This is a genomic window from Salmonella sp. SSDFZ69 (genome assembly GCF_004010755.1).
Lineage (GTDB): Bacteria > Pseudomonadota > Gammaproteobacteria > Enterobacterales > Enterobacteriaceae > Salmonella > Salmonella enterica.
In genome coordinates this window covers 1839523-2066550 of record NZ_CP034831.1, presented here as the reverse complement: position 1 = coordinate 2066550, position 227028 = coordinate 1839523, and the positions used below count along the sequence as shown (strand labels likewise).

The 227028-nt window shown below is 50.5% G+C and carries 221 protein-coding genes, 8 tRNA genes, 20 pseudogenes and 1 riboswitch (1 of these 250 only partly in view); of the genes and pseudogenes, 112 read left to right on the top strand and 137 right to left on the bottom strand.

What is annotated here, in order from left to right; all coding sequences use genetic code 11:
• Positions 1–261, top strand: the 3' end of a protein-coding gene (gene ycgR, locus EOS98_RS10225; RefSeq protein WP_126524024.1) for a flagellar brake protein YcgR. 474 nt of this gene lie to the left of the window's left edge; the window shows 261 of its 735 coding nt (coding positions 475–735); the start codon falls outside the window, past its left edge; it ends in the stop codon at positions 259–261.
• A gap of 13 nt (positions 262–274) precedes the next feature.
• On the opposite strand, the gene emtA is transcribed toward ycgR, so the two are convergent.
• Positions 275–886: a membrane-bound lytic murein transglycosylase EmtA gene (gene emtA, locus EOS98_RS10220; protein WP_000776974.1), complete on the bottom strand. Its 612-nt coding sequence runs from the start codon at positions 884–886 to the stop codon at positions 275–277.
• Between the two features lie 170 nt (positions 887–1056).
• On the opposite strand from emtA, the gene ldcA reads away from it, so the two are divergent.
• Both ldcA and EOS98_RS10210 read left to right on the top strand, forming a co-directional pair.
• Positions 1057–1971, top strand: coding sequence for a muramoyltetrapeptide carboxypeptidase (gene ldcA, locus EOS98_RS10215; RefSeq protein WP_023216855.1), 915 nt, complete (start codon positions 1057–1059; stop codon positions 1969–1971).
• Positions 1972–2067: 96 nt separating this feature from the next.
• Positions 2068–3801 (top strand): potassium/proton antiporter, encoded by a 1734-nt coding sequence (locus EOS98_RS10210; RefSeq protein ID WP_000338376.1) that lies wholly within the window; start codon positions 2068–2070, stop codon positions 3799–3801.
• A gap of 61 nt (positions 3802–3862) precedes the next feature.
• On the opposite strand, the gene dadX is transcribed toward EOS98_RS10210, so the two are convergent.
• Complete coding sequence (dadX, locus tag EOS98_RS10205; protein WP_000197903.1) at positions 3863–4933, bottom strand: catabolic alanine racemase DadX; 1071 nt, start codon at positions 4931–4933, stop codon at positions 3863–3865.
• Positions 4934–4946: 13 nt separating this feature from the next.
• Complete coding sequence (locus EOS98_RS10200) at positions 4947–6245, bottom strand: D-amino acid dehydrogenase (RefSeq protein ID WP_001266938.1); 1299 nt, start codon at positions 6243–6245, stop codon at positions 4947–4949.
• A gap of 322 nt (positions 6246–6567) precedes the next feature.
• Here EOS98_RS10200 and EOS98_RS10195 point away from each other — a divergent pair, with 322 nt between their 5' ends.
• Entirely contained in the window at positions 6568–8100 is a 1533-nt protein-coding gene (locus tag EOS98_RS10195) for a SpoVR family protein (protein ID WP_000190832.1), read from the top strand.
• Between the two features lie 46 nt (positions 8101–8146).
• Here EOS98_RS10195 and fadR read toward each other — a convergent pair whose 3' ends face one another.
• The gene (gene fadR, locus EOS98_RS10190) at positions 8147–8866 is read right to left on the bottom strand and encodes a fatty acid metabolism transcriptional regulator FadR (RefSeq protein WP_000234826.1); all 720 of its coding nucleotides are present in this window, start codon (positions 8864–8866) and stop codon (positions 8147–8149) included.
• A gap of 219 nt (positions 8867–9085) precedes the next feature.
• Between fadR and nhaB the strand changes: the two genes are divergently transcribed.
• From nhaB to EOS98_RS10175, 3 genes are all read left to right on the top strand, one after another.
• A complete protein-coding gene (gene nhaB, locus EOS98_RS10185) occupies positions 9086–10630 on the top strand; it encodes a Na(+)/H(+) antiporter NhaB (protein ID WP_000406439.1) in 1545 nt (514 codons plus the stop codon).
• A 141-nt stretch (positions 10631–10771) separates the two neighbouring features.
• Positions 10772–11302 carry a disulfide bond formation protein DsbB gene (dsbB, locus tag EOS98_RS10180; RefSeq protein ID WP_000943475.1) on the top strand — a complete coding sequence of 177 codons (531 nt, stop codon included), beginning with the start codon at positions 10772–10774 and terminating at the stop codon, positions 11300–11302.
• Positions 11303–11410: 108 nt separating this feature from the next.
• A complete protein-coding gene (locus tag EOS98_RS10175; RefSeq protein ID WP_061371951.1) occupies positions 11411–11752 on the top strand; it encodes a DUF1971 domain-containing protein in 342 nt (113 codons plus the stop codon).
• Positions 11753–11823: 71 nt separating this feature from the next.
• On the opposite strand, the gene EOS98_RS10170 is transcribed toward EOS98_RS10175, so the two are convergent.
• From EOS98_RS10170 to EOS98_RS10150, 5 genes are all read right to left on the bottom strand, one after another.
• Entirely contained in the window at positions 11824–11997 is a 174-nt protein-coding gene (locus EOS98_RS10170; protein WP_001083582.1) for a GnsA/GnsB family addiction module toxin, read from the bottom strand.
• 191 nt (positions 11998–12188) lie between these two features.
• Complete coding sequence (locus EOS98_RS10165) at positions 12189–12326, bottom strand: hypothetical protein (protein WP_001519337.1); 138 nt, start codon at positions 12324–12326, stop codon at positions 12189–12191.
• Between the two features lie 351 nt (positions 12327–12677).
• Positions 12678–13124: a YcgN family cysteine cluster protein gene (locus EOS98_RS10160; protein ID WP_001285703.1), complete on the bottom strand. Its 447-nt coding sequence runs from the start codon at positions 13122–13124 to the stop codon at positions 12678–12680.
• A 92-nt stretch (positions 13125–13216) separates the two neighbouring features.
• On the bottom strand, positions 13217–13876 hold the full coding sequence (locus tag EOS98_RS10155; RefSeq protein WP_001519895.1) for a fumarylacetoacetate hydrolase family protein: 660 nt from the start codon (positions 13874–13876) through the stop codon (positions 13217–13219).
• A gap of 49 nt (positions 13877–13925) precedes the next feature.
• Positions 13926–14219, bottom strand: coding sequence for a YcgL domain-containing protein (locus EOS98_RS10150; protein WP_001525604.1), 294 nt, complete (start codon positions 14217–14219; stop codon positions 13926–13928).
• A gap of 125 nt (positions 14220–14344) precedes the next feature.
• Between EOS98_RS10150 and minC the strand changes: the two genes are divergently transcribed.
• Genes minC through minE form a run of 3 tightly spaced genes read left to right on the top strand, consistent with a single transcriptional unit; the run spans position 14345 to position 16158 of the window.
• Positions 14345–15052: a septum site-determining protein MinC gene (minC, locus tag EOS98_RS10145; protein WP_126524023.1), complete on the top strand. Its 708-nt coding sequence runs from the start codon at positions 14345–14347 to the stop codon at positions 15050–15052.
• A 23-nt stretch (positions 15053–15075) separates the two neighbouring features.
• Complete coding sequence (minD, locus tag EOS98_RS10140; RefSeq protein WP_000101047.1) at positions 15076–15888, top strand: septum site-determining protein MinD; 813 nt, start codon at positions 15076–15078, stop codon at positions 15886–15888.
• A 3-nt stretch (positions 15889–15891) separates the two neighbouring features.
• Positions 15892–16158 carry a cell division topological specificity factor MinE gene (minE, locus tag EOS98_RS10135; protein ID WP_001185666.1) on the top strand — a complete coding sequence of 89 codons (267 nt, stop codon included), beginning with the start codon at positions 15892–15894 and terminating at the stop codon, positions 16156–16158.
• Positions 16159–16279: 121 nt separating this feature from the next.
• Here the strand turns inward: minE and rnd are convergent, their stop codons facing one another.
• The 5 genes from rnd to EOS98_RS10110 form a co-directional block, all read right to left on the bottom strand.
• Entirely contained in the window at positions 16280–17407 is a 1128-nt protein-coding gene (rnd, locus tag EOS98_RS10130; RefSeq protein WP_001109124.1) for a ribonuclease D, read from the bottom strand.
• A gap of 72 nt (positions 17408–17479) precedes the next feature.
• Entirely contained in the window at positions 17480–19165 is a 1686-nt protein-coding gene (gene fadD, locus EOS98_RS10125) for a long-chain-fatty-acid--CoA ligase FadD (protein ID WP_001532413.1), read from the bottom strand.
• 204 nt (positions 19166–19369) lie between these two features.
• Positions 19370–19951 carry a Slp family lipoprotein gene (locus EOS98_RS10120; protein WP_000290594.1) on the bottom strand — a complete coding sequence of 194 codons (582 nt, stop codon included), beginning with the start codon at positions 19949–19951 and terminating at the stop codon, positions 19370–19372.
• Positions 19952–20022: 71 nt separating this feature from the next.
• Positions 20023–20718 (bottom strand): tRNA (adenosine(37)-N6)-threonylcarbamoyltransferase complex dimerization subunit type 1 TsaB, encoded by a 696-nt coding sequence (gene tsaB / locus EOS98_RS10115; protein ID WP_020898843.1) that lies wholly within the window; start codon positions 20716–20718, stop codon positions 20023–20025.
• Between the two features lie 57 nt (positions 20719–20775).
• Entirely contained in the window at positions 20776–22686 is a 1911-nt protein-coding gene (locus tag EOS98_RS10110; RefSeq protein ID WP_000128807.1) for an ATP-dependent DNA helicase, read from the bottom strand.
• Between the two features lie 130 nt (positions 22687–22816).
• On the opposite strand from EOS98_RS10110, the gene EOS98_RS10105 reads away from it, so the two are divergent.
• The gene (locus EOS98_RS10105; protein WP_000029550.1) at positions 22817–23161 is read left to right on the top strand and encodes a RidA family protein; all 345 of its coding nucleotides are present in this window, start codon (positions 22817–22819) and stop codon (positions 23159–23161) included.
• A gap of 5 nt (positions 23162–23166) precedes the next feature.
• Here EOS98_RS10105 and EOS98_RS10100 read toward each other — a convergent pair whose 3' ends face one another.
• A complete protein-coding gene (locus EOS98_RS10100; protein ID WP_000457328.1) occupies positions 23167–23346 on the bottom strand; it encodes a YoaH family protein in 180 nt (59 codons plus the stop codon).
• Positions 23347–23426: 80 nt separating this feature from the next.
• Here EOS98_RS10100 and pabB point away from each other — a divergent pair, with 80 nt between their 5' ends.
• The 4 genes from pabB (at position 23427) to EOS98_RS10080 (ending at position 28740) form a co-directional block, all read left to right on the top strand.
• Positions 23427–24791, top strand: a complete 1365-nt coding sequence (pabB, locus tag EOS98_RS10095; protein ID WP_023994269.1) for an aminodeoxychorismate synthase component 1 — start codon at positions 23427–23429, stop codon at positions 24789–24791.
• A 3-nt stretch (positions 24792–24794) separates the two neighbouring features.
• On the top strand, positions 24795–25373 hold the full coding sequence (locus EOS98_RS10090) for a CoA pyrophosphatase (RefSeq protein WP_000381531.1): 579 nt from the start codon (positions 24795–24797) through the stop codon (positions 25371–25373).
• Between the two features lie 263 nt (positions 25374–25636).
• Positions 25637–27001: an L-serine ammonia-lyase gene (gene sdaA, locus EOS98_RS10085; RefSeq protein ID WP_000624280.1), complete on the top strand. Its 1365-nt coding sequence runs from the start codon at positions 25637–25639 to the stop codon at positions 26999–27001.
• 137 nt (positions 27002–27138) lie between these two features.
• The gene (locus EOS98_RS10080; protein WP_001192519.1) at positions 27139–28740 is read left to right on the top strand and encodes an EAL domain-containing protein; all 1602 of its coding nucleotides are present in this window, start codon (positions 27139–27141) and stop codon (positions 28738–28740) included.
• Positions 28741–28761: 21 nt separating this feature from the next.
• Here the strand turns inward: EOS98_RS10080 and yoaE are convergent, their stop codons facing one another.
• Together yoaE and EOS98_RS25110 are read right to left on the bottom strand one after the other, a co-directional pair.
• Positions 28762–30321, bottom strand: a complete 1560-nt coding sequence (yoaE, locus tag EOS98_RS10075) for a CNNM family cation transport protein YoaE (protein WP_000421815.1) — start codon at positions 30319–30321, stop codon at positions 28762–28764.
• Positions 30309–30476 (bottom strand): protein YoaL, encoded by a 168-nt coding sequence (locus tag EOS98_RS25110; protein WP_370739650.1) that lies wholly within the window; start codon positions 30474–30476, stop codon positions 30309–30311. Before EOS98_RS25110 ends, yoaE begins: the two co-directional genes overlap by 13 nt.
• Before the next feature lie 317 nt (positions 30477–30793).
• On the opposite strand from EOS98_RS25110, the gene manX reads away from it, so the two are divergent.
• The 5 genes from manX to mntP all read left to right on the top strand — a co-directional run bounded on the left by manX (position 30794) and on the right by mntP (position 34972).
• Complete coding sequence (gene manX / locus EOS98_RS10070) at positions 30794–31762, top strand: PTS mannose transporter subunit IIAB (protein ID WP_000150523.1); 969 nt, start codon at positions 30794–30796, stop codon at positions 31760–31762.
• 52 nt (positions 31763–31814) lie between these two features.
• Complete coding sequence (gene manY / locus EOS98_RS10065) at positions 31815–32615, top strand: PTS mannose transporter subunit IIC (RefSeq protein ID WP_000406918.1); 801 nt, start codon at positions 31815–31817, stop codon at positions 32613–32615.
• A gap of 12 nt (positions 32616–32627) precedes the next feature.
• Complete coding sequence (locus EOS98_RS10060) at positions 32628–33479, top strand: PTS mannose transporter subunit IID (protein WP_001518647.1); 852 nt, start codon at positions 32628–32630, stop codon at positions 33477–33479.
• 58 nt (positions 33480–33537) lie between these two features.
• On the top strand, positions 33538–33996 hold the full coding sequence (locus EOS98_RS10055) for a DUF986 family protein (protein ID WP_126524022.1): 459 nt from the start codon (positions 33538–33540) through the stop codon (positions 33994–33996).
• A 196-nt stretch (positions 33997–34192) separates the two neighbouring features.
• Positions 34193–34294: riboswitch (yybP-ykoY riboswitch) on the top strand.
• A 111-nt stretch (positions 34295–34405) separates the two neighbouring features.
• The gene (mntP, locus tag EOS98_RS10050) at positions 34406–34972 is read left to right on the top strand and encodes a manganese efflux pump MntP (RefSeq protein ID WP_126524021.1); all 567 of its coding nucleotides are present in this window, start codon (positions 34406–34408) and stop codon (positions 34970–34972) included.
• Here the strand turns inward: mntP and rlmA are convergent.
• The 6 genes from rlmA to mgrB all read right to left on the bottom strand — a co-directional run bounded on the left by rlmA (position 34969) and on the right by mgrB (position 39324).
• The gene (rlmA, locus tag EOS98_RS10045; protein ID WP_000010924.1) at positions 34969–35778 is read right to left on the bottom strand and encodes a 23S rRNA (guanine(745)-N(1))-methyltransferase; all 810 of its coding nucleotides are present in this window, start codon (positions 35776–35778) and stop codon (positions 34969–34971) included. The genes mntP and rlmA overlap by 4 nt on opposite strands.
• 65 nt (positions 35779–35843) lie before the next feature.
• Positions 35844–37589, bottom strand: coding sequence for a peptidoglycan glycosyltransferase FtsI (gene ftsI, locus EOS98_RS10040; RefSeq protein ID WP_000730322.1), 1746 nt, complete (start codon positions 37587–37589; stop codon positions 35844–35846).
• A 219-nt stretch (positions 37590–37808) separates the two neighbouring features.
• Positions 37809–38018 (bottom strand): transcription antiterminator/RNA stability regulator CspE, encoded by a 210-nt coding sequence (gene cspE, locus EOS98_RS10035; RefSeq protein WP_001062678.1) that lies wholly within the window; start codon positions 38016–38018, stop codon positions 37809–37811.
• 12 nt (positions 38019–38030) lie between these two features.
• Positions 38031–38174 carry a DUF2627 domain-containing protein gene (locus EOS98_RS10030; RefSeq protein WP_001537930.1) on the bottom strand — a complete coding sequence of 48 codons (144 nt, stop codon included), beginning with the start codon at positions 38172–38174 and terminating at the stop codon, positions 38031–38033.
• 648 nt (positions 38175–38822) lie between these two features.
• Entirely contained in the window at positions 38823–39110 is a 288-nt protein-coding gene (locus EOS98_RS10025) for a YebO family protein (RefSeq protein WP_001000660.1), read from the bottom strand.
• A 70-nt stretch (positions 39111–39180) separates the two neighbouring features.
• The gene (mgrB, locus tag EOS98_RS10020) at positions 39181–39324 is read right to left on the bottom strand and encodes a PhoP/PhoQ regulator MgrB (protein WP_000714547.1); all 144 of its coding nucleotides are present in this window, start codon (positions 39322–39324) and stop codon (positions 39181–39183) included.
• A 157-nt stretch (positions 39325–39481) separates the two neighbouring features.
• Between mgrB and yobH the strand changes: the two genes are divergently transcribed.
• On the top strand, positions 39482–39721 hold the full coding sequence (yobH, locus tag EOS98_RS10015; RefSeq protein WP_001236777.1) for an invasion protein YobH: 240 nt from the start codon (positions 39482–39484) through the stop codon (positions 39719–39721).
• A 211-nt stretch (positions 39722–39932) separates the two neighbouring features.
• Here the strand turns inward: yobH and kdgR are convergent, their stop codons facing one another.
• Positions 39933–40724: a DNA-binding transcriptional regulator KdgR gene (kdgR, locus tag EOS98_RS10010; protein ID WP_001262197.1), complete on the bottom strand. Its 792-nt coding sequence runs from the start codon at positions 40722–40724 to the stop codon at positions 39933–39935.
• Between the two features lie 176 nt (positions 40725–40900).
• Here kdgR and EOS98_RS10005 point away from each other — a divergent pair, with 176 nt between their 5' ends.
• Positions 40901–42274, top strand: coding sequence for an MFS transporter (locus tag EOS98_RS10005; RefSeq protein ID WP_000416139.1), 1374 nt, complete (start codon positions 40901–40903; stop codon positions 42272–42274).
• A 47-nt stretch (positions 42275–42321) separates the two neighbouring features.
• Here the strand turns inward: EOS98_RS10005 and htpX are convergent, their stop codons facing one another.
• From htpX to EOS98_RS09985, 4 genes are all read right to left on the bottom strand, one after another.
• A complete protein-coding gene (htpX, locus tag EOS98_RS10000) occupies positions 42322–43203 on the bottom strand; it encodes a protease HtpX (RefSeq protein WP_000984498.1) in 882 nt (293 codons plus the stop codon).
• A gap of 193 nt (positions 43204–43396) precedes the next feature.
• Positions 43397–45445 carry a carboxy terminal-processing peptidase gene (gene prc, locus EOS98_RS09995; protein ID WP_001091237.1) on the bottom strand — a complete coding sequence of 683 codons (2049 nt, stop codon included), beginning with the start codon at positions 45443–45445 and terminating at the stop codon, positions 43397–43399.
• Positions 45446–45464: 19 nt separating this feature from the next.
• A complete protein-coding gene (proQ, locus tag EOS98_RS09990; RefSeq protein WP_000431401.1) occupies positions 45465–46151 on the bottom strand; it encodes an RNA chaperone ProQ in 687 nt (228 codons plus the stop codon).
• Positions 46152–46248: 97 nt separating this feature from the next.
• Complete coding sequence (locus EOS98_RS09985) at positions 46249–46746, bottom strand: GAF domain-containing protein (protein WP_001518229.1); 498 nt, start codon at positions 46744–46746, stop codon at positions 46249–46251.
• Positions 46747–46874: 128 nt separating this feature from the next.
• Here EOS98_RS09985 and yebS point away from each other — a divergent pair, with 128 nt between their 5' ends.
• The 5 genes from yebS (at position 46875) to EOS98_RS09960 (ending at position 52933) form a co-directional block, all read left to right on the top strand.
• Positions 46875–48158, top strand: a complete 1284-nt coding sequence (gene yebS, locus EOS98_RS09980) for a membrane integrity lipid transport subunit YebS (protein WP_001207293.1) — start codon at positions 46875–46877, stop codon at positions 48156–48158.
• Positions 48127–50760: a PqiB family protein gene (locus EOS98_RS09975; protein WP_001747692.1), complete on the top strand. Its 2634-nt coding sequence runs from the start codon at positions 48127–48129 to the stop codon at positions 50758–50760. Before yebS ends, EOS98_RS09975 begins: the two co-directional genes overlap by 32 nt.
• 77 nt (positions 50761–50837) lie before the next feature.
• On the top strand, positions 50838–52277 hold the full coding sequence (rsmF, locus tag EOS98_RS09970) for a 16S rRNA (cytosine(1407)-C(5))-methyltransferase RsmF (RefSeq protein WP_126524019.1): 1440 nt from the start codon (positions 50838–50840) through the stop codon (positions 52275–52277).
• Positions 52278–52394: 117 nt separating this feature from the next.
• Positions 52395–52631: a YebV family protein gene (locus EOS98_RS09965; protein ID WP_024131167.1), complete on the top strand. Its 237-nt coding sequence runs from the start codon at positions 52395–52397 to the stop codon at positions 52629–52631.
• Between the two features lie 110 nt (positions 52632–52741).
• Positions 52742–52933, top strand: coding sequence for a YebW family protein (locus EOS98_RS09960; protein WP_000457838.1), 192 nt, complete (start codon positions 52742–52744; stop codon positions 52931–52933).
• An 18-nt stretch (positions 52934–52951) separates the two neighbouring features.
• Here the strand turns inward: EOS98_RS09960 and pphA are convergent, their stop codons facing one another.
• The 4 genes from pphA to sopE2 all read right to left on the bottom strand — a co-directional run bounded on the left by pphA (position 52952) and on the right by sopE2 (position 54997).
• Positions 52952–53602, bottom strand: coding sequence for a protein-serine/threonine phosphatase (pphA, locus tag EOS98_RS09955; protein ID WP_023226864.1), 651 nt, complete (start codon positions 53600–53602; stop codon positions 52952–52954).
• A gap of 17 nt (positions 53603–53619) precedes the next feature.
• Complete coding sequence (locus tag EOS98_RS25045) at positions 53620–53835, bottom strand: hypothetical protein (RefSeq protein WP_024132346.1); 216 nt, start codon at positions 53833–53835, stop codon at positions 53620–53622.
• Positions 53826–53990, bottom strand: a complete 165-nt coding sequence (locus EOS98_RS09950; protein ID WP_001134853.1) for a hypothetical protein — start codon at positions 53988–53990, stop codon at positions 53826–53828. The genes EOS98_RS25045 and EOS98_RS09950 overlap by 10 nt, the downstream gene beginning before the upstream one ends.
• Positions 53991–54274: 284 nt before the next feature.
• Positions 54275–54997, bottom strand: a complete 723-nt coding sequence (gene sopE2, locus EOS98_RS09945; protein WP_126524018.1) for an SPI-1 type III secretion system guanine nucleotide exchange factor SopE2 — start codon at positions 54995–54997, stop codon at positions 54275–54277.
• A gap of 683 nt (positions 54998–55680) precedes the next feature.
• Here sopE2 and EOS98_RS09940 point away from each other — a divergent pair.
• From EOS98_RS09940 to EOS98_RS09900, 7 genes and pseudogenes are all read left to right on the top strand, one after another.
• The gene (locus EOS98_RS09940) at positions 55681–56076 is read left to right on the top strand and encodes a DUF1398 domain-containing protein (protein WP_063809172.1); all 396 of its coding nucleotides are present in this window, start codon (positions 55681–55683) and stop codon (positions 56074–56076) included.
• Positions 56077–56404: 328 nt separating this feature from the next.
• Entirely contained in the window at positions 56405–56881 is a 477-nt protein-coding gene (locus EOS98_RS09935) for a hypothetical protein (RefSeq protein WP_063809171.1), read from the top strand.
• A gap of 1628 nt (positions 56882–58509) precedes the next feature.
• Entirely contained in the window at positions 58510–58755 is a 246-nt protein-coding gene (locus EOS98_RS09925) for a hypothetical protein (protein WP_001051755.1), read from the top strand.
• Positions 58756–58938: 183 nt separating this feature from the next.
• On the top strand, positions 58939–59142 hold the full coding sequence (locus tag EOS98_RS09920; protein WP_024798203.1) for a FimD/PapC N-terminal domain-containing protein: 204 nt from the start codon (positions 58939–58941) through the stop codon (positions 59140–59142).
• A gap of 696 nt (positions 59143–59838) precedes the next feature.
• A complete protein-coding gene (locus EOS98_RS09915; RefSeq protein ID WP_071991613.1) occupies positions 59839–60852 on the top strand; it encodes an acyltransferase family protein in 1014 nt (337 codons plus the stop codon).
• Between the two features lie 118 nt (positions 60853–60970).
• A pseudogene (locus EOS98_RS09910) lies at positions 60971–61709 on the top strand (tyrosine-type recombinase/integrase); the annotation flags it as partial.
• 889 nt (positions 61710–62598) lie between these two features.
• Positions 62599–63255, top strand: a pseudogene (locus EOS98_RS09900) (UDP-glucose--(glucosyl)LPS alpha-1,2-glucosyltransferase); the annotation flags it as partial.
• On the opposite strand, the gene EOS98_RS25105 reads toward EOS98_RS09900, so the two are convergent.
• Entirely contained in the window at positions 63253–63390 is a 138-nt protein-coding gene (locus EOS98_RS25105; protein ID WP_371326678.1) for a glycosyltransferase, read from the bottom strand. The pseudogene EOS98_RS09900 and the gene EOS98_RS25105 sit on opposite strands and share 3 nt — an antisense overlap.
• 140 nt (positions 63391–63530) lie before the next feature.
• Between EOS98_RS25105 and EOS98_RS09890 the strand changes: the two genes are divergently transcribed.
• A complete protein-coding gene (locus EOS98_RS09890; RefSeq protein ID WP_072274730.1) occupies positions 63531–63689 on the top strand; it encodes a lipopolysaccharide 1,2-N-acetylglucosaminetransferase in 159 nt (52 codons plus the stop codon).
• 235 nt (positions 63690–63924) lie between these two features.
• Here the strand turns inward: EOS98_RS09890 and EOS98_RS09885 are convergent, their stop codons facing one another.
• Entirely contained in the window at positions 63925–64344 is a 420-nt protein-coding gene (locus EOS98_RS09885) for a GNAT family N-acetyltransferase (RefSeq protein WP_000354410.1), read from the bottom strand.
• 369 nt (positions 64345–64713) lie between these two features.
• On the opposite strand from EOS98_RS09885, the gene EOS98_RS09875 reads away from it, so the two are divergent.
• Together EOS98_RS09875 and EOS98_RS09870 are read left to right on the top strand one after the other, a co-directional pair.
• Positions 64714–64980 carry a hypothetical protein gene (locus tag EOS98_RS09875; RefSeq protein WP_077248438.1) on the top strand — a complete coding sequence of 89 codons (267 nt, stop codon included), beginning with the start codon at positions 64714–64716 and terminating at the stop codon, positions 64978–64980.
• A gap of 168 nt (positions 64981–65148) precedes the next feature.
• The gene (locus EOS98_RS09870; protein ID WP_001576018.1) at positions 65149–65289 is read left to right on the top strand and encodes a hypothetical protein; all 141 of its coding nucleotides are present in this window, start codon (positions 65149–65151) and stop codon (positions 65287–65289) included.
• A gap of 145 nt (positions 65290–65434) precedes the next feature.
• Here the strand turns inward: EOS98_RS09870 and EOS98_RS09865 are convergent.
• A pseudogene (locus EOS98_RS09865) lies at positions 65435–66643 on the bottom strand (IS256 family transposase).
• Positions 66644–66712: 69 nt separating this feature from the next.
• On the opposite strand from EOS98_RS09865, the pseudogene EOS98_RS09860 reads away from it, so the two are divergent.
• From EOS98_RS09860 to EOS98_RS09840, 4 genes and pseudogenes are all read left to right on the top strand, one after another.
• Positions 66713–67180 (top strand): annotated as a pseudogene (locus tag EOS98_RS09860) (tyrosine-type recombinase/integrase); the annotation flags it as partial.
• Positions 67181–68435: 1255 nt separating this feature from the next.
• Positions 68436–69350 carry a DMT family transporter gene (locus EOS98_RS09850; protein WP_001233453.1) on the top strand — a complete coding sequence of 305 codons (915 nt, stop codon included), beginning with the start codon at positions 68436–68438 and terminating at the stop codon, positions 69348–69350.
• A 132-nt stretch (positions 69351–69482) separates the two neighbouring features.
• Positions 69483–69641, top strand: a complete 159-nt coding sequence (locus tag EOS98_RS09845; RefSeq protein WP_000480735.1) for a DUF5993 family protein — start codon at positions 69483–69485, stop codon at positions 69639–69641.
• A gap of 9 nt (positions 69642–69650) precedes the next feature.
• Positions 69651–70265 (top strand): disulfide bond formation protein B, encoded by a 615-nt coding sequence (locus EOS98_RS09840; protein WP_126524017.1) that lies wholly within the window; start codon positions 69651–69653, stop codon positions 70263–70265.
• A 408-nt stretch (positions 70266–70673) separates the two neighbouring features.
• Here EOS98_RS09840 and EOS98_RS09830 read toward each other — a convergent pair whose 3' ends face one another.
• Positions 70674–72653, bottom strand: a complete 1980-nt coding sequence (locus EOS98_RS09830) for an alkyl/aryl-sulfatase (RefSeq protein WP_024798201.1) — start codon at positions 72651–72653, stop codon at positions 70674–70676.
• A gap of 395 nt (positions 72654–73048) precedes the next feature.
• On the opposite strand from EOS98_RS09830, the gene EOS98_RS09825 reads away from it, so the two are divergent.
• Positions 73049–74179 (top strand): GGDEF domain-containing protein, encoded by a 1131-nt coding sequence (locus tag EOS98_RS09825; RefSeq protein ID WP_126524016.1) that lies wholly within the window; start codon positions 73049–73051, stop codon positions 74177–74179.
• Positions 74180–74465: 286 nt separating this feature from the next.
• On the opposite strand, the gene EOS98_RS09820 is transcribed toward EOS98_RS09825, so the two are convergent.
• Together EOS98_RS09820 and EOS98_RS24845 are read right to left on the bottom strand one after the other, a co-directional pair.
• Positions 74466–74861 carry a DUF977 family protein gene (locus tag EOS98_RS09820; RefSeq protein ID WP_024798200.1) on the bottom strand — a complete coding sequence of 132 codons (396 nt, stop codon included), beginning with the start codon at positions 74859–74861 and terminating at the stop codon, positions 74466–74468.
• Positions 74862–74875: 14 nt separating this feature from the next.
• Positions 74876–74986 (bottom strand): annotated as a pseudogene (locus tag EOS98_RS24845) (replication protein); the annotation flags it as partial.
• On the opposite strand from EOS98_RS24845, the pseudogene EOS98_RS09810 reads away from it, so the two are divergent.
• From EOS98_RS09810 to EOS98_RS09795, 3 genes and pseudogenes are all read left to right on the top strand, one after another.
• Positions 74983–75347 (top strand): annotated as a pseudogene (locus EOS98_RS09810) (recombinase RecT); the annotation flags it as partial. The pseudogenes EOS98_RS24845 and EOS98_RS09810 overlap by 4 nt on opposite strands.
• Positions 75346–75654: pseudogene (locus tag EOS98_RS09805) on the top strand (tyrosine-type recombinase/integrase); the annotation flags it as partial. The pseudogenes EOS98_RS09810 and EOS98_RS09805, both read left to right, overlap by 2 nt.
• Positions 75655–76593: 939 nt before the next feature.
• A complete protein-coding gene (locus tag EOS98_RS09795) occupies positions 76594–77394 on the top strand; it encodes a hypothetical protein (protein ID WP_079944157.1) in 801 nt (266 codons plus the stop codon).
• A gap of 28 nt (positions 77395–77422) precedes the next feature.
• Here EOS98_RS09795 and EOS98_RS09790 read toward each other — a convergent pair.
• A pseudogene (locus EOS98_RS09790) lies at positions 77423–77565 on the bottom strand (helix-turn-helix domain-containing protein); the annotation flags it as partial.
• Positions 77566–78041: 476 nt separating this feature from the next.
• On the opposite strand from EOS98_RS09790, the gene EOS98_RS09780 reads away from it, so the two are divergent.
• The 3 genes and pseudogenes from EOS98_RS09780 (at position 78042) to EOS98_RS09770 (ending at position 79433) form a co-directional block, all read left to right on the top strand.
• The gene (locus EOS98_RS09780; protein ID WP_000758583.1) at positions 78042–78812 is read left to right on the top strand and encodes a transporter substrate-binding domain-containing protein; all 771 of its coding nucleotides are present in this window, start codon (positions 78042–78044) and stop codon (positions 78810–78812) included.
• A 16-nt stretch (positions 78813–78828) separates the two neighbouring features.
• Positions 78829–78996, top strand: a pseudogene (locus EOS98_RS24835) (phage tail protein); the annotation flags it as partial.
• Between the two features lie 251 nt (positions 78997–79247).
• Positions 79248–79433: a PagK family vesicle-borne virulence factor gene (locus tag EOS98_RS09770; RefSeq protein WP_012218702.1), complete on the top strand. Its 186-nt coding sequence runs from the start codon at positions 79248–79250 to the stop codon at positions 79431–79433.
• Positions 79434–79523: 90 nt separating this feature from the next.
• On the opposite strand, the pseudogene EOS98_RS09765 reads toward EOS98_RS09770, so the two are convergent.
• The 5 genes and pseudogenes from EOS98_RS09765 to EOS98_RS09755 form a co-directional block, all read right to left on the bottom strand.
• Positions 79524–79633 (bottom strand): annotated as a pseudogene (locus EOS98_RS09765) (tail fiber assembly protein); the annotation flags it as partial.
• Between the two features lie 48 nt (positions 79634–79681).
• A complete protein-coding gene (locus tag EOS98_RS24830) occupies positions 79682–80014 on the bottom strand; it encodes a DUF1353 domain-containing protein (RefSeq protein ID WP_061383450.1) in 333 nt (110 codons plus the stop codon).
• Between the two features lie 105 nt (positions 80015–80119).
• Positions 80120–80275, bottom strand: a pseudogene (locus tag EOS98_RS25010) (phage tail protein); the annotation flags it as partial.
• A gap of 179 nt (positions 80276–80454) precedes the next feature.
• A pseudogene (locus EOS98_RS24820) lies at positions 80455–80650 on the bottom strand (phage tail protein); the annotation flags it as partial.
• Positions 80651–80654: 4 nt separating this feature from the next.
• Positions 80655–80942 (bottom strand): annotated as a pseudogene (locus tag EOS98_RS09755) (hypothetical protein); the annotation flags it as partial.
• Here EOS98_RS09755 and EOS98_RS09750 point away from each other — a divergent pair.
• Positions 80941–81573: pseudogene (locus EOS98_RS09750) on the top strand (tyrosine-type recombinase/integrase); the annotation flags it as partial. The pseudogenes EOS98_RS09755 and EOS98_RS09750 sit on opposite strands and share 2 nt — an antisense overlap.
• Before the next feature lie 373 nt (positions 81574–81946).
• Here the strand turns inward: EOS98_RS09750 and EOS98_RS09745 are convergent.
• Genes EOS98_RS09745 through yobA form a run of 3 tightly spaced genes read right to left on the bottom strand, consistent with a single transcriptional unit; the run spans position 81947 to position 83567 of the window.
• Entirely contained in the window at positions 81947–82300 is a 354-nt protein-coding gene (locus tag EOS98_RS09745) for a YebY family protein (RefSeq protein WP_126524015.1), read from the bottom strand.
• Positions 82301–82316: 16 nt separating this feature from the next.
• Positions 82317–83192 carry a copper homeostasis membrane protein CopD gene (gene copD, locus EOS98_RS09740; protein ID WP_000979699.1) on the bottom strand — a complete coding sequence of 292 codons (876 nt, stop codon included), beginning with the start codon at positions 83190–83192 and terminating at the stop codon, positions 82317–82319.
• A complete protein-coding gene (yobA, locus tag EOS98_RS09735) occupies positions 83193–83567 on the bottom strand; it encodes a CopC domain-containing protein YobA (RefSeq protein WP_000168396.1) in 375 nt (124 codons plus the stop codon).
• Positions 83568–83704: 137 nt separating this feature from the next.
• Here yobA and EOS98_RS09730 point away from each other — a divergent pair, with 137 nt between their 5' ends.
• The 3 genes from EOS98_RS09730 (at position 83705) to exoX (ending at position 85421) form a co-directional block, all read left to right on the top strand.
• Positions 83705–83935, top strand: a complete 231-nt coding sequence (locus EOS98_RS09730) for a DNA polymerase III subunit theta (protein WP_000856224.1) — start codon at positions 83705–83707, stop codon at positions 83933–83935.
• 107 nt (positions 83936–84042) lie between these two features.
• Entirely contained in the window at positions 84043–84699 is a 657-nt protein-coding gene (locus tag EOS98_RS09725) for a nitrilase-related carbon-nitrogen hydrolase (RefSeq protein WP_000100256.1), read from the top strand.
• A 23-nt stretch (positions 84700–84722) separates the two neighbouring features.
• Positions 84723–85421, top strand: a complete 699-nt coding sequence (gene exoX, locus EOS98_RS09720; protein ID WP_000944285.1) for an exodeoxyribonuclease X — start codon at positions 84723–84725, stop codon at positions 85419–85421.
• 36 nt (positions 85422–85457) lie between these two features.
• Here exoX and ptrB read toward each other — a convergent pair whose 3' ends face one another.
• The 4 genes from ptrB to yebG form a co-directional block, all read right to left on the bottom strand.
• A complete protein-coding gene (gene ptrB / locus EOS98_RS09715; protein WP_000936990.1) occupies positions 85458–87509 on the bottom strand; it encodes an oligopeptidase B in 2052 nt (683 codons plus the stop codon).
• Between the two features lie 212 nt (positions 87510–87721).
• On the bottom strand, positions 87722–88381 hold the full coding sequence (locus EOS98_RS09710; RefSeq protein WP_000024706.1) for a tellurite resistance TerB family protein: 660 nt from the start codon (positions 88379–88381) through the stop codon (positions 87722–87724).
• A gap of 93 nt (positions 88382–88474) precedes the next feature.
• The gene (yebF, locus tag EOS98_RS09705; RefSeq protein WP_001042119.1) at positions 88475–88828 is read right to left on the bottom strand and encodes a protein YebF; all 354 of its coding nucleotides are present in this window, start codon (positions 88826–88828) and stop codon (positions 88475–88477) included.
• A gap of 67 nt (positions 88829–88895) precedes the next feature.
• Positions 88896–89186 (bottom strand): DNA damage-inducible protein YebG, encoded by a 291-nt coding sequence (gene yebG / locus EOS98_RS09700; protein ID WP_000257723.1) that lies wholly within the window; start codon positions 89184–89186, stop codon positions 88896–88898.
• Between the two features lie 130 nt (positions 89187–89316).
• Here yebG and purT point away from each other — a divergent pair, with 130 nt between their 5' ends.
• Positions 89317–90495 carry a formate-dependent phosphoribosylglycinamide formyltransferase gene (gene purT, locus EOS98_RS09695; protein WP_000173428.1) on the top strand — a complete coding sequence of 393 codons (1179 nt, stop codon included), beginning with the start codon at positions 89317–89319 and terminating at the stop codon, positions 90493–90495.
• Positions 90496–90594: 99 nt separating this feature from the next.
• Here the strand turns inward: purT and kdgA are convergent, their stop codons facing one another.
• The 3 genes from kdgA to zwf all read right to left on the bottom strand — a co-directional run bounded on the left by kdgA (position 90595) and on the right by zwf (position 94795).
• Positions 90595–91236: a bifunctional 4-hydroxy-2-oxoglutarate aldolase/2-dehydro-3-deoxy-phosphogluconate aldolase gene (gene kdgA / locus EOS98_RS09690; protein WP_000800494.1), complete on the bottom strand. Its 642-nt coding sequence runs from the start codon at positions 91234–91236 to the stop codon at positions 90595–90597.
• Between the two features lie 37 nt (positions 91237–91273).
• On the bottom strand, positions 91274–93085 hold the full coding sequence (gene edd, locus EOS98_RS09685; RefSeq protein WP_001069124.1) for a phosphogluconate dehydratase: 1812 nt from the start codon (positions 93083–93085) through the stop codon (positions 91274–91276).
• A 234-nt stretch (positions 93086–93319) separates the two neighbouring features.
• Positions 93320–94795, bottom strand: coding sequence for a glucose-6-phosphate dehydrogenase (gene zwf, locus EOS98_RS09680; RefSeq protein WP_000301711.1), 1476 nt, complete (start codon positions 94793–94795; stop codon positions 93320–93322).
• 341 nt (positions 94796–95136) lie between these two features.
• On the opposite strand from zwf, the gene EOS98_RS09670 reads away from it, so the two are divergent.
• Complete coding sequence (locus tag EOS98_RS09670; protein WP_020898861.1) at positions 95137–96006, top strand: MurR/RpiR family transcriptional regulator; 870 nt, start codon at positions 95137–95139, stop codon at positions 96004–96006.
• 123 nt (positions 96007–96129) lie between these two features.
• On the top strand, positions 96130–97572 hold the full coding sequence (gene pyk / locus EOS98_RS09665; protein ID WP_000091156.1) for a pyruvate kinase: 1443 nt from the start codon (positions 96130–96132) through the stop codon (positions 97570–97572).
• 72 nt (positions 97573–97644) lie between these two features.
• Here the strand turns inward: pyk and lpxM are convergent, their stop codons facing one another.
• The 3 genes from lpxM to znuA form a co-directional block, all read right to left on the bottom strand.
• Entirely contained in the window at positions 97645–98616 is a 972-nt protein-coding gene (lpxM, locus tag EOS98_RS09660) for a lauroyl-Kdo(2)-lipid IV(A) myristoyltransferase (RefSeq protein ID WP_000448401.1), read from the bottom strand.
• Between the two features lie 116 nt (positions 98617–98732).
• Positions 98733–100052: a murein DD-endopeptidase MepM gene (mepM, locus tag EOS98_RS09655; protein ID WP_001184028.1), complete on the bottom strand. Its 1320-nt coding sequence runs from the start codon at positions 100050–100052 to the stop codon at positions 98733–98735.
• A gap of 15 nt (positions 100053–100067) precedes the next feature.
• The gene (znuA, locus tag EOS98_RS09650; RefSeq protein ID WP_000939597.1) at positions 100068–101012 is read right to left on the bottom strand and encodes a zinc ABC transporter substrate-binding protein ZnuA; all 945 of its coding nucleotides are present in this window, start codon (positions 101010–101012) and stop codon (positions 100068–100070) included.
• A 78-nt stretch (positions 101013–101090) separates the two neighbouring features.
• Between znuA and znuC the strand changes: the two genes are divergently transcribed.
• Positions 101091–101846: a zinc ABC transporter ATP-binding protein ZnuC gene (gene znuC / locus EOS98_RS09645; RefSeq protein WP_000203013.1), complete on the top strand. Its 756-nt coding sequence runs from the start codon at positions 101091–101093 to the stop codon at positions 101844–101846.
• On the top strand, positions 101843–102628 hold the full coding sequence (gene znuB, locus EOS98_RS09640) for a zinc ABC transporter permease subunit ZnuB (protein ID WP_000571508.1): 786 nt from the start codon (positions 101843–101845) through the stop codon (positions 102626–102628). Before znuC ends, znuB begins: the two co-directional genes overlap by 4 nt.
• Before the next feature lie 78 nt (positions 102629–102706).
• Here znuB and ruvB read toward each other — a convergent pair whose 3' ends face one another.
• From ruvB to EOS98_RS09625, 3 genes are all read right to left on the bottom strand, one after another.
• Positions 102707–103717 (bottom strand): Holliday junction branch migration DNA helicase RuvB, encoded by a 1011-nt coding sequence (gene ruvB, locus EOS98_RS09635; protein WP_000568508.1) that lies wholly within the window; start codon positions 103715–103717, stop codon positions 102707–102709.
• Between the two features lie 8 nt (positions 103718–103725).
• Entirely contained in the window at positions 103726–104337 is a 612-nt protein-coding gene (ruvA, locus tag EOS98_RS09630) for a Holliday junction branch migration protein RuvA (RefSeq protein WP_000580335.1), read from the bottom strand.
• A 359-nt stretch (positions 104338–104696) separates the two neighbouring features.
• The gene (locus EOS98_RS09625) at positions 104697–105389 is read right to left on the bottom strand and encodes a hypothetical protein (protein WP_000227320.1); all 693 of its coding nucleotides are present in this window, start codon (positions 105387–105389) and stop codon (positions 104697–104699) included.
• A 208-nt stretch (positions 105390–105597) separates the two neighbouring features.
• On the opposite strand from EOS98_RS09625, the gene EOS98_RS09620 reads away from it, so the two are divergent.
• Positions 105598–106197 carry a YebB family permuted papain-like enzyme gene (locus tag EOS98_RS09620; protein ID WP_000716749.1) on the top strand — a complete coding sequence of 200 codons (600 nt, stop codon included), beginning with the start codon at positions 105598–105600 and terminating at the stop codon, positions 106195–106197.
• Between the two features lies 1 nt (position 106198).
• On the opposite strand, the gene ruvC is transcribed toward EOS98_RS09620, so the two are convergent.
• From ruvC to aspS, 4 genes are all read right to left on the bottom strand, one after another.
• The gene (gene ruvC, locus EOS98_RS09615; RefSeq protein ID WP_000022509.1) at positions 106199–106720 is read right to left on the bottom strand and encodes a crossover junction endodeoxyribonuclease RuvC; all 522 of its coding nucleotides are present in this window, start codon (positions 106718–106720) and stop codon (positions 106199–106201) included.
• A 36-nt stretch (positions 106721–106756) separates the two neighbouring features.
• Entirely contained in the window at positions 106757–107497 is a 741-nt protein-coding gene (locus tag EOS98_RS09610; RefSeq protein WP_000907242.1) for a YebC/PmpR family DNA-binding transcriptional regulator, read from the bottom strand.
• Positions 107498–107526: 29 nt separating this feature from the next.
• Positions 107527–107979: a dihydroneopterin triphosphate diphosphatase gene (gene nudB / locus EOS98_RS09605; protein WP_000653693.1), complete on the bottom strand. Its 453-nt coding sequence runs from the start codon at positions 107977–107979 to the stop codon at positions 107527–107529.
• Between the two features lie 93 nt (positions 107980–108072).
• Positions 108073–109845, bottom strand: a complete 1773-nt coding sequence (gene aspS, locus EOS98_RS09600) for an aspartate--tRNA ligase (protein WP_001258629.1) — start codon at positions 109843–109845, stop codon at positions 108073–108075.
• 324 nt (positions 109846–110169) lie between these two features.
• On the opposite strand from aspS, the gene EOS98_RS09595 reads away from it, so the two are divergent.
• From EOS98_RS09595 to cmoB, 5 genes are read left to right on the top strand one after another with little or no spacing between them, the layout of a single operon-like run.
• The gene (locus EOS98_RS09595) at positions 110170–110736 is read left to right on the top strand and encodes a hydrolase (protein ID WP_126524014.1); all 567 of its coding nucleotides are present in this window, start codon (positions 110170–110172) and stop codon (positions 110734–110736) included.
• The gene (locus EOS98_RS09590) at positions 110733–111551 is read left to right on the top strand and encodes a DUF72 domain-containing protein (RefSeq protein ID WP_000639226.1); all 819 of its coding nucleotides are present in this window, start codon (positions 110733–110735) and stop codon (positions 111549–111551) included. Before EOS98_RS09595 ends, EOS98_RS09590 begins: the two co-directional genes overlap by 4 nt.
• A gap of 52 nt (positions 111552–111603) precedes the next feature.
• Positions 111604–111999, top strand: a complete 396-nt coding sequence (locus EOS98_RS09585) for an MAPEG family protein (RefSeq protein WP_000252975.1) — start codon at positions 111604–111606, stop codon at positions 111997–111999.
• A gap of 40 nt (positions 112000–112039) precedes the next feature.
• Positions 112040–112783 carry a carboxy-S-adenosyl-L-methionine synthase CmoA gene (cmoA, locus tag EOS98_RS09580; RefSeq protein WP_000019609.1) on the top strand — a complete coding sequence of 248 codons (744 nt, stop codon included), beginning with the start codon at positions 112040–112042 and terminating at the stop codon, positions 112781–112783.
• Positions 112780–113751, top strand: coding sequence for a tRNA 5-methoxyuridine(34)/uridine 5-oxyacetic acid(34) synthase CmoB (cmoB, locus tag EOS98_RS09575; RefSeq protein WP_001648733.1), 972 nt, complete (start codon positions 112780–112782; stop codon positions 113749–113751). The genes cmoA and cmoB overlap by 4 nt, the downstream gene beginning before the upstream one ends.
• Before the next feature lie 235 nt (positions 113752–113986).
• Here cmoB and cutC read toward each other — a convergent pair whose 3' ends face one another.
• Together cutC and EOS98_RS09565 are read right to left on the bottom strand one after the other, a co-directional pair.
• A complete protein-coding gene (gene cutC, locus EOS98_RS09570; RefSeq protein WP_001185780.1) occupies positions 113987–114733 on the bottom strand; it encodes a copper homeostasis protein CutC in 747 nt (248 codons plus the stop codon).
• A 19-nt stretch (positions 114734–114752) separates the two neighbouring features.
• A complete protein-coding gene (locus EOS98_RS09565; RefSeq protein WP_126524013.1) occupies positions 114753–115322 on the bottom strand; it encodes a VOC family protein in 570 nt (189 codons plus the stop codon).
• A gap of 236 nt (positions 115323–115558) precedes the next feature.
• Between EOS98_RS09565 and argS the strand changes: the two genes are divergently transcribed.
• Complete coding sequence (gene argS, locus EOS98_RS09560) at positions 115559–117292, top strand: arginine--tRNA ligase (protein ID WP_001025360.1); 1734 nt, start codon at positions 115559–115561, stop codon at positions 117290–117292.
• Between the two features lie 188 nt (positions 117293–117480).
• Positions 117481–119352, top strand: coding sequence for a penicillin-binding protein 2 (mrdA, locus tag EOS98_RS09555; RefSeq protein WP_127821164.1), 1872 nt, complete (start codon positions 117481–117483; stop codon positions 119350–119352).
• Between the two features lie 53 nt (positions 119353–119405).
• On the opposite strand, the gene EOS98_RS09550 is transcribed toward mrdA, so the two are convergent.
• The 15 genes from EOS98_RS09550 to flhD form a co-directional block, all read right to left on the bottom strand.
• The gene (locus EOS98_RS09550) at positions 119406–120545 is read right to left on the bottom strand and encodes a glycoside hydrolase family 105 protein (RefSeq protein ID WP_000989908.1); all 1140 of its coding nucleotides are present in this window, start codon (positions 120543–120545) and stop codon (positions 119406–119408) included.
• 236 nt (positions 120546–120781) lie between these two features.
• Positions 120782–121174 (bottom strand): flagellar protein FlhE, encoded by a 393-nt coding sequence (gene flhE, locus EOS98_RS09545; protein ID WP_001233619.1) that lies wholly within the window; start codon positions 121172–121174, stop codon positions 120782–120784.
• On the bottom strand, positions 121174–123252 hold the full coding sequence (gene flhA / locus EOS98_RS09540) for a flagellar biosynthesis protein FlhA (RefSeq protein ID WP_000002386.1): 2079 nt from the start codon (positions 123250–123252) through the stop codon (positions 121174–121176). Before flhA ends, flhE begins: the two co-directional genes overlap by 1 nt.
• Entirely contained in the window at positions 123245–124396 is a 1152-nt protein-coding gene (gene flhB / locus EOS98_RS09535) for a flagellar biosynthesis protein FlhB (RefSeq protein WP_000797081.1), read from the bottom strand. The genes flhA and flhB overlap by 8 nt, the downstream gene beginning before the upstream one ends.
• 193 nt (positions 124397–124589) lie before the next feature.
• The gene (gene cheZ, locus EOS98_RS09530; protein WP_000983585.1) at positions 124590–125234 is read right to left on the bottom strand and encodes a protein phosphatase CheZ; all 645 of its coding nucleotides are present in this window, start codon (positions 125232–125234) and stop codon (positions 124590–124592) included.
• Between the two features lie 10 nt (positions 125235–125244).
• A complete protein-coding gene (cheY, locus tag EOS98_RS09525; RefSeq protein ID WP_000763861.1) occupies positions 125245–125634 on the bottom strand; it encodes a chemotaxis response regulator CheY in 390 nt (129 codons plus the stop codon).
• A gap of 17 nt (positions 125635–125651) precedes the next feature.
• The gene (gene cheB, locus EOS98_RS09520; RefSeq protein WP_000036392.1) at positions 125652–126701 is read right to left on the bottom strand and encodes a protein-glutamate methylesterase/protein glutamine deamidase; all 1050 of its coding nucleotides are present in this window, start codon (positions 126699–126701) and stop codon (positions 125652–125654) included.
• Positions 126698–127564: a protein-glutamate O-methyltransferase CheR gene (cheR, locus tag EOS98_RS09515; RefSeq protein WP_000204362.1), complete on the bottom strand. Its 867-nt coding sequence runs from the start codon at positions 127562–127564 to the stop codon at positions 126698–126700. Before cheR ends, cheB begins: the two co-directional genes overlap by 4 nt.
• Positions 127565–127717: 153 nt before the next feature.
• On the bottom strand, positions 127718–129379 hold the full coding sequence (gene tar, locus EOS98_RS09510) for a methyl-accepting chemotaxis protein II (RefSeq protein ID WP_020898902.1): 1662 nt from the start codon (positions 129377–129379) through the stop codon (positions 127718–127720).
• Between the two features lie 235 nt (positions 129380–129614).
• Positions 129615–130118, bottom strand: coding sequence for a chemotaxis protein CheW (gene cheW / locus EOS98_RS09505; protein ID WP_000147295.1), 504 nt, complete (start codon positions 130116–130118; stop codon positions 129615–129617).
• A gap of 20 nt (positions 130119–130138) precedes the next feature.
• Entirely contained in the window at positions 130139–132154 is a 2016-nt protein-coding gene (gene cheA, locus EOS98_RS09500; RefSeq protein ID WP_000061302.1) for a chemotaxis protein CheA, read from the bottom strand.
• Between the two features lie 4 nt (positions 132155–132158).
• Complete coding sequence (motB, locus tag EOS98_RS09495) at positions 132159–133088, bottom strand: flagellar motor protein MotB (protein ID WP_000795653.1); 930 nt, start codon at positions 133086–133088, stop codon at positions 132159–132161.
• Positions 133085–133972 carry a flagellar motor stator protein MotA gene (gene motA, locus EOS98_RS09490; protein WP_000906312.1) on the bottom strand — a complete coding sequence of 296 codons (888 nt, stop codon included), beginning with the start codon at positions 133970–133972 and terminating at the stop codon, positions 133085–133087. Before motA ends, motB begins: the two co-directional genes overlap by 4 nt.
• Before the next feature lie 124 nt (positions 133973–134096).
• Positions 134097–134681 carry a flagellar transcriptional regulator FlhC gene (gene flhC, locus EOS98_RS09485; protein WP_000605987.1) on the bottom strand — a complete coding sequence of 195 codons (585 nt, stop codon included), beginning with the start codon at positions 134679–134681 and terminating at the stop codon, positions 134097–134099.
• The gene (flhD, locus tag EOS98_RS09480) at positions 134678–135019 is read right to left on the bottom strand and encodes a flagellar transcriptional regulator FlhD (RefSeq protein WP_001518146.1); all 342 of its coding nucleotides are present in this window, start codon (positions 135017–135019) and stop codon (positions 134678–134680) included. Before flhD ends, flhC begins: the two co-directional genes overlap by 4 nt.
• A gap of 682 nt (positions 135020–135701) precedes the next feature.
• On the opposite strand from flhD, the gene EOS98_RS09475 reads away from it, so the two are divergent.
• Both EOS98_RS09475 and uspC read left to right on the top strand, forming a co-directional pair.
• Positions 135702–135818 carry a hypothetical protein gene (locus tag EOS98_RS09475; protein ID WP_001617301.1) on the top strand — a complete coding sequence of 39 codons (117 nt, stop codon included), beginning with the start codon at positions 135702–135704 and terminating at the stop codon, positions 135816–135818.
• Positions 135815–136243, top strand: a complete 429-nt coding sequence (uspC, locus tag EOS98_RS09470) for a universal stress protein UspC (protein ID WP_000122606.1) — start codon at positions 135815–135817, stop codon at positions 136241–136243. The genes EOS98_RS09475 and uspC overlap by 4 nt, the downstream gene beginning before the upstream one ends.
• A 17-nt stretch (positions 136244–136260) precedes the next feature.
• Here uspC and otsA read toward each other — a convergent pair whose 3' ends face one another.
• From otsA to EOS98_RS09450, 4 genes and pseudogenes are all read right to left on the bottom strand, one after another.
• Positions 136261–137682 carry an alpha,alpha-trehalose-phosphate synthase gene (otsA, locus tag EOS98_RS09465; RefSeq protein ID WP_000089042.1) on the bottom strand — a complete coding sequence of 474 codons (1422 nt, stop codon included), beginning with the start codon at positions 137680–137682 and terminating at the stop codon, positions 136261–136263.
• Positions 137657–138460, bottom strand: a complete 804-nt coding sequence (gene otsB, locus EOS98_RS09460; protein WP_126524012.1) for a trehalose-phosphatase — start codon at positions 138458–138460, stop codon at positions 137657–137659. The genes otsA and otsB overlap by 26 nt, the downstream gene beginning before the upstream one ends.
• A 222-nt stretch (positions 138461–138682) precedes the next feature.
• Positions 138683–138865: pseudogene (gene araH, locus EOS98_RS09455) on the bottom strand (L-arabinose ABC transporter permease AraH); the annotation flags it as partial.
• Positions 138866–138976: 111 nt separating this feature from the next.
• Positions 138977–139534 carry a DJ-1/PfpI family protein gene (locus EOS98_RS09450; RefSeq protein WP_000754800.1) on the bottom strand — a complete coding sequence of 186 codons (558 nt, stop codon included), beginning with the start codon at positions 139532–139534 and terminating at the stop codon, positions 138977–138979.
• A gap of 550 nt (positions 139535–140084) precedes the next feature.
• On the opposite strand from EOS98_RS09450, the gene EOS98_RS09445 reads away from it, so the two are divergent.
• Positions 140085–140588 carry a non-heme ferritin-like protein gene (locus EOS98_RS09445; RefSeq protein WP_000741707.1) on the top strand — a complete coding sequence of 168 codons (504 nt, stop codon included), beginning with the start codon at positions 140085–140087 and terminating at the stop codon, positions 140586–140588.
• A 178-nt stretch (positions 140589–140766) separates the two neighbouring features.
• On the opposite strand, the gene EOS98_RS09440 is transcribed toward EOS98_RS09445, so the two are convergent.
• Complete coding sequence (locus tag EOS98_RS09440; RefSeq protein WP_000684804.1) at positions 140767–141405, bottom strand: RpiB/LacA/LacB family sugar-phosphate isomerase; 639 nt, start codon at positions 141403–141405, stop codon at positions 140767–140769.
• A 255-nt stretch (positions 141406–141660) separates the two neighbouring features.
• On the opposite strand from EOS98_RS09440, the gene EOS98_RS09435 reads away from it, so the two are divergent.
• Positions 141661–141996 (top strand): YecR-like lipofamily protein, encoded by a 336-nt coding sequence (locus tag EOS98_RS09435; protein WP_000803229.1) that lies wholly within the window; start codon positions 141661–141663, stop codon positions 141994–141996.
• Between the two features lie 239 nt (positions 141997–142235).
• The gene (gene ftnA, locus EOS98_RS09430; RefSeq protein ID WP_000920611.1) at positions 142236–142733 is read left to right on the top strand and encodes a non-heme ferritin; all 498 of its coding nucleotides are present in this window, start codon (positions 142236–142238) and stop codon (positions 142731–142733) included.
• 45 nt (positions 142734–142778) lie between these two features.
• Here ftnA and EOS98_RS09425 read toward each other — a convergent pair whose 3' ends face one another.
• Entirely contained in the window at positions 142779–143018 is a 240-nt protein-coding gene (locus EOS98_RS09425; RefSeq protein WP_000377238.1) for a YecH family metal-binding protein, read from the bottom strand.
• Positions 143019–143244: 226 nt separating this feature from the next.
• Between EOS98_RS09425 and tyrP the strand changes: the two genes are divergently transcribed.
• Positions 143245–144456, top strand: coding sequence for a tyrosine transporter TyrP (tyrP, locus tag EOS98_RS09420; protein WP_001747700.1), 1212 nt, complete (start codon positions 143245–143247; stop codon positions 144454–144456).
• Positions 144457–144530: 74 nt separating this feature from the next.
• Here the strand turns inward: tyrP and EOS98_RS09415 are convergent, their stop codons facing one another.
• The 10 genes from EOS98_RS09415 to uvrY all read right to left on the bottom strand — a co-directional run bounded on the left by EOS98_RS09415 (position 144531) and on the right by uvrY (position 151749).
• The gene (locus EOS98_RS09415; RefSeq protein ID WP_000781522.1) at positions 144531–145196 is read right to left on the bottom strand and encodes a YecA family protein; all 666 of its coding nucleotides are present in this window, start codon (positions 145194–145196) and stop codon (positions 144531–144533) included.
• A gap of 238 nt (positions 145197–145434) precedes the next feature.
• Positions 145435–145761: a glucose-6-phosphate dehydrogenase gene (locus EOS98_RS09410; protein ID WP_000240837.1), complete on the bottom strand. Its 327-nt coding sequence runs from the start codon at positions 145759–145761 to the stop codon at positions 145435–145437.
• A 212-nt stretch (positions 145762–145973) separates the two neighbouring features.
• Positions 145974–147413 carry an SH3 domain-containing C40 family peptidase gene (locus tag EOS98_RS09405; RefSeq protein ID WP_126524011.1) on the bottom strand — a complete coding sequence of 480 codons (1440 nt, stop codon included), beginning with the start codon at positions 147411–147413 and terminating at the stop codon, positions 145974–145976.
• Positions 147414–147626: 213 nt separating this feature from the next.
• Positions 147627–147959, bottom strand: coding sequence for a hypothetical protein (locus tag EOS98_RS09400; RefSeq protein ID WP_001748518.1), 333 nt, complete (start codon positions 147957–147959; stop codon positions 147627–147629).
• A gap of 248 nt (positions 147960–148207) precedes the next feature.
• Positions 148208–148294 (bottom strand) — tRNA-Leu (locus tag EOS98_RS09395).
• An 11-nt stretch (positions 148295–148305) separates the two neighbouring features.
• Positions 148306–148379: transfer RNA gene (locus tag EOS98_RS09390), tRNA-Cys, on the bottom strand.
• Positions 148380–148431: 52 nt separating this feature from the next.
• Positions 148432–148507, bottom strand: a tRNA-Gly gene (locus EOS98_RS09385).
• Positions 148508–148658: 151 nt separating this feature from the next.
• Positions 148659–149207 (bottom strand): CDP-diacylglycerol--glycerol-3-phosphate 3-phosphatidyltransferase, encoded by a 549-nt coding sequence (gene pgsA, locus EOS98_RS09380; protein ID WP_001160192.1) that lies wholly within the window; start codon positions 149205–149207, stop codon positions 148659–148661.
• A gap of 56 nt (positions 149208–149263) precedes the next feature.
• A complete protein-coding gene (uvrC, locus tag EOS98_RS09375) occupies positions 149264–151096 on the bottom strand; it encodes an excinuclease ABC subunit UvrC (protein ID WP_126524010.1) in 1833 nt (610 codons plus the stop codon).
• Positions 151093–151749, bottom strand: a complete 657-nt coding sequence (gene uvrY / locus EOS98_RS09370) for a UvrY/SirA/GacA family response regulator transcription factor (RefSeq protein WP_000611323.1) — start codon at positions 151747–151749, stop codon at positions 151093–151095. The genes uvrC and uvrY overlap by 4 nt, the downstream gene beginning before the upstream one ends.
• Positions 151750–152060: 311 nt before the next feature.
• Here uvrY and EOS98_RS09365 point away from each other — a divergent pair, with 311 nt between their 5' ends.
• The gene (locus EOS98_RS09365) at positions 152061–152216 is read left to right on the top strand and encodes a hypothetical protein (RefSeq protein ID WP_000546186.1); all 156 of its coding nucleotides are present in this window, start codon (positions 152061–152063) and stop codon (positions 152214–152216) included.
• Positions 152213–152437: a DUF2594 family protein gene (locus EOS98_RS09360; protein WP_000106483.1), complete on the top strand. Its 225-nt coding sequence runs from the start codon at positions 152213–152215 to the stop codon at positions 152435–152437. The genes EOS98_RS09365 and EOS98_RS09360 overlap by 4 nt, the downstream gene beginning before the upstream one ends.
• A gap of 66 nt (positions 152438–152503) precedes the next feature.
• Here the strand turns inward: EOS98_RS09360 and sdiA are convergent, their stop codons facing one another.
• From sdiA to EOS98_RS09315, 9 genes are all read right to left on the bottom strand, one after another.
• On the bottom strand, positions 152504–153226 hold the full coding sequence (sdiA, locus tag EOS98_RS09355; protein WP_001157172.1) for a transcriptional regulator SdiA: 723 nt from the start codon (positions 153224–153226) through the stop codon (positions 152504–152506).
• A 232-nt stretch (positions 153227–153458) separates the two neighbouring features.
• Positions 153459–154211: an L-cystine ABC transporter ATP-binding protein TcyN gene (gene tcyN / locus EOS98_RS09350; protein WP_080203097.1), complete on the bottom strand. Its 753-nt coding sequence runs from the start codon at positions 154209–154211 to the stop codon at positions 153459–153461.
• On the bottom strand, positions 154208–154876 hold the full coding sequence (gene tcyL, locus EOS98_RS09345) for a cystine ABC transporter permease (protein ID WP_001158238.1): 669 nt from the start codon (positions 154874–154876) through the stop codon (positions 154208–154210). The genes tcyN and tcyL overlap by 4 nt, the downstream gene beginning before the upstream one ends.
• A gap of 20 nt (positions 154877–154896) precedes the next feature.
• The gene (dcyD, locus tag EOS98_RS09340) at positions 154897–155883 is read right to left on the bottom strand and encodes a D-cysteine desulfhydrase (RefSeq protein WP_001128180.1); all 987 of its coding nucleotides are present in this window, start codon (positions 155881–155883) and stop codon (positions 154897–154899) included.
• 153 nt (positions 155884–156036) lie between these two features.
• Positions 156037–156837, bottom strand: coding sequence for a cystine ABC transporter substrate-binding protein (gene tcyJ / locus EOS98_RS09335; protein WP_000761634.1), 801 nt, complete (start codon positions 156835–156837; stop codon positions 156037–156039).
• Positions 156838–156983: 146 nt separating this feature from the next.
• Positions 156984–157535: a flagella biosynthesis regulatory protein FliZ gene (gene fliZ, locus EOS98_RS09330; protein WP_000218080.1), complete on the bottom strand. Its 552-nt coding sequence runs from the start codon at positions 157533–157535 to the stop codon at positions 156984–156986.
• A gap of 58 nt (positions 157536–157593) precedes the next feature.
• Complete coding sequence (locus EOS98_RS09325) at positions 157594–158313, bottom strand: RNA polymerase sigma factor FliA (protein ID WP_001087453.1); 720 nt, start codon at positions 158311–158313, stop codon at positions 157594–157596.
• A 196-nt stretch (positions 158314–158509) separates the two neighbouring features.
• A complete protein-coding gene (gene fliB, locus EOS98_RS09320; protein ID WP_126524009.1) occupies positions 158510–159715 on the bottom strand; it encodes a flagellin lysine-N-methylase in 1206 nt (401 codons plus the stop codon).
• Positions 159716–159793: 78 nt separating this feature from the next.
• On the bottom strand, positions 159794–161275 hold the full coding sequence (locus EOS98_RS09315) for a FliC/FljB family flagellin (protein ID WP_000079808.1): 1482 nt from the start codon (positions 161273–161275) through the stop codon (positions 159794–159796).
• Between the two features lie 255 nt (positions 161276–161530).
• Here EOS98_RS09315 and fliD point away from each other — a divergent pair, with 255 nt between their 5' ends.
• The 4 genes and pseudogenes from fliD (at position 161531) to amyA (ending at position 165280) form a co-directional block, all read left to right on the top strand.
• The gene (gene fliD / locus EOS98_RS09310) at positions 161531–162934 is read left to right on the top strand and encodes a flagellar filament capping protein FliD (protein WP_000146802.1); all 1404 of its coding nucleotides are present in this window, start codon (positions 161531–161533) and stop codon (positions 162932–162934) included.
• Positions 162935–162948: 14 nt separating this feature from the next.
• Positions 162949–163356 carry a flagellar export chaperone FliS gene (gene fliS / locus EOS98_RS09305; protein ID WP_000287764.1) on the top strand — a complete coding sequence of 136 codons (408 nt, stop codon included), beginning with the start codon at positions 162949–162951 and terminating at the stop codon, positions 163354–163356.
• Positions 163356–163724 carry a flagella biosynthesis regulatory protein FliT gene (fliT, locus tag EOS98_RS09300; protein ID WP_000204899.1) on the top strand — a complete coding sequence of 123 codons (369 nt, stop codon included), beginning with the start codon at positions 163356–163358 and terminating at the stop codon, positions 163722–163724. The genes fliS and fliT overlap by 1 nt, the downstream gene beginning before the upstream one ends.
• A gap of 71 nt (positions 163725–163795) precedes the next feature.
• Positions 163796–165280: pseudogene (amyA, locus tag EOS98_RS09295) on the top strand (alpha-amylase).
• Between the two features lie 39 nt (positions 165281–165319).
• On the opposite strand, the gene yedD reads toward amyA, so the two are convergent.
• On the bottom strand, positions 165320–165733 hold the full coding sequence (gene yedD, locus EOS98_RS09290; protein ID WP_000754694.1) for a lipoprotein YedD: 414 nt from the start codon (positions 165731–165733) through the stop codon (positions 165320–165322).
• A 185-nt stretch (positions 165734–165918) separates the two neighbouring features.
• On the opposite strand from yedD, the gene yedE reads away from it, so the two are divergent.
• The 3 genes from yedE to EOS98_RS09275 all read left to right on the top strand — a co-directional run bounded on the left by yedE (position 165919) and on the right by EOS98_RS09275 (position 168005).
• The gene (gene yedE, locus EOS98_RS09285) at positions 165919–167124 is read left to right on the top strand and encodes a selenium metabolism membrane protein YedE/FdhT (RefSeq protein WP_001519382.1); all 1206 of its coding nucleotides are present in this window, start codon (positions 165919–165921) and stop codon (positions 167122–167124) included.
• Positions 167121–167354, top strand: a complete 234-nt coding sequence (gene yedF, locus EOS98_RS09280) for a sulfurtransferase-like selenium metabolism protein YedF (protein ID WP_000790504.1) — start codon at positions 167121–167123, stop codon at positions 167352–167354. The genes yedE and yedF overlap by 4 nt, the downstream gene beginning before the upstream one ends.
• Before the next feature lie 264 nt (positions 167355–167618).
• Entirely contained in the window at positions 167619–168005 is a 387-nt protein-coding gene (locus EOS98_RS09275) for a hypothetical protein (protein ID WP_000639596.1), read from the top strand.
• Between the two features lie 119 nt (positions 168006–168124).
• On the opposite strand, the gene fliE is transcribed toward EOS98_RS09275, so the two are convergent.
• On the bottom strand, positions 168125–168439 hold the full coding sequence (gene fliE / locus EOS98_RS09270; protein ID WP_000719037.1) for a flagellar hook-basal body complex protein FliE: 315 nt from the start codon (positions 168437–168439) through the stop codon (positions 168125–168127).
• A 216-nt stretch (positions 168440–168655) separates the two neighbouring features.
• Between fliE and fliF the strand changes: the two genes are divergently transcribed.
• From fliF to rcsA, 14 genes are all read left to right on the top strand, one after another.
• Positions 168656–170338 (top strand): flagellar basal-body MS-ring/collar protein FliF, encoded by a 1683-nt coding sequence (gene fliF / locus EOS98_RS09265; RefSeq protein WP_001276830.1) that lies wholly within the window; start codon positions 168656–168658, stop codon positions 170336–170338.
• On the top strand, positions 170331–171326 hold the full coding sequence (gene fliG, locus EOS98_RS09260) for a flagellar motor switch protein FliG (protein WP_000067735.1): 996 nt from the start codon (positions 170331–170333) through the stop codon (positions 171324–171326). The genes fliF and fliG overlap by 8 nt, the downstream gene beginning before the upstream one ends.
• Positions 171319–172026 (top strand): flagellar assembly protein FliH, encoded by a 708-nt coding sequence (fliH, locus tag EOS98_RS09255; protein WP_000064158.1) that lies wholly within the window; start codon positions 171319–171321, stop codon positions 172024–172026. The genes fliG and fliH overlap by 8 nt, the downstream gene beginning before the upstream one ends.
• Complete coding sequence (gene fliI, locus EOS98_RS09250) at positions 172026–173396, top strand: flagellar protein export ATPase FliI (protein WP_000213257.1); 1371 nt, start codon at positions 172026–172028, stop codon at positions 173394–173396. The genes fliH and fliI overlap by 1 nt, the downstream gene beginning before the upstream one ends.
• A 21-nt stretch (positions 173397–173417) precedes the next feature.
• Positions 173418–173861 carry a flagellar export protein FliJ gene (gene fliJ / locus EOS98_RS09245; RefSeq protein WP_000046981.1) on the top strand — a complete coding sequence of 148 codons (444 nt, stop codon included), beginning with the start codon at positions 173418–173420 and terminating at the stop codon, positions 173859–173861.
• Positions 173858–175081: a flagellar hook length control protein FliK gene (gene fliK / locus EOS98_RS09240; RefSeq protein ID WP_126524008.1), complete on the top strand. Its 1224-nt coding sequence runs from the start codon at positions 173858–173860 to the stop codon at positions 175079–175081. The genes fliJ and fliK overlap by 4 nt, the downstream gene beginning before the upstream one ends.
• A 104-nt stretch (positions 175082–175185) precedes the next feature.
• Positions 175186–175653 carry a flagellar basal body-associated protein FliL gene (gene fliL / locus EOS98_RS09235; protein ID WP_000132169.1) on the top strand — a complete coding sequence of 156 codons (468 nt, stop codon included), beginning with the start codon at positions 175186–175188 and terminating at the stop codon, positions 175651–175653.
• A 4-nt stretch (positions 175654–175657) separates the two neighbouring features.
• Positions 175658–176662, top strand: a complete 1005-nt coding sequence (gene fliM, locus EOS98_RS09230) for a flagellar motor switch protein FliM (RefSeq protein WP_000502811.1) — start codon at positions 175658–175660, stop codon at positions 176660–176662.
• Positions 176659–177072: a flagellar motor switch protein FliN gene (gene fliN / locus EOS98_RS09225; RefSeq protein ID WP_001282115.1), complete on the top strand. Its 414-nt coding sequence runs from the start codon at positions 176659–176661 to the stop codon at positions 177070–177072. The genes fliM and fliN overlap by 4 nt, the downstream gene beginning before the upstream one ends.
• Entirely contained in the window at positions 177072–177449 is a 378-nt protein-coding gene (gene fliO / locus EOS98_RS09220; RefSeq protein ID WP_000978276.1) for a flagellar biosynthetic protein FliO, read from the top strand. Before fliN ends, fliO begins: the two co-directional genes overlap by 1 nt.
• Positions 177449–178186, top strand: a complete 738-nt coding sequence (fliP, locus tag EOS98_RS09215) for a flagellar type III secretion system pore protein FliP (RefSeq protein ID WP_001253411.1) — start codon at positions 177449–177451, stop codon at positions 178184–178186. Before fliO ends, fliP begins: the two co-directional genes overlap by 1 nt.
• A 9-nt stretch (positions 178187–178195) precedes the next feature.
• Positions 178196–178465, top strand: a complete 270-nt coding sequence (fliQ, locus tag EOS98_RS09210; protein ID WP_000187355.1) for a flagellar biosynthesis protein FliQ — start codon at positions 178196–178198, stop codon at positions 178463–178465.
• Between the two features lie 8 nt (positions 178466–178473).
• On the top strand, positions 178474–179268 hold the full coding sequence (gene fliR / locus EOS98_RS09205) for a flagellar biosynthetic protein FliR (protein ID WP_000616953.1): 795 nt from the start codon (positions 178474–178476) through the stop codon (positions 179266–179268).
• 281 nt (positions 179269–179549) lie between these two features.
• Positions 179550–180173 carry a transcriptional regulator RcsA gene (rcsA, locus tag EOS98_RS09200; protein ID WP_000103971.1) on the top strand — a complete coding sequence of 208 codons (624 nt, stop codon included), beginning with the start codon at positions 179550–179552 and terminating at the stop codon, positions 180171–180173.
• A 38-nt stretch (positions 180174–180211) separates the two neighbouring features.
• On the opposite strand, the gene dsrB is transcribed toward rcsA, so the two are convergent.
• A complete protein-coding gene (gene dsrB, locus EOS98_RS09195) occupies positions 180212–180406 on the bottom strand; it encodes a protein DsrB (protein WP_000867218.1) in 195 nt (64 codons plus the stop codon).
• Positions 180407–180534: 128 nt separating this feature from the next.
• Here dsrB and yodD point away from each other — a divergent pair, with 128 nt between their 5' ends.
• Positions 180535–180762, top strand: coding sequence for a YodD family peroxide/acid resistance protein (gene yodD / locus EOS98_RS09190; RefSeq protein ID WP_000844798.1), 228 nt, complete (start codon positions 180535–180537; stop codon positions 180760–180762).
• A gap of 309 nt (positions 180763–181071) precedes the next feature.
• Entirely contained in the window at positions 181072–181887 is an 816-nt protein-coding gene (locus EOS98_RS09185) for a mannosyl-3-phosphoglycerate phosphatase-related protein (protein WP_000948794.1), read from the top strand.
• Here EOS98_RS09185 and dgcQ read toward each other — a convergent pair.
• The 3 genes from dgcQ to EOS98_RS09170 all read right to left on the bottom strand — a co-directional run bounded on the left by dgcQ (position 181866) and on the right by EOS98_RS09170 (position 184922).
• On the bottom strand, positions 181866–183578 hold the full coding sequence (gene dgcQ / locus EOS98_RS09180; protein WP_001119828.1) for a cellulose biosynthesis regulator diguanylate cyclase DgcQ: 1713 nt from the start codon (positions 183576–183578) through the stop codon (positions 181866–181868). The two genes, EOS98_RS09185 and dgcQ, sit on opposite strands and share 22 nt — an antisense overlap.
• A 164-nt stretch (positions 183579–183742) precedes the next feature.
• On the bottom strand, positions 183743–183928 hold the full coding sequence (locus EOS98_RS09175) for a YodC family protein (RefSeq protein WP_000232161.1): 186 nt from the start codon (positions 183926–183928) through the stop codon (positions 183743–183745).
• A 76-nt stretch (positions 183929–184004) separates the two neighbouring features.
• Positions 184005–184922: a DUF808 domain-containing protein gene (locus tag EOS98_RS09170; protein WP_086013476.1), complete on the bottom strand. Its 918-nt coding sequence runs from the start codon at positions 184920–184922 to the stop codon at positions 184005–184007.
• A 169-nt stretch (positions 184923–185091) separates the two neighbouring features.
• On the opposite strand from EOS98_RS09170, the gene yedA reads away from it, so the two are divergent.
• Entirely contained in the window at positions 185092–186012 is a 921-nt protein-coding gene (gene yedA, locus EOS98_RS09165; RefSeq protein WP_001212263.1) for a drug/metabolite exporter YedA, read from the top strand.
• Here the strand turns inward: yedA and EOS98_RS09160 are convergent.
• The 4 genes from EOS98_RS09160 to drpB all read right to left on the bottom strand — a co-directional run bounded on the left by EOS98_RS09160 (position 186001) and on the right by drpB (position 189042).
• Complete coding sequence (locus tag EOS98_RS09160; RefSeq protein ID WP_000785978.1) at positions 186001–186471, bottom strand: very short patch repair endonuclease; 471 nt, start codon at positions 186469–186471, stop codon at positions 186001–186003. The genes yedA and EOS98_RS09160 overlap by 12 nt on opposite strands.
• Positions 186452–187882, bottom strand: coding sequence for a DNA cytosine methyltransferase (locus tag EOS98_RS09155; protein WP_001157315.1), 1431 nt, complete (start codon positions 187880–187882; stop codon positions 186452–186454). The genes EOS98_RS09160 and EOS98_RS09155 overlap by 20 nt, the downstream gene beginning before the upstream one ends.
• Positions 187883–187955: 73 nt before the next feature.
• Positions 187956–188651, bottom strand: a complete 696-nt coding sequence (locus EOS98_RS09150) for a phosphohydrolase (RefSeq protein ID WP_023243859.1) — start codon at positions 188649–188651, stop codon at positions 187956–187958.
• A gap of 79 nt (positions 188652–188730) precedes the next feature.
• Entirely contained in the window at positions 188731–189042 is a 312-nt protein-coding gene (gene drpB / locus EOS98_RS09145) for a cell division protein DrpB (protein WP_000107437.1), read from the bottom strand.
• Between the two features lie 650 nt (positions 189043–189692).
• On the opposite strand from drpB, the gene ompC reads away from it, so the two are divergent.
• The gene (gene ompC / locus EOS98_RS09140; RefSeq protein WP_126524007.1) at positions 189693–190904 is read left to right on the top strand and encodes a porin OmpC; all 1212 of its coding nucleotides are present in this window, start codon (positions 189693–189695) and stop codon (positions 190902–190904) included.
• Between the two features lie 258 nt (positions 190905–191162).
• Here the strand turns inward: ompC and EOS98_RS09135 are convergent, their stop codons facing one another.
• From EOS98_RS09135 to EOS98_RS09105, 5 genes are all read right to left on the bottom strand, one after another.
• On the bottom strand, positions 191163–191351 hold the full coding sequence (locus EOS98_RS09135) for a hypothetical protein (RefSeq protein ID WP_024131109.1): 189 nt from the start codon (positions 191349–191351) through the stop codon (positions 191163–191165).
• Between the two features lie 10 nt (positions 191352–191361).
• Complete coding sequence (locus EOS98_RS09130; RefSeq protein ID WP_000208509.1) at positions 191362–191574, bottom strand: cold shock domain-containing protein; 213 nt, start codon at positions 191572–191574, stop codon at positions 191362–191364.
• 445 nt (positions 191575–192019) lie between these two features.
• The gene (locus EOS98_RS09125) at positions 192020–193288 is read right to left on the bottom strand and encodes a Y-family DNA polymerase (RefSeq protein WP_126524006.1); all 1269 of its coding nucleotides are present in this window, start codon (positions 193286–193288) and stop codon (positions 192020–192022) included.
• Positions 193289–193290: 2 nt separating this feature from the next.
• Positions 193291–193710, bottom strand: coding sequence for a translesion error-prone DNA polymerase V autoproteolytic subunit (locus EOS98_RS09120; protein WP_000394197.1), 420 nt, complete (start codon positions 193708–193710; stop codon positions 193291–193293).
• 590 nt (positions 193711–194300) lie between these two features.
• Positions 194301–194390, bottom strand: a tRNA-Ser gene (locus tag EOS98_RS09105).
• A gap of 88 nt (positions 194391–194478) precedes the next feature.
• Here EOS98_RS09105 and mtfA point away from each other — a divergent pair.
• The 5 genes and pseudogenes from mtfA (at position 194479) to EOS98_RS25040 (ending at position 196836) form a co-directional block, all read left to right on the top strand.
• Positions 194479–195276: a DgsA anti-repressor MtfA gene (mtfA, locus tag EOS98_RS09100; protein WP_000598920.1), complete on the top strand. Its 798-nt coding sequence runs from the start codon at positions 194479–194481 to the stop codon at positions 195274–195276.
• Positions 195277–195376: 100 nt separating this feature from the next.
• Positions 195377–195452 (top strand) — tRNA-Asn (locus EOS98_RS09095).
• Positions 195453–195619: 167 nt separating this feature from the next.
• Positions 195620–195925, top strand: a pseudogene (locus EOS98_RS09090) (Arm DNA-binding domain-containing protein); the annotation flags it as partial.
• A 421-nt stretch (positions 195926–196346) separates the two neighbouring features.
• A tRNA-Asn gene (locus tag EOS98_RS09085) sits at positions 196347–196422 on the top strand.
• Between the two features lie 162 nt (positions 196423–196584).
• Entirely contained in the window at positions 196585–196836 is a 252-nt protein-coding gene (locus EOS98_RS25040; protein WP_308412790.1) for an Arm DNA-binding domain-containing protein, read from the top strand.
• A 259-nt stretch (positions 196837–197095) separates the two neighbouring features.
• Here the strand turns inward: EOS98_RS25040 and EOS98_RS09075 are convergent, their stop codons facing one another.
• Positions 197096–197437, bottom strand: coding sequence for a winged helix-turn-helix transcriptional regulator (locus EOS98_RS09075; RefSeq protein WP_023226656.1), 342 nt, complete (start codon positions 197435–197437; stop codon positions 197096–197098).
• Positions 197438–197551: 114 nt separating this feature from the next.
• Between EOS98_RS09075 and EOS98_RS09070 the strand changes: the two genes are divergently transcribed.
• On the top strand, positions 197552–198115 hold the full coding sequence (locus EOS98_RS09070) for an NAD(P)H-dependent oxidoreductase (RefSeq protein ID WP_126524426.1): 564 nt from the start codon (positions 197552–197554) through the stop codon (positions 198113–198115).
• A gap of 559 nt (positions 198116–198674) precedes the next feature.
• Entirely contained in the window at positions 198675–198908 is a 234-nt protein-coding gene (locus tag EOS98_RS25100) for a DUF4102 domain-containing protein (protein ID WP_161976012.1), read from the top strand.
• 113 nt (positions 198909–199021) lie between these two features.
• Here the strand turns inward: EOS98_RS25100 and EOS98_RS09060 are convergent, their stop codons facing one another.
• Together EOS98_RS09060 and EOS98_RS25095 are read right to left on the bottom strand one after the other, a co-directional pair.
• A complete protein-coding gene (locus tag EOS98_RS09060) occupies positions 199022–200476 on the bottom strand; it encodes an AMP nucleosidase (RefSeq protein ID WP_000428191.1) in 1455 nt (484 codons plus the stop codon).
• Between the two features lie 1173 nt (positions 200477–201649).
• Positions 201650–201982, bottom strand: coding sequence for an RHS repeat-associated core domain-containing protein (locus EOS98_RS25095; RefSeq protein WP_371044863.1), 333 nt, complete (start codon positions 201980–201982; stop codon positions 201650–201652).
• Between EOS98_RS25095 and EOS98_RS09045 the strand changes: the two are divergent.
• Positions 201951–202022: pseudogene (locus tag EOS98_RS09045) on the top strand (YajQ family cyclic di-GMP-binding protein); the annotation flags it as partial. The gene EOS98_RS25095 and the pseudogene EOS98_RS09045 overlap by 32 nt on opposite strands.
• 57 nt (positions 202023–202079) lie before the next feature.
• Here the strand turns inward: EOS98_RS09045 and EOS98_RS09040 are convergent.
• The 7 genes and pseudogenes from EOS98_RS09040 to EOS98_RS09005 all read right to left on the bottom strand — a co-directional run bounded on the left by EOS98_RS09040 (position 202080) and on the right by EOS98_RS09005 (position 210203).
• Positions 202080–203810: a hypothetical protein gene (locus EOS98_RS09040; protein ID WP_126524005.1), complete on the bottom strand. Its 1731-nt coding sequence runs from the start codon at positions 203808–203810 to the stop codon at positions 202080–202082.
• Positions 203811–203866: 56 nt separating this feature from the next.
• Positions 203867–205561 carry an SEL1-like repeat protein gene (locus tag EOS98_RS09035; protein ID WP_126524425.1) on the bottom strand — a complete coding sequence of 565 codons (1695 nt, stop codon included), beginning with the start codon at positions 205559–205561 and terminating at the stop codon, positions 203867–203869.
• A 683-nt stretch (positions 205562–206244) separates the two neighbouring features.
• Positions 206245–206523, bottom strand: a pseudogene (locus EOS98_RS09030) (transposase); the annotation flags it as partial.
• Positions 206524–206546: 23 nt separating this feature from the next.
• Positions 206547–207418: pseudogene (locus tag EOS98_RS09025) on the bottom strand (integrase domain-containing protein).
• Positions 207419–207892: 474 nt separating this feature from the next.
• Complete coding sequence (locus EOS98_RS09015) at positions 207893–208366, bottom strand: peptidase (protein WP_001219020.1); 474 nt, start codon at positions 208364–208366, stop codon at positions 207893–207895.
• Between the two features lie 163 nt (positions 208367–208529).
• Positions 208530–208605: transfer RNA gene (locus tag EOS98_RS09010), tRNA-Asn, on the bottom strand.
• A 140-nt stretch (positions 208606–208745) separates the two neighbouring features.
• Complete coding sequence (locus tag EOS98_RS09005) at positions 208746–210203, bottom strand: EmmdR/YeeO family multidrug/toxin efflux MATE transporter (protein WP_064044305.1); 1458 nt, start codon at positions 210201–210203, stop codon at positions 208746–208748.
• Positions 210204–210362: 159 nt separating this feature from the next.
• Here EOS98_RS09005 and EOS98_RS09000 point away from each other — a divergent pair.
• Together EOS98_RS09000 and EOS98_RS08995 are read left to right on the top strand one after the other, a co-directional pair.
• Positions 210363–210438 (top strand) — tRNA-Asn (locus EOS98_RS09000).
• Between the two features lie 161 nt (positions 210439–210599).
• Positions 210600–211862 (top strand): tyrosine-type recombinase/integrase, encoded by a 1263-nt coding sequence (locus EOS98_RS08995; RefSeq protein ID WP_126524003.1) that lies wholly within the window; start codon positions 210600–210602, stop codon positions 211860–211862.
• A 1029-nt stretch (positions 211863–212891) separates the two neighbouring features.
• Here the strand turns inward: EOS98_RS08995 and EOS98_RS08990 are convergent.
• The 5 genes from EOS98_RS08990 to EOS98_RS08960 all read right to left on the bottom strand — a co-directional run bounded on the left by EOS98_RS08990 (position 212892) and on the right by EOS98_RS08960 (position 216223).
• Complete coding sequence (locus tag EOS98_RS08990) at positions 212892–213776, bottom strand: integrase domain-containing protein (protein WP_126524002.1); 885 nt, start codon at positions 213774–213776, stop codon at positions 212892–212894.
• Positions 213777–214608: 832 nt separating this feature from the next.
• Positions 214609–214941, bottom strand: coding sequence for a type II toxin-antitoxin system PemK/MazF family toxin (locus EOS98_RS08980; RefSeq protein ID WP_039591092.1), 333 nt, complete (start codon positions 214939–214941; stop codon positions 214609–214611).
• On the bottom strand, positions 214942–215199 hold the full coding sequence (locus EOS98_RS08975; RefSeq protein ID WP_039520052.1) for an antitoxin: 258 nt from the start codon (positions 215197–215199) through the stop codon (positions 214942–214944).
• A gap of 347 nt (positions 215200–215546) precedes the next feature.
• A complete protein-coding gene (locus tag EOS98_RS08965) occupies positions 215547–215753 on the bottom strand; it encodes a helix-turn-helix domain-containing protein (protein ID WP_126524000.1) in 207 nt (68 codons plus the stop codon).
• The gene (locus tag EOS98_RS08960; protein ID WP_126523999.1) at positions 215750–216223 is read right to left on the bottom strand and encodes a hypothetical protein; all 474 of its coding nucleotides are present in this window, start codon (positions 216221–216223) and stop codon (positions 215750–215752) included. Before EOS98_RS08960 ends, EOS98_RS08965 begins: the two co-directional genes overlap by 4 nt.
• 385 nt (positions 216224–216608) lie before the next feature.
• Between EOS98_RS08960 and EOS98_RS24695 the strand changes: the two genes are divergently transcribed.
• The 4 genes from EOS98_RS24695 to EOS98_RS08940 all read left to right on the top strand — a co-directional run bounded on the left by EOS98_RS24695 (position 216609) and on the right by EOS98_RS08940 (position 225746).
• Positions 216609–217871 carry a hypothetical protein gene (locus EOS98_RS24695; protein ID WP_206612204.1) on the top strand — a complete coding sequence of 421 codons (1263 nt, stop codon included), beginning with the start codon at positions 216609–216611 and terminating at the stop codon, positions 217869–217871.
• 146 nt (positions 217872–218017) lie between these two features.
• Positions 218018–224296 carry an AVAST type 3 anti-phage nuclease/ATPase Avs3a gene (gene avs3a / locus EOS98_RS08950; RefSeq protein ID WP_126523998.1) on the top strand — a complete coding sequence of 2093 codons (6279 nt, stop codon included), beginning with the start codon at positions 218018–218020 and terminating at the stop codon, positions 224294–224296.
• Complete coding sequence (gene avs3b / locus EOS98_RS08945) at positions 224277–224963, top strand: AVAST type 3 anti-phage proein Avs3b (RefSeq protein ID WP_135247508.1); 687 nt, start codon at positions 224277–224279, stop codon at positions 224961–224963. Before avs3a ends, avs3b begins: the two co-directional genes overlap by 20 nt.
• A 102-nt stretch (positions 224964–225065) precedes the next feature.
• On the top strand, positions 225066–225746 hold the full coding sequence (locus EOS98_RS08940) for a hypothetical protein (protein WP_126523996.1): 681 nt from the start codon (positions 225066–225068) through the stop codon (positions 225744–225746).
• A 347-nt stretch (positions 225747–226093) separates the two neighbouring features.
• Here EOS98_RS08940 and ldtA read toward each other — a convergent pair whose 3' ends face one another.
• Positions 226094–227023: a L,D-transpeptidase gene (gene ldtA, locus EOS98_RS08935; RefSeq protein ID WP_001252817.1), complete on the bottom strand. Its 930-nt coding sequence runs from the start codon at positions 227021–227023 to the stop codon at positions 226094–226096.
• Positions 227024–227028 lie beyond the last annotated feature (5 nt).

Here is a 227028-nt window from a genome sequence, read left to right as displayed (position 1 = left end):
ATCCCCGACGGACTAATCGAAGGCGCACGCTTTTCGCAGGTTGAACTGAACATGGGGCAATGGGGGATTTTTCACGTTGACGCCCAGCTTATCTCCATCAGCGAGCGTAAGGTGATTGATGGGAAAAATGAAACGATCACCACTCCCCGCCTGAGCTTTCGTTTCCTTAACGTTAGCCCGGCGGTGGAGCGGGAGTTGCAGCGGATTATTTTTTCGCTTGAGCGCGAGGCCCGAGAAAGAGCGAATAAAGTGCGAGAATAATCTTCACGCTAAACTACATGGCGTCCAGCGCCTGCTGAAGCTTCCAGATATAGCGCGGCGCCTGCGGCGCGGGATGATTATCAACAACATGTTCAAAAAACTCGTCAGCATCCAGATCGTTAATTTTTTCTATCGCCTTCTTCCTGTCGGATGAAAAAGTACGCAATAACGCGCCTGCGCCGTTAGCATAAGAGACGACCAGCGCATATTGCATCACCTGCGGATCTTTGATGCCGGCCAGCGGCCCATTTTCCAGAATGCTCAGATACGCCGCGCCCATTGAGATGTTACGCTCAGGGTTTTTCAGCTCGCTGGTGGTCGGTTCGCCACGCCAGCCCATACGACGGTAAACGTCGCGCCCGGAGGTCGACGCCTTTAACTGCATCAGGCCAATCGCATTGGACTTACTGACCGCGTTAGGGTTGCCGCCGGATTCAATGGCGATAATCGCGGTGATTAAATGCGGATCAACCCCCCATGCCGCCCCGGCTTTTTCACTGATGGGCATCCACTGCATCGCACGCTTTACAGGCACTTCGGCATTCCACGGCGGATTCCTGTAATCCTGTTTTGAGCTACAGCCAGCCAGTATTACTACCAAAAAAGCAAACCATCTTAATTTCACGTCATCTATCCTTATAGCCGTAACTTATCTGCCGAAGAGGTCATACCGCCCCGGCCAGGTACTTAGGTTGCCTCCCTGGTGCGCATCCAGAAACGTCGCACAACGAGGGACATCGCCTAATATATGCGGCATGATATACATTTGCATTCTATTGTCAGCAAGGAATTACCATGTCTCTGTTTCATTTAATCGCCCCCTCGGGCTACTGTATTAACCAACAGGCCGCGTTACGCGGCGTTCAGCGCCTGACTGACGCGGGTCATCAGGTGGAGAATGACGAGGTGATTCGTCGCCGCTATCAGCGTTTTGCCGGTACGGACGCGGAACGGCTGGCCGATGTTAATTCGCTGGCCTCGCTAACTTCGCCGGATACGATCGTCATGCCGGTTCGCGGCGGCTATGGCGCCAGCCGCTTGCTGGATCGTATCGACTGGCAGGCGCTCGCCTCCCGGCAACAGCGCGATCCCTTACTGATTTGCGGTCATAGCGATTTTACGGCGATTCAGGCTGGACTCCTGGCGCAGGCCAATGTCACCACCTTTAGCGGTCCTATGCTGGCGGCAAATTTTGGCGCCGAAACGCTGAATACGTTCACCGAGCAACATTTCTGGCTGGCGCTACGCAAGGCGCAATTTACCGTAGAGTGGCAAGGCGACGGCCCTCAGTGCGACGTACAGGGCACCTTATGGGGCGGAAATCTGGCGATGTTGATTTCCCTTATCGGTACGCCCTGGATGCCGACTATCGATAAAGGAATTTTAGTGCTGGAAGATGTCAATGAGCATCCTTTCCGGGTGGAGCGTATGCTTTTGCAACTGGAGTACGCCGGAATTTTAAACCGCCAGAGCGCCATCGTTCTCGGCAGCTTTAGCGGCGCGGCGCCCAACGAGTATGACGCCGGCTATTCTCTGGAGAGCGTCTACGCGTTTTTACGTTCCCGTCTGTCCGTTCCGCTGATTACCGGTCTCGACTTCGGGCATGAACAGCGTACGGTGACGCTCCCTATCGGGGCAAACGCGACGCTTAAAAATACGCGCCAGGGGACTCAACTCACTTTATCTGGTCATCCTACGCTGCAATTGTAAAAAAAGTCCCCGACAGGCTAAGTAAAACGCTGCCCTGGCCGTTATTATGTTAATGTTAAATAATACGAAGTCGTGTGAGTCAGGAGATATAAAACGTTGGATGCTGCAACAATTATTAGTCTATTTATTTTAGGTTCCATCCTTGTAACCAGCAGTATCCTGTTAAGTTCATTCTCATCGCGACTGGGTATCCCGATTCTGGTCATTTTCCTCGCCATTGGGATGTTAGCGGGTGTGGATGGCATTGGCGGTATTCCTTTCGATAATTATCCTTTCGCTTATATGGTCAGTAACCTGGCGCTGGCGATTATTTTACTCGATGGCGGCATGCGCACCCAGGCCAGCTCTTTCCGGGTAGCGCTGGGCCCCGCGCTGTCGCTGGCGACGCTCGGCGTACTGATCACGTCGGGGTTAACAGGTATGATGGCCGCCTGGCTGTTTCATCTGGATCTTATCGAAGGTCTGCTTATCGGCGCGATAGTCGGTTCCACTGACGCCGCAGCGGTCTTTTCTCTGCTTGGCGGCAAAGGGCTAAACGAACGTGTAGGCTCCACGCTGGAGATCGAATCGGGAAGTAACGACCCGATGGCCGTTTTTTTGACCATTACATTAATTGAGATGATCCAGAAACATGAAACCGGCCTGGACTGGATGTTTGCCGTCCATATTATCCAGCAGTTCGGTCTCGGTATTGTTTTTGGCCTCGGCGGCGGTTACCTGCTACAGCAGATGATCAACCGTATTTCTCTGCCCAGCGGCCTGTATCCGATGCTGGCGCTCAGCGGCGGTATTCTGATTTTTGCTTTGACGACCGCGCTTGAAGGCAGCGGCATTCTCGCGGTCTATCTGTGCGGATTCCTGTTAGGAAACCGTCCGATTCGCAACCGTTACGGCATCCTGCAAAACTTTGACGGACTGGCCTGGCTGGCGCAGATCGCCATGTTCCTGGTCCTGGGACTGCTGGTGACGCCTTCCGATCTGTGGCCGATTGCCGTCCCTGCGCTTATTCTCTCTATCTGGATGATTTTCTTCGCCCGCCCATTGTCGGTGTTTACCGGCCTGCTGCCTTTTCGCGGCTTCAATCTTCGGGAGCGCATTTTCATCAGTTGGGTCGGACTGCGCGGCGCGGTGCCGATTATTCTCGCCGTTTTCCCGATGATGGCCGGGCTTGAAAACGCTCGCCTGTTCTTTAATGTCGCTTTCTTTGTGGTACTGGTGTCGCTGCTCCTGCAGGGAACATCGCTGTCATGGGCGGCGAAGAGAGCCAAAGTGGTCGTGCCTCCGGTTGGCTGGCCAGTATCGCGCGTGGGGCTTGACATCCATCCTGATAATCCGTGGGAGCAATTCATCTATCAGTTGAGCGCCGACAAATGGTGCGTCGGCGCGGCGTTGCGCGACCTGCATATGCCGAACGAAACCCGCATTGCCGCGCTATTTCGCAATAATGAACTGTTTCACCCCACGGGTAGCACTCGCCTGCAGGAAGGCGACGTACTCTGCGTGATTGGCCGGGAGCGCGATCTGCCAGCGCTGGGCAAATTGTTTAGCCAGTCGCCGCCGGTTTCGTTAGATCAGCGTTTCTTTGGCGATTTTATCCTCGAAGCGAATGCGAAATTCGCCGACGTGGCGCTTATCTACGGGCTGGAAGAAGGAACGGAATACCGGGATAAACAACAAACCCTGGGTGAAATCATACAGCAACTGCTGGGCGCTGCGCCGGTCGTCGGCGATCAGGTGGAGTTTGGCGGCATGATTTGGACGGTAGCTGAAAAAGAAGATAACGTGGTACGCAAGATTGGGGTACGCGTCGCCGAAGACGAAGCAGAATAAGGTCGCCGGACAACGTCGACCCGCCCCCGGTGGACCGGTCGACGCCTTAGCCTGAGTCAGGTTACGTTGTCACAAACGGCACGCGCGGCGCTACGGCGCACAGTAGCTCATAGCCCAGCGTGCCTGCCGCAGAAGCGACATCATCGACCTTAATTTCTTTGCCCCATAATTCAACCGGCGTGCCGATTCCCGCCTGCGGACACGGCGTCAAATCCACCGCCAGCATATCCATTGAAACGGTGCCTACTGTTCTGGTACGGATACCGTCCACCAGCACAGGCGTCCCGGTCGGCGCATGGCGTGGATAGCCATCGGCATAACCCGCCGCGACGATGCCAATACGTTGTTCCTGAGTCACAGAATACCCTCCGCCATAGCCTACCCTTTCACCCGCACTCAGCGTCTGCACGCCAATAATTTCGCTACTCAGCGTCATCACGGGTTTTAGTCCGGTATCGGCAATATCCCGCCACTGTCCTGACGGCGACGCGCCGTACAAAATAATGCCCGGCCTGACCCAGTCATAATGCGCCTGGGGATGCCACAGCGTCGCTGCCGAATTTGATAACGAGTATGCACACTGCAGGCCTTCTGTCGCCAGCGCAATACGTCTCATCGCCTCCCCGATACCTTCCGGATGATCGGCCTGAGCAAAATGTGACATCAGGGTCATTTCACCGACATTGCGCATTGCCCGCAATTGCTGCCAGACGGTCTGCGCCCGCTCAGGCTGAAAACCGAGTCGGTTCATACCGCTGTTGACTTTGACATAGATATCCAGCGGCGCGTTAAGCCGCGCATTTTGCAGCGCTTTCAACTGCCAGTTACTGTGGATGCAGGTGGTCAGCCGATAAGTGTCATACGCCTCCAGGTCTTGCGCATGGAAAAACCCCTCCAGCATCAATATCGGCCCTTTCCACCCGCGCTCACGCAAGGTAATCGCCTCTTCAAGGTTGAGCATAGCGAAACCATCTGTGGCGCCCAGCGCGCTCCAGACGCGTTCAATACCGTGGCCGTAGGCGTTGGCTTTCACTACCGACCAGACGCGCGCCTCCGGGGCCGCCCGGCGCACAATAGCCAAATTTTGTTTCATTACCTGTAAATCAAGGCTGGCCTGTATAGGGCGGGTCATTTCACTTCCTTTATCAGTTATGCGCGCTATGCAAACGTTGCGGGCGGGTGGGCGTAAAATCGGAACGGTATCGCGCCACGCTCAGATCGTCGTAGGGTATCGCTGGCGTACGACCCGACAAGATATCGCTTAACAACTGGCCTGAACCGCAGGCCATCGTCCAGCCTAAGGTGCCGTGTCCAGTATTAAGCCACAGATTTTTATAACGGGTGCGTCCTACTACCGGCGTGCCGTCCGGCGTCATGGGGCGCAGGCCGGTCCAGAATGTGGCCTGCTCAATATGACCGCCGCGCGGAAAAAGATCGCGCACAACCATCTCCAGCGTCTCGCGGCGCGGTTGCAGTAAGTCGGTATTAAAGCCCACGATTTCCGCCATTCCCCCCACGCGAATACGCTTATCAAAACGCGTAATAGCGATTTTGTAGGTTTCATCAAGAATCGTCGATACCGGCGCGCCGTCTGGCTCGACGATTGGGATGGTTAATGAATAGCCTTTCAGCGGATACACCGGGATATCAACAATGCCTTTAAGCATCGCCGTCGAATACGATCCAAACGCCATGACATACGCATCTGCTTTAATGATCTCATCGGCGCATTTCACGCCGTAAATCTGATCATTTTCGTACAGTAATTTTTCCACGGGAGTATTAAAGCGAAAGGTTACGCCCGCCTGCTCCGCCATGCGCGCCAGACGCTGGGTAAAGAGCTGACAGTCCCCGGTTTCATCATTCGGTAAGCGCAGCCCGCCGGTTAATTTATGCGCAACCTCAGCCAGAGCGGGTTCAACTTCCGCCAGTCGGCTGGATTCCAGGAGCTGATACGGCACCCCGGCATCTTCCAGCACGGCGATATCACGGGTGGCGTTCTCATACTGTTGCGCGGTACGGAAGAGTTGTAGCGTTCCCCCCTGGCGGCCTTCATATTCGATACCGGTCGCGGCGCGTAGCGTTTTCAGGCAGTCGCGACTATATTCCGCCAGACGCACCATGCGGCCTTTATTTTCCATATAATGCCGGGTATCGCAGTTACGCAGCATTTGCCACATCCACTTCAGTTGAAACGGGGTGCCATCCAGACGCACCGCCAGCGGCGCATGGCGCTGGAACATCCATTTTATCGCCTTCAGCGGTACGCCAGGGGCCGCCCAGGGCGCCGCATATCCCGGTGAAATTTGTCCGGCATTCGCCGCGCTGGTTTCTTGCGCCGGGCCGGATTCGCGATCGATGACGGTGACATCATGCCCCGCCTGACTCAAATACCAGGCGCTGGTCACGCCAACTACGCCACTCCCCAGGATGACAACTCGCATAGCCACTCCGTTAATAGTAAAAGAACAATCTTCTGATTACATCTTGATAACCCAGATGAAAATATTATTCAACATATGACTTTTTTATGGTGACGTGCTTCACATATACCCTAAAGACAAGCGATCCCACTGGTTTGGGATCTCCTGCTACGCGGCATGGCTATACAGCATAAAATGATGCCAATACCCGTTTTTTTGCCGTTCAATGTGGAGGAAATCGCAAAGAAAAGTTTTCACGATCAAGTCGTTTTTTAACATGGTGTTCTATGCTTGAAAGGAGGCGCTCCATACAGAGAGCGTCGCCAACAATGAGGGTGCGCGAATGGCAACGATTGATTCCATGAACAAGGACACCACACGTTTGAGCGATGGACCCGACTGGACATTTGATCTGCTGGATGTCTATCTGGCAGAGATAGACCGCGTTGCGAAACTCTACCAACTGGATACTTACCCGCACCAAATTGAAGTCATCACTTCCGAACAGATGATGGACGCCTACTCCAGCGTCGGGATGCCGATCAACTATCCGCACTGGTCGTTTGGCAAAAAGTTCATTGAGACGGAACGTCTGTATAAGCATGGTCAACAAGGACTGGCTTATGAAATTGTGATCAACTCTAATCCCTGCATTGCCTACCTGATGGAAGAAAACACCATCACCATGCAGGCGCTGGTCATGGCGCACGCCTGTTACGGCCACAACTCCTTTTTTAAAAATAATTATCTCTTCCGGAGCTGGACGGATGCCAGCTCTATCGTCGATTACCTGATTTTCGCCCGGAATTACATTACCCGCTGTGAAGAACGCTACGGAGTGGATGAAGTAGAAAAACTGCTCGACTCCTGCCACGCGCTGATGAATTACGGCGTCGATCGCTATAAGCGCCCGCAGAAAATCTCGTTGCAGGAAGAGAAAGCGCGACAAAAAAGCCGGGAAGAGTATCTACAAAGCCAGGTGAATATGCTGTGGCGCACGCTGCCAAAACGCGAGGAAGAAAAAACTGTCGCCGAAGCACGCCGCTTTCCTGCTGAACCGCAGGAAAACCTGCTCTATTTTATGGAGAAAAACGCCCCGTTGCTCGAGCCGTGGCAGCGCGAAATTCTGCGCATCGTGCGTAAAGTCAGCCAGTATTTTTATCCGCAGAAACAGACGCAGGTCATGAACGAGGGCTGGGCGACCTTCTGGCACTACACCATCCTGAACCATCTGTATGATGAAGGCAAAGTGACGGAACGCTTTATGCTGGAGTTTTTACACAGCCATACCAATGTCGTATTTCAGCCGCCCTATAATAGCCCCTGGTATAGCGGAATTAACCCCTATGCGCTCGGCTTTGCCATGTTCCAGGATATCAAACGTATTTGTCAGTCGCCCACGGATGAAGATAAATACTGGTTTCCGGATATTGCCGGTTCCGACTGGCTGGAAACGCTGCACTTCGCCATGCGCGATTTTAAAGATGAAAGCTTTATCAGTCAGTTCCTGTCGCCAAAAGTGATGCGTGATTTCCGTTTCTTCACGGTACTTGATGATGACAGGCATAATTATCTGGAGATCTCCGCCATTCATAACGAAGAAGGTTATCGGGAGATTCGATCAAAACTGTCGTCACAGTATAACCTGAGCAACCTGGAGCCGAATATTCAGGTCTGGAATGTGGATTTACGCGGCGACAGATCGCTGACGTTGCGTTATATCCCGCATAACCGCGCGCCGCTGGATAAAGGCCGCAAAGAGGTGCTGAAACATGTGCATCGGTTATGGGGCTTTGATGTGATGCTGGAGCAACAAAATGAGGATGGCAGCGTAGAACTGCTGGAGCGTTGTCCGCCGCGCATGAACACGCTGTAATCGAGATGCTGCCCGGTAGTGTTTGCGTCTACCGGGCATCGCGGGATTATCGTCCCTGAATCGCTAAATCGCCGGGCAGATTTTTCTGCATCCGATGCCAAATCTCGCCGCTGTCATGCCCATAACGCCGCACCGTTTCATACACCTGGTCGTGCGCGCCCTGCTCGCATAACGACGATAATTTATGATAGAAACCCAGTGCCAGACTGCGCGCTTCCGGATTGGCGAAATAGTGGCGACCAATGCGGGTGTATAACCCTTTCATGCCGTTCAGGATCAAGCCGTAAATAGGATTGCCGGAGGCGAATGCCAGACCACGAAAGATGTTATAGTCCAGATCGGCGAATGCATCGGCATGGTCGGCCACTTCGTGGGCAGTGGCCAGCACTTCCTGCGCCTTATCCGGGTGTTGACGCAATGCGGTACGAATAAAGATAGTAGAAATATTGGTACGCACCGACAACAAATTGTCGATCAGTTGCGGAACGCTTTCATGATCAAGGCGGGCCAGCGTTTCAAGGATATTCAGCCCTGACGTTTCCCAAAAATTATTAACCTTTGTCGGTTTGCCATGCTGAATGGTCAGCCAGCCATCTCGCGCCAGCCGCTGTAACACCTCGCGTAATGTCGTGCGCGTCACGCCGATCAGTTCGGAGAGTTCTCGTTCTGCCGGTAAGATCGTGCCAGGAGGAAAGCGGTTATTCCAGATACTTTCAATAATATACTCTTCCGCGAAACCCGCCGGGCTCTGCGCCTTAATGACCATAGTGAGATTTCCATTACACAGCAAAACATAGTTGTACTCATCATACCAGACGGGCGTAACACCTGATAGCGGACGCAATGAAGAAAAAGGGGATCAAGGCACCATTTCTGATATCGCCTGCCAATATCGTTAAGGACTTGCTTGCATTCGTCACGCTCGCTACTCTCTGTGTTTAAACATAAAAACGCTATTTCATTTTTCTAGGTAAGGAAAAATTTCATGGAGATCTCATGGGGTCGCGCCATGTGGCGCAACTTTTTAGGCCAGTCGCCCGACTGGTACAAACTGGCACTACTTGTCTTTTTAATTGTTAACCCATTCATTTTCTTAGCTAATCCCTTTATTGCCGGTTGGCTGCTGGTGGCAGAGTTTATCTTCACTCTGGCGATGGCGTTAAAGTGTTACCCCCTGCTGCCCGGCGGGTTACTGGCCATTGAAGCCGTTATCATCGGTATGACCAGCGCCGCCCATGTACGTGAAGAGGTTGCCGCCAACCTGGAAGTCTTGCTGCTGCTGATGTTTATGGTGGCAGGCATCTACTTTATGAAGCAGTTATTGCTGTTTATTTTTACCCGTCTGTTACTCAGTATCCGCTCGAAGATGGTTCTGTCGCTGGCCTTTTGCGTCGCCGCCGCATTCTTGTCGGCTTTCCTTGACGCGCTTACCGTCGTTGCGGTGGTGATCAGCGTCGCCGTCGGTTTTTACGGGATTTACCATCGTGTGGCCTCATCGCGCGGCGAAGAGAACGATATGCTGGACGACAGCCATATCGATCCGCATTACAAAACGGTGCTGGAGCAATTCCGCGGATTCTTGCGTAGTCTGATGATGCATGCAGGCGTGGGGACGGCGCTGGGCGGCGTCATGACCATGGTCGGGGAGCCGCAAAACCTGATCATCGCTAAAGCGGCTGGCTGGCATTTCGGCGACTTCTTTTTGCGGATGTCGCCTGTCACCGTCCCGGTACTGGTATGTGGACTGTTAACCTGTATGCTGGTCGAGAAAATGCGCTGGTTTGGCTATGGCGAAACGTTGCCCGAAAAAGTCCGCGACGTCTTGCAGCAATTCGACGATCAAAGCCGTAAGAAGCGCACCCGCCAGGATAAAATTAAACTAATAGTCCAGGCGGTTATTGGCGTCTGGCTGGTTACCGCACTCGCCCTCCATCTCGCGGAGGTGGGACTGATTGGTCTGTCGGTCATTATTCTGGCCACCGCGTTAACGGGTGTCACCGATGAACACGCCATCGGCAAAGCGTTTACCGAGTCGCTGCCGTTTACTGCGCTGTTAACCGTTTTCTTCTCTATTGTGGCGGTTATTATCGATCAACATCTTTTCGCGCCGATTATTCAGTTCGTCTTGCAAGCCTCTGAACACGCGCAGCTAACGCTGTTCTATCTCTTTAACGGCCTGTTGTCCTCCATCTCAGATAACGTCTTTGTCGGCACCATTTATATCAACGAAGCGAAGGCGGCAATGGAAAACGGCGCTATCAGCTTAAAACAGTTTGAGCTGTTAGCTGTGGCCATCAATACCGGTACTAACCTGCCATCGGTAGCGACGCCAAATGGTCAGGCGGCATTCTTATTCCTGCTGACCTCCGCGCTGGCGCCGTTAATCCGTCTCTCCTATGGCCGTATGGTCTGGATGGCGTTACCGTACACTATCGTACTGACCCTGATAGGGCTACTGTGCGTCGAATTCACTCTTGCGCCGGTCACCGAATGGATGACTCAGGCAGGATGGTTAGCAACGCTTTCGTAACGTTTGGCCGGGCAATACACCGCCCGGCTCCGATTTTTGCCTGATAATTATCCAATTACACATTATTTCATTTCCCGCTAGTGGCGCACGAATTGAATTGGTTTACACTGCGGTCTCTACGCATGTTGCAGGGAAATTATTATGTTGCGATTTTTAAACCAGTGCTCACGGGGTCGGGGCGCATGGTTACTGATGGCGTTTACCGCCCTGGCGCTGGAAATGGTGGCGCTGTGGTTCCAGCACGTCATGTTACTTAAACCTTGCGTGCTATGTATTTACGAACGTTGCGCCCTGTTTGGCGTGATGGGCGCGGGTCTGGTCGGCGCAATAGCGCCGAAAACGCCGCTGCGATACGTGGCAATGGTTATCTGGATTTACAGCGCTTGGCGGGGTCTACAACTGGCGTATGAACATACGATGATTCAGTTGCATCCCTCGCCGTTCATGACCTGTGACTTTATGGCGCGCTTTCCAGACTGGTTGCCGTTGGGTAAATGGCTGCCGCAGGTGTTTGTGGCATCCGGTGATTGCGCCGAGCGCCAGTGGTCGTTTTTAACGCTGGAGATGCCGCAATGGCTGTTGGGGATCTTTGCCGCTTACCTTGTGGTGGCGATAGCCGTCGTCATAGCCCAGGCATTTAAGCCTAAAAAACGCGACCTGTTCGGTCGTTGATACACACGCTCCTTCGGGAGCGTTTTTTTTGCCCGAAGCGTTGTTTGCCAGTGATTAAAAGGCGTATATTAAATACATCTTTTAATCACCACATCAGGGAGATGTCTTATGTCCCACTTACGCATCCCGGCAAACTGGAAAGTTAAACGCTCTACCCCCTTTTTCACCAAAGAGAATGTTCCGGCGGCACTGCTCTCTCATCACAACACAGCGGCAGGCGTTTTCGGACAACTCTGCGTGATGGAAGGCACCGTGACCTACTATGGCTTTGCGAATGAAACCGCGACAGAACCAGAAGTGAAAGTGGTGATTAATGCCGGGCAATTCGCCACCAGTCCGCCGCAATACTGGCATCGGGTAGAGCTGAGCGATGATGCGCGGTTCAACATTCATTTTTGGGTAGAGGAAGACCATCAGGTCGAGGAAATGTATCAACAGAAAAAAGCCTGACATCGGTAAACCAGTCACCACTGGGCGGCGTCCCGCCCAGTGGCCAGGTGATTAATGGCGCTAATTAAACGCTAGAGTAGTTTAATTTTAACGTGGTATCCCTCAAGCCCTTTCATCGTTTCTCGCGGCGCGAACTCTATTTCGGAAACCTCTTGCCCGGTTTTCTTCCGTAGTTCGGCGACCTTTTTGCTAATGAGTGCCGCGATTTCCTCTTCTGCTTTATGTGTCAACTCTTCGCTGTTCATTGATTTCCTCCTTTGAACTCGCAAACGGCTAAGCGCAATAAGACAGTGTCGTCATGGACGCGCTACTATTTTAACGTACAAAAAATTATAGGCTATCTTTCTGAGGATTATCAGGATGTTTCGCTTTAGAAGATGTAAAAAACCGCCTGGCACAAACAGTGCATCAGGCGGTTGGTTAATAGCACAAGACGCTATCTACGAGGATCTTCAACCTCATTCTGGGTATCCGGGTCGAGAGGATCGTCTCCCTCTGGCGTATCCGGAATATTTTCACCAGGAAGCGGCTCATCCTCTGGTAATGGATCGACTAAATCAGGACGTTCAGACATAAAGCCTCCAACGAACCATAGTTATTAAAGATACCCTACAGCACTACTTTTGGTTTTTCTTTGGATTTTTTCCTTCGTCTTCGGGTGTCTTATCAGGCTTCCTGGGCTGATCCTTTGAAACGCGCAACGGTTGGTTATTCATGGGGTAACTCCTCAGGATAGGCAGCGATATACTGCTTTGAAAGTATAGAGTCGCCGCCATACGTGCGCGAGCGCAGCGACAAGGCGCGTCAGGGAAGAATAGAAGGCAGTGATAACGCCAGGTGACGGAATTTGCACGCAATTCCTGATTTCAGGGGCCGCCCGGCGTAAATTAAAGAATTGTAAACAATCAGCCGTTTTGCCGAAGACTTATTCTGCCCACGACGGTTTATTTAAAATATGATCCTGCCAGTCCCGTACTTCGGATTCTTTAACCGCGATATGACGGACAGAAATTCGCTCGCCATGCATAGCGGCTTTCGATCCAGTCAGCAGCGGATGCCACGTCGGCAAGGGCTTACCTTCCGCCAACAAACGGTAGGCGCAGGTCATCGGCAACCATTCAAAGTCTGGCAAGTTTTCGCGAGTGAGTTTGATACAGTCGGGTTCAAATTCAAAACGGCGCTCATAATGGCGGCACTGGCACGTTTTGATATTTAATTGCCTGCACGCCACGTTGGTGAAGTAAATTTCATCTGTATCTTCATCCATCAGCTTATGCAGGCAGCATTGACCGCAGCCATCGCACAGCGACTCCCACTCGGCATCGGTCATTTCATCCAGGGTTTTACGTTGCCAGAAAGGTGTATCGCTCATTAAAGTATCCGCCATTGCACTAAAGCTGCACCTTATAACCAGTCTGGCCTGCAGATGCAAGTTTTACCGCCGCTGAAGGCGGCAAGCAGATTTTACAGAACGCGGGTAGACAACGTTTCGCCATTAAAACGAATGTCCAGCTCATCGCCGCTTAATAATGGCCCCACGCCTGCCGGCGTGCCGGTTAGCACCACGTCCCCGGCTTTGAGCGTAAAATAGCGGCTCATATAGGCGATAAGAGGCACAATAGGATGAATCATATCCGCGGTCGACCCTTGCTGGCGAACCTCGCCATTAACGTTAAGTCCGATAACCGTATTTTGCGGATCGCCGCAGAAGGCCGCGACAGGGATGAAGCCTGAAATCGGACATGCGTTATCAAAACCTTTGGCTTTTTCCCAGGGCTGTCCTGCCTTTTTCATTTTCCCTTGAATATCGCGCAGGGTTAAATCAAGCGCCACGCCATAACCGGCTATCGCTTTACGTACATGATCTTCGGTCGCCTGGCGGAGCGTTGCGCCAATCAGCACAGCAAGCTCAACTTCATGATGAACAGCCCCCATATCCGCCGGAATCGCCAGCGGCTGGCGAATATCACACAATGCGGTTTCCGGCTTGATAAAAAGCACGGGTTCTTCCGGCGTCGCGCTGCCCATCTCCTTGATGTGATTTGCGTAATTACTGCCCACGCAGACCACTTTACTTACCGGGTAATCAAGCAAGGCGCCTTGCCAGTTACGATGTTGATACATATTTTCCCCTAAGATCATGATGGAATTCAGGCGCGGCGCCGAATACCGTTTAACGGTCAGCGGGCGACGTATTTTGTCCCACCGAAGAAAGATGTTGTTTCAGCAAATCTTCCGGCGGCGGCGGCAATTGTAAATAATAGCCCTGCTCGCTTAACGCCTGTTTTACTTTTTCGAGCTCGGCATTGACTAATTTTTTACGTCCATCAAGCGGCAGCATCATCGCTAACTGCGGCTGACCGAATCCTTTCATCAACGCTTCAGGCACCCGCGAAAAATCGTCTTTTTTTTCGACATACAAATAGGTTTGATCGCGCTTGCTACTTCTATAGATCACACAAAACATACTTTTACTCTGAATTAACGGGATGGTGACTTGCCTCAATATAATACTGACTATAACATGCCTTCTGGACTTCGGAATATCACTCCGTATCGGAGATGATAAATAGCAAATTGAGTAAGGCCAGGATGTCAAACACGCCAATCGAGCTTAAAGGCAGTAGCTTCACCTTATCAGTGGTTCATTTGCATGAAGCGGAACCAGAGGTTATTCGTCAGGCGTTAGAAGACAAAATAGCGCAGGCTCCTGCGTTTTTAAAACACGCCCCTGTCGTTATTAACGTTAGCGGTCTTGAAAGTCCGGTAAACTGGCCGGAACTGCATAAGATCGTGATCTCAACCGGCTTACGCATTATCGGCGTGAGCGGCTGTAAAGACGCCAGCCTGAAAGTAGAAATCGATCGGATGGGTCTTCCTTTACTGACTGAAGGTAAAGAGAAAGCGGTTCGGCCTGCGCCCGTTGAGCCGGCAACGCCCAGCGAACCGCCGCAAAACGCTAATCCCATCACAAAAACGCGATTAATTGATGTTCCGGTTCGTTCCGGTCAGCGCATTTATGCTCCACAATGTGATCTGATTGTTACAAGTCACGTCAGCGCTGGCGCAGAGCTTATCGCTGACGGCAATATCCATGTCTATGGCATGATGAGAGGTCGCGCGCTGGCAGGAGCGAGCGGCGATCGGGAAGCGCAAATTTTTTGTACCCATCTGACGGCAGAACTGGTCTCTATCGCAGGTGTTTACTGGCTGAGTGATAAAATCCCGGCAGAATTTTATGGCAAAGCGGCGCGCCTGCGTTTAGCAGACAACGCTTTGACAGTTCAACCGTTGAATTGATCCCTTTTTAACAAGGAATTTTTATGGCACGCATTATTGTTGTTACTTCGGGTAAAGGGGGCGTTGGCAAGACCACCTCCAGCGCGGCCATCGCTACAGGTTTGGCCCAGAAGGGAAAGAAAACTGTCGTCATTGATTTTGATATCGGACTGCGTAACCTCGATCTGATTATGGGGTGCGAACGTCGTGTCGTTTACGATTTTGTAAACGTCATTCAGGGCGATGCGACACTGAATCAGGCGCTGATCAAAGATAAGCGTACTGAAAATCTCTTCATTCTTCCGGCGTCGCAGACCCGGGATAAAGACGCGCTAACGCGCGAAGGCGTCGCTAAGGTACTGGACTCACTGAAAGCGATGGACTTTGAGTTCATCGTTTGCGACTCGCCGGCGGGTATCGAAACCGGGGCGCTGATGGCGCTCTATTTTGCCGATGAAGCGATCATCACGACTAACCCGGAAGTCTCTTCTGTCCGTGACTCGGACCGTATTCTGGGTATTCTGGCATCGAAATCTCGTCGCGCAGAAAATGGCGAAGAACCGATTAAAGAACATCTCCTGTTGACGCGCTACAATCCAGGCCGCGTCAATAAAGGCGACATGCTCAGCATGGAAGATGTACTGGAGATTCTGCGTATTAAACTCGTCGGGGTGATCCCGGAAGATCAATCCGTACTGCGCGCATCGAACCAGGGCGAACCGGTGATTCTTGACGCCACTGCGGATGCGGGTAAAGCCTATGCAGATACCGTAGATCGTCTGTTGGGAGAAGAACGTCCTTTCCGCTTCATTGAAGAAGAGAAGAAAGGTTTCCTCAAACGCCTGTTCGGAGGATAAATTATGGCATTACTGGATTTTTTTCTCTCGCGGAAAAAGAGTACCGCTAATATTGCAAAAGAGCGGTTGCAAATCATTGTCGCGGAACGTCGCCGTAGCGATGCCGAACCGCATTATTTACCGCAGTTACGTAAAGATATTCTTGAGGTCATTTGTAAATACGTACAAATCGATCCGGAAATGGTTACCGTCCAGCTTGAGCAAAAAGATGGTGATATCTCCATCCTTGAACTTAACGTAACGTTGCCGGAAGCCGAAGAGTCAAAATAAGCTCTTTTATGGGAAAATTCCTGGATTAAAAAAGGCAGAAGAATCTGCCTTTTTTATTTTTTTACATTATTCCGAATACGGACATTTATTTCACTGGCCGTTTTCCCGGCAATTACCGCCGTTAACGCGGGTACTCCTGCAACAGAAGAGTTAACTTCTCCGCCATCAGTTCGGCACGCCAGCCGGAAATCAATTCCGGTTGCCCATTTTGCGGTTTTAATTTCCAGTGCCAGTTAAGCAACTGATTAATCTGCCGACGCGATGCCAGTAGCTCGCCGCTGACGTGATGCGACGCGCTCACCTCCGCCACCAGCGCTTTGATGGCCTTAAACGCTTTGCGATAGCCCGGCATGTCCATCAGATTCAACAGGGGTTCCGGCAATGCCTCTTCCGGTAATGCCTGTGCTTTCGCCACCAGCGATATCAACGTCTTGCCGTGAAAACGAATCTCGCTGCCGGAAAGCCCCAGGCTATCCAGCTCACCGAGACTGCCCGGCATATAACGCGCGACCGCCCACAGATTTTCTTCACGCACAACAAAGTTCACCGCCATATCGCGCTCACGCGCCTTACGTAGCCGCCAGTCAGCTAAAAGTTGCAGACAGGCTAACTGGCGGGTACGCAGTTGCCAGGCATTGGTGATATCCCGCCATGCTTCTTCCGGCGCCTGAATCTCCTGACGACGCTGCTGCATCAATCGGCATTCATCAAGCGCGGCAGGCAGCCATCCTGCGGCTTCAGTTTCAATCATCAGCTTTTTGGCGATCGGTAACAGATACCAGACATCCGCCGCCGCATATTCACACTGACGTTCGCTTAAAGGCCGGGCTAACCAGTCGGTACGAGACTCGCTTTTATCCAGCGCCACGCCCGTATACTCTTCTACCATCGCCGCAAACCCCCACGACAGCGGGCGCCCGCAAAACGCCGCCAGGATTTGCGTATCAATCAGGGGTTCCGGCAGTTCGCCAAACGCATTCAGAAATACTTCCAGATCTTCGCTACCCGCGTGCAGAAATTTGGTGATTCCCGTATCGCGCAACACCGCTTTTAACGGCGACCAGTCGCTGATGCCGAGCGGATCGATCAGGGCGACATTTGCCCCGTCAAATAACTGGATCAATCCTAACTGCGGGTAATAGGTGCGGGTACGGACAAATTCCGTATCTAAAGCAATAGCCGGACATGCGCGGACAGCCTCACACAGGCTCGCCAGCGCATCGTCCGTTTCAATCATTTGGTAATTCAAATCGTGTTCTCTTTGGTTCGCGCCAAAAAAAACGCCGGCTTAACCGGCGTCTCTCGTTAGCTGACTTAACGCTCAGGCTTTATTGTCTACTTTGCCACGGGCTTCGTCACGCAGTTCTCGTCGTAAAATTTTCCCAACGTTAGATTTTGGTAATTCCTCGCGAAACTCGACCTGTTTGGGCACCTTATATCCGGTCAGATGGCGACGGCAGAAGGTGATCAACGCATCGTCAGTCAATGCCGGATCTTTCTTAACCACAAAAAGCTTCACCGCTTCGCCGCTACTACCGGAAGGCACGCCAACCGCCGCGACTTCCTGCACGCCAGAATGCTGCATCACCACATCTTCAATTTCGTTTGGATAAACGTTAAAACCAGAAACCAGAATCATATCTTTCTTACGATCGACAATCCGCAGAAAACCCTCTTCATCCATAACCGCAATATCGCCCGTATGCAGCCAGCCATCTTTAATGATTTCATCCGTCGCGTCAGGACGCTGCCAGTATCCCAGCATAACCTGCGGACCTTTCACGCAAAGCTCTCCGGCCTCACCCGGCGCGACTTCGTTGTCATCGTCATCCACCAGTTTGGCTTCTGTTGACGGTACTGGCAGGCCGATACTGCCGCTGTGATAATCAATATCATGCGGGTTGACGCTCACCAGCGGGGCGCACTCGGTCAGCCCGTAGCCTTCCAGCAGGTATTGCCCGGTCAGCTTTACCCAACGTTCCGCAACGACATTTTGTACCGGCATCCCGCCGCCGGCTGACAGATGCAGCGAAGAAAAATCCAGCTGTTGAAACTCTTTATTATTGAGCAGAGCGTTGAATAGCGTATTAACGCCAGTCATCGCCGTAAATGGATATTTCGCCAGCTCCTTGACCAGGCCGGGGATATCACGCGGATTGGTAATCAGCAGGTTTTGCCCACCCAGCTCGATAAAAAGCAGACAGTTCATGGTTAAGGCAAAAATGTGATACAGCGGCAGCGCGGTCACTACCAGCTCTTTCCCCGGGTGCAGCAGCGGCCCATAGGTCGCTTTCACCTGCTCCAGATTCGCCAGCATATTGCGGTGGGTCAACATCGCGCCTTTCGCCACGCCCGTCGTACCGCCGGTATATTGCAGGAAAGCCAGATCTTCAGCGACAACCTCGGGTTTGACATACTGCATACGGTAGCCATGCTGTAGCGCGCTGCGAAACGAGATCGCATCTGGCAAGTGGTATTTTGGCACCAGACGCTTGATGTATTTCACGACAAAGTTAACAACCGTACCTTTGGCGGTAGAAAGCTGGTCGCCCATCCGCGTCAGAATAACGTGCTGTACCGACGTTTTCTCGACCACTTTTTCCAGCGTATGGGCAAAGTTAGAAACAATAATGATTGCCGCCGCGCCGCTATCGTTAAGCTGATGCTCAAGTTCGCGCGGCGTGTAAAGCGGGTTAACGTTCACCACAATCATGCCGGCGCGTAAAATACCAAATAGCGCGACAGGATACTGCAACAGGTTTGGCATCATCAGCGCCACACGGTCGCCTTTTTTGAGTCCCAGCCCTTGTTGTAAATAAGCCGCAAATGCCCGACTACGTTCTTCTAATTTGCGGAAGGTCATTACCTCCCCCATATTGACGAACGCAGGCTGATCGGCATAGCGCGTCGCCGCATGTTCAAACAGTTCAACCAGGGATTGATAACGGTCAGGGTTGATCTCCGCCGGAACATCAGCAGGATAACGGTTAAGCCAAACCTTCTTCAATGCATCACCTCTAAAATGAGTGTTCGTCGTCATCACAACCCCAGTTAATAAACAAGTCGTTAACATTATATTAACTCAGCGTACCAGTTTATTAATTACGCAACTGAAAGGTTGCGAAGCGCGTCACTATTTATTTTTATTATGTCTCTATGAATGCAGAAACAGCGGACCAGCCGCTGTTTCTTTTATTGATAAAACAAAGGGTTACTCTGTTACTATCGTCTGAACCTCCGCGGGTCCAGGGTTATACCATCCCCAACCGCCATAGCCATAAGGCCAGGCGCGTCCGCCGTAAAACCACGGATCGATCGGCTGTGGAGGCATGACGACCTGCTGAACAAGATGCCAGCGTTTATAGCCGGTAGCCTGCATCAGCATAAATTTATACGGCGTATTGCCGATTTTACCGTCAACCGTGCCGGTTATCGGGCCGACAACGGTAACTAACTGGCCACGGAAGTCCACCGGGTCCAGAAAACCGTTCACATCGGCAAAAATTCTGCCGCGCGAGGCTTCGCCCAGAACAGGACGCGCGCCGCTGTCGAGCGGTACGGTCGCGATTTCAAGCCGGGTTTTTCCCTGCTGATTTTGTACCGCCACAACTTTACCGCCGAAACGCGCCTCTTGCCCGATATAGAGTTGTGGCGCATTCATCACCCGCACCAAATCCTGCTGCGGCGTCGGACTCGAACCTTTAATGGCATCCGGGATAGTCACGCAACCACTCAGCATAAGCGCGAAAGCGCACGCCAGCGCCCCTTTTATTAACCTTTTTTGAACCGCCATGATGCGACTCCTTTTTCTCGACCTCTATTCCACCCCACAGCATAAAGTATGGGGGGTAATAGTAGTGAGAGTCATTCTTTGCCGGGAAGTTTCTTCCACGCCACTTCGTTACGCAAATAAACCGGCTCGGCATGTTCCACGGCAACGGTCTCTCCTGCCGCCAGCTTTTGACTGGCGATGGGCAACATATCTTCCGCTGCCGGGAGCGACACCTCCCCATCATGAAGCGTCAGGCCGCACTCCTTCGCCAGATCGGGCCAGGCGGACCAACCCGTTCCTACCGTCGCCCACTCGCCGGAAAGCTGTTTCAACCGCTCGCCGACCCGTTCCGGTTTCAGCACCGCTTCCGTCTCTTCGCCCTGCCAGACGCCCTGCGCATCACGCTGGTATTCCGCCCAGTACACTTCGCCCATCCGCGCGTCAATCGCAGCGAGTACGCGGGTCACGCCGGTTTTACGCCACGCGCCCTGCGCCATCGTGGCAAGCGTCGAAACACCGATCATCGGCAGATTTGCCCCTAACGCCAGCCCTTGCGCAATGCCAATGCCGATACGCACGCCGGTAAAGCTGCCCGGACCGCGCCCAAACGCCAGCGCATCTATCTCATTGAGCGAGACGCCGCCGGCGGCCAGAATCTCCTGCACCATGGGCAGGATACGTTGAGTGTGTTCTCGTGGACAAAGCTCAAAGTGAGCATTGATAGTACCGTTGTTCCACAGGGCGACAGAACAGGCCTCTGTGGCGGTATCGATAGCCAGAATTCGCATGAGGTTTCGTGCTTAGATCAATAAAATAGCGCGCATCTTACCATACTCCGTAACAAATTACTCGGCGGATGGAATCGCAAGAAAGCGAACGGCACGGGCGATATCACGCGTGCGCGGCGCAGGAGGCAGGCTGGCGAGAAACGTGGCGCCATAGGGCCGCATCACCAGCCGGTTATCACAAATCACTAACACCCCGCGATCGTCCGCATCGCGAATCAGCCGCCCTACTCCCTGCTTCAGCGTAATCACCGCGTCGGGCAGTTGAACCTCATCAAACGGATCGCCGCCGCGCAAACGACAGTCTTCCATTCGCGCTTTTAACAGCGGGTCGTCCGGGGAGGTAAACGGCAATTTGTCGATAATCACCAACGATAACGTATCGCCGCGCACGTCCACCCCTTCCCAGAAGCTGCTGGTGGCGACGAGCAGCGCGTTGCCGGCGCTAACAAATTGCTGTAACAGTTGGCCTTTACTGGTTTCCCCTTGCAATAATACTGGCAGCGTCATGGTGGCGCGAAACTGCTCCGCCAGATCGCGCATCATGGCGTGTGAGGTGCACAGCATAAAACATCGCCCGTTATTGGCTTCAATAATCGGCCTGAGCATAGCCGCCAACTGTCGCGCCGCGCCGGGCTGGTTGGTTTGCGGTAGGTTACGCGGTACGCAGAGTAACGCCTGGCGCGTATAGTCGAATGGGCTGGGCAGTAGCATGGATTCTGCCTGTTCAATTCCCAGACGGGCGGTAAAGTGGTGAAGATCATCATTTACCGACAACGTGGCCGAGGTAAAAATCCAGCTACCGGGTTTCTGTTCCATCACCTCTTTGAATTTGTCCGCCACGGTGAGCGGCGTCAGCGCCAGGGTGAAATGGCGCGAGGTGCACTCATACCAGTAGCTGTATCCCGGCTGATTGATCTCTTTTAAGCGTTTCAGCCGTGAACGGTATAGCGTGGCGCGTTCAAAAGCCGCATCCAGCAACGCCGAACGGCCCAACGACAGTTTCGCCACGTCGTAACAAAGCTCCAGCGTATCATCCAGCAGTAAAAATGCCCGTTGGATACGTGAGTCGGCTAACAGTTCACGCAAATTTCCCCGGTAGCCGGGCTCCCCCAGTTGCAGACGAAAATCCTGGGCGCTCTGGGCAAGGCGATCGGCGCATTTTTGCAACTGTTGAGTGTCTTTCAGTTCCGTCCGGTAGGCGATGGTGATGTCTTTTGCTAAATCCAGCAACTGACGGCTGGAGAGCGATTGTCCGAAATACTGGCTGGCGATGTCAGGCAGTTGGTGGGCTTCATCGAAGATCATTACTTCAGCCTGAGGGATAAGTTCGCCAAACCCGCTCTCTTTAACCACCATATCCGCAAGAAAAAGGTGGTGGTTTACAATCACCACATCCGCGTCCATCGCCTTTTTACGCGCTTTCACCACAAAGCACTCTTTGTAGAGCGGGCAATCGCTGCCAAGGCAGTTGTCGTTGGTACTGGTGACCAGCGGCCAGGCCTGGGAATCCTCCGCCACGCTGACGCAGGTGCTGATATCGCCATCCCGCGTCTGATTTGACCAGGAGCGCAGCAATATCACGTCGCTTAACGTTTGTACCGGTAAATCGCCGCCCGCCAGCGCTTGTTGTTCCAGCCGCTCCAGGCAGAGGTAGTTTGAACGTCCTTTCAACAGGGCCGTCTTACCGGTAAACGCCAACGCTTTTGCTACCGTCGGCAGATCGCGGCTGTAGAGTTGATCCTGCAACGCTTTCGACCCGGTCGAAATAATGACTTTTTTCCCGGCGCGCAACGCCGGAGCGAGGTAAGCATAGGTCTTCCCGGTTCCGGTGCCGGCTTCAACAACCAGAGGCTGCGCATTTTCAATCGCTTGTGTCACGGCAACCGCCATTTGCCGCTGTGGTTCGCGCGGTTTAAAGCCAGTTATCGCTTTGGCCAATTGGCCATCTGCTGCAAAATCGTCCGTCACACTGCCCCCTGTTAATTTGCACAGGGATTATGTCAGGGTAGAAAGGCTTACGCCAGCTACAGAGGTGACGGCGACGCCACATTGTGGCAGTCTTGAGCCATTCAAATGGAAAGCAAATGAGGAATAAGTGATGTCTATCGTGCGTATTGATGCCGAAGATCGTTGGTCAGACGTGGTGATCTACAATAATACGCTGTGGTATACCGGCGTGCCGGAAAACCTGGACGCCGATGCTTTTGAGCAAACGGCGAATACTCTGGCGCAAATTGATGCGGTGCTGGAAAAACAGGGCTCCAGTAAGTCACGTATTCTGGATGCCACTATTTTCCTGAGCGATAAAGCGGATTTTGCCGCCATGAATAAGGCGTGGGATGCGTGGGTCGTCGCAGGCCATGCGCCGGTACGCTGTACCGTACAGGCCGGGTTAATGAATCCGAAATATAAAGTTGAGATTAAGATTGTCGCGGCGGTATAAGCCGGTTATTCGTCTTCATCCTCAAAACGCGCCACTATCCGTTCGCCGGTATGGTTGGCGCGAAGTTCGCCCGCCACCTGGGCAATCGCTTCTCCGCTGCTCATACCTTGCGACATCAATTCCTGGATACGTTCTACGGCTTTTTGCTGTTGTTCATGACTGAGTGAAGGTAAACCTGCAAACATGATTAACTCCTGCTAAATTGTTAGCGCTAATTATTTCACGCTACCCGGCGGTAAGCCAGTAGTGTTGTAACGAGTCAGGAATGATGAAGACGTTATCTCCCACTGTTATCACCTTACCCTGGCGTCCGGACGCCGCTGAACACTATTTTGCGCCCGTAAACCATTTGCCATGGGCGATGCTGCTGCATTCAGGTGATGCTATTCATCCCTATAACCGCTTTGATATTCTGGTCGCCGATCCTGTCACCACACTGACCACGCGCGCCCAGGAAACCACGGTATGTACTGCACGCACGACTACCGTCACTCTCGACGATCCGTTACACGTTTTGCAGACTCAACTGGAGGCGCTGCCTTTTCATCCTCAGCCTGACCCTGACTTACCCTTTCAGGGCGGCGCGCTGGGTCTGTTTGGTTATGATTTAGGGCGGCGTTTCGAAATTCTGCCCGATACTGCCGCGCGCGATATCGCTTTACCCGATATGGCGATTGGCCTTTACGACTGGGCGCTGATTGTCGATCACCATAAACAGGTAGTGTCGCTGATAAGCTATCACGATGCAGACGCCCGATATCGCTGGCTCACCAGCCAGCGCGCGCCGACCCGAACGCCCTTCAGGCTTACCTCGGCCTGGCAATCCAATATGACGCGTTGCGAGTATGGCGAGAAGTTTCGTCAGGTGCAGGCCTGGCTGCACAGCGGGGACTGCTATCAGGTCAATCTTTCCCAGCGTTTTCAGGCGAGCTACGAGGGTGATGAATGGCAGGCTTTCGAACGCCTTAACCGCGCAAATCGCGCCCCGTTCAGCGCCTTTCTTCGTTTACATGACGGCGCCATATTGAGCCTTTCTCCCGAGCGTTTTATCCAACTGGAGAACGGTCATATTCAGACGCGCCCGATCAAAGGTACGCTTCCACGGCTTAACGATCCGCAGGCGGATCGTCAGCAGGCGCAGAAACTGGCTAATTCAATGAAAGATCGCGCTGAAAATTTGATGATTGTCGATTTGATGCGTAACGACATTGGCCGGGTCGCCGTACCAGGTTCGGTGAAAGTGCCGGAACTGTTCGTCGTCGAACCATTTCCTGCCGTTCACCATCTGGTTAGCACCATTACTGCCCGTTTACCAGACTCGCTTCATGCCACCGATCTGCTGCGCGCGGCTTTCCCCGGCGGCTCCATTACCGGCGCGCCTAAAGTGCGGGCAATGGAAATTATCGACGAACTGGAGCCGCAGCGACGCAACGCCTGGTGCGGTAGCATCGGTTATCTGAGTTTCTGCGGCAAGATGGATACCAGTATTACTATCCGCACCGTCACGGCAACGCAGGGCCAACTCTATTGCTCAGCCGGCGGCGGTATCGTGGCCGATAGCAACGAAGAAGCGGAATATCAGGAAACTTTTGATAAAGTTAATCGTATCCTGCACCCACTGGAGAACTAATACGTGGATACCAGCCGTCTGACGCTCGATCATTTCTTATCGCGCTTTCAGCTTTTGCGCCCGCAGATAACTCATGAAACGTTAAACCAACGTCAGGCCGCCGTACTGATCCCTGTGGTTCGCCGCCCCCAGCCGGGGCTGCTGTTGACCCAGCGGGCTATTCATTTGCGCAAACACGCCGGACAGGTCGCCTTTCCCGGCGGGGCCGTGGACAGTACCGATGCTTCGCTTATCGCCGCAGCGCTTCGCGAAGCGCAGGAGGAAGTCGCCATCCCGCCGCAAGCCGTGGAAGTGATTGGCGTTTTACCGCCGGTAGACAGCGTGACCGGTTTTCAGGTCACCCCGGTGGTCGGCATTATTCCGCCAAATCTCCCCTGGCGCGCCAGTGAAGATGAAGTGTCTGCGGTGTTTGAAATGCCGCTGGCGCAAGCGTTGCAACTGGGGCGATATCATCCGCTTGATGTTTACCGTCGCGGCAATTCGCACCGCGTATGGCTCTCCTGGTATGAGCATTATTTCGTCTGGGGCATGACCGCAAACATTCTTCGTGAGCTGGCGCTGCAAATTGGCGTAAAGCCCTGACTGTACACAACGCCATTCACGTTGCCTCAAGGCGGTAACAATCGCCTCCCCCAAAGAGGCAGCCTGAAGGGCAACGTGTATATACTTAACTTTACGCGCGTAAGACACGACTTGAGATTACTGTCGCAATATTAGTAAAAACGCGGTTATTCATTAGTTTAATTCATGTGAATAGTTAAGCTGATGCCAGCGTTCCCTCTTACACTATGCGCAGTTATAACATCGTAACCGGAAGCCCCGGTTGCCCTGTCAGGAGTATTATCGTGATTAGCCTATTCGACATGTTTAAGGTAGGGATTGGTCCCTCCTCTTCCCACACTGTTGGCCCGATGAAGGCCGGTAAACAGTTCGTCGATGACCTGGTCGAAAAAGGATTACTGGATAACGTTACCCGCGTCGCTGTCGATGTCTACGGCTCGCTGTCGCTGACGGGGAAAGGTCACCATACCGATATCGCCATTATTATGGGTCTGGCGGGTAATGAACCCGCTACCGTGGATATTGATAGTATCCCCGGTTTTATTCGCGACGTCGAAACGCGCGGGCGTCTGTTACTGGCCCAGGGACGTCACGAAGTCGACTTCCCGAAAGATGACGGAATGCGTTTTCACAACGGCAATTTGCCGCTGCATGAAAACGGGATGCAGATCCACGCCTGGCATGACGACACGGTCATTTATAGCAAGACGTACTATTCCATCGGCGGCGGCTTTATCGTTGATGAAGCGCATTTCGGCCAGGAAGCGACGAATGAGGTTACTGTACCTTATCCGTTTAAATCGGCGAAAGAAATGCTGGAGTATTGCAACAGTACCGGCCTTTCACTCTCCGGCATGGTGATGCAAAACGAACTGGCGCTGCATAGCAAGAAAGAGATTGAAGAGTATTTCGGTCACGTCTGGCAGACCATGCAGGCCTGTATTGATCGCGGTATGAATACCGAAGGCGTGCTGCCGGGGCCGCTGCGCGTACCGCGTCGCGCCTCTGCGCTGCGTCGTATGCTGGTTTCCAGCGATAAGCTTTCCAGCGATCCGATGAACGTCATTGACTGGGTGAACATGTTTGCTCTGGCGGTGAACGAAGAGAACGCCGCAGGCGGCCGCGTCGTGACGGCGCCAACCAACGGCGCGTGCGGCATCGTTCCTGCGGTACTGGCTTACTACGACCATTTTATTGAGTCTGTCAGCCCGGATATTTACACCCGCTACTTCCTGGCGGCAGGCGCTATTGGCGCGCTGTATAAGATGAACGCGTCTATTTCCGGCGCGGAAGTCGGCTGTCAGGGCGAAGTCGGGGTCGCCTGTTCGATGGCGGCGGCAGGCCTTGCTGAATTGTTGGGCGCCAGCCCGGAACAGGTTTGCGTTGCCGCTGAAATCGGCATGGAGCATAACCTGGGGCTGACCTGCGACCCGGTTGCCGGTCAGGTGCAGGTGCCGTGTATTGAGCGTAACGCCATTGCTTCGGTTAAAGCGATCAACGCTGCGCGTATGGCCATGCGTCGAACCAGCGCGCCGCGCGTCTCGTTGGATAAAGTCATCGAAACGATGTACGAGACCGGAAAAGACATGAACGCCAAATACCGTGAAACGTCGCGCGGCGGGCTGGCTATTAAAGTCCAGTGTGATTAAACGCCGTTTCCCCTCCCTTCGCCCATCTGCTACGGATGGGCGAAATTTTTATCTCTTCCTCGTCGACTCCACGTTTCCCCACTACACTTGCTGTGTCGCGGTTGGCTTTTGTCGCCAACGCTTATTGGGCGGCCCGCATGCAAACAGCACAACGGATCATCAATCATTATCGCCGTAATCGTTTCATTGTTTGCACGATTTGTGCACTGGTCACGCTCATTCTTACGCTGAGCATCCGATTTATTTCGGAGCGGAACTTAAATCACCATCGCACGGTTGCATTCGCGAATCATGCCGTTGATGCGCTGGATAATGTGCTGCATCCTCTCCTGGTCGGACGAAACATACTGCTACCCTTACTTGAGCTTCCGTGCGCGACCGCGCATTTGCCGCTGCGTAAGCAAGCCGCCCGCCTGCAAACCATTCGTTCTATCGGGCTGGTAAAAGAGGGAATTCTCTACTGCTCAAGCATTTTTGGCGCCCGTAATACTCCCATACGCCAGCTTCAGCCCGATCTTCCCGCAGCTGGCGATCTGCTGCTACTTTCCACGGACCAATCGTTACTCAAGGGAAGCCCGATCCTCATTCAGTGGTATCCCGCCTCTGCCGATGGCCAGGATGGCGTGATGGAAATTGTGAATATTGACTTGCTGGCGACTATGCTACTTGAGCCGCAGCAGCCGCAAATTACCAGCGCCAGCCTGACGGTCGGCAAACGGCACCTGTTATATGGTCGGGGCGTGGTCGATACTCTTCCGGAATTAAAAAAAGATGAAGAGCGTTACCAGCTTTCATCGCGGCATTTCCCTTTTACTATCAGCGTCAGCGGGCCGTCGGCAGGCGTACTGGCGTTCAAACATCTCCCGACACAGTTACCGCTGGCCGTATTGCTTAGCCTGTTGATCGGTTATATCGCCTGGCTGGCAACGGCCAGCAGAATGAGCTTTTCCTGGGAGATTAATCTGGCCCTTGCCGAACGGGAGTTTGAGCTATTTTGTCAGCCGTTGCTTAATGCCCGCACGCAGCAGTGTACCGGCGTTGAGATCCTGTTACGCTGGAACAACCCACGCCAGGGCTGGATCTCTCCGGATGTTTTTATTCCTATCGCCGAAGAGCATAACCTGATAGCGCCGCTGACCCGCTATGTGATTGCGGAAACCATTCGGCAGCGGCACTACTTCCCCATCAACCATCAGTTTCATATCGGCATCAATGTGGCGGCAAGCCATTTCCGACACGGCGTGCTTCTCAAGGATCTTAATCAGTACTGGTTTAGTGCGGAACCTGTTCAGCAACTGGTGCTGGAGCTCACGGAACGCGACGCGTTGCTTGACGTTGATTACCGCCTGATGCGCGAGCTGCATCGTAAAGGCGTGAAGTTAGCCATCGATGATTTTGGCACAGGAAACAGCTCGCTCTCCTGGTTGGAAAAACTGCGGCCGGATATTTTGAAAATCGATAAATCCTTCACCGCCGCCATCGGTACCGATGCGGTCAATTCAACGGTGACCGATATTATTATCGCGCTGGGGCAGAGACTGAATATTGAACTGGTGGCGGAAGGGGTCGAAAACCAGACGCAGGCACAGCATTTGCGCCAGCATGGCGTGCAAATGTTACAGGGCTATCTCTATGCGAAGCCGATGCCCATTAGCGAATTTCCACAGTGGCTGGCGGGCAGCGCGCCGCCGCCCGCCCGGCATAACGGACAGATTATGTCCGCGATGCCGCATCTATAGACTTGATTCCTGCGTGTGACGTTATTCCTCTTCGTCGTGGGCAGGCTGTTCTTTAACAATCCGAACCAGATCGACACGGTAGTCGTTGGCCTCGACAATGGTGATCCGCAGTGGCGGAACATCAATGACATCGCCTACACGAGGAATATGGCCATTAGCGGCGATCACTAACCCCGCGACCGTCGCAATATCGCCCTCTTCGTTCACCAGATGGTCAACTTCCAGCGCCTGCTGTAGCGCATGGAGATCGGTGCCGCCCTTCACTATCCAGCCCTCGGCATCGGCAACGATTTCCGGCGTTTCATCGGCATCCGGGAACTCACCGGCAATCGCTTCCAGCACATCCAGCGGCGTAACCAGCCCCTGCACCACGCCGAACTCGTTAGTGACGATAACGAAACTGCCGCGCGCGCGACGCAAAACGCCTAACAGATTGATAGGATCAAGCGTTTCCGGCACCACTATCGCCGGAGAAGATGCGGCGATAGCCGCAACGTCCGCGCCCTCTTCCAGCGCCACCAGCAACTCTTTCGCCCGAACGATACCGATAATTTCATCCAGCTCGCCCCGACATACCGGGAACAGGCTATGCGGAGAAGAGAGTAACTGCTGACGGATTTCAGCTACGCTGAGATTCGCATCCACCCAACTAATTTCGCCTCGCGGCGTCATAATGCCGCGCAGGGAGCGCGACGCCAGAGTCAGTACGCCGTTAATCATGTAGCGTTCTTCTTCGGCGAAGGCGCCTTCCGACACCGATATCGCGGCCGGGCTATCCGTCTCATGTTGCGTACTTGCCTGACGTTTACCGCCCATCAGACGCAGGATAGCGTCCGCAGTACGCGCGCGCAGCGGCAACGTGGACTGATGACGAATAAAGTTGCGGCGCGCAATCTGGTTAAACACCTCGATAACGATCGAGAAACCAATTGCCGCGTACAGGTAGCCTTTCGGAATATGGAAACCGAACCCTTCCGCCACCAGGCTCAAGCCGATCATCAGCAGGAAACTCAGACAGAGCACCACCACCGTCGGATGCTGGTTGACAAAACGGGTCAGCGGTTTTGACGCCAGTAGCATCACCGCCATCGCAATCACCACCGCCGCCATCATAACCGGCAGATGGTTTACCATACCTACCGCCGTAATCACGGCGTCCAGCGAGAAGACCGCATCCAGGATGACAATCTGCGTGACTACCACCCAGAAGCTCGCATAGCCTTTACCGTGTCCGGTGTCATGCTCGCGGTTTTCCAGACGTTCATGCAGCTCGGTGGTCGCTTTAAACAGCAGGAATATACCGCCCAGCAGCATAATTAAATCGCGGCCGGAGAAGGTAAAATCCCAGACGGTAAAGAGCGGCTTTGTTAAGGTCACCAGCCACGAAATAATGGACAGCAGCGCCAGACGCATAATCAGCGCCAGCGAGAGCCCGATAAGACGCGCTTTGTCACGCTGCTTTGGCGGCAATTTATCGGCGAGGATCGCGATAAAGACCAGGTTATCGATACCCAGGACAATTTCCAGGACGACGAGCGTGAGTAAACCCACCCAAATTGAGGGATCCATTAATAATTCCATGACAAGCTCCTGCTTAAGGAATGACTAAACGGCGCCCACAACATCTCAAAGGATGCAGGCGGTAACGCAATAAACAAAGTAAGGCTATGGCAAGATATGCCAGATTGACAGGCGCAAAACGGCCAAAGAGTGAAATGACGTCGGTGACGATCCATACAACGGGCTGCTGCCCTATACCCCATTCTAATTAAACGGAAGCTAAACATAACAGAGACAACTGGTTTTTGGCAAAGATTTACCTTCCTTTGCAAAGAGATGTAACCGGGATATTTTACACTTCGAAATTTCTCATTATCGAAAACAAAATTACGGATCTCCATCACACAAAATATTTTTTTCGATATCTAAAATAATTCACGAAAATCATGCGTTTTTCGTTGTAACCCTCATCTGAATCGATTCGCTTGCGGACGGCGATTCAAAAAATACATCTGTCAAGTTGATGTGTTGACAATAATAAAGGAGGTAGCAAGTGACCATTGCTATTGTTATAGGCACACATGGTTGGGCTGCAGAGCAGTTACTTAAAACAGCCGAAATGCTGTTAGGCGAGCAGGAAAACGTCGGCTGGATCGATTTCGTTCCAGGCGAAAATGCCGAAACGCTGATCGAAAAGTACAACGCTCAGTTGGCTAAACTCGATACCAGTAAAGGCGTGCTATTTCTCGTTGATACATGGGGAGGCAGCCCGTTTAATGCTGCCAGCCGCATTGTCGTCGATAAAGAGCGCTATGAAGTTATTGCCGGCGTCAACATCCCGATGCTGGTCGAAACGTTTATGGCTCGTGACGACGATCCGAGCTTTGACGAGCTGGTCGCACTGGCGGTAGAAACTGGTCGTGAAGGCGTAAAAGCGCTGAAAGCGAAACCGGTAGAAAAAGCCGCGCCAGCGCCAGTCGCCGCCGCGCCAAAAGCGGCCACGCCGGCAAAACCGATGGGCCCGAATGATTATATGGTTATCGGGCTTGCCCGTATTGATGACCGCCTCATTCACGGCCAGGTCGCTACCCGCTGGACCAAAGAGACCAATGTCAGCCGTATTATTGTTGTGAGCGATGAAGTCGCGGCGGATACCGTACGTAAAACGCTGCTGACACAAGTTGCGCCGCCGGGCGTTACGGCGCATGTGGTTGACGTCGCGAAGATGATTCGCGTCTACAATAACCCGAAATACGCCGGTGAACGCGTGATGCTTCTGTTTACCAATCCTACCGACGTCGAGCGCATCGTTGAGGGCGGCGTGAAAGTCACTTCCGTGAACATTGGCGGTATGGCCTATCGTCAAGGTAAAACGCAGGTGAACAACGCCGTTTCCGTCGATGAAAAGGATATCGAAGCCTTTAAAAAGCTCAACGAGCGCGGCATCGAGCTTGAGGTGCGTAAAGTTTCCACCGATCCGAAACTGAAAATGATGGATTTAATTGCCAAAGTGGCGAAATAACCGCCGGCATTTAATTAGCTTTCACACTTAAGATAGCAATAGGAGAAGTACAATGGAGATTACCACTCTTCAGATTGTGCTGGTGTTCATCGTCGCATGTATCGCAGGTATGGAGTCGGTACTTGATGAATTTCAGTTCCACCGTCCGCTGATCGCCTGTACCTTAATCGGCGCCGTTTTGGGGGACATGAAAACCGGTATTATCATCGGCGGTACTCTGGAAATGATCGCTCTGGGCTGGATGAACATCGGTGCTGCCGTTGCGCCTGATGCCGCACTGGCGTCCATCATCTCTACCGTTCTGGTCATCGCCGGGCATCAAAGCATTGGCGCCGGTATCGCGCTGGCGATTCCGCTGGCGGCGGCAGGCCAGGTACTGACCATTATCGTTCGTACCATCACCGTGGCATTCCAGCACGCGGCGGACAAGGCGGCTGAAAACGGCAACCTGACGGCGCTCTCCTGGCTGCACGTTTCTTCTCTGTTCCTGCAGGCAATGCGTATCGCTATCCCGGCGGTTATCGTTGCCATCTCCGTAGGCACCAGCGAAGTACAGGGAATGCTGAATGCGATTCCTGAAGTCGTCACAGGCGGTCTGAACATCGCCGGCGGCATGATCGTCGTGGTTGGTTATGCGATGGTTATCAACATGATGCGCGCAGGCTACCTGATGCCGTTCTTCTACCTCGGTTTCGTCACCGCGGCTTTCACAAACTTCAACCTGGTCGCACTGGGTGTCATCGGCGCAGTGATGGCTATTCTTTACATCCAGCTGAGCCCGAAATACAACCGTGTAGCGGGCGCGCCTGCAGCGGCTGCTGGCAATAACGATCTCGACAACGAACTGGACTAACAGGTGAGCGAAATGGTTGATATGACTAAAACTACCACCGAGAAAAAACTCACTCCGAGCGATATTCGCGGCGTATTTCTTCGTTCTAACCTGTTCCAGGGGTCATGGAACTTCGAACGTATGCAAGCGCTGGGCTTCTGCTTCTCTATGGTGCCAGCGATTCGTCGCCTGTATCCGGAGAATAATGACGCGCGTAAACAGGCGATTAAACGTCACCTGGAGTTCTTTAACACCCATCCTTACGTTGCGGCGCCGGTACTGGGCGTGACGCTGGCAATGGAAGAAAAGCGTGCGAACGGTGCAGAGATTGACGATGGCGCTATCAACGGTATCAAAGTCGGTCTGATGGGACCGCTGGCAGGCGTCGGCGACCCTATCTTCTGGGGTACCGTCCGTCCGGTATTCGCGGCGCTGGGCGCAGGTATTGCAATGAGCGGCAGCCTGCTTGGTCCGCTGCTGTTTTTCATCCTGTTTAACCTAGTGCGTCTGGCGACCCGTTATTATGGCGTGGCTTATGGCTACCGCAAAGGCGTCGATATCGTTAAAGATATGGGCGGCGGCTTCCTGCAAAAACTGACTGAGGGGGCGTCAATCCTCGGCCTGTTTGTCATGGGGGCATTGGTTAACAAGTGGACGCATGTGAATATCCCGCTGGTGGTCTCCACTATCACCGGTCAGGATGGTCAGACACGCGTTACCACCGTGCAAACCATTCTCGACCAGCTGATGCCGGGTCTGGTTCCGCTACTGTTGACCTTTGCCTGTATGTGGCTGCTGCGTAAGAAAGTTAACCCACTGTGGATTATCGTGGGCTTCTTCGTCATCGGTATCGCCGGCTACTCCGTAGGGCTGCTGGGCCAGTAAGGCTGTTGTACACTACCGGGGCCAAACGGCCCCGTTTTTTTATTTCTCTGGAGGATAAATGACTATCACGGACCTGGTGCTGATTCTCTTTATTGCCGCATTATTGGCTTACGCTCTCTACGATCAGTTCATCATGCCCCGTCGCAATGGCCCCACTCTGCTTTCTATAGCCCTGCTCCGCAGCGGTCGCGTAGACAGCGTTATCTTCGTTGGGCTGGTCGCCATCCTTATTTATAACAACGTAACCGGCCACGGAGCGCAGATGACCACATGGTTATTAAGCGCGCTGGCGTTAATGGGGTTTTATATATTCTGGATCCGCACGCCACGGATCATCTTTAAACAACGTGGCTTTTTCTTCGCCAATGTCTGGATAGAATATAACCGTATTAAAGAGATGAATTTATCGGAAGACGGCGTACTGGTGATGCAATTAGAACAACGACGCTTGCTTATCCGTGTACGCAATATCGATGATCTGGAAAAAATATATAAACTTCTTATTGAAAATCAATAATCTAAGATATAGCCTCAACTATGTTTTTCGAATTTTATTTCGAATCATAATATAGCTAAGGCTATATTTTCTATTGACCAATTGTTATTTAATTTAACGTTTTATTGATGAATAAATCTAAATGAAAATCGTTTTCAATTAGAAGGCAAATAATATTTTATCGCTGTTGTTTTATATTCTAAAAATATGTTAATGTTGCGCCGTCAATTGGGGAGTAGCCGATTTCCAGACTCCGGAAATGTACGCGTCAACATACTCGTTGCAAAACGTGGCGCGTACGGACCAGCCGCCGCTGGTCAGGCGAGACCATAGGCGCATCAACTGCTGTGTATTTCGTCACAGAATGGCGACATGCATGTTTGCTGGGGGCAGTGATGTGTTTAATGGATACCCCGGTCAGGACGTTGTCATGCACTTTACTGCTACTGTTCTTCTCGCTTTCGGCATGTCGATGGATGCTTTCGCGGCATCAATTGGCAAAGGCGCCACCCTACATAAACCCAAATTCTCAGAAGCGCTGCGTACCGGTCTTATCTTTGGCGCGGTTGAAACGCTGACCCCGTTGATCGGCTGGGGGCTGGGGATATTGGCGAGTAAATTCGTTCTGGAATGGAACCACTGGATAGCCTTTGTTCTGCTGATCTTTCTGGGCGGACGCATGATCATCGAAGGTATCCGCGGCGGTAGTGATAAAGATGAAACACCGTTACGTCGCCACAGCTTTTGGCTATTAGTCACGACGGCTATCGCGACCAGCCTCGATGCGATGGCGGTTGGCGTCGGTCTGGCGTTTTTGCAGGTAAACATCATCGCTACCGCATTAGCTATCGGTTGCGCCACGCTTATCATGTCCACCCTCGGAATGATGATCGGTCGCTTTATCGGCCCAATGCTGGGTAAGCGTGCTGAAATTCTCGGCGGGGTCGTACTGATAGGAATTGGCGTCCAGATCCTCTGGACGCATTTTCACGGTTAACGGTTACGCTGCCAGAGATGAAGGTTGAAATCCGTCTGGCAGCTAAGTCCGGCGCTGGCAGCCAGTTGTTCCCACACTTCTGGCCTGGCGCGCCAGGCAAATGGCGTCATTTGCAACAGTGCTACAGCCGCTTCGGCGGTGAGCTGCATGTGATAAGCAAGGCGGGTACTCTGCTGCAATGTGAATCCGTCGAGCTGCTCGGTATACGGCGCATGTAAACGCACCTCATCATAAATGAGCCCTTTTAGTTCCATCAGATGATGCGGTCCAGGCGTGGCGGTAACGACCCAACCACCTGGTTTCACCACGCGCGCCAATTCCTGCGCCTTACACGGGGCGTAGATTCTGATCACCGCATCCATTGACGCATCGGCAAAGGGCAGTCGATGGCTTGACGCCACACAAAACTTCACCTGCGAATAGCGCTTCGCCGCCGCTTTGATCGCCGTTTTAGCAACGTCCAGTCCAAACGTGGTGACTCCCGGCAACGCCTCGGCAAAAGCATGAGTGTAATACCCCTCGCCGCAGCCGATATCCAGAATCGCCGTGGCCGACTGATCCAGCCGCTCGCGCAACAGGTTAATCACCGCATCGCGCAGCGGCTGATAATGGCCCGCATCAAGAAACGCTCTCCTCGCCTGCATCATTTCGGCGCTGTCGCCCGGATCGCGCGAACGTTTATGCTGTACCGGCAGCAGATTGATGTAGCCCTCTTTCGCCACATCAAACTGATGGCGCTGTGGACATATAACGCTGTTATTAATCTGCGTAAGCGGCTGATGGCAAAGCGGACAGGTAAACGACATGACAACTCCGGACTGGGGCGCTAAAGGGCGCAAGTGTAACGCGAATTGCGCCCCGGGAAAATCCTTTACGAGCCCGGAACCGCAACGTGGCTGCCATGCATCACCAGAAGGTGATCTGAATCGGCTGGCATACCGTCTGGCTCAACATTTTCCAGCCGCAGCACATCGCCCATGATCTGGCTGAATACGGGCGCAGATACCGCGCCGCCATAATAAGCCCCGTTTTGCGGATTATTAATCACCACCACCAGCGCAAATCTGGGGTTACTTGCCGGCGCGACGCCTGCGGTATATGCCACATACTTATCGACGTATTTACCATCATCGCCAATTTTTTTCGCCGTCCCGGTTTTGACCGCAATACGGTAGTCTCTTACTGCGGCTTTTGTTCCGCCGCCGCCAGGCAACGCGACGCTCTCCATCATATGTTCCACCTCGTGCACCAGTTCTTCCGGCATTACCCGCGTGCCGATCACGGGCGGATCAACTTTGGTGATCGATAACGGACGGTAGATACCAAAGCTGCCAATCGTGGCATAAACATGCGCCAGTTGCAGCGGCGTCACCATTAATCCATAGCCAAAAGCGAAGGTAGCGCGATCTAAATCACTCCAGTAACGGCGTTTCGGTAATAACCCGCTGCTCTCTCCGGTGAGACCCAGTCCGGTAGGCACGCCGAAACCAAAGCTTTTATAAGTATCCATTAATTTCTGCACCGGCATCGCCAGAGAAAGGTGAGAAACGCCGGTATCGCTGGATTTTTGCAAAATGCCGGTTAATGTCAGTTCCGGATAGTAACCGACGTCGCGGATACGGTGTCCATCGAGAGTAAAAGGATGGGTATCGATAACGCTGTCCGGCTGCACGATGCCCTGCTGTAACGCAGTCATAATGACCAATGGCTTCACAGTAGAACCGGGTTCGAAAGTATCGCTAATCGCGCGGTTACGAAAATCGTCCAACTGCGCGCCTTCACGGTTGTTCGGGTTGAAATCCGGGTAGCTCGCCATCGAGAGAATTTCACCCGTTGGGATGTTAATCAATACGGCAGCGCCGGATTCCGCTTTGTTCCAGATGACGGCGTTATCCAGCGCATCTTCGGTAACCGTTTGCAGACGTTCATCAATGCTAAGCTGAAGTTCATGAGCAGGAACCGGATTCACTTCCGTAATGTTCTCAATAACGTGACCAAATTTATCTTTACGCACCAGTCGGGAGCCCGGTTTTCCCGTCAGTTGCGCGTTAAAGCTCTTTTCAATACCTTCTATTCCCTGCCCGTCGATATTGGTAAAGCCGATCAAATTAGCCGCTACGTGTCCGGCAGGGTAAAAACGGCGCGACTCTTCCCGCAGGTTAATACCCGGTAGATTCAGTTTATCTATCCATTCGGCTTGCTGGGGTGAAACCTGGCGCGCAAGGTAGATAAAACGGCCTGCCGGGTTACTGTTTACCCGTTCCGCAAGCGTACTGAGAGACAGATGTAAGGCGCTGGCCAGCGCCTGCCAGCGCTCATTGTAGCCAACGCCGCCTTTGCTTATGATAGTCTTCGGATCGGCCCAGACAGCATTAACCGGAACGCTCACCGCTAAGGGTCGCCCTTCTCTGTCGGTGATCATGCCGCGTGGAGAGGCCGTGGTCACTTCACGAAGCGAGCGCATATCTTCTTGTTTCACCAGTTTCGACGGCGTAACAATTTGCAACCATGCCACCCGCCCTAACAACAATGCCATGCTGAGCAGAATGGCAGTGCAAAGTAGTGCAAAACGTATGGGCGTAAAATTACGGGTATCGCCGTCGCTTTTCTTTTTCACCTGATCTCCAGCCGAATCATTTTTCAGGTGATTGATTTAACGGGAAACGGACGGAAAAACCAGAAAAAACAATGCTAATAACCTCGCGCCTTTGCAACAAATCGCTAACGAGAGCGCATCCAGACACATTTTGAAGGATATTGAATTAAAAAGCCCCGCTTTTAGCGAGGCTTTATATCTGAGGCTGACGCGACAAACGCATCAAATCAGTGGTGTCGATCAGATAGCTGTTACGTTAACAGCAGCCGGACCTTTCTGGCCGTCCTGAATTTCGAACTCAACGTTCTGGCCTTCAGCCAGAGTTTTGAAACCATTGCCCTGGATAGCGGAGAAGTGTACGAACACATCTTTGCTGCCGTCAGCCGGAGTAATGAAGCCAAAACCTTTGGATTCGTTGAACCACTTAACTTGACCTTTAATCTTTGCCATTTGCAAAATTCCTTAGAGTGTTTTCTTTGCCCGTAGGCATAACATAGATAAAACTGAGACATTACTGCTTGAGGCACTAATATAAGGTTCGGCAGAGAAGCGGTATTCAACGTCAACGTGTTTACTCAGGACTTCTTTACTGAAAATGCCACACATAAACAGAACTGTACCTCGTTTAACCCAAAGCCTGTTATCACATACAACGTTAATTATGGCAAGCCATTTTTAAACGTGTCTCGATCCGTCGCACAAATTACGAGAACCTTCACAAATTGACAGCACGTTTATGCAACAAAATTGCGAAAGATATATCCTCACGCGCTGACGGACTCCTGACAACGTCACTGCTGAAAAGCCATTTTTCTACCATAGCTCAATAACTTCGCTTCTTCCAGTGCATCAAATCACATTTAAAAGCTGTATTTTTCATATCACTTTTTATGCTGAGTTATGCATAAATTGTCACAATGATAAAAAACACCTTTTAATCAAAATAATAGAAAAGAAAAGCGATTTTCGACACCGCTTTTTGTGATGTTCTGCGTCTTTACAGAATGCCTTAAAATAATGAACAAACAATGACAATCCATAAAGAGAGAGAAACGTTTCGCTTTTAATAGAGAATGAGCGGTATCACAAAAATGCCATATGTCCATTTGTTATACATATAAAACTATGTTGCATATAAAGCCATATATTATGTAAGGTGTTGATGCTGTAGTATCAGTTGCAAACGGCAACGCGGAGAGATCCGACGGGGAAATGGGGCGTATGGCACTGGCGCCATTTGCGCCCCGGTAAGCATTATCGTTCTGCAACCAGACGAATGATGTCCTCATCCTCTTTTGGTTCGCTTGCCGCTGTTGCGGGTTCCGCTTCTTTTTCTGGTTCGTTTGCTTCGCAAAGGCGACGTAACAACGCGTTTTGCCGCTTCTGTTGATCCAACAACGCTTCGAGCAGTTCTATCTGCTCGTTGGCACGGGAACTTGCCCGGTTGACAAAGAACCAGAGCGCCAGCCCCACCACCAGGACCACCATTGATACTATTAAAGATGCAAGAGAAAACGCACCAGAGTTTAAAACGTCGTTCATTTCACCACCTCAATGTAGAGACGTCATTCTACCACTGCTACACGGGAAGGAAATCTCTGGTGTAAAACGTTTACCAGGGAATAAATTTATTGATGGCGCAAATACCGCTGAAAAATTGTACATCCTGATCGCACATGATATTAAACACCTGCGCCCACAGCAACAGGCATACTACCACCACGATGCCGAGAACGACCCATCGAAATTTTTTCACTCCACTCTCCGATCTTACATCTTATGTCGCTAAATTATCATGAGTTACTTAAACCAGGAGTAACTGTAGCGGCATTATATGTTTTTAGGAATGATTCACTTGTTTCAATCAATGTACACGCTACTCTTATTCTAACTAAAAAAGAAAAGAGGTAGTAATGCGTTTGATCATTCGCGCAATTGTATTGTTTGCCCTGGTGTGGATAGGCCTGCTGATGAGCGGCTATGGCATCCTGGTGGGAAGTAAAGTGAACGCTGCGGGGCTGGGTTTACAGTGCCATTACCTGACCGCACGCGGCACCAGCACGGCGCAATATCTCCATACCAACAGCGGCATTATTGGCTTTTCCGACTGTCCCATTTTCAGAAAAATCGCCACCGTGGTGGATAATGGCTAAGCGGCAATAAATAATTTCACAGTGAAACTATCACCAATAATTCCCCTATATTGGCTGTTGTTCATAAGTACTGTTAAATAATATTTTAATAACCGTTAAATAAGCCGACAGATATTATCTACTTTTACGATTTCATCCCACCCGATGTTATAAAAAAAGCAGCTACATTTTTCGTAGCTGCTTTTTTTTAACGTCATGCTAATAACGTTGCTTAGAAGGGATAATCGTTGTAACCCATTTGTTCAGAAATTTTACGCGCGGCGACGTGTAACATAGCCACATATTCCTGTAGGCGTTCTTCTGAAAAACGCAGCGTCGGGAACGAAATGCTTAACCCTGCGATGACTACGCCAAAACGGTCAAATACCGGTACGCCGATACAACGTAACCCTTCTTCCTGTTCTTCGTTATCTTCACCGTAGCCTTGCGCACGCACTTCATCCAACAGTGGCAGCAACGCTTCAGTGCTGGTAATCGTGCGTCCCGTGCTTTGCTTATACTCTACGCCGTCGAGAATCTGCTTAACCTCATCACGGTCGCGCCAGGCCAGAAGCACTTTACCGATGGCCGTACTGTACAGCGGATTACGACGCCCAATACGTGAGTACATCCGCAGATTGTACATAGAGTCAATTTTATGGATATAGACAATGCTGTCTTCATCCAGCGCGCCAAGATGGATAGTTTCTTTTGTCAGACGAGACAGTTCGCGCATCTGAATGTCCGCACTGCGGATGAGATCAACATTTTGCAACGCTCGCGCGCCCAGCTCAAACAGCTTTAGCGTCAGAGAGTATTTTTCAGACTCCCCCTCCTGAGCCACGTAGCCCAGCGTTTTCATGGTTTGCAAAAAGCGATAAACGGTGCTTTTCGACATCATGACGCGCTGCGATAGCTCGGTAATCCCTATTTCACGCTCTTCACCCAGCGCCTGCAGAATGCCGAAAACTTTCAGCACAGAAGATACAGAATCAGGCTGCTTATCCAGATCTGCGTTTGCCATTTATCACCTCATTACGAGCGTTTTATAAAATTCAGAACGAGTTTTTATTATAATTTCACGCCAGGTCGCCCGCAATCCATCTTTGCTTACTTCGTTACAAATCTGCGACATAACAAACTCAGTATTAATGCTAACATTATTATTCAGCTCATAATTCCCCTTATTACAAAATACTTATGGAAAAAACACGGGCCGATGGCCTGCCCCTCCCGCAGAGATACGGCGCTATCCTGACGATTATTATCGGTATTTCGATGGCGGTTCTGGATGGCGCAATCGCTAATGTCGCACTGCCAACCATTGCGACTGATTTACATGCCTCCCCTGCCAGCTCTATCTGGATTGTCAATGCGTACCAAATCGCCATTGTCGTCTCACTGCTTTCCCTGTCTTTTTTAGGCGACATGTTTGGTTATCGCCGGATCTACAAATGTGGTTTAGTGGTATTTCTGCTTTCATCATTGTTTTGCGCGCTTTCAGACTCGCTGCAGATGCTGACGCTGGCGCGCATCGCGCAGGGATTTGGCGGCGCGGCGCTAATGAGCGTAAACACGGCGCTGATTCGTCTTATCTACCCCCAGCGTCATCTGGGACGAGGCATGGGAATTAACTCTTTTATCGTCGCAGTCTCTTCCGCCGCGGGTCCGACGATCGCCGCAGCGATTTTGTCCATCTCATCATGGAAATGGCTGTTTCTGATTAATGTCCCGTTAGGTATCATCGCGTTAATTCTGGCCATACGCTTTTTACCAGCAAACATCGCCCATGACACTAAGCCGCGCTTTGACTTACCGAGCGCGGTAATGAATGCGCTCACATTTGGCTTGCTGATTACCGCATTGAGCGGCTTTGCCCAGGGACAGTCGCTAACGTTAATTGGCGCAGAGCTGCTCGTTCTGGTCGTGGTCGGGTTTTTCTTCGTGCGCCGCCAGCTTTCTTTGCCCGTCCCTTTGTTACCCATCGACTTGTTACGCATTCCGCTTTTTTCACTCTCGATCGGCACGTCAATTTGCTCGTTCTGCGCGCAAATGTTAGCCATGGTCTCGCTACCTTTTTATCTGCAAACCGTGCTGGGCCGTAGCGAAGTAGAAACCGGCCTGTTATTGACGCCCTGGCCACTGGCAACGATGGTGATGGCGCCGCTGGCGGGATACCTGATAGAACGTCTTCATGCCGGTTTGCTGGGGGCGCTGGGAATGGTGATAATGGCAGCCGGGTTGTTTGCGCTGGTCATGTTGCCAGCCTCCCCCTCCGATCTGAATATTATCTGGCCGATGATCCTTTGTGGCGCAGGGTTTGGCCTGTTCCAGTCGCCGAATAATCACACCATTATCACTTCCGCGCCGCGTGAGCGCAGCGGTGGCGCCAGCGGGATGCTGGGCACGGCGCGATTGTTAGGCCAAAGTACTGGCGCCGCGCTGGTAGCGCTGATGTTGAACCAGTTTGGCGATAGCGGTACGCATCTTTCGCTGCTTGCGGCGGCGATCCTGGCGACTCTCGCGGCGGTGGTGAGCGGTTTACGTATTACGCAACCACGCGTTCAGGCGTAAAAAAAGCGCGTCATTCGACGCGCTTTTCATACTTGCCAGTGGGCTTATTATTTCAGGTACTCACCGCTACGCAGCGCTTCAATGCGTTTATCCAGCGGTGGGTGCGTCATAAACAGCTCGCTTAACGATTTCGATTTACCGTTAATACAAAACGCCATCATGCTGGTCGCTTCTTGCGGCTCGTAGCTGGTTTTCAGGCGCTGCAACGCGGCAATCATTTTTTCACGGCCAACCAGCTTCGCCGATCCCGCATCGGCATGAAACTCACGGTAACGGGAGAACCACATGGTGATGATGCTCGCCAGAATACCGAAGACCAGTTCCAGCACCGTCGCAACGGCGAAATAGATTAGCGGATTACCGTTACTTCCTTCGCCTTCATCGCGGTTGCCGCCCAGAAAACCAGCAGCAATTTGCGCGATAATGCGCGAAATAAAGATAACGAAGGTGTTAACCACCCCCTGAATCAACGTCATCGTCACCATATCGCCATTGGCAATATGGCTGATTTCATGCGCAATGACGGCTTCCGCTTCGTCAGGGCTCATGTTTTGCAACAAACCGGTGCTCACAGCGACCAATGAGGCGTCACGGCGTGCGCCCGTCGCAAACGCGTTAATGTCCGGCGCATGGTAGATAGCAACCTGCGGCATGGCGATACCGGCCTGGCGCGCTTGCGTTGCTACGGTGTTCATCAACCAGCGTTCTCTTTCATTGCGAGGCTGTTCAATAACTTCCCCTCCTACGGATTTTAACGCCATCCATTTGGACATCAGCAATGAAATAAAAGAACCGCCAAAACCAAACAGCAGCGCCATGATCAGCAAGCCTTGCACGCTGCTCGACTGTATCCCTGTCAGGCTCAGAACCAGCCCGAAAACGACCATCACGGCCAGGTTCGTCAGCAGGAAGAGCGCGATTCGCATCATAATTTTCTTTTAACCTCAATTTAACAAAGCGCACTATGCGATTACCCACATCGTATGGGTCTTATGGCTATTTTCAAGCATCACCAGGCGGTAAGTCACGAGAAAAACACAACTTTACATTTTGTAGCATTATCCTGACGACTTCTGCGCTTGTTAAAAAAAAACAGGCACAATTTTTTGTGCCTGTTTAGCGTTACTTATTGGCTGCCGCCTGCTCCGCTGGTTTTTCTTTTTCAAGATGCGCCAGGTCCAGAGCAATCTTCACCGTTTCATCAAGGTATGGGTCCGGTTCCTGGTAATCCTTTGGCAGATCGTCCAGTTTCTTCAGCAACGGTTTACCCTCACGTTTAAACCGATCGTTAATACGCGCCAGACGCAGAGCGTCTTCTTCATTGTTCTCTTTCTCACGCTGCGCATAATTCAGAGAGACGATGTTGCGCTTATCCTTCATGGCATTGAAACGTGCGATATCCTTCATGATGTACTGGAACTCAGGATCTTTGGCGATACGCGCGTTGTGTTCTTTCAATAATTCCGGGCCAAACGGGGCCAAATCATCCGATTTCACGTACTTCGCCGCATCAATGCTATCCCACGGCAAGGCGTTATCTTCAAATTTTTCTCCGGTTTCCGTCTCTTCATTGCCAGTCGGCATGATGATATCCGGCGTGACCCCTTTACGCTGCGTACTACCGCCGTTGACACGGTAAAACTTCTGAATGGTGTACTGCACCGAACCCAGCGCAGGCCATTCCGGGCGAAGCATCTGATCGTAAATTCGGTTTAGCGAACGATATTGCTGTACCGTCCCTTTACCGAAGGTCGGCTCACCGACAATCAGCGCGCGACCATAATCCTGCATCGCGGCAGCAAAGATTTCCGATGCCGAGGCACTGAAACGATCGACCAGCACCACCAGCGGGCCTTTGTAGTAGACCACGCCGTCGGTGTCGCTATCCTCACGCACTTTGCCGTTATTGTCGCGCACCTGAACTATCGGACCAGAAGGGATAAACAGACCGGAAAGCGAAACGGCTTCCGTCAGCGCCCCGCCGCCGTTTGAACGCAGATCGATAACGATGCTATTAACGTTCTGTTTTTCCAGCTTCTGAAGCTGAACTTTGACATCATCGGTCAAGCCAACATAGAAGCCTGGAATATCCAGTACGCCAACTTTTTCCTTGCCGACGGTTTTCACCGACATTTTAACCGCGCGATCTTCAAGACGAATTCGTTCACGCGTCAGCGTGATAATACGCGTTTTCGTCCCTTTGCCAGCCGGCAGTATTTCCAGTCGAACCTTGCTGCCTTTCGGCCCTTTGATCAGCGCCACCACATCGTCAAGACGCCAGCCAATGACGTCGACCATCGGTTTTCCGGCCTGCCCTACGCCGACGATACGATCGCCGACGCTAATCGACTTGCTTTTCGCTGCCGGGCCGCCGGCAACCAATGAGTTAATGACAGTATAATCGTCATCCATTTGCAGCACCGCGCCGATACCTTCCAGAGACAGGCTCATTTCGGTATTAAACTGCTCGGTATTGCGGGGAGAAAGATAATTCGTATGCGGGTCGATTTCACGCGCAAAAGCGGTCATCGCCAGCGAGAACACATCTTCACTGTTGGTCTGCGCCAGGCGACGAATAGCGAATTTGTAGCGACGCGTTAGCGTTTCGCGAATTTCTTTGTCGCTCTTGCCGGTGAGTTTCAGACTGAGCTCATCGAATTTCACTTTACCATCCCACAGCGCATTTAGCTCAGCCTCATCTTTAGGCCAGGGCGCTTTACTGCGGTCCAGGTTAAACGTATCGTTTCCGGTGAAATCCATTGGCCGTTCCAGCACTTTTAGCGCGTACTGGTAACGTTCAAACCGGCGCTTTTGCGCCAGGTTATAAAGATCGTAAAAAACATCCAGCTTACCCGTGCGCAGCTCATCGCCCAACACAGTTTTCTTTTTCGCAAACTGCTCGACATCGCTCGCCAACAAAACGTTGTGGCTATAGTCGAGAAGATTCAGATAGCGATCAAAAATCTTTGCCGAAAATGCCTCATCCAGATCGAACTGGCGATAGTGGGAGCGGGTAAAACGCGACGTTACTCGCTCGCTCACCGTCGCATGTTGCGTCTCTTCCTTTAGTACGGGAATTTGATCGGCACGCGTAATATCTTCCACGGCGAAGGACTGGCCTGCTAATGCAAGCAGGCCAGCTAACGCGGTAAGCCTAAAAAAAGTGTTCATGCCAGGCCTGGCCTCCGTTTCAGAACACCAGGTGTTCTGCGCGTACAATCAAAGACATACCCGAATTCAGCTGTACACGGACACCATCTTTGGTGATTTCTAATACGGTGGCATCCATCGCATTATTACCCGCTTTCACCTTGAGGGACTGCCCTACGGTCAATACTGAAATATCAGAAACCGGCGTGTGCTTCTCTTCGCGAGGCGCACGCGGCGCTTTCGTCGTCGGTTTATCAGCGCGAGGTTTACGTTCAGCGCCTTCTTTACGACGCGCTACCGGGCGAGGTTTACGCTCGCGTCGCGGCGCGTCTTCTTTTTCGCCAGCCGCCGCGGCAGCTTCGCGTTTTTTCGCTTGCTGCTCTGCGCGCTGCGCCTGAACACGGGCTTTGGCTTCTTCAAGCTGCTTACGCGCATGTTCGACATGCTGTTCTTCCAGCTCGCCGCACGGATTGCCATCAAGGTCGACGCGCGTTGCGCCCGGCTTAACGCCGTACAGGTAACGCCAGCTTGAAGTATAAAGACGTAAAGCGGAACGAAGTTGCGTTTTGCTGAGGTTCATTTCGCCCCCAACTCGCTCTACCAGATCCTGAAAAATACCAATTTTCAGCGGGCGAGCTTCGCCTTCCGCACTAAAACAGTGAGGAAAACGCTCGGCCAGAAACGCGATAACTTCTTTACTGCTATTCAACTTAGGTTGATTTTCCATGAAATTTCCTGATTACAACGGACGTAGCCAACAAGCAGCAGGCATGAACAGGCGTCATTATAATGACGCCATCAGTAATTGCTACGTTATCCGTTGATTATCCTGCGACGCTCGCAAAGAATTTTTTGTAATCCGTCGTTGCAAGCACGGTTTCAAGCTGTGCGACCAGCGTACGCAGGCCGTGTTCATCTTCTTCGGTAAAACGGCCAAACGCCGTGCTATCTATATCCAGCACGCCGATAATCCGTTCGCCAACCGTGACAGGCAGCACAATTTCGGCGTTGCTGGCGGCATCACAGGCAATATGGCCGTCAAACGCATGAACATCATCAATACGTTGAACCTTATTCTGCGCTACCGCTGCGCCGCACACGCCGCGACCAACCGGAATCCGCACACAGGCGATTCGCCCCTGAAACGGCCCCAACACCAGCGTATCGCCTTCGAGGAGATAAAATCCTGCCCAGTTCACCTCGGTAAGGCGTTCGAACAGTAGCGCGCTGGTATTCGCCAGCGTGGCCAGAAAGCTGGTCTCACCTGCCATTAACGACTGAAAATCGCGGTTTAATGCCGCGTATAGTTCTGTTTTGCTCATTATATAATCACTTCGTGGTCTTACTCCTAAACACAGGCTATTAAAATAAGCATTAAATGCGTTCTTGCTCAAGATTATTCCTGTCATGAGTTAAGATTACATTATTCTAACACTTTGATTCACGATACATGGCTCTGAACACCTCACACGTCACGCCAACAAAAAAGCTAACGATCAGGTCAATTAGCGAAGCGCTGCCGCGCAGCCACTACCAGCGCTGCCCTGAATGCGACATGCTGTTCAGCTTGCCGGAGATGAGCGCTCATCAAAGCGCTTATTGTCCTCGTTGCCAGGCCAAAATTCGCGATGGGCGCGACTGGTCGCTGACGCGGCTGACCGCGATGGCGGTAACCATGCTGCTATTGATGCCGTTTGCCTGGAGCGAACCGTTACTCCATATCTACCTGTTGGGCGTACGCATTGATGCCAATGTGATGCACGGCATCTGGCAAATGACGCAGCAGGGCGATCCGTTAACCGCCGCAATGGTGCTCTTTTGCGTGGTGGGCGCGCCGCTTATTCTGGTTTTTTCAATTGCTTATCTGTGGTTTGGCAGCCTTCTCGGCATGAATCTGCGTCCAGTCCTGCTGATGCTGGAAAAACTGAAAGAGTGGGTGATGCTGGACATCTATCTGGTCGGTATTGGCGTTGCCTCTATCAAAGTGCAGGACTATGCCTTTCTGCAGCCGGGCATCGGGCTTTTAGCGTTCGTCTCGTTGGTGGTTCTTAGCATTCTGACTATGATTCATCTGAATGTGGAGCAACTATGGGAACGATTTTATCCGCAGCGCCCTGCTCAACGTGCGGACGAAAGATTGCGCGTCTGTCTTGGCTGCCACTTTAGCGGCTATCCGGATGCGAAAGGACGCTGCCCGCGTTGTCATATTCCGCTACGGTTACGCAGAAAACAGAGCATACAGAAGTGTTGGGCGGCCTTGCTGGCGTCTATTGTTTTTTTGCTGCCGGCAAACCTGCTGCCTATCTCGGTAATCTACATTAATGGCGGGCGTCAGGAAGATACTATCCTGTCGGGCATTATGTCGCTTGCCAGCAGCAATATCGCCGTCGCCGCCGTCGTTTTTATCGCCAGTATTTTGGTGCCGTTTACCAAAGTCATCGTGATGTTTACGCTACTGTTGAGTATCCATTTTAAATGCGAACAGGGACTGCGGACGCGAATTCTGTTGCTGCGTCTGGTGACATGGATAGGCCGCTGGTCGATGCTGGATCTTTTCGTTATCTCGTTAACCATGTCTCTGATTAATCGCGATCAGATTCTGGCTTTTACTATGGGACCGGCTGCGTTTTATTTCGGCGCAGCGGTAATTTTGACTATTCTTGCAGTGGAATGGCTGGATAGCCGCTTACTTTGGGATGCACATGAGTCAGGAAACGCCCGCTTCGAAGACTGAAGCGCAAATTAAAACCAAACGCCGTATTTCACCTTTCTGGCTGCTACCGCTTATCGCGCTAATGATCGCAGGGTGGCTAGTATGGGATAGCTACCAGGATCGCGGCAATAGCGTGACTATCGATTTTATGTCGGCGGATGGTATCGTACCAGGCCGGACTCCCGTTCGTTATCAGGGAGTAGAAGTCGGCACCGTGGAAGATGTCAGCCTGAGCAAAGATCTGCGCAAAATTGAAGTTCGCGTCAGTATCAAATCAGATATGGAAGATGCGTTGCGCGAAGAGACGCAATTCTGGCTGGTGACGCCCAAAGCCTCGCTGGCGGGCGTTTCCGGCCTGGATGCGTTGGTCGGCGGGAATTACATCGGTATGATGCCAGGTAAAGGCAAGCCCAGGGATCATTTCGTCGCCCTGGATACACAGCCTAAATACCGGCTTAGCAACGGCGATCTGATGATTCATCTCCATGCGCCGGATCTCGGTTCGCTTAATAGCGGTTCACTGGTCTATTTCCGTAAAATCCCTGTCGGACGGGTGTATGATTATTCGATTAACCCTAACAAACAGGGCGTGACGATTGACGTTCTGATTGAGCGACGGTTTACCGATCTGGTGAAAAAAGGCAGCCGTTTCTGGAATGTCTCCGGCATTGACGCCGATCTAAGCCTGAGCGGCGCGAAGGTGAAACTGGAGAGCCTCGCGGCCCTGGTCAATGGTGCGATTGCGTTTGATTCGCCGGACAATTCCAAACCCGCCGCCCAGGATGACACGTTCGGCTTATATAAAGATTTAGCCCACAGCCAACGAGGGGTAATCGTTAAACTTGAGCTGCCCAGCGGAGACGGTCTGAAGGCGGAATCTACGCCGCTCATGTACCAGGGACTGGAGGTGGGTGAGCTTTCTAAACTGACGCTCAACCCTGGCGGTAAAGTCACCGGAGAGATGACCGTCGATCCCAGCGTTGTTCCGCTGATGCGGGAAAATACGCGCATTGAGTTACGCAATCCCAAACTGTCGCTGAGCGACGCGAATATCAGTTCGTTGTTAACCGGAAAAACCTTCGAACTGGTGCCGGGCGACGGCGAACCGCGCAGTGAATTTGTGGTGGTGCCGGGTGAAAAAGCCCTGCTGCATGAGGCGAATGCCTTAACCCTGACGCTGACGGCCCCGGAAAGTTACGGCATCGAACCGGGCCAGCCGTTAATTTTACATGGTGTAAAAATTGGCCAGGTCATTGAGCGCAACTTATCCAGTAAAGGCGTGTCATTCACCGTCGCGATTGAACCGCAGCACCGGGATTTGGTACAGGGCGACAGTAAATTCGTGGTCAACAGCCGGGTGGATGTCAAAGTCGGCCTTGACGGCGTAGAGTTCCTCGGCGCCAGCGCCAGCGAGTGGATTGACGGCGGAATTCGTATTTTACCCGGTACGAGCGGGAAGATGAAATCCACCTACCCGCTCTATGCTAACCTGGAAAAAGCGCTGGAAAATAGCCTCAGTGACTTACCGACTACCACCTTAACGCTGACGGCCGAAACGTTGCCGGATGTCCAGGCAGGTTCCGTCGTGCTGTATCGAAAATTTGAAGTAGGCGAAGTCATCACCGTTCGCCCACGCGCCAATACCTTTGACATCGACCTGCATATTAAGCCGGAGTATCGCCACCTGTTAACCAGCAATAGCGTGTTCTGGGCGGAAGGCGGCGCGAAAGTGCAACTTAACGGCAGCGGCCTAACGGTACAGGCCTCGCCACTCTCCCGCGCGCTGAAAGGGGCCATTAGTTTTGATAACCTGAGCGGCGCCAGCGCCAGTCGGCGCAAAGGCGATAAACGCATTCTTTATGCTTCAGAAACTTCCGCCCGCGCGGTAGGCGGACAAATTACGCTGCACGCGTTCGACGCCGGAAAATTGGCGGAGGGGATGCCCATTCGTTACCTCGGTATTGATATCGGTCAGATCCAGACGCTGGAATTGATCACCGCACGTAATGAAGTGCAGGCAAAAGCCGTACTTTATCCGGAGTACGTACAGACATTTGCCCGCGCCGGGACACGTTTTTCCGTTATTACGCCACAAATTTCCGCGGCGGGCGTCGAGCATCTGGATACGATTCTCCAGCCCTATATTAACGTTGAGCCAGGACGCGGCGCGGCACGGCGCGACTTTGAACTGCAGGAAGCCACGATTACCGACTCACGCTATCTGGATGGGTTAAGCATCGTCGTGGAGGCGCCAGAAGCAGGCTCGCTTAATATTGGCACACCCGTCCTGTTCCGCGGTATCGAAGTGGGAACCGTCACCGGAATGTCCCTGGGGTCGCTCTCCGATCGCGTGATGATCACCTTGCGCATCAGTAAGCGTTACCAATATCTGGTGCGGAATAACTCCGTATTCTGGCTCGCCTCCGGCTATAGTCTCGACTTTGGTCTGACAGGCGGCGTGGTGAAAACGGGGACATTTAATCAGTTCATCCGTGGTGGTATCGCCTTCGCTACTCCACCAGGTACGCCGCTGGCGCCAAAAGCGCAAGCCGGTAAGCATTTCCTGTTACAAGAGAGCGAACCGAAAGAGTGGCGTGAATGGGGCACCGCTCTGCCACGTTAAACACCCGGCTCCGGCGTACTCGCGCCGGAGCGTTTTATGCTACACTGCGCGCCTGTTTTTTTGCCGGCGATACACCTGTGGCTCAACACGCTGTCTATTTTCCTGACGCTTTTCTGACGCAAATGCGTGAAGCAATGCCTTCCACGCTCTCTTTTGATGAATTTATTTCGGCCTGCCAACGCCCGTTGCGCCGCAGTATACGCATCAATACGCTTAAAATATCCGTGGCTGATTTCCTTGCCCTAATCGCGCCCTACGGCTGGTCGCTCACGCCAATTCCGTGGTGTCATGAAGGATTCTGGATCGAGCGCGATGATGAAGAGGCATTGCCGCTTGGCAGTACCGCTGAGCATTTAAGCGGCCTGTTTTACATTCAGGAAGCCAGTTCGATGCTGCCGGTCGCGGCCCTGTTCGCCGATGATAATCATCCGCTGCGGGTCATGGATATGGCAGCGGCGCCTGGCTCCAAAACCACGCAGATCGCTGCCCGCATGGGGAACCGCGGCGCCATTCTGGCCAACGAATTTTCGGCCAGTCGCGTCAAAGTTCTGCACGCTAATATCAGCCGATGTGGAATCGCCAATACCGCACTGACGCATTTCGATGGCCGCGTATTTGGCGCTGCGTTACCGGAGATGTTTGACGCTATCCTGCTGGATGCGCCCTGCTCTGGCGAAGGCGTAGTACGTAAAGATCCTGATGCGCTAAAAAACTGGTCGCCAGAAAGCAATCTGGATATCGCGGCGACACAGCGGGAACTGCTCAACAGCGCTTTTCATGCTTTACGACCCGGCGGCACGCTGGTCTACTCCACCTGCACGTTAAATCGCCAGGAAAACGAAGAGGTCTGCCTCTGGCTGCAAGAGACCTACGCCGACGCCGTTGAATTTTTGCCGCTGGGTGATCTGTTTCCTGACGCTGACCGCGCCCTCACCCCGGAAGGCTTCCTGCACGTCTTCCCGCAAATTTACGACTGCGAAGGATTCTTCGTCGCACGTCTGCGTAAAATGTCATCCCTTCCAGCCATGCCCGCGCCGGGGTATAAAGTGGGGGCGTTTCCTTTTACCCCCCTCAAAGGCCGCGAAGCATTACACGTTACCCAGGCGGCCAACGCCGTCGGACTGTTATGGGATGAAAATCTCCATCTTTGGCAGCGTGAAAAAGAGGTCTGGCTGTTCCCGGCAGAGATTGAATCACTGATCGGAAAAGTCCGTTTTTCCCGGCTCGGCATTAAGCTGGCCGAAAGTCATAATAAAGGCTATCGCTGGCAACATGAGGCGACGATAGCCCTTGCCTGCCCGACTCATGCTCACGCGTTCGAACTCTCTGCGCAAGAGGCGGAGGAGTGGTATCGCGGTCGGGATATTTATCCGCAAACACCCCCTGCCGCTGATGATGTCCTGGTGACGTTCCAGCATCAGCCGCTTGGTCTGGCAAAACGTATCGGCTCAAGAATAAAGAACAGTTACCCGCGTGAACTGGTACGTGATGGCAAACTCTTTACTGGTAATAGTTAAAAGGCGCACAAAAAAACCGCACTTTTTGACTGGCGCTTTTGCGTACGTTGACTACGCTGAAAAATGGACGGCTAAACTGGTCGTACCACAATTAGCGTATTAACGGAGAGCACGATGATGAAAACCAGTGTGCGCATTGGCGCTTTTGAAATCGACGATGCCGAATTACATGGCGAATCGCCGGGGGAGCGAACGTTAACAATCCCCTGTAAATCCGATCCGGATTTATGTATGCAACTGGACGCCTGGGATGCCGAAACCAGCGTTCCCGCCATTCTCAACGGGGAACATTCCGTTTTGTTCCGTAATCATTACGATCCTAAATCTGATGCCTGGGTCATGCGTCTTGCCTGACTCAAAAAGAACCCGTCGCCAGGCGGGTTATTTATTCTTCCTTTTCTCATTTCCCCCCTGCGCTAACCTCTCCTACACTATCGTGTAAAGTAGTTAACATTGAGGATGTAATGTTCGCGCTGGTACTTTTTGTATGTTACCTGGATGGAGGATGCGAGGATATTGTCGTGGACATCTACGATACCGAGCAGCAGTGTCTTTATTCGATGGACGATCAACGGATTCGCCATGGCGGCTGTTTTCCGGTAGAGGATTTTATCGACGGCTTCTGGCGACCTGCGCAGCAATATAGCGATTTTTAACCCTGGTCGCTGATACCGCTATTGTATCCGCGCTAACGTCAATTGCCCGCCAAATACCGCGCCCGTATCAATATAGTGTACGTTGGCGAAATCCATGCGCCGACGCAACGGCGTATGGCCAAACCAAAAATGATCGGCACCACTAATCCCGCCGCGCTTATTTATGAGTCGTTCGCGGCTCCAGAGAACCTGATGTAAATCGACCTTTTTTTGCCATTGATAGGTTGACGCGGGGTAATCAGCATGAGCGATCACATGCGTGCTATGGCGGCAGCGAACTTCCAGTATCCAGGGCAGTCGCTGACAAAGGATAAAAAGCGCTTCAGCTTGCGCAGCGTGTTCAGCCGTCAGGCGGGTAAACCAGTCGCCACCATTCATCAACCACAGCGTCGACTGCGATGAGGCCCGCGCATCCAGCGCCATTTGTTCATGATTGCCGCGAACCGCCGTCATCCAGGACTCACGCAGTAAAGCCAGGCAACCCAGGCTGTCCGGGCCTCTATCAATGATATCGCCCACAGAAACTAACAAGTCTTGTTGCGGATCAAATCGACACTCACGTAACCTTTTCATTAACATTGAAAAACAGCCGTGAATATCGCCGACCACCCAGACATGCCGCCAATTCTTTGCCTCTATTCGCTGATAAATCTCTTCAGGCCGCATCATATTTTTCCTGTCGTTCATTATCCAGGACAGATATAAAAGGATAGCGTGTGCAGATTTTCTTGCTTAGTAAACGTGCTCTGTTGTAAATAGCGAATTTCATCAGTAGCGAGTAAATACTTTGTTATTATCGCAATAAAATATAACTGGCTGCGCCAGGGGAGTGTTATCCCCTGGCGCAGCGAGCTACTCACTATCGCCTGTTCACGTTCAATATTCTCCCTCCTTAAAAGCATGCCAAAAACATAAACCACATATCGACACCACAGGCTTCAGCACACTCTTTAGCTGAGTGAGATGCAAGGCAAACCAGCGCCAATGCAGGTGTCGTTACCGTGGCGACCATCACCCCCACAAACAGGAGCAGCATAATTTTTTTTAAAGGCGGCATAACCTCTCCTGACAGTTAACAGACCATTAATCCTTATCGAGACATCATCCGTGCGCGGGTATCATAGACTTAACAACACGCTGCGTTACAAAAAAAGCTGTCTGGTTATGCCGGTATTTAGAGTAATAACAATTATTTTAAGTTTTAAGGGTATCCATTTGATTTTTATATTAAAATAAAGATGACGACGTTTTGTTAAAAGCGTCGCCATAAAAATGAATATATAGTTTCAGAAAATCTGCTATTAATTCATATGGTTAATAGCAGTATTGTGTTTGCTATCTTCAGGAGGCATTCTGAAGATACTTATTCGCGATATTTTCTATAGTTAGCTGAAATTGTTGTGGCGTCGGCATCGTCCCCTTATTAAACAGCGGCGTAATCTCTTTCATAACGATTTTCTCAGCATACGCTTTAAAAGACACCTGCTGATTATGATTTATAAACATATGCGGATATTTAATGCTCGCTGCAGCAATGAGGGGAACGACAAAAGGATTCGCTCCTGCCCCACCTGGAGTAAATACGCCGTTTTTTATCTCCCCGGGTAGCCCCGCATTCTGCGCAGCCTCTCCTATCTCTTTCAGAAAGGGGGTAATACTGACCCCTTTACTGATGAGTAATTTACAACAGTGATCTTTATTATTACTGTACACGGCTGATAATATGGCTTCGCATGTCTGACGAGCATAGGCCGGATCATTACTCGCATTACCTTTGATATCCAGGCTATTGAGCTTTTGCAGCATAAAATCTTTAACAGTTTTACTGGTTAATACTGCCCTACCCTCAGAAGCGCTCCCACGATGAAAATGGCTAGTCGGTATGTCTGTTTGCAGATGTAGGCTAAAGCGATCAGACAGACTCGTCGACAGGCTGATAAAGCTATTTCTAACGGCAGTAATACTTTTTGCAAAAATATCCTTCTCCGTTGTTTTTTCTTTTACTGGTTCAACGTCACTTCTATGGATTCTGTAGTGCTGGGTGGATAGCGTTATGTTAGTCACGGTAGTTCTCCTTTTAGATAACTATGCATAGCTACACTTTGTTTATATTTCTTGCTTTCAAAAAATAGCCACCTTCTCCACAACCATTTTTACTCATTGATCTTTATAAATTTTATTTTTCTGATGAATTTTGTTCTTCTGTCACTTAGCCTGTTTTTTTTCGGCGCAAGGTGATCGACTTTTATCGAGGAACATTTTTATCGGGACAATCCTGAACAGGTAAAACATCACTTCAATTCAGCTGCTACATCACACAAAACATTCATGAGTATTATTATTTATGCTGATGTTGTTACGATTTTTCCCCCATTCAAACACTGACTGTCAGTTATCCTGCCTGCGGGTTAGCCGCTTTTTCAAAACCTATAAAGTCGCCATGCCAAACCTCTCCGCCACTGTAACCCTTATCTAAATATCAATTAATTAACTGATTTTTATATATTATGACTTTTCATGGCGTTCAGAAAAACTACAAATGAAATGGATTGACTCATCTATTAGTGGTCAAAAAAACGCGCTACGAGAAATAATCAGTAACAATTGCAACACTATTCCAATCATAATGTAAACTATATGATACCAGACGATTATTATTGCTTTTAGGTAACATCTTTGTATGGCTGCTTTTAAGCAACAATACTCTAACACAACATATAACATTATAACTTACAATAGGTTAACAAATGGAATTACAGCTTATGCTTAACCACTTTTTCGAGCGCGTCAGAAAGGATGCAAATTTCAACGCATTTCTAATCGATCTGGAATATAATAATATCGCTTATTACATCTATTTTGTTGCTACCGGTAATGTGAAAATTATCACTCATGCAGGCCACTTCATTTCTATTAAAAGCAATAGAAAGCTGATTAAAGTCAATTCAACATCAAATACGCAATTAATAAAATTGACTTCAGCCAAACACTTTTCGGGGGAACATTCCTATGAAAAATACTGTACCGATCTGGCAACAGCAGGCGTTTTTAAATGGATTGTTGAATTAAACCAAAAAACTCGACAATACTGGTCGAAAGACAACCAATTATTATATATAGAAAATGTGGTCATGCCGCTTTAACAAGCCAGGGTAATAATAGCGTCAGTCGTGACATTCGGCGTGTTACGACTGCGGATTATCCATTTAGAGACCATAATGAGAGTCTGACTACGAGAGTTACCCTGTGCAGTCCGACCGGCGCAGCAACGTTTGACACGATGCTCGACAACAGCATCTCCTGATGCAGGAGAAATGATATTCAAAGCGATATCGACTAAAAGCTCAAAATATTTGCCTGCTATTTATATTCTATCTAATTAATACCCTCCAGGAAGTGTGGCATAATTGCAGAATCTGTCAGGATTCCGGGAACATACCGGAGCGTAATCGAAAAACCATCTGGAGATGTATGAGCAAGGATGAAATCAGTTATCAAATTCTTTACCGGTACTCTCTGGAAAAACTATACAGTACTCTTACCAGAAGAGTAGATAACGTGCTGTCATTCGCCCTCGTTTTTCTCGGGATCGGCGTCACCATAAACGTCGGGAGTCCCTTTATTCTGGGGCCAGGCATTGTGGGTATTGCCATACTAAAAAGAGTACTCCGCTTCGGCACGCGCTCAACACAGGCCGACCGGCAGTCCCGCGCCTGGCTGAAACTTTTTAATACTCAGCACCGCTTTCCTTCAGATAAAACACTGTTCCTTGCCTTCACATCGCTTGAGCAAGACACGAGCGAAGTATGGTCCATGCTTATTGGTCCTGCTATCGTCATGACTGAGACCGCCCTCGGAAAAACGCCCATTGAGCCATTGACGGCGGGTGAAAAACTCTGCGCATTTTTGAGCGGCGCGACGAAATCCCAGCCAGCAGCTCGCAATTGACCTGTCTTCTAAACGTCTGTGCCATACCACAGAGATTTAGTACAAAATTAATTAATGGAGTACTAACGCTGTCAGCAGGTTTCTCTGAGTGAAAGATTCGTATTATACGCACAGCCCAGTTTACAGTTTATATAACAGCGCTATATGTTTTTGTATCCGTACCATGCCGCCTACAAGCGGCTGTCTGAGTACCTCTAGCAGTGCCAAGGGCGAAGGGCAATTAGTTAAACGCCATCCCAGCCCTCCCCTTAGCAATTATTTTTTTATCATTTCATGGTAGAGAGAAGGTATTTCTCCAAGCGAATGGAATACCGGTAAATGTAAGTACGCTCTTTTACCTTGCCCATGATACCACAGTCCCAGCACACACTTTCCAGCACTCATCAATTTCAGTGACGCGCTATCATCTCCACCAAGAATAATCGCCATAAATACTTGCTCGCGCCATAAAAAATGCTTTATTGTGATAACCTACAAGTCGAGTATTTCAGCAGCATAACGCTGTTTGGCTAAAAAGATATAAATCCTTTCGGCAACTGAAGAGACCGTGATATGAAATTCTCTCAACTGCTGCAATAACAATTTTCGTCTAACCGGAGACAAAGGAATACTTCCAGAGTCGGCATATGTTGTATCTTTAACATTTCAGAGCTCAACACGACTGATAGCCAGACTACTCCAGTAGGCAGTGTTAGCTGTAGTAGTTTCATACTATGTTCAGTGCTGCGAAGTACATGGCGACTATCGTGATGACCATCACAATTAAAGAAATATGCCGCTTCACCGATGAATCTTTATTGCATTTGAGCCAGGACAGTTTAAAACATTAGAATTAATAACCTTACATTTGATTTTGTAGCAGTATTTCATCCTGTTTTCGTTTCGGTCTGAACACAGACTTGAAATTATCATTCATGATATTGAGCTCTCCCGCAAAATAAAAGACACATTTCATCAATAATATTATAAAATATTTCACAATCATGGTAAACACTTACAAACAAGACATTCGACATGTTAGTTTTTTTAAAAGTGCTTCTTTCATGATTACTCTTAAATCACAATTATAAACGTTTATCGTATCGATCTATTTTTTGTTATTTTGATTCAAATTCACTATTATTATCAATGAATTATATTAAATGTCGGCGTCCCGGGAGGGGGCCAGACACTTTGGTGGTGTGGCTTTTATTATTGATACCCGCTTTACATGAACGTCTCTCATTAATATTTTCAGACCTATCTTCAGCCTGTGATCAATAATTCTCATTCGCTCAAATGACATTATCTATGCGTAATAAAATAATGCTTACCCTAGCGACTGTCGGTATGATATATGGCGCGTCGACTTTTACTGCTGGCGCTATTGCCACCACTGACGCTGGCGGGAGGGCGATGACTTTAGTGTCTCAGCCATTGATGCGTCGGGCAGCATTGTGCCGGACAGCGAGAGCATCAAAGTAGACCAGGGTCTCAGCAGCAGGCAAGTCTTCGAGTTCGGTTTCAGTTATTATCAATCTTACCGGGTATTTATTTGAGGGCCTCGGAAGTACTTCGGGCGCGGGTGCCGCCACTATTCAACAGTGGCCATGACATTCCCGAGTGTTCTGCCCCCACTGGACGGTCATTTGGCTAAAGGAGAAATAGCAAATACTGCAAGCAATTCTGTTACCAATGTGGCTATTCAGCTTCTGACAGGTGATGGCGTTAATCCTGTGGACCTGAGCAAGGCACCTACAGCAGGTGATATTACGCTGGATACCTATTCGGCGACTAATAAGCTGAATTTCTTTGCACGTATGATAACCGCTGGAGGATCAATCTCCCAAGGCACTGTCGGCACCACAGTCATCTATAATCAGAAACACTTCTGATACGGCCCACAAGCCGATATTTATTTCAGATATTAATAAACAGTTTCGCTGTCCATTTATCTGGTATGTCCGGACGCCAGAATTGTTTATTTCTTCAGTGATGCGCTGTTATTTCACGGAACGGTTTAAATCAGCAGCGGCGGATTTTCATTTATTCAGGCAACACGGATAGCGGCTTATACCATGAAACTGAATCGGCCTACACTGCTAATTACTCTGAATATACTGTTGTTGCCAGTAGAGACGACGGAGTTCAGCGCCGATTCTCTTAAAAACAGTGACCACCTCAGTGTGGATTTATCCGCCTTCAGCCGGGATGGCTATATTGCGCCAGGGAATTACCTGCTTGATATTTACGTGAATGACAGACTCATTCACAATCAATAAAACGTCAGTGTGGTGGAGATTAGCGACGAGCACTCACGGTTCTGCATCATCTCTGCACTGGCAGACATGCTCGGGTTAAAAGAGGAGAACCGCCGACTACTCGGGCCCGTCCGGCAGTGTCTGAAACTGAACACTACGCATGGTAAAGTAACATACAGCCCGGATAACCAATCTCTGTTAGTCACTCTGCCCCAAGTCTGGATAGAATACCAGAATCTGGCTTGAGTATCCTGGCCCGCTGGAGTGATGGTGTTACAGCCGCCCTGCTGAGCTATAACCTGATGACGAACCTGTGGTCTACATTCCACTGGTATTGGCATCTGAAGCTGCACGCGAAAGATCTGGCTGGAAAATGGCATAGCCATTCATAGTCTCAGCCAAGCATGTACTGCAATTGACCCTGCAGATCTCGTCAATTTTGAATCTCTGGCTGTCGCTTGCATATGCTGGGTTCTCCTTAGCCCCCTCGTTCCTAAGTTTGTAATGCAGAGACGGTTTTTATGTTTGTAAATTTTCTGGCGCGATGGTTTTGCTCACAAGTGGTAAGTTGTTTTTCTTTTCCAGTGTAATATGTTAAATTTCTCGCACTGATTAATTCACTTTTTGTACGACATGCACAATCTAACGCCAGAATTATTGCAAACTCCATCTGTAAGAAGCAACAGAGACAGAAGTCTTGATATAGCCAAGGGAATTATGATGCTGTCTGTTGTTGCTGGACACATTGCAAATTTCCCATTTGGGGAGGTATTCTATTACTATCAAGTTGCCGGATTTTTTCTGCTATCGGGTTATTTCTTTCATTACGACAAGTATGCTGACAGATTTAGTAAATTTTTAAAAAGCAGATCAAAGCTTATTTGTCAGTACCTTATTTATTCTGCGATAATCATATCGGCGCATAATTTACTTACTGAGTTTGGGTTACAACCTACAAATTACATTTATTACTCACCTACTGATTATGTCACAGCATTTATACGGTCTATAACAATACCATCTGAAGCACTGGCAGGTGCAATGTGGTTCATACCAGTATTGATTTTAATGCAGTTTGTTTTTTATTGGCTAAATAGAGTGGTTAAAGAAAATAAACTGCTAATTGGATCTTCAGTTTTAATTTTATTCTTCATTGGTTGGTGGATTGTAAAAAGCAATGCAATTGCTAACAATCCCTACATAAACACTCACATTCCAAACGCACAATACTTCGTCTATTTGCCGTTTTTCTACATAGGCTATGTATTTAAAAAATTTGGATTCAAATCCTTGAGCAGCATAAATGCTATGCTGCCAGCGCTAATCGTCATAGTCCTTAGTTACATTGTAATACGGCCAACTATGTATTTATACGGAAGCATTGATCCGTATTGCTTTATCTTTTTATCGCTTATTAGCATTTCTCTCGTAATTGGTATTTCTTACCACATAAAATCTAACATACTCGTTAGATTTTTCACAACAATAGGCGAGAATACAGTACACATCCTCGCTATGCACTTCTTCTTTTTCAAGATAGCAACTCTTCTATTAACCATTGTAGGGCTCAAGCAAATTGATGATCTTCATCGCATTGACGGCCCATCTAATGGGTCAATCATTGAAACAATAACATATCTTTCATTCGGTATAGTTTTCCCATTAGTTCTTGTATCCTTAGTAAGGAAGATAAGAAGTAAGATTTTTGTAAATAAATATTCTCCGGCATAGCCGGAGGTTTTTCAGATGCGTCTGTAAGGCTATCTTACCCGCAGCCCCTAACAGGCGCATACGATCTAACATTTACATTAAGCTTCGTTACTTACGGCCCGTAAACGGACTGCCCGGATTAGGAGAAATGATTCTGGCAGAAGTAAGCACGCGTCATGTTGCAGAATTTCTTGAGCTATGGATCGCGGAAGGTAAAAACACGATGGCGGGGGCGACGAGGTCTGTACTATCTGACATGTTTTGTGAAGCTGTTGTAGAAGGAAGAATAACACTGAATCCGGTTGAAAAAGCCAAGGTACCAAAAATTGAAGTTGCAAGGGAGCGCTTGCGAATAGAGGTTTATAATGCTACACGAGCATATGCCCTCATGGTTCCCTCTCGCGATGGATTTAGCACTCGTTACAGGTCAACGTAGGGAGGATATCGTAAACATGAAATTTAATGATGTTTTTGACAACCGCTTATACGTAACTCAAATTAAAACCGGAATGAAAATAGCTATTCCCCTATCCCTGACCCTTGAGGTGCCAGGGTTACGTCCGGGAACGGTTATCGATCGCTGCCGGCTGGTAAGCAGAACCGATTTCATGATCAGTGCAGGAATCAGGAAAAATAGCCCGACCGGGAATATTCACCCGGATGGGCTCACAAAGAAATTTGTAAAAGCCAGAAAAATTTCAGGTGTTAAATTCAGTGATAACCCACCGACATTTCACGAGATCCGTAGCCTGGCTGGTCGGCTGTACAAAGACGAACGCGGCGAGGAATTCGCTCAAAAACTACTGGGCCACACCTCAGAGAACACCACGAAACCCTATCTCGATGAACGCAATAATAAAGCTTACGTGATGCTCTGATTTTACTGTAAAAGAAATGTTAACCCGGATTTGGATGTGATCTAACCAAAAAGACCGGAATACAGAAATTTGAGGAAATTTCGAAGGGAAACACATAACCCATTGATTTACAATGGAAATAAAAAGAGACCGAATTCGATTCCTGTTCTCGCTAAAAATAAAAATTCATTTTAAATTCATATAGTTAAACAAAAAACCACTATTTTATCGTCTGAAATACGTTCCGTTGCGTTCTAATAGATTCAATTAGTTATCACTTTTTCCGTTTTAATTCGGGCAGATTTCGGGCAAGTTTTCCTCTTATTATTAGCTCTCCTGACCGCATGAATAATAACGTTTTTTTAACGAATAACGATTTCGTTCTTAACTAGCTATGGAGTTTTATAAGTTCACCAGATGTCACATCCCACACTCGACATCTTTAGCTAGCACGCTAATCTATAATCTGAGAAAATGTTAAACACTTGCCGCTTGTGACAAAAAACAGATTTTAAGCGAAAAAGCGAGGGTCTGCTGTTAAATATACCAATGATTCAGGTAGCTATCATTATACCGGGACACTGCAAGAATCCACTTTATTGCTTGTATTCTATTGAGTTTTCCGCTACTTCTTCGAACTAACCACCGTCATCCTACCGCCAAGTAGTGAGGTACTGCAAACCAGCTAGTTCATTGAGCACATCGCTGCGGCCATCATCAGTGTAAAAGTCGAAAGGTTCGCATACCCCAATAAATACATAGCAAGAATATTAATAGCTAACGAAGTTGTGAGTTGGTTCATGTTTTTTATCTGTTACGTATGAAATAAGAATTATCTGCAATGTTAATGCGAAGCGTCAGGCGCAGTCGCCTCGTTGAGTAAAAACTCAACAAGATTTACGGAGTTACAATGATCGATAAATTAGTGCTTACGGTTACACCAATTTTCTCCATACCACCGCGTGGTGCAGCCGCAGTAGAGATATGGATGTACCAAGTTGCACGGCGAACAAAAACTACCAAACAGAATCGCTTGTATTAAGAATGAAGGTTATAGCGATTTTTTAAAGGTAAATGACCATTGTTCTGTTCATCGCATAGGTTTCAGCGGACTCTATAAGCGCCTCTTTCAGAAGTGGACTCGCCTTGACCCGCTCCCCTACTCACAGCGCATTCTGAATATTGCAAAAGACTTTAACGTTACCGATGATAGTGTAATCATCGTTCATAACAGCATAAAGCTGTACCGCCAGATCCGCAAAAGAGCCCCAAAGGCAAAAATGGTTATGCATATGCATAATGCTTTCGAACCTGATGGGTTAGATCAAAACGTTAAAACGATCGTCCCCAGCATGATTTTGAAGAAGCATTATCAGGCGTACCTGCCGGATGCTGATATCGCTATCGTCCCTAATGGTATTGACCTGGAGGCCTATCAGAAAAACGCTGTACCACTGCAAAAGTCTGACCTGGGAATAACTCCGGAGAAAAACGATTTTCTTTGCAGGCCGTATATCACCGGATAAGGGAGTGACTTTGCTTTTACAGGCGTTCGAACAACTCCTTAGGGTACAGGCTTTCCTGCCCCCATTGCTTCAATTGCAACCATGCAGAACGGTTCCTGGAATTGAAAGGGAATAACAACCAGATCTGCTAACGAATAGTAGTTGTATATCTCTTCAGGCGTTACACCTCCAACCATATGACAGTGTGGTTTTAGCCGTTCTGCTAATTACCGCACCTCACGCTGATAGGTTGCTTTTTCACCTTTACTTTTACTCATATAGTTACCAACGACAACTAACTCTATATCGTTGTGTACTGGTCAGTACACGCGGCGGGATGACTGAGTTCGTAAAAGAGGGGGATACCGGCTTCCATTTGCAGGAGCCAATGACCCCGGAGACCATTGCCAGGGACATTAATAAAGCGCTGGCATCCCCTGATTTAAACAATATTACCTTACATGGACAACGTTGTGTGGAAGATAAATTCCCGTGAGAAAAAGTAACCCAGCGGTTTGAGGAAGTGGTTAATAACTGGTTTAGATAATTAATGTGTATTAGCTCAAATGTGAGCTGACATATCTATGGCACAGCGCCAAACCTAATCTGACTGTCCGCCCTGTGCCAGAAGCGGACGCTGAACATGGTGTGTACAGGCCAACAATACGATATATTTTAAAGCTACCTGATTGCAGCTTTCATAAAGCTATGGGTATTCAAATGCAGCAAAGCTATAAACCGGGCTTAATTAAATAATGCCTTTGCGAACCTACTTTAGGAAAGTCCGGTAGCGACATTTGAAGTATATAACCCTGTTTTTCATAAAAAGGGAGAGCCTGGAAGCTAAAGGTATCTACAAGTCCATGAACACAGCCTTTCCGCAAACCTTCTTTTTCGGCCATCTCCATAAGTTTACTACCCAGACCGTTGCTCCTTGCAGATTCACTTACCCAAAGATAGTCGATGCAGAGCCACGGACCTTTTCTGTCAGCAATTAATCCGCCTACCATTTCGCCGCTTTCGTTTCTGCAGTAGACCCCAAGCTGCCCATTTTTACTAAAATCGACGAACTGAGCATTGTAGCTTCTTAATCCGGTTAATAGTTCTTCTTTATCAAATTCAGTAACTTGATGTGTGATTTGAATGTCCATACATGCCCAATTGAACAAGTTTGTATTTGGAATATAACATTATAAATAAGTTAATTAAATGTATCAATAGAAAGTTTGTTTTTACTCCTGGGGGCAGGCCACGTCCGCTACTCGCTTAAAGCAAACTGTCAGTTGGAGTCTGAGCTGGTACAATTAACGTGCCACTGGTTAGAAATCAGTAATACGATTTTATCAGGCTGATACTCTGGCCTGTCAGGATTTGAGGTATCCACCCGGTTTACCAGCCCACTGTATTTGGCACCAGTGGAACCCACTTCCCGATCCAGGATATCCAGTATCCACCGCCGAACCTCTTTCCCCAAAAGATATGTGCAACCTCAAGCGCCTTGTCTGGATGATGACCACGGTATGAAGTTTGATAACGCGTGGAATCAGGGCGTTTGGTACGCTCTCCGTTCAGCAACTGGACGCCCTTCTCCCCAGCCTTTCAGCGTTGAAGATTTGCCAGCGCTGGGTGAAGAGTGTAGGCGAATTATGAAAATCACTTCTGCCGTTTATACTTCGAAAAAGACGTTATCAGAAAGGTGGTTCGCAAGCGCGGAGTTATTAAACCTTTACTTAACGAAATACGGTTTAAGTTGCTTGAATTGCAGCAGAAAGAAAACGACGGCTTGATGATGCTGGACAAATTAAGCGAGCATGGCATCAATGGACTGATACGCCGTCAATAAAAGGAAGGGTGCATGGACGATCCCGTCACATCACCAATCACAACAGAAGAGCACAAAACAACATTTCACAGCGTAAAGGATAAAACACGATGCCATTTTCAATCAAAAACATATGTTCAGGTCCACAAGGACACTACCCAGAAATCTCCAGACCTATACAGAACAAGCCAGTACCGAGGAATTGCACACTGATCTCAACAACATGCAAAATACAGGAGTATACAGTATTCAGCAGATGTTCCTGCAGTTTTGAAATGCGACCACCCGGTACAGAAGAAAGAACCCCACGACTAAAACTCTCAGCAACAGAGCTCTTATGGCTATCTAAAACAATAGAAACAGAGATGCGCAACACAAAAGAATGAGCCTGTCAGTAATTCTGTGTAACTGCCCAGTTATTAAAGGTGATCGCTCAGGCGGTCACCGAACTCGATAATAAAACGGCTCATCGCCAGCCGCCAGTTCTGGATCGGCATACTCCATTTTTTTGACGCATCCTTGATTGCCAGATAAATAACTTTTCGTACTGAGTCATCCGTTGGGAACACCTTGCGTTTCTTAATCGCGGCACGGATCACGCTGTTCAAGGATTCGATTGCGTTTGTCGTGTAGATGGCCTTGCGGATATCCGGCGGATAACTGAAGAGCGTATTGAGGTTTTCCCGGTGCGCACGCCAGCTTTTGCTGATTTGCGGATATTTATCGTCCCGGACTTTCGCGAACGCATACATCGCCATCAGTGTCGCCTCTTCGGTCGGGGCCTGATAGACCGTCTTCAGGCCGCTGGTGACGGCTTTGTAGTCTTTCCAGGCTACGTATTTCAGGCTGTTACGCATCATATGGATACTGCACAGCTGAATATGGGTTTGCGGGAAGACGCTATTTATCGCATCCGGGAAGCCCTTCAGACCATCCACACAGGCAATCAGGATGTCCTGAATGCCCCGGGTTTTCAGCTCCGTCAGCACGCTTAGCCAGAACTTTTCGCATTCATTTTCGGCCAGCCACATACCCAGTAACTCTTTCTGGCCTTCGGTGTTGATACCCAGTGCCAGGAAGACGGCTTTGTTGATTACGCTGCCATTCTGACGGACTTTGACGACAACGCAGTCCATATAAACAATGGGGTACAGCGCATCCAGTTGCCGGTTTTGCCTCTCAGTGACCTGCTCTTTTACGGCGTCGGTGACTTTAGATATCAGCGAAGGTGACACATCGGCGTCGTACATCTCTTTGAAGGTGGCGACGATTTCGCGGGTAGTCATGCCTTTGGCGTAGAGGGATAAAATTTAGCTGTCCATCTGCGTAATGCGCGTCTGGTGCTTCTTAAGTAGCTGCGGTTCGAAGGTGTTTTCACGGTCACGCGGCGTGTTCAGTTCGATCTCGCCGTCATCGCATAACACCGTTTTTGACGAGTAGCCATTGCGGGTGTTTGAGCCTGTTTTGAGCGCATTTTTCTCATGCCCGGGGTGGTCAGTCAGCTACGCATTGAGCGCCGTTTCGACGGTTAATTTCGCCAGCATACGGGAAAACGGATTGAGGTCGGCTTCGGTTTTAAGGCCTTTAGCCAGTTCAGCCGCAAGGAATTTGAGTTTCTTTTCGTCCATAATTGCCTGTCTCCGTTACTGGAGTGAACATATCAAAAGCAGGCAATTACACAATTTTAATTACAGTCTCAGTTCAGTCACATTATTGATGAGCGACTGTACGTTAAGCCAATCAAGACCGGGATGAAAATCGCTCTGCCACTTTCGCTCAACTTTCCTTCCATGGGTTTACGCCTCAGTACGGTGATTGATCGTTGCCGCCTGGTAAGCCGTAGCGAATACCTTATCAGCGCTGGCATACGCAAAAACCGCCCGAACGGGAGTATTCATCCTGACAGCCTGACTAAAAAATTTGTTGCGGCACGAAAATTGACCGGAATAAATTTCAGTGAAAACCCTCCGCCGTTTCACGAGATCCGCAGCTTATCCGGACGACTGTATAAAGATGCTTACGGGGAAGGGTTTGCTCAGAAACTCCTGGGACATACTTCCGAGAACACCACGAAACTCTATCTCGATGAACGCGATAATAAAGCTTACGTGATGTTCTTATTTTGCTGTAAAAGAAATGTTAAACTGGATTTGGATCTGATATAACGAAAAAGCCCGGAATACAGAAATTCTGGAAAATTTCGGAAATTTCGGATTATTGATCATAAGCAACTGATTTATAAGAAAAACAAAAAGAGACCGAATACGATTCCTGTTTACGGCAACAATTGATCTTTCTCTTTAAATTCATAATGTTACATATTAATTAGGTGATTTTAACGATTAGAACACGTTATTTTTGATTCTAATAGATTCAATTAGTTATCACTTTTTACGTTTTAATTCGGACGTATTTCGGGCCATTTTGCGTATAAATCCCCCGACCAAACAAACTCACTGCCCAATACATCACTCCCCTCTTCCATTGGGGGACTCCCGATGCCAAATACCCATGTAGACGAAGGCTTAATAGTGATGCCAACAAAAGCGATCGCGAAAAGTTGAACAGATGCCTGGTTTCAGATTAAACACATTGGTTAGTCATCCTGAACAAGTAAAATCCGCCGCAACTGGCAACCATTCAATACTCGCACTATCGAACGATCGCCAGCTTGCCGCAGCCCGTTCTTGCATACGATGTGGCTGCGGTTCCATCATATCAGGAATGTGAAAATCTGGATAAACCTGCCACTTAACCTGAAGCAGGTCTTCATAGCGGGTGGTATACCGAGGCGAAAGCATTTCTCTTAAGGTCGCCATATAAAAACATTCTATTACAACGAGTTATCTCCTCCTGCCTCCGCCCCGGCGCAAAGCTATAGTTTTTTTCTATCTCCTTGTGAAACAAACAATTATTCTTGCTATGGTGCTGATTAACAATCGTTCGCGGGCAACGTACATTCAGCGAGTTTCAGAGCTTCCTGACGGAATTCCGCCGGTGCTGTTTCCGGGGCTTCTTACTGGTTGATACAGATCCTGCCTCTTACTTGAGAATTTACTCATTTAGCCGTATGTCCATTATGGGTGGATAAGATCATTTATCATCGTAAGGGTTGAAAGCGATAAGTTAAACTTGTCCTGGCTCAACAAGGGAACCCGACTAATGATGAGCTCTTCATCTTCAAGGCGTTTTATGCCTTCCAGCAAGAATAGACATTAAATCGACAACTGCTGCCAGGTCTTGCAGGCGCAGTGGACAATCGTGTGGTAACAGCCTGAGTCATTTCTTATTTTTCTCATTCAGCATAACTGCGTCTTCTGATAGAGAAATTTTTATCTAAACATATAAAAAACACAGTGAAGAAAACGCTACTTTTTTCTAGCTAAAAAGCTAAATTAATTTTTTTACGGAGAGGATCTTATGCGCAAGGTGTCGATATCTATATTATTCATGCTAGTTTCACTGACCTGGGGGACTACATGGTTGGCTATGCGAATTGCCGTTGAAACTATCCCTCCAGTGTTTGCAACCGGAATGAGGTTTATGTTTGCAGCACCTTTTTTAATCATCATTGCATGGTTAAGAAAAAAAACACTGTTGTTTCCTCCCGGACAACGATTATTCCAGTTTGTGATTTGCATCTTTTATTTTTCTATTCCTTTCTCACTAATGATTTATGGTGAAACCTATGTCAACTCTGGGCTTGCCGCCATTATCTTTGCGAATATGCCTGTGGCCGTTTTGATAGCATCGGTTTTGTTTCTAAATGAAAAAGCGAAACTAATGCAGATCGCGGGCTTAACTATCGCAATCACTGCATTGACGGGGATACTTCTTGAAGAAACGAATACAAGTACAGAGAGTCACTGGCAGGGTATCACTGCGCTTATTTCTGCTGTGTTAATCCATGCCATAATATATACACAATGTAAGAAAAGAAGTTGTACTGTCTCTGTTATCACATTTAATGCGCTCCCGTGCCTTTTAGCTGGGTTGATACTTTCTGCGACAGGATGGTTTTTTGAAAGACCACAAGTATCAACCTTCTCAGTACACTCAATATTAGCTACCCTGTATCTCGGGGCTTTTGCCGGAGTTTTTGGTATCCTGTGCTACTTTGCGCTTCAGCAAAAGGCTAATGCCTTCCAGGCTTCGCTTGTATTTCTTATCTTTCCGCTGATTGCGGTAAGTCTGGAAGACTATATTTATGGATATGCTATTTCAACACACTCAATGCTGCTTATTATACCATTAGCTATCGGGATATTTCTTACTCTTGTCGCCAGAAATATCCCTGTAACCAGCAGATGCCGGGATAATTCATCACAGAAATAATCGATTTATAATAACGCAAATAATTCCTGATGCCTTACTGAGCTCCAGCTAATGCGGGGTGGATAAGCTGGAATACAGACCCGGTAATACACAGCGATTATATTAACAAGCAATGTAATAAAGGAGTTTTTTATGTTCATGTTTCTGCCATTCTTGCTTGCACTGAGCGTGGCAATGGGAGCCATAAACAGAAAGGATAAAGTCAGCTACATTCTGTGGGCCGTTTTACTCATCGTCACTATTTTATCATTCATCCATCATATGACCAATTCGCTGACTTTGTCATTTTAAGGAGTGTGTATGAAAACGCATCATCATCCAACAACATTTGTTCATCTGATTAATCAGATGGGACTCCTTGGGATATGCGTTGCTCTGGTTGTAGCCTTTTATTATCAACTCGTTAGGCATGAGCTGCCTTGTCCAATTTGCTTATTACAGCGGGCTGGCCTCATCATCGCCGGTTTTGGCTTTTTATTTAACCTCTGCTTTGGTCTACGAGGTATACATTACGGGATGGTAATTATTGGCAGTATCCTGACCGGAGTTATGGCATCCCGGCAAATATGTTTGCATATCATGCCCGGTGACACAGGATATGGTTCTGCATTTTTTGGATTACACTTTTATACCTGGACTCTGATTACGTCAATTCTCATTATTATTGCTGTTGCGGTAGTTCTGGCAATCAGTAGCATGAATGCTGCATTTCGTTCATTGAATATTAATCCGAACCTGTTCAGTATTGTCGGTTGGGTATTTCTATTACTGATTACTGCCAACCTTATTTCAACTGTACTGGAATGTGGCAGAGGGGAATGTGCTGCTAACCCGGTCACATATAAGCTACTGTCGAAGCAGGATATTGCCTTTCTGAAAACAGGCCTCCTGACGAGGACAGTTCTCCGGTTATGACGCACTTTTAAAATGACTGATTGGTAAATATATAGCAAGCACCTGTCTTGTAGAAACTGGAATGGTTATGGGCTAACACGGAAGTTTCAGTAACGTTGAAATGGTGCAATAATAGGAATCAAACTTATAACCTTCGCATTACGAATTAGTAGAATCACATTTAACTAACTAAAAGCATGTTGACCAGACTCGCAGACCATTGAATCACGCAACAACCAGTTACTGTCATCTGATGAAAAAGGCTGTGCATAACAGAATCAGGACTGACTGGCATCAGGGTCATGTGCTTCAGCAGCAAATACATAAAATGAAGCAAGATATAAAGAATGAAGGAAAAATCGAGTATGAAAAACGTACAGAATTGTCTGAAGTAACTTCCCTGCAGCATTGACGCCGCAGGGAATCTATTTATGGTGTAACTATATTGAACCAGAACTCAAACTTGTCCATATAGCCCAGCATCTCATCCAGTTTCGCAGCATTACCGGTAACGTTGACTTCTCCTTTATCTTGAGCCTGCTTCAGAGTTTCTTCCTTCAGGATAATTTTATTCAGCGTGTCACGGTTCAGAGTAATCGTGGCATCAGCGTCTTTCGCTTCAGCATTAGCCGTGTGGTTCAGCACGCCATTTTCCAGCTCAAGCTTGTACTTTCCGCCGTCGCTGCCAAGGTCAATATTAAACACCGCCCGGGCATTACCCGCTTTTTCACCGTTGATATGTACAGCCAGGAAATCGAAGAACATTTCAGGGGTCATTGCCCGAACGGTATCCGGACTTGCTGTATTTGGCGTCGGACCTTTAACCACACCGTTACGCAGCTCCTGCGCACCGGTCAGGTAGAAGTTACGCCATGGACCAGATTCAGCCTGATACCCCAATTGTTCCAACGCATCGGCTTCAAGGTTACGTGCATTCTGGTTATTTGGATCGGCAAACACGACCTTACTCACCACCTGAGCAACCCAACGGTAGTTCCCCTGGTCAAAGTCTGCTTTGGCTTTCTGAAGAATCGCATCGGCACCGCCCATATATTCAACAAATTTCTTAGCCGCTTCTTCGGGTGGCAGCTCATCAAGGGTTGCCGGATTGCCATCGAACCAACCGAGATACAGCACATACGTTGCTTTTACGTCATGGCTGATGGAGCCGTAATAGCCGCGGTTGGCCCAGGTTTTTGCCAGGCTATCCGGTAGTTTGAAGTTGGCCGCTATTTCGTCGCGAGTCAGACCTTCATTGGCCATACGCAGAGTCTGGTCATTGATATAACGATACAGGTCTCGCTGGCTTTTCAGCAGACCAACAACATTCTCGTTACCCCAGGTCGGCCAGTGGTGCTGGGCCATAATAATTTCAGCTTTGTCACCCCAACGCACTATAGCTTCGTTGATATATTTCGACCACGGCAACGGCTCACGAATTTTTGCGCCGCGTAGCGAGTAAGTGTTATGCAGGGTGTGAGTGACGTCCTCTGCGGCTTCGATGAGTTTCTTCTCTTCGATGAACCACAGCATTTCCGAAGGGGCTTCCGAACCAGGGGCCAGCATAAAGTCGTAAGTCAGGCCATCAATCACTTCTTTCTGGCCGTCTTTATCAATGATATTAGTGGGCGCAATCAGTGTCACCGTCCCCGCAGAGGTGGTCGTCCCCAGTCCGGCGCCAACCTGGCCGGAGGCATCTGGTTTCAGGAGGTTGCCATACATATAGCTGGCACGGCGGCTCATCACGTTGCCGGCCATAATATTCTCGGCTACTGCTGCCTCCATAAAGCCAGCAGGCGCATACACTTTCACCTTGCCGGATTTCACGTCCGCTTCATCGACAACGCCACGCACACCACCATAGTGGTCAACATGGCTATGAGTATAAATGATGGCGACAACAGGCTTATTGCCACGGTTTTTGAAATACAAATCCATACCGGCTTTGGCTGTTTCCGCAGAAACCAGCGGATCGACAACCGTAATCCCCTCTTTACCTTCGATAATCGTCATGTTGGATAAATCAAGGTTACGAATCTGGTAGACGCCGTCTGTTACTTCAAACAAGCCACTGATATTGATTAGTTGGGACTGACGCCACAGACTAGGGTTAACAGTGTCAGGAGATTTTTCCCCTTCTTTTATGAAAGCGTACTGCTGTGGATTCCAGATGACATTCCCTTGCTCTCCCTTAATCACCTCTTCAGGTAAATCAGCAATAAAGCCTTTATGGGCATTCGTGAAATCGGTGTTATCAGAGAAAGGAAGTTGGTTATAAAGCGCATTGTTAGCTTGCCTGGTTGAAGCAGTGGCACCTTTTGGGGCTTCCTGTGCAAATAAAGGTGTCAGAGCAGTGGAAGAGAGTAGCCCCGCCAGCGCAAAACTTTTAACGATCAACTTAAGTCTCATTTGCACCCCTCATGTAAAAATATTCTGTATCACTGAGTCTGGTCGATTAATTATCTTTTAATTCAAACAATTAAAGTTATTGCTGACCATTTTCTCTCTTTTAAATATAACCAAAACGTTACATTTCGCTATTTATGGATACAAATAAATCGTGTTTTACGCCTGCCAGTTACATCCTCTTTTAGTAAGTGGGGTAAGCTCGCTTCCAGTTTCCGGGAGACACTATAATTCTCCCCCCTACTACAGGAATTGTGACTATAAGTTCGTCACTGTGGAGCAAAAATCATCTCATCAGCCAAAAATGCAGCCTGGCCTGATAGCTTTTCCATTTTTCACCGTGAAGTATCTCCGCACTACACTGGATAGTAATTATTCATTATATGAGGCGATTAAGGATGGGGCAGGATTCGGACGACAGGCGCCGTACCTCCAGTGCTGGAAGGGTATGGCAGGATCATAAAGATATGGTCAGGCAAGCGCTACGTGTAAGTATTCCGTGGTTCACATTTGTGAATATCAGCTTTGCGCTTATCATTTTATTTCGCCACATACTCATCAGTGACTTTGACAAGTCGATCAGTGCACAGACTGGAATACTGCCTTTAATAGACGATATTATGGGCAGTATTATTGTTTTTTCGTTCCTGATACTCCTTTTCATTTACCGCCTTCCGACCAGATTTACTCCTCTTTGTCTGGTGATGCTGCTGATTCTCAGTCTGATGTGGAGCTATTGTAGCTACTGTTTTATTGTCTGGTGGCAGCTGCCTTTTGCCTGGCCTCTCAGTGTCATCCTTATGCTTACCGCGCTGGCTGCGCTTTATTATCATCTGCCAGCGTTGCTACTTTTCATCGTCCCGTTATGGCTGACCGCCCTACTGGCCAGTGTGCAGCTTAACCAGTATATGAATATCCGGTTTTTATTAGTCTGGTTTACTCTTACCGCCATACTCATTTATGGTCGCTTTATCCTGCAGCGCTGGTTTGATGAAGCCTGGTTGCGTTACCAGGAAAACCGGATGCTTATTGCGCGTCTCGACGTTATGGCTCACCAGGATGCACTGACCGGGACCGCTAATCGACGTTCAATGGAAAGTTTTCTTGGGGATGCTCTCCGCCAGACGGAGCCGTTTGCACTGATCATGCTCGATGTGGACTATTTCAAAAACTATAACGACCATTATGGTCACCAGGCTGGCGATGCCTGTCTGGCAAAGGTGGCCTGTGTAGTGAAGAGGTCGATTCGTACTCCGGCAGACCTGGTGGCACGTTACGGGGGCGAGGAGTTTGTCGTTGTGCTGCCTTCTTCGTCGCTGAATGAAGCAGCACTGGTTGCTCAACGTATTCAGACAAACCTGCGTGAAACCGCACTGCCGCATGCAGCATCTGCAGTTAGCGAAACGGTCACCGTCAGCATGGGCATCACCCTTTCCACAGCCGGTGACACTGTTACCGGCATTATTGCCAGAGCGGACGAGGCCCTTTATCGGGCTAAACAACAGGGACGTAATCGTTGGGTAAAGTAAAACCAGTTGCCCGGTGTTTGATACAGATGATCACCTTGCCATACTCAGATAATTAAAACTGAATATTTGGAAGCAAAAAAGACAGTCGGACTCACGGAACCTTTGCGCTGGTACAGCCTGAATATCAGATAAAATTATGTCCAGCCGCAGACAACCAGTTGACAGTGGAATATTCCTGGTGTTGTGAACAAGGCGACATTCACAACACGACCGTGCTCACGGAATTCAAATGCCGAACGGGTGATTACGATATTCACTACCTCTGCAAAGTTATATTATTCGATTTTCATGCAGATTTCGCCTCCCGGTAATATCCCGGATAAAATGCCAGTACCCTTTGCATCGTCACGCTGTTCCGGCACTCCGTACAGATAACGTTTCTGGTCCGGTCGTAGGAACTCACGACACCTTCCGGCGTTTTCAGAAAGCGGGTAATCCTGGCATCTTCACGTTTCTGCTTCCAAAGCAGGAAAGCCTGTTCCGAAGGAAAAATACCGCTTCTCCCGGCCTGATACAGATCCCCACAACTTTCCGCCTTTTCCAGGTAGTGGCGGGCTGTAAAAATGGTTAACCCTGTTATCTTCCGCAGCTCTCCAAACGTCATCCGACCGTGTGTTCGTATCAGTTCCGTCAGGCGCTTCTGTATTTCAGCTTTCTGCGCCGGTGTGTAATTTCTGCTCATAAGTCCCCCCCCTGTTAAAGCCTTCCCGCCGCCTTACGCCGTCTGAATTCTTCCATTATCAGTTGTGCCGGAGTTGGCCCTGCCGGATGGCGCGGCGCTGCAAGTTGACGGCGTACCGGCGGTAGCCACAACGGAAATCCGAAAAGTTCCGGCGCTGGGTGACTGTGACACCATGAGTTTTGTCAGCGCCATCGTTCAGTGTTCCCAGCTTGGGCTGGAACCCGGCGGCGCGCTCGGCCATGCCTATCTGCTGCCGTTCGGAAACAAAAACGAAAAGTCAGGCAAAAAAACGTTCAGTTAATTATTGGCTACCGGGGAATGATCGACCTTGCCCGCCGTTCCGGACAGATTGCCAGCCTTTCCGCGCGCGTTGTCCGTGAAGGTGACGATTTCAGCTTCGAGTTTGGTCTGGAAGAGAAGCTGGTACACCGTCCGGGTGAGAACGAAGATGCACAGGTTACTCATGTCTATGCCGTTGCCCGCCTTAATCGATCGCTGCCGACTGGTAAGCCGAACTGATTTCATGATCAGTGCAGGAATCAGGAAAAATAGCCCGACCGGGAATATTCATCCGGATGGATTGACAAAGACATTTGTAAAAGCAAGAAAAGCCTCCGGCGTTAACTTCAGCAATAATCCACCGACATTTCACGAGATCCGAAGTCTGGCCGGGCGGTTGTACAAAAACGAGCACGGCGAGGTGTTCGCCCAAAAACTCCTGGGCCACACCTCAGAGAACACCACGAAACTCTATCTCGATGAACGCGATAATAAAGCTTACGTGATGCTCTGATTTTGCTGTAAAAGAAATGTTAAACTGGATTTGGATGTGATATAACCAAAAAGACCGGAATACAGAAATTCGGAAAATTTCGGATCGTTAATTGTAAGTAGCTTATTTATAAGAAAAAGAAAAATAAAAAGAGACCGAATACGATTTCTGTTTACGGCAACAATTAATCCTTCTCTTTAAATTCATAATGTTACATATTAATTAAGTGATTTTAACGATTAGAATACGTTATTTTTGATTCTAATAGATTCAATTAGTTATCACTTTTTACGTTTTAATTCGGACATATTTCGAACCATTTTGCGTATAAATCCCCCGACCAATCAAACTCACTGCCCAATATATCACTCGACCTCTTCCACTGGTGGCCTCCCGATGCCAAATGCCCATGTAGACGAAGGCTTAATAGTGATGCCAACAAAAGCGATCACGAAAAGTTGAACAGATGCCTGGTTTCAGATTAAACACATTGATTAGCCATTCTTAACCAGTAGAATCCGCCGCGACTGGCAACCATTCAATATTCGCACTATCGAACGATCGCCAGTTTGCCGCAGTCCGTTCCTGCATACGACGTGGCTGCGGCACCGATCATACCGGGCAGTCGTCAAACCTCCAGGATCGCGCATCGTCAACGATGCAGGTGATCGTGAACAAGATATAGTTTTCCACAGTTCGTACAGGATAGGCCTCCTTATTGCTGCCTTCGCAGTGACAGTAACTGTCCCTGTGTTTTCACATCCTAACCTACCATGTCCCCGATAAGTTAAGTATATGAGCGTAGAGGACCTTTTCGACCATGGGCACAACCTCTAAATCTGAAGGGAGTTCATCAATAGATACAATAATGAACGTTTCTTTAAAGATCTTTGTAGTCAGTCCCTGTTAGGTTGTCGTGACATAAGAATATCGCTTAATTTTGAATACAGGGAAATGTAATTGATTATAAATGTTGGACATGTAGCTACAGAAAAATTCGACACAACTGGAGTGAGCGCCTGTAACAACCAACAGAGTACTTCAGTTGATTTATCCTCCTGTATTATTAATGCTGCTTCAGAATGTACCGTTTTTGTCAGAACAATAATAAAGAAATCGGACAGTTATGATGCTATGCAAATTGACAGGCTTAAAATTGATACGCAGGAAAAATACGACGCTCTTAATTTACAAAGAGAACATCACAAGAAATTTCTGCAAACTATAAAAGCAAACTCTTTTGACAGAGCTATGGCTGAAAGACCAGAAAACCCAATATCTCTGAGTCTAATATATTCTTCCATTGATTCAATAAAATATAACACAGGGAACTGTGCTGATATGTCGCTAATTTTAGGTGCGATTATTGCAAAATATATACCACAAAGACTAACCGGAATAGGATTTTCGAAAAATAATGTATTTGATGCCAGAATAAGCACATCCCTTATGTATAATAGCGCGTCAGGAGGGAATCATGTGGTCGTTTTTTTGACTTTTACTGATTCAAAAGGAATATCGGAATATATACTTGACCCTTGGCTGGATGCGCGCATTTTCAAAAAGGAAGAGTCATATGAAATTTATAAAAACAATAGCAGTAAATATATTAATGAAAATCATTGCTTCGAAGCATACGATAAATACACTGCTATAATGAATAGCGCTGAATATATAGACGCCATAACAAAGACAATAAATATTTTATATAGAGTTAATCTTGATGAAATTCAACTAACCAATCCATTTAAGTTTATATAATTAACTCTTATGGCTGATTAAAGGAGTGTTATTTTCCCATGAATGGCATCAAAGGCATGTTACTCGCCGGAAATTTTCTGTACAACGTCGAAACGCCAACATCATAAATAATCGCTACCTGCTGTCACGGTACTCCGGCCCTAATGAGGCGCCCGGCTGCGCCCATTGTTCCTGTGATTATTATTTAATAACGATTACGAAAACAAAAACTCAACTAACTGAATTAAATAGAATTAAACAAAAGTGACATATAAAAATGTACTTAATTATGTACTTTTGAAATCGTCAGCATACGATCTGCTGATCAACATACGACGTTACATCACAATAGTGAACTGTACGACCTATAAACACGATTACAGTCAGTTCTGACTGAACAGCAGGCAGCCTACCAAGGCACGCTCTTGCAAACAACGTGACTGCGGTAATCCATCACATCAGAAATGTGAAAAATCAGGGTGAAAATTTAATTGAAGCTGTCACTTAACCCGAAGCAGGTCTTCATAGCGGATAGTATATCGTGGCGAGAGGATCTCCCGTTTAATATACCACTATTATTGGATTCCCTGCCCAGTAAAGGTTACCGGTGCAATGGAGAGAAGACAATCTCATCTGTAGTCTACTGATCAAACATTAGGGTAAGAGTAATGAAAAAAGTATATTTTATGTTTGTTATCTTGTTGTCACTTTCAGGTATTCATTCCGCGATGGCAAAACCCTGGCAGGAGATTAAAGAAAGCAAAGAGTTACGTGTGGGGGTGCCTGGTGACTATGCTCCCCTCGCATTTCACAACAAACAAAATAAATTAATCGGTTTTGATATTGATATGGCATATTCACTGGGCAAAGCTCTGCACCTGAATATCCTGTTTGTACCTAGCAGTTGGCCTACGCTGTCAACTGACCTGGCAGCAGACAAATTTGATATTGCAATGGGAGGGATTACAGAAACTCCCGGCAGAAGAAAACAGTTCGCACTTTCTTCTCCGGTACTTAAAAATGGGAAAATAGCGCTGACGCAATGTAACAGGATTAATGACTTCAAATCTCTTGAAGATATTGACCGTAAGGGCGTGCGGATTGTTGTTAATCCAGGTGGTACAAATCTGGACTATGTTGACAAGCATATCAGGTATGCAGATGTTATTCGCGAAAAAGATAATGATGCCACTCTGCAGAGGATTCGTGAACGCAGCGCTGATGTCATGTTTACCGACTTGCTCGAAGGTACTTATTACCAGAACAAAGAGCCAGGCGTCTTCTGCGTATCAACCAGGAGTATCCTCCCCGACACTGCCGGTAATAAAGTCTATATGATGGCGAAGGATAATCAGTATCTTCTTGATGCTGTAAATAGCTGGTTATCTGATGAAAACAGAATCATACTTGCCAGAAAGTGGCAGATAAATCCAGAGTAGCCGCCACAAAATTTTGACAAGCACCATTGCCGACTGACGAACAGAACTGGCGCGGGGTGAAAGATGTGACGACGATAAAGCCAGCCAGGCTAAATGGATGGCTTATATCAGGAAGCTTAAAACGCTGGATTTAACAGGCGTTTCAGATGAGGCCACCTTCACAGTAATCAGATGGTCTGCATGACCACAGTAATACTACTAACTTGCAGTTTTTTAGGCGTTAATTTGGTTCTGGTATCTACACGAGTTCATTCAGATACAAGTAAATTTTCTGTAGAGAATGAAATTACTACACTTATTATTCCATTTCAAAGTAAATACTTGCTTAACAATCAGTAGACAGACAAGAAAAATTTTCGCCTCTGCTTTATCCTGGTAAAGGATTGCGGTAAAAGTTAAGAAGGCAGCATAACTCTCAACTATGTGGATAATATTATGAATAAATTTAACAGTGTATTGTTAGCGCTGGTTTTTGCTATATCAGCCATAACATTTTCTTCATCTGCAATGGCCACTGAAAGCGGTAATAAAGGATTCCCGGGCATTTCCTTTCCGTGGTGTAAAATCTGGCCGGCAGGTATATCAATCCCAGAACTACCAGTGGGTAAAATATGCTGGTAAACGAAACAACCTTTTATTAACCTGGGTGATTAATTACCGTGTAAACAAGTAATTTGTGATACATGGATAATTAAAGTGCCACAGTAACGACTACAGACTGGCTGGTTTATCCGGCCAGGAGAGGCAGATGTATCCACCCTGTTTACCATTACGCTGTAGAGTTCCCATGCTTCCAGCCGTTTAATCTCGTCATCTGTGGCAAATCATTCACAGTATTTACGTTCTTTCCCATACATTCCCCTGCCAAATCACCTGACCGCCAGATACATCTCAATCCGTTTCCACTTCGGCACGCCAGGCACGGTCATTCCGTCCAGGAATATCAAATTGGCTTCTTTTTTCGTGCGCAGCGCATTATCGTAAAGGTAGTCGTGGATTATTGCCGCTTTAGCGTATTTGCCGTCTGGCGGCATGACTGACCAGAAGATGCATGGCACGGTGGCGAGATCAGTTACAAATCCGGCTGGTACGCTGATTACGTCGCTGTTGTCGTCGCTGAGGTAAAATTCAAAAGATTCATGTACACGCCAAAGGTAGTGACCAGGCATTTCAAGAATGGCCGGGGTTGTGAAGCAGCTCATAATACATTCCTTAACGGTTTTCCGGCCAGCCAACACGTAACCCAGTACAGCCTGTGCGTTGATGAGACTGTTCACTTCGTCCTTCATCTGCCGCTGGCGTTCGTGGATTTTAAAACCCACCAGTACCATGTTTTGTTGCATAGTGGCTTCGAGTTTAATCAGTTCGTCTGCGCTCATTGGCACATCGATGTTATCTGCATCCGTCCAGAAGAATCCTGGTGGTAGCGTTCCCTGTTTTGCCACCGCCGTTACTGGCGACAGTCGGTCCTGCGACGCTTTACCGCAGTCCCAGTGGTGATCATTCAGTGTGAACGGATAGTTACCGTTTTCCTACGCATTACGCCACGCATTAATCTCAGCGTATTTCTGACCGAGTGCGGTCGCAAGGTCAGCCACCCACTGACCGTTTTCAAATTTATCTATTGGTGATGTGGGGGCCTGTGTGGTGGTGTTCTCCGGTAACGGGCCGGGTTTTGAAATATAAATCGGGTTGCTGGTTTGCGTGTCGTACACTGTTTCGCCGTGATGGTCTTCGTTTAGACTCCGCGTTTCGGTTTCAGGGTCAAATACAGCAATATGACTGGCCGGAATATCAGGAGGGGCAATATCGGTACAGTTTGACGGTAATCCGGTATGTAGCGCTACCGTCGGCAATATCCAGTCCGGCAGTGCCTGTCACCATTACTGAAACATTACTGCCTTCACCGGCACTCCAGACCTGCGCGACGATACGGTAATGCTCCTGGATATTTTGTGTCTGCGGTAACAGTGAACAGTCCAGATACAACGAACTCAGTTCCGGATCATCTCCGATACCGGTGATAATCCCTGTGGTCTGGTCGTTAACACTGGCTGTGATGGCCTTCTCCCTGAAATACCGCTCCACAGCATTTAGCAACTCATCCGGTTTACGGTTACCGATGAATGATTTTCGTGAGGCAATTGTGGAAGGAAGAATAACAACGAATCCGGTTGAGCCAACCCGAGCACCTGAAATTAAGGTTGCCAGGGAACGCCTGCAACTGGAAACATATAACGCCACGAGGACGGCGGCAGAACATCTGCCTGTGTGGTTTCCTCTTGCGATGGATCTCGCGCTGGTTACTGGTCAACGTAGGGAGGATATCGTAAATATGAAATTTAGTGATGTTTTTGACAACCGCTTATACGTAACTCAGATTAAAACCGGAATGAAAATAGCCATTCCCCTCTCCCTGACACTTCAGGCGCCAGGGTTACGTCCAGGAACGGTTATCGATCGCTGCCGGCTGGTAAGCAAAACCGATTTCATGATCAGTGCAGGAATCAGGAAAAATAGCCCGACCGGGAATATTCACCCGGATGGGCTGACAAAGAAATTTGTAAAAGCCAGAAAAATTTCAGGCGCTAAATTTAGTGATAACCCACCGACATTTCACGAGATCCGTAGCCTGCCCGGGCGGCTATACAAAGACGAACTCGGCGAGGAATTCGCTCAAAAACTACTGGGCCACACCTCAGAGAACACCACGAAACTCTATCTCGATGAACGCGATAATAAAGCTTACGTGATGCTCTGATTTTGTTGTAAAAGAAATGTTAAACTGGATTTGGATGTGATATAACCAAAAAGACCGGAATACAGAAATTCGAGGAAATTTCGAGGAATTTCGAGGGGAAACACATAACCCATTGATTTATAATCTAAATAAAAAGAGACCGAATACGATTCCTGTATTCGGTCCAGGGAAATGGCTCTTGGGAGAGAGCCGTGCGCTAAAAGTTGGCATTAATGCAGGCTAAATCGCCTTGCCCTTTAAGAATAGATGACGACGCCAGGTTTTCCAGTTTGTGACGAAGGTGATTGAAAAAACCTGGCGTTTTGTCTGTTATCAGAGATAAAAAAACCGTAAGCCTTTTCGTGAAGGTTTACGGTTTTTTATTAAAAATCAGTCAGCTATTGGATGATTCACAAAGCTTTTGCGCACGTTCGATAAACGGCGCCAGACTCATTTTCTCACCGGGCTTCGCCGGGTTATCGATTTGAATGACGGCAATAGGCTGAGCGCGCGTTTTACCCTCCGCTACTTGCTGTTCGGCAATGGCATTCAAGGGATACTGCACCAGCGTACTGGGGTTGATCACATAGAGCGCCTGGCCAGGCCGACAGGTCAACATGACCTCTTCCCGATTAAACGCCCACTTGTCTTTTCCTACTTCAAAACGACTTACGGTAATCACCTGCGGCGCCGCCAACGCTACGCCCGAAGTGGCCAGCAGAAGCGCCGGAAGGAGTATTTTTTTCATTCGTTATGCCAGTCCATCAGAAAGGTTCGAGGGTTGCAAACAGGCTGACGATCGCCAGAACTATGCCTCCAACTCCCCATTCAATTTGCGTCATCCTGACAAACCATAGGTCAGTCCGGGGATTTTCCTGTCGCATACGTGGTACGAGAACATACCGATTCGTCAGCGCAATTGCTACCATAAGCACCACCAGCGCACATTTTAACAAAAGCAACTGTCCATAGGTGGTCTGCCAGATAGCGGTAAATCCCGTGATAAATAGCGTGTTGCCAATGCCTGTGAGCAATACGCCCGCCACAAAAAAGTGACCATAACGAGAAAAACGCATCATGGCGCTAATAGCATGTTGACGCCAGCGTCCCTGAGCCATGCGCATACAATAAACCACTGGCAACAGCCCACCAAACCAGGCTGCGGCACAGAGTAAATGCAGAGCATGGTTAATCTGCTGTAATGTTCCCGCTACACCGTCGCGCATCGTCGCATGTCCAACGCCTGCCAGCAGGATAAACTGAGCAACGGTGAGAATAAGAAGCCGTCGTTGCATTTTTACCGGCGCAATGACTACCACCGCCAGCGTGACCAGCGCGAGGATAATTTGCCATATCCAGACCGCGCCAAAGCGGGTTTGCAGTACCGCGCCCCACACCGAGACGGAAAAAACATCGGGCCAGCCGCCGCCCATCAGTCCGCCCTGAATTGCCAGCATAAAAGCCGCGCTGATAACGCTCCAGGCGGCGGCATGTCGTTGCAGATGTAAAAATCGACGCGTCATTAAACGACGAATTGGTGCGGGTGACAGCCAGGCGCCGTAAAGCGCGCAGCCGTAGACCAGCATCAAACTAGCAAAATGAATAAATCGGAGAGTTATCCAGACGAATGTCAGCATCATTTATTTCACGCTGAAGGTGTATTTCCCTTTTGTTTTATGTCCATCCACCGACACAACGTGCCAGTCTACCGTGTAAGCGCCAGATTTTAACGGCTGCTCAAGCGGGATAATCAACTGCGTTTTATCCTGTTCATTTCGCTTTGCCGGGCGCGTTTTGATGAGCTCTTGCTGAGGGCCAGTAATGGTTGCGCCGCTGAACCCTGGCTCAATCCCTTCAGAAAAGTTCAGGGTCAGCGCCTGTGGCGAGGCCGTAACGGCAGCATTCGCCGCTGGATACTGATGCGTCAGGTGCGCATGTGCCCAGGCCGCTGGCGTCGCAAATGTCGATGCCAGCAGCACTAAAGCTAAACGTCGCGATGGTGCAGAAGAAGCCATATTCACTATTCCTTTTTGTTATACCTACGTTACAAAGAATAACCTTCAACAATCAATGAGTCGAGGATCATCATTTCCATCTTGCCATTACCGCGGACTCTTAGTACCTTCTGGCGGCAACAAAAAAGGAGACACGTATGAAAACAAATCTGGCTCAGCTTGAACAAGCGGAAATGGATAAAGTCAATGTGGACCTGGCGGCAGCCGGGGTGGCATTTAAAGAGCGCTACAATATGCCAGTTGTCGCGGAGGCGGTCGAACGTGAGCAGCCAGAGCATCTACGCGCCTGGTTTCGCGAGCGGCTGATTGCCCATCGTCTGGCTTCCGTATCACTATCCCGACTCCCTTACGAACCCAAAGTTAAATAAAAATTATATAACGTTACACTTCCTTACATGCAGACGACTACATTATAAGGCGATTCTTAACCTATGCTTTTTAGAATGGCTGTAGAGACTATGAAAAGGAAGTCATTATGTCCTCCTGGAAAATTGCTGCTGCGCAGTATGCGCCCCTGAACGCCTCGCCGGCGGAGCATGTCGCCCATCATCTGGAATATATTGAGCTTGCGGCTCGTCAACAGTGCGAACTGCTGGTCTTTCCATCACTGTCGCTATTAGGCTGCGACGAAAGGAATAAATCGTTGCCCGCCCCGCCTGACGAGGCGCTTTTACAGCCGCTCACTCATGCGGCCGATACCCACCATATGACTATCATTGTGGGTATGCCTGTTGAGCATAACTGCCGCTTCGTAAAAGGCATCGCTATTTTTGCCCCATGGCTAGCGTCGCCGCTCATGTTTCACAAAAGTCATGGCGCCTGTATTGCCAGGCAGCGAAGCGCTATCAACGTGGTGGATGAGCAGCCAGAAGGTGGTGATATAGATCCCTCATTTACGTTATTCACAACCAGTCAATGTCTTAACGAACCTGAACTACATGCTTCTACCTCACGCTTACAACGTTTTTCGCATAAATATGCGCTGGCCGTACTGATGGCCAATGCCTGTGGCAGTAGCGCGCTGTGGGATGAAAGCGGGCAACTTATTGTTCGTGCCGATTGCGGTTCGCTATTACTGACGGGCCTGCGCACAACGGAGGGTTGGCAAGGCGATATCATTCCATTACGCTAAGGTCTTTCGGTGAGGAATGAATCATGTTGCGGATTATAGACACGGAAACCTGCGGGCTGCAGGGCGGGATCGTAGAGATAGCCTCTGTAGATGTCATTGATGGCAACATTGTCAATCCCATGAGTCACCTGATACGCCCCGATCGCCCTATTACGCCGCAGGCGATGGCGATACACCGTATTACCGAAGCCATGGTCGCCGATAAGCCGTGGATTGAAGATGTCATACCGCTTTATTACGGTAGTGAGTGGTATGTCGCTCACAATGCCAGTTTCGACAGACGCGTATTACCTGAATTGCCGGGTGAGTGGATCTGTACCATGAAGTTGTCGCGACGCCTGTGGCCGGGAATAAAATACAGCAATATGGCGCTCTATAAATCGCGCAAACTAAGCGTACAAACGCCACCGGGGCTGCATCATCACCGGGCGCTTTATGATTGCTATATCACCGCCGCCTTGCTGATTGATATTATGCGAACCACCGGCTGGACCGCGGAAGAGATGGTCAATATCACGGGCCGTCCTGCGCTGTTAACCACTTTCTCGTTCGGTAAATACCGCGGTAAGGCGGTATCTGAAGTCGCAAAACGCGATCCGGGCTATTTACGCTGGCTTTTTAATAACCTTGATAATATGAGCCCGGAACTTCGCCTGACGCTTAAACACTACCTGGAAGATGTTCAGGCTGGCGAGCAACGCAGCAATGGAACACCACAATAACCCGCGACGCTCACAAGCCGTTGCGGGCGCGCGCGTCTATGCGCTATGTAAGGTTCCCTGCGCCAGGCCGATTAAAAAGGCGAACTCCAGCGCGACGCCTTCGTAGGATTTAAACCGCCCCGACTTACCACCGTGCCCGGAGTCCATATCCGTACATAACAGCAGCAGACGTTGGTCCGTTTTTAGCTCGCGTAATTTTGCCACCCACTTCGCCGGTTCCCAGTATTGCACCTGGGAATCGTGCAATCCTGTCGTCACCAGCAGGTGCGGATAGTCCTGCGCTTTGACATTGTCATAAGGACTATAGCTTTTCATATAGTCATAATACTCAATATCCTGCGGGTTCCCCCACTCTTCAAACTCCCCTGTCGTTAATGGGATCGACTCATCCAGCATCGTGGTTAATACATCAACAAAGGGCACCTGGGCAATAACGCCGTGGAAAAGCTCGGGGCGTTCGTTGATAGCGACGCCCATTAGCATTCCGCCCGCGCTCCCGCCCATCCCATAACACAGCGACGGTGAACCGTAACCCAGTTTTAATAAGGCATCGCAGGCATCAAGATAGTCATTAAAAGTATTCCGCTTTTTGAGGAACTTGCCATCCTCATACCACTGCTGCCCCAGCTCACCGCCGCCGCGAACGTGTACAATTGCGTAAACAAAGCCACGATCCAGCAAGCTCAGTCGGCTGCTGCTGAAGTCGGCGTCAATACTGGAACCGTAAGATCCGTAGCCGTAAACCAGAAGCGGATTTTGCCCTTTACGAAAATACTTCTGATGATAAACCAGCGATACCGGCACTTCGACGCCGTCGCGTGCGGTGATCCACAGGTGTTCGCTCTGATAACAGCCAGAATCAAACCCAGGCACTTCCGTCTGTTTAAGTACCCGTCGTTCTCCGGTATCCATATCCAGTTCAAACAAGGTATCTGGCGTCGTCATTGAAGAATAGCCGTAACGCAGCCGGGAAGTCTCAGGTTCGGGATTATAGGCAAGCCACGTCACGTAAGCCGGATCGTCAAAGGCGATGCCTATCACTTCACGGGTTTTACGGTTAATTTGCCGCAGGCTGGTAAGCCCCCGTTGACGCTCTTCGACCACTAACCAGTCGGTAAACAGGGTAAACCCTTCCAGCATAATATGCTCGCGCGGAGGGATCAGCTCTTCCCAGGCGTTTTCATTGCGCACGCGGGTACGGTACAACCCAAAGTTTTTACCGTTCCGGTTAGAACGCAGGTAAAACTTATGTTGATAGTGATCGAGACTATATTCATGGTCTTTGCGGCGCGGTAAAAATGAAAACGGCTCGGCATCGGCCAGTTCCGCGTCAAGTAATAGCACTTCGCTAGTGGTGGCGCTGGCAAGATGAATCACCACATAATGCTGCGAAGTGGTTTTATGCAGGCTGACATAAAAGGTATCGTCTTTCTCCTCATATACCAGTTCATCTTGCGATGACGGAGTGCCAATCGTGTGCCGCCAAACCTGATAGGGCAGCAGCGTCTTCTTATGCTTACGCACATAGTAAAGGGTCAAGGAATCATTGGCCCAGACAAATTCAGGCGCAACGTTATCCAGCAGTTCCGGATACCAGTTACCGCTTTCGAGGTTACGAAAACGCAACCCATACTGACGACGGGATAAATAATCTTCCGCCAGCGCCATGATGGTATTATCCGGCGTAATGGCAAGTCCGCCGAGCGTATAAAATTCGCTGTGCGCGGCCCGCTGGTTCGCATCGAGCAAGGTTTCCCACACATCCCACTCTTCGCTTAACGCCGATTGTCGTTGATAGATGGCATATTCGCAGCCGGGTTCATAGATATAACGGTAGCGATAGCCGTTTTTCACATACGGAGCGGAAACTTCTCTGGGCGGGATGCGATCGATAATTTCTTTTAGAATGCGGTCCTGTAACGCCTGCTGAGAGGACATGACCTTCCGGCCATACTCATTTTCCTGATGCAGGTAATCAAGGACTTCCGGCTGCGAGCGAGTGTCATCTCGCAGCCAGTAATAATTATCAATGCGCGTATCGCCATGTACGGTCATGGCATAGGGAATTCGATTGGCTTTTGGCAACATGTCGTTTTTTCTTTTGCGTTAATATTTGTTATATATCACGCGGCAAACACAGCGGCGTAGCATGGTAGTCCCGGTCGCTCACCTCGGTAAACGCCTGAGATGTCACTGCTTCGCCGCTATCCTGCAACATGAATGACGTAAACTATCCATCCTATAAGGGTGGCAAAAGACACGCATGATGCAAGCGAAACATGTTACTTAATGGCAGGTTATCAGCCTGGTAGCGCCTGTTTTTGCTGCTGCAAGTCCTGCTCGATACCGTCCCGAACCTCCTGAGGAATTTTTAGTGCGTCTCCTAACGCATTCAGATAGCTACGTTCCATAAAGTGGTCAATATCAATGGCGGCGCAGCTCAGGAAGTAGATTTCCAGAGCTTCTTCTTCATTGCGAATGCCCTGTGCCAGACGTTGTGGATCAAGCGGCTGCTCAATAGCTTTCTCGATAAACACACGCCCTTGCTCTTCCACGCCTGATTCTCGCAGTTGGTGCTCAATCGCCGCGCGTTCTTTGGCATCAATATGCCCATCGCTTTTTGCAGCAAAAACCAGCGCCAGGATCAGTCGCTCAGTGCGAACATCCAGCGGCGTACTTTGGCTGCCGAATTGCGGCTCCCCCTGATGCGCGGCGCGTACTTTATCTTTGTACTTATTCCACAATACGGAACCCGCCACCGCGCCGCCGCCCACCAGCAAAGCGCCAGTACCGTATTTGGTTAATAATTTGCGCGAAGACTTATTGGCGACCAACAGTCCAGCCAGACCGCCCAGCGCGCCGGGAACCAGCAGTTTATTTAACCCCTGTTCACCGGAAGGCGATGCGGAAGCGCCTTTTTGCCCAAGAAGTGATTGTAATTGGTTCAACCAGTTAGCCATAGTACCCCTCAAATACAGACCAATAATGGTCAAGCGTACCTGAGGGGATGTCAGGAATTGTCTGTTCCGGCAAAAGAAGCGCAAATTACGCTGCTAGCGGGGCTTATATTCCGCCTTGCCGGCTTTGCAATCAACGATGACCTGATAATGAATATCGGCGCTTTTACCGCGAACAGTTAGCGGAACTGTCCATTTATCATTTTGACCCACAACGTCCTGCACATTAACCCACGCGACCGGGTCAGCCTGCCCGACCTTTTTTTGGTCGTCGGCCCACCGCACGATACGATTTTGCTGGTAGTCGCGCTTCACGCTTGCCGCAATCCCGGCGGCATCCAGCCCTTCGCACTGCGGAAACTTAACCGATTTACTCTCGGTGGATGCCGCAAATGCCGATACGCTGGCGGATAAAAACAGCAGGCTCAACAACGCTCCTCTTTTATTCATACTTTTCTCCTTAGCACAATGATTCAGGAAAAGCATGGTACAAAACGCCGGGAGCGCAAGTGTGGGTTCAGGCGGCTTGCTTTTTCGTTTTACTCGCGGCGTCCTTTTCAACCGCCTGCGGAGAAGGCAACTTACCGGTTTTGAGGATAGTGCTTAACACCTCTTTATGTTCCGCCAGCCACAGCGACAACGCTTCGCGCTGCCCATCTTCCAGCACGACTGGCGACTGCTCAAGCCAGGTATCAAGAAGATCGGCAGTATCGAGCATTTTGTCCCAGGCGTCGGCTTCCTTTTTACTGGTAAATGACATCTTCTCCTCACCCTCGCGAATGACTACGTATTTAACTTCAACCGCCATTTTGCAGCCCCTTATTTACCTGTGTTTATATACAGTATATTGCAAGGCAGCAAGAAAAGCAATTTATTCGAAAAGACATACGCAAACGTTTTCGTATATACTGCGCGCAGGTAAATAAGGGGACAGAAATATGACGCTATTAGGCACTGCGCTGCGTCCGGCAGCAACGCGAGTGATGTTATTAGGGGCAGGAGAATTAGGAAAAGAGGTGGCGATTGAATGCCAACGCCTGGGGATCGAGGTTATCGCCGTCGATCGCTATCCTGATGCTCCCGCCATGCATGTGGCTCACCGTTCACACGTCATTAATATGCTGGACGGCGAGGCGCTACGTCATGTGATTACAGAGGAAAAACCGCATTATATCGTGCCGGAAATAGAAGCGATCGCCACCGATACGCTGCGCGAGCTGGAGGGCGAAGGACTGAATGTCGTGCCTTGCGCCCGTGCAACGCAGCTCACGATGAACCGCGAAGGGATCCGTCGCCTGGCCGCAGAAGAATTAGGTCTGCCGACATCGACGTATCGCTTTGCCGACAGTGAGGCCAGTTTTCATGATGCGGTAGCCGCAGTGGGTTTTCCTTGCATCGTCAAACCGGTCATGAGCTCTTCCGGCAAAGGCCAGAGCTTTATCCGCTCGGCCGAACAGCTCGCGCAGGCATGGGAGTATGCTCAACAGGGCGGACGCGCTGGCGCGGGTCGCGTGATTGTGGAGGGCGTGGTTAAATTTGATTTTGAAATTACGCTGCTCACCGTTAGCGCCGTCGATGGCGTGCATTTCTGCGCGCCGGTCGGTCATCGTCAGCAAGATGGCGACTATCGCGAATCCTGGCAGCCACAGCAGATGAGCGAACTGGCGCTGAAGCGGGCGCAAGAGATTGCGCGTCATGTGGTACTGGCGTTAGGCGGTCATGGTCTGTTCGGCGTTGAACTCTTCGTCTGTGGCGATGAAGTCATTTTCAGCGAAGTCTCCCCTCGCCCACACGATACCGGAATGGTGACGTTGATTTCTCAGGATCTTTCTGAGTTTGCGCTGCATGTGCGCGCCTTTCTGGGAATGCCCATAGGCGCTATTCGCCAGTATGGTCCCGCTGCCTCGGCCGTGATTCTGCCGCAGCTTACCAGTCAAAATGTGACGTTTGATAATGTACACGCGGCGGTAGGGGCCGGAGTGCAGGTACGGCTGTTTGGTAAGCCTGAGATCGACGGCACCCGTCGTCTTGGTGTAGCGTTAGCGACAGGTGAAAACGTTGAAGAAGCGGTGATAAGAGCGAAAAAGGCCGCCAGCCGCGTGACGGTAAAAGGCTAATGCGCCATCGCCTGATGGCGACGTTAGCGCATTTTTATCAGACCTGACTGATCGCCACTCGTAAGCCCGATAAGCAAGCGCCATCGGGCATTTAACGGCTTACTGTTTCGCGCCTTCTACCGCTTCGCGCGCCAGTTTGGTGATGCGATCGTAATCACCCGCTTCCAGCGCGTCGGCCGGCACCAGCCAGGAACCGCCGATGCACAACACGCTTTTCAGCGCCAGATAGTCACGATAGTTTGCCGGAGAGATGCCGCCGGTTGGGCAGAAACGTACCTGAGAGAACGGACCGGCAATCGCCTGCAACGCTTTAGTGCCGCCATTCGCTTCCGCCGGGAAGAATTTGAACTCTTTCAGACCATAGTCCATGCCCAACATCAGTTCAGAAACGGTGCTAATACCGGGAATCAATGGGATAGTGCCTGCCGTCGCGGCTTTCAGCAGTGGCTCAGTCAGTCCCGGGCTAATCGCAAATTGCGCGCCCGCTTCCGTCACCTCCGCCAACTGCTGCGGATTGAGAACGGTTCCGGCGCCGACAATCGCTTCCGGCACGTCTTTAGCGATAGCGCGAATAGCATCCATCGCGCAGGCCGTACGTAAAGTCACTTCCAGAACGCGAACGCCCCCGGCCACCAGCGCTTTAGCCATCGGCACCGCGTGCTCCAGTTTATTGACTACAATGACCGGGACAACCGGGCCGGTGGTCAGGATTGCTTCTGCACTTGTTTTCCAGTTTTTCATCGGAATTCTTCTCTCGCCTGATTACTAGTGTGTCATCTTAAAAAGTGATACAGGTTGCGCCCTGCTCCGCACCCGACAGCTTTTCGCGCAGCGCGCCAAACAACTCACGCCCCGTTCCGACGCGCGACGCGCTCAGGTCCGGAATATGAGGCTGACGAGCGGCAAGTTCCGCCTCGTCGACCAGCAGAGTTAACTCACCTGTCTGCCCATTCACGCGAATGATGTCGCCATCGCGCACTTTTGCCAGTAAGCCGCCATCGTAGGCTTCCGGCGTTACGTGGATAGCTGAAGGCACTTTACCCGAAGCGCCTGAAAGTCGTCCATCAGTAACTAACGCGATTTTGAAACGGCGGTCCAATAATACACCAAGTGGCGGCATGAGTTTATGTAATTCTGGCATTCCATTCGCTTTTGGTCCCTGATGACGCACGACAACGACACAATCCCGGTCAAGCAGGCCCGCGTCAAACGCAGGCAGCACATCATGCTGACTTTCAAATACCATGGCAGGCGCTTCAATGATCTGGTTTTCAACCGGTACCGCAGACGTCTTCATTACTGCGCGCCCCAGATTACCGCTTAGCACCTTAGTACCGCCGTGAGGAGAGAACGGCTTATCAAAAGAGGCAATGACATCGTTATCCAGTGACCTTTCCGCGCCTTCACGCCAGTCCAGCTCGCCGTTGTTGAGCCAGGGCTCCAGCGTATAGCGTTTCAGGCCGAAGCCTGCGACAGTATTAACGTCTTCGTGCAGCAATCCGGCATTGAGCAGCTCACGCATCAATACCGGTACGCCGCCCGCCGCCTGGAAGTGGTTAATGTCCGCCGGACCGTTCGGGTACAGACGCGCCATCAACGGAACCACTTCCGACAAATCCGAGAAGTCATCCCAGTTGATCAGAATGCCCGCCGCGCGCGCCATTGCAACCAGATGCATGGTGTGGTTGGTGGAGCCGCCGGTAGCCAGCAGCGCGACAATGCCGTTCACCACGACTTTTTCGTCGATCATTTTACCGAGCGGCATCCACGTATTGCCGTTGCCGGTAAGACGTGTTACCTGACGTGCGGCAGCGGCAGTCAATGCCTCGCGCAGCGGCGCATCCGGATGCACAAACGAAGAACCCGGCAACTGCATTCCCATAAACTCCACCACCATCTGGTTGGTGTTGGCGGTGCCGTAAAATGTACAGGTGCCCGGCGCATGGTAAGAGGCGGCTTCCGACTCCAGCAGCGCCATTCTGTCTACTTTTCCTTCCGCATATAGCTGACGAATACGGACTTTTTCTTTATTCGGCAGGCCGCTCGCCATCGGGCCTGACGGAACAAAAATCGCGGGTAAATGACCAAAAGAGAGCGCGGCCATCGCCAGCCCCGGAACAATTTTGTCGCATACGCCGAGGAATAACGCGCCGTCAAACATATTGTGAGAAAGGCCTACTGCTGCCGACATCGCTATCACTTCGCGGCTGAGTAATGACAACTCCATGCCATCCTGCCCTTGCGTAACGCCATCGCACATTGCCGGTACGCCGCCTGCGACCTGACCTACCGCATTCACGGAATGCAGGGCCTGACGAATAATCTGCGGATAATGTTCATACGGTTGATGCGCAGAGAGCATGTCATTGTAGGAGGTAATGATGGCGATATTATTGCGCAACATACTTTTCAGCGAGGCTTTGTCCTCTGGCTGACAGGCGGCGAAGCCATGCGCCAGGTTGCCGCAGGCCAGTTGAGATCGGTGGACCGTGGCGGTTTTCGCCTGCTCAATGCGGGCAAGATAGGCTTTTCGGGTCTGCTGCGAGCGTTCGACAATGCGCTGTGTTACGCGTAACAAATTAGGATTCATAGAGGCTCCTGAAATTTATCTGTCCGGCTACCGGGTTTACCATGCGTTTCATCAATGTGGAAAGACAGTGAAATACATGATGTCCGGGGATAATGGGGCAAAATCGTTTCAGGCAGTGTAATAAAAAAAGCCTCGCAGGTGAATCCACACGAGGCTTAAAAGTGCAAAAATGATTCTACAATCTGTGTTAGATCATGTTACCGGTAAAATACCACCTAAGAGTGAGTGGTAAATTTACTCAAACTCATTCCACGAACGACCGTCACGGGTAATCATCGCCACGGACGCTACCGGTCCCCAGGTGCCCGCCTGATACGGCTTCGGCGCGTCGTTGTCCATCGCCCATGCTTCGGTAATGGAGTCCACCCACTTCCAGGCTTCTTCCACTTCGTCACGGCGGACAAACAGCGCCTGAATGCCACGCATCGTTTCCAGCAGCAGGCGCTCATATGCATCCGCCAGGTGCGTCTGATTAAAGGTCTCGGAGTAGCTCAGATCAAGCTTCGTGATCTGCAGATTATGCTTATGATCCAGCCCCGGTACTTTGTTAAGCACCTGAATATCTACGCCTTCATCCGGCTGCAGGCGAATCGTCAATTTGTTCTGCGGCAGGTCTTGCCAGGACTCTTTAAAGAGGTTCAGTTCAGGCGTCTTGAAATAAACCACGACTTCAGAGCACTTGGTTGGCAGACGCTTGCCGGTGCGCAGATAGAATGGCACGCCCGCCCAACGCCAGTTATCGATGTCGACGCGGATCGCGACGAACGTTTCGGTGTTGCTGCTTTTATTCGCGCCCTCTTCTTCCAGATAGCCCGGCACCTTTTGCCCCTGCGCAAAGCCCGCGGTGTATTGACCACGAACCGTTTTTTCACGCACGTTGGAGCGATCAATACGGCGCAGCGATTTCAACACTTTGACTTTTTCATCGCGAATACTGTCGGCGCTCAGGTCAGACGGCGGTGACATGGCAATCATGCAGAGAATTTGCAGCAAGTGGTTCTGGATCATATCGCGCATCTGACCGGCCTGGTCAAAGTATCCCCAGCGCCCTTCAATCCCCACCTCTTCCGCTACGGTAATCTCAACGTGATCGATAGTGCGGTTATCCCAGTTATTAACGAATAACGAGTTGGCAAAACGCAGCGCCAGCAGGTTGAGAACCGTTTCTTTGCCCAGATAGTGGTCGATACGATACACCTGGCACTCTTCAAAGTATTCGCCGACCCGATCGTTAATCTCACGCGAGGTCGCCAGCGAAGTACCCAACGGTTTCTCCATCACGACACGCGCCGGTTTGGCGTTGAGTTTAGCCTCCCCTAACCCTTTGCAAATAGCGCCAAACGTGCTGGGCGGCATCGCAAAATAGTTAATGGTGGTGCGGTTTTTTTGATCCAGCATATCGCCCAGGCGACTGAACGCAGGCGTATCGTTAACGTCAAGATTACAAAAATCCAGACGGCCGCTCAGCGTATCCCACAAGCCTTCATCAATTTTTTCCTTCATGAAGGTTTCCAGCGCCTCACGCACGACGTGGGTATAAGCTTCTTTATCCCAGTCCGCGCGCCCCACCCCAATGATCCGGGTATCCGGATGGATCTGGCCGGCTTTCTCAAGCTGATACAGGGAAGGCAGCAGTTTCCGGCGCGCCAGGTCGCCTTTCGCGCCGAAAATGACCAGGTCACATGCCTGGGCTGTTTGCGTTACCGCCATGTCATTCTCCTCAGTTAATCTCCTGGTACTTTAGCCAGGATATCGTTGTAATTTTATTACACAGCACTGTACTGCTTTTACGAGATTACGGAAACCGTAAACGCCTTTTCATAGGTGAACCGGCGTTTGATTGGCAATATAATCGGCAAAACGCCTAATAAAATTGTCGCTTTTCCACACAAGCTGGAACTTAAAATCCGACGTCGGTCATGTAATGAAAAAAAACGACACCTTTTTTAGCCATTTTGCCCCCTTTGACAGCCGCCAGGAGTAATATCTAACAAAACGCGCTCGGTTTCGCGCATCATTGAAATCGCTAATACCCATGAGCCTTGCTAATCATGAATATGCTGGAAAAAGTCCAGTCTCAACTGGAACATTTAAGCAAATCTGAACGAAAAGTCGCCGATGTTATTCTGGCCGCCCCAGGCAGATCGATTCACTTAAGCATTGCCATGCTGGCCCAGGAAGCTAACGTTAGCGAGCCAACGGTGAACCGTTTCTGTCGCAGCATGAATACCCGCGGCTTTCCTGATTTTAAACTGCATCTGGCGCAAAGTCTGGCAAATGGCACCCCCTATGTTAATCGCAATGTGGATGAAGATGACAGCGTTGAGGCCTATACAGGAAAAATCTTCGAGTCCGCCATGGCCAGTCTCGACCATGTTCGTCAGTCGCTGGATAAATCGGCCGTCAACCGCGCCGTCGATTTACTGACCCAGGCAAAAAAAATCGCCTTTTTTGGTCTTGGTTCCTCCGCCGCAGTCGCGCATGACGCCATGAATAAGTTTTTTCGCTTCAATGTGCCGGTGATTTACTCCGACGATATCGTGCTGCAACGGATGAGCTGTATGAATTGTAACGATGATGACGTCGTCGTGCTCATTTCGCATACTGGCAGAACCAAGAGCCTGGTGGAACTGGCGCAGTTGGCGCGGGAAAACGATGCGATGGTGATCGCCCTGACCTCCGCTGGAACGCCGCTGGCGCGCGAAGCCACGCTGGCCATTACCCTCGACGTACCGGAAGATACAGACATTTATATGCCCATGGTCTCTCGACTTGCTCAGCTGACCGTGATAGATGTGCTGGCAACGGGATTTACTTTGCGTCGCGGGGCAAAATTCAGAGATAACTTGAAGCGTGTCAAGGAAGCGCTCAAGGAATCGCGTTTTGATAAAGAATTACTCATCAAGAGTGATGACCGCTAAAAGCAATAACAATGTTCTACCCTTTTCGTCATCCGGGGACGTTCATTTTATACCGTTAAGGTTTCAGAACGACCGGATCAATGTTCACGCAACACCAAGTTGTTTTAGTCAACGGAGTATTACATGTCCAGAAGGCTTCGCAGAACCAAAATCGTTACCACGTTAGGCCCGGCAACTGACCGCGATAACAACCTTGAGAAGGTTATCGCCGCGGGCGCAAACGTAGTACGTATGAACTTCTCTCACGGCTCGCCGGAAGATCATAAAATGCGTGCTGATAAAGTCCGTGAGATTGCCGCCAAACTGGGGCGTCATGTGGCTATTTTAGGCGACCTGCAAGGGCCAAAAATTCGCGTTTCCACTTTTAAAGAAGGCAAAGTGTTCCTCAATATCGGGGACAAATTTCTGTTAGACGCTAACCTGGGTAAAGGCGAAGGCGACAAAGAAAAAGTCGGCATTGATTACAAAGGGTTGCCGGCAGACGTCGTTCCTGGCGATATCCTGCTGCTTGACGATGGTCGAGTGCAGTTGAAAGTGCTTGAAGTCCAGGGCATGAAAGTCTTTACCGAGGTCACCGTCGGCGGCCCGCTGTCTAACAATAAAGGCATTAACAAGCTCGGCGGCGGGCTTTCTGCTGAAGCGCTGACCGAAAAAGACAAAGCCGATATTCAAACCGCTGCGCTGATAGGTGTTGACTATCTGGCCGTATCCTTCCCGCGCTGCGGCGAAGATCTGAACTATGCACGCCGCCTGGCACGCGACGCCGGCTGCGACGCGAAAATTGTGGCTAAAGTCGAACGCGCCGAAGCGGTATGCGACCAAAACGCCATGGACGATATCATTCTGGCCTCTGACGTTGTGATGGTCGCACGTGGCGACCTGGGCGTTGAAATCGGCGATCCGGAGCTGGTTGGTATCCAGAAGGCGCTGATTCGCCGTGCGCGTCAGCTAAACCGCGCAGTCATCACCGCAACGCAGATGATGGAGTCGATGATCACCAACCCGATGCCGACCCGTGCGGAAGTGATGGACGTGGCGAACGCCGTCCTGGATGGCACGGATGCGGTTATGCTGTCTGCCGAAACCGCAGCCGGTCAGTATCCTTCTGAAACCGTTGCCGCAATGGCGCGCGTCTGCCTGGGCGCAGAAAAAATCCCCAGCATCAATGTGTCTAAACACCGTCTCGACGTGCAGTTCGACAACGTTGAAGAAGCTATTGCCATGTCTGCGATGTATGCGGCAAACCATCTGAAAGGCGTTACCGCGATCATCACCATGACGGAATCCGGTCGTACCGCGCTAATGACTTCCCGTATCAGCTCCGGCCTGCCGATTTTCGCCATGTCGCGCCATGAACGCACGCTCAACCTGACCGCGCTCTACCGCGGAGTAACGCCGGTGCATTTTGACAGCGCGGCTGATGGCGTTGTCGCGGCACATGAAGCTGTTAATCTGCTGCGCGATAAAGGGTATCTGGTTTCCGGCGACCTGGTTATCGTGACCCAGGGCGATGTCATGAGCACCGTCGGTTCAACCAATACCACGCGTATTTTGACCGTTGAGTAAAACTCCCCCACGCCTGTTCATCAGGTAGTACAGGGTTTGTCAGCATAAAGCCTCTCTTACGAGAGGCTTTATTTATTTGATGGGATAAAGATCTTTACGCTTATACGGCTGAATCTCGCCTGGCTTGCGGGTTTTGAGCAGCTTCAGGATCCAGGTGTACTGTTCCGGATGCGGGCCGACAAAAATTTCGACCTCTTCGTTCATCCGTCTGGCGATAGTGTGGTCGTCAGCCGTGAGCAGATCGTCCATTGGCGGGCGAATCTGGATAGTCAGGCGATGCGTTTTACCATTATACACCGGGAAAAGCGGTATCACGCGTGCGCGGCACACTTTCATCAGCCGACCAATTGCAGGCAGCGTCGCTTTGTATGTCGCAAAGAAATCAACGAATTCACTATGCTCCGGGCCGTGATCCTGGTCCGGCAGGTAGTAACCCCAGTAGCCCTGACGAACAGACTGAATAAAGGGTTTAATCCCGTCATTACGCGCATGCAAACGTCCGCCGAAACGCCGACGCACTGTGTTCCAGATATAGTCAAAAACCGGATTACCCTGATTATGAAACATCGCCGCCATTTTTTGCCCCTGAGAGGCCATCAGCATGGCTGGAATGTCGACGCCCCAGCCATGCGGTACGAGAAAAATGACTTTTTCGTCGTTACGACGCATCTCCTCAATGATTTCCAGACCTTCCCAGTCAACACGCTGTTGAATTTTTTTCGGACCGCGCATCGCCAACTCAGCCATCATCGCCATTGCCTGTGGCGCGGTGGCGAACATCTCATCGACAATCGCTTCGCGCTCAGCTTCGCTACGCTGCGGAAAGCACAACGACAGATTAATTAGCGCCCGGCGACGAGAACTCTTCCCCAGCCGTCCGGCAAAACGCCCCAGCGTCGCCAGCAAAGGGTCGCGGAATGATGCCGGTGTTAGTGCGATCCCCGCCATTGCCGCAGCGCCCAACCAGGCGCCCCAATACTGCGGATAGCGAAAGGATTTTTCGAATTCAGGGATATACTCACTATTATTTTTTTTGGTTTCCATGCTTTTCCAGGGTCTGCTGACGCGAAAAGGAATTGTGAATAGTGTAGCGACGTCTGCGTCTCACACAAAACAAAAAAGCCGGCACACATCGCGTACCGGCTCTGTCAGCGCATTTGTTAATCGAAGCGCAGTTGCGGCAGAACCTCTTTCACCTGTGCCAGGTATTCACGACGATCTGACCCCGTCAGACCTTCCGTGCGCGGCAATTTTGCTGTTAGAGGGTTAACGGCTTGCTGGTTGATCCATACCTCATAATGCAGATGCGGCCCTGTGGAACGCCCGGTGTTACCAGAAAGCGCAATACGATCGCCACGTTTCACTTTTTGCCCCGGTTTCACCAGCAGCTTACGCAAGTGCATGTAACGTGTGGTGTAGGTGCGTCCATGACGAATCGCAATGTAGTAACCGGCAGCGCCGCTACGTTTAGCGACCACGACCTCGCCATCCCCCACCGACAGCACCGGCGTACCCTGCGGCATCGCAAAGTCAACGCCACGATGCGGCGCAACGCGTCCAGTAACCGGGTTCAGACGGCGCGGATTGAAGTTGGAGGAGATACGGAACTGTTTGGCGGTCGGGAAGCGTAAAAAGCCTTTCGCCAGGCCAACACCGTTACGGTCATAGAATTTACCGTCAGCGGCGCGAATGGCGTAGTAATCTTTACCATCGGAACGCATCCGCACGCCCAACAACTGACTCTGTTCACGCTTGCCATCCAGCATCTCGCGCGACATCAGAACCGAAAATTCATCGCCCTTTTTCAGCTTGCGAAAATCCATCTGCCACTGCATGGCTTTTATCACTGCGCTGATTTCGCTGCTGGTTAAACCGGCCTCTTTCGCGCTGGCGACAAAGCTACCCCCTACCGTACCTTTCAGCAGACTGTTGACCCAGTCCCCCTGCTGCATTTCACTGCTCATTTTAAAACCGTTGGCAGTGCGATCGTAGGTACGCGTTTCACGGCGGGAGACTTCCCATGTCAGACGCTGTAAATCGCCATCGGCGGTCAGTGTCCAGGAAAGCTGTTGGCCAATTTTCAGATTGCGCAGCTCCTTATCAGAAGCGGCAAGTCGGCTAATATCGCTCATATCGATGCCGTACTGATTCAGAATGCTGCTTAACGTATCGCCTGTGGAGACGACGTATTCATGGACGCCGACTTCGCCTGCGGTTTTATCGTCCAGCTCATCCTGAGGAATAGCTTCATCTTCCTGCGCGGCCTGATCGATGGGTTCGCTGGCCTCCGGTAAGAGGGAACGAATCTCGCTTTTCTCCAGTTCAATAGTTTTAACGATTGGCGCGGATTCTGGGTGGTAAACATAGGGCCGCCATACGGCGACGGCCAGTGTCAGAACGGTAAGTGACCCCAGCATAACGCGGTGGGGTCGGGGCAGATTATTAAATGCCAGGGCGACAGAGCGGGCTATCTGTTGCACGTATTCACTTCCTCGTTAATCTCCTTTCAGGCAGCTCGCATACTGGTTGGCTAATTGGCTTAAAAACGCTGAATAGCTTGTTTTACCCAGTTTAATGTTCGTCCCGAGGGGGTCCAGTGTTCCCATTCGAACGGATGTCCCTCTCGCCACGGCTTCCACGACCGCTGGCCTGAATTGTGGCTCAGCAAAAACGCAGGTTGCTTTTTGCTCAACCAACTGTGTTCTTATTTCATGTAAACGCTGCGCGCCAGGTTGTATCTCAGGGTTCACGGTAAAGTGACCGAGCGGGGTGAGTCCGTAGTGTTTTTCGTAGTAACCGTAGGCGTCATGAAAAACGAAATACCCTTTCCCCTTGAGCGGCGCGAGCTCGTTACCGACCTGTTTATCGGTTGCGGCTAATTGTGCCTCAAAATCCTTCAGGTTGGCGTCGAGTTTGGCTCGACTTTGCGGCATAAGTTCCACTAATTTTTCATGGATTGCAACCGCTGTAGCCCGCGCTATCTCTGGGGAGAGCCAAAGATGCATGTTATATTCGCCGTGATGGTGATGTACGTCACCTTTTTCCTCATCGGCGCCCGTATGCGCATGTTCATCCTCATCATCATCCGCGCCCTTCATGAGTAACGGTTTTACATCGGCAAGTTGCGCAATGGTAACCTGCTTATTATCAGGGATATTCCTGACCGACTTCTCCATAAAGGCTTCCATTTCCGGGCCAACCCAGACGACTAAGTCCGCGCCCTGTAAGCGTTTTACGTCTGATGGACGCAATGAATAATCATGCTCGGAAGCCCCATCCGGAAGTAATACTTGTGTATCCGTAACGCCATCAGCAATGGCGGAAGCGATAAACCCAAGCGGTTTAAGCGAAGCGACAACGGCGGCGTCGGCAGCCTGGGTTGCACTCCCCCAAAGCGCGGCGGATAATGCTGCGAAAAGAAGCGTATTTTTCTGTAACATAATGCGACTAATCATCGTAATGAATGTGTGAAATGTGATATTATAACATTCTATCACTTCTGCAAGCCTAAAATTAACATGACAAGTTTAGTTTCACTGGAAAACGTCTCGGTCTCATTTGGTCAACGCCGCGTCCTCTCTGACGTGTCGCTTGAATTGAGCCCCGGAAAAATTTTAACGCTTCTCGGCCCTAACGGCGCGGGGAAGTCAACGCTTGTACGCGTGGTTTTAGGACTGGTAGCCCCTGATGATGGGGTGATCAAGCGCAACGGGCAACTCCGTATCGGCTATGTCCCGCAAAAGCTCTATCTCGATACCACGCTTCCGCTGACGGTAAACCGGTTTTTACGTTTACGTCCCGGCACGCAAAAAACGGATATTCTCCCGGCGCTTAAACGCGTTCAGGCCGGACATTTGATTGACGCGCCCATGCAAAAACTCTCCGGCGGCGAGACACAGCGCGTACTGCTGGCGCGTGCTCTGCTTAACAGGCCGCAGTTGCTGGTACTTGATGAGCCGACGCAAGGCGTGGATGTCAACGGCCAGGTCGCGTTATACGACCTTATCGATCAGCTGCGTCGCGAACTCGATTGCGCCGTGCTGATGGTGTCGCATGACCTACATCTGGTCATGGCAAAGACGGATGAAGTGTTATGCCTGAACCATCATATTTGCTGTTCCGGCGCGCCGGAAGTGGTGTCTATGCATCCGGAATTTATCTCTATGTTTGGCCCGCGAGGCGCGGAGCAATTAGGGATTTATCGCCATCATCATAATCATCGCCACGATTTACAGGGTCGTATTGTACTGCGCCGGGGAAATGGTCACTCATGATTGAATTATTACTGCCCGGCTGGCTGGCCGGGATGATGCTGGCGTGCGCCGCTGGTCCTTTGGGCTCATTTGTGGTCTGGCGTCGGATGTCCTATTTTGGCGATACGCTGGCTCACGCGTCGCTTCTGGGCGTGGCTTTTGGCCTGTTGCTGGACGTTAACCCCTTTTATGCGGTAATCGCCGTTACGCTGCTGCTGGCCGCCGGTCTGGTATGGCTGGAGAAACGCCCTCACCTCGCGATTGATACCTTACTGGGCATTATGGCGCACAGCGCCTTATCTTTAGGACTGGTCGTGGTCAGCCTGATGTCCAACGTCCGCGTTGATTTAATGGCTTATCTGTTTGGCGATTTACTGGCCGTCACGCCGGAAGATCTTATCTCGATCGCTATTGGGGTCGTTATTGTGCTGGCCATTCTCTTCTGGCAGTGGCGCAACTTGCTGTCAATGACTATCAGTCCGGATCTTGCCTTTGTCGATGGCGTGAAGTTACAGCGCGTGAAGCTGCTATTGATGCTGGTAACGGCGTTAACTATCGGCGTGGCGATGAAGTTTGTCGGAGCGCTGATCATTACGTCGCTACTGATTATCCCCGCCGCAACCGCGCGTCGCTTTGCCCGTACGCCGGAACAGATGGCGGGCGTCGCCGTTGGTGTAGGTATGATAGCGGTTACAGGTGGACTGACCTTCTCAGCCTTTTATGATACCCCGGCAGGGCCATCCGTAGTGCTGTGTGCCGCGCTGCTGTTTATCTTCAGTATGATGAAAAAGCAGGCAAGCTAAGCGTGTGTTGCCCGGTGGCGCTGCGCTTACCGGGCCTACAAAATCGCCCAGGTCTGATGAGCGCAGCGACTTCAGGCGCTAAGGCATCTCTGGCGGCGTGATCCCGAAATGGTTCCAGGCGCGCACCGTTGCCATACGCCCACGCGGCGTGCGCTGCAAAAAGCCTTGCTGAATCAGATACGGCTCCAGCACATCCTCAATGGTTTCACGCTCTTCGCCAATCGCCGCCGCCAGGTTATCCAGGCCGACCGGTCCACCGAAGAATTTATCAATAACCGCCAGCAGCAGCTTGCGATCCATATAGTCAAACCCTTCCGCATCGACGTTCAGCATATCCAGCGCCTGCGCGGCAATTTCCGCTGAAATAGCCCCGTCATGCTTCACCTCGGCGAAATCACGCACACGTCTGAGCAGGCGGTTGGCTATACGCGGCGTACCGCGCGCCCGACGCGCCACCTCCAGCGCGCCGTCATCGCTCATCTCAAGCCCCATGTGCCTTGCGCTGCGCCCGACGATGTGCTGCAGATCGGGCACCTGGTAGAACTCCAGGCGCTGCACAATACCAAAACGGTCACGTAGCGGCGAGGTCAGCGAACCTGCTCGCGTCGTCGCGCCAATGAGCGTAAACGGCGGCAGATCGATCTTAATTGAACGTGCAGCAGGCCCTTCGCCAATCATAATATCCAACTGGTAATCTTCCATCGCCGGATAGAGTACCTCTTCCACCACCGGTGAAAGCCGGTGAATCTCATCAATAAACAGCACATCATGCGGTTCAAGATTGGTGAGCATAGCCGCCAGATCGCCTGCTTTTTCCAGCACCGGGCCAGACGTGGTTCGGAGATTGACGCCCATTTCATTGGCAACGATATTCGCCAGAGTCGTTTTACCTAACCCTGGCGGGCCGAAAATCAGCAAGTGATCTAGTGCGTCGCCACGCCGTTTTGCCGCCTGAATAAAGATCTCCATCTGGGAGCGCACCTGCGGTTGGCCGACATATTCCGCCAATAGCTTCGGGCGAATGGCGCGATCGGCGACGTCTTCAGCGATCGTGGCGCCTGCTGAAATCAGGCGATCTGCTTCTATCATCCTTTACCTCATAACGCGGCGCGTAACGCGTCGCGAATCAGTGTTTCACTGCTTGCATCCGGACGGGCGATCTTGCTTACCATCCGACTGGCTTCTTGCGGTTTATAACCCAGCGCCACCAGCGCAGCAACTGCTTCTTGTTCTGCATCTTCCGAGGTTGGGCTGGCCGGCGACGTCAATACCAGATCGACCGCTGGCGTAAAGAGATCGCCATGTAGCCCTTTAAAGCGGTCTTTCATTTCGACAATCAGCCTTTCGGCGGTTTTCTTGCCGATACCCGGCAGCTTCACCAGTGCGCCAAGCTCTTCGCGCTCAACCGCATTGACGAACTGCTGCGCCGACATGCCGGAGAGAATCGCCAGCGCCAGCTTAGGCCCGACGCCATTCGTTTTAATTAGCTCTTTAAACAGCGTGCGCTCTTGCTTATTGTTGAATCCGTACAGCAACTGCGCATCTTCACGCACCACGAAGTGGGTGAAGACGATTGCCTCCTGCCCGGCCTCCGGCAGCTCGTAAAAGCAGGTCATAGGCATATGTACTTCATAGCCTACTCCCCCTGTCTCCAGCAGCACGATCGGGGGTTGTTTTTCGAGAATAATGCCTCTGAGTCTGCCTATCACATGACGCTCCTGCGTAAAGGGCTGAAAAGATAATGCACTATCATAAAAAAAGACTGGATGTTTATCCAGATGAAAAACACTTATCCCGATATTTCTCTACTCCAACAACCCGTGATGGTTAACGACGGGTACGCTCCCCGCTGCGTACAAAATAAGTCGTACACTCATTGACAACTTTTTGCGTCCTACGCGAATAACTTTTTGCCAACATGCCGTGGCGCACGTTCGGTAGTCTTCAATAATGAGTATCCTGATAACACTAATAATGTATCCAGTACGAATGCCAACAGCGGAACATCGGGCCTCCAAAAAAACAGACCCGAGAATAGATTTAATAATATTAACCACTAGCGCTGAATTTAATCGCATGTTGTTTTATCGTCGCGCGCAACAGATTTTAATTCGCCATGACACAATAAATATTGTACAAACTCATTTTTCATGCCATCGAAATTCACGGCTGGCATCCCTTCTGAATAACTATAATAAATATTCACATACTCTTCGCTACTAAAAAGTGCCTGTCGTTTTGCTGCTAACCCACGGCCTTTTGCTGCAATATACTGGAAGCAGTGGCCGCTGGCGCCACAGCTCCGCCCATCATCAACAATATATATATCGGCAGCGTTAAACAGCTGTTCCAGCCAGCACTGGCGAATCGTTCCGGCCGCACAAACCAAAAATAATGATGCGCTAATCATCCACCCGGATTTTTTTACCGATGTCATAGCCAGGAAAGCCATAAAGCACGCTGCCTGCAGGCACAAAACCAGTTCTTTATTCCCGGCAACCAAATGCCACTGGTTAAATACTAAGGTAATGAAAACTGAACTCAATGTTGCCAACAGTCTGGTCCTGAACCGCCTGGCAGGGAGAAGCAAAAATAATAATGAAATCGTCCCTGGCTTTAATAAAAAAACAACAGTATTAGCCTCTGCCATATCAATACTCAAACAATAACAAAAACTAATAAACAGATGAAAGATAATAGCAACAAAAATATAAGAAAAATAAAATACCCAACCTATTCTCATTGGTTTATCATCAACCACGTCATACTCCCTGTCAATATGAGAGATCAGATGATGAGAAATTTACCACCTTAATCCCCCCCAAATATATTTGCGACATTAATTCCAATAAATGAAATATTCACCATACATATTTCGATGAGCCTAAGGCTTGTCATTTATCTGGTATAATGCTAACTACCCTGTAGAATAAATAAAAGGAATTTATTTCAAATAATGGAATGCAGAGATGAAAAAACATTATTCTGTCCAATATGAAACCGGGGATATCGTCTTTACCTGTATAGGTGCCGCGCTTTTCGGCCAGATATCCACCGCTTCACAGTGCTGGAGCAACCATGTTGGGATTATTATTGGTCATAATGGTGATGACTATCTGGTGGCGGAAAGTCGCGTCCCCCTCTCAACCGTCACCACGCTGTCACTGTTTATACAACGTTCAGCCGGACAACGTTACGCCGTTCGTCGCCTGTGCGGCGGCCTGACGGTCGAACAGAAACTCGCCATCATGGAACAGGTTCCCGCCCGGCTGAATAAGTTTTATCACACGGGGTTTAAATACGAGTCATCGCGCCAGTTCTGCTCGAAATTTGTGTTTGATATCTATAAAGAAGCATTGTGTATTCCGGTAGGCGATATTGAGACATTCGAAGAATTACTTCACAGCAATCCTGATGCGAAACTCGCCTTCTGGAAATTCTGGTTTTTAGGTTCAATCCCGTGGGATCGTAAGACGGTGACGCCAGCCAGCCTGTGGCAACATCCCAATTTAGAATTAATTAGCGCCTGTGGAATTGAAAACCCTCAACGCGAGGCTGAGGGAGAATGATTTAGCGCAACCTTCCCCGCGCCAGATTGAGTCGGCTCTCGCTCATTTGCATCGCGTTCTGGCTAACGTGGCAATGCGTAATGGCGATAGCCAGCGCATCCGCGGCATCGGCCTGCGGGTTAGCGGGGAGCTTTAGCAACGTACGAACCATATGCTGTACCTGGCTTTTTTCCGCGCTACCAATACCGACGACGGTTTGCTTCACCTGACGCGCTGCGTATTCAAACACGGGCAGTTCCTGATTGACCGCGGCGACAATCGCGACGCCGCGCGCCTGTCCCAGCTTGAGGGCTGAATCGGCGTTCTTCGCCATAAACACCTGTTCGATAGCAAAATAGTCCGGCTGGAACTGCGTGATGATTTCCGTCACGCCTGCGTATATGAGCTTCAAACGAGACGGCAAATCATCGACTTTGGTACGAATACATCCGCTGCCCAGATAGGTCAGTTGTCTGCCTACCTGGCGGATAACGCCATAACCGGTAATGCGCGAGCCGGGGTCAATACCGAGAATAATCGACACGCTATACCCCCTGCCCGCCGGCGTTTAGCAGCACCATTACAGGGTCGCCGCCACCTCATCAGAGATCTCACCGTTATGGTAGACTTCCTGAACATCGTCACAGTCTTCCAGCATATCGATCAGACGTAGCAGTTTCGGCGCGGTTTCCGCATCCATATCCGCTTTGGTTGACGGGATCATGGACACTTCGGCGCTGTCCGCTTTCAGACCCGCCGCTTCCAGCGCGTCACGCACTTTGCCCATCTCTTCCCAGGCAGTGTAAACATCAATCGCGCCATCATCATAGGTCACAACATCTTCCGCGCCAGCTTCCAGAGCAGCTTCCATGATGGTGTCTTCATCGCCTTTCTCAAAGGAGATGACCCCTTTCTTACTGAACAGGTACGCCACTGAGCCATCGGTACCCAGATTACCGCCGCACTTGCTGAAAGCATGACGCACTTCCGCTACGGTACGGTTACGGTTGTCACTCAGACACTCAATCATAATGGCCGTGCCACCAGGACCATAACCTTCATAGATGATGGTTTCCATGTTCGAGTCTTCATCACCACCCACACCGCGAGCGATGGCACGGTTCAGAGTGTCGCGGGTCATGTTGTTGGCCAGCGCTTTATCTACAGCCGCGCGCAGACGCGGGTTGGCATCCGGATCGCCGCCGCCCAATTTAGCTGCCGTTACCAGTTCACGAATAATTTTAGTGAAGATTTTACCGCGCTTGGCATCTTGCGCAGCTTTACGATGTCTGGTGTTGGCCCATTTACTATGACCTGCCATAAATATTTCCTCAAAAAAAGCGCGCCTTTTCAGGCGACGTTAATGACAAACTCTTCAATCGCTTGCCGGTTACTCCAGGACTTGGTAAGCGCCGCCGCGTCAGGCGCATCAAGCCACTGGTACGTCAGATGTTCAGTGAATATCACCTGCCGCTCATGCGGTAACGCAAGGCAGAACCAGAATTCTGTATTGTGCATGACGCCCGGCGCATAGCGATGACGTAAATGTGAAAAAATTTCAAACTCCACCGTACGTTGGCAGTCGATTAAGGTCAGTTGCTCTGCCGCAACATCAATCGTGACCTCCTCTTTGACTTCACGTACGGCGGCCTGCAACGCGGTCTCCCCTTCTTCTATGCTGCCAGTCACTGACTGCCAAAAATCCGGGTCATCGCGTCGCTGCAACATTAGCACCCGTTTCGTATCCTGCGCGAAAATAACCACCAGGACCGAAACGGGGCGCTTGTACACTTTATCCTTCACGCGACCTCGTTGTTGGCTGTTGGGTGACGGATGAGACTCGCCCCTGCGGGCCGCCGCGATATCACGCGAATGATGTCGTGTACATTGTTCATATCAGTTATTCTCGGCTTTCTTTACAACCTGAATCCCCAACTCCGTCAACGCTGCCTGGTTGGCGAAACTCGGCGCTTCGGTCATCAGACACGCGGCGGCGGTCGTTTTCGGGAAGGCGATAACATCACGAATATTATCGGTGCCGGTCAACAGCATGGTCAGACGGTCCAGACCAAACGCCAGGCCCGCATGCGGCGGCGTACCGTATTTCAACGCATCCAACAGGAAGCCGAACTTCTCGCGCTGCTCCTGCTCATTGATACCGAGAATACCAAATACGGTTTGCTGCATTTCACCGTTGTGAATACGCACCGAACCGCCGCCCACTTCATAGCCGTTAATCACCATATCGTAAGCGTTAGCGACGGCTTCTTCCGGCGCAGTTTTCAGTTCAGACGCCGTCATGTCACGCGGGGCGGTGAACGGATGGTGCATCGCGGTCAGACCGCCTTCGCCGTCGTCTTCGAACATCGGGAAGTCAATCACCCACAGCGGCGCCCATTTGTCTTCGTCGGTCAGGCTCAGGTCTTTGCCCAGTTTCAGACGCAGCGCGCCCAGCGCATCAGCAACCACTTTTTTGTTATCTGCGCCGAAGAAGATCATGTCGCCGTCCTGCGCGCCGGTACGTTCAAGGATAGCGTCGACGATGTCGGCGGTCAGGAACTTGGCCACCGGACTGTTAATCCCGTCCAGACCTTTCGCGCGCTCGTTAACTTTGATATATGCCAGTCCTTTCGCGCCGTAGATCTTAACAAAGTTACCGTAATCGTCGATCTGCTTACGGCTAAGCTGTGCGCCGCCAGGCACACGCAGCGCTGCCACGCGGCCTTTCGGATCGTTAGCCGGGCCCGCGAAGACCGCGAACTCTACCGATTTCAGCAGGTCAGCGACATCTACCAGTTCCATCGGGTTACGCAGGTCTGGCTTGTCGGAACCGTAGCGACGTTCCGCTTCGGCAAACGTCATGACCGGGAAATCCCCCAGATCCACGCCTTTCACTTCCAGCCACAAATGGCGCACCAGCGCTTCCATCACTTCGCGCACCTGTGGCGCGGTCATGAAGGAGGTCTCGACGTCGATCTGAGTAAACTCCGGCTGACGGTCAGCACGTAAGTCTTCATCACGGAAGCATTTGACTATCTGATAGTAACGATCGAAACCGGACATCATCAGAAGCTGTTTGAACAGCTGCGGCGACTGCGGCAACGCGTAGAATTTGCCTTTGTGCACGCGCGAAGGCACCAGATAGTCGCGCGCGCCTTCCGGCGTGGCTTTGGTCAGCATCGGCGTTTCAATATCAAGGAAACCGTGATCGTCCATAAAACGACGCACCAGGCTGGTAATTTTGGCGCGAGTTTTCAGGCGCTGCGCCATTTCCGGACGACGCAAATCCAGATAGCGGTACTTGAGACGCGCCTCTTCGGTATTAACGTGGTTAGCGTCAAGCGGCAGTGAGTCTGCGCGGTTGATGATAGTGAGAGAGGACGCCAGCACTTCAATTTCGCCGGTCGCCATATCCGCATTGACGTTTTTCGCGTCACGCGCACGCACGGTGCCCGTAACCTGAATGCAGAACTCATTACGCAGTTCAGAGGCCAGCTTTAACGCGTCCGCACGATCCGGATCGAAGAACACCTGCACAATACCTTCGCGGTCGCGCATATCGATAAAGATCAGGCTGCCAAGATCACGACGACGGTTGACCCAACCACACAGAGTCACCTGCTGCCCCACGTGGGACAGACGTAGCTGTCCGCAATATTCTGTACGCATGAGATATCCCTTAACTTAGCCGCAGGCGGATTGTTGCCTGCCATGCAGGCGACGAAGTCGCAGCTTTAGCTGTATGTCACAACTGGATGAAAAAAGGCGGCTATTATACTGGAAATTCTGCCGCACGATAAGAGTCAATCCAGCATGGGAGCGATAACTTGCCCGTTTCATGCGGGATCGACGCCTGGTTCATACTGACTGTATCCGGCTTTTTCACGCGGGTATTGCGTATGCTCACAAAAATTAACAATATTTGTCGCCGCTTTCCCCTTTAATCGCGCTTAAGGTGTAGTGAAATCCGCTATTTTTAGGAGAGTGATTATCATGCTGAAACTCAACGCGACCACAACCGCCCTGGTGGTTATTGATTTACAGGAAGGAATTCTTCCGTTTGCCGGCGGCCCGTATACGGCAAATGAGGTGGTCGCCCGCGCCGCGCGGCTGGCGGAAAAGTGTCGCGCCAACGGCTCGCCCGTGGTTATGGTACGCGTCGGATGGTCTGATGATTATGCCGAAGCGTTAAAACAGCCGGTGGATGCCGCAACGCCTGCGCACGCGTTGCCGGAAAACTGGTGGACCTGGCCTACGGCATTGGGTAAAAAGGACAGCGATCTGGAAGTGACTAAACGCCAGTGGGGCGCGTTTTACGGCACCGACCTGGAATTACAGCTTCGCCGCCGGGGTATCGACACCATTATATTGTGCGGAATCTCAACCAATATCGGCGTCGAATCCACAGCGCGTAACGCCTGGGAGTTGGGATTTAACCTTATTATTGCCGAAGATACCTGTAGCGCCGCCAGCAGTGAGCAGCATCAGAGCAGTATGACGCATATTTTCCCGCGCATTGGCCGGGTACGCAGCGTAGAGGATATTTTAAACGCCTTATGATCTACATTGGCTTGCCGCAATGGTCGCACCCGAAATGGGCGCGGCTCGGCATCACCAGTCTGGAAGAGTATGCCCGCCACTTTAACTGCGTGGAGGGCAACACCACGCTTTACGCGCTGCCGAAAGCGGAAATTGTCGATCGCTGGTATGCGCAAACTACGGACGATTTCCGTTTTTGCTTTAAATTTCCCGCCACCATTTCTCACCAGGCCGCGCTGCGCCATTGCGACGATCTGGTACAGGCGTTTTTTACCCGTCTGGCGCCGCTGGAAACGCGTATTGGCCAATACTGGCTGCAGTTGCCCGCCGCCTTTGGACCGCGCGATCTCCCCGCCTTATGGCAGTTTCTTGATGCGCTCCCCGCCACGTTTACCTATGGCGTAGAAGTTCGTCATCCGTGTTTTTTTGACAAGGGTGAGGATGAACAGCGGCTCAATCGCGGGTTACACGCGCGCGGCGTAAACCGCGTGATCCTGGATAGTCGTCCGGTACATGCCGCCCATCCCCACAGCGAGGCCGTCCGCGACGCGCAGCGAAAAAAACCCAAAGTCCCGGTACATGCGGTCGTGACGGCCAGCCATCCGATGGTGCGTTTTATCGGTAGCGATAATATGGCGCAAAACCGTGAGTTTTTCGCCGCCTGGTTGCAGAAACTCCCGCAGTGGCGGCAGACCACCACGCCTTTTCTGTTTTTACATACTCCGGATATCGCGCAGGCGCCGGAACTGGTGAATACGCTTTGGCATGATTTACGCAGCGTCTTACCGGAAATCGGCACTGCTCCGTCCATTCCACAGCAATCTTCTCTTTTCTGAAAATGCCCCCTATCATAGACAGTGCCATCAGCCATTTTAAAAGGGAGTTTGTATGGTAAGCGCGCTGTATGCCGTTTTGGGTGCGTTATTATTAATGAAGTTCTCTTTTAATGTCGTTCGCTTGCGAATGCAGTACCGTGTCGCCTATGGCGACGGCGGTTTTAGCGAATTGCAAAGCGCCATCCGTATTCATGGCAACGCGGTGGAATATATTCCTGTCGCGCTGGTGCTGCTGCTGTTTATGGAAATGAACGGCGCCGAAACGTGGATGGTGCATATCTGCGGCATCATTTTAATCGCCGGTCGGCTGATGCATTATTACGGTTTTCACCACCGCCTGTTCCGCTGGCGGCGGGCGGGGATGAGCGCGACCTGGTGCGCATTGTTGCTGATGGTGCTGGCAAACCTGTGGTATATGCCCTGGGAGTTGGTTTTCTCCCTGTATTAGCGCACAATATGCGCCTTTATTTTTCCCGGATGTATACGTTATGTCTCACCGCGACACGCTTTTTTCTGCGCCTATCGCCCGTCTCGGCGACTGGACTTTTGATGAACGAGTAGCCGAAGTTTTCCCCGACATGATTCAGCGTTCGGTACCAGGCTACTCCAACATCATCTCCATGATCGGCATGTTAGCTGAACGCTTTGTGCAGCCGAACACGCAGGTCTACGATCTGGGCTGCTCGCTGGGTGCCGCGACGCTGTCTGTTCGGCGTAATATCCGCCATGAGCATTGTCGCATTATCGCCGTCGATAACTCCCCGGCCATGATTGAACGCTGCCGCCGTCATATTGATGCGTATAAAGCGCCTACGCCGGTTGAAGTCGTTGAAGGCGATATCCGCGATATCACTATTGAAAACGCCTCGATGGTGGTGCTGAATTTTACCCTGCAATTCCTTGAACCTGCCGAACGCCAGGCATTGCTGGATAAGATTTACCTGGGGTTGAATCCCGGCGGCGCGCTGGTACTGTCGGAAAAATTTAGCTTTGAAGACGCGAAAGTGGGCGAGCTGTTATTCAACATGCACCACGATTTTAAACGCGCTAATGGGTACAGCGAACTGGAGATCAGCCAGAAGCGCAGTATGCTGGAAAACGTGATGCTCACCGACTCGGTGGAAACACATAAAGCGCGCCTGCGTCAGGCGGGTTTCGAACACAGTGAACTGTGGTTCCAGTGCTTTAATTTCGGGTCGCTTGTCGCGTTAAAAGCCGGAGTTGCCGCATGATCGAGTTTGGTAACTTTTATCAGCTCATTGCTAAAAATCACCTCTCCCACTGGCTGGAAACATTGCCCGCGCAGATTGCCGCCTGGCAACGCGAGCAGCAGCATGGCTTGTTTAAACAGTGGTCGAACGCGGTAGAATTTTTACCGGAAATTACGCCCTGGCGGCTGGATTTACTGCACAGTGTCACGGCGGAAAGCGAAACGCCGCTCAGCGAAGGTCAGCTAAAGCGTATTGATACATTGCTGCGTAATCTGATGCCGTGGCGTAAAGGCCCGTTCTCGCTTTATGGCGTAGATATTGATACCGAATGGCGCTCAGACTGGAAGTGGGATCGCGTACTGCCGCATCTGTCAGATTTAACCGGCCGGACGATCCTTGATGTCGGCTGCGGCAGCGGCTATCACCTGTGGCGGATGATTGGCGCGGGCGCACATCTGGCGGTCGGCATCGATCCTACACAGCTTTTCCTCTGCCAGTTTGAGGCGGTGCGTAAACTGTTGGGTAACGATCAGCGCGCGCATCTGCTGCCGTTGGGCATTGAACAACTCCCGGCACTGAAAGCATTTGATACCGTCTTCTCGATGGGGGTGCTTTATCACCGTCGCTCGCCGCTGGAACATCTGTGGCAGTTAAAAGATCAGTTGGTCAACGAGGGTGAACTGGTACTGGAAACGCTGGTCATCGACGGCGACGAAAATACCGTTTTGGTGCCGGGTGACCGCTACGCGCAGATGCGTAACGTCTATTTTATTCCTTCCGCGCCGGCATTAAAAAAATGGCTGGAAAAATGCGGCTTTATTGACGTGCGTATCGCCGATGTCTGCGTCACTACCACCGAAGAGCAGCGCCGTACCGAATGGATGGTTACCGAGTCGCTGGCCGATTTCCTCGACCCGAACGATCGCAGCAAGACGGTGGAAGGCTATCCCGCCCCGCAGCGCGCGGTGCTGATTGCGCGTAAACCGTGATGGATTGCCGAATGACCGTTACGTATAGCACCGTTTCTCCAAAATAGTTCAAGTTGCAGCAAGGCGGCAACGCAGCAAATCCCCGGGAACGTAGGTAGCTACGTGACCGGGGTGCGCGAGGCGGCCAACGCTGCTGCGGCTTGAAATATGAAGGAGAAAAAAAGGCCCCTGTTGAATTGGCAGGGGCCTGGTACGAGCAAGCATCATATTGGGCGACATGATGCAACGGTAAAAATCATTTGGCCTGATGGCGAACAATGATTCCTTTCATTTCAGCGACCGCCGCACCCTCTACCCTATAGCGAGAATACTCGTCCGCCTGTATATCGGCAGACATCGATAACCCCTGATTGCGATAGCGCATCGGCGAAGGCAGTAAGACTCCGGCGGAACTGTGTACTTCCCGTACTCCGGCATCGAGGAAATTCTGCAGGTTATTTGCACGAACCCCCGCACCAGCCATAATGGTTGGAGCATCCCCCTGGGCAATAAGTTCCATAATTATTGATAAACCTTGCGCCGCATCGGCTTTTTGTCCGGAAGTCAGTACTCTTGCTACGCCTGCGTCAGCCAGATTCTTTAGCGCATTGAAGGGATTAGCGCACATATCGAAGGCGCGGTGGAATGTCACCGCCAGCGGTCCGGCCGCCGCCATTATTTTTTCCATTCGCGACATATCGACATCCCCATCAACGGTCAACACGCCAGTAACCAGCCCGGGAAAACCCAACTCTCTGACGAGGCGAATATCTTCCAGCATGGCGGCAAATTCGCCGTCAGTGTAGTAAAAATCCCCGCCGCGAGGACGAATAATCGGATGTACGGGAATCGTAATATGCTCACGCACGCTGCGTAAGACACCCAGCGAAGGCGTAAGCCCCCCTTCTTTCGGCGCGGCGCACAGTTCGATACGATCCGCGCCGTTTCGCTGCGCGGTGAGCGCGCATTCCATGCTGTAACAACAGATCTCAAGTAACGCCATATTCACTCCGCTCGGCAGGTTAATGGGCCGCCTGTTCGCTGGCGACAATCGCTTCAATCGACCATGGATGAAATTTTACCGTGATGCGGCCATCGGTCACGGCCAGCGTAGGGTTTGGCAAACGTTCATGCTCGCCCTGTGGCGAACTGGTTTTAACCACTATCCCCGGCTGACTAAGCCCCTCATCCGACAACAACGCCAGAGCCCTCGCGTTCAAGGTCTCCGGCTCGCCGGGCAGCACGATTTCAATATGCTCCCACCCTTCGTGTGGATAGCGTTTTTCTCCCGGCCACGGTAATTCAATAACAGAAAACCGCCAGTGTTCCACACATACCGGTTCATGCAGTTTAAACAGACAAATCGGCCTGCCGTTGATGATATTTTCCGACAGTAGCTCGCCGCATTGTTCAAAACCGCGACGCCAACGCTCCGCCGTCGTATTCTGGTGACAGCGCAATGAAATGTGATCGGCCTCAAGGGTGCTAATCTGCAGACCAAGGCGAGTGGAAAGTTCTCTGAACGCCAGAGTGAATCGCGGTAAATCTGCGGAAATATCATGCAGTTCATCAATGTGTTGCCAGTTCGCCATATCAGGACGCTCTTCTTGCTGTGAAAACCGCTAATTTACGCTGTTGCGCCCCGGCAACCAACCTTTGATTTGATTGGGCGTTTATTGAATGCTTATGCAGATTATTGTTGCGTATATTTCAGGCGACGCGCCGCGCGCGCAATGCTGACGCCAACGGGCATTTGCAGTATACTCCCGCCCTAATTCTTAAACTGGCGCGGGCAATACAGCCCGCTTCATAAACGTAAGGTATTCCGGTGAATATTCAGGCTCTTCTCTCAGAAAAAGTTAGTCAGGCCATGATTGCTGCAGGCGCGCCTGCAGATTGCGAGCCCCAGGTTCGTCAGTCAGCCAAAGTTCAGTTCGGCGACTATCAGGCCAACGGCATGATGGCAGTTGCGAAAAAACTGGGTATGGCCCCCCGACAACTTGCAGAGCAGGTGCTGACTCATCTGGATCTCAGCGGCATCGCCAGCAAGGTTGAAATCGCCGGCCCTGGCTTTATCAATATTTTCCTCGAACCGGCTTTTCTCGCTGAACAGGTGCAACAGGCGCTGGCCTCCGATCGTCTGGGCGTTTCTCAGCCGACTCGTCAAACAATTGTCGTCGACTACTCCGCGCCCAACGTCGCGAAAGAGATGCACGTTGGTCATCTACGCTCCACGATTATCGGCGATGCGGCAGTACGCACGCTGGAGTTTCTGGGCCATCATGTTATTCGCGCTAACCACGTCGGCGACTGGGGCACCCAGTTCGGTATGCTTATCGCCTGGCTGGAAAAACAGCAGCAGGAAAACGCGGGCGACATGGCGCTGGCGGATCTCGAAGGATTCTACCGCGATGCGAAAAAGCATTATGACGAAGATGAAGCGTTTGCCGAGCGCGCGCGTAACTACGTCGTCAAATTGCAGAGCGGTGATACCTATTTCCGTGAGATGTGGCGTAAGCTGGTTGATATCACGATGACGCAAAACCAGATCACCTATGATCGTCTGAACGTCACTCTGACGCGTGACGATGTGATGGGCGAAAGTCTGTATAATCCGATGCTGCCGGGCATCGTCGCCGATCTGAAAGCCAAAGGCCTGGCGGTTGAAAGCGAGGGCGCAACGGTGGTTTTCCTTGATGAGTTTAAAAACAAGGAAGGCGACCCGATGGGCGTCATTATTCAGAAGAAAGATGGCGGTTATCTGTATACCACTACCGATATCGCCTGCGCCAAATACCGTTACGAAACGCTGCACGCCGACCGCGTGCTCTACTACATTGACTCCCGTCAGCACCAGCACCTGATGCAGGCCTGGACCATTGTGCGTAAAGCCGGTTATGTGCCGGATTCCGTTCCGCTGGAACATCACATGTTCGGCATGATGTTGGGTAAAGACGGTAAACCGTTTAAAACTCGCGCGGGCGGTACGGTGAAACTGGCGGACCTGCTGGATGAGGCGCTGGAGCGCGCGCGTCGTCTGGTGGCGGAGAAGAACCCGGATATGCCGGCTGACGAGCTGGAAAAACTGGCTAACGCCGTCGGTATTGGCGCGGTGAAATACGCTGATTTGTCAAAAAACCGCACCACTGACTATATCTTCGACTGGGATAATATGTTGGCTTTCGAAGGCAATACCGCTCCTTATATGCAGTATGCCTATACGCGTGTGCTGTCTGTTTTCCGTAAAGCGGACATCGACGAGCAGGCGCTGGCGAGCGCGCCGGTTATCATTAGCGAAGATCGCGAAGCGCAACTCGCTGCCCGTCTGCTGCAGTTTGAAGAAACCCTGACGGTGGTCGCGCGTGAAGGTACGCCGCACGTCATGTGCGCGTATCTGTATGACGTCGCCGGGCTGTTCTCCGGCTTCTACGAGCACTGCCCTATTCTCAGCGCCGAGAATGACGCGGTTCGCAATAGCCGCCTAAAACTGGCGCAACTGACGGCGAAGACGCTGAAACTGGGTCTGGATACGTTGGGTATCGAAACCGTAGAACGCATGTAAACGCGCCGTCGTTAACATCATCAGGCCTGACTCCGGGTAACGGACTCAGGCCTTTTTATTGCCACAGCGGTATATCTGTAACAAATCACAAGGAATGACACATTTCTATAGAGAGATGGAACATCTTTTACCTGTGCTGGCGCTGACCGCCCCGTATCATTAGGCGGCGGATTGTTCAGGTACAGGTAATGACTTTTAAAGACTTTGATGCGGAAGAGAAACTCTTCCTGAGACGTGTGATTGTGGCGTTTGGTGTAGTGGTTGTCTGCTTTGGTATCCTGATCTTCAACCTCTATAACTTGCAAATCCGCCAGCACCACTACTACACCACCCGTTCGAATGAGAACGATATCAAGATGCTACCCGTCGCGCCCACGCGTGGCATCATTTACGATCGCAACGGCATTCCGCTGGTGCGTAACGTAACCTGGTATGATATCGCGGTTACGCCCTATAAAATTGCCGATATGGATGCGCTGCTAAAACAGCTCACCCCTATTGTTGATCTCTCCCCCGACGATATCGCCGACTTTCGCCGCGCGCTAAAATCCAGTAGCCGCTATCGTCCGGTAGTGCTCAAAAACGCGCTAACGGATGTTGAAATCGCACGCTTTGCGGTCAATCAGTTTCATTTCAACGGCGTCACGATCAATAGCTATCAGGATCGGCAGTATCCTTACGGCGCGGAGCTGGCGCATGTTCTCGGTTACGTGTCAAAGATAAACGATAACGACCTTAAAGCGCTGGATAAAAAAGGGCTGGCAGAGAATTACGCGGCGGACCATAACATCGGTAAACAGGGGATTGAGCGTTACTACGAAAACGATCTTCATGGCAAAACCGGTTATCAGGAGGTCGAGGTGGATAATCACGGGCGTATTGTCCGCCTGCTGAAAGACGTTCCTCCCATCGCGGGTAAGAACATTCACCTGACGCTGGATCTCCATTTACAAGAGTACATTGAAAGTTTGCTGGCCGGGCAGCGTGCTGCCGTACTGGTTGAAGATCCGCACGATGGTTCAGTGCTGGCGATGGTATCTATGCCCAGCTACGACCCGAACCCCTTTGTAAAAGGCATTAGCTCTCAGGATTACGGCAAACTGCTGCACGATAAAAATCTGCCGCTGATCAACCGCGTGACGCAAGGGCTTTATCCCCCGGCGTCAACGGTTAAACCCTATATGGCGATGTCCGCGCTGTTATGCGGGATTATTACGCCGCAAACCACCTTCTTTGGCGCGCCAACCTGGACGCTTCCCGGCACGCAGCGGCATTACCGGGACTGGAAAAAAACCGGACACGGTATGCTGGATGTCACTAAAGCGATTGAGGAGTCTGCGGATACCTTTTTCTATCAGGTCGCTTATATGATGGGTATTGACCGTATCGACACGATGTTGTCTCAGTTCGGCTATGGCAAACCGACGGGCATCGACCTTAATGAAGAGTATGACGGGCTGCTTCCCAGCCGCGCATGGAAACAGCGGGTCCATAAAAAAGCCTGGTATCAGGGCGATACCATTTCTGTCGGCATCGGCCAGGGTTACTGGATTGCCACCCCCATCCAGATGGTAAAAGCGATGGTGGCGCTCATCAACAACGGTAAGGTGATTGCCCCTCACCTGTTACTCAATGAAGAGAGCGGCAAAACGGTGGTTCCGTATCGCCCTTCAGGAACACCGGCACAGATAGCCGATCCGGCGTCGCCATACTGGGGACTGGTGCGTCAGGCGATGTATGGCATGGCGAATGCACCCAACGGAACGGGCTATAAGTTCTTTCACACAGCGCCCTACGGCATTGCGGCCAAAAGCGGCACGTCGCAGGTGTTTAGCCTGAAAGAAAATCAGACCTACAACGCGAAAATGATCCCCATTCGCCTGCGCGATCATGTGTTTTATACCGCTTTTGCACCGTATAAAAACCCTAAGGTCGCTATTGCCTTGATTCTGGAAAACGGCGGAAGCGACGGCGTTACCGCCGCGCCCATCATGCGAAAAATCCTTGACCACCTGTTTGATCCACAGGCTGATACCACACAGTCGGGTCAGGCGCCATAGTCAAATAAGCAAAGCGCCATCAGACAAGGATACGACCGGAATATCCGCATACATCAGAAATAGTTACGCAGATATTCCGTCAAACACAGCATAGCCATCGCCTGCCCGTAAGGCATAGAGGTCAACGGAATATGACGGTAAAAATCGAGATCGTGGCCCATGCCAGTGCCAAATGACGTTTGCAGCAGTTCACCTTCCGGCGAGATATGTTTCACTATCCCCCGAATAGCTTTTTCCGCCACCTGCGCATAGTGCCGTTCGACATAGCGTTTGCGCACCGCTTTAAGAATACCGTAGGCAAAACCCGCCGTCGCCGACGCCTCAAGATAAGAGTGCGGATCGTCAAGCAGCGTATGCCACAAACCGCTTTCATCCTGACATTTCGCCAGCGCGGCGATCTGCGCATTCAGTACCTGGACCAGATAACGGCGCACGGCATTATTTTCCGGTAAGTCCAGCAGTTCAAGAAAATCCGGGATCACAATGGTCAGCCAACTGTTGCCGCGCGCCCAGCGAGCGTTAGCGAAGTTATGATGACCGTCATAGCTCCAGCCGTGGAACCACAGCCCCGTCTCTTTATCCATCAAATTCTGCACGTGTAGCAGGAACTGATAGGTTGCCTCTTCCACATATTCCGGCCGGTTCAACAGCTTACCGATTTTCGCCAGCGGCAGCACCGTCATCATTAGCGTGTCGTCCCACATCTGCTGATGATTTTCCTCCGCCAGCGTGATGTGCTGCATTCCGCCGTGATCGGTACGGGGCATTTCATTCATCGCCCATTCGGCCCACGTTTCCAGCCACGGTAAATACGCTGGATTACGCGTCTCTTCATAGCGATACGCCAGCGTTAAAAACGGCGCCATCGTATTAACGTTTTTCGTCGTCGCGCCTTCCGCAAAACGATCGGCAAACCAGTCATCAATGATCTTACGCATCGTCTGGTCGCCGGTCTGTTGGTAATAGTGATACATTCCGTACAGGCCCACGCCGTGCGTCCACTCCCATCCGGCCCAGCCTTTAGTATCGATCACGCGTCCGTCGTCCAGTCGCAATAAAAATTCGCCTGTCTCATCTTTAATATTGACCAGGTTATGCGTCACCTTTTGCACCAGGGCTTTTAGTTCATCTCTGGCGATAAAATGCTCAGGCTGACGCAATAGCGGACTGTGTTTGACTGGATAAACCATCATTTGCTTAACCTCTGTGTAATGTCGAATTCAGTGCTGCGTGCAGTTTTACCGCCGACGCAGTCGATTCGCTACAGTAAAAGCTAAGCTGGGCGGAAACCTTTTTGTTTCTGCCATTGCCAGAGCGTAAATGGCAAAAACACAAAGAGTTCGGCAACCTACCTCACCATTTTATAAAACGGCGTTTCTATTTATTCAAAAAGAGAGTCAGGTCTGCTACCTGGCAAAGAAAGGGGCGGTTAGCGGTAGTTCACAATCACCTGATTGCTCCGCACTTTTAACGCCGGGATAAGTCGGCCGCCGCCGGGGACTTCCCAGACAAAGCGGAGCGGCTCGACTGCGGGAACATGAGCAAAACCGTGGGTCGTGCCACTCTGACCATCAAGTTCTACGCAACGGGACTGGGAACATAAACGTACCCGTAAGCCCGCGGGAGTCGGGCCATTCAGTTCATAACGCCAGGCGACCAGTGTCATCACACCGGAAACCGGCTGACGCGCCGACAATGGCGAAGACGATGCGGAAACGCCCCGGTAATTTAAGGTTACGCCCATACCGCTATCCTGCCACGCGCCTTCGCCTGCGGCCTGAACCGTCAGGGGAAAGAGCAACAACGCCAGCCATTTACGCATTATTTTCCTCCAATGGTCGCCGTCATGCGGATATGACGGTTATCGGAAAGCTCAAGGTTCGACAACACCACCAGCTGCGGTAAACTGCGCCGCAAAAAGCGGGACAATAATGGACGTAGCGCATGGTTAACCAGTAATACCGGCGGCGCGCCAAGCATTTCCTGGCGAGAAAGCGCTTCTTGCGTCTGCGCCAGCAGGCGATCCGCCAACCCAGGCTCAAGTCCACCGCCGCCCTGCAATGCCTGAAGCAGCAAACGCTCCAGCGCGGTATCCAGGCCAATCACCTGCACTTCTTCATTACCGGGGAACCACTGTTGCGTAATCGCTCGCCCTAATGCCACGCGTACCACGGCGGTTAATTCATGCGGATCGCTTTGTAACGGCGCATGTTCCGCCAGCGTTTCCAGAATGGTGCGCATATCGCGAATAGGGACTTTTTCCGCCAGTAAGTTTTGCAGGACTTTGTGTAAAGTCGTGAGGGTCACGACGCCGGGGACCAGATCTTCCGTGAGTTTAGGCATCTCCTGAGAGACACGATCCAACAGTTGCTGCGCTTCCTGGCGGCCAAACAGTTCGGCGGAGAATTGGCCAATCAAGTGGTTAAGGTGCGTCGCCACAACGGTACTGGCTTCCACGACGGTAAAGCCCTGAATTTGCGCCTGCTCTTTCAGGGCGCTTTCAATCCAGATGGCATCAAGGCCAAAAGCTGGATCGACGGTTTTCTCGCCCGGTAGCGTTCCCGCCGCCGTGCCGGGGTTAATAGCCAGCCAGCGTCCCGGATAGGCGTCCCCGCTGCCGATCTCTACCCCTTTCATCAAAATACGGTAGCGCGCAGGCTGTAAATCCATATTGTCGCGAATGTGGACCACCGGTGGCAGGAACCCCATATCCTGCGCGAATTTTTTACGAATACTGCGAATACGTCCGAGCAATTCGCCATCCTGTTGAAAATCCACCATCGGGATCAGGCGGTAGCCCACTTCCATTCCCAGTGAATCCTCAAGCTGTACGTCATTCCAGGTGGCTTCGACCACCGAGTTATTTTCCGGCATTTTTACCGGCTGCGGCTCCTCCGGCGCTTTTTCTTCACGCCCGCGCAGCCACCATGCCAGGCCGAGCAAAGCGGCGGTAAAAAGTAAAAATACCAGGTTAGGCATTCCTGGCACCATGCCAAGCAGCCCCAGCACCGCCGCCGCCAGCAGCATCACCCTTGGATTACTGAACAGTTGGCCAACCATCTGCTCGCCTACATCCTGATCGGTACTGACGCGGGTCACAATGACGCCCGCCGCCGTGGAGATAACCAGCGCCGGGATCTGGGCGACCAGGCCGTCGCCAATGGTCAGCAGAGTGTAGCTTTCCGCCGCGCTGCCTATGCTCATTCCGTGCTGCAATACGCCGACCAGCAGCCCGCCGACCACGTTAATGACCATGATGAGAATACCGGCGATGGCGTCGCCGCGTACAAATTTACTTGCCCCGTCCATCGAACCGTAGAAGTCGGCTTCCTGAGTGACTTCCGAACGCCGTTTTTTGGCCTCGTCTTCACCAATCAGACCGGCATTAAGATCGGCGTCAATCGCCATTTGCTTACCGGGCATACCATCCAGCACAAAGCGCGCGCCGACTTCGGCAATACGTCCGGCGCCTTTGGTGATGACCATGAAGTTGATAATGACGAGGATGATAAAAACCACAATCCCGATCGCGAAGTTACCGCCGACCAGGAAATGACCGAACGCCTCCACCACCTTTCCCGCCGCCGCCGCGCCGGTATGCCCTTCCATCAAAATAATGCGCGTTGAGGCAACGTTAAGCGCCAGACGCAGTAGCGTGGTAAACAGCAGAATGGTTGGAAACGCGGCAAAATCCAGAGTGCGCTGGGTAAACATCGCCACCAGCAGCACCATGATCGATAGCGCAATATTAAAGGTAAACAATAAGTCGAGGATAAAAGCAGGCAGCGGCAGCACCATCATCGACAAAATCAGCAGAATGAGGATCGGCCCGGCAAGAATTTGCCATTGCGTCGATTTCAGGTTGCTGGGCAGGCGCAGCATCGCGACCAGATTAGCCATCAGTATTCTTCTCGTTCATAAAATCCAGCGCTTCTGGCACCGGAAGGTTCTCAGGTTGTGGAGGACGTTGCCCGCCCGCAAGCCGCCAGCGTTTAAGCTGCCAGACCCAGGCCAACACTTCCGCAACGGCAGCATATAACTGCCCGGGAATTTGCTGACCGATTTCGGCGTGGCGATATAATGCCCGCGCCAGCGGCGGCGCTTCTAAAGTGGGAACCCGATGTTCAGCGCCGATCTCGCGAATGCGCAGCGCTATTAATCCAGCCCCCTTCGCGACCACTTTCGGCGCGCTCATTTTGTTTTCGTCATACTGCAGCGCCACGGAATAGTGCGTCGGGTTAGTGACAATGACGTCCGCTTTCGGCACATCTTCCATCATGCGGCGCTGCGCGGCGGCGCGTTGCATCTGGCGAATTTTGCCCTTAACATGCGGATCGCCTTCGCTCTCTTTAAATTCGTCGCGAATGTCCTGCCGCGACATGCGTAATTTTTTCAGGTGGCTAAAGATCTGGAAAAACACGTCAAATCCCACCATCGGAATCACGCCCAGTACCACCAGTAACGCGCAGAGTCCAACCAGATCCAGCGCATTCCCCATTGCGACGATCGGCGACTCCGCCATCAGGCGCATCATTTGCGGCCAGTGATGCCAGAGATAAAAGCCGGTAACGCAGCCGACCAGAGTGGATTTCAACACCGCTTTTAGCAGTTCCGCGCCGGTCTGCGCCGAAAACATGCGCTTAATTCCCGGCAGCGGGTTTAATTTAGAAAATTTTGGCTGTAGCGACTTACCGCTAAAAATCAGGCCGCCAAGCATAACCGGCGAGATAAGCGCCACCAGCACCACGCCCGCGATGAGCGGTAGCAGTGCCATCATCGCCGCTTTAATCAGCAAAATTATCTGCCCCAGGATCAGGTTAGGATCGTTCACCATACGGTGATCGAAGTGCAGGCCTGCTGAGAGCATTCCCGCCAGCTGCCGCGCTAACGACTCGCCGCCGAACCAAATAATACAAACGCCCACCAGCAATATCAGCAGTGAGGTCAGTTCTCTGGAACGGGGGATCTGCCCTTCTTCCCGCGCTTTTTCAAGTCGGTGGGGTGTGGGGGCTTCTGTTTTGTCGTCGTCGCTCTCTTCTGCCACGCAGCAAACCCTGGATAGATTGATAAGCGAGAATGATGCCAGAACCGCTTTACGCCAATGGGCAGAGTAAGCGGTAAAAAAGGCGGGGTTTATGGCGTTAATAGAGATAGCCGGATACGATAAGAAAGTCTCGTATCCGGCCGGGTTGACGGATTCGGACCCGATAAGCGCAGCGCCATCAGGTCAAAAAAGCTTAAAAGCCAAGACTGTCCAGCAGGTCGTCCACCTGATCCTGACTGGCGACGACGCCAGCTTTCGAGGTATCCACCTGCGGGCCGTTGAGCAAGCTTTCGTTCTCGCGTTTTGGTCGCGCGCTCTGTTCCGGGATGTTTTCCAGCAGCACCATTAACAACTGGCGCTCAATCTCCTGAATCACGTCCATCATGCGTTTGATCACCTGACCCGTCAGATCCTGGAAATCCTGCGCCATCATGATGTCCAGCAGTTGCGCGTTAGTAAAGCTGGTATGGCCCGGGACATCCCTGAGAAACTGGCGCGTATCCGTCACCAGTTCACGGGCGTCGGCAAGCTCGATCGGATTGTCAAACCACTCGTCCCAACGTTGGGTTAGCGCTTTCGCCTCTTTTTCCATCGCATCCTGATGCGGCTGCGAGGCTTCGACACTGTTTAGCGCGCGTTCCGCCGCCTGCGCCGTCATCTGGACGACGTAATCCAGACGGTCGCGCGCATCAGGGATCGCCTCCGCCGCTTCGGCAATCGCCTGGTCCAGCCCCAGTTCACGCAGGCTGTCGCGCAGCATTCGGGTCAGACTACCGATGCGCGCAATGATGTCTCCTGCTGAGCCTTCATCAGCAGGCTTGATAGATGGTTGCATCATCATCGCATCCTCACATACCCAGTTTCTCAAAGATTTTGTTGAGCTTCTCTTCCAGAGTCGCTGCGGTGAACGGTTTTACGACATAACCGCTGGCGCCAGCCTGTGCGGCGGCGATAATATTCTCTTTTTTGGCTTCCGCCGTGACCATCAACACGGGTAACGCCGACATGGCGCTATCGGCGCGAATGGTTTTCAGCAGCTCCAGGCCATCCATGTTCGGCATGTTCCAGTCGGAGATAATAAAACCAAAGCCGCCCGCCTGGAGCTTGTTCAGCGCATCGACGCCGTCTTCGGCCTCTTCCACATTGTTAAATCCAAGCTCTTTTAAGAGGTTGCGCACGATACGACGCATGGTCGAAAAGTCATCCACAACCAAAAATTTAAGCTCTTTATCCGCCATAAAATACTACTCCTGGTTCAAATACGTATCGCCTGTCCGGCACTGATTTTCGCCAGCATCTGCTGGCTTACCTGGCTAAGATCGACCACTTCGCTTACGCCACCCATATTGATGGCCTCGCGCGGCATGCCGAACACCACACAACTTGCTTCGTTTTGCGCAATGGTCCAGGCGCCAGCCTGGTACATCGCTAACATTCCAGCGGCGCCATCGTTGCCCATCCCCGTAAGAATGACGCCTACGGCGTTGCGCCCCGCGTGTTTCGCCACCGAATGAAACAGCACATCCACGGAAGGCCGATGTCGGTTTACCGGCGGGCCATCATGAATTTTGATTTGATAATTCGCCCCGCTACGCGCCAGCTCCATATGCTTGTCGCCGGGCGCAATGTAGGCATGACCTGGCAATACGCGTTCGCCGTCCTCCGCCTCCTTCACGCTGATTTGACAGAGTTTATTCAGACGCTCGGCAAACGAGCGGGTAAAGCCAGGCGGCATATGCTGCGTAATAATCACTGCCGGACTGGAAAGCGGCAGCGGTTGCAGCACATGTCGGATAGCTTCAGTACCGCCCGTTGAAGCGCCGATAGCAATCAGTTTTTCCGAACTGAGCAGCGGACCCGCTTTTAAGGTTGTCGGGGCCGCCATCGGTTTATGTGCGGCGATGCGGGCCCGCGCGGCGGTACGCACTTTTTCGGCGATCATCTCGCTATACGCCAGCATACCTTCACGAATGCCAAGCTGCGGTTTAGTGACAAAATCGATGGCCCCCAACTCCAGCGCCCGTAGCGTCACTTCGGAACCTTTCCCGGTCAGCGAAGAGACCATCACCACCGGCATCGGTCGCAGGCGCATCAGTTTTTCCAGAAAATCGAGGCCGTCCATACGCGGCATCTCAACGTCCAGGGTCAATACGTCCGGATTAAATTTTTTGATGAGATCCCTGGCGACCAACGGGTCCGGCGCAGTCGCCACCATCTCCATATCGCTATGGCTATTAATAATTTCAGTCATGATTTGGCGCATTAGCGCGGAATCATCAACTGACAATACCCTGATTTTACTCATGCTTTATCCTTACTTAGCGCATACACCGTCTGTCCGCGCAGGCTAAACTCGCGCACGAGGTTGCTAAAGTTTTCTGAGTGACCGGCAAACAACAGTCCGTCAGGTTTAAGGAGTGGAACAAAACGGCGCAGAATGTCCTCCTGAGTCGTTTTATCAAAATAGATCATGACGTTACGGCAAAAAATCGCGTCAAAGGGACCGGGTACGTTGTACTGCTTTTCCAACAAATTAACGGAGGAAAATTCAACATAATTGGCCAGTTCCTGACGCACGCGCACCAGTCCTTCATGCGGCCCCGTACCGCGCATGAAGTAACGTTGTAGCTGCTGCGGCGATAACGTTTTCAGTTCGCTGAGGCGATAAATACCGCTTCTCGCTTTTTCCAGCACTTCAGTATCAATATCGCTGGCGAATACTTTCCAGCGACCGGGGGCCATCCCCAACGCATCCGCCAGCGTAATGGCGATACTGTAAGGTTCTTCTCCTGTCGATGCCGCCGCACTCCAGACGCGGTACTCGCCGTGGCGGCGACGCGCATGTTCCGCAAGGATGGGAAAATGGTGCGCCTCGCGAAAAAAAGCGGTCAGGTTGGTAGTCAGAGCGTTGATAAAAGCCTGCCACTCAGCGCTGTTTTGATTAGCCTCCAGCATACTGAGATAACGGCCAAAATCATCCAGTCCCAGGGCACGCAGCCGACGGACCAGGCGGTTATAAACCATATCCCGCTTATGGTCGGCCAGCACGATCCCTGCGCGCTGATAGATTAATTGACATATCCGACGAAAATGCGCGTCGGACAGCGCGAGGCGCTGTGTCATCTGTAACAATACTGACGTTTGCCCGGAGGGCAGAGATGATGTCATAGCGCCTTCTTAATCACATTCAAAGTACAACGGGCGCGCCCTGCGGCAGCGCCATGCTTCCCGTATTACACATTTTTTGCTTTTATCTATGCGAACCAGACGAAAGGGATCGGCGGGTTCGCAAATTAATCGAGAACCGACAGCACACGTCGATCAGAAGGTTTCCCAGTTCGCATCATCCCCGGCGGCTACTGACCGCGGCGTATTGCCGGACTGAGCGTCCGCTGACAAACGCATCTCAGGCTTATTTACCGCCAGCGGTCGCGATGCCAGGCGGAAAGCCGATACCGCCTGGGTCAGACGGCTGGCCTGCTCTTCCAGCGCGGCGGCGGCCGCTGCGGATTCCTGAACCAGCGAGGCGTTCTGTTGCGTTACGCGATCCATTTCGGAAACGGCCAAAGCGACCTGATCGATACCCCGGCTTTGCTCATCCGAGGCGGAGGCGATTTCGCCCATGATATCCGTGACGCGCGTAACGGCATTGACGATGTCAGTCATGGTTTCCCCGGCGCTTTCCACCAGCACAGAACCGGTATCGACACGCGAGACGGAATCTTCAATCAACGCTTTTATTTCTTTCGCCGCCTGGGCGCTGCGGCTGGCCAGATTACGCACCTCGCCTGCCACGACCGCAAAACCGCGTCCCTGCTCTCCCGCGCGCGCCGCTTCTACCGCCGCGTTCAGCGCCAGAATGTTAGTCTGGAAGGCAATACCGTCGATAACGCTGATAATGTCAGCGATTTTTTTCGAACTGTCGGCAATTTCGTGCATAGTGTTTACTACGCCGTCGACCACTTTGCCGCCATGACGCGCGGTCTCGGAGGCGCTTTGCGCCAGTTGCGAAGCCTGACGGGCATTATCGGCGTTTTGCTTCACGGTGGCCGTCAGTTGTTCCATGCTGGCCGCCGTCTCCTCCAGAGCGGAGGCTTGTTGTTCGGTACGGGAAGAGAGGTCGGTATTACCGGCGGCAATTTCACTGGTGCCGGAATAAATCGCATCCGAACCTTCACGAACCTGCGTCACGGTGTCAATCAGCGAGCGTTGCATATGTTCAACCGTTCCCGCCAGTTCGCCAATTTCATTACGTCCTGAGACAGTGAGCGTTTTCGTCAGATCGCCGCTGGCAATTTCACGGATATGAGTAATCACTCGCGCTAATGGGTTAAGCAGGGCATGACGAATGCCGAACCAAACCACCATCAAAATCAGCACCAGCACGACCGCAAGCCCCCCCAGTTGCCATTGCGCAAAACGGTAGTCATGAGCGCTTTGATCAAATGTCTGGCGGTACAGGTTTTCGCTCACCCGGGCGTAATTGCCCAGCGCCTCGCCCAACGCGTTTTGCATTCCCTGGGTTGGCTGGGCGAAGTAGGCATCCATATTGCCATTGTCCAGAAACTGAATAAGTTCGGCTAATGCGGCCTGATAGCGCTGATATTTTTCATCGACGTTCGCGCTGGCCTCCGCCATCGCTGGCAATGGCGTCATGTTTTTGAAATTGGCGTAGTGCGCCGCCGCCTGTGCGAGGGTCGTTTTTGCATTCTGGAGTAAATCCGTTTTGGCGCTGCTCTGCTGGTTAGAAGCGTCCATCATCATGCGTGCGGCGGAGCGGCTCAGGTTAATGCGCGTTTGCAGCATTAAGTCCCATGTCGACGTGAGTTCGCTTTGTTGCTGACGTAATTCGTTAGAAATAACAAAACCTTGCTGGTTATGCTGTAATGAAGAAAACAGCAAACCACCGGAAACAAGCTGTAGCAGTGCGAAAACCCCCAGCACCATCATCAGCATTGTGACAACGCGGATACGGTTAAACATAAGGCACCTTCCTGATAACGAGTTATCAACGTTATCGGCACCTGCTGTGATAACTTTACTTTTGCAAAAAGGAAATACGCTGTTCCGGAAGACGATATTGACAGTAACAGTGTCGCAGCGGCGATGTCGGTGCAAAATGCAGGGCTGGGCGCGGGCGATGAAGAGGCACTCTCACCGCTGGCGGAAGCATAACGGTGAATATTGCCGAATGGCGCGACGCCATCCGGCAACGTTATTACGCGACGTGTGATGCTGCGATATCCAGCAGCGCCATCTCTTCGCTGTTAAGCAGTTTTTCGATATTCACCAGAATCAGCATACGCTCGCCGAGCGCGCCCAATCCCGTCAAATATTCTGTTGACAAGGTCACGGCAAATTCTGGCGCCGGACGGATCTGTTCCGCCGTTAACGACAGTACGTCAGACACGCCGTCTACCACTATCCCGACGACGCGTTGCCCCAGATTCAGTACGATCACTACCGTATTGTCATCATACTCAACGTCGCCTTCGCAGAATTTCACGCGCAGATCGACAATGGGGACAATCACGCCGCGCAGGTTAGTCACCCCTTTTATAAAGGCCGGTGTATTGGCGATGCGCGTCACCTGGTCATAGCCACGGATCTCCTGCACTTTCAGGATATCGATGCCGTACTCTTCATTTCCCAGTGTAAACACCAGGAATTCCTGACCTGACGGCTCGCCGGCCAGTTTGCTTACATTACTCATACCGGTCATATTATTCCCTTCTCACTCAATCAGGCGGCTGTGATCGCCATACGTTGTTCGCGGTTTAAACCCTGCAATGCGGAAACATCAACAATCAGCGCGACGCTGCCGTCGCCCAGGATCGTCGCGGCGGAAATCCCCGGTACCTTGCGATAATTGCTTTCCAGATTTTTGACCACCACCTGGTGCTGACCGATGAGCTGATCGACCAGCAGCGCGTAACGGCGTCCCGCGCTTTGCAGGATCACAACAATGCCCTGCGTGGCTTCGGTTTTCGCCCCGTCCACGTCAAACACTTTCCACAATTCGACCAGCGGCAAATACTCGCCGCGAACTTCCAGAACCCGTTCGCCGCCCGCCAGCGGATGAAGATCCTCTTCACGCGGTTGCAGCGACTCCATCACCGCATTTAACGGCAGGATAAAAACTTCCCCCGCCACGCGAACCGACATCCCATCGAGGATGGCCAGCGTCAGCGGCAGCAGAATACGAATCGTGGTGCCGGAGCCTTGTTTTGACTGGATCTCAACGTGACCGCCCATCTCCTGAATGTTACGTTTCACCACATCCATGCCAACGCCGCGACCGGAGACATCCGTGACCTGTTCCGCAGTTGAGAATCCCGGCGCGAAGATCAACATGCCTACTTCATCGTCGGTCATGTTTTCATTCACCGCCATCCCCTGCGACATGGCCTTCGCCAGGATACGCTCACGGTTAAGCCCCGCGCCGTCATCGGTCACTTCAATACAAATATTCCCGCCCTGATGTTCTGCGGAAAGAATCAGGTTGCCGACAACATTTTTCCCCGCCTCAAGGCGTTTTTCCGGCATTTCAATCCCGTGGTCGAGACTGTTGCGCACCAGGTGCGTCAGCGGGTCGATAATGCGTTCGATCAGGCTTTTATCAAGTTCAGTGGAGCTCCCCACCAGCGTCAGCTCTACCTGCTTGCCCAGTTTGCCCGCTAAATCGCGTACCAGACGCGGGAAACGGCTGAAGACGTACTCCATAGGCATCATACGAATCGACATCACCGACTCTTGTAAGTCGCGGGCGTTACGTTGTAACTGCCCCATACTGGTAATGAGATCGCCGTGGTTTACCGGGTCCAGCTCGTTAGAACGCTGGGCCAACATTGACTGGGTAATCACTAACTCGCCGACCAGGTTTATGAGCTGATCCACTTTCTCTACCGCCACGCGAATGCTGGTGGACTCGCGTTCACGCGCAGGTTTTTCACGCCCCGCATGATGTTCATGGGCCGCGCTTTTGGCGGCTGGCGCAACGACTGCCGGAGGCGCTACCGGCGCTACCTCGGTTTTCTCTTGCGCTTTTTCAACCGGCGCGGCGACCACTTTTTCAAAAGCGATCTGATCGGCCTCAATGACAAAACAGAGCACCGCGACAATGTCATCTTCCGCGACGCTGCCATCCAGAGTTGCCGACAGTGAATCCGCCCCCTTAACGACATCCGTCAGAGTAGCCAGATTGCCCAACTCTTCTTCAAGCAGATCGACCTCATTGGCTTTCAACCGTGAAAGTACAATGCGCAGTTTACTCTCGTCACGAGGCGATTCGGTTTCGGCTACGCTCTCTTCCTGGATCGCCGCGCTTAGTGCCGCGGTTTCTACGACCGCCGGCGTGGTTTCGCCTTTCGCCTCCAGCGCCAACTGGCGTAGCGCATTGCAGATATATTCGAAGCTTGCGGCATCCGGCTCTTCGGAGTTTTTATAGGCGTCGAGCTGTTCCTGCATAATATCTTTCGTTTCCAAAAACAGGTTGATAATGTCGGTATTGAGCTGCATTTCACCGCGTCGGGCTTCATCCAGCAGGTTTTCCATTAAATGTGTGGTTTCCTGCAGAATAGTGAAGCCGAATGTGCCCGCGCCGCCTTTAATGGAGTGCGCCGCGCGAAAAATGGCGTTCAGTTGTTCAGCGTCCGGGGATTCCGGCACCAAATCCAGCAGATGCTGCTCCATATCAGCCAACAGCTCGTCAGCTTCATCAAAAAATGTCTGATAAAAATCGCTAATATCCATGCTCACGCTATCACCTCGGTTCCGCTTTTGGCGATGTGGGTACGCTTGCCGGCGGGGCTGCCGCAGGCTGTTGTAATACACTTACCGGCTCATTCTGGCTTTCAGCGTTTTCATGCAAAATGGCCTGTTCCGCCTGTTTGTTTAACACCAGCAGGCTTATACGGCGGTTGATGGCGTCATCAGGACCGCGATCGCTCAGCCGCATCGTGGCGGCCATGCCAACCACCCGTAATACTTTTCCGTTATCCAGCCCGCCAGCGACCAGTTCGCGACGAGAGGCATTGGCGCGATCGGCGGATAACTCCCAGTTGCTATAGCCTTTTTCGCCGTTCGCGTAGGGAAAGTCATCGGTATGGCCAGCCAGGCTAATGCGATTAGGTATACCGTTTAACACTGGCGCAATCGCACGCAGGATATCGCGCATATACGGCTCAACTTCGGCGCTGCCGGTTTTAAACATCGGGCGGTTCTGGCTGTCGATAATCTGGATACGCAACCCCTCCTGAACCAAATCAATTTTCAGATGCGGACGTAACGCGCGCAGTTTGGGATCGGATTCGATCAGTTGATCCAGATCGCCGCGCAGTTTGTTTAAGCGACTCTGCTCCATCCGTTTTTTCAGCTCGTCGATATTCGGCTGCTTTTCCACTTCACCCTGCTGTTGGGTGTAATCATCGCCGCCGCCTGGTATCGGGCTCTCGCTATTGGCAATCCGATTTCCCCCCGTTACCGCGGTGGCCAACGGCGTACGAAAATATTCGGCAATCTGAATTAATTCTTTAGGGCTGGAGATGGAAATCAGCCACATCACCAGAAAAAAAGCCATCATCGCCGTCATAAAATCGGCGTAGGCAATTTTCCAGGAACCGTGCGCCCCGCCGCCGTGCGGTTTGTGCCTGCGGCGTTTTACGACGACAATGGGATGAGCCTGATTTTTCATGCTTCCTCAGTCGTCTGCTGCTGGTTTGGGTTTCTCACTGCGCGAACGTGTTCTTCCAACTCAATAAACGATGGACGCTCACTGGAATAAAGCGTTTTACGACCAAATTCCACGGCAATCGGCGGCGCATAGCCGTTCAGATTAGACAGCAGTGTAATTTTTACGCACTGCATCATCTTGGTGGTTTCGGCGCTCTTCTGGCGCAAAACGGTCGCTAACGGTGAAATGAATCCATAAGCCAGTAAAATACCGAGGAACGTACCTACCATGGCATGGGCAATCAGCGCCCCCAACTCCGCTGCCGGACGATCGGCTGAAGCCAGAGCGTGAACCACCCCCATTACCGCCGCGACGATACCAAAGGCAGGCAGCGAATCCCCCACCATCGCCAGACTGTTGGCCGGGACTTCCGCCTCGCTTTCATGGGTTTCAATCTCTTCATCCATCAACGCTTCAATTTCGAACGTATTCATGTTGCCGCTGATGATCAGACGCAGATAATCGACAATAAAATCAAGCATTACCGCATCGGCCAGAATACGCGGATAACTGGCGAAGATTTCACTCTCTTTCGGATTTTCAATATCGCGTTCAAGGGAGAACATCCCCTGCTGGCGTGATTTGGCCATCAGGCGATAGAGCAACGCCAGCAAATCCATGTACATAGATTTCGTGTATTTCGAACGACGAAATAACAACGGGATCGCTTTCATCGTGCCTTTGATGGCCTTCCCGTTGTTGCCGACAATGAACGCCCCTATCCCCGCGCCGCCAATGATGACCAGTTCAGCAGGTTGATAGAGTGCCCCAAGGTGTCCGCCGGTCATGACATAACCGCCGAAAACTGTACCGATAACCACCAGGTAACCTAATAAGATAAGCACGACATCATCCTTCCGCTGTTGACTATGACAGGATGCGCAGTCGGGCGATTAACGCGAAGGCAAGGCAAAAAAAAGCAGCGGTAATGACTTACCGCTGCTGGAGTGTTTGTCCACACCGTTTCGGTTAAACAGCCTGTTCGATCTGTTCATCCAGCAGTTGTGGAATAATATCGGCAGCATCTCGGGAAAGTTTACGTCTTTTTACTGCGCGGGATGGCGGCTGGCATAAACTACACGCAAAGCTGCCTACGGGCTGATGCGCATGGGTAATAAAGTTCCCACCGCAGCAGTTACAGCTCGACAATTCAAGCAACCCACTTTCAACAAAACGCACCAGCGTCCATGCGCGAGTCAGCGCCAACAACGGCCCTTCAGGCGGTTGCGGACACTGCTCAAGATAAAGCCGATAAGCTTTAATCACCGCATCCACACCGCTGCATAAGCCGGTCTTCAGTAAAAATTGCCAGGCGTTGCAGAACATGGAGGCATGAATATTTTGCTCCCAGGTCATAAACCAGTCTGTCGAAAATGGCAGCATCCCTTTAGGCGGCGGGCTACCGCGTAATTCTTTGTACAGCCTGATGAGGCGACCACGGCTGAGCTGTGTTTCGCTTTCCAGCATTTGTAGACGAGCGCCAAGATTAATCAACTCCATCGCCAACTGGATATCGCGCGCTTCCTGAACAATGCTTTTTTCACTCATTATCATGCCCTTTTCTTACGCGCCGTATCGTCCACTTCATTGAGCAGACGCGTTGAAAGCATGATACCTGTGTGAATCTGCTGTAAGTCATCGACGCGCGAATCCTGAGTCAAACGGGTGATCGTCTGATGATCGTCAAACCGGAAATGACAAACTAACTGGTTCGTCTCCGCCAGTTTGACCATCTGCGGCAGGGTCAACGCGCCCAGTGTGTTTGCCATCTCTTCGTTGATACCGAGGCGGAACATCGCAGATGCTTTGTCCTGGACGATCAAACGCTGTGCAAGGAGTAAATATGACAAATTGATGTCATAAATGTGTTTTAGCAACTCGGATGTATGCATTGTTCCCATCCAGAATAACCAACTTTATTTTTGTGCGACGTAGCCGCACCCCGTGATGTCGCCGGGAAGGCCCGGTAAAAGAAGCAAAAAGGTCAAATGCATAGCAGCGCTCAGACATTGTGGACATTGTGACGTATAACGCAGCTTCCCACTGAGATTCGCCTTACACGTTTACATCAATTTTTACAAATGCCTAAGATTTTTCCTAATTCGACGCAACTCTACTCGTCAGCTTCGTGACATACAACGGAGCGGGACGGCGATTTTAGAAAATATGTGATGTAGATCACATAATTTAACGGAATACTTACGATAAAACCATCAGCATGGCTTTTACTTTGTTTAATTAATAACCTAATGTTCACTTTTTCTATTCCACACTGCTGAATAGGGGTACGTCAACACCAAATTCTTTTTTGTTTCTCTCTGTTAAAATAACGCCAGGATAATAGATAACAGGCTATTATTTCTATTTTAGAAACGATTTTATTTTACCTTTAGTAAACAGTGGCTTAAATATTAAACGTTATTAATTAATCTCGTCACAGCATACGCCCTCCGCTGTTAAAAATAAGCTCATTTGATTTAACTTTTAGCTTTCATTGTTCACCCGTTTAAATGAAGCATCCTGGTGGTGTGTAAAAAGTGTCTTATGCCACGATTCTTTACATAAGAATAATTAATGATTAATTATGATGTCCTTCACATTAATGTGGCATTAGCGCATTGCAGAAATGCGATAAACAGAGTAAAGCTAAAGCACAATCTCATATTCTTGCAATCAAGGAGCGAGTTATGAGCTACACCCATATTCTTGTCGCCGTTGCCGTCACCCCTGAAAGTCATCAGCTACTGGCTAAAGCGGTCTCTATCGCCCGCCCTGTTCAGGCGAAAGTAAGCCTGATTACTCTCGCTTCCGATCCTGAACTGTATAACCAGTTCGCCGCGCCCATGATGGAGGATTTACGCGCGGTTATGCATGAGGAAACCGAGAATTTTCTTAAGATGCTGGGGGAAAAGGCGGATTATCCGATTGAACAAACTTTCATCGCATCAGGTGAGTTAAGCCAGCATATTTTGGCTGTGTGCCGCAAACACCATGTTGATCTGGTCATTTGCGGCAACCATAACCACAGTTTCTTTTCGCGCGCGTCCTGCTCGGCAAAAAGTGTCGTCAGCGCCAGCCAGGTAGATGTGTTGCTGGTACCGTTAGCGGGCGACTAGTCGCCGCTCGCGATATTTCAGGCCAGCTTAGGGAACGTCGCCACGTTGTTCTGCTGCTGGCGCTCAGGGCTACGCGGCGTGACCTCCTTTAGGTCATGAATAAAACGCTCCTGCCAGCGGTTAATGTCATTTTTAACGATCACGTCCAGCATTTCCGCATGGCGCGAAATACGCTCGGCAAGGGGCATCGTTAACGCACGATTGAGCGCCGCCGCCACGTCATCCCGATCGTAAGGATTGACGATTAACGCCGACGTCAGTTCATTCGCCGCGCCGGCAAACTGTGACAGTACCAGTACACCAGGGTTAGCGGGGTCCTGCGCGGCGACAAACTCTTTTGCCACCAGGTTCATCCCGTCACGCAACGGGGTGACGAGCCCGACGTCTGAATAACGGAATATCTTCATTAACAGTTTACGGTCGAAATGCTGATTCAGATAATAGAGCGGCGTCCAGCCCAATTGTCCATATTTCCCATTAATCCGGCCTGCTTCCGTCTCAAGCTGGTGGCGAATATCCTGATATGCCTGTACTTCGCCGCGTGACGTAGGCGCAATTTGGGTATAACGAATTTTTCCCCGATGCTGCGGATAGTTTTCCAGTAGCGCTTCATACGCCAGAAAACGTTCCGGCAGCCCTTTCGAATAATCCAGCCGCTCAACGGAAAAAATATTCTTCACATTTTTCAGTTCCGCCTTGAGCTGCGCCAGTTTAGGCGGCAACGGCCCGGCAGCCTGCAGAGCAATCTCATCGGGCTCAATACCGATAGGATACACTTCTGTCTGGAAGTCTTTACCCCACGCGATATGCTGCTTGCCGCTGCGAGTCGTGACTCGCGTTTGACTCGAAAGGCTATCCAGAAAAGCCAGGCGATCATTTTCGGTCTGGAACCCTAGCAGATCAAAGTCACACAACTGCTCCAGCAGTTCATCATGCGGCGGTAAAGCGTTAAAAATCTCCGGGGTCGGGAATGGAATATGCAGGAAAAAACCAATTCGGTTGTTCACGCCGCGTTTACGCAGCTCGCTGGCAAACGGTAACAGGTGGTAGTCATGCACCCAAATGATGTCGTTCTCTTTAATGAGGGGCAATAACTTATCCGCTAATAGCGCATTCACCCGCATATAGCCTTCCCATGCAGGACGCTGAAACTGTACCAGGTCCAGACGATAGTGGAACGCAGGCCAGAGAACCGCATTGGAAAATTGACAGTAATAATCTTCGTAATCTTGTTCACTCAGGTTAAACGATGCCCAGGTAATATTACCTTTTGTCACCTTTTTTAATGGCTCATCCTCGTTACCTGTCTCGCCACTCCAGCCGAACCACAACCCGCCAGCCGCTTTTAGCGCGCCAAGCACGCCAACGGCGAGGCCGCCGGCGCCGCCTTTATTATCCGGGGGGGCAATTCGATTAGATACTACGACTAAACGACTCATAGCCATCTCTCCTGTTATTCATTACTTGTTGTTCTTGTTGTGGATAATTGATTTGTTCCAGCCAGCGCCAGACATCGGGTACGCTTTCCAGCCGCCATGCCGCCTGGGTTGCCCCGACGCCCACTTTTACGGAAATTCCGCCAGCGTGATTCACCACGCCAAAGCCAGCCTCATCGGTCAAATCGTCGCCCACAAAAACGGGAATCCGTCCCGCAAAGGGCGCCTCCTGCATAAAGGCAGCAATGGCTTCGCCTTTATTGGTTCCCTTAGGTTTGATTTCCACAACACATTTACCAGGCTGCAACGCCAGTTGCGGCCAGTGCTGCGTAACGTGTTGCGCAAGCGCCAACAGCGCCGCTTCATGTTCCGGAGCCTGACGGTAGTGCAGCGCAAACGCCATCCCCTTCGTCTCCAACTCCGTTGCGGGCAGCGCTACAAGCGTCGAACGTAATAACGCCTCCACCTCACGGACTACCGCTTCAGGAAGGCGCACGATATGGGTTTTACCATTGATGTCACGACGCTCTGCTCCGTGAACGCCAGCGAGCGGAAAGCGAAAAGGCTTCGCCAAAGCATCCAGCTCAGTCATTGAACGCCCTGAAATCAATGCCAGTGCCCCTGCGTTGTGCGCCGCGAGACGGTCTAACAACTGAAGGATTTTATGCGGTACTACTACCTGATCGGGATGAGGCTTTATCTCTGCCAATGTGCCATCAAGGTCAAAAAAATACGCATAGTTCGCAGTGAGTTCGGGGGATACGGTTAACGGTTCTGCCACCCTGGTCTCCTCCTTATCATCATATTGAGACTCACAAACGGTCTCATTAGTCATGTAAGTATAGACAGTGTGACGCTGCTCGCCATTTAGAAAGACCATCGCCAGCCGGGGTAGCGGTTGGCGATGACGTGAAGCTATACTGTTTAGTTGAGTGTTAATTCATCAAATCATACGCTTCGCTTTTTGCTTATAATGGTCGAAGATAACTGCTGCCAGAAGGATTCAGCCGCGAACCACGTATTGTGCAAAAGGTGAAATATTGAGCAGGTTCATCGCGTTCTCCACCGTTCCTGATATCAGTACGCTCGCCACCACATATGAGATTTTTCCGAGGCCGCCTCTCAGGAAAACGCCCCCTAAGACACACGCAGAAATAACGATTAGCTCATAACCCAGGGAAGTCATTAGCCAGCATGACATAACCCAGAGCGAATTCATCAGCCAAAAGGCAGGAAAGCCAGCCCATTAATCCATAACATCAGCCAGCTAATCCTTACGGCCCTGGGTGAATAACGATTACCAGGGATAATAGATATGTTCAGCCTGTTCGCGAACCGGCGCATCGTCTCCCAGCAGTCTGGCGGAAAGGGTTAGCGCGAAATCAAAGACATGACCCAAGCCTTTACCGCTAATTAAATTACCATCTTCAACAACGGGCGCATCCACATAGACACCTTCCGGAACCGCTTTCCACAGGTCGCCGGAACAGACATAACGACGCCCCTTCAGCAATCCGTGAGCACCCAGCACCCTTGCCGCCGCGGAACAGATAGGACAAATTAATTTGCCTGCCGCATCATGACGCGCAACGAAAGCGATCACCGCCGGATTAGCCGCCAGATTAGCGCTCCCCTGCGGACCGCCCGGTAGCACTACCGCATCGAAAAGCGCCTGCTGGCGTTCACTCAGCGTGCTGTCCGCAACCATAGGAATATCATGGTAACTCACCACCGCCCGTGATTCAGCACACGCCAGCGTTTCGACGTCGATATGCAAACGTCGCAGAATATCAAGAGTAACAATGGCCTCTGCTTCTTCAAATCCTGGTGCCAACAACACCGCGACCTTTTTCATTGACTGCTCCTTGTTAACGAGTCACCCATCAAAACTGCGCTCAACCGAATAACGTGCTCGTATGATTAATGACATTAAAAATGATCTACCGCAAAATCGGCTAGTTTATAAAAGCAGGAATATTTGCTCTCAACCGTTTATACGTGTGATATCCAGACTGGCTAATGTTTATTTTATTGAAATTACCATACTTGAAAGGCTCACCCCATGATCTGAAACAATGTTTCATAAATTATGAATCTATATAATATCATTTAACTTTCAAACAGTTGCAACTACTCCACACCAAAAATCATTACACCTGAAAAAATCACACCGCTGAAAATGTAAAAAAAGATAAACAATTGCATTTAAGGATTTTCTTATTTTTATTGACGCGCTATTCTCATTACCGATCGATAAACAGGAAATGAGATCGCATAAGGGACTGGCGGAACGGAGTTCTTCTGCTAAGAGTATTTATTGTGCATAGAGGTAAGAATGTGACAACGACCCGTTGCATTCTCGTCTGTCATGCACATCAACACTTTCTGGAAATAAGGATATTGTTATGGCAGCTGTAGGAATGGTTCAAAAGCTCAACACGCCAATGAACCTTGAGTTTTACGCATCAAATCTTTACCTCCATCTAAGCGAATGGTGTTCTGAACACAGTTTAACAGGCACCGCCACCTTTCTTCGTACCCAGGCGCAAGGCAACGTGACGCAAATGATGCGCATGTTTAATTTTATGAAAAACGCCGGCGCCACCCCTATCGTTAAAGCCATTGACGTTCCGGGTGAAGAGCTCTGCTCTCTGGAAGAATTGTTCCAGAAAACCCTGGAGGATTATCAGCAACGCGCCAGCACGCTGTCGCGTCTGGCAGATGAAGCGAAAGCGCTGAATGATGCCTCAACGCTTGATTTTCTCCATACCCTGGAAAAAGAGCAGCAGCAGGATGGCGTACTTTTACAAACTATTCTCGAAGAAGTTCGCAGCGCTAAACGAGCAGGGCTATGCCTGGCGCAAACCGATCAGCATCTCCTTAACGTCGTGACCTATCAGCATCACTGATAGCGGCACCCCGAGCGACAATATTGAGACGTTATTAGCCGGATAGCAACGCGAAGCAGCTTATCCGGCCTACACCGTTTCTGATCTGTTTGCCAGAGGTGGCGCCTGTCGCTACTGGCGTATTATCGGCACATCATGCCAGCCGACAGGCGCGAAACGCCTCTGTCTTGTCCAGGCATTACCCCAGCATCTCACGTACAAACGCTTCTATTTCTTTATTCTGGCCGTTTTCAAACAAACATTGCTGGAAACGCGGCCCTGAAACCGCCGTTTTAACCAGTTCAGGATCGATAGCCCGTAGTGTATCCAGATAATTCTCTTTGACGACCGCGGCCTTAACCTGGTTCAAAATGCCCGCATTGCGTACCTGCGGCGCTTTGCGCTCAGGCGGATACCCCTCGCCTTTACGCCCGGTAAACGCTTTTTCAAAGATGAAACGCACGTTCAGCTCAGCGCCCCAGCCAAAGCCTTTCGCAAATGGCAGGGACAACGCATTGCCGTTGTTGATCTGCGCAAACAGAAAAGCATCTGCCGGATCGATGCAATAGCCACAAATGACACCTGGATGAATATTTAACGACATCAGCGCGCCCTGCCCGGTGCCACAGCCAGTAACCACAAAATCAACCGCGTTTGCATTAAGCAGAATACTCGCCATGATGCCTAAATGAATGTACGTCAGGTGATGGTCATTTTCGTCGCACATGCCGACGTTAAAAACGGGAAATCCCTTTTCATTGGCGACGGCGCTAAGTTCGTTATAAATGATGGCATTTTTGCTGGCCTGGCTATTTTCCATCATCAGTGCAATTTTCATCGTGTTCCTCCTGAATGCAGACGGTCGCGTCTGCGTAAATCATGACGTTTTGCCCACACTACACACTTAAGAACACGCATTCAAATTTAATGAAACCAAGTTTCATTAAATGAAGAGACGCTCACACATTTTCTGTTCCCGCTGTAAACCTCCTGCCGTTACCTTTAATCAAGGCGAATCCGTAAGTTATTCCAGCCATTGACGGTGCAAGACACGAGGTAGCATGGTCTGATACCGAATTGTCGGAGCGATTTTATGAAGCCTCTTATTTTTACTCTTTCACTGCTAGCCCTGACGGGATGCACCATTACTCGACAAGCGCAGGTCAGCGAAGCCAGCCCGATAAGCGGCATCGTGCGCTTGACGTATAACCAGCCGCTATTTTTTACTTCACGGACAGATGACTATGTATCTCACGGGACCGCAACACGCGAATGCCAGCAGATGGGCTATGCCGATGCCGTTTCGTTTGGTCAGCCGGTAGGAACCTGTAGCATTTATGCGGGCTCGTTGTGTCTGAACACCCGATTTACCCTCTCCTGGCAGTGCCGGGGCGTTGCCGTCCCGCAAATCATGCCGCTTTATTATTAAGGCGGCTGGCTTAACGCCGACACCATCTACAATAGAGGAGAGTGCAGGGTCGCTATTGCCAGCATGAAGATGCTGGCTTTCCTTTATTTTTATACCCTATACACTGGCGTTAATGCGTTTTATTCCCATTCGTATTTTTAATAATTAAATTTAATATTTTACCTTTTGCAAATAATAAAATAACAAATTATAGTGGCGCCACATTACCGTATATCTTTTGCTATTTGTGGAGCGGAACCATGCTGAAAACAGAAATGATCGACAAACTGAATGAGCAAATGAATCTGGAGTTATACTCCTCCCTGCTCTATCAACAAATGAGCGCGTGGTGCAGCTATCACAGTTTTGAAGGCGCGGCCGCATTTCTTCGTCGCCATGCGCAAGAAGAGATGACGCATATGCAGCGCCTGTTTGACTACCTTACCGATACCGGAAGCCTGCCGCGCATTCATACCGTTTCTTCGCCCTTCGCTGAGTACGCCTCGCTGGATGAGCTGTTCCGCGCGACCTATGAGCATGAGCAGCTTATTACGCAAAAAATTAATGAACTGGCTCATGCCGCAATGACCAGCCAGGATTATCCGACATTTAATTTCTTGCAGTGGTATGTGGCAGAACAGCATGAAGAAGAAAAACTGTTCAAATCTATTATTGATAAATTAACGCTGGCGGGAAAAAGCGGCGAAGGGCTTTATTTCATTGATAAAGAACTCTCCACCCTGGATACGCAAAATTAATCCAGCAAGTCCTTACACGGTGAGACGCACTCTCACCGTGGCGTATTAATGGCGGCAGATTTTACTCTCATGCGTTGAAAAACCGTCCTCCACGGCAATAAACTTTCCTTTCGCCGCCAGAAACGCGACCAGTTCCGCCGCCGTCATATCTGACGCTGAACAGGTGTGAAATCGTGCCCGCTCGCCAAAGCGCGCTTTTATTGCCGCCTCCAGCGAGGTATGCGTGTACTGCTCGCCAGACTCAATCATCATGTTGAGTACTTCGTGACCGTGAATAGAATCCATAACCCCTCCTGAATAAAACTCGTAGCCTAATGTGTCCTCGTGCGAGCGACTTTGCGCTAGCGCAGGTTTGCGGCGGTTGTCCGCGTCTCCTCCCATATTCGTTTTTATGCCCGGAACTGTAAATTTTACAGTACACCAATTGTAACGACCATTTGACGAAAATAGCGTAATGCCTTACCCTGCGCCGCGGATATCACCGTTCTTTGTTACCGGGGTAGTAGAAAGCGTGAAAAACAGAACTCTGGGCAGTATTTTTATCGTGGCAGGCACCACTATCGGCGCCGGGATGCTGGCAATGCCGCTGGCAGCGGCTGGCGTTGGTTTCAGCGTCACGCTGGGATTGTTGATTGGCCTGTGGGCGCTGATGTGTTATACCGCGCTACTATTACTGGAGGTATATCAACACGTTCCGGCGGATACCGGACTGGGCTCGTTGGCAAAACGCTATCTTGGACGTTACGGACAGTGGCTTACGGGATTCAGTATGATGTTCTTAATGTATGCGCTCACCGCCGCCTACATTTCCGGAGCCGGAGAATTACTGGCATCCAGTATTAATAACTGGCTTGGCGCCACGCTCTCGCCCGCTGCCGGAGTACTGCTGTTCACCTTTGTTGCCGGTGGGGTGGTGTGTGTGGGCACCTCGCTGGTCGACCTTTTTAACCGCTTCCTGTTTAGCGCAAAGATCATTTTTCTGGTCATCATGCTTGCGTTGCTCACGCCACATATTCATAAAGTAAATCTTCTTACGCTTCCTTTACAGCAGGGGCTGGCGTTATCCGCCATACCGGTCATTTTCACCTCGTTTGGTTTTCACGGAAGCGTACCGAGTATTGTGAGTTATATGAACGGCAACATTCGCCGGCTGCGTTGGGTCTTTATGACGGGTAGCGCCATTCCGTTAGTGGCCTATATTTTTTGGCAGCTCGCCACGCTGGGAAGTATCGACTCGCCGACATTCAGAGGGCTACTGGCCAGCCATGCCGGGTTAAATGGCCTGCTGCAGGCGCTCAGAGAAGTGGTCGCTTCGCCACATGTCGAACTGGCGGTCCACCTGTTCGCCGATCTGGCGCTGGCGACCTCTTTTCTGGGCGTAGCGCTAGGATTATTTGATTACCTGGCCGATCTATTCCAGCGCCGCAGTACGGTGTCCGGACGCCTGCAAACCGGGCTGATTACCTTTCTGCCGCCGCTGGCGTTTGCGCTTTTCTACCCACGCGGATTTGTGATGGCATTAGGCTATGCCGGCGTAGCGCTGGCAGTGCTGGCACTGCTCATCCCTGCCATGCTGGTCTGGCAGTGCCGTAAACAGATCCCTCAGGCGGGCTATCGTGTGGCAGGCGGCACCCCAGCGCTGGCGCTGGTGTTTATCTGCGGCATTATCGTGATTGGCGTCCAGTTTTCGATCGCACTGGGGTTCCTGCCCGATCCAGGTTAACGCCAGGCAAAGATTATCGGGCCCGGACGCCGTCCAGGCTCGATAATCATCACGCTATGGCCGTTTACGAGCCATTAATGCAGGCAGCACTGCTTAAATTTTTTGCCGCTCCCGCATGGGCAAGGATCGTTACGCCCCACTTTCACCTCTGCTTTTATCGGCATCTGTAGCGGCGTCGTGTGCGGATGCGCCATCCACCAGGCATGCAGCTCAAGCGCCGCGCTACGGATAGCGTCAACGCTTTTATCGAACGCTTCCGGGCTCATTTTATCCAACAGCGCAAAGTTTTCTTCCGTGCCGTGTAAGGCAATCGCTTCCAGCGCCGGTTTTAGCGTATCCGGCAAGTCAGACCAGTCGGACAGCGACACTCCGCGCATGTAACCAAAGCACCATTCTTCAACAATCGTTAATTCATGGCCATCAACTTCTCGCAGGCCAAACAGCGGCTCGAACTGTTCTGGATAGTCTTCAAGCCGGGCGGCTGTGTCCGCCATGTGCTGGAACACCAGATCCATAAATCGCGTCATTTCTTTTTCAGATGTCCAGCGCGGTACGTACGCGGGTCCCCCCCATATCGCGACCAGCCACTGTTCCGGCTCGATGGGACGCGGAGAACTTAGTACCGCAGTAATCAGACCGTCCAGCTCCGCGACATCCAAAATGGCCTGATCGGTATTGTATTTCGTCAGCACATCATCCAGCCATTCCAGCTCGTTCTCGTTTAATGGTTCCATTTTCATAATGCTTTTCCTCAGTGATGACTTCCGCCTGTAGGCCTCTTACATTGCAGCGGATAAAAATAATTTTTTTGCAGGCAGTTTGGATGGCAACCATCAGGGGCCAGATTAACACGAAATGAGGAGGATTCCGGAAGTTAACGCACAAAAGGAGGATCAGGGCGCAGATTTTCCGCCAGGAAGCGCTCGCCCCACACAAAAGCGAGAGATAGGTTTCTCGCTATATTATACTCATGCTAACTTATACCACCGCCGCGGACAGATAAAACCGCCCTCTCAAATAGAGCTTATTTTCAGTAAAAAAGTGTTTAATGAGTTCGTCTACCGCTTCTCTGTCAGCAGAAAAGGTTATTTCCATAAACAGCGTATCGTACCCTATTTTGATATTTTTTTTCTTACAGTAAACACGGATCTCATCCTGCACACTCAGCAACGGCAGGCTAAATGTGTATAGCGGTTGCGGTTCTTTTTTCGCCGCTTTCTCAAAAACTTTAGTGACCAGATCCCCAAGATCGCGCTCCGACCGGGCACCGTTATTAAAATGCAATAAATTACGTCTTTTTACCACCCAGCCTCCAGCCAGATACCGCCAACAATAACTCTCACTTCAATGTGTGAGGCACATAATCACATCCAGAATCAGCTCCAGATAGTATTTCAAATAAACAGCCCGCACTATAGCGCATACTTTTTTCAGACACAGTTTACAGGGATACTCTCTTTATATCCACGCGCACGGCTGCCTTAATCATGTCTTCCGCGATAACACAGTTTGTCAACCTATTCTATATAACCAAGCTTAAACAGAACCTTACCAGCCAGCGATATCAGCTCAGGATTTTCAGGATAAAAACGCAGTAACGGCAAAAATACCGCCTCACCGATAATGCTCCGGCTATTAGCATGGTTTGGGCGCAATCCCCAGATATTCTGATAAGTCATCGGTACGACCTGCCTATTCATGGTTGTGTTACCGATATACAGCATAATATGCCCTGGAATATAGACCAGCGTAGTAAACGGTTTTCCGTATCTGGTGAGATAATCGATCCGCATTTGGGGACTTTTATGACTAAGATCGACCACCCGTCCAGCAGCCTCTACCTGCGCGGATGAATGTCTGGGCAGGAATATGCCAAACGGCATTAACAGGCTGCGGACTTCGGCTGAACAATCATTATAAAAGTTAAAATTTCCCCAACCGTAGGGGGCGCCATGCATTGCTTTCATTAGCACGGCGATATTTTCCGGCGTCATTTTCCACGGCATAGCCGTAAACTCGTTACCGCTTAGCCAGACCCAATGGATAAACGCGCGACCGTTGCTGCCGCGAACTGGCGCCGCAATCAGGAACTGGCCCGCCCGTTGATGTCGGAACGGTAAAATAGTGCCCGGTCGCCCGGTGAAATAATAGACGCCTGCGGCATGGACAGAAACCGGCGCGTTGATAAATGCCCCCAGTTGCTTATGAGCAAGCAAAACCCACTGTGTTATAAATTTCTGATCCGTACTGGCAATATCTTCACTATGAACCCAGCCAGTTACCGCTGGTGAAACGACATATTGCCAGCGTTGGTCTTTGCTCTTCGCCAGCGTATAGACCGGCGTACCGGGACGCAGCGAAGACATTTGTAAATTATCAAACGGATACCCCTCGCCCGCCTGACGGGGATCGTTAAAGAGCGGGTCGTCCGTTGGCAGCGCTCTGACTAAACTTTCTCTGACCATAATGCCTCGCCGGGAGGCATGATAGATATTGTCAATCTGCGTATCCGTATTCCCTCTAACCTCCTCTTTCCAGCGAGAGGTATAAAGTCTGAAGTTTTCCCCCCAATAAGCACTGCCGTCGCTAAGAAACTGCTTAATACTGGCATCCCGGGCCTGTGCTGCGTTTTTTTTCAGCAATGCGGTAATATAAAAACCATTCCACGGCGAGTGCGCTTCACTGTCCATTCCGAAATAATGAGATTTTAGTGCGTGAAAGTAGCGTTGTTGGGTAGCACTATCAATAACCGGAATAGTGTAATCAGCCGAGTCCGGAGGTATCCATTTATCAACCGACTGTGAATAATCCGCTAACGGAAAGCGTGTTTTTGTCGGGTCAATATAGCTCCCTGCGACAATTTCATCTTTGGCTGTTGATCGGTAGGTCGTCTGGTGGCAAGCGGTGAGGCACAATGGTATCAATAAAACGGCCCAGGTTTTCTTTTGCATCATCATCTCCGTAAAGCGGGGAAAGCATAATATAGAGACTGACCAAAACCGCCATTCACGAAAACCCGAAATTATCTGTAGTTGACCTGTTATTAAGACAATATTGCAAAACGTGATTAAAGCATGATGCGGATCACATTACCTTATGATCAATATTAGTTCGCTATCTACCTTTAGTTAAATTGTGCAGAAAACACCCCTGAACAGTTATATACTCGTTTAATTTGCATAAATACTCCACTGGCCCGCCCCTGTTTTTTTCAGACAATACATACTGTAGCGCGTCAGTTCTACTTTTTTTATATACTCTGCAAAGTCATTTTCATCGACGTTGCCAATAAAATTACGCGCATCACATGTTGAAGAGGAAGGCTCTCCTGGAAGAGAGTAGGTTACGATTGCACTCTCAGGCTCATACAAAATAAAAAAAAGTAAAAAAGCGCAACCTACAATCCCAATATTAATGAAGCTAATAAATAATTTTGCATTATCGGTATATTTCACTGGCAGACCTACTCTCTTTAATAAAGCAGGCATAAAACATATCAGCATTTTTTATAGAGATTAATGGATTTTATCGGCTGATTTACCCGACGTTTAGTATTTACCAGCCATAAGTTCTTGCGGGTCGGTAGCACATAACTGCTGTACTGGCAGAAATGCCGCTACCGATGTTTTTACTGTGTATCGCGCTGGAAAGTTCACGCTCGCGGTCGGCATACAAACTGAAGGCACAAAAAAACCACCCGTAGGTGGTTTCACGACACTGCTTATTGCTTTGATTATTCTTGTCTTTCCCATGGTACCCGGAGCGGGACTTGAACCCGCACAGCGCGAACGCCGAGGGATTTTAAATCCCTTGTGTCTACCGATTCCACCATCCGGGCTCGGGAAAAATTGGAGGCGCGTTCCGGAGTCGAACCGGACTAGACGGATTTGCAATCCGCTACATAACCGCTTTGTTAACGCGCCAAATTTTTTTGGCTTTTCAGCCAGCATCCGCTTTACGCCAATGCTTTTAAACTGGAGCGGGAAACGAGACTCGAACTCGCGACCCCGACCTTGGCAAGGTCGTGCTCTACCAACTGAGCTATTCCCGCAGTATCAAGCAACTTTGTTAATCACTTGATTTTGTTATCGTCTGGCAATCAGTGCTGCCGTTCGATGCGTTGCATTCTACTTACCTGACGCACTGAGTCAACGATATTTTTCGTCACTCACGATCGTTTGCTGAAATTTGCGGCGAAACGATCACTGATCAAGCAAATCTCCGCGTGCAGCGCTCAAATATTGCAACATGGACCACAACGTTAGCACCGCTGCGACAAAGAAAAGCGCGATCCCGGCATACTCTACCCAGATATTCGGACGCCACAAGAGCCACGCCAGCGCCACCATCTGCGCGGTAGTTTTGACTTTACCGATCCAGGAGACCGCTACACTACTGCGTTTGCCCAGCTCCGCCATCCATTCACGCAGAGCAGAGATAATAATTTCGCGGGCTATCATCGTCGCCGCAGGTAACGTCACCCACCAGCTATGATAATGCTCGGTGACCAGCACCATGGCGATCGCCACCAGCACCTTGTCGGCGACGGGGTCGAGGAAAGCGCCGAAACGCGTACTCTGGTTCCAGCGCCGCGCCAGAAAGCCGTCAAACCAGTCGGTAATCGCGGCAATACAGAAAATCAGCGCGCTGACCATCGGCGCCCAGGCGAACGGCAAATAAAACACCACGACAAAGAATGGAATCAGGATGACGCGAAACAGCGTGAGCAACGTAGGGATATTAAATTGCATAGTGACGGGTAACTATCTGTTGTCAGTGAAATTACCCCTATGTTGCTACAGTGGCCTCAATGTTTCAACGACCAGAAGATCTTTTCTGCCAGACCTTGCGAAATACCCGGCACTTTTGCAATTTCTTCTACGCTGGCGTTACGTAGCCCTTGCAAACCGCCCATATATTTCAGCAGCATCTGGCGACGTTTAGGCCCAACGCCTTCAATAGTTTCCAGCGTACTGGTATTTTTAACCTTCGCGCGTTTTTTACGGTGCCCGCCGATCGCGTGATCGTGCGACTCATCGCGAATATGCTGAATAACATGCAGCGCCGGCGAGTCCGGCGGCAGGCTAAACCCCTCGCCTTCCGGTTCAAAAAAGAGTGTTTCCAGACCGGCCTTTCTGTCCGCGCCTTTGGCGACGCCAAGCAGCAAAGGACGATGCTTATCCCAGGGGACATCGAGCTCAACGAAAACGGCTTTCGCCTGGGCGAGCTGCCCTTTTCCGCCGTCGATCAGAATAACATCCGGAATCTTACTTTCTTCTATGGCCTTGCCATAACGTCGACGTAGCACCTGATTCATCGCCGCGTAGTCATCACCCGGCGTGATGCCCGCGATATTATAACGACGATACTCGGCGCGTAACGGCCCGTTAGCGTCAAATACCACACAGGATGCGACCGTTTGCTCCCCCATGGTATGGCTGATGTCAAAACATTCCATCCGCTTGATCGCAGGAAGTTTTAATACCGCCGCCAGCGCGGTCAAACGCTGCGTGATGGTGGACTGCTGCGAAAGTTTAGTGATTAAGGCCGTTGCCGCGTTGGTCCGCGCCAGCTTGAGATAACGGGCGCGATCGCCACGCGGTTTTGTCTGGACATGAATACGCCGTCCGGCAAGTTCCGACAACGAGTCGGCCAGCAGCGTTTTATCGCTAAGATTAAAATCGAGCAGTATCTCGCCCGGTAGCGTGCGCATCTGGCTACCCTGTAGGTAAAACTGCCCGACAAAGGTTTCCACCACTTCGCCCAGTTCCGTACCGCCAGGCACTTTTGGAAAATAGCTGCGGCTGCCCAGCACCTTACCCTGGCGAATAAACAGCACATGCACACAGGCCATACCCGCATCAAAAGCCACGCCGATAACGTCGAGATCGTCGCCCGCATTGGAGACAAACTGTCTCTCCGTGACCCGGCGTACCGCCTGGATCTGATCGCGAATACGCGCCGCCTCTTCAAATGCCAGATCCTGGCTGGCCTTTTCCATCCGGGCAATCAGCTGTGTTAAGACCTGGTCGTCCTTGCCGGACAAAAACAACCGGACATACTCCACCTGTTGCGCATACTCCTCCTCGCTGACCAGTCCTGCAACGCAGGGGCCTAAGCAGCGGCCAATCTGGTATTGCAGGCAAGGACGCGAGCGGTTGCGATACACGCTGTTTTCGCACTGGCGGATAGGGAAAATTTTCTGTAACAGCGCCAGCGTTTCCCGCACGGCATAGCCATTAGGAAATGGACCGAAGTACTCGCCTTTCGCATGTTTGGCGCCACGGTGCATCGCCAGACGCGGATGGGTATCGCCGCTCAGAAAAATAAAAGGATAGGATTTATCATCACGCAACAACACGTTGTAACGCGGTTGATACAACTTGATGTAATTATGCTCAAGCAGCAGCGCTTCCGTTTCGGTATGCGTTACCGTGACATCAATGTGTTGAATTTGCGCAACTAGCGCTTCGGTTTTACGCGAAGCCAGGTTGCTGCGAAAGTAGCTGGAAAGACGCTTTTTCAGATCTTTTGCTTTACCGACATAGATAACCGTACCGCCGGCGTCATACATACGATAGACACCGGGTTGGCTGGTAACGGTTTTCAAAAACGCCTTTGCGTCAAATATTTCACTCACTGGCTTGTTAACGTCTCCGCATTACACAGGCCATGGCGGATTGCCAGGTGAGTCAGCTCAACATCACCATGAATGTTTAATTTACTGAACATACGATAGCGATAGCTGTTCACCGTTTTAGGACTGAGATTCAGCTGTTCTGAAATCTCATTGACCTTCTGACCCTTGGTGATCATCAGCATAATCTGCAACTCGCGTTCAGACAAACTGGCGAACGGCGTTTCCGTTTTTGCAGGCTCGATCTGACTGAGCGCCATCTGCTGAGCGATATCGGAGGCGATATAACGTTGTCCGGAATACACCGAACGAATAGCGCTCACCACCTCCTGAGGCGCAGCGCCTTTGCTGAGATAGCCAGCTGCGCCAGCCTGCATCACTTTGGCGGGCAACGGGTTCTCCGTATGGACGGTCAGCATGATCACTTTGATATCCGCTGTCGATCGGGCAATTTTACGCGTCGCCTCAAGGCCGCCAATACCGGGCATGTTCATATCCATCAGCACGACGTCAACGGCGTTAGTACGGCACCATTTTACCGCATCCTCTCCGCAGCACGCTTCACCGACAACTTTAATGCCCTTTATATCTTCAAGAATGCGTCGTATCCCTGCGCGCACCAGTTCGTGGTCATCAACAAGAAGAACGTTGATCAAAGGAATATCTCCAGAATAGGGATAACGCTACTGATAGTTAATCGCCCTTATATTAGCTGGTTTTATCTCAACTTTGAAACGTAAAAAAACACTGGGTATTCGATTTTGCTCTCGTTTTTGGAAATTATGTTGTACGTCGTGTGGCAACTGCCAACGTTGTAGCCCCTTCTGACGGCGCTGTCCCGGGCTGCTATTTCATAATGGTGACAAAAATTTCACGTTCCGCTGTCTAAACACTAATTAGGGAATCAACTTTGTAACAATAATTAACGAGTAAAATACGCGTAATAAACAAAGAATGAAGAAAATATATGCATCACGCGGCAACGTTTATTTTGTGGGTAACCCCTCCGCTTTTTGATCAAAAAACAACCACTGCTATTTTTAGCGTAGCTTATGGTATACTCCGCCGCCTTAACATCTGCTATCGCACATTTTCACTGAAACATAACGAGGAAAATAAATGAGTACGCCTGATTTTTCCACCGCTGAGAATAATCAAGAACTGGCTACTGAAGTCAACTGCCTGAAAGCCATGTTAACGCTGATGCTGCAGGCGATGGGCCAGGCCGATGCAGGGCGCGTGATTCTTAAAATGGAAAAACAGATCGCGCAGATGGATGATGAAGCACAAGCGGCGGTATTTTCCAGTACGGTTAAGCAAATTAAACAGGCTTACCGCCAGTAGTAAAAAACCGGCTGTTAGCATCGCTTTCAGCCGGTTTCGCGCCTGGCGCGAAGCATCGTCAGCACGTCATATCAGACCTGTCGCCGCAGCGTAGCAGGCAATCTGTGTTTTATTTGGCGCATTGAATTTCTTCTGCATATTTTTCTGATGGAAGTTAACGGTATTTTCAGAAATTGACAGAATAATGGCGATCTCCGATGAGGTCTTCCCTTCCGCCGTCCACTTCAGAATCTCTTTCTCACGTTTACTGAAACGCATCTCAGGCGCCATCACCATGTCGTCTTCAAATCTTGTCAGCGCCGAAAGACTCTCCCGCGCCAGCAGTTGTAACCTCAGCTCCACTTCATCGTAGGTAAACGAGGAGCAGCGTAAACTGCTACGGGAGAAAGATAAAAAGCCCAGCGCCCGGTTCGGCAACATCACACACTGGGTTACGCCTCTGCGTAATCCGAAACGCTGGGCGGCATCCCACATCGCCTGCGCTTCATGAAATAGCACGTCATCCCAATGTAAATGACCCTGCCTGAAATTCTCCGGCTTTAATACCGGATCGATCGCGAAATAGTTTTCGGACTGGTAATGCGTTACCCACGCCTGAGGATAGGTGGTACGAAGCGATATTTTAGGCCGGGTAAAGGGAACGGGATGGCGAACACACAGGGCATAATAATCAAATTCCAGCCGCTGTGTCTGATATTGCAATTCAGTATAAACATCCTCTGCTGCCGCCATCTCCTGAAAGCGTAACAACATTGCGCGTCGCCAGGTGAAGAAATCATTTTCCTGCATATTTTATGGTCACGCCTTTGATATTGATAATCATTATTATGAATGACTTAAATTAACACATAAATAGTGTTTATATATAAGAAATATCGGACGAAACGTAGAATACTTGAGCAGCATTACAGTTTTTTGGCTTCCGCCTGAGAGCGAGGTTAATAATCTGGCAGAATGACTTCATAATTATTCATTGCGTTCGCCCAAGGCGCGGCTAATTCGGGCGAGCGTTGAAAAGGTATTATTTCACTAAAAATTTCTCAAGGAACTGGCGGGTACGCGGATGCTGAGGGTCGGCGAACAAGGTTTTCGCCGGCCCCTGCTCAACGATTTGCCCCTGATCCATAAATATTGCCCGATCAGCCACGTCACGCGCAAAGCCCATTTCGTGAGTAACGATCACCATCGTGCGCTTTTCCTGCGCCAGCTGGCGAATCGTATTAAGCACCTCGCCGACTAATTCAGGATCAAGCGCCGACGTCGGCTCATCAAACAGAATCACTTCCGGGCGCATCGCCAGCGCACGCGCAATCGCCACGCGCTGCTGTTGCCCGCCCGACAGGCGGCGCGGATAACGGGTCTCTTTACCGGCCAACCCGACTTTGGCTAACAGTTCCCGCGCCAGCGCCGTCGCCTCGGCTTTCGGCTCTCCCTTTACAATCACCGGACCTTCAATGATATTTTCCAGCACGGTACGATGCGGGAACAGGTTAAAACTCTGAAAGACAAAGCCGACATGCTGACGCAACTGGCGAATCACCCCTTTTTGCTGGCTGAATGGGCGGGCGGTATCGATGATAATATCGCCCACTTTAATGGTGCCCGCTTCCGGTTGTTCCAGCAGGTTAATGCAGCGTAATAACGTTGTCTTCCCTGAGCCGCTCGGGCCGATAATGGCGACAACTTCTCCGGGCTTCACCTCAAGGTCAATACCGTGCAGCACCGTTTGACCATGAAATTTTTTGACCAGGTTGGTGACTTCGATCGCACTCATTTTGGCTCTCTCTCCTGGCGGTTAAGCTGGTTTTCAAAATAGTTTTGCAGTGCCGATAAGACGGTCGCCATTACCCAGTAGATTAACGACGCGGCCAGATACATGGTAAACACCTCCAGCGTTCGCGAGGTAATTAACTGCGCCTGGCGGAACAACTCCGGCACCTGAATCGTCGCGGCGAGCGACGTATCTTTCACCAGGCTGATAAAGCTGTTGCTCAACGGCGGAAGCGCGACGCGAGCCGCCTGCGGCAAAATAGCGCGACGTAGCGTTTGCCACGGCGTCATGCCAATGCTCGCCGCCGCTTCCCATTGTCCCTTGTCGATAGCCGAGATCGCCGCGCGCAGCGTCTCGGACGTGTAAGCCGCGGTATTGAGCGATAAACCAATCATCGCCGCCGGGATAGGGTCCAGCTCAATACCAAATTGCGGCAGGCCGTAATAGATCATAAATAACTGGGCGATAAGCGGCGTACCGCGAAAAATCGAGATATAAAAGCGCGCCAGCCAGCGAACCGGCCATAGCGGAGACATCCGCATCAGCGCCAGCACAAATCCCAGCAGCAGACCAAAAAACATACCGCCAATACTCAGTTGCAGGGTAAAGACGGCGCCTTTAAGCAAATACGGCAGCGATTCAATAACCAGTTGGATACTTTCTTGCATTCGCGTTGATTACCTGGAGGTTATACATGAGGATGGTAGGCAAACAGCGCAGGCGCCCCACCGGTGTGAATAAAGAGAATCGGCCCGTCATCGTTAAAGCGTTTCTGGCTGATGCCGTCTATCAGACCCGCCATCGCTTTACCGGTATATACCGGATCCAGTAGCACCCCCTCCAGGCTCGCCAGCAGTTTCACCGCCTCCATCCCCGCGTCATTTGGCACGCCGTAACCCGGGGCAAAATAGTCATCCCATAAATGAATATCCGCCGTCGCCGTCAGCGCCAGCTGACCGGCAATAGCCTGCTGTAAGGCAATCACTTTGGGTTTCTGCTCGGCGACAGAACGTGAAACGGTCACGCCAATCAGTTCGACATCCGGCATCAGATGTTCCAGCCCGACAGCTAACCCGGCGTGCGTTCCGGCGCTGCCGGAGGCCACCACCACCGAAGAGAGCCCGACGACTTCTTCACACTGCTGGGCGATTTCCAGGGCGCTCTCTACGTATCCCATTGCGCCCAGCGCGCTGGAGCCGCCGACCGGAATCACATAGGGCCTGAACCCTTGCGCTTCAATGCGCGTCGCCAGCGTTTGCAGCTGCGCATCCGGATCGGTTAGCGCATCGCACATCTCAATTTGCGTATTAAATAAATCCAGTAACAGGCGATTACCATTCGTCAGGTAATTTTCCGCGGTGGTACCGATTGGATTTTCCAGCAAGGCGACGCAATGCAGTCCCAATTTGGCCGCGACTGCCGCCGTCTGACGGACATGGTTCGACTGAATCGCCCCTGCGGTTATCAGCGTATCCGCCCCTTCTCGCAGCGCGTCGGCCACCAAAAACTCCAGCTTGCGCAGTTTATTGCCGCCCATTGCAATGGGCGTAACGTCATCGCGCTTAATGTAAATCTCACGGCCAAGATAATCAGACAATCGCGGCAGGTATTCGAGCGGGGTCGGCGCGCCGATAAACTCCAGGCGAGGGAAGCGCGTTAAGTGATGTAGTGGCATTGAGCCTCCGGTAACGTTGTGGTGTGTTCTTTTTATTATGCACGTTGATCTAACGGAAATAAAAAAGGCGCCGATTCACGCGCCTCCGTTTGCTGACATAGTATGAGGTTGATATTGCCCGGTGGCGCACTGCCTGCCGGGCAACGTAGAACATTATTGGGTCACGTCAGCGCCAAACCATTTTTCAGAGAGGGCTTTTAAGGTGCCATCTTTTTGCATTTCCGCAATGGCGTTATCTACCGCCTTCAACAAGTCTTCGTTGCCTTTACGTAACGCAACGCCGGACTCCTGACGCGAAAACGCATCACCGGTGACGGCCAGCGTACCTTTGGTTTTTTTCACCAGATCCAGCGCCGCCAGACGATCGACTAAAATCGCGTCAATACGGCCTACGCGCAGATCCTGGTATTTTGTAGGATCATCGTCATAAGTACGGATATCCACGCCCTGAACATGTTGACGTAGCCATTCTTCATAGTTAGTCCCCAGCCCAACGCCAACTTTTTTGCCCTGCAGATCGGCCGCCGTTTTGATCGTGCCTTCATTGCCTTTTTTCACCAGCGCCTGAACGCCGGAGACAGTGTAAGGCGTAGAGAAATCATATTTTTTCTTGCGGACGTCTGAAATCGTAACCTGGTTTATCACTACATCAATGCGTTTAGCGTCCAGCGACGCCAGTATTCCGTCCCATTTGGTCGGCTTCAACGACGCTTTAACGCCCAGATGTTTTGCCAACGCCTCGGCGAAATCGACTTCAAAACCGGTTAATTTGCCGTCTTCGCCCTGAAAGCTAAACGGCGGATAGGTACCTTCCAGCCCTACCAGCAGCGTGCCGCGTTCTTTAACTTTGTTCAGCAAACCCTCATCGGCAAAGCTCTTCGCGCTCATTCCCGCCACCAGCGCTACAGCCATTACTCCCATCAGTGCCTGACGTCCCAGCAGTGCTAATTTCATAGTAACCCCGAATATTGCCGTTAATGACCATAGACTGTGTCCCGCCATGGCGCATCGTCACGTCTCGCGAACCTTTGGGGGACTCAGCCTAATGTAGAAGGTTTGCCACGTTTCACCAACACGACTCTGCTACATCTTATGCTTTTTTAATATATATCAGAACTGGCGGTAAAGGGGGATTTCTGTCTGGGCGCAATCTGCTGATGCGCTTTATATTGCTGGTATTTACGTAGTGCGATACGGTAATTATTGGTGCTGGTTTCCGGCAACCATGGCGCCAAGCTTTCATCGAGAAAACCGTCCTGCAGCAGATCGTGGGAAATGTTTTGCTCGCTGAGGTAGTTGCCAAGACGTCGTAAACGCACGACATATTCCCGCACCGTGCCATGGCTCATCTCGGTTTGTTCAAACAAATACTGCTTGAAACCGATAATATCGAAAAAATCACTCTGCTTTTTGCAGTGCAAATCGCCGCAAAAGCGACACAGCGCCACCCACTCCTTCTGCTCCCGCTGCCAGGCAGCGTCGTCAAGTAGCATATCCAGCTGTGAAATAGCGATTTTATTAACGATCTTGCCACGGCGAACCAGCGTAATGCGGTCGAGCAGTTTGTGACAATGCGCGCAATGCGTCTGGCTGTGTTTAAAGTCTTTAAGATAGCGGCTCAAGGGCCGCCTTTTAGGTTGCTGCACCGTCATGAGAACTCCTGGTAGTCTATACGTTGTGCGGCACTTTTCGGGTGCGACCATGCGCGACCTATAACTTACCCAGTTTGGTGCGTAATCGTTTGATGGCCTGACTATGCAACTGGCTGACCCGCGATTCGCCAACTTCCAGTACCGCGCCAATCTCTTTGAGATTGAGCTCTTCCTGGTAATACAGCGTTAACACCAGTTGCTCGCGTTCCGGCAGCGATTCAATCGCGTCCATTACCCGCTGTCGCAGGTCGCCCTCCAGCAGTTGATGTAACGGGTTTTCCTGTTGATGTTCTTCAGTCACCAGTTCGATGCTATCGCCATGCTCTTCCCGCCACTCATCGTAAGAGAAAAGTTGGCTGTTGTTGGTATCGAGCAACATCTGACGATACTCCGCAACAGGGATGCCAAGACGTTCCGCCACTTCGGTTTCCGTCGCATTACGCCCCAGTTCCTGCTCCAGTTGTCCCATCGCCTGCGCCACTTCGCGGGCATTACGCCGGACGCTACGCGGCACCCAATCGCGGCTGCGTAATTCATCCAGCATCGCCCCACGAATACGCTGCACTGCGTAAGTGGTAAATGCCGTTCCTTGCAAAGCGTCATATCGGTCGACCGCATTTAATAACCCGATGCCGCCCGCTTGTAGCAGATCGTCCAGTTCCACGCTCGCCGGCAATCGCACCTGCAGGCGCAATGCTTCGTGACGCACCAGCGGTACATAACGCTGCCACAGCGAGTGTTTATCCATTACACCTTCAGCGGTATACAGTGAATTCACGATAAACAGCCCTGCGTTAAATGAGTTATCGGCATGATTATCCGTTTCTACAGAGGGTTCTATCGAAGGAATAAGGCTATAAAAGAAGGGTTATTTCACTTATGTAACCTGTAGCGCCTTTTTAGCGGCTCAAAGAGCAGAATAAAATCAGCCAGATAGGATAAACGGGATGCGCAAAAGCCCACCCCGAACAAAACTATGTCAGAAGATGAATCATCGACAGATCGTCGCCAGTACGCACCGTTTCTATATGGCGATGAAAATTCTTCGCCACCTCGCTGTTATGCTGGCTGCGGGAGTGAAAACTATACACAATATTGGTAACGTCATCCCACTCAAGCCGCCCGCGCTCATACACGCTGGCTGCCGTTAATAGCTTAATAAAGGCATATTCCGCCACGATAATATACAGCGCGCGTAACGGGTCGACATTCGGCTGGTTGGGGAAATTATTTTCCCAAATTTTATAGAGAATTAAATTTCTGAAAGCCCAGTTCTTCTGCTGCTCATCCGCCTGTAAACAGCGCGCTAATGAGGACTCAATATCGCTCACCTTCTGCTCCATTGAAACGCCCTCTTCCGCCGTCAGCACCCGCAGAAGGCACTGGATATAGTGATCGAGGATAACACTGCCACGATTAAGCGGGAGCGAGCGGAAATAGTCCTGCATCTGCAATACCAGCGAGGTTTTTACCTTGCTATCCGGCGCGATATTCATCAATTCCTGCGCCAGCACGCCGGTCTGCAACTGCTCAAGTAGCGCAGCATACACCTGTTCCAGTTCACCCAGCGCCGCATCATCAATTTTGGCAAATTTCTGCGTATACATGACAAATTTTATTAACGCATAGAGCGCGGCTTCCGTACTGCTGTTGGCATGGTTGATCAAACTCAGGCAAAACAGATTGAGTAACTTTTGCTGCGCTGGGAATAACGGCGCAGTATTGAATGTCTGCTGAATGATTGTTTTTTCGCCGAGCGCCATCGCGTCAGGATCGTTTAAAATGCGGGACGTTACCTCCGGACAGGCAAGACTCAGGGAGTTACGTACCTCATTTTTATAGGTATGGTGCGCCCGTGGGAAAGAGGAACAGGTATGACTTAATGCCTTTGCGCCTAACGTTTTTTGTACCCGGCACAGACGGTCCTCATCCAGATAAGGGCAATTCCCCAGCGCCGAAGGCAGCTTAATTTCGCCCCAGTGGCTGTTGTTCTTTTTCAGCAGAATAATATGGTCTTGCGCGATGGTACGAATCGTCGTGTCTTTACTGGCGAGATACTTTTTAACCGTCGTCTTATCCAGCGTGATTTTCCAGCCCTTACAACAGTGGTCGCGACAGGCCGAGCCAGAACAGGAAAAGCGGGTGACAAAGGCAGGTTCAGTGACGGTGATTTCTTTCATTACACAGGCTCCGGAATTAAAAAAGGCAGCTTTCGCTGCCTTGATTGTGTACCACGTGTCGGTGAATCAATCGCCGGATTAACGCAGTAAAGAGAGGACGTTTTGCGGAACCTGGTTAGCCTGCGCCAGAACGGAGGTACCGGCCTGCTGCAGAATCTGCGCGCGGGACATGTTGGAGACTTCGGTCGCGTAGTCGGAATCTTCGATACGGCTACGGGCAGAAGTCAGGTTGTTTACGGTGTTGCCCAGGTTGGTAATAGCGGAGTTGAAACGGTTCTGTACCGCACCCAGGTCAGAACGTAACGTGTCAACCTGTGCCAAAGCAGCATCAATTTTCTGCAGCGGGTTTTCGGTGGTTGTAGCAGCCGCTTCCGCCAGATCAGGCTGTGCTTTAAAGTTGTGACCTTCGGCTTTACTTGCAGCGTAAGTTTTACCACCAATAGAAACAACTTCGGTTTTGCCGTCTGCGCCACCCAGTTTGTTTAGTGCAGTTTTGGATGTACCGTCATCTGCAGTGTATTTCGTAGTATTAATACTTATGGAACCATCTTTATTTTGAGTTGCAGAATAGTAATCATCGCCTACCTTAACTGCTAAACCACCATCAATAGTTTTACCGTTATTATCAGTATAAGACATCTTAACAACAGATGCTGTGCCAGCCGCTGCAACACCCGCTGCTGTCAATGCGGCTTTGGCCTCTGTCAAATCAGCGTTTTCTTGCTGAGTTTGTTTAACATCTTTTGTTGCAGTTGAAGGGAAGCCAGCAGTAATTGGTCCTGTTGGTGTGCCAGTTAAAGTGACTTTTCCATCGGCTGCAACTGTTACTTCATAAACACCATCTTTAGCCGTAGTACCTGAAACATCAGCGTAATATTTTCCAGTAGTATCATCAAACTTCAGATCACCAGTAATAGCAGGAGTACCACCTAAGGTAGTTGCTGATGCAGCAAACGTAGATTTGTCAATAGCAGTAGCAGAATCTGTATAGCCTGTAACAGTTGCAGCCGTATCGCTGACCTTATATTTTTGTTGCACATTCAGCGTATCCAGACCCAGGGTCTGAGAGTTGATCTGCTTCAGATCGATATCGATAGTTTCACCGTCGTTGGCACCAACCTGGATGGTCAGGGTGTTGTCCTGCGCCAGGACTTTCACGCCGTTGAACTGAGTCTGGCCGGATACACGGTCGATTTCGTTCAGGCGCTGGGTGATTTCAGCCTGGATGGAGTCAAGGTCAGACTGGGAGTTGGTGCTGTTAGCAGACTGAACCGCCAGTTCACGCACACGCTGCAGGTTGTTGTTGATTTCGTTCAGCGCGCCTTCAGTGGTCTGCGCAATGGAGATACCGTCGTTAGCGTTACGGGAAGCCTGAGTCAGGCCTTTGATGTTCGCGGTGAAACGGTTAGCAATTGCCTGACCTGCCGCATCGTCTTTCGCGCTGTTGATACGCAGACCAGAAGACAGACGCTCGATAGCGGTGCCCAGAGCGGACTGGGATTTGTTCAGGTTATTCTGGGTCAACAGCGACAGGCTGTTTGTATTAATGACTTGTGCCATGATCTTTTCCTTATCAATTACAACTTGATGTTATTGGGCTGTTGCCCACGGTTTCTCACCGTAACCCTTGTATCGGCACCTGAATTTCGAACTTTAGAAAATTTTTCACTTCCCCCGATCTTTTTCTTAGGCGGCGAAATAGCCGCTTTATGCATCATTATTCCGCGCATTATTTTTGCAAAATTATCATTAAACTTTGCCTCCAGATTGCCGATAACGCGCTTAACTACTGTTTGCAATCAAAAGGAAGAAGGCATGGCTTCAATTTCATCATTAGGTGTGGGATCAAACTTACCGTTAGACCAGTTGTTGACAGACCTGACAAAGAACGAAAAAGGACGCTTAACGCCAATTACCAAACAGCAGAGCGCGAATTCGGCAAAGCTAACCGCCTATGGCACATTGAAAAGCGCATTAGAAAAATTCCAGACGGCAAATACCGCGTTAAATAAAGCGGATTTATTTAAGTCTACCGTGGCGTCCAGCACGACAGAGGACCTTAAAGTCAGTACTACCGCTGGCGCTGCCGCAGGGACTTATAAGATTAACGTAACCCAGCTTGCCGCCGCACAATCGCTGGCGACAAAAACCACCTTCGCGACCACCAAAGAGCAGTTGGGCGATACGTCGGTCACGTCCCGGACAATTAAAATTGAACAGCCGGGACGTAAAGAGCCGCTGGAAATTAAGCTGGATAAAGGCGACACCTCCATGGAGGCGATCCGTGACGCCATCAATGACGCCGACAGCGGTATCGCCGCCAGCATCGTTAAGGTCAAAGAGAACGAATTCCAGTTGGTGCTTACCGCCAATAGCGGTACCGACAATACGATGAAGATCACGGTGGAAGGCGATACAAAACTTAACGATTTACTCGCTTATGACAGCACCACCAATACCGGCAATATGCAAGAGCTGGTGAAAGCAGAAAACGCGAAGCTGAACGTAAACGGCATCGACATTGAGCGTCAGAGCAATACCGTAACCGACGCCCCTCAGGGAATTACGCTCACCCTGACGAAGAAAGTGACCGACGCGACCGTGACGGTAACAAAAGATGATACCAAGGCGAAAGAGGCGATTAAATCCTGGGTGGATGCCTATAATTCGCTGGTGGATACCTTTAGCTCGTTAACCAAATATACCGCCGTTGAGCCGGGCGAAGAAGCCAGCGATAAAAACGGCGCGCTGTTAGGCGATAGTGTGGTTCGTACTATCCAGACCGGGATTCGGGCACAATTTGCCAATAGCGGCAGTAATTCTGCGTTCAAAACAATGGCGGAAATTGGCATCACCCAGGATGGGACTTCCGGCAAACTGAAGATTGATGATGATAAGCTGACCAAAGTACTGAAAGATAACACAGCCGCAGCGCGTGAGCTGTTGGTAGGTGATGGTAAAGAAACGGGGATCACCACCAAAATTGCCACCGAAGTGAAAAGTTATCTGGCGGATGACGGCATTATTGATAATGCGCAGGACAACGTTAACGCCACGCTGAAAAGCCTGACAAAACAGTACCTGTCCGTTAGCAACAGCATCGATGAAACCGTTGCCCGTTACAAGGCCCAGTTTACCCAACTGGATACCATGATGAGTAAGCTGAATAACACCAGTAGTTATTTGACCCAGCAATTTACAGCTATGAACAAGTCCTGATAACAGAGGTCACCATGTACACCGCGAGCGGTATCAAAGCTTATGCGCAAGTCAGCGTGGAAAGCGCCGTGATGAGCGCCAGCCCGCATCAGTTGATTGAAATGTTGTTTGATGGCGCGAATAGCGCTCTGGTGCGCGCTCGCCTGTTTTTAGAACAAGGCGATGTTGTCGCGAAAGGTGAAGCGTTAAGCAAAGCCATCAATATTATCGATAACGGGCTGAAAGCCGGTCTCGATCAGGAAAAAGGCGGTGAGATTGCGACGAATCTTTCCGAGCTATACGACTATATGATTCGCCGTTTACTGCAGGCTAATTTGCGTAACGACGCTCAGGCCATCGAAGAAGTGGAAGGGTTACTCAGCAATATTGCAGAAGCCTGGAAACAGATTTCACCGAAAGCATCTTTCCAGGAGTCTCGTTAATGACCTCAACCGTGGAGTTTATCAACCGTTGGCAGCGTATTGCGCTGCTCAGTCAATCGCTGCTTGAACTTGCGCAGCGAGGTGAATGGGATCTCTTACTGCAACAAGAGGTCTCCTATCTGCAAAGTATTGAAACGGTGATGGAAAAGCAAACTCCACCGGGCATTACGCGAAGTATTCAGGATATGGTCGCCGGATACATCAAACAAACGCTGGACAATGAGCAGCTCCTGAAAGGGCTGCTGCAACAGCGACTGGATGAACTGAGTAGTTTGATCGGACAATCCACCCGCCAAAAATCACTCAACAACGCTTATGGGCGTCTTTCCGGTATGTTACTCGTGCCAGATGCGCCTGGCGCCTCATAATATTTTCCCGTCTCGTATGAAAATTCTTCCATACTCCAGAGGTCGGCTAAACGACTTCTGGAGCACGGAAGATGAAAAACCCCACGTTATTGCAGTACTTCCACTGGTATTATCCCGACGGCGGTAAACTCTGGTCTGAGCTGGCGGAACGTGCTGATGGGCTGAATGATATCGGTATCAATATGGTCTGGCTACCGCCCGCCTGTAAAGGCGCCTCCGGCGGCTATTCCGTAGGCTATGATACCTACGACCTGTTTGACCTCGGCGAATTTGACCAAAAAGGAACTATCGCGACAAAGTACGGCGATAAACGCCAGTTACTGACGGCGATAGACGCGCTCAAAAAAAATAATATTGCGGTGCTGCTCGACGTCGTCGTGAACCACAAAATGGGTGCAGACGAAAAAGAACGTATCCGCGTTCAGCGCGTGAATCAGGATGACCGCACGCAAATCGATGACAACATCATTGAATGCGAAGGCTGGACGCGCTACACCTTCCCTGCCCGCGCGGGCCAGTATTCCAACTTTATTTGGGACTATCACTGTTTCAGCGGCATTGATCACATCGAGAATCCCGACGAAGACGGCATTTTTAAGATCGTCAATGACTATACCGGCGATGGCTGGAACGATCAGGTTGATGATGAGATGGGTAATTTCGACTATCTGATGGGGGAAAATATCGATTTTCGCAATCACGCGGTTACGGAGGAGATTAAATATTGGGCTCGCTGGGTCATGGAACAAACCCATTGTGACGGCTTTCGCCTGGACGCGGTAAAACATATACCCGCCTGGTTTTAAAAAGAATGGATTGAGCATGTACAGGCGGTTGCACCAAAACCGCTGTTTATTGTCGCAGAATACTGGTCGCATGAAGTAGATAAACTGCAAACGTACATCGATCAGGTCGACGGGAAAACCATGCTGTTCGACGCGCCGTTGCAGATGAAATTTCATGAAGCCTCGCGCCAGGGCGCGGAGTATGACATGCGCCACATTTTCACCGGCACGCTGGTAGAAGCCGACCCTTTTCATGCGGTGACGCTGGTCGCTAACCACGATACACAACCGTTACAGGCGCTGGAAGCGCCGGTAGAACCCTGGTTCAAACCATTGGCCTATGCGCTGATCCTGCTTCGTGAAAACGGCGTACCGTCAGTGTTTTATCCCGATTTATACGGCGCCAGCTATGAAGATAGCGGCGAAAATGGCGAGACCTGTCGGGTCGACATGCCGGTGATTAATCAACTGGATCGGCTGATCCTCGCTCGTCAGCGTTTTGCGCACGGTATACAAACACTCTTTTTCGATCATCCTAACTGTATCGCCTTTAGTCGCAGCGGTACTGAAGAGAATCCAGGCTGTGTGGTTGTACTTTCCAATGGCGACGACGGTGAAAAAACCCTCCTGCTCGGCGACAATTACGCTAACAAGACCTGGCGTGATTTTCTGGGAAACCGCAGTGAGCATGTTGTAACTAATGATCAAGGCGAAGCGACGTTCTTCTGCAACGCTGGCAGCGTCAGCGTGTGGGTCATTGAGGACGTGTGATGAGCGTTCCCGGCGGCAGAGCGCTGCCGGGAAGCGAAATTACGGCAGCGGCGTCGGCAGCGGCGTTTTTTCTAACGCGGCGGCGCACTCCGGCGTCGGACGAGCGACCCGTTGCAGCGTCATGCCATCATATTCCAGGGTATTCCCGTCGCGCTCAATCTCATAGAGCTCACGCTTAACCGTAACATTGGTTAAGTCATCGGAGAGCATGGTCAGCTTGCCCGGCAGAGCAATAACGCGCTGCCACTGGCGGCAGTCCAGCGTATCGCCTTCTTTAGTCACCACCAGGCTGGCAATAGCTTCAGGGCTCACCAGCTTACGTTGCGGGCCTTTTGACTGCCAGTACCCTTCCAGACCGGCCGGCGCGGGCGTTTTCACCACATCATTATAGTTTTCCACCTCGGCGCATCCGGCCAGAACCAGCAATGCGCCAACGATCGCTACTTTTTTCATCATTCATCCTGCATCAGAAGAAAGAGGAATTGTGGCATTAAAGCCCTGACGCCGCCAGCCTTTCCAGGCGCTGGCCGCAATTTGATCCAGTCGGTATTACCGCTTATTAGGTGTAGGCAAATTCTGTGATCGGTGTAGTATGCGCACTTCTTGTTTCACACCTTCTGAGTTCAGAGGCTAAACACATGTCATGGCAACACTTCAAGCAAACCTGGTTAATTAAATTCTGGGCGCCGGCCCCTGCGGTGATCGCAGCCGGTATTCTCTCTACCTATTATTTTGGCATCACCGGCACGTTCTGGGCCGTGACGGGCGAATTTACCCGCTGGGGCGGGCAAATTTTGCAGCTTTTTGGCGTTCATGCCGAACAGTGGGGCTACTACAAGCTGATTCATCTGGAAGGTACGCCGCTGACGCGTATCGACGGCATGATGATCCTCGGCATGTTCGGCGGCTGTTTCGCCGCGGCGCTGTGGGCCAACAACGTAAAACTGCGTATGCCGCGCAGCCGAATCCGTATCGTACAGGCGGTGGTCGGAGGCATGATCGCTGGCTTCGGCGCGCGTCTGGCGATGGGGTGTAACCTGGCCGCCTTTTTTACCGGGATCCCGCAGTTCTCCCTACACGCGTGGTTCTTTGCGCTGGCGACCGCTATCGGCTCCTGGTTCGGCGCCCGCTTTACGTTGCTGCCAATATTTCGCATACCGGTGAAAATGCAAAAGGTCTCCGCGGCTTCGCCACTGACGCAGAAACCGGATCAGGCAAGACGGCGTTTCAGGCTCGGTATGCTGGTCTTTATCGGCATGATTGGCTGGGCGTTATTAACGGCAATGCATCAGCCGAAACTGGGGCTGGCGATGCTGTTCGGCGTCGGGTTTGGGCTGCTGATCGAGCGCGCGCAAATCTGCTTTACCTCGGCCTTTCGCGATCTGTGGATCTCCGGACGCGCCCATATGGCGAAAGCGATTATTTTCGGCATGGCGGTCAGCGCCATTGGTATTTTCAGCTACGTGCAGTTGGGCGTTGCACCTAAAATTATGTGGGCTGGCCCGAATGCGGTCATTGGCGGACTGCTGTTCGGTTTTGGCATCGTGCTGGCGGGCGGCTGCGAAACCGGCTGGATGTACCGCGCCGTAGAAGGCCAGGTGCATTACTGGTGGGTGGGCCTCGGCAATGTCATCGGTTCGACCATCCTGGCTTACTACTGGGATGATTTCGCGCCCGCGCTGGCGACCAGTTGGGATAAAGTTAACCTGCTGAATACCTTTGGGCCGCTGGGCGGTCTACTGGTCACCTATCTGTTGTTATTTACCGCGCTGATGTTAATTATCGGCTGGGAAAAACGTTTTTTCCGCCGTGCGGGGCTGACGCCTGCTAAGGAATCTGTATGAAAAATATCGTCCCTGATTACCGTCTGGATATGGTTGGCGAACCTTGCCCGTACCCGGCGGTCGCCACTCTGGAAGCGATGCCGCAGCTAAAAAAAGGGGAGATCCTGGAAGTGGTGAGCGACTGTCCGCAATCCATTAATAATATTCCACTGGATGCGCGCAATCACGGTTATACGGTGCTGGATATCCAACAGGATGGCCCGACAATTCGTTATCTGATTCAAAAATAAGCGCATACTCCCGCTGTACGTTACGGCGGGAGACCTTTTACGGCATAACCGGCAAAAATCTACAACGCATAAAAGAAATCAGACAAGGTCGTCTTGTGCGCCGTGGCATAAATCTATTATATAACGTATACCGTTTTAATTTTGGTTGAGCCGATGAAAAACCCATGACTATTTTAAGCAAAACATAAAATAATTATTATTTTCCCTCTACGTCATAAAAGACTATCAGGTATTTATATTTTTACTCACTGACATTATCAGGTGATGATTTATTTATGCACAGCAGAAGCCAAAAAAATGATAAAAATTATTTTCATCTCTATTATTGGAGTCGTCTGTCTTGCCGCTGCCCGTTACTCACCCGTCACAGTGGTCAATGCACATCCGAGCGCCATTGCCCGCTGTCTCGCTGATAATCTGTCCCCGTATGGGTATATACTGGATCTCCATGAAACAGATATTCCAGGCATTAATAAAGAATTTACCGTGTATTATCGCAACGGCGCATATATTGCAGGAACATTCTGGATTGCAAACTCAATGACAATAGCATCAGAACGAATAGTAGGAATGAATGGCGTTAGTAAACAGGCGTACCCTATTTTTAATAAGTCCCTGCAACAATGTGCAACCCGCTTATCAATAAAATGAGCGCGCCTCGCAAAAATAAGCCCACATAATCACGCACTGGTTGCATGGGCGTCGCGTCCCCCGCCGCTGACGTAGGTAAGCGCCCGGGAGTTCGCTGCGGATGTGTTGTCAGCCCTGGCTTAAACCTGCATGGACATGACTTCCTGATACGCGGCGACCAGCTTGTTGCGCACCTGAATCCCCATTTGCATAGAGACGGACGCTTTTTGCATATCAGCCATCACGTCATTAAGCGCAATGCCCGGCTCACCCAGAGTGAATTTTTCCGCCTGAACGCGCGCCGCCGTTTGTCTGTCGCTAATACGATCCAGCGCAGCATGTAGCTGGCCGGCAAAACTCACCGTCGACTGCGAGTGCGTGTCTTGCCCGCGCGCGGCCATCGCCGTCGCCTGTAACTGGCTAATAACCCCTTCAATCCCCTGTATTGCTGCCATGCTATTCCCCTGGATGATTTTTTACGCAGCAGAGATTACCAGTTTGTCAATAAGATAAAGGCGTTAAATAACGATAAAAAACCTCGGTTTTTAGCGCATAGAAAAATTCGAAACCACAAATAATGAGACCGTCAATTTTTCGAGTTTGCTGACCCGGGAGTGAGTCTTGTTCCACTTTGCAAAAAACGCCGTCCACGATCAGTCACGAGGTGCGAGATGAGTGCGACTGCATCGACTGCAACCCAACCTAAACCTCTCGAGTGGCTTAATCGCCTACGCGCGAATCCCCGAATTCCGTTAATTGTGGCGGGTTCCGCTGCCGTGGCGATCGTCGTTGCGATGGTGCTGTGGGCCAAAACGCCCGATTACCGCACGCTATTTAGCAACCTTTCCGATCAGGACGGCGGCGCGATCGTCGCGCAGTTGACCCAGATGAATATCCCCTATCGCTTTGCCAATGGCAGCGGCGCGATTGAAGTGCCCGCCGACAAAGTGCATGAACTGCGTCTGCGTCTGGCGCAGCAGGGGCTGCCTAAAGGCGGCGCGGTAGGCTTTGAACTGCTTGATCAGGAAAAATTCGGTATCAGTCAGTTCAGCGAGCAGGTGAATTATCAGCGCGCGCTGGAAGGTGAACTGGCCCGGACGATCGAGACGCTGGGTCCGGTAAAAAGCGCCCGCGTTCACCTGGCGATGCCAAAGCCGTCGCTATTTGTGCGGGAACAAAAATCCCCTTCCGCCTCCGTCACCGTCACACTGGAACCGGGCCGGGCGCTGGATGAAGGACAAATTAGCGCCGTGGTACATCTGGTTTCCAGCGCTGTCGCCGGTTTGCCGCCAGGAAACGTCACTCTGGTCGATCAATCCGGTCATCTGCTCACGCAATCCAATACCAGCGGTCGCGACCTTAATGACGCGCAATTAAAATTTGCTAATGATGTGGAAAGCCGCATCCAACGCCGTATCGAAGCCATTCTGTCGCCTATCGTCGGGAACGGTAATGTTCACGCTCAGGTAACCGCCCAGTTGGATTTTGCCAATAAAGAGCAGACGGAAGAGCACTACAGCCCGAACGGCGATGCGTCGAAGGCCACCCTGCGTTCACGTCAGTTGAATATTAGCGAACAGGTAGGCGCGGGCTATCCCGGCGGCGTGCCTGGCGCGCTGTCGAACCAACCAGCGCCGCCTAACGAGGCGCCGATCGCCACGCCGCCGACCAATCAACAAAACGCGCAGAATACGCCACAAACCAGCACCAGTACCAACAGTAACAGTGCCGGCCCGCGCAATACGCAGCGTAATGAAACCAGTAACTACGAAGTGGACCGCACCATTCGTCACACCAAAATGAATGTGGGCGATATTGAGCGTCTCTCCGTGGCCGTCGTGGTGAATTACAAAACGCTGGCGGATGGCAAACCGCTGCCATTGACCGCCGATCAGATGAAACAGATCGAGGATTTAACCCGTGAAGCGATGGGTTTTTCTGATAAACGCGGCGATACGCTAAACGTGGTGAATTCACCGTTTAGCGCAGTGGATGACACCGGCGGCGAACTGCCCTTCTGGCAACAGCAGTCCTTTATCGATCAGTTGCTCGCGGCAGGTCGCTGGTTACTGGTGCTGGTGGTGGCCTGGATTCTGTGGCGCAAAGCGGTACGTCCGCAGTTGACGCGCCGCGTTGAAGAAGCGAAAGCGGCGCAGGAACAGGCGCAGGTTCGCCAGGAAACCGAAGAAGCCGTGGAAGTACGCCTTAGCAAAGACGAGCAGCTCCAGCAACGCCGGGCTAATCAGCGTCTGGGCGCCGAGGTGATGAGCCAGCGTATTCGCGAAATGTCAGACAACGATCCGCGCGTGGTGGCGCTGGTCATTCGCCAGTGGATGAGTAACGATCATGAGTAATCTTAGCGGTACCGATAAAAGCGTCATTTTGTTGATGACCATTGGCGAAGACCGGGCGGCAGAGGTGTTTAAACACCTCTCCACTCGCGAAGTGCAGGCGTTAAGTACGGCGATGGCTAACGTGCGTCAGATCTCCAACAAACAACTGACGGACGTACTATCAGAGTTTGAGCAAGAAGCGGAGCAGTTCGCCGCGCTGAATATTAACGCCAACGAATACCTACGCTCCGTACTGGTTAAAGCGCTGGGCGAAGAACGCGCCTCCAGCCTGCTGGAAGATATTCTGGAAACGCGCGATACCACCAGCGGTATCGAAACGCTCAACTTTATGGAACCGCAGAGTGCCGCCGACCTGATTCGCGACGAACACCCGCAGATTATCGCCACCATTCTGGTCCACCTCAAACGCAGTCAGGCCGCCGATATTCTGGCGCTGTTTGACGAGCGTCTGCGTCATGATGTGATGCTGCGTATCGCGACATTTGGCGGCGTACAGCCGGCGGCGCTGGCGGAGTTGACCGAAGTGCTGAATGGCCTGCTCGACGGTCAGAACCTGAAACGCAGCAAAATGGGCGGCGTAAGAACCGCGGCGGAAATTATCAACCTGATGAAAACGCAGCAGGAAGAAGCGGTTATTACCGCTGTGCGCGAATTCGACGGCGAACTGGCGCAGAAAATCATCGACGAGATGTTCCTGTTCGAAAATCTGGTGGATGTGGACGATCGCAGTATCCAGCGTCTGTTGCAGGAAGTGGATTCCGAATCGCTGCTGATCGCTCTGAAAGGCGCCGAACCGCCATTACGCGAGAAGTTCCTGCGCAATATGTCCCAGCGCGCCGCCGATATCCTGCGCGACGACCTTGCCAACCGTGGCCCGGTTCGTCTGTCTCAGGTGGAAAACGAGCAGAAAGCGATTCTGCTTATTGTGCGTCGTCTGGCGGAAACCGGCGAAATGGTGATTGGCAGCGGCGAGGATACCTATGTCTAATGAATTGCCGTGGCAAGTCTGGACCCCCGACGATCTCGCCCCGCCGCCGGAGACGTTTGTGCCGGTTGAGGCTGATAACGTGACCTTGACAGACGATACGCCGGAGCCCGAACTCACTGCCGAACAGCAGCTGGAGCAGGAGCTGGCGCAGCTAAAAATACAGGCCCATGAACAAGGTTATAACGCCGGGCTGGCGGAGGGACGGCAAAAAGGACACGCGCAGGGATACCAGGAAGGGTTAGCGCAGGGGCTGGAGCAAGGACAAGCCCAGGCGCAGACGCAGCAGGCGCCGATTCATGCCCGTATGCAGCAGTTAGTGAGCGAGTTTCAGAACACGCTTGACGCGCTCGATAGCGTTATCGCCTCACGGCTGATGCAAATGGCCCTGGAGGCCGCACGTCAGGTCATCGGCCAAACGCCGGCGGTGGACAACTCGGCGCTGATTAAACAGATCCAACAACTGTTGCAGCAAGAGCCGCTCTTTAGCGGCAAGCCGCAGTTGCGCGTGCATCCGGACGACTTACAGCGGGTGGAAGAGATGCTGGGCGCCACGCTCAGTCTTCACGGATGGCGGTTACGCGGCGATCCAACGTTGCATCACGGCGGGTGTAAAGTCTCTGCCGATGAGGGCGATCTGGACGCCAGCGTCGCTACTCGCTGGCAAGAGTTGTGTCGCCTGGCGGCGCCGGGAGTGCTCTGATGACCACGCGTCTGACCCGCTGGCTTACCGCGCTCGACAACTTTGAAGCCAAAATGGCGTTATTGCCGGCGGTGCGTCGTTATGGACGTTTAACCCGCGCCACTGGCCTGGTACTGGAGGCCACCGGTCTCCAGCTTCCGCTGGGCGCCACCTGCATTATTGAGCGCCAGGACGGCCCTGAAACCAAAGAGGTGGAATCGGAAGTCGTCGGTTTTAACGGCCAGCGTCTGTTTTTAATGCCGCTGGAAGAGGTCGAAGGCATTCTGCCCGGTGCCCGCGTTTACGCCCGTAACGGGCATGGCGACGGTCTGCAAAGCGGCAAACAGCTACCGCTCGGCCCGGCCCTGCTTGGTCGGGTGCTGGATGGCGGCGGTAAACCGCTCGACGGACTGCCTGCGCCGGATACGCTGGAAACCGGCGCGTTAATCACGCCGCCGTTTAACCCGCTACAGCGAACGCCAATCGAACATGTGTTGGATACCGGCGTACGCGCTATCAACGCGTTGTTAACCGTAGGGCGCGGTCAGCGTATGGGACTCTTTGCCGGTTCCGGCGTTGGTAAATCGGTTCTGCTTGGCATGATGGCGCGCTACACGCGGGCGGACGTGATTGTCGTGGGACTTATCGGCGAACGTGGCCGCGAAGTTAAAGATTTTATCGAAAATATTCTCGGCCCCGACGGCCGCGCGCGTTCGGTGGTGATCGCCGCCCCGGCGGATGTTTCGCCACTGCTGCGAATGCAGGGCGCCGCCTATGCCACCCGCATCGCCGAAGACTTTCGCGATCGCGGACAGCATGTGTTGCTGATTATGGATTCGCTGACGCGCTATGCGATGGCACAGCGTGAAATTGCGCTGGCAATCGGCGAACCGCCAGCCACCAAAGGTTATCCGCCCTCGGTGTTCGCAAAGCTGCCGGCGCTGGTCGAACGTGCCGGTAATGGCATCCACGGCGGCGGCTCTATCACCGCGTTTTATACCGTGTTGACCGAGGGGGACGACCAACAAGATCCCATTGCCGACTCGGCACGCGCAATCCTCGACGGGCACATTGTCTTGTCCCGCCGTCTGGCGGAGGCCGGGCACTATCCGGCCATTGATATAGAGGCGTCAATCAGCCGGGCGATGACCGCGCTCATTACCGAGCAGCACTATGCGCGGGTACGGCTATTTAAACAATTGCTTTCCAGTTTCCAGCGTAACCGCGATCTGGTCAGCGTCGGCGCTTATGCCAAAGGTAGCGATCCGATGCTTGATAAAGCCATTACCTTATGGCCGCAACTGGAAGCGTTTTTACAGCAAGGCATTTTTGAACGGGCTGACTGGGAGGACTCTCTGCAGGCGCTCGATTTAATTTTCCCGACGGTGTGATAAAGCAGGAGGGCGACGATCATGGCACAACATGGCGCTCTGGAAACACTCAAAGATCTGGCCGAAAAAGAGGTAGATGATGCGGCGCGTTTACTGGGCGAAATGCGTCGCGGCTGCCAACAGGCGGAAGAACAGCTCAAAATGCTGATCGATTATCAGAATGAGTATCGCAGTAATTTGAACACCGATATGGGCAACGGCATCGCCAGTAATCGCTGGATCAACTATCAGCAGTTTATTCAGACACTGGAAAAGGCGATAGAGCAGCATCGCCTCCAGCTTACGCAGTGGACGCAAAAAGTCGACCTGGCGCTGAAGAGCTGGCGTGAGAAAAAGCAGCGACTTCAGGCCTGGCAAACCTTACAGGACCGACAAACCGCGGCAGCGCTGTTAGCTGAAAACCGCATGGATCAGAAAAAGATGGATGAATTTGCTCAGCGTGCAGCAATGAGGAAACCCGAATGATCACCCTGCCCCAACTGATCACCACCGATACCGACATGACCGCGGGTCTGACGTCAGGAAAAACCACCGGTTCAGCCGAGGACTTTCTGGCGCTCCTGGCGGGCGCGTTAGGCGCAGACGGCGCACAGGGCAAAGACGCCCGCATCACGCTGGCCGATTTACAGGCGGCAGGCGGCAAGTTATCGAAAGAGCTACTGACCCAACATGGCGAGCCGGGCCAGGCGGTGAAGCTTGCCGACCTGCTGGCGCAAAAAGCGAATGGGACGGATGAAACGCTTACCGATCTGACACAAGCGCAGCATCTACTGTCTACGCTAACGCCATCGTTGAAAACCAGCGCTCTGGCCGCATTGAGTAAAACGGCGCAGCATGATGAGAAAACGCCCGCGCTGAGCGATGAGGATCTTGCCAGTCTGAGCGCCTTATTCGCCATGCTGCCCGGACAACCTGTCGCGACGCCTGTCGCCGGAGAGACGCCGGCTGAAAATCACATCGCCTTGCCGTCACTGTTGCGCAGCGACATGCCATCGGCGCCGCAGGAAGAGACACATACGCTCTCTTTTAGCGAGCATGAAAAAGGGAAAACCGAGGCATCGCTTGCGCGCGCCAGCGACGATCGCGCCACGGGTCCAACACTGACGCCGCTGGTGGTCGCTGCCGCCGCGACCAGCGCGAAAGTGGAGGTGGATAGCCCACTCGCGCCAGTAACGCATGGCGCGGCAATGCCGACGCTCAGCAGCGCCACGGCGCAACCGCAACCGCTACCTGTCGCCTCAGCCCCGGTACTCAGCGCGCCGTTAGGCAGCCATGAATGGCAGCAAACGTTCAGTCAGCAGGTCATGTTATTTACGCGTCAGGGACAGCAAAGCGCGCAGCTTCGATTGCATCCGGAAGAGTTAGGTCAGGTGCATATTTCGCTCAAGCTGGATGACAATCAGGCGCAACTCCAGATGGTATCGCCGCATAGCCATGTCCGCGCCGCGCTGGAAGCCGCTCTACCCATGTTGCGCACTCAGTTGGCGGAAAGCGGCATTCAGTTGGGACAAAGCAGCATCAGTAGCGAAAGTTTTGCCGGACAGCAGCAGTCTTCATCGCAACAACAGTCTGCCCGCGCCCAACACACGGACGCGTTTGGCGCTGAAGATGACATAGCGTTAGCGGCGCCGGCCTCGCTTCAGGCCGCCGCGCGCGGCAATGGCGCAGTGGATATCTTCGCCTAACGCCAGAGGTAGCATGATTATCCGCGTCTTTTCCACGCTTTGTCGTGGACAGGACACGGGATAATCAGCCAATAAGCAGTACCGAAACAGGAAGCCCGTATCAGATGACTGACTCCGCGATTAACAAAAAGAGCAAACGCTCGATTTGGATACCTTTGCTGGTGTTGATTACCCTCGCCGCCTGCGCGACCGCCGGTTATAGCTACTGGCGTATGCAGCAGCAACCGACCACGAACGCTAAAGCGGAACCGGCTCCGCCGCCCGCGCCGGTATTTTTTGCGCTGGATACGTTTACCGTCAATCTGGGCGATGCGGATCGCGTGTTGTATATCGGCGTGACCCTGCGTCTGAAAGACGAAGCGACGCGCGCGCGATTAAATGAATATCTGCCGGAAGTGCGCAGCCGTCTGCTGTTGTTGTTTTCCCGTCAGAATGCCGCCGAGCTCTCAACAGAAGCTGGCAAACAAAAACTGATTGCCGCCATTAAAGAGACGCTGGCCGCGCCGCTCGTTGCCGGACAACCAAAACAGGTCGTCACTGACGTGCTTTATACAGCTTTTATTCTGCGGTAACGATATGGGCGATAGTATTCTTTCTCAGGCTGAAATCGACGCGCTGTTGAACGGCGACAGCGACACCAAAGACGAACCCACTCCCGGTATCGCAAGCGATAGCGATATTCGCCCTTACGATCCCAATACTCAGCGTCGCGTCGTGCGTGAACGCTTGCAGGCGCTGGAGATTATTAACGAGCGTTTCGCACGCCAGTTCCGGATGGGATTATTTAACCTGCTGCGCCGCAGCCCGGATATTACCGTGGGTGCCATACGTATTCAGCCGTATCACGAATTTGCGCGTAACCTGCCGGTACCGACCAACCTGAACCTGATCCACCTGAAGCCGCTACGCGGCACCGGGCTGGTGGTGTTCTCGCCGAGTCTGGTGTTTATTGCCGTCGATAACTTGTTCGGCGGCGACGGTCGTTTTCCGACCAAAGTCGAGGGCCGCGAGTTTACCCATACGGAACAGCGTGTCATCAACCGTATGCTGAAACTGGCGCTGGAAGGCTATAGCGACGCATGGAAAGCCATTAATCCGCTGGAAGTGGAGTATGTGCGTTCCGAAATGCAGGTGAAATTTACCAATATCACCACCTCGCCGAACGATATCGTCGTCAATACGCCGTTTCATGTGGAGATCGGCAATCTGACCGGTGAATTTAACATCTGTCTGCCATTTAGCATGATCGAGCCGCTGCGTGAGCTGCTGGTGAATCCACCGCTGGAAAACTCGCGCCATGAAGATCAGAACTGGCGTGATAACCTGGTACGCCAGGTTCAGCACTCTGAACTGGAGCTGGTGGCCAATTTTGCCGATATTCCGTTACGTCTTTCCCAGATTTTGAAGCTGAAACCCGGCGATGTACTGCCGATTGAAAAACCCGACCGCATTATTGCTCATGTGGACGGCGTTCCGGTACTCACCAGCCAATATGGCACCGTAAACGGACAGTATGCGCTACGCGTAGAACATTTGATCAACCCAATTTTGAATTCGCTGAATGAGGAACAGCCCAAATGAGTGACATGAATAATCCGTCCGATGAGAATACTGGCGCATTGGATGATCTGTGGGCTGACGCGTTAAACGAGCAAAAAGCGACCACCACTAAAAGCGCCGCCGACGCGGTTTTCCAGCAGCTTGGCGGCGGCGATGTCAGCGGTGCTATGCAGGATATCGATCTGATTATGGATATCCCGGTCAAACTGACCGTAGAGCTGGGCCGCACGCGAATGACCATTAAAGAACTGCTGCGTCTGACGCAGGGGTCGGTCGTCGCGCTGGACGGGCTGGCGGGCGAGCCGCTGGATATCCTGATTAATGGCTACCTGATTGCCCAGGGTGAAGTGGTCGTCGTGGCGGATAAATACGGCGTACGTATCACCGATATTATTACGCCATCCGAGCGTATGCGTCGTTTGAGTCGTTAATGATGAAGACAGAGGCCACGGTTTCTCAGCCCACCGCGCCAGCCGGATCGCCGCTCATGCAGGTGAGCGGCGCATTAATTGGCATTATTGCGCTCATTCTGGCGGCGGCCTGGGTGATTAAGCGTATGGGATTCGCGCCAAAAGGAAATAGCGTCCGGGGACTGAAGGTGTCAGCCAGCGCCTCGCTTGGCCCGCGCGAACGCGTGGTGATTGTCGAGGTCGAAAATGCGCGTCTGGTACTGGGCGTGACCGCCTCGCAGATCAACCTGCTGCACACCCTGCCGCCCGCGGAGAATGACACGGAAGCACCCGTTGCCCCACCGGCGGATTTCCAGAACATGATGAAGAGCTTACTCAAGCGTTCCGGGAGATCCTGATGCGCCGTTTGTTATTCCTTTCTCTGGCGGGTCTGTGGCTTTTTAGTCCCGCCGCTGCTGCGCAACTGCCGGGGCTTATCAGCCAACCATTAGCGGGCGGAGGCCAAAGCTGGTCATTATCCGTCCAGACGCTGGTTTTCATCACCTCGCTGACGTTTCTGCCGGCGATTTTACTGATGATGACGAGCTTCACGCGTATCATCATTGTTTTTGGCCTGTTGCGTAACGCGCTGGGCACGCCCTCGGCACCGCCAAATCAGGTGTTACTCGGACTGGCGTTGTTTTTGACCTTTTTTATTATGTCGCCCGTCATTGACAAGATTTACGTGGATGCTTACCAGCCGTTTAGCGAGCAGAAAATTTCTATGCAGGAAGCGCTGGATAAAGGCGCGCAACCGTTACGCGCGTTCATGCTGCGCCAAACCCGCGAAGCCGATCTGGCGCTGTTTGCCCGTCTGGCCAATAGCGGTCCGTTACAGGGACCGGAAGCAGTACCGATGCGTATCCTCCTGCCCGCTTATGTCACCAGCGAATTAAAGACGGCGTTTCAGATCGGTTTTACGATTTTCATCCCTTTTTTGATTATCGACCTGGTGATCGCCAGCGTATTGATGGCGTTGGGGATGATGATGGTGCCGCCAGCGACAATCGCCCTACCGTTTAAGCTGATGCTGTTTGTGCTGGTCGATGGTTGGCAATTGCTTGTGGGGTCGCTGGCCCAAAGCTTTTACAGTTAGAGGCGCAAAATGACTCCTGAATCCGTCATGATGATGGGCACCGAGGCGATGAAAGTCGCTCTCGCCCTGGCTGCGCCGCTGTTACTCGTCGCGCTGATTACCGGCCTCATTATCAGCATCTTGCAGGCCGCGACTCAGATTAATGAAATGACGCTGTCGTTTATCCCTAAAATCGTCGCGGTATTCATCGCAATTATCGTTGCCGGCCCGTGGATGCTCAACCTGCTGCTGGACTACGTACGCACTCTGTTCAGCAATTTACCTTATATCATCGGATAAACAGAACGATGATCCAGGTTACAAGCGAGCAATGGCTATACTGGCTGCATCTCTATTTCTGGCCTTTGCTGCGCGTACTGGCGCTGATTTCAACGGCGCCCATTCTCAGCGAGCGCGCTATTCCCAAGCGGGTAAAACTGGGGTTGGGAATAATGATTACCCTCGTTATCGCGCCGTCGCTACCGGCAAACGATACGCCGCTTTTTTCTATTGCCGCCTTATGGCTGGCGATGCAACAAATTCTGATCGGTATTGCGCTGGGATTTACCATGCAATTCGCCTTTGCGGCGGTGCGTACCGCAGGTGAGTTTATCGGTCTGCAAATGGGGCTTTCCTTTGCCACCTTCGTCGACCCGGGCAGCCACCTGAATATGCCGGTTCTGGCGCGTATTATGGATATGCTCGCCATGCTACTGTTTCTCACCTTTAATGGCCATTTGTGGCTTATTTCGCTGCTGGTCGATACCTTCCATACTCTGCCCATCGGTAGTAACCCGGTGAACAGTAATGCATTTATGGCGCTCGCCAGGGCCGGAGGGCTCATTTTCTTAAACGGACTGATGCTGGCATTGCCGGTCATTACCCTCCTGCTTACGCTCAACCTGGCGCTGGGGCTATTAAACCGCATGGCGCCGCAGCTCTCGATATTTGTTATCGGTTTCCCGCTTACCCTCACCGTCGGCATTATGCTGATGGCCGCGCTAATGCCATTAATTGCGCCGTTTTGCGAACATTTATTCAGCGAAATTTTCAATTTGCTTGCTGATATTGTTAGCGAGATGCCGATAAATAATAACCCATAATTTTTATCCTGTTTTACTAAGGTTTATCCGAAAATAAATTTTAAAAAACATTCACCAGGATATATCCGCTGCCCCTTATTTGTTTTTACTTCACTCACATAACGCAACATTCACTTTACTTTAAGATGATTCCTGGCAAATTATATGTAACTTTACGGGATAGTAAGTTCGCCTGAAAAACCGCGTAAGCGTTGTCTAAGGTGACTATTCGTGTTCCGTCTGATTATGGTGAGTTATTCAGGTAAGGGGAATTATCGTTACGCATTGAGTGAGGGTATGCCATGTCAACGATTATTATGGATTTATGCAGTTACACCCGGCTAGGGTTAAGCGGGTATCTGGTCAGCAGAGGGGTGAAAAAAAGGGAAATCAACGACATCGAAACCGTTGACGAACTCGCTATCGCTTGTGGCGCGCATCAGCCTTCGGTGGTGTTTATTAATGAGGACTGTTTCATTCATACGCCTTCAGACAGTCAACAAATAAAGCAAATCATTAATCAACATCCTGACACGTTATTTATTGTTTTTATGGCAATTGCTAATGTGCATTTTGATGAATATTTATTAGTAAGAAAAAACTTATTGATTAGCTCGAAATCGATTAAACCTGACTCGCTGGATACCATTCTTGGCGATATTCTGAAAAAAGAGTCGGGTATTTCAGGAACCATAAATTTACCAACATTATCGTTAAGTCGAACTGAATCCAGCATGTTGCGAATGTGGATGGAAGGTCAGGGAACCATTCAGATTTCTGACAGAATGAATATTAAAGCAAAAACAGTATCCTCCCATAAGGGGAATATAAAAAGAAAGATAAAAACGCATAATAAACAAGTGATCTATCACGTAGTGCGGCTGACAGATAACGTCACTAACGGCATTTTTGTTAACATGCGCTGAGACATCCGGACTGGCAATGTACCTCCAGTCCGGCTCAATTAGTCCTGCTCCGCCTTCTCGACAAAAATACCATCCTGGTGACCTGACTCATTGAAGAACCAGATGCCGAGCGGGTAATCCTCCAGCGAAACCAGATACATTGTGCCTTCACTAAATTCTTCCACTGCCAGTACCACGCCCGGTCGGCGGGGACCGCCGTCCGTTTTAACGGTTACCCGATCATTCACCTTCATCATTTTCCTCCTGTCGCTTTGTGCCAGTGTAGAACAATTTTCTGCGTCTGACAGCGCCTTGCCGGCGTGTTTGCTGGTTTTCTCAACGGTCTATACTTAGGCTGTCAGGAACCCGTGAGGTAGTGAAGATGAAAACGGCAAAAGAGTACAGTGATACGGCCAAGCGCGAAGTGAGCGTCGATGTAGATGCGCTACTGGCGGCCATCAATGAAATCAGCGAAAGCGAGGTTCACCGTAGCCAGGAAGATCCTGAGCGGGTGAGCGTAGACGGACGGGAATATCATACATGGCATGAATTAGCTGAAGCATTCGAGCTGGATATTCATGATTTTAGTGTAACAGAAGTAAACCGTTAAAAATGGCCGAAAAAAATCCCGGCCCTACGGGTCGGGATCAAACTTGCTTATGCAAGAAGCACTTGAAAATTCGTTACACCAGGAAATCTGATGTGAGATTTACCTTATCTGCAATTTTTTTGCATGACAAGTAAATATTTTTTACATGAATGATTAAGCGCGCTAATAGTTCGGTAGCAAAAGTGTGACAACGCATGTGCTGCCTGGAAGCGACGGGATCGGTTCCAGTTAGCGTTCGACTTCTTTCGGGTGTGCTTTAGGACTTTTCCTGGAAATAAGCCCGCCGTTGCAACGGAAAATGAGGAAAAAATGCTCTCAATCCATGACCCCTTGCTGATTTTTACCGATCTGGACGGCACATTGCTGAACAGCCACACTTTTGAGTGGCAGCCCGCGGCTCCCTGGCTTACACGCCTGCATGAAAGCGGCGTGCCCGTGATCCTCTGTAGCAGTAAAACCGCGGCTGAAATGCTCCAGCTCCAGACGACGTTAAATCTACAGGGACTGCCGCTGATTGCGGAAAACGGCGCGGTGATCCAACTAGACGTTCATTGGGAAGACCATCCCAACTATCCCCGTCTGATAGCCGGTATTTCTCACAACGAAATCCGCCTCGTCCTGCATAAATTGCGTGAAAAGGAACAGTTTAAGTTCACCACGTTTGATGACGTTGACGATCAGGTGATAAGCGAATGGACGGGCCTAAACCGGGCACAGTCTGCCCTAACCCGTCTGCATGAAGCGTCGGTGTCGCTGATCTGGCGCGATAGCGATGAACGCATGGCGCAGTTTGTCGCCCGTTTAAATGACCTGGGACTGCAATTTGTCCATGGCGCCCGTTTCTGGCATGTGCTGGACGCCTCCGCCGGTAAAGATCAGGCTGCTAACTGGCTGATAGAAGCATATCGTCGGCAGTGGCGCGCGCGTCCTCTGACGTTGGGGCTAGGAGACGGCCCCAATGATGCGCCCTTACTGGATGTGATGGATTATGCGGTTGTCGTTAAAGGACTAAACCGGGAGGGCGTACACTTGCGTAACGACGATCCTCAGCGCGTCTACCGTAGCCAGAACGAAGGGCCGGATGGCTGGCGCGAAGGCATGGACTATTTCTTTTCCCGCTCCTGAGTCGCGTCGCTGGCGCAAATACGGTTACGTCCGGACTGTTTGGCGTAATAAAGCCGTTTGTCGGCCAGCGACTGCAACTGCTCAAAATCATAGTCGCCGTATTCCTCCGCGCTACTGATCCCCATTGACGCGCTGATACGAAGCGTCGTGCTTTTCGTCACCAGAATCTCTTTGTCATTAATGCGCTGGCGTATGCGTTCGGCAATCTGCAGCGCCTGCGCTTTCGTCGCGCCGGGCAGCACGATACAAAACTCTTCGCCCCCTACCCGTCCGGCGATGTCGTGCGCTCGAATGGTGCTGCCAATGAGCCCAGCGGCATGGGACAACACGCGATCGCCTGCCTGATGACCAAAGCGATCGTTAACGCTTTTAAAATAATCTAAATCCAGCTGTATCACAGAAAATGGCTGGCGGGCTTCCCGGTAGCGCTTTGCCAGCCTGGACGCTTTTTCAAACAGCGCGCCACGGTTATATAGCCGGGTCAGCGGATCGTGCCATGCCTGCCATTGCAGCGAATTTTGCAGAACAAACATGTTTTTGACCATATGTCGAATAACGCCCCAGGAGATCAACAGCATCGCCGTAAAAAGCACCCATAACAGCGTCAGCGCGATACTAATACTGCCAAAATTCCCTTGTATGCCTTCACGTAATGTATGCACGCGCAGCAGGACGCCATCAAAATGATCCAGCCGCTCCCAGCTTACATAATGCGTTCCTAAACGCAGCCCGCCCAGGGTATCTTTTTCTATTTCACGCGCCAGTAAGGCGCGCTCACGGTCATTTAACGTATTCGCGGTTTGTTGTTCCGGCGCGGAGTCCGTCAACAAACGGAGATGGTTATCGTATAGCTGATATTCCCCTTCAATATCCTTTTCGGCCGCATCGCGCAGGAACCGCTGTAATGACGCGACGGGAATATCCATTGCCAGTACGCCATACCAGTAATTATCGTGATCCAGCGGTAGACTGGCTGTCACTTTTTTCTGCTCGTCAGCAACATAGGGCTGTGCGGAGGTAAACCACCGCACGCCGCGCTGTGGGTTACGCCGTTGGCTTTGCTCGATAAACCAGGGCTGGGTCACGTACTGATAGTAACGGGAGACAATATCGCTACCGTACGCCGTAGGGAGAGTTGAGAGGTAAAACCCTGAGCGAGAAACATACATCGTCTCCAGCGTCAGCATGGCGGATGAGCGAGCCAGACGCGCCAGATACCCTAACTCCAGAGTGGCGGTTAATTCATTTGCCAGGTCACGACTCTCCCGCGAAAGAAGCGTCGTCCGGGCGACAAATTGATCGGAAACGCCATATAACGGCAATGTCCGCCGCTTATCCAACTCCAGTTGCCAGAAATGTCTGACGCGTCGTTGCTCAAACTGCGTCACCGCGCTCTGCAATGCGGAAAAAGCCAGCGGCGCCACCAGCGCTTCATGCATACCGTTGCGTAAAAAGATCAACCTGTCCATGTTGAATTGCAGTTGGCGGTCAAGGACATTCGCGACGCTCCCCAGATGATTGCGCTGACTGGCGACATACGCGTCTTTCAGTATCATCACTTCCCGCCAGGTAAGTAGCGTCGAGAACAGCATCACGATCAGAAAACAGGTGTTGACGACATGACCGGGACCAAAACGCCGCGCCAGCTTTTTAAACCAGCCTTGATTGTCTAACAGTGTTTCGTGCGGCACCCTGGTAACTCCTGGTTATTGATACAACTCCCCCTGATGGCTTACGGTAGCCAGACCTCATCAAGGGATACCACTCAATCCTGGCATAACCAGGTAGCTGCATGTCGCAGCGCGACGACTCTTTTTCTCCATAGCAAAACGCCCGGCATTAACCGGGCGTTTTGTCATCGGGCTTCGTCCCGCACGCGCCTTTCCTTGCCTGGCACGAGCTCATTCTCATGGAATGCCTCCCGCTTTACGCCAAAACCATCATACCAGCGACACTCTACCATTCCGCTGGAATAACCGGTGACGATCATCCGGGGCCCACCCTCTTTCACGGTAACTTCCTCACTGACAGAAAAGACCATACCTGCCTCCTGTATCAGATGAAACGTTTTCACCTTAGACGAGGATGGGCAATTTTGCATAATTCATTGTAGAAAATCAGTGCGAAACACCGCGAATTTTCGCCACACCTTTCACCAGCGCCACCACAATGGCGCCGATAATAAAGCCGAGCACCAGATTCAGCCCCGCAGGGATCGTATGCGCCATGAAAGCCCCCTGCTGCTGCGCAAAATGTTCAATGGCATGGTGTAGCGGCGCAATACCGTGTACGACAATCCCGCCGCCGACCAGAAACATCGCCAGCGTACCGACAATGGATAATGCTTTCATTAACCAGGGCGCGATAATCAGTAATCCTTTACCGACGCCCTGCGCCAGCACGCTACGCTTTTCCGCCAGCCAGTACCCCATATCATCCAGTTTGACAATAATACCCACCAGGCCATACACGCCAATGGTCACAATCAACGCAATCCCCGCCAGCACCAACACCTGATTAAGCAGCGGCGCCTGCGCGACAATCCCCAGGGTAATGGCCACAATTTCAGCGGACAGAATGAAATCGGTACGGACCGCCCCTTTTACTTTATCTTTTTCAAAGGCCAAAGGATCTTGCGCAGCCAGCGCCTCAAGACGTTTTTGCCGCTCCGCCGGGTCTTCTTTGTGTTTTCGCGCCTCAAAGGTATGCAGGACTTTTTCTACCCCTTCAAAGCAGAGAAACGCGCCGCCTAACATTAATAAAGGCGTGATGGCCCACGGGATAAATGCGCTTATCAGCAGCGCCAACGGCACCAGAATAACCTTGTTGATTAATGATCCTTTCGCCACGCTCCATACCACTGGCAGCTCGCGATTAGCGCGAACGCCGGTCACCTGCTGCGCATTGAGCGACAGGTCGTCCCCCAGTACGCCCGCGGTTTTTTTCGCGGCCAATTTGCCCATTACCGAAATATCATCCAGCAGCGTGGCGATATCGTCGAGTAATGTCAGTAAGCTACTTCCTGCCAAAATGATTTCCTCGGTCTTTTCTTCTAAGACGTTAAGTATGTAGCAAAACGCGCAATGCCGAAACCGGCGGCGCGGGTCAACGCCTTTTTATTCCAAAAGGGCAATTATAATGCTCGCCAGCATAATAATTTTGACGTTTACTATATCCACCCTTTTTATTTCACCGTGAGTGATTATGCGTTTCCGGCAGTTATTACCTCTTTTTGGCGCGCTTTTTGCCTTGTATATCATTTGGGGGTCTACCTATTTTGTTATCCGCATAGGCGTTGAAAGCTGGCCGCCGCTGATGATGGCAGGCGTACGTTTTCTCTCGGCGGGTATGTTGCTCATGGCGTTTTTGCTGTTGCGCGGCGAAAAACTTCCGCCGCTGCGCCAGACCATCAACGCCGCGCTGATTGGTCTACTGCTGCTGGCGGTGGGTAACGGCCTGGTGACGGTGGCGGAGCATCAAAACGTGCCATCGGGCATTGCTGCCGTCGTGGTCGCCACTGTCCCGCTATTTACGCTGTGCTTTAGCTACTTTTTTGGTATTAAAACGCGCAAATTAGAATGGGTGGGGATTGCCATTGGACTTGCCGGGATTATTCTGCTGAACAGCGGCGGCAACTTAAGCGGCAATCCGTGGGGCGCGATTTTGATCCTGATAGGTTCGATGAGCTGGGCATTTGGTTCCGTTTACGGCTCGCGCATCGCCCTCCCTGTGGGCATGATGGCGGGTGCGATTGAAATGCTGGCGGCGGGCGTGGTATTGCTTTGCGCGGCATTTCTTTCCGGCGAAAAGCTCGCCACGCTGCCTGGCTTATCGGGGTTTATGGCCGTCGGCTACCTGGCGTTGTTCGGTTCTATTATCGCCATTAATGCCTATATGTACCTGATTCGCAACGTCAGTCCGGCGCTGGCGACCAGCTACGCCTATGTGAATCCGGTTGTCGCCGTGTTGCTTGGCACTGGCCTGGGCGGTGAGAGGTTATCGCCCGTTGAATGGGCCGCGCTGGGTGTGATTGTGTTTGCCGTAGTGCTGGTGACTCTGGGTAAGTACCTGTTTCCCGCCAGGGCGGTGGTCACGCCGTGTAAAACGGAAGATTCACGCCAGTAGATGAATCCCCTGGGTGTCGATCTGCGCGCTGGCGCCGCCGCCGCAGATCCACTCTTCCAGGCGCTCCGCCAACGCCGCGTCGCTCAATTTCGCTCGCCCGCGCAAGGCGCACTCCCAGACGATCAGCACTCGCCAGCCAAGCGCCTGTAAACGCTGAATATCGCGCTCATCGCGCTCAACGTTCTTACCGATTTTTTCCAGCCAGAAAGCCGTTCGCGTGGCCGGTACTTTGAACAGATAACAGTGGTGATGATGCCAAAAGCAGCCGTGAGTAAAAATCACACAATCATAGTCATTCACCACAAAGTCCGGCTTGCCCGGTAATGTCGCGTCCTGAGTATGAAACGTAATCCCCTGCGCGCTTAACAGGCCAGCAAGACGTTTTTCAATAGCCGTATCGCGGGTCGCTATCGCGCGCATATTTTTACTGCGCGTGGCTTTATCGTGAACGTCCGCCATCTACCGTCTCTCTCTGACGCAACGTCACCGCCTGGTGAATTTTGGGTTCCAACAGCTTTGCTACCGCAGCAAATACCGGCACCACCACGGAGTTGCCAAACTGGCGATAGGCCTGCGTATCCGAGACAGGTATCCTGAACTGGTACGTTTGCGGCGCCTCAAATCCCATTAAACGCGCGCACTCTCTCGGCGTGAGTCGGCGGGGACGATGTTGTTGGTTGCCAGCATCGTCGAAATTCACTTCGCCTTTCGCCATATCCCAACCACGATCGATCAGAATTTCGGCGCCATCTTTGTAGTAGCGAGCAGATAACGTGCGCGCCACACTTTCCGGATTGTCAGGGTAAACCATGCCATAGCCAAAACCGTTTCCCCGCGCCTGGTGCTTTTTCGCGTAGCGATATAAATATTTCCACAGCACCGGCGTCAGGATATATTTGGCTTCGACGACGGGCTCCAGCAGTTCTGCCAGCGTCGGACGGCGCGGTGGATAACAGCGGGCGATATTGCGTAACGTAAAATCGGTTTTCAGGTTTAAATCGCGACGGAATCCCACCAACACAATACGTTCCCGATGCTGAGGAAGAAAGTGCTGCCCGTCGATAATTTTCGGATCGTCCGGGCCATTGTCAGCGGCATCCGCCACGTCATATCCCAGTTCATCGAGCGTTTGCATAATAATGCGGAAAGTGTTGCCCTGGTCGTGACTTTTAAGGTTTTTCACGTTTTCCAGCACAAACAGCGCGGGGCGGCGAGCGTCGATAATTCTTACGACATCAAAAAATAACGTCCCCTGAGTCTCGCAGGCAAAGCCGTGGGCGCGGCCCAGCGCATTTTTCTTGGAAACGCCCGCCAGAGAAAATGGCTGACAGGGAAAGCCCGCCAACAGGACATCATGTTGCGGAATATGCTGGCGAATGTGTTCCGCCGCCTCATCATCGCTGACCCCTTCCCGGTGGCTCAACGTGATATCGCGGATATCTTCATTAAAGCGATGTTGCAGCGGATCGCAAAAATAGTTCGCTTTATATGTCCGTACCGCGTGCTTATTCCATTCGCTGGTAAACACGCACTGTCCGCCTATCGCTTCAAATCCGCGGCGAATGCCGCCGATGCCCGCGAAGAGATCAATAAAACGAAAGGCGTAATGCGGATGATGCGCTGGCGGCGTCGGCAACCCTGTTTTAAGACAGGTGAGTTCATTGTCGCTCAAGCGATGCCATGCCGCGTTCATCATTACGCGCTTTAAGATGGCCGGGCTCCAGTGCTGTTCGCCCAGGCCGTTAAGGTGCGCCACCAGCGTTTTAACATCGTAGATTTCCAGCAATTGACTCAGCATCGCCTGGATCTCGCTTCCGGCGTCGTCGGCGATGAGGTTCCGGGCGTGTGTTACTGAAATATTTTCCTGCATACATTTAACCGGCCAAAAATAATTGCCGACAGACTAACATAAAATGACGCGGTTTACGTTTCAGCGGCAGGGGTTACTGATGCGTAGCAAACATCTGGATGACCGCCTCATCCCGTGTTTCATAGTCGCCTTTCAGCTCAGCGCTCAGTTTCGCCATGTACGACACCAGAAAATCCGCATTACGCTGCGCCAGGTACTTGCCCCGTTCGGTCTGCATCGTCAGCGGCAGTTTCAGCAGTTTGGTTTGAAAATGGTCGAGCGCGAATTGCTTATCGTTAAGAGGCCGTCTGTCGGCAAAGGGATCGTCGGCATCAAACAGCGCGACGCCCAGCGCGCCGGAGACCGCGAAGACCCGCGCCAGACCAATGGCGCCCAACGCCTCCAGCCTGTCTGCATCCTGCACGATTTTTGCCTCTGGCGTGGTAGGCGCAATTTTTGCGCTGAAGCTATGCGCTTCGATAGCATGACAAATGCCCGCCAGTTTTTCTGCCGGAAAGTCAGGAAAATCCCGCAGAAAAATACGCCGGGTTTCTGCCGCCGCCAGAATGGAAGAACGATGCCGCTGCGGATGATTTTTCGCCAGGCTGACGATGTCATGGAAATAACATGCCGATAGCACCACCAGCCAGTCGACAGGAACGTTTTCCCCGAGCGTTTGCGCGGTTGCCCAAACACGACGAAAATGGAAGATGTCATGGGCGGCATCCTGTTCCTGGTGGTGGTGACGTAGCCAGTCTTCAAACTGCGATTGCCAGTATCCTGAGTCCATACGCCCTCTCTTTATAGCAGACCATTTTTATTACATGCCTGAGCACAGGGTTCGCTATCCTGACATATCCGCCACCACTTTACATCCCTGCGTGCTTGCGCGTTTCTGGCTTAGTGTCGGCGGGATACCCCCTGTTTTTGCGAGGCCGGGTGTACCAGGCAATACTCCCCAGAATAAGCCAGACGACTCCCAGCGAAAGCGCGTTAAGCCATTTTTCCGTTGTGCTGCCAGGAGTGCTGATTGGGCCGAGAACCGGCTCGGTTTGTATGGCGGACATCAGCCACACGCAACGCGCCATCGCCCAGATGAAGTAGCCGCAAAAGGTATAAAAAACCCATAACGCTAATTTGCCGCCCATGCTACGGGTGGCGTTGTCCTCCCTGGTACTCAAACTTTACTCCGCTTTTGTGATGTAAGTCATATGACATTAATTACATTATAATGTGATATTAATCACATTTCGACCATGGAATACCTTATCCACCTGTTCTGGTTATTCATTCCACAAATAGTTTATTCTCAGTTAATGTTGCATCTGGCGCTGAACCTGCTGTTAAATAAGGGAATGGTGATTGAATCGCACTCTGATGCAGAATAACCCATAACCAGAACAACTTATTTTTACGCACCGCGATAGCGTTTTATTTTATTAGCATTAAGTGTCAGAATGATTCGGTTATTAGCCTTTTATCATTTATTTTATCATTACCCACATTACCGGCATTTATGCCGGTTTTTTTTTATGCTTTTTCATAATCAAAGTTTCAAATACATATAAAAAACAAATTATATTCACGCCAACAGTTATCAAATCAAAACACATAACTCATTGATAAAAAATGATAATTATAGAATATATATTCTTAGTTATTTATATGGCCAGTATTATAAAAAACCAAACGGAAACAAATTGAAATATTTTAAATAGCTTTGTTACATGTTATTTTTTAAATTCCATGAACTTCATAGAATAGTATCAATTTGTAGTTTTGTTGAAGTGGCTACATATTCATATAAATTATTATCATAAGGGAATACATAATGAACAGAAAAGTTCTGGCACTGCTTGTCCCGGCGTTATTAGTGGCAGGCGCAGCAAATGCGGCTGAAGTTTATAATAAAAATGGCAACAAACTCGACCTGTACGGCAAAGTTGATGGTCTGCGTTACTTCTCTGACGATGCAGGCAGCGACGGCGACCAGTCCTACGCCCGTATTGGCTTTAAAGGCGAAACGCAGATCAACGATATGCTGACCGGCTATGGTCAGTGGGAATACAACATGCAGGCGAGTGGCACTGAAGGTAACAGGGATACGTCCTGGACTCGTCTGGGCTTTGCCGGTCTGAAATTCGGCGAGTACGGCTCTTTCGATTATGGCCGTAACTATGGTGTTATCTACGACGTTGAAGCCTGGACCGATGTGCTGCCGGAATTCGGCGGCGACTCTTACACCCAGACAGATGTATATATGCTTCAGCGTGCTAACGGCCTGGCCACCTATCGTAACACCGACTTCTTCGGCCTGGTGGAAGGCTGGAACTTCGCGCTGCAATACCAGGGTAATAACGAAAGTGGCAATAACGGATTTGGCCAGGAAGGCTCCGGTAATGGAACTAACCGCGGTACAAATAAAGAAAACGGGGACGGTTTCGGCATCTCTACCTCTTATGACTTTGACTTCGGGTTAAGCCTGGGGGCTGCTTATTCAAGTTCTGACCGTACCGATGCCCAAGTGGGTAATGGATATAGTGATGGTCATCATTACTATGGCAACAGTGATGCCGGCGGTGAAACTGCCGAAGCCTGGACCGTAGGTGTCAAATATGACGCCTATAACGTATACCTGGCGGCGATGTACTCTGAAACCCGCAATATGACCTCTTATGGAGACAGCGACTATCACTCTGCAGACGGTAAGTTGGGTGGCGGCGGTATCGCTAACAAAACCCAGAACTTTGAAGTGGTTGCGCAGTATCAGTTCGATTTCGGTCTGCGTCCGTCCATCGCCTACTTGCAGTCTAAGGGCAAAGATTTAGGCGGCCAGGATATGGATAGCCATGGTAACTATCGTTACACCGACAAAGATCTGGTTAAATATGTTGACGTCGGTATGACTTACTACTTCAACAAAAATATGTCCACCTACGTTGATTATAAAATCAACCTGCTGGACGAAGATGATGACTTCTACGCAAACAACGGTATTGCAACCGATGATATCGTAGGTGTTGGTCTGGTCTACCAGTTCTAAGACGTTTTATATTATTCAAGCCCGTGCTTAGCGCGGGCTTGTTATTATAGGGCAAGAATTAAATAACGGATAACGGCGCAAAGACAGGTGACCTGGCTTCATCGGATAGATGAAGACAACGTCGCTCTTTTCAGGCGCTGTCTGCAAGAGAAATAACACCTTTGGGGAAAGGTAAATGCCACTATAGATGATGGATGTCAGCGTCTATAGATGATAATCATCGGGCATAAAAAAGCTCCGGTACGGAGCTAATATGAATTATTTTCTAAAATCTGGCGGAACCTGTCCTGAGCGAATGTATAATCCAACATTATCAAAAGTGATCATGGTTGACTTACAAAAAATACATTTCGCGCCAAACGGGTTTTGCTCAGTAACATCGAATGTCGATGTTCTGTATTGTGAACCATGGCAACATGGACACCGGAAGTGAATTTTATTAGTAATATCAGTTGCCTTAAAGCGCCACAACGTTAACCGCTGATGGACCTTTTGGTCCCTGCTCTACTGAAAACTCCACTTCCTGATTTTCATTCAGAGTGCGGAATTCATTACTTTGAATGGCTGAAAAATGCACAAACACATCTTTGCTGCCATCTTTAGGCGTAATGAAACCAAAGCCCTTTTCAGGGTTAAACCATTTTACTAAACCAGTGATTTTCGTCGTCATAATATTGTTACCTTTTGAATGAGCCCTTGGGCAAAATGGCCTGAAGAAAATTATCAGAGAGAAAAAAACCTAAAGGAGATCTCAAGAGGAACAAATGATGAGAAATATTACAATCACTACTTCAGATAAGTTTGTATCAAACCGCACAACCATTAACGCATGGTTAACTGCACATAGCAAGCTTTAGTTTTGTTAAAAAAATATTAATTGTTTTTTAGCATTATCACGCTGATTGCCATACTCTTTTTATCCATGCCCGTCGCTACGGCTGAAACCTGGCGTAAATAAGTGACGTCTCACAACGCCTACCTTGCAATAAACGCGCCACATTTTCTGATGTCGTAAACCAGAATACATGCGCCTCATCGTGAGAGGTTCCTGTGATCTTGTGCGACCAAAAGAACGGGGATGATTTGGCAACCATCTCAGGCATTGATCGCACAAGTTACTTAACACGCAGTAGATCAGAGTATCTTGTGGTGTACCGAGGCGAAAGCATTTCTCGCTTCATAGCCCACTGTTGCGACATCCCCTGCCCGGCGAAGTACAGTGTCCCCTTCCCGTCTTTTGCGTTAAGATGGTCCAGTACTTCCATCAGCTTCTCACTACCGGCGCGCGGCGCGTTATCGTCGAAAAGGTTGAGTTGCGCTACGCCCTGACTGAAGAAGTCACCCAGCATCACCCCCGCTTTCTGGTAGCAATGGCCGTCGCGCCAGATTTTATCCAGGCATTTCACAGCCGCATTGATGATGTCGCGTGAATCCTGCGTGGGGGTGAGAAGCGTCACCGCAGCGCTGTTACCGTAGTAGGGCTCGTTCAGGGCAAAGGGGGATGTTTTGACGAATGTTGAGATGAAACGGCAGTACTGGTGCTCGCCGCGGAGTTTTTCTGCCGCGCGCGCAGCGTAGCTGTAAACAGCCTGGCGCATTTCCTCATAGTCTGTGACCCGCTCGCCGAAAGAGCGGCTACAAACGATTTCCTGCTTTGCCGGCGCAAACTCTTCAAGCTCCAGACATGGCTCTCCGCGAAGCTCTCTCACGGTACGCTCCAGCACGACATTGAAGTGTTTCCTGATGATCCAGGTACTTTGTTCAGAGAGATCGAGAGCAGTCTTGATGCCCAGGGCATTGAGCTTCTTACTGATGCGTCTGCCGACACCCCAGACATCCTCTACGGGTATCAGGGCCAGCAGCCGACGCTGGCGATCGATGTTCGACAGGTCAACCACCCCGCCGGTCTGGCGCTGCCACTTTTTCGCAGCATGGTTAGCCAGCTTGGCAAGGGTTTTCGTCTGGGCAATGCCTACACCGACAGTCAGGTGCGTGCGCTTCAGGACCGTCGCTCTTATCTCGCGCCCGAAATCTGTCAGATCCCGGCAGTTTCGTACTCCCGTCAGATCACAAAAAGCCTCATCAATGCTGTAAATTTCTACCCGCGGCGCCATCTCCTCGAGTGTGGTCATTACCCGGTTCGACATATCAGCGTAAAGCTCGTAATTACTGCTGAAGCAAACAACACCGGATCGCCGGAAGCGTTCTTTCTGTTTGAAGTATGGCTCACCTGGTGCGATACCGAGCTGTTTCGCCTCGGCGCTACACGCGATAACGCAGCCATCATTGTTTGATAACACCACCACCGGTCGGCCACATAAATCAGGACGAAAGACCGTTTCGCAGGAGGCGTAAAAGCTATTAACATCGCAGAGCGCGAACATAATCAACTGACCGCTTTAATGATAAAGGTCACCACCCCGAATATGTCGAGCGTGTCTTCACTGCCGACAGGTATGGGTCGATAGGCGCCGTTCATGGGGATTAACTGCACTGTCGGGCGCAACTGCAACCGTTTTACGGTGAACTCTCCTTCAATTGCCGCAATTACAATGTCACCGTGGTCAGCGTTCCGTGAGCTATCCACCACCAGCAGGTCACCGTCGCTGATGCCGGCTTCAATCATTGAATCACCCGTGGCTTTGACAAAATATGTTGAGCTGGGATGAGAAACGAGCAACTCATTAAGATCGATACGCTGCTCAATGTAGTCCGCCGCGGGGCTGGGGAATCCACACGGCACTAAGTAACTGAAAAATGGGAGAGGAATAATTTCGCGCAACTCTGTAGGTCTGAAAAATTCCATAATCCATACCTCGAATACTGTTTTTATATACAGTAGTATTATTTGAACATGCGCGCAAGATACCGGAGTCGCTACGGCTGTTTAAATCTTCGTCGCTTCGTTTGTAAGTTTCTCTCTCAGTTCAAATTATGGGTTTTGTAAATTTTCCGGTTGTATTGTCATGTGCGCATATTTAAGCCAGCCTGGAGGCCAGATTTTCTGTACAGCGTCGACAGTCCCGCAGCGTAAGTTATCGCCACGCGCCAGCGCGTTTCCCTGACAGCAAGTAATCTTTTGCCTGGCGACCATGTCTACAGGGGAACATTTCGGGCAACAGGCCGGGTGCGATGATTACCGAGGACGACGGCGTTAAGTCGCCGCGAGTGACATCACTGTGAATCCCGATGGGGTACAGCGAAAGACCGGGGCTGAAAACCAGGAGTTGACTTATAATCGAAAAGTAAAAATAACACTATCCCTGGCCCCCTCTTCTGGCAGAAAAAGCATAAGATGGCGATACGTTTTTCACGTAATATTCTAACAGAATATTCTAAGTGTATTCTAAGTGTGAGACTGATCGCTGAAAGAAGATGAGCTAAGTGTTTGAATTATGGCGGAGAGAGGGGGATTTGAACCCCCGGTAGAGTTGCCCCTACTCCGGTTTTCGAGACCGGTCCGTTCAGCCGCTCCGGCATCTCTCCGTATATTGCAATGATGCCAGGTAATTTGGCATTTTAACAGACCCTATTCGGGTAATTTTGTTCAAGTGACGAGTTTACGAGCAAAACGATGATTAAGTGGCCCTGGAAAGCACAAGAAATAACCCAGAACGAAGACTGGCCGTGGGATGATGCGCTGGCTATACCTCTTCTGGTAAACCTCACCGCGCAAGAACAGGCTCGGCTTATTGCGCTAGCCGAACGTTTTTTGCAGCAGAAAAGACTGGTAGCGCTACAGGGATTTGAGCTCGACTCGTTAAAAAGTGCACGTATTGCGTTAATTTTTTGCTTACCGATCCTGGAGCTCGGTATTGAGTGGCTTGATGGTTTTCATGAAGTGCTCATTTATCCCGCGCCCTTTGTGGTAGATGATGAATGGGAAGATGACATAGGTCTGGTGCACAGCCAGCGTGTCGTACAGTCGGGGCAAAGCTGGCAACAAGGGCCCATCATTCTGAACTGGCTGGATATCCAGGACTCGTTCGATGCTTCGGGTTTCAACCTCATTATTCATGAAGTCGCGCACAAACTGGATATGCGTAATGGCGATCGCGCCAGCGGCATCCCTTTCATCCCGTTGCGCGATGTGGCTGGCTGGGAACACGATCTCCACGCGGCAATGAATAATATTCAGGATGAAATCGATCTTGTTGGCGAAAGCGCTGCCAGTATAGATGCCTATGCCGCCACCGACCCTGCAGAATGTTTTGCCGTGTTGTCAGAGTATTTTTTCAGCGCGCCAGAACTGTTTGCTCCACGTTTCCCGGCGCTATGGCAGCGTTTTTGCCAGTTCTATCGCCAGGATCCTTCTCAGCGCTTACGGGTAAGCGCTGCCGAAGGCGACTACGGCGAGGAATCCGAACATTAATTCCTCACTTTGTGGGTTAATTAACCAATTGAATTGGCGCGTTAATTTTACTGTTGACACGTTATAGCCGGCCCAGTATTATGCGCCTCGTTGAAACAATTCCTCTGTAGTTCAGTCGGTAGAACGGCGGACTGTTAATCCGTATGTCACTGGTTCGAGTCCAGTCAGAGGAGCCAAATTAAGGAAAGCAGACGTTTACTGACGTCTGCTTTCTGTATTTATATCAACTTGTTATGCCCTTCTTCAGGTTCACCCTCGTTCACTAAAAACCACTCGCAGCCATACCCTTTTGCTGGTAAAGCTGGTTCGATTTGCGTTTTACCAGCACGCGGAGGGAACCGTCATGTCACTGACTGATACTAAAGTAAAAAATGCCAGACCAGCGGAAAAGGCCGTCAAGCTCGCTGACGGGTTTGGCCTCTATCGATTCAAAATACTGGCAGACAGGCTATCGCTTCGATGGCAAACAGAAGGTGTTTTCTATTGGGGTTTACCTTGCTGTATCGCTTGCTGATGCCAGACAACGCCGTGACGAGGCCAAAAGGCTGCTGGCTCAGGGGATTGATCCGAACGCAAAAAACAGGCTGATGAAAAAATCCTTCAGGAAAAGCGCGATAAAACCCGCTCGTCCCGTGTCGTCGCCAAAAGCTGATGCGCCATAATTCTGCCTATGATATTGACGGAAATCTTTTCGCCTGCACCAGAAATTTATCTGCCATTTCCGCTACCGGCGTCAGACTGCCTGTATCAACCATTTTCACAAAATATTTCACGTCTAAAGTTCATTCTACCCCCTGCCCTTAATCTCTACGGCGTTATGTCTCAGAATTATTTGCCAAGTGCCTGCCAGTTTTTCACGTTTCATCAGACGCTGGTACATAGCCATTGCGGTAAGGTCACAGCATTTGACTTGTGCAATTACCGACAAAGTTGCTCCATGCCGGGGCAAAGTAGGAATTAGATCAAAACTTCAACGCTTTGTTGTTTTTGTCAGCAAACAAACGCGCAATCTTATTTCCCCCTTTGACAAGCCGATCGCACATCGTTACTATGCGCCCCGTTCACACGATTCCTCTGTAGTTCAGTCGGTAGAACGGCGGACTGTTAATCCGTATGTCACTGGTTCGAGTCCAGTCAGAGGAGCCAGATTTTAGTTTCGGGACATCCTGGCGAGTCCGGAGACGTTTAAAAAACAAGAAGTTATCTTTACCCGGTTGATCTGATAAGGTTTGCCGGGTTTTTTGACATCCATAGTTTTTGGGCTTAATCGGGGCCTCACGGTTCGTTGAGTAAATGGAGCCCCCTCCCATGGCATTAACCGATACCGCTATCCGCAAGATCAAACCCACCGAGAAATCCTTCAAGATCACCGACAGTTCAGGACCCAACCTGCTGCTCAAACCCAACGGCTCAAAACTCTGGTACATGAAGTACCGCGTTGATGGCAAAGAGAAGAAGCTAGCCTTCGTTACTATCTGGCGCAGGGGTTTAGCCAGTTCTGACAGTCGGCTAAGAACGGGATATAGCCATTCGCCCCTTAAGGCTTACACTTTGAAGTGATTCAGAAAATATCTGCATTTATCTATCATGATATGCAGGCTATCAGCTAAGCTACGATAACGTGTTCCTAAATAGTGTGGAATAGCAGATCGCTTTGAGGGAACTCAGCCCAGATTGTGCGATCTGATCAATCGCTAAGCATCACCAGTCACCAGCCGGATTGAGCGATGCCAATCATTACACCGATCGCCGAAGTCTGCTATGAACAGTTGAGAATTACTCAGAGTTGTTCATCATCTGTATCCACACCACTAAATTATTAGTTACGGTTTTTCCCACCCCAATCACACATTAAATCCAGAATTGGCATTAATGATTCCCCTCGTTTTGAAAGACTGTATTCAACTTTGGGCGGTATTTGAGGATACTCCACCCTATTGATTATTCCATCTTGTTCGAGTTCTTTCAGAGTATTACTCAGAGTTTTGAAAGAAATCGTACCGATGCGGCGTTTAAGCTCGTTGTATCGCATGACTGGTTTATTTTCATTTAACCAGTACATAACTATCATTTTATATTTCCCGCTAATTAAGGAAAGAGTATAACCAAAATCGGTTTCCTCCAGGTTGATACCAGTCTGTGAGCATGTCTCAGTCATCATTTACACTCTCCTTTTGGTAAGTATATAACCTAAATTTGCGTACTTCACAAACGACAGGGCCAATCATATACTCCTGAGTAACCCAATCGCAAGTCAGTCCTGAATGAGGAAATGATGAAAAAAACGCTTATAGTTGTCGCTCATCCAAATATTGAAAATTCAGTTGTTAATCAGTGTTGGATAAATGAGTTAAAAAAGTATCCTGATCAGTTTACTGTCCATGAGCTTTATAAAGCATACCCTGACGGCAGGATCAATATCGAAACTGAGCAAAGACTGGTTGAGCAACATGAGTCGCTGGTTTTGCAGTTCCCAGTTTACTGGTTCAACTGCCCTCCCATGTTGAAACAATGGCTGGATGAAGTGTTTCTTTATGGATGGGCATACGGCTCTACAGGCGATAAGCTGAAGAATAAAAAAATAGCTTTGGCTGTAACTGCCGGTATTGAACTTGCAGACTATATGGCGAATGGCCGTTATAAATTTACCATGCAAGAAGTACTTCGCCCATTTGAAATGACGATTAAATATGTTGGTGCTGAATATGTTCCACACTTTGCCTTTTATGGTGCAGAATATAACCCTTCCAAAGAAGTGATTAAAGAAAACGCAGTAGACTATGTTAAGTACTTAACTAAATTAACTTACAGTGAGTTAGTAATAAGTAATTACTGTTAATTTGATAGCCCGTTCTCATATATTTTCGCTTATGATGCAGTAAATAATATGGTTCTGCTTGCTGCATCAATTAGTGTCTTGATTGCCTTACTTGTAATTAAGCCAAAAGAACACAGTGAAATTTAACCGAACCATTACAAACCAACTCACAAATTTCGTATTGAGTTGGTTATCGTACTGATATTTTGGCTTTGGCACTCAGGTAATTACATAACCGATGTCCACTTTGACACAAAGCTGTCTGTTATGCCCACTTACGGCCAAAGAGTAATCTAAAACATGACAAATATCACATTTCAGAACAGTTATTGCGTTTGGAGCCTTATTGAGGGCCTCACTCCAATTTTAAAAATAAAATCTTCATAAATTCAATATGATAAATCAATATCAGTATCCAGTCAGAGGAGACAAATTCCTGTTTTCAGGCTTACTTATAAATTCTTATTACCGCAGATTTCAATAAGTTAGCGTGAAAATACCTCCCGATGCGCATCTGGTTTTTCCTGCGCATCCGGCGAAACTTTGGGCCATTTCAGTTCGATAATGGCGTGACCATCCTGTGTCTCTAACCAACGCACAAATCCGCAGTATCAAGCCTTCTGATAACCCCTTTAAGCTGATCGATTCTCACGGTCGGTATCTGCTTGTTAATCCGGGCTTGTGGGTCAGGCGCTCAAAGAGCGTGAAGTGCGGCGCAATGTTTTCGCCTTCCGGCGCGTTTCCTGACGTAGACGCGATTATCGGCGACAGATCTCCGGCGATGGTGATGGTGATGAAGCTCGCGGCACAATAAGGCCTTAGCGGGATGCAAAATCGCCTCCCGCTAAGGCTTCATTCAGCCGCTTTTCATATCACATAAATACGCCTCTTCCACTCCTGTCCAACAGCAGGCGACAGCTCATTTCGTTAGCGAAACGGTGGCTCATTAAACGTGCGTAATTTACGTGAGTGCAAACGATCACCTTCTGCGCGTAGCAAATCAATAGCACGAATACCAATTTGCAAATGTTCTGAAATAGCCCCCTCATAAAACCGGTTTGCCTGCCCGGGCAGTTTAATTTCACCGTGTAAAGGTTTGTCAGAAACACAAAGCAGCGTGCCGTAAGGCACACGAAAGCGATAGCCCTGGGCTGCAATCGTCGCGCTCTCCATATCAATCGCAACCGCGCGGCTAAGGTTGAATCGCAGCGCCGATGCGGAATAACGAAGCTCCCAGTTACGGTCATCCGTGGTGACGACGGTTCCCGTGCGCAGTCGCTGTTTCACCTCTTCGCCGGGCATTCCGCTAACCGCTTTGGTAGCGTCGTACAGCGCACGCTGTACTTCCGCAATGCTTGGAATCGGAATATCAGGCGGCAGAACGGCATCCAGCACATGATCATCGCGTAAGTAGGCATGGGCCAGCACATAATCGCCAATCGCCTGACTTTCTCGTAACCCTCCACAGTGCCCAATCATAAGCCAGACGTCAGGCCGCAACACGGCCAAATGGTCGCAAATCGTTTTAGCATTTGAAGGGCCAACACCGATATTTACCAGCGTAATCCCCTGCCCATCTGCCGTTACCAGGTGCCAGGCGGGCATCTGATGTTTCTTCCAGGCCAGATCGGAAATAGCCTCTTCCGGCGCTTCCGTTTCTGCCGTGATCCAAATTCCGCCAGCACAGGAAAGCGCGATATAGGGGCTGTCAGGATCAAGAATTTGGCTGCATCCCCAGCGCACAAACTCATCGACATAGCGGGTGTAGTTGGTAAACAAAACGAAGGGCTGAAAATGTTCAACCGGCGTACCGGTATAGTGCCGTAACCGGGCCAACGAGAAGTCAACACGACGCGCGTCGAAGTGCGATAACGGATAGAATTCGCCGGGGTGGAACAGACCGTCTGCTGTCTCATCGCCAATCTGCGCCAGTTCTGTGGTAGGAAAATGGCGCGTTAGCCCAGCGCTCATAGAACGATCCAGCGTCAGAGCCGAGCCATCGATCACGTAAGGATACGGGATCTCATGGTGCGAGGCCTCTACCGCAATATGCGCGCCATAATCATGGTAAACGAGGTTAAGCTGTTCCAGAAGATAAGCGCGAAATAGCGCAGGCCGCGTAACGGTAGTGGTATAACAGCCTGGATGAGTAAAGCGTCCAAAAGCGCGTGTTTTAGGCGGGTTCGGTGTCGCGCCATCCCAGCTTACAGACAGCGAAGGATAAACAAACAGTCCGTTAAGCCTGGCATGGGGATCGGGCAGCGTGCCGTTATCAACATAGTCAGCGATGGCTTCACGGAGCGCGTTAACCGACTGCTCGTACAGCTCCTCCAGGCGATCCAGCGCCTGCTCGGGCGTCAGGTTTGTGCCTTTATTTTCCATATTATTCTCCTTAGCGTTCACAGGTGAGGCACGTCATTCGATAGTATGACAGCAAAGGAGGAAACTAAAGGGGTTAGCGTAAGGGCTGCGGCACAGGTGACCGCCAGATCACCTGCCATATCCGCCTCTTCGTTAGCAGCAGCGGTGAAAGCGTCGCTGAAGATTTCCCATTTTGGCGCGGTATCGGAGGAGGCATTAACGCCCATATGATAAAAATGGCATTCCCCAGGGCGGAGCCATCGGCAGCGGTAATCGTCAGTTTACTATCAAAGACGCCGTTGGAAATTTCACTGGTTTTAATATTGGTTTTTTAAGCTAGCGTAAACAGGATCAAGATAATTATAAGTAAGGGGCTGTCAGGCACCATGTATCAGGCAGCAGTTTTCGCACTCCCTGCATGGTTTCAGGACGCTGGATGCAATCTGTTATTTTCTAATGCAGAAATTTTTATCGGTGGGTTTGATCCTACGGATAGCAGTATCAGTGAGTGCCATCGTGAAAGGCTATTTGTTTAACGAACCTGGAGGCACTCGGACGCCAAAATGACAGATATCAAAAAACCCGGCAAACCTTCTCAGGTCAACCGGGCAAAGATAACTTCTTGTTTTTTAAACGTCTCCGGACTCACCAGGATATCCCGAAACTAAAATCTGGCTCCTCTGACTGGATGCGATATCTAATATATCTCTTTGAATTTTAATTAATTTAGTTTTAAATATTAAAACGAGGCCCTCAATAAAGCCCCAAATGTTATTGCTGTTTTTAAATGTGATACATATCACGTTTGTGATTGTTGTTCTGACCGTAGGTAGATATGGCGGTTGGCTCTGTGCCAGGAGGACGACAGACCAATCCCTCCGTAAAAACAGCATTTACCGCCTTAACCGCAGCCACCGTGCCAGCTATAGTGTGTCCGCTGCCCGCCAAGCGCTGGCTGCAGCCGTCTAGCAACCTCGGATGCCATCTCCCAGGAAATTCATCGTTGTATCAGGAAATACAGGCCATGCCGTTTGACTGGAAAGATATTATCACACCCATTGTGACCGTCACGGAGGTCTTAGGGGACATAATCATGTATGATCTTTCTTTGGGTCTTGTGCTTTAGGGCCTTCTGTTCCCGGACACCCATCCAATCCAAGTGGATCCATCCACCCCAGCGGATCATGTACATAACTATAGGTATTCAAACCGAATCGAAATCGGATCCTGACTGATATACCTCCCCGCTAACGGATTATAGTACCGGTAGCGGTTATAATGCAGCCCTGATTCTTCATCGGCATACTGCCCCTGCAAACGCAGTGGCTGGCAGATACCCGCCTGCATTTCTGTATGGCCGTAGGCGCGATAAATGGCACTCCACACTACGTTGCCGTCCTCGTCCAGCAGCTCCTGCGGTATACCGATATGGTCGTTGACGTAGTAGCTGACGGTGCTGCCGACGCCGCGTCCTTTAAGCTGAGCCAGCGCTTGGCGGGCAGCGATGGCGCTGGTGCGCGGCGGCAATTTGGGCCAGCCGTTCCAGTTCAAAAACTTCCGCGATTGATTTTTCCCGCCCGCCGCCTTCCCGCATGTGAGAAAGGTGGCCGGGCGGGTAAATCGATTAAGGCGTGGCTTTTTTAGTCTCTGCGGCCTTGTTATACAACGCCTGAATCAGCGCCTGCTGTTCCGCTCCCGGTATGATACCCAATCTGTGAAAAATATTCCCAATCTGATAAAGCTGCTGATTACCGGTGTCGTCCTGGCGGGTAATCGACGCCTGCGTGGTTAATTTTTTCAGCGTAAAGGTAATATGTTCCTGACACTCGGGCGTGTTTTCAGAACAAATCTGGCGTAACAGCATCAGGTTTTTATTATCGACCCTATCTGCGTTAATCATCAATTCCCTTGCCTGACTCCACTGTTTTGCATTCATGTAGTGGTCGATCATCGCCTCCTCTTCGAGAGAGGGAACGTGCTGGTGTAACACCCGTTTGGCATTCACCGTGTCGTTGCCATAGCCGTAAAGCTCCGCAAGTCTTTGAAAGGAACGCGACATATCTTCATCAGGCCAGGCTTTTGCTTGGCTGAGGTAAATCGCCTCGGCGCTGACGGCTAATTTTTGCGCTGCCTCAGGATGACCAATTTCTTTGAGTACTTCACCCATTTCATTTGTTGCATCTTCCCATTCGGCGAACGTCAGGGTTTGCGCCTCGGCGGAGAGGGTTGCGATATGCTTTTCCGCCACAGCATTCTGCTTATGCTGAAAGAGATTCTTCAGCGCTTTGATTTTGTACTCGTAGCAATACCTGTCGTCGTAGCAGGTATATTCCGGCGCGCTCATCAGCAAATCGATACGCTTATTCATCAGCGCAACATCATCAAGCTTGCTTAATAAATCAATCAGCTCCATTTCAATGCGCGGTGAAGGGGCAAAATTGAATATTTTATCGACCTGCGTCACATAGGTTGAAAGCGTCTCTTGATAATTCTGTGTCAGCTCGTTTTTCTTATAAAAAGAGAGCAATCCCGGTAATGAATACTGGAAATAGCTTCCTTTATTGCCGGTTGCTTTGCGCAATCTCGCAGACAACGCCATCGCCTTCTCTTTATTACCCGTGGCGTAATAGATCTCCATCAGGTCGAGATACTCCTGATAACGGTAGGCTTCAGCACTCGGTTGTTGAGCAATAGCCGTATCAAACATTTTCAGCGCGCTATCTGCGTAAACCAACGCCTTTGCGGTGTCGCCCTTGGCATGGTACTGCTTCGCAATAATAAGCAGCATTTTTAGCTGAGTATAAGGAACAACAATTTTATCAGCGTAATTTTCATTATAAATAGCGGCGGTTTTATCAGGCTCTGAGTGCCAGGATTCTAAAACCGTGGCTAAATAAAAATTCCTCGCGTCGGAATTTTTGCTAAGAAGGGCTAAGGCTTTTTCAGGCTGTTTGCGATTAACCCAGCCATCAACGTAGCTCTCGTAGGCGGTAATGCTCGACGGTTTATCGAGACCAATTTTGGACAGGAAAACCATCGCGGCATCCGGGCTATTATTTTCAGCGATCCACGAGGCCTCATGGTTTAGCGAAAACTTTGCATCATTCGACTGTGTGTCCAGCTTTTTCAGTAATGCATCCGCACGGCTCATCGGGCCGTACATAAACAGTTCCCTGTGTAATTCAAACCAGGCTGCCTGCGATTTAAAAGTGGTGTTTTCATTTAAAGGGACGGCATTTTGCAGTTTCTGTTCGACAACTGACCAGACATCAGGCGATTGCTGACTTTGTGCAACGCTCTGATAAGAGTAAAAAACCGTGGCGGCTGTGAGTAATGTGGCGAATTTAAATTTCATAGCAACGTGTATCCTTTCAGTTCCGTTTGAATAGCCTCTTTACAGCAAAGTCATATTTACTTAGTTTGAGGCGTTAATTCCTTTAAGGCTGCCAGTGCAGGTTTGACGCCGCCTTTTACCGCCGCTGTAAGATAAAGTTTGGCTTTGTTGAGGTCTTTCTCAACGCCATCACCATTCCTGTACATGAGTCCAAGGTTATAGTGCGCCTGAGCATTTCCCTGGTCAGCGGATTTTTTAATCCACTTATAGGCTTCCGGCAGGTTTTTCGGCATTCCTTCGCCGATAAGATTTAAATATCCCACTTCTAACTGCGCATCACTTTCGCCAAGCTCTGCCGCTTTGAATAAATAGGAGAGATATTTTTTGCTGTCTTGCGTTACGCCATCACCGTCGTTGTACGCATAGGCCAAAAAGAGAAGCGCGCCGGGATGATTTTGCTCTGCGGACTGAGTTAACCATTTCATCGCCGCATCGTAGTTTGTGCATTCAAACTCATACTTACCTAAATGATATTGCGCAGTGCTGTCACCCTGCTTTGCCTTATTGGTGACGTCAGTCGGCGCATATAGCTCTGAAAGCTCCTCATCGTTGTGGTAACAACGGATGTATTTTATGCCGTCTTCATCATAGGCTTCTTCTGTACCTTCCTTGTCGCCATCGACATAGGGCAGCGCACTTAAGACCTTACCCGTACGATCGTTAAACTCTCTTTTCAGGCCGTTTCTTTCATCATTAGCAAACATAACCTCTTCAACAAGTTTACCGGTACGTTCGCTCCAGCGGCGATCGGCTCCCTGCTTTTTATCGTCTTTATATTCGGTGGTATAGGTGAGTTTGCCCTGTTCATTCCAGTGCTTAGCGTCCCCATTTAGCATACCGTTTTTATAGGGATAGACTGATTCGCGGTGACCATTTTCGTACCACTTTTCGGAATCCCCGTCTAACACATCATGTTTATACATTTTGGATGAGGCAGGCTTTCCGTTGCTGAACCATTCTTTGACCGCACCATGTTTACGGCCTTCACTATCAAAAGAGGATTCTTCTTTGGGATGCCCATTTCCATACCAGCTCTGAGCAGAAAGCTGTTTGCCATTTTTATAGGTCGCTTTAGAAAGGAGTTTGCCCTCTTCACTGTATTGTTCGAACGTTCCGTCGTTTTCACCTTGGTTATTTCTGTGGTAAACACCACGAATTTTACCGGTAGAATAATATTCCGTACTGGTGCCGACAATGGTGCCTTTACTGTATGAATATTCCCCCTTTATTTTCCCATCAGGGAAATATTCAAATGCCGGGCCTTCCAGTTTCTGATTTAAATAGCTGTGTTTTTGTTTTAAAACGCCGTTATCATAAAAATGTGGGCATTCGCCATCTTTAATTTTACCTTGGGCAAAGTAACGTTTACTTTCAACGGCTCCGTTTTCATGGTATACGATGTATTCCCCTTCGGGTTGACCATCTTTAAACGTCAGCGTTTCCGCTATTTTGTCTTTTTCATCAAAGTAAGTTTCAGCTTTTCCGTCACGCTTATTTTGCGCATTATAATGATAAATACTTTTGAGATTGCTGCTTTCATAGAAAGATTTAAATACAGAAACACGTTGTCGGTTAGCGAAGTTTTCTTCGTTGGTATAGCCTTCAAAGGCTATCTGTTTACTCTGCATCACCTCCCCTGTTTCTTCTGAGGATTCCAGATACCAGCCGGTGACTTTCCATAATTTTTTCTCTTTGTCATAGGGGAGAGGCATATGGACTACTGTTGTTGCCTGACGTTTAACCGTCGGTTGCAGTTCATCATCCAGCCACAAGTCAGACGATCTTTTCATGTATTCGGCACCGCACAGCGCTTCGGTACATAGCTCGATTCCAGTCAGCATGGGCGTGCCGCCAGCATCGCACTGATCGACCGTCAGGTAAAAATAACGGTCATCGAGAATAGCCGGTCTTAAACTGCGTATTTTATTAATATATTCTTCTGTCGTCAGTCCCATTGATTCTGCGCGCGCAGAAAGGGTATTAGTATTACAGGGTGTTTTATCTTTAAAATAATAACGGTCGGCGAGTAAAAGTTTCAGGTCACTGCTAATGGCGGTTTTATTAAAATCGATATTTCCAATTTGGGCGATGAAATTAACGGGTTTGGATTCTGTACTGGGGGATTGTTTTGCACATATATTCGCGCAATATAATGAAACTATAATTGTTATGAATATTTTCTTCAAGATGTTCTCCTTGTATGAATAATAACTCCCTGAAACTTATTTCATGCTATAGAAACAAAGAGTTAATGTAAAGGATGCGAGGAGCATATTCTGGCAGGAGAGAGTTTGCTTCAGTTACCAGTAAGAATAATTTAAGTATTACGAGCGCGTTGTTTTTAATTTGATAATAACGCGCTGATGATTATTAACGATTATATACCCAATAAACCTCAAGATGCGGGAGTGAGCACCTGAAAGTGATCTTTAATTCGGGATGTCAGTGAGTCCGCTATATCCGGCAGCGTCTGGTTAAAAAAGACAGATATTGCGTCCCTGAACTCTCGCGTACTGCTGAAGTAGCGATTATTCCGGGCATGTTCGTTCATTAATTTCCACATTCGTTCTATCGGATTCAGGTTTGGACTGTAAGGGGGAAGGTAATGCAGCCTGATATTTACCACCTCCGCCCAGTCTTTCACTAACTGTGAACTGTGGTAACCAGCTCCATCCGCTGCTCGCTCTTAGCCAACTGTCAAATTTGCCCATACACCTGCGCCACATACCGCCCACGCCCGTCTCCATGCCCCAGATCCATCGCCACAATTGCCAGCGCTTCTTTCCTGTTGAACCCCTGCGCCAGATAGTGACTAATGGCATCCTGCGCCCACGCATAACGCAGGGAATGCGGAGAATATGCGCCAGTCAGACCAATACGCGCCGCCTGGTTGTGCCAGTAGTCCATCGCGCTTTTCAGATCCGGTTTGTCGATCAGTCGGCCATGACGGCTTTCTGCAATAGCCAGCGCATTATCCAGCGCTTTTCTGACAGCTATAGTATCCAGAATCACCGTTTCGCGGGCCGTCCGCCTTTGGTGCCGAACACCACGGTTAAGCGCGTATCGCTGCGTTCAATGGCCTGTTTCCACGTTTTCAGCGATTGCACGCTCTGCACCGCTTCCTGTGAACGTAAGCCCATCAGCCTCGCCAGTTCCAGCGCCGCCGCCAGTCCCGGATCTTTCATGCGGGCCGTCTCCAGCACATGATGATAATGTTCAGGCGTGATCGCCTGTCGCGTCCCGCTGCGCGATGCACCAGCCAGACCCAGCGATTTATTAGTCAGCCACTCATGCTCTGCCACCTGTTTACGCCCGGCCTGTTGCAGAACAGCGCGCAGCGAGGCCATTTCATTTTGCAGCGTGCGTTTGCCGATCCCCTGCGCCAACCTTTCATGAATATAGCTTTCAATGTGGCGCACCTTAATCTGCGCAACCCGCTGGATATGGACGTTCAAAGCCCGTAAGTGGTGATCGAAACGCTGCACGATATGAATGCGATCGTTCATCGTTTTATGGCTACCGCCACAGTGCTTTGCCAGTGCCTTCATTTCACCACCTAACTTGCCCATACACTTCTCCTATGATTTTGAGAACACAAACAGTCTCCGGCGTATGCTTTTTGGCTGCGCCAGAACGATACCTTTACGCCGGAGTGGTAGTTTGTTGAGGTATAGGGAGTTTCAGACTGTACGCGGTACAGGCTGCCTGCGTGAGCAGGAATTCTCCGGGGCATCATGCCCCCCCTCGGTATCGATCTTTTTCTCTTCTTTCTTGCTGACAGCGGCCCCAAAAAGGCGCGTCAGATTCGGGAATGAACGCCGGAACCCCGAAAACAGGGGCATGGCGCGGTGTAGTGGTTGTGCGTCACTTTGTCGCTTTGCGCGACGAAAGCGACGCACTGGTCGAGTGCAGTACGCGAAAGATCGCAGACTCTGGTGTTGTTTTACGGTCACGCGGCAGCAAAGCCGGACGTCTTTGCAGGCCGCAGCCCGTAAAGTAAAAGGCGTTGATGTGGTAACGGGTGCCGGGTGGAATCGCTTCCGTCACGGTGCTGCATTGACCAGAGATCTGGCGCAGGTACCATCGAGATACTCTTTCAGTTCTTTGGTACCGAACGTGTCGATAGCCCGCTGAGCTGCGCCGAGATTAGACGCCAGCTTGTCACCGCCAATGTCTTTATCGGCTTTAACTGCCGCAGCCCAGTCTTCTGTTTGCTTCTGCCATGACTCCGCTTGCTGTTGTTGCACTCCCGCCAGCACTTTCGGATAGACGTCCACCAGCTTCTGCGCCTGCTCTTGCGTCAGGTTCAGTTCACGCGCCACTGGTTCGAACTGCGCCAGCGCGCTGGTATCGAGTTCCTGACCTTCAGGGGCGGTGAACGCGTATTTCTCCGGCGCGCCGGGCGGCGTTTCTTCTTTCGGTGGAGTGGGCTTATTGGGATCGGCGGGTGGATTTTCTGACGGTTTTCCTGTACCCGGATCGGTCTGCGTGCCGCCAGCGGTATCGGTTAATGCCATAGGAGGGGGCTCCATTTACTCAACGAACCGTGAGGCCCCGATTAAGCCCCAAAAACTATGGATGTCAAAAAACCCGGCAAACCTTCTCAGGTCAACCGGGTAAAGATAAGTTCTTATTTTTTAAACGTCTCCGGACTCGCCAGGATATCCCGAAACTAAAATTTGGCTCCTCTGACTGGACTCGAACCAGTGACATACGGATTAACAGTCCGCCGTTCTACCGACTGAACTACAGAGGAATCGTGTGAACGGGGCGAATATTAACGAGGTGCCCCTGGCTTGTCAAAGCCTGTTTTCACAAAAAAAGTTCGTTTGCTGTTTTATTCCACACTTCGGTTAAAATTCACCGTTTCCTGATGATTTTCACAGCAAAAAGCGCTTACTCCCTCTTTACGCGCGGGTATCTCCACAGCCAGCGCCCGCTTACCAGACGCCAGTAAAACAGCGCGCCGCGCACGGCCCAGTCAAGAAACATCCCCAGCCAAACCCCTACAACCCCCATACCCAGCACAATACCAAGCGTATACCCTGCCACAACGCGACAGCCCCACATCCCCAGCATCGATACCCACATCGCAAATCGCACATCGCGCGCGCCTTTAAAACCCGACGGCAGCACCCACGCGGCCGCCCAAATTGGCATAAAGGCAGCATTAAGCCAGAGCAGAACTTTAACTACCTCTTTTACGTCCTGCTCCTGGGTATAAAATGAGGCAAACAGACCCGCGAACGGCGCTGTCCCCCAGGCGATTGCCGTAAGTACGATAGTCGACATCCAGAATACATGGCGCAATTGACGCTCTGCCTGACCAATTTGCCCGGTACCAAGACGCTTACCGGTGATAATAGTCGACGCCGAACCAAGGGCGTTACCCGGCAGGTTGATAAGCGCCGCCACGGAAAAGGCAATAAAGTTGCCCGCAATAACGTTAGTGCCCATTCCTGCGACAAACATTTGCGTCAGTAGCTTGCCACCGTTGAACAGCACTGATTCAATGCTCGCCGGAATACCAATACCCATCACTTCCCAGATAATGCCGAAATTCAGCGACTTCAGATAGCTTTTCAGCGGAATGCGCAGCGCCGGATTAAAACCAATCATCAGCACCCAAATAATCGCTACCGCGCCGATGTAGCGCGAAATGGTTAATCCCAGCCCCGCGCCGGCAAAACCCAGCCCTTGCCAGGAGAAAGCCCCGTAAATCAGGATGCTGCTGATGATAATATTGAGAATGTTCATCCCGCCGTTAATCATCAACGGGATTTTCGTATTCCCTGCCCCACGCAGCGCGCCGCTACCGATTAGCGCAATTGCCGCAGCCGGATAACTCAGCACCGTCAGTTCAAGGTACGTTAACGCCAGCCCCTTTACTTCTGGCGTCGCCTCGCCTGCGACAATATTAATAATTTCACTGCCGAAATAATGAATGACCACTGCCAGCACAACGGCAAATAGCGTCATAATCACCAGCGACTGGCGCGCCGCCGCCCTTGCCCGTCGCCTGTCGCGCTTGCCCAGGCTAAAGGCAACCACCACCGTAGTACCAAGATCGATAGCCGCAAAAAAAGCCATAATTACCATATTAAAACTGTCGGCAAGCCCCACGCCCGCCATTGCTTCCTTGCCCAGCCAACTGACGAGAAAAGTACTGAGCACGCCCATTAGCAAAACACAGGTATTTTCCAGAAAAATAGGGATAGCAAGTGGGGTGATTTCACGCCAGAACAACACTTTGTAGCTCTTGCGTTTGGCATACCAGGGCGTACGGACGACAGCCTGGCGTAAGGCAGTGGAGACGTTCAAAATGGACCTTAAAGAAGAGAGTTGAAACCACATTTCAATAATGAGCGAGAAATCGTAAGGCTGCAAAGCTTTTTGCAGAAAAAATGTCTGCAAATGCAACAAAGTGATGAGATAACCCGCAATCGAATCTGTAAGAGGTTAAATGGGGTTTGACAAAAATTTTTCCGCCGCTAATATACGACCCCACACGATTCCTCTGTAGTTCAGTCGGTAGAACGGCGGACTGTTAATCCGTATGTCACTGGTTCGAGTCCAGTCAGAGGAGCCAATTTCTTGTTTTTATGCTTCCTTATACGTCAAAATACGTTTTAGATTCAGTAAGTTAGCATAAAAAACCTTCCCGATGCGTATCTGGTTTTCTCTCCGCATCCGAGAAATTTGGTGGTCAGATCTGGGGTCAGTTTGGTTCGATTGTGGAGTGACCCCCAAATGTCTTTAAACGATTCTAGAATCCGTAACTTAAAACCCTCGGCTAAACCTTTCAAAGTGTCAGATTCGCATGGTCTCTATCTGCTGGTTAATCCTGGCGGTTCACGCATCTGGTATCTCAAATATCGCTTCAACGGTAAAGAATCGCGCATCGGTTTAGGCGCTTATCCGCTGGTTTCTCTTGCCGATGCTCGTCAGCAGCGTGACGTATTTCGTAAGCAACTGGCGCAGAATATCAATCCGGTGCAACAGCGCATGGAAGAGAAAGCCGCCAGTTCGCCGGAGAAATGTTTTAAGGCCGTGGCGCTCGGCTGGCATAAGACCAATAAGAAATGGTCTGAACATCATGCCAGTCGCATTCTTTCCAGTATGAGTAATCACATCTTCCCGGTGATTGGGAATATGCGGGTCACTGACCTCAAAACGCCGCACTTCACCGCTTTACTGAAAGGGATTGAAGAAAAGGGGCTGCTGGAAGTTGCGTCCCGTACCCGGCAGCACCTGAACAACATCATGCGCTACGCCGTGCAGCAGGGGCTGACGGAAAGTAACCCGGCGCAATATCTGGAAGGTGTGACTGCGGCACCTGTCAGGAAGCACTACCCCGCGTTACCGCCGGAACGTCTGCCGGAACTGCTGGCGCGCATCGACGGCTACACAAAAGGCCGGGAGATCACGCGACTGGCGGTTGAACTGACCCTTCACCTGTTTATTCGCTCCAGTGAACTGCGTTTTGCGCGCTGGGGTGAGATTGATTTCAAAAACAAAATCTGGACGCTTCCCGCCACCCGCGAGGAAATAGACAAAGTACGCTATTCCGGGCGTGGCGCAAAAATGCGCACGCCGCATATTGTGCCGCTTTCGCGTCAGACCATCGACATCTTGAAACGGATCAGGGAGATTTCCGGGCATCTGGAACTGGTATTCCCCGGTGATCACAACCCGTATAAGCCGATGTGTGAAAATACCATCAACAAAGCGCTACGTCTGATGGGATACGACACGCAGGCGGATGTTTGCGGTCACGGCTTTCGGGCAATGGCTTGTAGCGCGTTAGTCGAGTCTGAACTCTGGTCGCGGGATGCGGTTGAGCGGCAAATGAGCCATCAGGAGCGCAACAGTGTGCGGGCGGCGTATATTCACCGCGCCGAGCACCTCGACGCCCGTAAAGCCATGATGCAGTGGTGGTCGGATTATCTGGATACGTGCCGGGAGGGTTTTATCCCGCCCTATATTTATGCGCGGCAAAATAAAGCGGCCTGAGCCAGCAACAGTATAATTTGTTGGTAATGAAAAAGCAGATCCTGATTGATTCGGATCTGCTTTTTGTATTGAAAGGTTTTATTTTCATTTTTTCTGCTATTAATCGAAAAGCGTACAAAATTATTTGAGGACAAATAATTTTATATGAAAACCTATCAATACCGACACTATCAATAGGCAACCACCTGTTTTTATTACAGCTGTAATAATTTTCGGCATTTGCCTTTTAATCGAGCCTGATTGTAAGAGAAAACTTTATCTTCGGTATTGTCGGAAGTCTTTTCGTCTGCGCCAGAAATTTATCTGCCAGTAAACTGCACCAGAACATATGTTACCTGGCCATATCCATTACCGGGAAATAATATAACAGCACTGCGCCAGGTATCCAGCAAAGAAGCACTGAACTGCACCCGTTCAGCCCTTTAAGCCTTTTCGGCCCTTTCCGGGCTGGCGCAATTACCCTTAATTATCTTTTGCCCTGCGGCCCTTTTCCCTTTCGTGGCACAGTCGTTTTATTATCGTTACTGCGTAACGCAAATGCCCGGAGGCAAATAAAATGGCAACGACCAATGCAGAACGTCAGGCAAGATACCGCCGCACCACGCGGGAGCGCCGGAAAACTACACGTCACGACTGAACACGAAGATCCTGTGTGGGACAAAGCTGGCCCTGAAACGGCTGTCACTGCATCATGATCTTTCACAACGCAGCATACTGGAGCAGATTATTACGCAGGCAGATGAAATCCTGCGCCAGTCCATGAGCGATAAGGAATGTGACCGCTATCCGGAACTGACTCTGGAGCCGTTACGCAGTAACGATGGTCAGGATGTACGCCATGAAGCTGTTGTCTGCGCCAGCCTGTGAGGGAAGCAAATGAAAAATTACAAAATATTAACATCGTGATAGTTTATATCTCCTGATACTGCATTCATTGATAGAAGATCGTACGAAAAATTTTGCCCTCAAAATTTTTTGTACGAAAACCGATTGATCACCGAATATATACAAGGTACAGACTATCAGCCGTCAGTCCTCCCCACGCAACCCATACACCTGCGCCACATAGCGCCCGCGTCCGTCGCCGTGTCCTAAATCCATCGCCACCATGGCCAGCGCCTCTTTTTTGCAGAATCCCTGCGCCAGATAGTGACGGATCGCATCCTGCGCCCAGGCGTAACGCAGCGAGTGCGGGGTATTTTTGCCCGTTAAACCGAGTTGCCCCGCCTGACCGCGCCAGTAGTTCATCGCGCTTTTCAGATCGGCCTTATCGATCAGCCTGCCGTTACGCTGTTCCGCAATATTAATAGCGTTCTCCAGCGCTTTTTTGACAGCTATAGTATCCAGGATCACGGTTTCGCGGGGCCGTCCGCCTTTGGTGCCGAACACCACCGTCAGCCGGGTTTCGCCGCGCGCCAGCGCCTGCCGCCACGTTTTAAACGACTGCGGGCAGCGCACCGCCTCCTGCGAGCGCAGGCCCATCAGCCGCGCCAGCTCCAGCGCTGCCGCCAGCCCCGGATCTTTCAGCCGGGCATTTTCCTGCACCGTCTGGTATTTACCATCGGCGATAGCGCGACGTGCGCCGCTGCGTGACGCCCCGCCAATCCCCACCACCCGGTTGCTGATCCGGTCGCCATCCGCCAGTTTTTCGCGTCCGGCCTGCCGCAGGATCACCCGGATCGCTGACATTTCATTTTGCAGGGTGCGTTTGTCGATGCCCTGCGCCAGCCGGTGGCGGATGTAATCCTCAATATGCCGCGCTTTCAGGTGCCTGACGTAACGGATTTGTACGTTCAGCTCCCCTACCAGACGTTCGCAAAAGCGTTTCGCCTGCGCCATACGATCGCTGACCGTTTTATGTGCGCCGCCCGCCTGCTTCGCCAGGTGCCGCATTTCCCGCTCCAGCATACTCATTTTTCCCCCTTTCATGATTGCTACAACTCATTCACCCAAAAAACAAATACAGCGTTCCCCGGCGCGTAGGCCAATAGCCCCTGATTTTTGTCGGGGCTGCGAACGATATCTGAGCGCCGGGGCGACGGCTGTTGAGGTGTGGCGGGGCGTCGGTTGTGCTCTCAGAGCAGCCGCCCGCTTTCGCGGGTTATCCCCCGGATCGTCCAGATCCCCCTCTGATATCGGTTCATGTTCTCCATGTGGTGAATAAATGGTCTGAAAGGGCGCGTCAGAATGTGGGATTCGTCTGTAACAGACTGATTTCTGGTGCATAAAGGGTGTGGTGCAGCGTGCGTCACTTTCCCGCTCTGCGCGGTTAAAGTGACGCACTGGACTGGTGCAGTGTCTGAAAATTTATCGTTGGTGCAGCTTTACAGCCACGCGACAGCAAAGCCTACTGTCTTTGCAGGCCGCAGCCCGTAAAGGTAAAAGGTGCTGAGGGTGTCAGCAGGTACAACTATGCCAGCAGATATCCGGCAGGGAAGAATAGCAGCCAGCGAACTGGCGCAGTGAAAGGTGGTATCGTGCGTCAATATTAACCTCTGCCGCAGTATCTGCGGCCCGGCATTTTTGCAGAGGCCCTGCCGGTAAAACGGATCAACCATCTCCTGACGAATCAGGCGCTTCTTTCAGGTTGTGAAGCATTTCGTGCGGGAGAGAGATTAATGCAGGGGCTACAGCGCGGAAAGGAGAAACTGTTTTTACCCGTAAAAGGATTTTTCAATCATTTGTCGATATAAAAAACGATGGCGCTGTATATGACAGCGCCATCGTTCAGGTTACATAAAAAGCATCAGCTCAGAATGGCTTCCAGTCGGGCCAGCACTTCATTCACGACAGCGTCGGGTATGCGCTCCAGTCGCTTACCATTTCGGGCGCCCATATCAATAGTTCTGGGCTGGTCGCAGCGGATCACGCCCGTTGTTTTTGTTCCCGCCCCCTCCAGTGAGACGGTAAAACCGGCTGCGCGGGCGAAGTTTCCACCGCTGGTGACGGGAACAACAACGGGTAGCCGGGTCAGCTTGTTAAACGATGCCTTCGATACGATAAGCACCGGACGTTTTCCGCTTTGCTCGTGACCTGCAATCGGATCCAGTGAAACGAGCCAGATTTCCCCTCTGTCCATTTACAGGATCTCCTTGCCCACCGCAGGCGCATCAATCCATTCCCGATCCTCTTCACTCATTTCGGCGTGCGGATCGCACTGCGCCAGCAGCTCCTCAAGCGAATAGCGGGGCCGTTTCTGGGGTTCAATAATCAGGCAGCCATTATCAATGGTCATACCCACTTCGCTATCTGTCGACAGCGCCAGCGTTTTCAACACGGCGGGAGGAACCGCCAGCATGACGGATCCGCCGACCTTTTTCAGGCGAGTTGTATACATAGAGCACCTCCGAATATTATATTTTAATATAACATCAACGGCAGGCGATGCACAATTATTCATCAGATTCATTGTGAATTCCTTAGCATAATAAAGCGTGAAGAAAGCCTTAATCCATCGAAGGACAGATCCGACAGTTTTCAAAGGCGACATTGCCGGTAAAACGGCGACCATCCTGATACATCAGGCGCTTCTTTCAGGTCATGAAGCATTTCGTGCAGGTGGGAGCTTAGTTCGTGGTAAGAAGGTCGATAATAGAAAACTGTTTTTGCGGTTCAAAGGATTATGACAAATCAGATAAACAAAATGCGGCGCAGCTTCCGTACCCGGACTGCGCCGCAGGAACATCAGCGATAGCGTGAAGGCCAGATTTGCTCAGGCGCGACGCCAAGCGCTTCCGCTATCAGCCTTTCGCCTTTGGGCCAGCGGCGGTTAAGGGCGTTGGTCAGCGTGGAAGACGCCAGCCCGGCATTACGGGAAAGCGCCGCCAGCGACGTTCCCCGCTTTTTCAGCGCCGCAATAATGTCGGCGGGATGCCAGTCCTGTTGCATCATGCCGTCACCTCGTCAATAAATTTCACGCCTTCAGATGTACGGAGCCAGCGCGGCGCTTTCATTTCCGCAGCGAAATAGTTGATCAGTTCATACAGCAGGCAGCTAAGGTGTTTCTCTATTTCAGAGTAAAAGCCTTGCCCTGCCAGCATCTGCGTTAGGGAGAGACAGTAGCGACAAAGCTCTGTGCATTCAGGCTCGAAACGGGGGGAATTTGCAGGGAGAGTGTCAACGGTCAGGCTTTCAATAAGATGGGAAGGAACAGGTTCTAACAGCGTGGGCTGGAGCAGCGACAGACAGGCGTTAAGTCTGCCGCAGAGCGCCATTTTCAGTGTGGGATCGTTGCTTTCAATCAGGGTTTCGGCGAAGTTTTCGCAGTGGTTGGCTAGTACGGTAAAATCCGTGGCAGCGCTGAAGGGAACTGTAAGCAGCTTGTCGGGCGATTGACTTAAAGGAAGTGAAAAATTAGGCATATTAACCTCGTTAGTTTCTTTGAGAAAAGCACTACCAATAGGGTGCCGGGAGGCTCAAAACGGTCTAACGAAACCGCGGACTAATTTCCCCGAAGGGTGTTGTATTCGTCGCCCTCCCGACCTTGATCGGGCAGCACACACCCTCCGTCCTTACGAACGGAGGGTACAAAAAAGCCAACACTGACGGGGTTGGTTTTGGCCGCGTTAGATGAGGTTTTGAGTCCTCGTCCGGTAGGATATCAACGATTAGGGACTAACGGCAAGAGGGTTTTGTGGAAGTAGAATCACAACTTACTAAAACAACTTGTTATTTCCTGTTTTACAGTGTTTATTAAATCATTCAGCATACTCAGAAGGTTACGAAAATTTATTTCAAGGAGAGAAAGTGCATTCTACAGAATATGCAACTCAACAAGCTCTTTACACAGTCGGTACAGCTTCGACACGTAGTGAAGCTCTTGCCAGTTTTGAGGAGAATCAGCATTTATTAAAAGACTGGAGGATCCTGTATGCCGACGAGAGTAAAACAGGACCACTCCCCCTTAGACGAGCCCAATTTTCTGAAAAAGGTTTTGTATCAACGTTATTCTCTGGGCATTCATTATGGGTTCTGGATCATGATGTCATTTCATCATCAGATACCATGATGTTTCAGGTTGGCTACGGTACTTATATTGATTCTAATGCAGCAAGTTTTATTCGTTCTTTGGCCTATCGTGAAGAGCCTAAAGAACATCTATTGAATTTTTGTCGAATGCTTTCAGATTCATTCTCATTCGATGAACTTTCCAACATTAATCCCTATCTTTATTTATGGGAAGCGCAGAGAGACAGATCGCCAGAAACGGTAACTGGGATCCGGGAAACAATGGCTGCATTGCTTGCTCTTTCCTGGATTAAACAACCCCTGAATGCAGAATGGGGAAAAATGTACAGAAAATTATACCAGGAGCAGGCGGAAGCAGAGGCTGATCGTTTTCTGTATCAATTTTACCAGAGCTTAGATGCCGGTTTAGGAAAAGCGATCGAAGAGCAGGTTGATCTACTGGAAGCTATGCTGTTAAGAACGAAGTTAATCGAATTGTCTTCCAAAAGATCAGCCCAGAACAAAATGAATGAACTTGTGCAGTTCATGCATGATGAATTATCTACCATGATGATTCGAGAATTACTTGTTTGTGCCGACATTCTCTTCCGTGAAGGAAAATCACAGATGTCACAAAAACTCGATGGCTTACAAAAGAAAAAGAGACCCTTCGATGAACTGAGAAACTGCGCCAGAGATTTAAATATGCTCAGGAGCATGGCTCAACTAACAAACTCTATCTCGGATAACACAAATTCTTCTTTTTACATCGCCAATTTAATTACATTTGATCGCGATATTATAGATATAATCCAGTTAACAGAACTGCGTGCTATTGCTCTACGTCGCTCATCTTCAGACGCATTCCCGATTTATAATCAGCAACTGGATATATGGTTATCAGAGAAATTAGGTGAAAAACGTTTGAGCGGCTTAGAAAATATATTCAGGAAGGATGGATTCGACATACGCTCCAGAGCCAGAAGTCGGAGTAACGTGAAAACGATACTGCAAGAAGACAGACAAAAACTGGCCTGTATCATCGAAAAAATCAATAGTTAAACAATTTTTTGCCATAAGACGCTTTCCTGAAACTCTTCTCATTCTCAGCAGGAAAGCGTTCTCTTCTCAATACTCTCTGGTTATAGAGTATTAAAAAATAAGGAGTTATAATCCTTGTAGCCCAACTGACATAAGGACGATGCTCAATGTCTGACAGCCTGCTTGTTCGCACCAGTAGAGATGGCGATCAGTTTCATTATCTTTGGGCGGCTCGCCGCGCCCTTCGACTACTGGAACCTCAGTCAACTCTTGTTGCCCTGACCATTGAAGGGGCATCAACGACGGAAATGGGCTCTCAGCCAGTGGTTGAGGATGGGGAGGAGCTGATTGATATTGCTGAATATTACGGCAGTAACGAGCTCGCAACAGCAACAACTGTTCGTTATATGCAGCTAAAGCATTCAACAATGCACTCAGATACTCCATTTCCCCCTAGTGGGTTACAAAAAACCATCGAAGGTTTTGCAACCCGTTATAAGGCACTTATACAAAAAATACCGGTAGAAACGTTACGCACTAAACTCGAGTTCTGGTTTGTGACGAACCGTCCAGTCAGTAGCAGCTTCAGTGAAGCGATCAATGATGCCGCGAACCAACACGTTACACGCCATCCACATGATCTGGCGAAACTTGAGAAATTTACCGGGCTTCAAGGCGCTGAGTTATCGATATTCTGCCAGCTTTTACATATAGAAGGTCAGCAGGACGATTTATGGAGTCAGCGGAATATCCTGCTAAGAGAATCAGCGGGATATCTCCCCGACCTGGATACTGAAGCCCCTCTGAAATTAAAAGAGCTGGTTAACAGAAAAGCGTTAACCGAAAGCGCCGCAAATCCTTCCATTACCAGAATGGATGTGTTGCGTGCTTTGGGGGTGGATGAAACAGATCTTTTTCCTGCGCCCTGTCGTATTGAAAGAATAGAAAATTCCGTCTCAAGAACTCAAGAGGCGACGCTGGTTCAACGTGTTGTTGAAGCATTCGGCGCACCTGTGATCATCCATGCCGATGCCGGTGTGGGGAAATCAATTTTCTCTACTCATATAGAGGAGCATCTTCCCACTGGTTCTGTTAGCATCTTATATGACTGTTTCGGACTGGGTCAGTACCGTAACGCGTCTTCCTACCGCCACCACCATCGTACAGCATTGGTTCAGATGGCTAATGAAATGGCATCTCGTGGTCTCTGTCATCCATTGATCCCAAATGCTGGTACTGGCATATCCCAGTATATGCGTGCGTTTCTGCATCGCCTTTCTCAGAGCATTTCAATACTCCGGGCCTCTGAGCCCTTGGCCGTATTGTGTATTATTATTGATGCTGCGGACAATGCACAGATGGCGGCGGAAGAAATCGGTGAAACGCGTTCTTTTATCAAAGATTTAATTAGAGAAAAGCTTCCTGATGGAGTCTGCCTTGTTGCACTTTGCCGACCTTATAGACGGGAATTACTTGATCCACCTCCTGAAGCACTCACATTATCCCTACAAACTTTTAATCGCGATGAGACAGCCGCTCATCTTCACCAAAAATTTCCAGATGCCAGCGAAAGTGATGTTGACGAGTTCCATCGTCTAAGCTCTTGCAACCCCCGGGTTCAGGCTCTGTCATTATCACAAAATCTTCCACTGAACGACACATTGAGACTTTTGGGGCCAAATCCCAAAACGGTAGAAGATACTATTGGTGAAGTGCTGGAAAAATCCATTGCTCGCTTACGTGATACAGCCGGAATATCTGAACGTGCTCAAATTGATACGATTTGTTCCGCACTGGCAATATTGCGTCCATTAATTCCATTATCTGTGCTATCTGCCATTTCCGGAGTAGCTGGTTCTGCTATTAAAAGTTTCGCACTTGATCTGGGACGCCCGTTAATCGTTAGTGGCGAGACTATTCAGTTCTTTGATGAACCGGCCGAAACATGGTTTCAGAGGCGCTTTAGGCCATCGGCCGCTGATCTGCATCAGTTTATTACTAAACTGAGACCACTAACAAAAGATAGTTCCTATGCAGCATCAGTTTTACCTGCATTGATGCTGGAAGGAAACCAGCTTTCTGAACTGATCGAGCTAGCGATATCCTCACAAGCTCTGCCTGAAACCAGCGCGGTTGAACGCAGGGACATAGAACTTCAAAGATTACAGTTTGCGTTAAAAGCAGCCTTACGCACAGGTCGATACCAGGATGCGGCTAAACTGGCACTGAAAGCTGGTGGAGAATGCGCGGGTGACAACAGGCAAAGAGTCCTGCTGAGGGACAATATCGATCTGGCAGCAAAATTTGTGGGAAGCAACGGCGTTCAGGAACTGGTTTCCCGTAACGCATTTCCAGATACTGGCTGGCCTGGCTCCAGAAATGCTTATTATGCCGCAATACTTTCCGAATATCCTGAACTCTCAGGAGAGGCCCGCAGTCGCCTTCGACTCACCATGGAGTGGTTAACAAACTGGAGTCAATTACCAGATGATGAGCGGAGCAGGCAAAATGTTACCGATCAGGACAGAGCGGTAATGCTCATTGCCTGCCTGAATATTCATGGCGCGGAAGCGGCAGCAAGGGAGCTCAGAAGGTGGCGGCCTCGAAAACTATCTTTTGACGCTGGAAAAATTGTTGCCATGCAGTTACTGGCCCACGCCCGTTATGATGAACTTGATCAGTTGGCTATTGCGGCTGGAAACGATATCAGCCTGGTTATGGGAATTGTACTGGAAGCAAGAAAACTTCACCGTCCAGTCGCTGAACAAGCAATCAGAAGAACCTGGCGCTTGTTAAAAAGTCAGCGAGTCAGCATTAAAGACAGAAACCACGCTAATAACCAGACAATAGCAGCAATCACTGGCATGGTTGAAATGGCGCTTATCCAATCTGTTTGTACTGAATCAGAAAGCATCCAGTTGTTGGATCGTTATTTACCAAAGGTTCCCCCCTATGCTCTGACTTCTGAGTATAGTAAAGAAAGAGTTGCTTACGTCCGGGCATATGCTCTGCAGGCAAACCTGATGGGCTCTCAATTAGCGCTTAGCGATTTAGCCTCCACAGAGGTTAAAAAAGAACTTATGGCTGAAAAACGCCACGGCGAATCTGATGACCTGCGTCAACTGAAGCAGTACAGCGGAGTATTAATCCCTTGGTATAATTTATGGGCCAAAGTAATTCTTGGTAAAACAAGGAAAGCAGACTTAGAAAGTGAGCTAAGTGATACTCAAAAAGAATCGACGGCTATTAAAGGTCATTCTTACTCTGAGCATTCATTATCATCAAATGAGATCGCAAATGTATGGTTTGATATTCTGATCGAAGCAGGTAATGTATCAAAAGACGATGTGGAAAACATCATCAAATGGAGTCAGCATAAAGGGAATAGAGTATTCACACCAACGCTTCACCGTTTCAGTTCTGTATGTGCAGAGATTTCAGGGCTTGGAGAGCTTTCATATCACTTCGCAGAACTTGCCTTATCTTTATGGAGGGATGAGCACTCTGATGCTCAGATCAAAGCTGACGGCTATATAGACCTTTCCCGTTCACTCATTTCACTTGATGAACCAGAAGCTAAAGAATACTTTAACCAAGCGATTGAAGTTACAAATAAGTTAGGCGATGAAAATTTAAGTCGATGGGAAGCGATACTTGATCTTGCTGAATATGTTGCTGGTAAAACGCAAGTCCCTCCTGAAATTTCCTATAAACTAGCCCGATGTGCGGAACTAACCAGAGAATATGTTGATCGTGATAAACATTTTGCATGGAGTGATACTGTTGAGATTTTGGCTGAGTTATGTCCATCTTCAGCCCTAGCAATAATAAGTCGTTGGCGTGACCGTACATTTGGCAATCATAGAAGCATACTGGCATGGACCATTGAGCATCTTGTAAAGAAAAATAAAATTAATGCACTCGATGCACTTCCTTTAATCACATTTGAGAATGATTGGCATAAATGCGACTTGCTTGATTCAGTTTTATCCTCGTGTACTGATGACAAAGATAAGATCATGGCATTCGAAGTGGTTTACCACTATACAAAATTTAACGTACAAAATATCCAAAATCTTAAAAAGCTGGATGCTATTTCTACATCATTAGGTATTGAACACACAGAACTGAAAGAAAGAATTTCAGGTCTACAACATACTGAGACGGTTTCAAAAAAATCCAGTCTCTCATCGAATGATAATGAGCAAGGCCATGACCAGGAATGGGAGTCCATTTTTAAAGATTGTGATTTATCGTCTATTGATGGTATTAGTGCAGCATACGAAAAATTTCGTAATGTTCCTGAATTCTATTCCAAAGAAACCTTCATCAAGAAAGCAATAAGCCGAGTTAAGACGGGCAAAGAATGTAGTTTCATTACTGCCATTGGTGCTATATTTCACTGGGGGCTTTATGATTTTAAATATATTCTTGAATCTATACCCGACGAATGGACATCTCGTTTAAGCATTAAAACCACCCTGGCAGGTTTAATAAAAGAATATTGCCAACGCTTCTGTATGCGAATCAGAAAAAGTCGCGTTTACGAGATTTTTCCCTTCAGTCTGGCCAGCAGGCTTTCTGGTATAAGTGAAAAAGAGATTTTCGGTATTACCCTGGAGGCCATTGCAGAATCGCCAGAGCCCGCAAACTCTGACCGTTTATTTAGCCTTCCTGGCCTTCTTGTTAGTAAACTGGAGAGTAATGAAGCGTTAGATGTATTATCTTATGCCTTGGATTTATTCGACGAGGTGCTAAAAGATGAGGATGGTGACGGCCCATGGAACGAGAAATTATCTCCGCCAACTCATGTAGAGGATTCACTTGCAGGCTATATTTGGGCGCGGCTGGGTTCTCCGGAGGCGGAAATGCGCTGGCAGGCAGCACATGCGGTTCTGGCACTATGTCGAATGAGTCGTACATGCGTTATACAAGGAATTTTCCAGCACGCAATAAATGCTACCACTTTACCTTTTTGTGATCGCAATCTGCCCTTTTATACCCTCCATGCTCAATTGTGGTTGATGATCGCTGCTGCAAGGGTTGCGCTGGATGATGGAAAATCGCTGATTCCCAATATTGGTTATTTCTACCATTATGCCACTACTGATCAGCCACATGTATTAATCCGTCATTTTGCTGCCAGAACTTTACTTGCACTGCATGATAGCGACCTGATCTCTATCCCAGCACAAGAAGAGAATAAACTCCGAAATATAAACCAGTCTACGACTCTCCCTGTGCTTGATAAGGTTGAAGATCATAGAGGTGAAGATTCATATACTTTTGGTATCGACTTTGGCCCTTACTGGCTAAAACCTCTGGGACGTTGTTTCGGTGTATCTCAAAAACAGTTAGAACCTGAAATGCTTCGCATTATTCGTGATGTTCTTGGTTTTAAAGGTAGCCGCAACTGGGATGAGGATGAGCGTAATAAACGACGCTATTATCAAGACAGAGATAATCATCACAGTCATGGTTCCTATCCACGGGTCGATGACTACCATTTTTACTTGTCATACCATGCAATGTTTATGACCGCTGGGCAGTTATTAGCGACAAAACCATTAGTTGGTAGTGACTACGACGATGTCGAGGATGTTTTCCAGGACTGGTTAAGAAGACATGATATTTCTCGGAACGATCATCGCTGGCTCGCCGATCGGAGAGATATTCCCCCCAAAGAGCGCTCCAGTTGGCTTAATAGCAGTTCTGACAATAGGGATGAATGGCTAGCGTCAATCTCTGAAAATGTATTTAACGAAACACTATGTCCCAGCCCCGGACTATTAACGCTATGGGGACGTTGGTCTGACGTTTGTTCAGATCGAAAAGAATCTATTATTGTCCATTCTGCGTTAGTATCGCCGGAGCGATCTTTATCGCTCCTCAGAGCATTACAAACAACTAAAAATGTATATGACTATAAAATCCCTGATGCTGGAGATAATCTTGAAATAGATCACGCACACTATCAGCTAAAAGGATGGATTAAAGATATTGCTGAATACTGTGGAATTGATGAGTTTGATCCCTGGGCAGGTAATGTAAGGTTTCCAATCCCAGAACCAGCCTCATTTATCATTGATGCGATGAAATTAACTACTGATAAAGATCATCGGGTATGGTATTCACCTTCTGATGTTGAACCGGCGATGATTTCCAGTATCTGGGGCCATCTATCAGGTAAAAATGATGAGGAAAAATCACATGGTTATAGGCTATGTGCTTCAATACACTTCATAAAATCAGCATTAGAAACATTCAACATGGATCTCATTTTAGAGGTTGATGTTGATCGCTATTCACGGAACAGCAGATATGAACGGAATAATGAAAATGAGCTCGACAATATCCCTTCAAGCACTCGACTCTTCCTCTTCCGACATGACGGAACCATCCACACGCTATACGGCAATTATAGAAATGGGGAAAAAACTAGTTGATGAGCTTGAGCTAAATGACTCTGTTGATACATTAAGCAGATGGATGGCTCATCATATCGCAGAGCTCATTTATGATGCTGAACATTGTACAGACGACATCGTCCGTACAGCTAAACAAGCGGAGATTAGGGACTCTATCTGGTCATTCTGGTCTAACAGATACGAATTGCCAATTGGTAGCAGACCATTTCAGGAGCTCGAACCTATTCTAAGAACCTTAAAAGGTCTTGATCCTGAAAATGAGCAACCGAGATTTTTTTCACCTTACCGAGATCTAATTAATGTAGAAAAAGAAACCAGTGAGGTCCAAAAATGGCTAACCGCCGCTAAGGATATTGATTCAGCAGCAAAAATACTGATTGATTACTGTTTATCGTTAGCAGCAGAAAATGCTATCGATAAATCCCAAGAATGGGTGGAATTAGCACAGAAAGCTGGATTGAACAAAGATGTTGATCTGCTTGAAATTCGTATCTTTCAGTTACGAGGTACCCCAGCCAATACAGACAATCCCAATAATGCACAACGGAGAATACTGGAAAAAAGGCAAAAAAGGCTTGAAGCTTTTCTCTTATTGGGCTCCCAGTTAAACGAACAACTCAAATCTCAGCTTGAAGCCTTACCAGCAATTGAGGATGAGCCAACGGATGACGACGAAGACTTTTGATATGACTTGCTTTAGCACTGGAGACGGCTCACAAGACGGACCACATAATAGCCTAACCCAAGACTTTTCTACTAGTCCTAATGTTTATTAAAAGGAGTTTTTATGTCAATTTCCAGATTTCTAATCGAAAATAATGGTTCAAATCAAGATAATATAAAAATAGCCTTAAGTAAGGCTTACCATCTATGCAAAGATGCGGGACTTCAACGAGTATCTCTGCTATTTCCTGCGAAAGGAACGTTTTCTCATTCTGATATAGCAACATTCCTTGGAACGCAGGCAACAAAGGCATTGATAAAAGGTCAAACCGTCGATCTGGGTAACAAGGTTCGGCTAGAGTTTAATATCCCTAAAAATTTTCCAATATATGGAAATCATGACATTGTATTAGCTACATATTTAACAGATAAAGACATGGATATTGTTGATAGTGTTCAAAACATCAATAGTATCGTTTTTTTACCTTGGTCAGAGGAGGAAGGTAAACGCTGGCTATCTACATGGGAGCCTGAAATAGTTGGCCCATCTACTTGGAAAATCCTAAAACCAGAATTGCCAGACCCTATTGGTAATGAAATTTTAAGACTCGGTCGCTGCATCAACATGTCAACAGGGCTTAGCCACCCATCTGATAAAGACAGGGCAAAACGAATTTTTGCTGACCTGAAAAAGCAAGGACTTAAAGCATCTGAAGAAGCAATCAGACAATTTGCAGTCAACAATGGCTGGGCCCCAGTCAGAGCGCAGGAGCTAGCTAGTTTTGCCAAGAAATATGTGGGGTAAATTTATCTGTTTTTCATTGCATTCCATTGGTGGTCATTCTGGTGGTCTTGACAATCCCGATTTTTATGTTTAGCTTAGTAATCAGCCAGTTAATGGCTATGGCGATCCCAGTCAGAGGAGCCAGATTTTAGTTTCGGGACATCCTGGTGAGTCCGGAGACGTTCAAAAAACAAGAACTTATCTTTACCCGGTTAACCTGATAAGGTTTGCCGGGTTTTTTGACACCCATAGTTTTTGGGGACTTAATCGGGGGCCTCACGGTTCGCTGAGAAATGGAGCCCCTGCCATGACACTCACTACTAATACAGATACTCCAGCCCATGAAAACCAGCAATGTGGCAGGATATTTAAAGGCCAGACCTGCCCGCGCTAATGTTGACCGGCATTCCAGAACGGCGCTCCAGCACCTCATTAACCCGCGAAGTATCAACGTCATCCCCTTTGATAAACGTGCGCAGCACTGGCGTAACGGGCAATGGAACTTTTTTGTCTGACTCAAATTCAGCACGGTTACGAGAAAGCGGTTCGTGTACCTCCAGCCAACGACTGCCATCCGGCTCTACCGAAAATTTAACTGGCCTGTCGATAATCTGAACGCGGGTTCCTACAGGAACATGGTCGAATAAATATTTAATATCGTCATTGCGTAAACGGATACAGCCCTGACTGACGCGAAGGCCAATGCCAAAGTTAGCATTAGTGCCATGGATGGCATATAACCTGCCGATATATATTGCGTATAGCCCCATAGGGTTATCCGGCCCCGCAGGCACCATCGCGGGCAGCGTTTTTCCCTCTTTAGCATATTCCCGACGCGTATTAGCCGTTGGCACCCAAACCGGGCCATCTTGTTTGCGTTCAACCGCAGTTACCCAGTTGCGCGGCGTTTCACGGCCAGCCTGACCAATACCAATGGGTAGCACCTCAACCGTATTCGTGCCTGCGGGATAATAATAAAGGCGCATCTCGGCGACGTTTACCACAATACCTTCACGAACGGTGTCAGGCAGAATCAACTGCTGCGGCACTACCAGTGTGGAACCAGACTGAGGTAAAAACACATCCACGCCGGGATTCGCTTCAAGCATATTACTCAGCCCCTGACCGTAGCGGGCGGCAAATGACTCTAAGGGCTGAGTATTGTTCTGTGGTACGGCGATTGTGACAGGCTGTCCTACCAGACGACTGCCTTCGGGCGGCAACGGATAGCTTATAGCCAGCGAGAAATGGCTTACCAACAAGACGAAAAACGGAAAAAAAGGTGTGATACGACGCATTATAT

What these genes read in the sequence shown, in the direction of transcription:
- ldtA (WP_001252817.1), bottom strand. Translation starts at nt 227,023, where the DNA reads ATGCGTCGTATCACACCTTTTTTTCCGTTTTTCGTCTTGTTGGTAAGC.
- purT (WP_000173428.1), top strand. Translation starts at nt 89,317, where the DNA reads ATGACGCTATTAGGCACTGCGCTGCGTCCGGCAGCAACGCGAGTGATG.
- zwf (WP_000301711.1), bottom strand. Translation starts at nt 94,795, where the DNA reads ATGGCGGTAACGCAAACAGCCCAGGCATGTGACCTGGTCATTTTCGGC.
- fliB (WP_126524009.1), bottom strand. Translation starts at nt 159,715, where the DNA reads ATGAAAGAAATCACCGTCACTGAACCTGCCTTTGTCACCCGCTTTTCC.
- EOS98_RS10100 (WP_000457328.1), bottom strand. Translation starts at nt 23,346, where the DNA reads ATGTTTGCAGGTTTACCTTCACTCAGTCATGAACAACAGCAAAAAGCC.
- yedA (WP_001212263.1), top strand. Translation starts at nt 185,092, where the DNA reads ATGCGTTTCCGGCAGTTATTACCTCTTTTTGGCGCGCTTTTTGCCTTG.
- EOS98_RS08975 (WP_039520052.1), bottom strand. Translation starts at nt 215,199, where the DNA reads ATGTATACAACTCGCCTGAAAAAGGTCGGCGGATCCGTCATGCTGGCG.
- yodD (WP_000844798.1), top strand. Translation starts at nt 180,535, where the DNA reads ATGAAAACGGCAAAAGAGTACAGTGATACGGCCAAGCGCGAAGTGAGC.
- EOS98_RS10025 (WP_001000660.1), bottom strand. Translation starts at nt 39,110, where the DNA reads ATGAACGACGTTTTAAACTCTGGTGCGTTTTCTCTTGCATCTTTAATA.
- EOS98_RS09875 (WP_077248438.1), top strand. Translation starts at nt 64,714, where the DNA reads ATGAAGTTTGATAACGCGTGGAATCAGGGCGTTTGGTACGCTCTCCGT.
- ruvB (WP_000568508.1), bottom strand. Translation starts at nt 103,717, where the DNA reads ATGATAGAAGCAGATCGCCTGATTTCAGCAGGCGCCACGATCGCTGAA.
- EOS98_RS09915 (WP_071991613.1), top strand. Translation starts at nt 59,839, where the DNA reads ATGATGCTGTCTGTTGTTGCTGGACACATTGCAAATTTCCCATTTGGG.
- cmoB (WP_001648733.1), top strand. Translation starts at nt 112,780, where the DNA reads ATGATCGAGTTTGGTAACTTTTATCAGCTCATTGCTAAAAATCACCTC.
- tsaB (WP_020898843.1), bottom strand. Translation starts at nt 20,718, where the DNA reads ATGCGAATTCTGGCTATCGATACCGCCACAGAGGCCTGTTCTGTCGCC.
- EOS98_RS09845 (WP_000480735.1), top strand. Translation starts at nt 69,483, where the DNA reads ATGTTCATGTTTCTGCCATTCTTGCTTGCACTGAGCGTGGCAATGGGA.
- fliO (WP_000978276.1), top strand. Translation starts at nt 177,072, where the DNA reads ATGATGAAGACAGAGGCCACGGTTTCTCAGCCCACCGCGCCAGCCGGA.
- EOS98_RS09120 (WP_000394197.1), bottom strand. Translation starts at nt 193,710, where the DNA reads ATGGAATTTTTCAGACCTACAGAGTTGCGCGAAATTATTCCTCTCCCA.
- yobH (WP_001236777.1), top strand. Translation starts at nt 39,482, where the DNA reads ATGCGTTTGATCATTCGCGCAATTGTATTGTTTGCCCTGGTGTGGATA.
- dadX (WP_000197903.1), bottom strand. Translation starts at nt 4,933, where the DNA reads ATGACCCGCCCTATACAGGCCAGCCTTGATTTACAGGTAATGAAACAA.
- EOS98_RS10195 (WP_000190832.1), top strand. Translation starts at nt 6,568, where the DNA reads ATGGCAACGATTGATTCCATGAACAAGGACACCACACGTTTGAGCGAT.
- pyk (WP_000091156.1), top strand. Translation starts at nt 96,130, where the DNA reads ATGTCCAGAAGGCTTCGCAGAACCAAAATCGTTACCACGTTAGGCCCG.
- EOS98_RS10080 (WP_001192519.1), top strand. Translation starts at nt 27,139, where the DNA reads ATGCAAACAGCACAACGGATCATCAATCATTATCGCCGTAATCGTTTC.
- exoX (WP_000944285.1), top strand. Translation starts at nt 84,723, where the DNA reads ATGTTGCGGATTATAGACACGGAAACCTGCGGGCTGCAGGGCGGGATC.
- EOS98_RS09360 (WP_000106483.1), top strand. Translation starts at nt 152,213, where the DNA reads ATGAGTACGCCTGATTTTTCCACCGCTGAGAATAATCAAGAACTGGCT.
- yedE (WP_001519382.1), top strand. Translation starts at nt 165,919, where the DNA reads ATGTCATGGCAACACTTCAAGCAAACCTGGTTAATTAAATTCTGGGCG.
- EOS98_RS09940 (WP_063809172.1), top strand. Translation starts at nt 55,681, where the DNA reads ATGGAATTACAGCTTATGCTTAACCACTTTTTCGAGCGCGTCAGAAAG.
- htpX (WP_000984498.1), bottom strand. Translation starts at nt 43,203, where the DNA reads ATGATGCGAATCGCGCTCTTCCTGCTGACGAACCTGGCCGTGATGGTC.
- EOS98_RS10105 (WP_000029550.1), top strand. Translation starts at nt 22,817, where the DNA reads ATGTCTATCGTGCGTATTGATGCCGAAGATCGTTGGTCAGACGTGGTG.
- EOS98_RS08990 (WP_126524002.1), bottom strand. Translation starts at nt 213,776, where the DNA reads ATGAGTATGCTGGAGCGGGAAATGCGGCACCTGGCGAAGCAGGCGGGC.
- fliD (WP_000146802.1), top strand. Translation starts at nt 161,531, where the DNA reads ATGGCTTCAATTTCATCATTAGGTGTGGGATCAAACTTACCGTTAGAC.
- ompC (WP_126524007.1), top strand. Translation starts at nt 189,693, where the DNA reads ATGAACAGAAAAGTTCTGGCACTGCTTGTCCCGGCGTTATTAGTGGCA.
- EOS98_RS09550 (WP_000989908.1), bottom strand. Translation starts at nt 120,545, where the DNA reads ATGATGGTTTATCCAGTCAAACACAGTCCGCTATTGCGTCAGCCTGAG.
- EOS98_RS09825 (WP_126524016.1), top strand. Translation starts at nt 73,049, where the DNA reads ATGGGGCAGGATTCGGACGACAGGCGCCGTACCTCCAGTGCTGGAAGG.
- yebG (WP_000257723.1), bottom strand. Translation starts at nt 89,186, where the DNA reads ATGGCGGTTGAAGTTAAATACGTAGTCATTCGCGAGGGTGAGGAGAAG.
- pphA (WP_023226864.1), bottom strand. Translation starts at nt 53,602, where the DNA reads ATGATGCGGCCTGAAGAGATTTATCAGCGAATAGAGGCAAAGAATTGG.
- EOS98_RS09130 (WP_000208509.1), bottom strand. Translation starts at nt 191,574, where the DNA reads ATGACGACGAAAATCACTGGTTTAGTAAAATGGTTTAACCCTGAAAAG.
- yedD (WP_000754694.1), bottom strand. Translation starts at nt 165,733, where the DNA reads ATGAAAAAAGTAGCGATCGTTGGCGCATTGCTGGTTCTGGCCGGATGC.
- EOS98_RS08960 (WP_126523999.1), bottom strand. Translation starts at nt 216,223, where the DNA reads ATGCCTAATTTTTCACTTCCTTTAAGTCAATCGCCCGACAAGCTGCTT.
- EOS98_RS09935 (WP_063809171.1), top strand. Translation starts at nt 56,405, where the DNA reads ATGAGCAAGGATGAAATCAGTTATCAAATTCTTTACCGGTACTCTCTG.
- EOS98_RS09975 (WP_001747692.1), top strand. Translation starts at nt 48,127, where the DNA reads ATGAGTCAGGAAACGCCCGCTTCGAAGACTGAAGCGCAAATTAAAACC.
- EOS98_RS09965 (WP_024131167.1), top strand. Translation starts at nt 52,395, where the DNA reads ATGAAAACCAGTGTGCGCATTGGCGCTTTTGAAATCGACGATGCCGAA.
- EOS98_RS09150 (WP_023243859.1), bottom strand. Translation starts at nt 188,651, where the DNA reads ATGGACTCAGGATACTGGCAATCGCAGTTTGAAGACTGGCTACGTCAC.
- EOS98_RS09445 (WP_000741707.1), top strand. Translation starts at nt 140,085, where the DNA reads ATGGCAGCTGTAGGAATGGTTCAAAAGCTCAACACGCCAATGAACCTT.
- EOS98_RS10055 (WP_126524022.1), top strand. Translation starts at nt 33,538, where the DNA reads ATGACTATCACGGACCTGGTGCTGATTCTCTTTATTGCCGCATTATTG.
- EOS98_RS09435 (WP_000803229.1), top strand. Translation starts at nt 141,661, where the DNA reads ATGAAGCCTCTTATTTTTACTCTTTCACTGCTAGCCCTGACGGGATGC.
- EOS98_RS10165 (WP_001519337.1), bottom strand. Translation starts at nt 12,326, where the DNA reads ATGTCTGAACGTCCTGATTTAGTCGATCCATTACCAGAGGATGAGCCG.
- minE (WP_001185666.1), top strand. Translation starts at nt 15,892, where the DNA reads ATGGCATTACTGGATTTTTTTCTCTCGCGGAAAAAGAGTACCGCTAAT.
- kdgR (WP_001262197.1), bottom strand. Translation starts at nt 40,724, where the DNA reads ATGGCAAACGCAGATCTGGATAAGCAGCCTGATTCTGTATCTTCTGTG.
- sdiA (WP_001157172.1), bottom strand. Translation starts at nt 153,226, where the DNA reads ATGCAGGAAAATGATTTCTTCACCTGGCGACGCGCAATGTTGTTACGC.
- EOS98_RS24830 (WP_061383450.1), bottom strand. Translation starts at nt 80,014, where the DNA reads ATGAGCTGCTTCACAACCCCGGCCATTCTTGAAATGCCTGGTCACTAC.
- EOS98_RS25045 (WP_024132346.1), bottom strand. Translation starts at nt 53,835, where the DNA reads ATGCTTTTAAGGAGGGAGAATATTGAACGTGAACAGGCGATAGTGAGT.
- EOS98_RS10160 (WP_001285703.1), bottom strand. Translation starts at nt 13,124, where the DNA reads ATGAGCGATACACCTTTCTGGCAACGTAAAACCCTGGATGAAATGACC.
- EOS98_RS09400 (WP_001748518.1), bottom strand. Translation starts at nt 147,959, where the DNA reads ATGCTGATATGTTTTATGCCTGCTTTATTAAAGAGAGTAGGTCTGCCA.
- yoaE (WP_000421815.1), bottom strand. Translation starts at nt 30,321, where the DNA reads ATGGAATTATTAATGGATCCCTCAATTTGGGTGGGTTTACTCACGCTC.
- EOS98_RS09070 (WP_126524426.1), top strand. Translation starts at nt 197,552, where the DNA reads ATGAAAAAAACGCTTATAGTTGTCGCTCATCCAAATATTGAAAATTCA.
- EOS98_RS09440 (WP_000684804.1), bottom strand. Translation starts at nt 141,405, where the DNA reads ATGAAAATTGCACTGATGATGGAAAATAGCCAGGCCAGCAAAAATGCC.
- flhC (WP_000605987.1), bottom strand. Translation starts at nt 134,681, where the DNA reads ATGATAATGAGTGAAAAAAGCATTGTTCAGGAAGCGCGCGATATCCAG.
- EOS98_RS09885 (WP_000354410.1), bottom strand. Translation starts at nt 64,344, where the DNA reads ATGGACATTCAAATCACACATCAAGTTACTGAATTTGATAAAGAAGAA.
- pgsA (WP_001160192.1), bottom strand. Translation starts at nt 149,207, where the DNA reads ATGCAATTTAATATCCCTACGTTGCTCACGCTGTTTCGCGTCATCCTG.
- fliI (WP_000213257.1), top strand. Translation starts at nt 172,026, where the DNA reads ATGACCACGCGTCTGACCCGCTGGCTTACCGCGCTCGACAACTTTGAA.
- ptrB (WP_000936990.1), bottom strand. Translation starts at nt 87,509, where the DNA reads ATGTTGCCAAAAGCCAATCGAATTCCCTATGCCATGACCGTACATGGC.
- EOS98_RS09365 (WP_000546186.1), top strand. Translation starts at nt 152,061, where the DNA reads ATGCATCACGCGGCAACGTTTATTTTGTGGGTAACCCCTCCGCTTTTT.
- fliZ (WP_000218080.1), bottom strand. Translation starts at nt 157,535, where the DNA reads ATGACGGTGCAGCAACCTAAAAGGCGGCCCTTGAGCCGCTATCTTAAA.
- EOS98_RS08995 (WP_126524003.1), top strand. Translation starts at nt 210,600, where the DNA reads ATGTCTTTAAACGATTCTAGAATCCGTAACTTAAAACCCTCGGCTAAA.
- ldcA (WP_023216855.1), top strand. Translation starts at nt 1,057, where the DNA reads ATGTCTCTGTTTCATTTAATCGCCCCCTCGGGCTACTGTATTAACCAA.
- EOS98_RS10200 (WP_001266938.1), bottom strand. Translation starts at nt 6,245, where the DNA reads ATGCGAGTTGTCATCCTGGGGAGTGGCGTAGTTGGCGTGACCAGCGCC.
- fliT (WP_000204899.1), top strand. Translation starts at nt 163,356, where the DNA reads ATGACCTCAACCGTGGAGTTTATCAACCGTTGGCAGCGTATTGCGCTG.
- cspE (WP_001062678.1), bottom strand. Translation starts at nt 38,018, where the DNA reads ATGGCAAAGATTAAAGGTCAAGTTAAGTGGTTCAACGAATCCAAAGGT.
- EOS98_RS08965 (WP_126524000.1), bottom strand. Translation starts at nt 215,753, where the DNA reads ATGATGCAACAGGACTGGCATCCCGCCGACATTATTGCGGCGCTGAAA.
- aspS (WP_001258629.1), bottom strand. Translation starts at nt 109,845, where the DNA reads ATGCGTACAGAATATTGCGGACAGCTACGTCTGTCCCACGTGGGGCAG.
- EOS98_RS08980 (WP_039591092.1), bottom strand. Translation starts at nt 214,941, where the DNA reads ATGGACAGAGGGGAAATCTGGCTCGTTTCACTGGATCCGATTGCAGGT.
- fliG (WP_000067735.1), top strand. Translation starts at nt 170,331, where the DNA reads ATGAGTAATCTTAGCGGTACCGATAAAAGCGTCATTTTGTTGATGACC.
- dsrB (WP_000867218.1), bottom strand. Translation starts at nt 180,406, where the DNA reads ATGAAGGTGAATGATCGGGTAACCGTTAAAACGGACGGCGGTCCCCGC.
- EOS98_RS09475 (WP_001617301.1), top strand. Translation starts at nt 135,702, where the DNA reads ATGATTAATTATGATGTCCTTCACATTAATGTGGCATTAGCGCATTGC.
- yebF (WP_001042119.1), bottom strand. Translation starts at nt 88,828, where the DNA reads ATGAATAAAAGAGGAGCGTTGTTGAGCCTGCTGTTTTTATCCGCCAGC.
- EOS98_RS09565 (WP_126524013.1), bottom strand. Translation starts at nt 115,322, where the DNA reads ATGGCGAACTGGCAACACATTGATGAACTGCATGATATTTCCGCAGAT.
- EOS98_RS09730 (WP_000856224.1), top strand. Translation starts at nt 83,705, where the DNA reads ATGAAAACAAATCTGGCTCAGCTTGAACAAGCGGAAATGGATAAAGTC.
- dcyD (WP_001128180.1), bottom strand. Translation starts at nt 155,883, where the DNA reads ATGCCACTACATCACTTAACGCGCTTCCCTCGCCTGGAGTTTATCGGC.
- EOS98_RS10175 (WP_061371951.1), top strand. Translation starts at nt 11,411, where the DNA reads ATGTCCCACTTACGCATCCCGGCAAACTGGAAAGTTAAACGCTCTACC.
- cheB (WP_000036392.1), bottom strand. Translation starts at nt 126,701, where the DNA reads ATGAGTAAAATCAGGGTATTGTCAGTTGATGATTCCGCGCTAATGCGC.
- tar (WP_020898902.1), bottom strand. Translation starts at nt 129,379, where the DNA reads ATGTTTAACCGTATCCGCGTTGTCACAATGCTGATGATGGTGCTGGGG.
- EOS98_RS09155 (WP_001157315.1), bottom strand. Translation starts at nt 187,882, where the DNA reads ATGCAGGAAAATATTTCAGTAACACACGCCCGGAACCTCATCGCCGAC.
- pabB (WP_023994269.1), top strand. Translation starts at nt 23,427, where the DNA reads ATGATGAAGACGTTATCTCCCACTGTTATCACCTTACCCTGGCGTCCG.
- EOS98_RS09060 (WP_000428191.1), bottom strand. Translation starts at nt 200,476, where the DNA reads ATGGAAAATAAAGGCACAAACCTGACGCCCGAGCAGGCGCTGGATCGC.
- minD (WP_000101047.1), top strand. Translation starts at nt 15,076, where the DNA reads ATGGCACGCATTATTGTTGTTACTTCGGGTAAAGGGGGCGTTGGCAAG.
- ftnA (WP_000920611.1), top strand. Translation starts at nt 142,236, where the DNA reads ATGCTGAAAACAGAAATGATCGACAAACTGAATGAGCAAATGAATCTG.
- EOS98_RS09035 (WP_126524425.1), bottom strand. Translation starts at nt 205,561, where the DNA reads ATGCCTCTCCCCTATGACAAAGAGAAAAAATTATGGAAAGTCACCGGC.
- tcyJ (WP_000761634.1), bottom strand. Translation starts at nt 156,837, where the DNA reads ATGAAATTAGCACTGCTGGGACGTCAGGCACTGATGGGAGTAATGGCT.
- EOS98_RS09595 (WP_126524014.1), top strand. Translation starts at nt 110,170, where the DNA reads ATGCTGAAACTCAACGCGACCACAACCGCCCTGGTGGTTATTGATTTA.
- dsbB (WP_000943475.1), top strand. Translation starts at nt 10,772, where the DNA reads ATGTTGCGATTTTTAAACCAGTGCTCACGGGGTCGGGGCGCATGGTTA.
- flhA (WP_000002386.1), bottom strand. Translation starts at nt 123,252, where the DNA reads ATGGCTAATCTGGTCGCGATGCTGCGCCTGCCCAGCAACCTGAAATCG.
- EOS98_RS09780 (WP_000758583.1), top strand. Translation starts at nt 78,042, where the DNA reads ATGAAAAAAGTATATTTTATGTTTGTTATCTTGTTGTCACTTTCAGGT.
- EOS98_RS09920 (WP_024798203.1), top strand. Translation starts at nt 58,939, where the DNA reads ATGAAACTGAATCGGCCTACACTGCTAATTACTCTGAATATACTGTTG.
- flhD (WP_001518146.1), bottom strand. Translation starts at nt 135,019, where the DNA reads ATGCATACATCCGAGTTGCTAAAACACATTTATGACATCAATTTGTCA.
- cheY (WP_000763861.1), bottom strand. Translation starts at nt 125,634, where the DNA reads ATGGCGGATAAAGAGCTTAAATTTTTGGTTGTGGATGACTTTTCGACC.
- yedF (WP_000790504.1), top strand. Translation starts at nt 167,121, where the DNA reads ATGAAAAATATCGTCCCTGATTACCGTCTGGATATGGTTGGCGAACCT.
- EOS98_RS10155 (WP_001519895.1), bottom strand. Translation starts at nt 13,876, where the DNA reads ATGTATCAACATCGTAACTGGCAAGGCGCCTTGCTTGATTACCCGGTA.
- EOS98_RS09620 (WP_000716749.1), top strand. Translation starts at nt 105,598, where the DNA reads ATGAAAAAACATTATTCTGTCCAATATGAAACCGGGGATATCGTCTTT.
- minC (WP_126524023.1), top strand. Translation starts at nt 14,345, where the DNA reads ATGTCAAACACGCCAATCGAGCTTAAAGGCAGTAGCTTCACCTTATCA.
- edd (WP_001069124.1), bottom strand. Translation starts at nt 93,085, where the DNA reads ATGAATCCTAATTTGTTACGCGTAACACAGCGCATTGTCGAACGCTCG.
- fliJ (WP_000046981.1), top strand. Translation starts at nt 173,418, where the DNA reads ATGGCACAACATGGCGCTCTGGAAACACTCAAAGATCTGGCCGAAAAA.
- otsA (WP_000089042.1), bottom strand. Translation starts at nt 137,682, where the DNA reads ATGAGTCGTTTAGTCGTAGTATCTAATCGAATTGCCCCCCCGGATAAT.
- fliE (WP_000719037.1), bottom strand. Translation starts at nt 168,439, where the DNA reads ATGGCAGCAATACAGGGGATTGAAGGGGTTATTAGCCAGTTACAGGCG.
- EOS98_RS09585 (WP_000252975.1), top strand. Translation starts at nt 111,604, where the DNA reads ATGGTAAGCGCGCTGTATGCCGTTTTGGGTGCGTTATTATTAATGAAG.
- EOS98_RS10030 (WP_001537930.1), bottom strand. Translation starts at nt 38,174, where the DNA reads ATGTGTGGCATTTTCAGTAAAGAAGTCCTGAGTAAACACGTTGACGTT.
- znuA (WP_000939597.1), bottom strand. Translation starts at nt 101,012, where the DNA reads ATGTTACAGAAAAATACGCTTCTTTTCGCAGCATTATCCGCCGCGCTT.
- znuB (WP_000571508.1), top strand. Translation starts at nt 101,843, where the DNA reads ATGATTGAATTATTACTGCCCGGCTGGCTGGCCGGGATGATGCTGGCG.
- avs3a (WP_126523998.1), top strand. Translation starts at nt 218,018, where the DNA reads ATGTCTGACAGCCTGCTTGTTCGCACCAGTAGAGATGGCGATCAGTTT.
- EOS98_RS09745 (WP_126524015.1), bottom strand. Translation starts at nt 82,300, where the DNA reads ATGAAAAAAATACTCCTTCCGGCGCTTCTGCTGGCCACTTCGGGCGTA.
- fliS (WP_000287764.1), top strand. Translation starts at nt 162,949, where the DNA reads ATGTACACCGCGAGCGGTATCAAAGCTTATGCGCAAGTCAGCGTGGAA.
- EOS98_RS25040 (WP_308412790.1), top strand. Translation starts at nt 196,585, where the DNA reads ATGGCATTAACCGATACCGCTATCCGCAAGATCAAACCCACCGAGAAA.
- EOS98_RS10150 (WP_001525604.1), bottom strand. Translation starts at nt 14,219, where the DNA reads ATGTTTTGTGTGATCTATAGAAGTAGCAAGCGCGATCAAACCTATTTG.
- rlmA (WP_000010924.1), bottom strand. Translation starts at nt 35,778, where the DNA reads ATGTCGTTTACCTGTCCGCTTTGCCATCAGCCGCTTACGCAGATTAAT.
- mrdA (WP_127821164.1), top strand. Translation starts at nt 117,481, where the DNA reads ATGACTTTTAAAGACTTTGATGCGGAAGAGAAACTCTTCCTGAGACGT.
- EOS98_RS09840 (WP_126524017.1), top strand. Translation starts at nt 69,651, where the DNA reads ATGAAAACGCATCATCATCCAACAACATTTGTTCATCTGATTAATCAG.
- yobA (WP_000168396.1), bottom strand. Translation starts at nt 83,567, where the DNA reads ATGGCTTCTTCTGCACCATCGCGACGTTTAGCTTTAGTGCTGCTGGCA.
- avs3b (WP_135247508.1), top strand. Translation starts at nt 224,277, where the DNA reads ATGGGGAAAAAACTAGTTGATGAGCTTGAGCTAAATGACTCTGTTGAT.
- EOS98_RS09425 (WP_000377238.1), bottom strand. Translation starts at nt 143,018, where the DNA reads ATGGATTCTATTCACGGTCACGAAGTACTCAACATGATGATTGAGTCT.
- EOS98_RS09870 (WP_001576018.1), top strand. Translation starts at nt 65,149, where the DNA reads ATGTTCAGGTCCACAAGGACACTACCCAGAAATCTCCAGACCTATACA.
- fliH (WP_000064158.1), top strand. Translation starts at nt 171,319, where the DNA reads ATGTCTAATGAATTGCCGTGGCAAGTCTGGACCCCCGACGATCTCGCC.
- tcyL (WP_001158238.1), bottom strand. Translation starts at nt 154,876, where the DNA reads ATGCAAGAAAGTATCCAACTGGTTATTGAATCGCTGCCGTATTTGCTT.
- cheZ (WP_000983585.1), bottom strand. Translation starts at nt 125,234, where the DNA reads ATGATGCAACCATCTATCAAGCCTGCTGATGAAGGCTCAGCAGGAGAC.
- EOS98_RS09185 (WP_000948794.1), top strand. Translation starts at nt 181,072, where the DNA reads ATGCTCTCAATCCATGACCCCTTGCTGATTTTTACCGATCTGGACGGC.
- EOS98_RS10005 (WP_000416139.1), top strand. Translation starts at nt 40,901, where the DNA reads ATGGAAAAAACACGGGCCGATGGCCTGCCCCTCCCGCAGAGATACGGC.
- EOS98_RS09160 (WP_000785978.1), bottom strand. Translation starts at nt 186,471, where the DNA reads ATGGCGGACGTTCACGATAAAGCCACGCGCAGTAAAAATATGCGCGCG.
- fliM (WP_000502811.1), top strand. Translation starts at nt 175,658, where the DNA reads ATGGGCGATAGTATTCTTTCTCAGGCTGAAATCGACGCGCTGTTGAAC.
- fliR (WP_000616953.1), top strand. Translation starts at nt 178,474, where the DNA reads ATGATCCAGGTTACAAGCGAGCAATGGCTATACTGGCTGCATCTCTAT.
- fliP (WP_001253411.1), top strand. Translation starts at nt 177,449, where the DNA reads ATGCGCCGTTTGTTATTCCTTTCTCTGGCGGGTCTGTGGCTTTTTAGT.
- EOS98_RS09590 (WP_000639226.1), top strand. Translation starts at nt 110,733, where the DNA reads ATGATCTACATTGGCTTGCCGCAATGGTCGCACCCGAAATGGGCGCGG.
- EOS98_RS09770 (WP_012218702.1), top strand. Translation starts at nt 79,248, where the DNA reads ATGAATAAATTTAACAGTGTATTGTTAGCGCTGGTTTTTGCTATATCA.
- proQ (WP_000431401.1), bottom strand. Translation starts at nt 46,151, where the DNA reads ATGGAAAATCAACCTAAGTTGAATAGCAGTAAAGAAGTTATCGCGTTT.
- EOS98_RS09830 (WP_024798201.1), bottom strand. Translation starts at nt 72,653, where the DNA reads ATGAGACTTAAGTTGATCGTTAAAAGTTTTGCGCTGGCGGGGCTACTC.
- EOS98_RS10170 (WP_001083582.1), bottom strand. Translation starts at nt 11,997, where the DNA reads ATGAACAGCGAAGAGTTGACACATAAAGCAGAAGAGGAAATCGCGGCA.
- EOS98_RS09315 (WP_000079808.1), bottom strand. Translation starts at nt 161,275, where the DNA reads ATGGCACAAGTCATTAATACAAACAGCCTGTCGCTGTTGACCCAGAAT.
- tcyN (WP_080203097.1), bottom strand. Translation starts at nt 154,211, where the DNA reads ATGAGTGCGATCGAAGTCACCAACCTGGTCAAAAAATTTCATGGTCAA.
- EOS98_RS09670 (WP_020898861.1), top strand. Translation starts at nt 95,137, where the DNA reads ATGAATATGCTGGAAAAAGTCCAGTCTCAACTGGAACATTTAAGCAAA.
- fadR (WP_000234826.1), bottom strand. Translation starts at nt 8,866, where the DNA reads ATGGTCATTAAGGCGCAGAGCCCGGCGGGTTTCGCGGAAGAGTATATT.
- EOS98_RS09015 (WP_001219020.1), bottom strand. Translation starts at nt 208,366, where the DNA reads ATGGCATTAACCGATACCGCTGGCGGCACGCAGACCGATCCGGGTACA.
- EOS98_RS09405 (WP_126524011.1), bottom strand. Translation starts at nt 147,413, where the DNA reads ATGATGATGCAAAAGAAAACCTGGGCCGTTTTATTGATACCATTGTGC.
- EOS98_RS25110 (WP_370739650.1), bottom strand. Translation starts at nt 30,476, where the DNA reads ATGGATCGTCACCGACGTCATTTCACTCTTTGGCCGTTTTGCGCCTGT.
- EOS98_RS09985 (WP_001518229.1), bottom strand. Translation starts at nt 46,746, where the DNA reads ATGAGCAAAACAGAACTATACGCGGCATTAAACCGCGATTTTCAGTCG.
- EOS98_RS09075 (WP_023226656.1), bottom strand. Translation starts at nt 197,437, where the DNA reads ATGATGACTGAGACATGCTCACAGACTGGTATCAACCTGGAGGAAACC.
- EOS98_RS10120 (WP_000290594.1), bottom strand. Translation starts at nt 19,951, where the DNA reads ATGGCGGTTCAAAAAAGGTTAATAAAAGGGGCGCTGGCGTGCGCTTTC.
- manY (WP_000406918.1), top strand. Translation starts at nt 31,815, where the DNA reads ATGGAGATTACCACTCTTCAGATTGTGCTGGTGTTCATCGTCGCATGT.
- EOS98_RS09415 (WP_000781522.1), bottom strand. Translation starts at nt 145,196, where the DNA reads ATGAAAATGGAACCATTAAACGAGAACGAGCTGGAATGGCTGGATGAT.
- fliQ (WP_000187355.1), top strand. Translation starts at nt 178,196, where the DNA reads ATGACTCCTGAATCCGTCATGATGATGGGCACCGAGGCGATGAAAGTC.
- EOS98_RS09005 (WP_064044305.1), bottom strand. Translation starts at nt 210,203, where the DNA reads ATGTGGTTTCAACTCTCTTCTTTAAGGTCCATTTTGAACGTCTCCACT.
- lpxM (WP_000448401.1), bottom strand. Translation starts at nt 98,616, where the DNA reads ATGGAAACCAAAAAAAATAATAGTGAGTATATCCCTGAATTCGAAAAA.
- EOS98_RS09040 (WP_126524005.1), bottom strand. Translation starts at nt 203,810, where the DNA reads ATGAAATTTAAATTCGCCACATTACTCACAGCCGCCACGGTTTTTTAC.
- EOS98_RS09890 (WP_072274730.1), top strand. Translation starts at nt 63,531, where the DNA reads ATGACTGAGTTCGTAAAAGAGGGGGATACCGGCTTCCATTTGCAGGAG.
- kdgA (WP_000800494.1), bottom strand. Translation starts at nt 91,236, where the DNA reads ATGAAAAACTGGAAAACAAGTGCAGAAGCAATCCTGACCACCGGCCCG.
- cutC (WP_001185780.1), bottom strand. Translation starts at nt 114,733, where the DNA reads ATGGCGTTACTTGAGATCTGTTGTTACAGCATGGAATGCGCGCTCACC.
- EOS98_RS09820 (WP_024798200.1), bottom strand. Translation starts at nt 74,861, where the DNA reads ATGAGCAGAAATTACACACCGGCGCAGAAAGCTGAAATACAGAAGCGC.
- EOS98_RS08940 (WP_126523996.1), top strand. Translation starts at nt 225,066, where the DNA reads ATGTCAATTTCCAGATTTCTAATCGAAAATAATGGTTCAAATCAAGAT.
- cheR (WP_000204362.1), bottom strand. Translation starts at nt 127,564, where the DNA reads ATGACATCATCTCTGCCCTCCGGGCAAACGTCAGTATTGTTACAGATG.
- uspC (WP_000122606.1), top strand. Translation starts at nt 135,815, where the DNA reads ATGAGCTACACCCATATTCTTGTCGCCGTTGCCGTCACCCCTGAAAGT.
- fliK (WP_126524008.1), top strand. Translation starts at nt 173,858, where the DNA reads ATGATCACCCTGCCCCAACTGATCACCACCGATACCGACATGACCGCG.
- EOS98_RS10060 (WP_001518647.1), top strand. Translation starts at nt 32,628, where the DNA reads ATGGTTGATATGACTAAAACTACCACCGAGAAAAAACTCACTCCGAGC.
- EOS98_RS09610 (WP_000907242.1), bottom strand. Translation starts at nt 107,497, where the DNA reads ATGGCAGGTCATAGTAAATGGGCCAACACCAGACATCGTAAAGCTGCG.
- EOS98_RS09950 (WP_001134853.1), bottom strand. Translation starts at nt 53,990, where the DNA reads ATGCCGCCTTTAAAAAAAATTATGCTGCTCCTGTTTGTGGGGGTGATG.
- EOS98_RS09125 (WP_126524006.1), bottom strand. Translation starts at nt 193,288, where the DNA reads ATGTTCGCGCTCTGCGATGTTAATAGCTTTTACGCCTCCTGCGAAACG.
- fliN (WP_001282115.1), top strand. Translation starts at nt 176,659, where the DNA reads ATGAGTGACATGAATAATCCGTCCGATGAGAATACTGGCGCATTGGAT.
- EOS98_RS09850 (WP_001233453.1), top strand. Translation starts at nt 68,436, where the DNA reads ATGCGCAAGGTGTCGATATCTATATTATTCATGCTAGTTTCACTGACC.
- motB (WP_000795653.1), bottom strand. Translation starts at nt 133,088, where the DNA reads ATGAAAAATCAGGCTCATCCCATTGTCGTCGTAAAACGCCGCAGGCAC.
- EOS98_RS09450 (WP_000754800.1), bottom strand. Translation starts at nt 139,534, where the DNA reads ATGAAAAAGGTCGCGGTGTTGTTGGCACCAGGATTTGAAGAAGCAGAG.
- copD (WP_000979699.1), bottom strand. Translation starts at nt 83,192, where the DNA reads ATGATGCTGACATTCGTCTGGATAACTCTCCGATTTATTCATTTTGCT.
- flhE (WP_001233619.1), bottom strand. Translation starts at nt 121,174, where the DNA reads ATGCGTAAATGGCTGGCGTTGTTGCTCTTTCCCCTGACGGTTCAGGCC.
- cheW (WP_000147295.1), bottom strand. Translation starts at nt 130,118, where the DNA reads ATGACCGGTATGAGTAATGTAAGCAAACTGGCCGGCGAGCCGTCAGGT.
- EOS98_RS25105 (WP_371326678.1), bottom strand. Translation starts at nt 63,390, where the DNA reads ATGGTTGGAGGTGTAACGCCTGAAGAGATATACAACTACTATTCGTTA.
- znuC (WP_000203013.1), top strand. Translation starts at nt 101,091, where the DNA reads ATGACAAGTTTAGTTTCACTGGAAAACGTCTCGGTCTCATTTGGTCAA.
- prc (WP_001091237.1), bottom strand. Translation starts at nt 45,445, where the DNA reads ATGAACACTTTTTTTAGGCTTACCGCGTTAGCTGGCCTGCTTGCATTA.
- EOS98_RS09960 (WP_000457838.1), top strand. Translation starts at nt 52,742, where the DNA reads ATGTTCGCGCTGGTACTTTTTGTATGTTACCTGGATGGAGGATGCGAG.
- yebS (WP_001207293.1), top strand. Translation starts at nt 46,875, where the DNA reads ATGGCTCTGAACACCTCACACGTCACGCCAACAAAAAAGCTAACGATC.
- fliF (WP_001276830.1), top strand. Translation starts at nt 168,656, where the DNA reads ATGAGTGCGACTGCATCGACTGCAACCCAACCTAAACCTCTCGAGTGG.
- mntP (WP_126524021.1), top strand. Translation starts at nt 34,406, where the DNA reads ATGCACTTTACTGCTACTGTTCTTCTCGCTTTCGGCATGTCGATGGAT.
- rcsA (WP_000103971.1), top strand. Translation starts at nt 179,550, where the DNA reads ATGTCAACGATTATTATGGATTTATGCAGTTACACCCGGCTAGGGTTA.
- EOS98_RS09710 (WP_000024706.1), bottom strand. Translation starts at nt 88,381, where the DNA reads ATGGCTAACTGGTTGAACCAATTACAATCACTTCTTGGGCAAAAAGGC.
- EOS98_RS09275 (WP_000639596.1), top strand. Translation starts at nt 167,619, where the DNA reads ATGATTTATTTATGCACAGCAGAAGCCAAAAAAATGATAAAAATTATT.
- nhaB (WP_000406439.1), top strand. Translation starts at nt 9,086, where the DNA reads ATGGAGATCTCATGGGGTCGCGCCATGTGGCGCAACTTTTTAGGCCAG.
- cmoA (WP_000019609.1), top strand. Translation starts at nt 112,040, where the DNA reads ATGTCTCACCGCGACACGCTTTTTTCTGCGCCTATCGCCCGTCTCGGC.
- EOS98_RS09725 (WP_000100256.1), top strand. Translation starts at nt 84,043, where the DNA reads ATGTCCTCCTGGAAAATTGCTGCTGCGCAGTATGCGCCCCTGAACGCC.
- EOS98_RS09175 (WP_000232161.1), bottom strand. Translation starts at nt 183,928, where the DNA reads ATGGTCTTTTCTGTCAGTGAGGAAGTTACCGTGAAAGAGGGTGGGCCC.
- fliL (WP_000132169.1), top strand. Translation starts at nt 175,186, where the DNA reads ATGACTGACTCCGCGATTAACAAAAAGAGCAAACGCTCGATTTGGATA.
- mtfA (WP_000598920.1), top strand. Translation starts at nt 194,479, where the DNA reads ATGATTAAGTGGCCCTGGAAAGCACAAGAAATAACCCAGAACGAAGAC.